The organism is Pseudorhizobium halotolerans, assembly GCF_902153235.2.
GTDB classification, from domain to species: domain Bacteria; phylum Pseudomonadota; class Alphaproteobacteria; order Rhizobiales; family Rhizobiaceae; genus Neorhizobium; species Neorhizobium flavum.
In genome coordinates this window covers 728380-950313 of record NZ_CABFWE030000005.1, presented here as the reverse complement: position 1 = coordinate 950313, position 221934 = coordinate 728380, and the positions used below count along the sequence as shown (strand labels likewise).

General features: G+C 61.6%; 234 protein-coding genes, 4 tRNA genes, 1 pseudogene and 2 riboswitches (2 of these 241 cut by a window edge). Of the genes and pseudogenes, 150 read left to right on the top strand and 89 right to left on the bottom strand.

The annotated features are described in order from the left end of the window. On the top strand, positions 1-737 hold the 3' end of the coding sequence (locus tag FN060_RS09660) for a 3-hydroxyacyl-CoA dehydrogenase NAD-binding domain-containing protein (RefSeq protein WP_142587852.1). 1204 nt of this gene lie to the left of the window's left edge; the window shows 737 of its 1941 coding nt (coding positions 1205-1941); its start codon lies beyond the left edge, outside the window; its stop codon occupies positions 735-737. A gap of 91 nt (positions 738-828) precedes the next feature. Here FN060_RS09660 and FN060_RS09655 read toward each other — a convergent pair whose 3' ends face one another. The 4 genes from FN060_RS09655 to FN060_RS09640 form a co-directional block, all read right to left on the bottom strand. After that, the gene (locus FN060_RS09655) at positions 829-1602 is read right to left on the bottom strand and encodes an amino acid ABC transporter ATP-binding protein (protein WP_142587851.1); all 774 of its coding nucleotides are present in this window, start codon (positions 1600-1602) and stop codon (positions 829-831) included. 15 nt (positions 1603-1617) lie between these two features. Beyond that, positions 1618-2775: an amino acid ABC transporter permease gene (locus tag FN060_RS09650; RefSeq protein ID WP_142587850.1), complete on the bottom strand. Its 1158-nt coding sequence runs from the start codon at positions 2773-2775 to the stop codon at positions 1618-1620. 3 nt (positions 2776-2778) lie between these two features. Beyond that, positions 2779-3972 (bottom strand): amino acid ABC transporter permease, encoded by a 1194-nt coding sequence (locus FN060_RS09645; RefSeq protein ID WP_142587849.1) that lies wholly within the window; start codon positions 3970-3972, stop codon positions 2779-2781. Between the two features lie 95 nt (positions 3973-4067). Then, entirely contained in the window at positions 4068-5090 is a 1023-nt protein-coding gene (locus tag FN060_RS09640) for an amino acid ABC transporter substrate-binding protein (RefSeq protein ID WP_142587848.1), read from the bottom strand. Between the two features lie 328 nt (positions 5091-5418). Here FN060_RS09640 and FN060_RS09635 point away from each other — a divergent pair, with 328 nt between their 5' ends. Continuing rightward, positions 5419-6609: a cystathionine beta-lyase gene (locus FN060_RS09635; RefSeq protein ID WP_142587847.1), complete on the top strand. Its 1191-nt coding sequence runs from the start codon at positions 5419-5421 to the stop codon at positions 6607-6609. A 1-nt stretch (position 6610) separates the two neighbouring features. Here FN060_RS09635 and FN060_RS09630 read toward each other — a convergent pair whose 3' ends face one another. Next, positions 6611-7774, bottom strand: coding sequence for an FAD-dependent monooxygenase (locus tag FN060_RS09630; protein ID WP_142587846.1), 1164 nt, complete (start codon positions 7772-7774; stop codon positions 6611-6613). A 17-nt stretch (positions 7775-7791) separates the two neighbouring features. After that, positions 7792-8037: a zinc-finger domain-containing protein gene (locus tag FN060_RS09625; protein ID WP_142588460.1), complete on the bottom strand. Its 246-nt coding sequence runs from the start codon at positions 8035-8037 to the stop codon at positions 7792-7794. 148 nt (positions 8038-8185) lie between these two features. On the opposite strand from FN060_RS09625, the gene FN060_RS09620 reads away from it, so the two are divergent. The 9 genes from FN060_RS09620 to FN060_RS09580 all read left to right on the top strand — a co-directional run bounded on the left by FN060_RS09620 (position 8186) and on the right by FN060_RS09580 (position 15876). Further along, positions 8186-8962 (top strand): alpha/beta fold hydrolase, encoded by a 777-nt coding sequence (locus tag FN060_RS09620; RefSeq protein WP_142587845.1) that lies wholly within the window; start codon positions 8186-8188, stop codon positions 8960-8962. A 114-nt stretch (positions 8963-9076) separates the two neighbouring features. Further along, the gene (gene cysE, locus FN060_RS09615) at positions 9077-9901 is read left to right on the top strand and encodes a serine O-acetyltransferase (RefSeq protein ID WP_077546531.1); all 825 of its coding nucleotides are present in this window, start codon (positions 9077-9079) and stop codon (positions 9899-9901) included. A gap of 125 nt (positions 9902-10026) precedes the next feature. After that, positions 10027-10230: a DUF3126 family protein gene (locus FN060_RS09610; protein ID WP_052638625.1), complete on the top strand. Its 204-nt coding sequence runs from the start codon at positions 10027-10029 to the stop codon at positions 10228-10230. A gap of 103 nt (positions 10231-10333) precedes the next feature. Then, positions 10334-10684, top strand: coding sequence for a phasin family protein (locus FN060_RS09605; protein WP_142587844.1), 351 nt, complete (start codon positions 10334-10336; stop codon positions 10682-10684). Between the two features lie 227 nt (positions 10685-10911). Continuing rightward, entirely contained in the window at positions 10912-11265 is a 354-nt protein-coding gene (clpS, locus tag FN060_RS09600) for an ATP-dependent Clp protease adapter ClpS (RefSeq protein ID WP_052642018.1), read from the top strand. Positions 11266-11274: 9 nt separating this feature from the next. Continuing rightward, positions 11275-13794, top strand: a complete 2520-nt coding sequence (gene clpA, locus FN060_RS09595; RefSeq protein ID WP_142587843.1) for an ATP-dependent Clp protease ATP-binding subunit ClpA — start codon at positions 11275-11277, stop codon at positions 13792-13794. A gap of 84 nt (positions 13795-13878) precedes the next feature. Then, on the top strand, positions 13879-14640 hold the full coding sequence (locus FN060_RS09590) for an AzlC family ABC transporter permease (protein ID WP_142587842.1): 762 nt from the start codon (positions 13879-13881) through the stop codon (positions 14638-14640). Beyond that, the gene (locus FN060_RS09585) at positions 14630-14968 is read left to right on the top strand and encodes an AzlD domain-containing protein (protein WP_142587841.1); all 339 of its coding nucleotides are present in this window, start codon (positions 14630-14632) and stop codon (positions 14966-14968) included. Before FN060_RS09590 ends, FN060_RS09585 begins: the two co-directional genes overlap by 11 nt. A 50-nt stretch (positions 14969-15018) precedes the next feature. Further along, a complete protein-coding gene (locus tag FN060_RS09580; protein ID WP_142587840.1) occupies positions 15019-15876 on the top strand; it encodes an urea carboxylase-associated family protein in 858 nt (285 codons plus the stop codon). A 56-nt stretch (positions 15877-15932) separates the two neighbouring features. Here the strand turns inward: FN060_RS09580 and FN060_RS09575 are convergent, their stop codons facing one another. From FN060_RS09575 to FN060_RS09560, 4 genes are read right to left on the bottom strand one after another with little or no spacing between them, the layout of a single operon-like run. Further along, positions 15933-16358, bottom strand: a complete 426-nt coding sequence (locus FN060_RS09575) for an HIT family protein (protein ID WP_077546525.1) — start codon at positions 16356-16358, stop codon at positions 15933-15935. Continuing rightward, positions 16355-17572, bottom strand: a complete 1218-nt coding sequence (locus FN060_RS09570; RefSeq protein ID WP_077546524.1) for a GNAT family N-acetyltransferase — start codon at positions 17570-17572, stop codon at positions 16355-16357. Before FN060_RS09570 ends, FN060_RS09575 begins: the two co-directional genes overlap by 4 nt. 1 nt (position 17573) lies before the next feature. Next, entirely contained in the window at positions 17574-18299 is a 726-nt protein-coding gene (locus FN060_RS09565) for a glycerophosphodiester phosphodiesterase (RefSeq protein ID WP_172973584.1), read from the bottom strand. Beyond that, entirely contained in the window at positions 18296-18766 is a 471-nt protein-coding gene (locus tag FN060_RS09560) for a RidA family protein (RefSeq protein WP_142587839.1), read from the bottom strand. The genes FN060_RS09565 and FN060_RS09560 overlap by 4 nt, the downstream gene beginning before the upstream one ends. 114 nt (positions 18767-18880) lie before the next feature. On the opposite strand from FN060_RS09560, the gene FN060_RS09555 reads away from it, so the two are divergent. From FN060_RS09555 to FN060_RS09530, 6 genes are all read left to right on the top strand, one after another. Beyond that, on the top strand, positions 18881-19729 hold the full coding sequence (locus FN060_RS09555; RefSeq protein WP_142587838.1) for a cell envelope integrity EipB family protein: 849 nt from the start codon (positions 18881-18883) through the stop codon (positions 19727-19729). A gap of 36 nt (positions 19730-19765) precedes the next feature. Then, positions 19766-20377, top strand: coding sequence for a LysE family translocator (locus FN060_RS09550; RefSeq protein WP_077546521.1), 612 nt, complete (start codon positions 19766-19768; stop codon positions 20375-20377). A gap of 68 nt (positions 20378-20445) precedes the next feature. Continuing rightward, positions 20446-21261 (top strand): RNA methyltransferase, encoded by an 816-nt coding sequence (locus FN060_RS09545; protein ID WP_142587837.1) that lies wholly within the window; start codon positions 20446-20448, stop codon positions 21259-21261. Further along, positions 21248-22048 (top strand): glutamate racemase, encoded by an 801-nt coding sequence (gene murI / locus FN060_RS09540; RefSeq protein ID WP_142587836.1) that lies wholly within the window; start codon positions 21248-21250, stop codon positions 22046-22048. Before FN060_RS09545 ends, murI begins: the two co-directional genes overlap by 14 nt. A 76-nt stretch (positions 22049-22124) precedes the next feature. Then, positions 22125-22763 carry a LysE family translocator gene (locus FN060_RS09535; protein WP_142587835.1) on the top strand — a complete coding sequence of 213 codons (639 nt, stop codon included), beginning with the start codon at positions 22125-22127 and terminating at the stop codon, positions 22761-22763. 121 nt (positions 22764-22884) lie between these two features. Beyond that, complete coding sequence (locus tag FN060_RS09530) at positions 22885-24408, top strand: helicase HerA domain-containing protein (RefSeq protein ID WP_142587834.1); 1524 nt, start codon at positions 22885-22887, stop codon at positions 24406-24408. Positions 24409-24508: 100 nt separating this feature from the next. Here FN060_RS09530 and FN060_RS09525 read toward each other — a convergent pair whose 3' ends face one another. Beyond that, on the bottom strand, positions 24509-25498 hold the full coding sequence (locus FN060_RS09525) for a TerC family protein (RefSeq protein WP_142587833.1): 990 nt from the start codon (positions 25496-25498) through the stop codon (positions 24509-24511). Between the two features lie 413 nt (positions 25499-25911). Here FN060_RS09525 and rpsD point away from each other — a divergent pair, with 413 nt between their 5' ends. Continuing rightward, complete coding sequence (rpsD, locus tag FN060_RS09520; RefSeq protein ID WP_052638610.1) at positions 25912-26529, top strand: 30S ribosomal protein S4; 618 nt, start codon at positions 25912-25914, stop codon at positions 26527-26529. Positions 26530-26577: 48 nt separating this feature from the next. Here the strand turns inward: rpsD and sthA are convergent, their stop codons facing one another. The 5 genes from sthA to FN060_RS09495 all read right to left on the bottom strand — a co-directional run bounded on the left by sthA (position 26578) and on the right by FN060_RS09495 (position 32481). Next, positions 26578-28047, bottom strand: a complete 1470-nt coding sequence (sthA, locus tag FN060_RS09515) for a Si-specific NAD(P)(+) transhydrogenase (RefSeq protein WP_142587832.1) — start codon at positions 28045-28047, stop codon at positions 26578-26580. A gap of 134 nt (positions 28048-28181) precedes the next feature. Next, complete coding sequence (gene radC, locus FN060_RS09510) at positions 28182-28994, bottom strand: RadC family protein (protein ID WP_142587831.1); 813 nt, start codon at positions 28992-28994, stop codon at positions 28182-28184. A gap of 3 nt (positions 28995-28997) precedes the next feature. Further along, the gene (map, locus tag FN060_RS09505) at positions 28998-29834 is read right to left on the bottom strand and encodes a type I methionyl aminopeptidase (RefSeq protein WP_142587830.1); all 837 of its coding nucleotides are present in this window, start codon (positions 29832-29834) and stop codon (positions 28998-29000) included. A 25-nt stretch (positions 29835-29859) separates the two neighbouring features. Next, complete coding sequence (gene sfsA, locus FN060_RS09500) at positions 29860-30579, bottom strand: DNA/RNA nuclease SfsA (protein ID WP_142587829.1); 720 nt, start codon at positions 30577-30579, stop codon at positions 29860-29862. Between the two features lie 9 nt (positions 30580-30588). Then, positions 30589-32481, bottom strand: coding sequence for a PHA/PHB synthase family protein (locus FN060_RS09495; RefSeq protein WP_142587828.1), 1893 nt, complete (start codon positions 32479-32481; stop codon positions 30589-30591). A gap of 81 nt (positions 32482-32562) precedes the next feature. Between FN060_RS09495 and FN060_RS09490 the strand changes: the two genes are divergently transcribed. From FN060_RS09490 to recJ, 4 genes are all read left to right on the top strand, one after another. Further along, a complete protein-coding gene (locus FN060_RS09490; protein ID WP_142587827.1) occupies positions 32563-32961 on the top strand; it encodes a hypothetical protein in 399 nt (132 codons plus the stop codon). 97 nt (positions 32962-33058) lie between these two features. Then, positions 33059-34279: an LL-diaminopimelate aminotransferase gene (locus tag FN060_RS09485; RefSeq protein WP_142587826.1), complete on the top strand. Its 1221-nt coding sequence runs from the start codon at positions 33059-33061 to the stop codon at positions 34277-34279. 73 nt (positions 34280-34352) lie between these two features. Next, a complete protein-coding gene (locus FN060_RS09480) occupies positions 34353-35675 on the top strand; it encodes a homoserine dehydrogenase (protein ID WP_142587825.1) in 1323 nt (440 codons plus the stop codon). 411 nt (positions 35676-36086) lie between these two features. Further along, positions 36087-37922: a single-stranded-DNA-specific exonuclease RecJ gene (gene recJ / locus FN060_RS09475; protein WP_142587824.1), complete on the top strand. Its 1836-nt coding sequence runs from the start codon at positions 36087-36089 to the stop codon at positions 37920-37922. Positions 37923-37942: 20 nt separating this feature from the next. Here the strand turns inward: recJ and FN060_RS09470 are convergent. The 3 genes from FN060_RS09470 to FN060_RS09460 all read right to left on the bottom strand — a co-directional run bounded on the left by FN060_RS09470 (position 37943) and on the right by FN060_RS09460 (position 39168). Further along, a tRNA-Glu gene (locus FN060_RS09470) sits at positions 37943-38017 on the bottom strand. 119 nt (positions 38018-38136) lie between these two features. Continuing rightward, entirely contained in the window at positions 38137-38649 is a 513-nt protein-coding gene (locus tag FN060_RS09465; RefSeq protein WP_142587823.1) for a hypothetical protein, read from the bottom strand. A 78-nt stretch (positions 38650-38727) separates the two neighbouring features. After that, complete coding sequence (locus FN060_RS09460) at positions 38728-39168, bottom strand: VOC family protein (RefSeq protein WP_142587822.1); 441 nt, start codon at positions 39166-39168, stop codon at positions 38728-38730. A gap of 192 nt (positions 39169-39360) precedes the next feature. Between FN060_RS09460 and FN060_RS09455 the strand changes: the two genes are divergently transcribed. The 5 genes from FN060_RS09455 to FN060_RS09435 all read left to right on the top strand — a co-directional run bounded on the left by FN060_RS09455 (position 39361) and on the right by FN060_RS09435 (position 41026). Next, positions 39361-39939, top strand: coding sequence for a cold-shock protein (locus FN060_RS09455; protein ID WP_052638598.1), 579 nt, complete (start codon positions 39361-39363; stop codon positions 39937-39939). Beyond that, entirely contained in the window at positions 39939-40415 is a 477-nt protein-coding gene (locus FN060_RS09450; protein ID WP_142587821.1) for a DUF192 domain-containing protein, read from the top strand. Before FN060_RS09455 ends, FN060_RS09450 begins: the two co-directional genes overlap by 1 nt. 84 nt (positions 40416-40499) lie before the next feature. Next, positions 40500-40576 (top strand) — tRNA-Pro (locus tag FN060_RS09445). Positions 40577-40623: 47 nt separating this feature from the next. Next, positions 40624-40929, top strand: coding sequence for an ETC complex I subunit (locus FN060_RS09440; protein WP_142587820.1), 306 nt, complete (start codon positions 40624-40626; stop codon positions 40927-40929). A 20-nt stretch (positions 40930-40949) separates the two neighbouring features. Next, positions 40950-41026 (top strand) — tRNA-Arg (locus tag FN060_RS09435). 61 nt (positions 41027-41087) lie between these two features. On the opposite strand, the gene FN060_RS09430 is transcribed toward FN060_RS09435, so the two are convergent. The 4 genes from FN060_RS09430 to FN060_RS09415 are packed head-to-tail and all read right to left on the bottom strand — an operon-like array spanning position 41088 to position 43037. Further along, entirely contained in the window at positions 41088-42122 is a 1035-nt protein-coding gene (locus tag FN060_RS09430; RefSeq protein WP_244665734.1) for a tyrosine-type recombinase/integrase, read from the bottom strand. Next, positions 42122-42301 carry a hypothetical protein gene (locus tag FN060_RS09425; RefSeq protein WP_142587819.1) on the bottom strand — a complete coding sequence of 60 codons (180 nt, stop codon included), beginning with the start codon at positions 42299-42301 and terminating at the stop codon, positions 42122-42124. The genes FN060_RS09430 and FN060_RS09425 overlap by 1 nt, the downstream gene beginning before the upstream one ends. Beyond that, positions 42298-42837, bottom strand: a complete 540-nt coding sequence (locus FN060_RS09420) for a hypothetical protein (RefSeq protein ID WP_142587818.1) — start codon at positions 42835-42837, stop codon at positions 42298-42300. The genes FN060_RS09425 and FN060_RS09420 overlap by 4 nt, the downstream gene beginning before the upstream one ends. Beyond that, positions 42834-43037 carry a hypothetical protein gene (locus FN060_RS09415; protein WP_142587817.1) on the bottom strand — a complete coding sequence of 68 codons (204 nt, stop codon included), beginning with the start codon at positions 43035-43037 and terminating at the stop codon, positions 42834-42836. Before FN060_RS09415 ends, FN060_RS09420 begins: the two co-directional genes overlap by 4 nt. A gap of 74 nt (positions 43038-43111) precedes the next feature. On the opposite strand from FN060_RS09415, the gene FN060_RS09410 reads away from it, so the two are divergent. After that, positions 43112-43261 carry a hypothetical protein gene (locus FN060_RS09410; protein WP_183949658.1) on the top strand — a complete coding sequence of 50 codons (150 nt, stop codon included), beginning with the start codon at positions 43112-43114 and terminating at the stop codon, positions 43259-43261. A 58-nt stretch (positions 43262-43319) separates the two neighbouring features. Here FN060_RS09410 and FN060_RS09405 read toward each other — a convergent pair whose 3' ends face one another. Then, a complete protein-coding gene (locus FN060_RS09405) occupies positions 43320-43577 on the bottom strand; it encodes a hypothetical protein (RefSeq protein WP_142587816.1) in 258 nt (85 codons plus the stop codon). Positions 43578-44136: 559 nt separating this feature from the next. On the opposite strand from FN060_RS09405, the gene FN060_RS09400 reads away from it, so the two are divergent. Further along, positions 44137-44445 (top strand): hypothetical protein, encoded by a 309-nt coding sequence (locus FN060_RS09400; protein ID WP_142587815.1) that lies wholly within the window; start codon positions 44137-44139, stop codon positions 44443-44445. A 5-nt stretch (positions 44446-44450) separates the two neighbouring features. Here FN060_RS09400 and FN060_RS23085 read toward each other — a convergent pair whose 3' ends face one another. The 7 genes from FN060_RS23085 to FN060_RS09365 all read right to left on the bottom strand — a co-directional run bounded on the left by FN060_RS23085 (position 44451) and on the right by FN060_RS09365 (position 47773). Continuing rightward, positions 44451-45086: a hypothetical protein gene (locus tag FN060_RS23085; protein WP_142587814.1), complete on the bottom strand. Its 636-nt coding sequence runs from the start codon at positions 45084-45086 to the stop codon at positions 44451-44453. Then, positions 45083-45394 carry a hypothetical protein gene (locus FN060_RS09390; protein WP_142587813.1) on the bottom strand — a complete coding sequence of 104 codons (312 nt, stop codon included), beginning with the start codon at positions 45392-45394 and terminating at the stop codon, positions 45083-45085. Before FN060_RS09390 ends, FN060_RS23085 begins: the two co-directional genes overlap by 4 nt. Further along, positions 45391-45639, bottom strand: coding sequence for a hypothetical protein (locus tag FN060_RS09385; RefSeq protein ID WP_142587812.1), 249 nt, complete (start codon positions 45637-45639; stop codon positions 45391-45393). The genes FN060_RS09390 and FN060_RS09385 overlap by 4 nt, the downstream gene beginning before the upstream one ends. 82 nt (positions 45640-45721) lie before the next feature. Next, positions 45722-45958 (bottom strand): hypothetical protein, encoded by a 237-nt coding sequence (locus FN060_RS09380; RefSeq protein ID WP_142587811.1) that lies wholly within the window; start codon positions 45956-45958, stop codon positions 45722-45724. Continuing rightward, positions 45958-46368 carry a hypothetical protein gene (locus FN060_RS09375; RefSeq protein WP_142587810.1) on the bottom strand — a complete coding sequence of 137 codons (411 nt, stop codon included), beginning with the start codon at positions 46366-46368 and terminating at the stop codon, positions 45958-45960. Before FN060_RS09375 ends, FN060_RS09380 begins: the two co-directional genes overlap by 1 nt. Positions 46369-46425: 57 nt before the next feature. Beyond that, positions 46426-46665 (bottom strand): iron-containing alcohol dehydrogenase, encoded by a 240-nt coding sequence (locus tag FN060_RS09370; protein WP_142587809.1) that lies wholly within the window; start codon positions 46663-46665, stop codon positions 46426-46428. A gap of 415 nt (positions 46666-47080) precedes the next feature. After that, the gene (locus tag FN060_RS09365; protein ID WP_142588457.1) at positions 47081-47773 is read right to left on the bottom strand and encodes an XRE family transcriptional regulator; all 693 of its coding nucleotides are present in this window, start codon (positions 47771-47773) and stop codon (positions 47081-47083) included. Between the two features lie 82 nt (positions 47774-47855). On the opposite strand from FN060_RS09365, the gene FN060_RS09360 reads away from it, so the two are divergent. From FN060_RS09360 to FN060_RS09325, 8 genes are all read left to right on the top strand, one after another. Continuing rightward, positions 47856-48068: a transcriptional regulator gene (locus FN060_RS09360; RefSeq protein WP_142587807.1), complete on the top strand. Its 213-nt coding sequence runs from the start codon at positions 47856-47858 to the stop codon at positions 48066-48068. Positions 48069-48294: 226 nt separating this feature from the next. Then, positions 48295-48374 (top strand) — tRNA-Met (locus FN060_RS09355). A 143-nt stretch (positions 48375-48517) separates the two neighbouring features. Then, the gene (locus FN060_RS09350; RefSeq protein WP_142587806.1) at positions 48518-49024 is read left to right on the top strand and encodes a phage regulatory CII family protein; all 507 of its coding nucleotides are present in this window, start codon (positions 48518-48520) and stop codon (positions 49022-49024) included. A 10-nt stretch (positions 49025-49034) separates the two neighbouring features. Further along, positions 49035-49226 (top strand): hypothetical protein, encoded by a 192-nt coding sequence (locus tag FN060_RS09345; RefSeq protein WP_244665733.1) that lies wholly within the window; start codon positions 49035-49037, stop codon positions 49224-49226. Next, positions 49223-50680, top strand: coding sequence for a hypothetical protein (locus FN060_RS09340; RefSeq protein WP_183949660.1), 1458 nt, complete (start codon positions 49223-49225; stop codon positions 50678-50680). Before FN060_RS09345 ends, FN060_RS09340 begins: the two co-directional genes overlap by 4 nt. Further along, the gene (locus tag FN060_RS09335) at positions 50677-50994 is read left to right on the top strand and encodes a hypothetical protein (RefSeq protein ID WP_142587805.1); all 318 of its coding nucleotides are present in this window, start codon (positions 50677-50679) and stop codon (positions 50992-50994) included. The genes FN060_RS09340 and FN060_RS09335 overlap by 4 nt, the downstream gene beginning before the upstream one ends. Further along, positions 50991-51302, top strand: coding sequence for a hypothetical protein (locus tag FN060_RS09330; protein ID WP_142587804.1), 312 nt, complete (start codon positions 50991-50993; stop codon positions 51300-51302). Before FN060_RS09335 ends, FN060_RS09330 begins: the two co-directional genes overlap by 4 nt. Next, a complete protein-coding gene (locus tag FN060_RS09325) occupies positions 51299-51592 on the top strand; it encodes a hypothetical protein (protein WP_142587803.1) in 294 nt (97 codons plus the stop codon). Before FN060_RS09330 ends, FN060_RS09325 begins: the two co-directional genes overlap by 4 nt. Positions 51593-51600: 8 nt before the next feature. Here the strand turns inward: FN060_RS09325 and FN060_RS09320 are convergent, their stop codons facing one another. Next, positions 51601-52875, bottom strand: coding sequence for a DUF6161 domain-containing protein (locus FN060_RS09320; RefSeq protein ID WP_142587802.1), 1275 nt, complete (start codon positions 52873-52875; stop codon positions 51601-51603). A 74-nt stretch (positions 52876-52949) separates the two neighbouring features. On the opposite strand from FN060_RS09320, the gene FN060_RS09315 reads away from it, so the two are divergent. From FN060_RS09315 to FN060_RS09175, 29 genes are all read left to right on the top strand, one after another. After that, positions 52950-54248, top strand: a complete 1299-nt coding sequence (locus FN060_RS09315) for a helix-turn-helix domain-containing protein (protein ID WP_142587801.1) — start codon at positions 52950-52952, stop codon at positions 54246-54248. Between the two features lie 94 nt (positions 54249-54342). Continuing rightward, positions 54343-54879, top strand: a complete 537-nt coding sequence (gene nusG, locus FN060_RS09310; RefSeq protein ID WP_244665731.1) for a transcription termination/antitermination protein NusG — start codon at positions 54343-54345, stop codon at positions 54877-54879. Between the two features lie 205 nt (positions 54880-55084). Continuing rightward, a complete protein-coding gene (locus tag FN060_RS09305; RefSeq protein WP_183949662.1) occupies positions 55085-55621 on the top strand; it encodes a phage tail protein in 537 nt (178 codons plus the stop codon). A 161-nt stretch (positions 55622-55782) separates the two neighbouring features. Beyond that, entirely contained in the window at positions 55783-56436 is a 654-nt protein-coding gene (locus tag FN060_RS09300) for a hypothetical protein (RefSeq protein ID WP_142587799.1), read from the top strand. Next, on the top strand, positions 56436-58391 hold the full coding sequence (locus tag FN060_RS09295) for a phage terminase large subunit family protein (RefSeq protein WP_142587798.1): 1956 nt from the start codon (positions 56436-56438) through the stop codon (positions 58389-58391). Before FN060_RS09300 ends, FN060_RS09295 begins: the two co-directional genes overlap by 1 nt. Further along, entirely contained in the window at positions 58388-60043 is a 1656-nt protein-coding gene (locus tag FN060_RS09290; protein WP_142587797.1) for a phage portal protein, read from the top strand. The genes FN060_RS09295 and FN060_RS09290 overlap by 4 nt, the downstream gene beginning before the upstream one ends. Continuing rightward, positions 60040-60345: a hypothetical protein gene (locus FN060_RS09285; protein ID WP_142587796.1), complete on the top strand. Its 306-nt coding sequence runs from the start codon at positions 60040-60042 to the stop codon at positions 60343-60345. Before FN060_RS09290 ends, FN060_RS09285 begins: the two co-directional genes overlap by 4 nt. 10 nt (positions 60346-60355) lie before the next feature. Further along, positions 60356-61405, top strand: a complete 1050-nt coding sequence (locus FN060_RS09280) for a head maturation protease, ClpP-related (protein WP_142587795.1) — start codon at positions 60356-60358, stop codon at positions 61403-61405. Next, positions 61405-61794, top strand: a complete 390-nt coding sequence (locus tag FN060_RS09275) for a head decoration protein (protein ID WP_142587794.1) — start codon at positions 61405-61407, stop codon at positions 61792-61794. Before FN060_RS09280 ends, FN060_RS09275 begins: the two co-directional genes overlap by 1 nt. Before the next feature lie 3 nt (positions 61795-61797). Beyond that, the gene (locus FN060_RS09270) at positions 61798-62835 is read left to right on the top strand and encodes a major capsid protein (RefSeq protein ID WP_142587793.1); all 1038 of its coding nucleotides are present in this window, start codon (positions 61798-61800) and stop codon (positions 62833-62835) included. A 13-nt stretch (positions 62836-62848) separates the two neighbouring features. Then, positions 62849-63013 carry a hypothetical protein gene (locus tag FN060_RS09265; RefSeq protein ID WP_183949663.1) on the top strand — a complete coding sequence of 55 codons (165 nt, stop codon included), beginning with the start codon at positions 62849-62851 and terminating at the stop codon, positions 63011-63013. Next, positions 63013-63402, top strand: a complete 390-nt coding sequence (locus tag FN060_RS09260; protein WP_142587792.1) for a hypothetical protein — start codon at positions 63013-63015, stop codon at positions 63400-63402. Before FN060_RS09265 ends, FN060_RS09260 begins: the two co-directional genes overlap by 1 nt. Before the next feature lie 4 nt (positions 63403-63406). Then, a complete protein-coding gene (locus FN060_RS09255; protein ID WP_142587791.1) occupies positions 63407-64123 on the top strand; it encodes a hypothetical protein in 717 nt (238 codons plus the stop codon). Between the two features lie 27 nt (positions 64124-64150). Then, positions 64151-64348 carry a hypothetical protein gene (locus FN060_RS09250; RefSeq protein WP_142587790.1) on the top strand — a complete coding sequence of 66 codons (198 nt, stop codon included), beginning with the start codon at positions 64151-64153 and terminating at the stop codon, positions 64346-64348. After that, complete coding sequence (locus FN060_RS09245) at positions 64349-65830, top strand: phage tail sheath subtilisin-like domain-containing protein (protein ID WP_142587789.1); 1482 nt, start codon at positions 64349-64351, stop codon at positions 65828-65830. Positions 65831-65864: 34 nt separating this feature from the next. After that, positions 65865-66242, top strand: coding sequence for a hypothetical protein (locus FN060_RS09240; RefSeq protein ID WP_142587788.1), 378 nt, complete (start codon positions 65865-65867; stop codon positions 66240-66242). Beyond that, a complete protein-coding gene (locus FN060_RS09235; protein WP_142587787.1) occupies positions 66242-66592 on the top strand; it encodes a phage tail assembly protein in 351 nt (116 codons plus the stop codon). The genes FN060_RS09240 and FN060_RS09235 overlap by 1 nt, the downstream gene beginning before the upstream one ends. A gap of 70 nt (positions 66593-66662) precedes the next feature. Beyond that, positions 66663-68531 carry a phage tail tape measure protein gene (locus FN060_RS09230; RefSeq protein WP_142587786.1) on the top strand — a complete coding sequence of 623 codons (1869 nt, stop codon included), beginning with the start codon at positions 66663-66665 and terminating at the stop codon, positions 68529-68531. 13 nt (positions 68532-68544) lie between these two features. Further along, a complete protein-coding gene (locus FN060_RS09225; RefSeq protein ID WP_142587785.1) occupies positions 68545-69006 on the top strand; it encodes a DNA circularization N-terminal domain-containing protein in 462 nt (153 codons plus the stop codon). After that, the gene (locus FN060_RS09220) at positions 69003-69626 is read left to right on the top strand and encodes a hypothetical protein (protein ID WP_142587784.1); all 624 of its coding nucleotides are present in this window, start codon (positions 69003-69005) and stop codon (positions 69624-69626) included. Before FN060_RS09225 ends, FN060_RS09220 begins: the two co-directional genes overlap by 4 nt. A gap of 1 nt (position 69627) precedes the next feature. Continuing rightward, positions 69628-70692 (top strand): phage baseplate assembly protein, encoded by a 1065-nt coding sequence (locus tag FN060_RS09215; protein ID WP_183949665.1) that lies wholly within the window; start codon positions 69628-69630, stop codon positions 70690-70692. Further along, positions 70689-71123, top strand: a complete 435-nt coding sequence (locus tag FN060_RS09210; RefSeq protein ID WP_183949667.1) for a phage baseplate assembly protein domain-containing protein — start codon at positions 70689-70691, stop codon at positions 71121-71123. The genes FN060_RS09215 and FN060_RS09210 overlap by 4 nt, the downstream gene beginning before the upstream one ends. Positions 71124-71167: 44 nt before the next feature. After that, on the top strand, positions 71168-71380 hold the full coding sequence (locus FN060_RS09205; RefSeq protein ID WP_142587782.1) for a hypothetical protein: 213 nt from the start codon (positions 71168-71170) through the stop codon (positions 71378-71380). Next, a complete protein-coding gene (locus tag FN060_RS09200) occupies positions 71380-71916 on the top strand; it encodes a phage GP46 family protein (protein WP_142587781.1) in 537 nt (178 codons plus the stop codon). The genes FN060_RS09205 and FN060_RS09200 overlap by 1 nt, the downstream gene beginning before the upstream one ends. Beyond that, positions 71888-72970 carry a baseplate J/gp47 family protein gene (locus FN060_RS09195; protein ID WP_183949668.1) on the top strand — a complete coding sequence of 361 codons (1083 nt, stop codon included), beginning with the start codon at positions 71888-71890 and terminating at the stop codon, positions 72968-72970. The genes FN060_RS09200 and FN060_RS09195 overlap by 29 nt, the downstream gene beginning before the upstream one ends. Continuing rightward, positions 72960-73751: a putative phage tail protein gene (locus FN060_RS09190; protein WP_142587779.1), complete on the top strand. Its 792-nt coding sequence runs from the start codon at positions 72960-72962 to the stop codon at positions 73749-73751. The genes FN060_RS09195 and FN060_RS09190 overlap by 11 nt, the downstream gene beginning before the upstream one ends. An 18-nt stretch (positions 73752-73769) precedes the next feature. Beyond that, entirely contained in the window at positions 73770-74684 is a 915-nt protein-coding gene (locus FN060_RS09185) for a hypothetical protein (RefSeq protein WP_142587778.1), read from the top strand. 11 nt (positions 74685-74695) lie between these two features. Further along, positions 74696-75754: a hypothetical protein gene (locus FN060_RS09180; RefSeq protein WP_142587777.1), complete on the top strand. Its 1059-nt coding sequence runs from the start codon at positions 74696-74698 to the stop codon at positions 75752-75754. Between the two features lies 1 nt (position 75755). Beyond that, positions 75756-76304, top strand: coding sequence for a hypothetical protein (locus FN060_RS09175; protein WP_142587776.1), 549 nt, complete (start codon positions 75756-75758; stop codon positions 76302-76304). Positions 76305-76308: 4 nt separating this feature from the next. Here FN060_RS09175 and FN060_RS09170 read toward each other — a convergent pair whose 3' ends face one another. Next, positions 76309-78600: a hypothetical protein gene (locus FN060_RS09170; protein ID WP_142587775.1), complete on the bottom strand. Its 2292-nt coding sequence runs from the start codon at positions 78598-78600 to the stop codon at positions 76309-76311. 144 nt (positions 78601-78744) lie between these two features. Between FN060_RS09170 and FN060_RS09165 the strand changes: the two genes are divergently transcribed. The 5 genes from FN060_RS09165 to FN060_RS09145 all read left to right on the top strand — a co-directional run bounded on the left by FN060_RS09165 (position 78745) and on the right by FN060_RS09145 (position 82514). Further along, on the top strand, positions 78745-79992 hold the full coding sequence (locus FN060_RS09165) for a hypothetical protein (RefSeq protein ID WP_142587774.1): 1248 nt from the start codon (positions 78745-78747) through the stop codon (positions 79990-79992). 467 nt (positions 79993-80459) lie between these two features. Continuing rightward, positions 80460-81158 (top strand): hypothetical protein, encoded by a 699-nt coding sequence (locus FN060_RS09160; RefSeq protein ID WP_142587773.1) that lies wholly within the window; start codon positions 80460-80462, stop codon positions 81156-81158. Positions 81159-81161: 3 nt separating this feature from the next. After that, complete coding sequence (locus FN060_RS09155; protein WP_142587772.1) at positions 81162-81398, top strand: hypothetical protein; 237 nt, start codon at positions 81162-81164, stop codon at positions 81396-81398. After that, a complete protein-coding gene (locus tag FN060_RS09150; protein WP_142587771.1) occupies positions 81398-81706 on the top strand; it encodes a hypothetical protein in 309 nt (102 codons plus the stop codon). The genes FN060_RS09155 and FN060_RS09150 overlap by 1 nt, the downstream gene beginning before the upstream one ends. Before the next feature lie 385 nt (positions 81707-82091). Further along, positions 82092-82514: a hypothetical protein gene (locus tag FN060_RS09145; protein ID WP_142587770.1), complete on the top strand. Its 423-nt coding sequence runs from the start codon at positions 82092-82094 to the stop codon at positions 82512-82514. A 94-nt stretch (positions 82515-82608) separates the two neighbouring features. On the opposite strand, the gene FN060_RS09140 is transcribed toward FN060_RS09145, so the two are convergent. Both FN060_RS09140 and FN060_RS09135 read right to left on the bottom strand, forming a co-directional pair. After that, a complete protein-coding gene (locus tag FN060_RS09140; RefSeq protein WP_142587769.1) occupies positions 82609-82857 on the bottom strand; it encodes a hypothetical protein in 249 nt (82 codons plus the stop codon). A 302-nt stretch (positions 82858-83159) separates the two neighbouring features. Continuing rightward, positions 83160-84695, bottom strand: coding sequence for a TIR domain-containing protein (locus FN060_RS09135; protein ID WP_142587768.1), 1536 nt, complete (start codon positions 84693-84695; stop codon positions 83160-83162). Positions 84696-84988: 293 nt separating this feature from the next. Between FN060_RS09135 and FN060_RS09130 the strand changes: the two genes are divergently transcribed. The 3 genes from FN060_RS09130 (at position 84989) to FN060_RS09125 (ending at position 87072) form a co-directional block, all read left to right on the top strand. Then, entirely contained in the window at positions 84989-85660 is a 672-nt protein-coding gene (locus FN060_RS09130; protein WP_183949670.1) for a hypothetical protein, read from the top strand. A 210-nt stretch (positions 85661-85870) separates the two neighbouring features. After that, complete coding sequence (locus FN060_RS23530) at positions 85871-85963, top strand: hypothetical protein (protein WP_425312151.1); 93 nt, start codon at positions 85871-85873, stop codon at positions 85961-85963. Then, positions 85921-87072, top strand: coding sequence for a hypothetical protein (locus FN060_RS09125; protein WP_142587766.1), 1152 nt, complete (start codon positions 85921-85923; stop codon positions 87070-87072). The genes FN060_RS23530 and FN060_RS09125 overlap by 43 nt, the downstream gene beginning before the upstream one ends. Positions 87073-87236: 164 nt before the next feature. Here FN060_RS09125 and FN060_RS09120 read toward each other — a convergent pair whose 3' ends face one another. The 6 genes and pseudogenes from FN060_RS09120 to FN060_RS09095 form a co-directional block, all read right to left on the bottom strand. After that, positions 87237-87479 (bottom strand): CsbD family protein, encoded by a 243-nt coding sequence (locus FN060_RS09120; protein ID WP_142587765.1) that lies wholly within the window; start codon positions 87477-87479, stop codon positions 87237-87239. Positions 87480-87606: 127 nt separating this feature from the next. Beyond that, a complete protein-coding gene (locus FN060_RS09115) occupies positions 87607-88578 on the bottom strand; it encodes a hypothetical protein (RefSeq protein WP_142587764.1) in 972 nt (323 codons plus the stop codon). Between the two features lie 286 nt (positions 88579-88864). Next, positions 88865-89608 carry a hypothetical protein gene (locus tag FN060_RS09110; RefSeq protein WP_142587763.1) on the bottom strand — a complete coding sequence of 248 codons (744 nt, stop codon included), beginning with the start codon at positions 89606-89608 and terminating at the stop codon, positions 88865-88867. Between the two features lie 162 nt (positions 89609-89770). Continuing rightward, positions 89771-90328, bottom strand: a complete 558-nt coding sequence (locus tag FN060_RS09105; RefSeq protein ID WP_142587762.1) for a hypothetical protein — start codon at positions 90326-90328, stop codon at positions 89771-89773. A gap of 19 nt (positions 90329-90347) precedes the next feature. Continuing rightward, a complete protein-coding gene (locus FN060_RS09100) occupies positions 90348-91073 on the bottom strand; it encodes a tyrosine-type recombinase/integrase (protein ID WP_142587761.1) in 726 nt (241 codons plus the stop codon). 273 nt (positions 91074-91346) lie between these two features. Next, positions 91347-92535, bottom strand: a pseudogene (locus FN060_RS09095) (IS481 family transposase). A gap of 288 nt (positions 92536-92823) precedes the next feature. On the opposite strand from FN060_RS09095, the gene FN060_RS09090 reads away from it, so the two are divergent. Continuing rightward, positions 92824-94908, top strand: a complete 2085-nt coding sequence (locus tag FN060_RS09090) for a TonB-dependent siderophore receptor (RefSeq protein ID WP_183949671.1) — start codon at positions 92824-92826, stop codon at positions 94906-94908. Then, positions 94908-96110, top strand: coding sequence for an MFS transporter (locus FN060_RS09085; RefSeq protein WP_142587760.1), 1203 nt, complete (start codon positions 94908-94910; stop codon positions 96108-96110). Before FN060_RS09090 ends, FN060_RS09085 begins: the two co-directional genes overlap by 1 nt. 17 nt (positions 96111-96127) lie before the next feature. On the opposite strand, the gene FN060_RS09080 is transcribed toward FN060_RS09085, so the two are convergent. Continuing rightward, positions 96128-97297, bottom strand: a complete 1170-nt coding sequence (locus FN060_RS09080; RefSeq protein ID WP_142587759.1) for an MFS transporter — start codon at positions 97295-97297, stop codon at positions 96128-96130. 204 nt (positions 97298-97501) lie between these two features. Here FN060_RS09080 and FN060_RS09075 point away from each other — a divergent pair, with 204 nt between their 5' ends. The 4 genes from FN060_RS09075 (at position 97502) to FN060_RS09060 (ending at position 101577) form a co-directional block, all read left to right on the top strand. After that, positions 97502-98242 (top strand): GntR family transcriptional regulator, encoded by a 741-nt coding sequence (locus FN060_RS09075; RefSeq protein ID WP_052638592.1) that lies wholly within the window; start codon positions 97502-97504, stop codon positions 98240-98242. A 146-nt stretch (positions 98243-98388) separates the two neighbouring features. Next, positions 98389-99801, top strand: a complete 1413-nt coding sequence (gene ligM / locus FN060_RS09070) for a vanillate/3-O-methylgallate O-demethylase (RefSeq protein ID WP_142587758.1) — start codon at positions 98389-98391, stop codon at positions 99799-99801. Between the two features lie 102 nt (positions 99802-99903). Next, positions 99904-100812 (top strand): methylenetetrahydrofolate reductase, encoded by a 909-nt coding sequence (locus tag FN060_RS09065; protein WP_210310631.1) that lies wholly within the window; start codon positions 99904-99906, stop codon positions 100810-100812. Between the two features lie 102 nt (positions 100813-100914). Continuing rightward, on the top strand, positions 100915-101577 hold the full coding sequence (locus FN060_RS09060) for an HAD-IA family hydrolase (RefSeq protein ID WP_142587756.1): 663 nt from the start codon (positions 100915-100917) through the stop codon (positions 101575-101577). Between the two features lie 36 nt (positions 101578-101613). Here FN060_RS09060 and FN060_RS09055 read toward each other — a convergent pair whose 3' ends face one another. After that, positions 101614-102096 (bottom strand): cupin domain-containing protein, encoded by a 483-nt coding sequence (locus FN060_RS09055; RefSeq protein ID WP_142587755.1) that lies wholly within the window; start codon positions 102094-102096, stop codon positions 101614-101616. Between the two features lie 272 nt (positions 102097-102368). Between FN060_RS09055 and FN060_RS09050 the strand changes: the two genes are divergently transcribed. Further along, complete coding sequence (locus tag FN060_RS09050; protein WP_183949673.1) at positions 102369-102860, top strand: heme-degrading domain-containing protein; 492 nt, start codon at positions 102369-102371, stop codon at positions 102858-102860. A gap of 10 nt (positions 102861-102870) precedes the next feature. Further along, complete coding sequence (locus tag FN060_RS09045) at positions 102871-103413, top strand: DUF924 family protein (RefSeq protein ID WP_142587754.1); 543 nt, start codon at positions 102871-102873, stop codon at positions 103411-103413. Positions 103414-103429: 16 nt separating this feature from the next. Here FN060_RS09045 and FN060_RS09040 read toward each other — a convergent pair whose 3' ends face one another. Continuing rightward, complete coding sequence (locus FN060_RS09040) at positions 103430-103681, bottom strand: GlsB/YeaQ/YmgE family stress response membrane protein (RefSeq protein WP_052638585.1); 252 nt, start codon at positions 103679-103681, stop codon at positions 103430-103432. A 199-nt stretch (positions 103682-103880) separates the two neighbouring features. Here FN060_RS09040 and FN060_RS09035 point away from each other — a divergent pair, with 199 nt between their 5' ends. From FN060_RS09035 to FN060_RS09025, 3 genes are all read left to right on the top strand, one after another. Further along, positions 103881-106274 carry a mechanosensitive ion channel family protein gene (locus FN060_RS09035; RefSeq protein WP_142587753.1) on the top strand — a complete coding sequence of 798 codons (2394 nt, stop codon included), beginning with the start codon at positions 103881-103883 and terminating at the stop codon, positions 106272-106274. A 128-nt stretch (positions 106275-106402) separates the two neighbouring features. Beyond that, positions 106403-108916 (top strand): GcvT family protein, encoded by a 2514-nt coding sequence (locus tag FN060_RS09030; protein WP_142587752.1) that lies wholly within the window; start codon positions 106403-106405, stop codon positions 108914-108916. A 145-nt stretch (positions 108917-109061) separates the two neighbouring features. Further along, complete coding sequence (locus tag FN060_RS09025) at positions 109062-109898, top strand: response regulator (protein ID WP_142587751.1); 837 nt, start codon at positions 109062-109064, stop codon at positions 109896-109898. A 43-nt stretch (positions 109899-109941) separates the two neighbouring features. On the opposite strand, the gene FN060_RS09020 is transcribed toward FN060_RS09025, so the two are convergent. Further along, positions 109942-110961, bottom strand: a complete 1020-nt coding sequence (locus FN060_RS09020) for a GlxA family transcriptional regulator (RefSeq protein WP_183949694.1) — start codon at positions 110959-110961, stop codon at positions 109942-109944. 179 nt (positions 110962-111140) lie between these two features. Further along, positions 111141-111362, bottom strand: coding sequence for a hypothetical protein (locus tag FN060_RS09015; RefSeq protein ID WP_142587749.1), 222 nt, complete (start codon positions 111360-111362; stop codon positions 111141-111143). A gap of 202 nt (positions 111363-111564) precedes the next feature. Here FN060_RS09015 and FN060_RS09010 point away from each other — a divergent pair, with 202 nt between their 5' ends. Beyond that, positions 111565-112461: a LysR substrate-binding domain-containing protein gene (locus tag FN060_RS09010; protein WP_142587748.1), complete on the top strand. Its 897-nt coding sequence runs from the start codon at positions 111565-111567 to the stop codon at positions 112459-112461. A 152-nt stretch (positions 112462-112613) separates the two neighbouring features. Further along, positions 112614-112742 carry an entericidin domain-containing protein gene (locus FN060_RS09005; RefSeq protein WP_244665787.1) on the top strand — a complete coding sequence of 43 codons (129 nt, stop codon included), beginning with the start codon at positions 112614-112616 and terminating at the stop codon, positions 112740-112742. A gap of 77 nt (positions 112743-112819) precedes the next feature. Here FN060_RS09005 and FN060_RS09000 read toward each other — a convergent pair whose 3' ends face one another. After that, positions 112820-113170, bottom strand: a complete 351-nt coding sequence (locus FN060_RS09000; RefSeq protein WP_142587746.1) for a hypothetical protein — start codon at positions 113168-113170, stop codon at positions 112820-112822. 202 nt (positions 113171-113372) lie between these two features. Further along, positions 113373-114374 carry a glycine betaine ABC transporter substrate-binding protein gene (locus FN060_RS08995; protein WP_142587745.1) on the bottom strand — a complete coding sequence of 334 codons (1002 nt, stop codon included), beginning with the start codon at positions 114372-114374 and terminating at the stop codon, positions 113373-113375. Positions 114375-114854: 480 nt separating this feature from the next. On the opposite strand from FN060_RS08995, the gene cobU reads away from it, so the two are divergent. After that, entirely contained in the window at positions 114855-115370 is a 516-nt protein-coding gene (gene cobU / locus FN060_RS08990) for a bifunctional adenosylcobinamide kinase/adenosylcobinamide-phosphate guanylyltransferase (protein WP_142587744.1), read from the top strand. Positions 115371-115547: 177 nt separating this feature from the next. Beyond that, positions 115548-116507, top strand: coding sequence for a nucleoside hydrolase (locus tag FN060_RS08985; protein ID WP_142587743.1), 960 nt, complete (start codon positions 115548-115550; stop codon positions 116505-116507). 8 nt (positions 116508-116515) lie between these two features. Here FN060_RS08985 and FN060_RS08980 read toward each other — a convergent pair whose 3' ends face one another. Further along, the gene (locus FN060_RS08980; protein ID WP_142587742.1) at positions 116516-117244 is read right to left on the bottom strand and encodes a Crp/Fnr family transcriptional regulator; all 729 of its coding nucleotides are present in this window, start codon (positions 117242-117244) and stop codon (positions 116516-116518) included. 254 nt (positions 117245-117498) lie between these two features. Between FN060_RS08980 and FN060_RS08975 the strand changes: the two genes are divergently transcribed. From FN060_RS08975 to FN060_RS08945, 7 genes are all read left to right on the top strand, one after another. Beyond that, positions 117499-117777, top strand: coding sequence for an acyl carrier protein (locus FN060_RS08975; protein WP_003502893.1), 279 nt, complete (start codon positions 117499-117501; stop codon positions 117775-117777). 21 nt (positions 117778-117798) lie between these two features. Continuing rightward, positions 117799-118272 carry a 3-hydroxyacyl-ACP dehydratase FabZ family protein gene (locus FN060_RS08970; protein ID WP_142587741.1) on the top strand — a complete coding sequence of 158 codons (474 nt, stop codon included), beginning with the start codon at positions 117799-117801 and terminating at the stop codon, positions 118270-118272. A gap of 21 nt (positions 118273-118293) precedes the next feature. Next, positions 118294-119499: a beta-ketoacyl-ACP synthase gene (locus FN060_RS08965; protein WP_142587740.1), complete on the top strand. Its 1206-nt coding sequence runs from the start codon at positions 118294-118296 to the stop codon at positions 119497-119499. A gap of 11 nt (positions 119500-119510) precedes the next feature. After that, positions 119511-120797, top strand: a complete 1287-nt coding sequence (locus tag FN060_RS08960) for a beta-ketoacyl-ACP synthase (RefSeq protein ID WP_142587739.1) — start codon at positions 119511-119513, stop codon at positions 120795-120797. A 58-nt stretch (positions 120798-120855) separates the two neighbouring features. After that, a complete protein-coding gene (locus FN060_RS08955) occupies positions 120856-121884 on the top strand; it encodes a zinc-binding dehydrogenase (protein ID WP_142587738.1) in 1029 nt (342 codons plus the stop codon). A gap of 4 nt (positions 121885-121888) precedes the next feature. Further along, positions 121889-122824, top strand: coding sequence for a lipid A biosynthesis lauroyl acyltransferase (locus tag FN060_RS08950; RefSeq protein ID WP_142587737.1), 936 nt, complete (start codon positions 121889-121891; stop codon positions 122822-122824). Positions 122825-122959: 135 nt separating this feature from the next. Beyond that, on the top strand, positions 122960-123679 hold the full coding sequence (locus tag FN060_RS08945; protein ID WP_142587736.1) for a PAS domain-containing protein: 720 nt from the start codon (positions 122960-122962) through the stop codon (positions 123677-123679). A gap of 3 nt (positions 123680-123682) precedes the next feature. Here FN060_RS08945 and FN060_RS08940 read toward each other — a convergent pair whose 3' ends face one another. Continuing rightward, complete coding sequence (locus FN060_RS08940) at positions 123683-124165, bottom strand: hemerythrin domain-containing protein (RefSeq protein WP_244665728.1); 483 nt, start codon at positions 124163-124165, stop codon at positions 123683-123685. A gap of 211 nt (positions 124166-124376) precedes the next feature. On the opposite strand from FN060_RS08940, the gene ccoN reads away from it, so the two are divergent. The 4 genes from ccoN to ccoP are packed head-to-tail and all read left to right on the top strand — an operon-like array spanning position 124377 to position 127775. Next, positions 124377-126002, top strand: coding sequence for a cytochrome-c oxidase, cbb3-type subunit I (gene ccoN, locus FN060_RS08935; protein WP_142587734.1), 1626 nt, complete (start codon positions 124377-124379; stop codon positions 126000-126002). Positions 126003-126013: 11 nt separating this feature from the next. Beyond that, positions 126014-126745 (top strand): cytochrome-c oxidase, cbb3-type subunit II, encoded by a 732-nt coding sequence (gene ccoO / locus FN060_RS08930; RefSeq protein ID WP_052638567.1) that lies wholly within the window; start codon positions 126014-126016, stop codon positions 126743-126745. Between the two features lie 10 nt (positions 126746-126755). Then, entirely contained in the window at positions 126756-126908 is a 153-nt protein-coding gene (locus tag FN060_RS08925) for a CcoQ/FixQ family Cbb3-type cytochrome c oxidase assembly chaperone (protein WP_052638566.1), read from the top strand. A gap of 3 nt (positions 126909-126911) precedes the next feature. Further along, a complete protein-coding gene (ccoP, locus tag FN060_RS08920; RefSeq protein WP_142587733.1) occupies positions 126912-127775 on the top strand; it encodes a cytochrome-c oxidase, cbb3-type subunit III in 864 nt (287 codons plus the stop codon). Positions 127776-127823: 48 nt separating this feature from the next. Here the strand turns inward: ccoP and FN060_RS08915 are convergent, their stop codons facing one another. The 3 genes from FN060_RS08915 to FN060_RS08905 form a co-directional block, all read right to left on the bottom strand. Next, entirely contained in the window at positions 127824-128180 is a 357-nt protein-coding gene (locus tag FN060_RS08915; RefSeq protein ID WP_142587732.1) for a VOC family protein, read from the bottom strand. Between the two features lie 26 nt (positions 128181-128206). Continuing rightward, positions 128207-129625: an alanine/glycine:cation symporter family protein gene (locus FN060_RS08910; protein ID WP_142587731.1), complete on the bottom strand. Its 1419-nt coding sequence runs from the start codon at positions 129623-129625 to the stop codon at positions 128207-128209. Between the two features lie 77 nt (positions 129626-129702). Continuing rightward, on the bottom strand, positions 129703-130107 hold the full coding sequence (locus FN060_RS08905; RefSeq protein ID WP_142587730.1) for an SRPBCC family protein: 405 nt from the start codon (positions 130105-130107) through the stop codon (positions 129703-129705). Between the two features lie 125 nt (positions 130108-130232). Here FN060_RS08905 and ccoG point away from each other — a divergent pair, with 125 nt between their 5' ends. From ccoG to gndA, 5 genes are all read left to right on the top strand, one after another. Continuing rightward, on the top strand, positions 130233-131810 hold the full coding sequence (gene ccoG, locus FN060_RS08900; RefSeq protein WP_142587729.1) for a cytochrome c oxidase accessory protein CcoG: 1578 nt from the start codon (positions 130233-130235) through the stop codon (positions 131808-131810). After that, complete coding sequence (locus tag FN060_RS08895; protein WP_077546469.1) at positions 131807-132301, top strand: FixH family protein; 495 nt, start codon at positions 131807-131809, stop codon at positions 132299-132301. The genes ccoG and FN060_RS08895 overlap by 4 nt, the downstream gene beginning before the upstream one ends. Beyond that, entirely contained in the window at positions 132298-134592 is a 2295-nt protein-coding gene (locus tag FN060_RS08890) for a cation-translocating P-type ATPase (protein WP_142587728.1), read from the top strand. Before FN060_RS08895 ends, FN060_RS08890 begins: the two co-directional genes overlap by 4 nt. Beyond that, entirely contained in the window at positions 134589-134744 is a 156-nt protein-coding gene (gene ccoS / locus FN060_RS08885) for a cbb3-type cytochrome oxidase assembly protein CcoS (protein ID WP_065814526.1), read from the top strand. The genes FN060_RS08890 and ccoS overlap by 4 nt, the downstream gene beginning before the upstream one ends. Positions 134745-134838: 94 nt before the next feature. After that, positions 134839-136266: an NADP-dependent phosphogluconate dehydrogenase gene (gene gndA, locus FN060_RS08880; RefSeq protein WP_077546467.1), complete on the top strand. Its 1428-nt coding sequence runs from the start codon at positions 134839-134841 to the stop codon at positions 136264-136266. An 87-nt stretch (positions 136267-136353) separates the two neighbouring features. Here the strand turns inward: gndA and FN060_RS08875 are convergent, their stop codons facing one another. Then, positions 136354-137406: a LacI family transcriptional regulator gene (locus FN060_RS08875; RefSeq protein WP_077546466.1), complete on the bottom strand. Its 1053-nt coding sequence runs from the start codon at positions 137404-137406 to the stop codon at positions 136354-136356. A 404-nt stretch (positions 137407-137810) separates the two neighbouring features. Between FN060_RS08875 and FN060_RS08870 the strand changes: the two genes are divergently transcribed. The 9 genes from FN060_RS08870 (at position 137811) to FN060_RS08830 (ending at position 149303) form a co-directional block, all read left to right on the top strand. After that, positions 137811-139046, top strand: a complete 1236-nt coding sequence (locus FN060_RS08870) for an ABC transporter substrate-binding protein (protein WP_142587727.1) — start codon at positions 137811-137813, stop codon at positions 139044-139046. A 130-nt stretch (positions 139047-139176) separates the two neighbouring features. Further along, positions 139177-140079 (top strand): carbohydrate ABC transporter permease, encoded by a 903-nt coding sequence (locus tag FN060_RS08865; protein ID WP_052638555.1) that lies wholly within the window; start codon positions 139177-139179, stop codon positions 140077-140079. Next, positions 140072-141016 carry a carbohydrate ABC transporter permease gene (locus tag FN060_RS08860; RefSeq protein WP_142587726.1) on the top strand — a complete coding sequence of 315 codons (945 nt, stop codon included), beginning with the start codon at positions 140072-140074 and terminating at the stop codon, positions 141014-141016. Before FN060_RS08865 ends, FN060_RS08860 begins: the two co-directional genes overlap by 8 nt. 8 nt (positions 141017-141024) lie before the next feature. Next, positions 141025-142113: an ABC transporter ATP-binding protein gene (locus tag FN060_RS08855; RefSeq protein WP_142587725.1), complete on the top strand. Its 1089-nt coding sequence runs from the start codon at positions 141025-141027 to the stop codon at positions 142111-142113. 6 nt (positions 142114-142119) lie between these two features. Next, a complete protein-coding gene (locus FN060_RS08850) occupies positions 142120-144558 on the top strand; it encodes a beta-mannosidase (RefSeq protein ID WP_142587724.1) in 2439 nt (812 codons plus the stop codon). A 40-nt stretch (positions 144559-144598) separates the two neighbouring features. Continuing rightward, positions 144599-145363, top strand: a complete 765-nt coding sequence (locus FN060_RS08845; protein ID WP_142587723.1) for a sugar phosphate isomerase/epimerase family protein — start codon at positions 144599-144601, stop codon at positions 145361-145363. 25 nt (positions 145364-145388) lie between these two features. Further along, positions 145389-146522 carry a Gfo/Idh/MocA family protein gene (locus FN060_RS08840; RefSeq protein ID WP_142587722.1) on the top strand — a complete coding sequence of 378 codons (1134 nt, stop codon included), beginning with the start codon at positions 145389-145391 and terminating at the stop codon, positions 146520-146522. 63 nt (positions 146523-146585) lie between these two features. Further along, positions 146586-147629, top strand: a complete 1044-nt coding sequence (mgrA, locus tag FN060_RS08835) for an L-glyceraldehyde 3-phosphate reductase (RefSeq protein ID WP_142587721.1) — start codon at positions 146586-146588, stop codon at positions 147627-147629. Between the two features lie 60 nt (positions 147630-147689). Then, a complete protein-coding gene (locus tag FN060_RS08830) occupies positions 147690-149303 on the top strand; it encodes a glycoside hydrolase family 43 protein (RefSeq protein ID WP_142587720.1) in 1614 nt (537 codons plus the stop codon). Positions 149304-149417: 114 nt separating this feature from the next. On the opposite strand, the gene znuA is transcribed toward FN060_RS08830, so the two are convergent. Further along, positions 149418-150404, bottom strand: a complete 987-nt coding sequence (gene znuA, locus FN060_RS08825) for a zinc ABC transporter substrate-binding protein ZnuA (RefSeq protein WP_142587719.1) — start codon at positions 150402-150404, stop codon at positions 149418-149420. A 110-nt stretch (positions 150405-150514) separates the two neighbouring features. Here znuA and FN060_RS08820 point away from each other — a divergent pair, with 110 nt between their 5' ends. The 10 genes from FN060_RS08820 (at position 150515) to FN060_RS08780 (ending at position 156376) form a co-directional block, all read left to right on the top strand. Then, the gene (locus FN060_RS08820; protein ID WP_142587718.1) at positions 150515-151420 is read left to right on the top strand and encodes an ATP-binding cassette domain-containing protein; all 906 of its coding nucleotides are present in this window, start codon (positions 150515-150517) and stop codon (positions 151418-151420) included. Beyond that, positions 151413-152234 (top strand): zinc ABC transporter permease subunit ZnuB, encoded by an 822-nt coding sequence (znuB, locus tag FN060_RS08815; protein WP_142587717.1) that lies wholly within the window; start codon positions 151413-151415, stop codon positions 152232-152234. The genes FN060_RS08820 and znuB overlap by 8 nt, the downstream gene beginning before the upstream one ends. After that, positions 152231-152638 carry a Fur family transcriptional regulator gene (locus FN060_RS08810; RefSeq protein ID WP_142587716.1) on the top strand — a complete coding sequence of 136 codons (408 nt, stop codon included), beginning with the start codon at positions 152231-152233 and terminating at the stop codon, positions 152636-152638. The genes znuB and FN060_RS08810 overlap by 4 nt, the downstream gene beginning before the upstream one ends. A 447-nt stretch (positions 152639-153085) precedes the next feature. Then, on the top strand, positions 153086-153214 hold the full coding sequence (locus FN060_RS23370) for a hypothetical protein (protein WP_280514322.1): 129 nt from the start codon (positions 153086-153088) through the stop codon (positions 153212-153214). Positions 153215-153430: 216 nt separating this feature from the next. Beyond that, positions 153431-153649, top strand: coding sequence for a hypothetical protein (locus FN060_RS08805; protein WP_142587715.1), 219 nt, complete (start codon positions 153431-153433; stop codon positions 153647-153649). Next, positions 153642-153881 (top strand): hypothetical protein, encoded by a 240-nt coding sequence (locus FN060_RS08800; protein WP_142587714.1) that lies wholly within the window; start codon positions 153642-153644, stop codon positions 153879-153881. Before FN060_RS08805 ends, FN060_RS08800 begins: the two co-directional genes overlap by 8 nt. A 275-nt stretch (positions 153882-154156) precedes the next feature. After that, on the top strand, positions 154157-154366 hold the full coding sequence (locus FN060_RS08795) for a cold-shock protein (RefSeq protein ID WP_077546451.1): 210 nt from the start codon (positions 154157-154159) through the stop codon (positions 154364-154366). Positions 154367-154536: 170 nt separating this feature from the next. Then, on the top strand, positions 154537-154917 hold the full coding sequence (locus FN060_RS08790) for a DUF6481 family protein (RefSeq protein ID WP_077546450.1): 381 nt from the start codon (positions 154537-154539) through the stop codon (positions 154915-154917). Between the two features lie 78 nt (positions 154918-154995). After that, positions 154996-156021 carry a fatty acid desaturase gene (locus tag FN060_RS08785; protein WP_142587713.1) on the top strand — a complete coding sequence of 342 codons (1026 nt, stop codon included), beginning with the start codon at positions 154996-154998 and terminating at the stop codon, positions 156019-156021. A gap of 67 nt (positions 156022-156088) precedes the next feature. Continuing rightward, positions 156089-156376 carry a hypothetical protein gene (locus FN060_RS08780; RefSeq protein WP_142587712.1) on the top strand — a complete coding sequence of 96 codons (288 nt, stop codon included), beginning with the start codon at positions 156089-156091 and terminating at the stop codon, positions 156374-156376. Positions 156377-156415: 39 nt separating this feature from the next. Here FN060_RS08780 and FN060_RS08775 read toward each other — a convergent pair whose 3' ends face one another. Then, complete coding sequence (locus FN060_RS08775) at positions 156416-156943, bottom strand: gamma carbonic anhydrase family protein (RefSeq protein ID WP_142587711.1); 528 nt, start codon at positions 156941-156943, stop codon at positions 156416-156418. 138 nt (positions 156944-157081) lie between these two features. Between FN060_RS08775 and dusA the strand changes: the two genes are divergently transcribed. Together dusA and FN060_RS08765 are read left to right on the top strand one after the other, a co-directional pair. After that, complete coding sequence (gene dusA / locus FN060_RS08770) at positions 157082-158095, top strand: tRNA dihydrouridine(20/20a) synthase DusA (RefSeq protein WP_142588452.1); 1014 nt, start codon at positions 157082-157084, stop codon at positions 158093-158095. Between the two features lie 113 nt (positions 158096-158208). Further along, on the top strand, positions 158209-159006 hold the full coding sequence (locus FN060_RS08765; RefSeq protein WP_142587710.1) for a PRC-barrel domain-containing protein: 798 nt from the start codon (positions 158209-158211) through the stop codon (positions 159004-159006). 53 nt (positions 159007-159059) lie between these two features. Here the strand turns inward: FN060_RS08765 and FN060_RS08760 are convergent, their stop codons facing one another. The 9 genes from FN060_RS08760 to gcvT all read right to left on the bottom strand — a co-directional run bounded on the left by FN060_RS08760 (position 159060) and on the right by gcvT (position 166179). After that, the gene (locus FN060_RS08760; protein WP_142588451.1) at positions 159060-159692 is read right to left on the bottom strand and encodes a DUF922 domain-containing Zn-dependent protease; all 633 of its coding nucleotides are present in this window, start codon (positions 159690-159692) and stop codon (positions 159060-159062) included. A 176-nt stretch (positions 159693-159868) separates the two neighbouring features. Next, on the bottom strand, positions 159869-160129 hold the full coding sequence (locus FN060_RS08755; protein ID WP_142587709.1) for a hypothetical protein: 261 nt from the start codon (positions 160127-160129) through the stop codon (positions 159869-159871). Between the two features lie 223 nt (positions 160130-160352). Continuing rightward, positions 160353-160490 (bottom strand): hypothetical protein, encoded by a 138-nt coding sequence (locus FN060_RS08750; RefSeq protein WP_183949677.1) that lies wholly within the window; start codon positions 160488-160490, stop codon positions 160353-160355. Between the two features lie 106 nt (positions 160491-160596). After that, positions 160597-160803: a hypothetical protein gene (locus FN060_RS08745; RefSeq protein ID WP_052638514.1), complete on the bottom strand. Its 207-nt coding sequence runs from the start codon at positions 160801-160803 to the stop codon at positions 160597-160599. A 59-nt stretch (positions 160804-160862) separates the two neighbouring features. Next, entirely contained in the window at positions 160863-161105 is a 243-nt protein-coding gene (rpsU, locus tag FN060_RS08740) for a 30S ribosomal protein S21 (protein WP_077546881.1), read from the bottom strand. A gap of 248 nt (positions 161106-161353) precedes the next feature. Beyond that, entirely contained in the window at positions 161354-161563 is a 210-nt protein-coding gene (locus FN060_RS08735; protein WP_029618104.1) for a cold-shock protein, read from the bottom strand. Positions 161564-161798: 235 nt separating this feature from the next. Beyond that, positions 161799-164663, bottom strand: coding sequence for an aminomethyl-transferring glycine dehydrogenase (gene gcvP / locus FN060_RS08730; RefSeq protein WP_142587708.1), 2865 nt, complete (start codon positions 164661-164663; stop codon positions 161799-161801). Continuing rightward, positions 164660-165022, bottom strand: coding sequence for a glycine cleavage system protein GcvH (gene gcvH, locus FN060_RS08725; protein WP_077546441.1), 363 nt, complete (start codon positions 165020-165022; stop codon positions 164660-164662). The genes gcvP and gcvH overlap by 4 nt, the downstream gene beginning before the upstream one ends. Before the next feature lie 20 nt (positions 165023-165042). Beyond that, positions 165043-166179, bottom strand: a complete 1137-nt coding sequence (gene gcvT, locus FN060_RS08720; protein ID WP_425312149.1) for a glycine cleavage system aminomethyltransferase GcvT — start codon at positions 166177-166179, stop codon at positions 165043-165045. 63 nt (positions 166180-166242) lie between these two features. Then, positions 166243-166329, bottom strand: a riboswitch (glycine riboswitch). Next, positions 166330-166417: riboswitch (glycine riboswitch) on the bottom strand. It abuts the riboswitch before it with no gap. A 191-nt stretch (positions 166418-166608) separates the two neighbouring features. Between gcvT and FN060_RS08715 the strand changes: the two genes are divergently transcribed. Then, positions 166609-166977, top strand: a complete 369-nt coding sequence (locus FN060_RS08715; protein WP_142587706.1) for a hypothetical protein — start codon at positions 166609-166611, stop codon at positions 166975-166977. A 74-nt stretch (positions 166978-167051) separates the two neighbouring features. Then, complete coding sequence (locus FN060_RS08710; protein ID WP_142587705.1) at positions 167052-167999, top strand: copper chaperone PCu(A)C domain-containing protein; 948 nt, start codon at positions 167052-167054, stop codon at positions 167997-167999. Between the two features lie 288 nt (positions 168000-168287). On the opposite strand, the gene FN060_RS08705 is transcribed toward FN060_RS08710, so the two are convergent. Further along, positions 168288-174803, bottom strand: a complete 6516-nt coding sequence (locus tag FN060_RS08705) for an apolipoprotein A-IV repeat region-like domain-containing protein (protein ID WP_142587704.1) — start codon at positions 174801-174803, stop codon at positions 168288-168290. A 459-nt stretch (positions 174804-175262) separates the two neighbouring features. Between FN060_RS08705 and FN060_RS08700 the strand changes: the two genes are divergently transcribed. Together FN060_RS08700 and FN060_RS08695 are read left to right on the top strand one after the other, a co-directional pair. Further along, a complete protein-coding gene (locus FN060_RS08700; RefSeq protein WP_142587703.1) occupies positions 175263-175631 on the top strand; it encodes an Hpt domain-containing protein in 369 nt (122 codons plus the stop codon). 110 nt (positions 175632-175741) lie between these two features. Next, positions 175742-176062 carry a 2Fe-2S iron-sulfur cluster-binding protein gene (locus tag FN060_RS08695; protein ID WP_052638503.1) on the top strand — a complete coding sequence of 107 codons (321 nt, stop codon included), beginning with the start codon at positions 175742-175744 and terminating at the stop codon, positions 176060-176062. Positions 176063-176083: 21 nt separating this feature from the next. Here FN060_RS08695 and FN060_RS08690 read toward each other — a convergent pair whose 3' ends face one another. Then, positions 176084-176704, bottom strand: a complete 621-nt coding sequence (locus FN060_RS08690) for a DUF922 domain-containing Zn-dependent protease (protein ID WP_142587702.1) — start codon at positions 176702-176704, stop codon at positions 176084-176086. Positions 176705-176781: 77 nt separating this feature from the next. Here FN060_RS08690 and folP point away from each other — a divergent pair, with 77 nt between their 5' ends. From folP to folK, 3 genes are read left to right on the top strand one after another with little or no spacing between them, the layout of a single operon-like run. Beyond that, complete coding sequence (folP, locus tag FN060_RS08685; RefSeq protein ID WP_244665726.1) at positions 176782-177678, top strand: dihydropteroate synthase; 897 nt, start codon at positions 176782-176784, stop codon at positions 177676-177678. Then, on the top strand, positions 177675-178040 hold the full coding sequence (folB, locus tag FN060_RS08680; RefSeq protein ID WP_142587701.1) for a dihydroneopterin aldolase: 366 nt from the start codon (positions 177675-177677) through the stop codon (positions 178038-178040). The genes folP and folB overlap by 4 nt, the downstream gene beginning before the upstream one ends. Positions 178041-178047: 7 nt before the next feature. Next, positions 178048-178551: a 2-amino-4-hydroxy-6-hydroxymethyldihydropteridine diphosphokinase gene (folK, locus tag FN060_RS08675; RefSeq protein ID WP_142587700.1), complete on the top strand. Its 504-nt coding sequence runs from the start codon at positions 178048-178050 to the stop codon at positions 178549-178551. Here the strand turns inward: folK and FN060_RS08670 are convergent. The 4 genes from FN060_RS08670 to FN060_RS08655 all read right to left on the bottom strand — a co-directional run bounded on the left by FN060_RS08670 (position 178548) and on the right by FN060_RS08655 (position 182300). Next, positions 178548-179096: a hypothetical protein gene (locus FN060_RS08670; protein WP_052638499.1), complete on the bottom strand. Its 549-nt coding sequence runs from the start codon at positions 179094-179096 to the stop codon at positions 178548-178550. The genes folK and FN060_RS08670 overlap by 4 nt on opposite strands. Positions 179097-179188: 92 nt before the next feature. Further along, a complete protein-coding gene (locus tag FN060_RS08665) occupies positions 179189-180265 on the bottom strand; it encodes a YcjF family protein (RefSeq protein ID WP_142587699.1) in 1077 nt (358 codons plus the stop codon). After that, positions 180262-181731: a YcjX family GTP-binding protein gene (locus tag FN060_RS08660; protein WP_142587698.1), complete on the bottom strand. Its 1470-nt coding sequence runs from the start codon at positions 181729-181731 to the stop codon at positions 180262-180264. Before FN060_RS08660 ends, FN060_RS08665 begins: the two co-directional genes overlap by 4 nt. A gap of 65 nt (positions 181732-181796) precedes the next feature. Continuing rightward, positions 181797-182300: a SixA phosphatase family protein gene (locus tag FN060_RS08655; protein ID WP_142587697.1), complete on the bottom strand. Its 504-nt coding sequence runs from the start codon at positions 182298-182300 to the stop codon at positions 181797-181799. 268 nt (positions 182301-182568) lie between these two features. On the opposite strand from FN060_RS08655, the gene dksA reads away from it, so the two are divergent. Continuing rightward, complete coding sequence (gene dksA / locus FN060_RS08650) at positions 182569-182988, top strand: RNA polymerase-binding protein DksA (protein ID WP_052642000.1); 420 nt, start codon at positions 182569-182571, stop codon at positions 182986-182988. Positions 182989-183090: 102 nt separating this feature from the next. Here dksA and moaA read toward each other — a convergent pair whose 3' ends face one another. Then, complete coding sequence (gene moaA / locus FN060_RS08645) at positions 183091-184137, bottom strand: GTP 3',8-cyclase MoaA (protein WP_142587696.1); 1047 nt, start codon at positions 184135-184137, stop codon at positions 183091-183093. A 125-nt stretch (positions 184138-184262) separates the two neighbouring features. Between moaA and FN060_RS08640 the strand changes: the two genes are divergently transcribed. Next, positions 184263-184637, top strand: coding sequence for a gamma-butyrobetaine hydroxylase family protein (locus FN060_RS08640; RefSeq protein ID WP_142587695.1), 375 nt, complete (start codon positions 184263-184265; stop codon positions 184635-184637). A gap of 3 nt (positions 184638-184640) precedes the next feature. Here the strand turns inward: FN060_RS08640 and FN060_RS08635 are convergent, their stop codons facing one another. Beyond that, a complete protein-coding gene (locus FN060_RS08635; protein ID WP_142587694.1) occupies positions 184641-185117 on the bottom strand; it encodes a MarR family winged helix-turn-helix transcriptional regulator in 477 nt (158 codons plus the stop codon). 260 nt (positions 185118-185377) lie between these two features. Between FN060_RS08635 and FN060_RS08630 the strand changes: the two genes are divergently transcribed. Then, positions 185378-186079, top strand: a complete 702-nt coding sequence (locus FN060_RS08630) for an alpha/beta fold hydrolase (protein WP_244665725.1) — start codon at positions 185378-185380, stop codon at positions 186077-186079. 67 nt (positions 186080-186146) lie between these two features. Further along, on the top strand, positions 186147-186755 hold the full coding sequence (locus tag FN060_RS08625) for a pyridoxamine 5'-phosphate oxidase family protein (protein ID WP_142587692.1): 609 nt from the start codon (positions 186147-186149) through the stop codon (positions 186753-186755). A 27-nt stretch (positions 186756-186782) separates the two neighbouring features. Here FN060_RS08625 and FN060_RS08620 read toward each other — a convergent pair whose 3' ends face one another. Both FN060_RS08620 and fumC read right to left on the bottom strand, forming a co-directional pair. Next, a complete protein-coding gene (locus tag FN060_RS08620; protein WP_077546423.1) occupies positions 186783-187853 on the bottom strand; it encodes a GGDEF domain-containing protein in 1071 nt (356 codons plus the stop codon). A 169-nt stretch (positions 187854-188022) separates the two neighbouring features. Beyond that, positions 188023-189414 (bottom strand): class II fumarate hydratase, encoded by a 1392-nt coding sequence (gene fumC, locus FN060_RS08615; RefSeq protein ID WP_142587691.1) that lies wholly within the window; start codon positions 189412-189414, stop codon positions 188023-188025. Between the two features lie 381 nt (positions 189415-189795). On the opposite strand from fumC, the gene FN060_RS08610 reads away from it, so the two are divergent. Next, positions 189796-191658, top strand: coding sequence for a L,D-transpeptidase family protein (locus FN060_RS08610; RefSeq protein ID WP_210310632.1), 1863 nt, complete (start codon positions 189796-189798; stop codon positions 191656-191658). A 42-nt stretch (positions 191659-191700) separates the two neighbouring features. On the opposite strand, the gene gph is transcribed toward FN060_RS08610, so the two are convergent. After that, positions 191701-192408: a phosphoglycolate phosphatase gene (gene gph, locus FN060_RS08605; protein WP_142587690.1), complete on the bottom strand. Its 708-nt coding sequence runs from the start codon at positions 192406-192408 to the stop codon at positions 191701-191703. 143 nt (positions 192409-192551) lie between these two features. On the opposite strand from gph, the gene rpiA reads away from it, so the two are divergent. From rpiA to FN060_RS08585, 4 genes are all read left to right on the top strand, one after another. Continuing rightward, complete coding sequence (rpiA, locus tag FN060_RS08600; RefSeq protein WP_142587689.1) at positions 192552-193247, top strand: ribose-5-phosphate isomerase RpiA; 696 nt, start codon at positions 192552-192554, stop codon at positions 193245-193247. Between the two features lie 20 nt (positions 193248-193267). Beyond that, complete coding sequence (locus FN060_RS08595) at positions 193268-193870, top strand: DUF2059 domain-containing protein (RefSeq protein WP_142587688.1); 603 nt, start codon at positions 193268-193270, stop codon at positions 193868-193870. A 103-nt stretch (positions 193871-193973) separates the two neighbouring features. Continuing rightward, a complete protein-coding gene (gor, locus tag FN060_RS08590) occupies positions 193974-195362 on the top strand; it encodes a glutathione-disulfide reductase (RefSeq protein ID WP_142587687.1) in 1389 nt (462 codons plus the stop codon). A gap of 144 nt (positions 195363-195506) precedes the next feature. Beyond that, on the top strand, positions 195507-196880 hold the full coding sequence (locus FN060_RS08585) for a class II 3-deoxy-7-phosphoheptulonate synthase (RefSeq protein WP_052641998.1): 1374 nt from the start codon (positions 195507-195509) through the stop codon (positions 196878-196880). Between the two features lie 66 nt (positions 196881-196946). Here the strand turns inward: FN060_RS08585 and mobB are convergent, their stop codons facing one another. Genes mobB through FN060_RS08565 form a run of 4 tightly spaced genes read right to left on the bottom strand, consistent with a single transcriptional unit; the run spans position 196947 to position 200242 of the window. Beyond that, a complete protein-coding gene (gene mobB, locus FN060_RS08580) occupies positions 196947-197465 on the bottom strand; it encodes a molybdopterin-guanine dinucleotide biosynthesis protein B (RefSeq protein WP_142587686.1) in 519 nt (172 codons plus the stop codon). Beyond that, positions 197462-198085: a molybdenum cofactor guanylyltransferase MobA gene (gene mobA, locus FN060_RS08575; protein WP_142587685.1), complete on the bottom strand. Its 624-nt coding sequence runs from the start codon at positions 198083-198085 to the stop codon at positions 197462-197464. Before mobA ends, mobB begins: the two co-directional genes overlap by 4 nt. Beyond that, positions 198082-199305: a multidrug effflux MFS transporter gene (locus FN060_RS08570; protein ID WP_142587684.1), complete on the bottom strand. Its 1224-nt coding sequence runs from the start codon at positions 199303-199305 to the stop codon at positions 198082-198084. The genes mobA and FN060_RS08570 overlap by 4 nt, the downstream gene beginning before the upstream one ends. Before the next feature lies 1 nt (position 199306). Then, entirely contained in the window at positions 199307-200242 is a 936-nt protein-coding gene (locus FN060_RS08565; RefSeq protein WP_142587683.1) for a DMT family transporter, read from the bottom strand. Between the two features lie 263 nt (positions 200243-200505). Between FN060_RS08565 and FN060_RS08560 the strand changes: the two genes are divergently transcribed. Further along, a complete protein-coding gene (locus FN060_RS08560; protein ID WP_142587682.1) occupies positions 200506-203058 on the top strand; it encodes a methyl-accepting chemotaxis protein in 2553 nt (850 codons plus the stop codon). A gap of 70 nt (positions 203059-203128) precedes the next feature. Here the strand turns inward: FN060_RS08560 and FN060_RS08555 are convergent, their stop codons facing one another. Beyond that, complete coding sequence (locus tag FN060_RS08555; RefSeq protein ID WP_142587681.1) at positions 203129-204028, bottom strand: flagellar biosynthetic protein FliO; 900 nt, start codon at positions 204026-204028, stop codon at positions 203129-203131. Positions 204029-204244: 216 nt separating this feature from the next. Here FN060_RS08555 and cckA point away from each other — a divergent pair, with 216 nt between their 5' ends. After that, positions 204245-206842, top strand: coding sequence for a cell cycle histidine kinase CckA (gene cckA / locus FN060_RS08550; RefSeq protein ID WP_142587680.1), 2598 nt, complete (start codon positions 204245-204247; stop codon positions 206840-206842). Between the two features lie 34 nt (positions 206843-206876). On the opposite strand, the gene FN060_RS08545 is transcribed toward cckA, so the two are convergent. The 3 genes from FN060_RS08545 to FN060_RS08535 are packed head-to-tail and all read right to left on the bottom strand — an operon-like array spanning position 206877 to position 209679. After that, on the bottom strand, positions 206877-207767 hold the full coding sequence (locus FN060_RS08545) for a DMT family transporter (RefSeq protein ID WP_183949679.1): 891 nt from the start codon (positions 207765-207767) through the stop codon (positions 206877-206879). 24 nt (positions 207768-207791) lie between these two features. Next, on the bottom strand, positions 207792-208718 hold the full coding sequence (locus FN060_RS08540) for a pseudouridine-5'-phosphate glycosidase (protein WP_142587679.1): 927 nt from the start codon (positions 208716-208718) through the stop codon (positions 207792-207794). Between the two features lie 19 nt (positions 208719-208737). Further along, positions 208738-209679, bottom strand: coding sequence for a carbohydrate kinase family protein (locus tag FN060_RS08535; RefSeq protein WP_142587678.1), 942 nt, complete (start codon positions 209677-209679; stop codon positions 208738-208740). Between the two features lie 236 nt (positions 209680-209915). On the opposite strand from FN060_RS08535, the gene recA reads away from it, so the two are divergent. From recA to FN060_RS08510, 5 genes are all read left to right on the top strand, one after another. After that, the gene (recA, locus tag FN060_RS08530) at positions 209916-211001 is read left to right on the top strand and encodes a recombinase RecA (RefSeq protein ID WP_052638474.1); all 1086 of its coding nucleotides are present in this window, start codon (positions 209916-209918) and stop codon (positions 210999-211001) included. A 152-nt stretch (positions 211002-211153) separates the two neighbouring features. After that, the gene (gene alaS / locus FN060_RS08525) at positions 211154-213814 is read left to right on the top strand and encodes an alanine--tRNA ligase (protein ID WP_142587677.1); all 2661 of its coding nucleotides are present in this window, start codon (positions 211154-211156) and stop codon (positions 213812-213814) included. 32 nt (positions 213815-213846) lie between these two features. After that, entirely contained in the window at positions 213847-214716 is an 870-nt protein-coding gene (ttcA, locus tag FN060_RS08520) for a tRNA 2-thiocytidine(32) synthetase TtcA (protein WP_142587676.1), read from the top strand. 175 nt (positions 214717-214891) lie between these two features. Further along, positions 214892-216115 (top strand): lipase, encoded by a 1224-nt coding sequence (locus FN060_RS08515; protein ID WP_142587675.1) that lies wholly within the window; start codon positions 214892-214894, stop codon positions 216113-216115. After that, on the top strand, positions 216108-216689 hold the full coding sequence (locus FN060_RS08510) for a protein-S-isoprenylcysteine O-methyltransferase (RefSeq protein WP_142587674.1): 582 nt from the start codon (positions 216108-216110) through the stop codon (positions 216687-216689). The genes FN060_RS08515 and FN060_RS08510 overlap by 8 nt, the downstream gene beginning before the upstream one ends. A 3-nt stretch (positions 216690-216692) precedes the next feature. Here FN060_RS08510 and FN060_RS08505 read toward each other — a convergent pair whose 3' ends face one another. After that, the gene (locus tag FN060_RS08505; RefSeq protein ID WP_077546404.1) at positions 216693-217310 is read right to left on the bottom strand and encodes a thioesterase domain-containing protein; all 618 of its coding nucleotides are present in this window, start codon (positions 217308-217310) and stop codon (positions 216693-216695) included. 158 nt (positions 217311-217468) lie between these two features. Here FN060_RS08505 and FN060_RS08500 point away from each other — a divergent pair, with 158 nt between their 5' ends. Beyond that, positions 217469-218293, top strand: coding sequence for an inositol monophosphatase family protein (locus tag FN060_RS08500; protein ID WP_077546876.1), 825 nt, complete (start codon positions 217469-217471; stop codon positions 218291-218293). A 41-nt stretch (positions 218294-218334) separates the two neighbouring features. Here the strand turns inward: FN060_RS08500 and FN060_RS08495 are convergent, their stop codons facing one another. From FN060_RS08495 to purL, 4 genes are all read right to left on the bottom strand, one after another. Next, a complete protein-coding gene (locus FN060_RS08495) occupies positions 218335-219540 on the bottom strand; it encodes a multidrug effflux MFS transporter (protein ID WP_077546875.1) in 1206 nt (401 codons plus the stop codon). Between the two features lie 122 nt (positions 219541-219662). Further along, complete coding sequence (gene grxD, locus FN060_RS08490; RefSeq protein WP_077546403.1) at positions 219663-219998, bottom strand: Grx4 family monothiol glutaredoxin; 336 nt, start codon at positions 219996-219998, stop codon at positions 219663-219665. A 151-nt stretch (positions 219999-220149) separates the two neighbouring features. Continuing rightward, positions 220150-220383: a BolA family protein gene (locus FN060_RS08485; RefSeq protein ID WP_077546402.1), complete on the bottom strand. Its 234-nt coding sequence runs from the start codon at positions 220381-220383 to the stop codon at positions 220150-220152. Between the two features lie 99 nt (positions 220384-220482). After that, on the bottom strand, positions 220483-221934 hold the 3' portion of the coding sequence (gene purL, locus FN060_RS08480; protein ID WP_142587673.1) for a phosphoribosylformylglycinamidine synthase subunit PurL. 756 nt of this gene lie beyond the right edge of the window; only the last 1452 of its 2208 coding nucleotides appear in the window; the start codon falls outside the window, past its right edge; its stop codon occupies positions 220483-220485.

Below are 221934 nucleotides of genomic sequence, written 5' to 3'. Positions count from 1 at the left end.
CCAACACGTCCTACCTCGATCCCCGACTGATCGCCGAAGGGCTGCCCAATCCGCAACGCTTCATCGGCCTGCATTTCTTCAGCCCCGCCAATGTCATGAAACTGCTCGAGATCGTGCCGGTGCCTGAGACGGCGCCGGGCGTGCTCGCCACGGGTTTTGCGCTGGGGCGGATGCTTGGCAAGATCCCGGTTCAGGCCGGCATCTGCGAAGGCTTCATCGGCAATCGCATCCTGAAGCGGTATCGCGCTTCCGCCGAGGCGCTGGTGCGGCAGGGCGTGGCGATCGACGCGATCGATGCCGCCATGCGCTCCTACGGTTTCGCCATGGGGCCCTTCGAAGCCCAGGACCTGGGTGGTCTGGATATCGCCTTCCTGCAGCGCGAAGGTGCACGGGCAGAGGGGCAGGATGTGCCAGAGACCCTGGGCGATATTCTCGTTCGCGCGGGGCGCAAGGGACAGAAGACCGGGGGTGGCTGGTACGACTATGCCGCAGGCGATCGGACACCGCAGCCATCAACTGCGGTGTCCGACCTGCTTTCGCTGCAGGTCACCGGCGGGGCTGACTTGCCGGCCGAGGAGATCGCCGCGCGGCTGGTGAGCGCGATGGCGGAGGAGGGGACCGCCATCCTCTCCGAGGGGATCGCACGGCAGGCTTCGGACATCGACCTCGTTGAGATCCACGGCTACGGCTTCCCGCGCTGGCGCGGCGGGCCGATGTTCGCCACACGCGCGAAATAGCCCGTCATCGATTGCTGCTGACACAGGCAACCAGAAAGGCCGCGCGGTATCGCCGGCGCGGCCTTTTGATTATCTGTCGTGTTGATCGCGCCTAGTGCAGTATCTGGCTCAGGAAGAGCTTGGTACGCTCGTGCTGAGGGTTGTCGAAGAACTCCGCCGGCTCGTTCTGCTCGACGATCTGACCCTGGTCCATGAAGATGACGCGATTGGCGACCTGGCGGGCAAAACCCATTTCGTGGGTCACGCAGATCATCGTCATGCCTTCTTCTGCGAGGCTCACCATCGTGTCGAGGACTTCCTTGATCATCTCCGGGTCGAGGGCCGAGGTCGGCTCGTCGAAGAGCATGATCTTCGGGCTCATGCACAGCGAGCGGGCGATTGCCACGCGTTGCTGCTGGCCGCCGGAAAGCTGGCCTGGATATTTGTTTGCCTGCTCGGGGATCTTCACCCGCTCCAGGTAGTGCATGGCGATCTCTTCGGCCTTCCTCTTTGGCATCTTGCGAACCCAGATCGGCGCGAGTGTGCAATTCTCCAGGATCGTCAGGTGCGGGAAGAGATTGAAGTGCTGGAACACCATACCGACTTCGCGACGCACTTCATCGATCTTCTTGAGGTCGTTGGTGAGTTCGATGCCATCGACGACGATCCGGCCGGACTGGTGCTCCTCCAGCCGGTTGATGCAGCGGATCATCGTCGACTTGCCGGACCCTGACGGGCCGGCGACGACAATACGTTCGCCCGCCATGACGCGCAGGTTGATGTCTCGCAGCACGTGGAAGTCTCCGTACCACTTGTTCATGCCAATGATATCGATCGCAATATCGGTGGCGGAGACGGAAGGCGTGATTGGTTGGGCGTCAGCCATTGTTTTCCCCTTGTCTTATCGTTTGTGGCCGGTGTCGAGATGGCGCTCCATGAAGGCGGAGTAGCGCGACATCCCGAAGCAGAACAACCAGAATATGAACCCGGCGAAGATCAGGCCGGTGCTTGGCGTGATCGGCGTGATCCATCGCGTATCGGTGAAGTTCAACTGCACGATCCCGAGCAAGTCGAACATCCCGATGATGGACACCAGAGACGTGTCCTTGAAGAGGCCGATGAAGGTGTTGACGATGCCGGGGATCACGAGCTTGAGCGCCTGCGGCATGATGATCAGCCGTGTCTTCTGCCAGTAGGTCAGGCCGAGGGAATCCGCGCCCTCGTACTGACCCTTCGGGATCGCCTGCAGGCCGCCGCGAACCACCTCGGCCATATAGGCCGACGCGAATAGCGCCACGCCAACGAGGGCGCGGAGGAAGTTGTCGATCGTCCAGCCCGTCGGCAGGAAGAGCGGCAGCATGACGTTGGCCATGAAGAGGACGGTAATCAGCGGCACGCCGCGGATGACCTCGATGAAGGTCACGCATATCACCCGGATGACCGGGAGATGCGATCGTCGGCCGAGGGCGAGCAGGATCCCAATCGGCAAGGACACAGCGATCCCGACGAACGACAGGATGAGCGTGACCATCAGGCCGCCCCAGAGCGGCGTCTCGACTCTTTGCAGCCCGAAGACACCGCCATGCAACAGGAAGAAAGCGACAATCGGGAAGATGACAAAGAGAACGAGCGCGTTCCATCCCTTGTAGGGCAGTCGCGGCATCAGCATAGGGGCCAGAACGGCGGCGAAGAGGACTGCGACGAGAGTGGGGCGCCAGCGCTCGTCAATCGGGTAGCGGCCAAACATGAACTGTTCGAAACGCTCGCTGACGAAAGCCCAGCATGCGCCACTCCAGCCATCGGGCTGGACGCCTCCCTGGGCAAGGGTGAGGCAGGCGGTTCGGTCAGATCCGCTCCAGACGGCGTCGAAGAAGAGCCAGTTCAGCATGTCCGGGACAGTCCAGACAAGCAGGGCGATCGCTAGGATCGTCAGAGCCGTGTCCTTTGGCGTCGCAAAGAGATTGCCGCGGATCCAGCCGATGGCGCTTCTTTCGCTGGCGGGGGCAGGGCGGGGAGCGAGGAGTTCGGTGCGGACAAAGCCGAGAGAGTTCGTGCTCATCACTTACCTTTCCACCAGCGCCATCTTGGCGTTGAACCAGTTCATGAAGATCGACGTCACTATGCTGATGCTGAGATACACAGCCAGCCAGATCGACACGACCTCGATCGCCTGCCCGGTCTGGTTCATAGTCGTTCCGCCCGTCGCCACGAGTTCGGGAAAGCCGATGGCGATGCCGAGCGAGGAGTTCTTGGTCAGGTTGAGATACTGGCTCGTAAGCGGCGGGATGATGATCCGCATTGCCTGCGGCATGACGACCAGCCTCGTCGTCGCCGATGGCTGCAGCCCGAGCGCAGACGCGGCTTCCGTCTGGCCCTTAGGCACGCCCTTGATGCCGGCGCGGAAGATCTCCGCGATAAACGACGCGGTATAGAATGCGAGTGCGAGGTAAAGCGCCACGAATTCCGGCGCGATCACGCTGCCGCCGGTGAGGTTGAAGCGGCCTGCGACCGGGTAGTCGAACGTCAGCGGCATCCCGCCGAGGAGAAAGGCAAGCAACGGCAGCCCGACGATCAATCCGATGGCGGTCCAGACGGTGTGGAATGGCTGTCCCGTCGCTGCCTGGCGCGCCTTTGCCCATCGCGCGATGACAAGAGCGGCAATGACTGCGACGACGAAGGCAATCGGGATGAGGATGGCGCTATCTCCCCATATCGGCCGGGGGAAAGCCAGGCCGCGATTGTTGAGGAACATGCTGAATGGCAGCTCCAGGGAATCGCGCACCTGCGGTAGTGCACCAAGGACCCCCTTGTAGAAAAAGAAGATGACAAGCAACACGGGGATGTTGCGGAACACCTCGACATAGATCGTGCAAAGCTTGGCGATCAGCCAGTTCCGGGAGAGGCGCCCAACGCCGATCAGAAAGCCGATGATCGTTGCGGTGACGATCCCAACCGCCGCAACGAGCAGCGTGTTCAGGAAACCAACGAAAATCGCCCTGCCGTAGGTGGAATCGCTTGAATAGGGGATCAGCGACTGGCCGATATCAAATCCGGCGCGGCCTTTCAGGAAGTCGTAGCCAGAAGCGGTGTTTGAGCGCGCTAGGTTCTCGGTCGTGTTGTCGAATATCCACCAACCCACGAAGATGGTGATGACGAGAGTGAGCGCCTGGAAGAACAGCCCGCGAAACTTCGGATCGTAGATGTACGATGTCAACGATCGTCCAGCGGGCGGCGCAGCTACAGCGTGATCGGTCATGCCGGCCTATTTCCCCTTCGACCCTTTTCGGGTCTTCTTTTCTTATGATTGAGAAGGGATGAGGCTAAGCCGCCTCATCCCGGATCGATTGCTGATCAGCGGATCGGCATTGCGTACTGAAGGCCGCCATCGGTCCACAGTGCATTGAGGCCGCGCTCGATCTTCAGCGGCGTGCTCATGCCGATGTTGCGCTCGAACACCTCGCCGTAGTTACCCACGTGCTTGATGATGTTGTATGCCCAGTCATTGCCGAGGCCGAGGTCGGTCCCGATCTTGGAATCGGCTTCAACACCGAGAAGACGACGGATTTCCGGGTTCTCGGAGTTCTTCATCTCGTCGACGTTTGCCTGCGTGATGCCGAATTCCTCGGCCTGAACGAGAGCGTAGTGGCTCCAGGAGACGATGTCGAACCACTGGTCGTCACCCTGGCGGACTGCCGGGCCGAGCGGCTCCTTGGAGATGATCTCCGGCAGGACCATGTGCTCGTCAGGATTGGAGAGCGACAGGCGGATCGAGTAGAGGCCCGACTGGTCGGTCGTATAGACGTCGCAACGACCTTCCTGGTAGGCGGCGTTCACTTCCGGCAGCTTTTCGAAGACGACCGGGTTGTACTGAAGGTTGTTGGCCTTGAAGTAGTCAGCCAGGTTCAGCTCGGTCGTGGTTCCGGACTGGACGCAGACCGCGGCGCCGGAGAGCTCAAGCGCCGACTTTACGTTGAGCGACTTCGGGACCATGAAGCCCTGGCCGTCATAGTAGTTGACGGTACGGAAATTGAGGCCGAGAGCCGTGTCGCGGTTGATCGTCCACGTCGTGTTGCGGAACATCACGTCGCCTTCACCCGACTGCAGCGCCGTAAAGCGGGTCTGTGCGGTGGTCGGGGTGAACTTGACCTTAGAGGGATCATTGAAGATGGCAGCAGCAATTGCGCGGCAGTAGTCGACGTCGAAACCGGTCCAGTTCCCCGACGCATCCGGCGCAGAGAAGCCTGCAAGCCCGGTGTTGACCACGCATTGTACGAAACCTTTCGCCTTGACGTCGTCAAGGGTGGCAGCGGACGCAGCCGAGGCGGCGCCCAGGACTGCTGCGCCAATCGTGGCAGACAGAAGCGTCTTTTTCATTTTCCCAACCTTTATCTTTTGGTTTTCTGATCTCGTCGCGATGAAGTTCGACAGCCGAACCCATGCCGCGCCCCACCAACCTCCCGGATGCGGGGAGCGCTATCACAGTCGTAAACGCCAGCATGGTCAAGCCTGCGGCGTTCAAATTGTGTCCAAAAAGAGTCAAACCTTCCTGATATGCCTAATGCAGTGACAGACTGACAAACCTTAGGCATTGGTTGCCGAATGCATTGGCGATGGCGCCATCCGCAGCTGTCGCCTCGGGCTTGACCGGCCTCACGACAGGCGGCAACATCCCGCCACCTTCCAGCAGAGAGCCTCTTCCGACATGAAAAACAGGTCTACCTTGTCCGCCGACGCCGGCGTCAACACGCGTCTTGCCCATGTGGGGCATGACCCGTTCAGCTATCACGGCTTCGTCAATCCCCCGGTAGTCCATGCATCGACGGTCCTGTTCCCCGATTGCCGCACCATGGAGACACGGGCGCAGAAATATACCTACGGAACACGAGGCACGCCGACCACGGACGCGCTGTGCGAAGCTCTTGATGAGCTCGAAGGCTCCGCCGGAACCATCGTGGTCCCCTCAGGCCTCGCAGCGATTTCGGTGCCGTTCCTGGCCTTCCTCTCTGCGGGCGACCATGCGCTCATCGTCGATTCCGTCTATGCCCCGTGCCGGCTCTTTTGCAACACGATGCTGAGGCGGCTGGGCGTGGAGATCGAGTACTATGATCCCGAGATCGGCGCCGGGATCGAGACCCTGATGCGGCCGAACACGAGGCTGGTGCATACGGAAGCTCCTGGCTCCAACACCATGGAGATGCAGGATATCCGGGCCATCTCGGAGGCGGCCCACCGTCACGGATGCGTGGTGACCATGGACAATACATGGGCCACGCCTCTCTACTTCCGCCCGCTGGATTTCGGGGCTGACATCTCCATCCATGCCACCACCAAATATCCGTCCGGACACTCGGATATCATCATGGGATCGGTGTCCGCGAACGCCAAGTACTGGCCGCAACTGCATGATGCTGCCATCACGATGGGGATATGCGGCTCGCCGGACGATTCCTATCAGATCTTGCGTGGATTGCGGACGATGGGCGTCCGACTGGAGCATCACCAGAAAAGCGCACTCGAGATCGCGCGGTGGCTGGAGAGCCGGGATGATGTCGCGCGGGTCCTGCATCCGGCCTTGCCGAGCTTTCCGGGGCATGAGATCTGGAAACGCGACTTCAAAGGAGCGAGCGGCGTCTTTTCCTTCGTGCTGAAGGTCGACGATGCCGGCCGTTTCAGCAAGAAGGCCCATGCCTTGCTCGATACGCTGTCGCTCTTCGGGCTCGGTTACTCCTGGGGTGGCTATGAAAGCCTGGCGGTGCCGGTCAACCTTTCGGACCGGACGATCCGCAAGGCGCCACTGGATGGACCGGTTATCCGGCTGCAGATCGGGCTCGAAGATGTTGCAGACCTGAAGAAGGATCTCGAGGCCGGCTTCGCGGCCGCAGCGGCTGTCTAATTCACGACGTCCGGTAGCCGTAAAGCCAGTCAAGCTCCGCAGCCAGCGACTGCGGCGGCTTTACCGCAAGAACCAGATCGCGCCCGAGGCGTATGGGGCCGCGGGCATGATAGGCGAAGCGGTTGAACGCTCCACGGGCGCGAACGCGGGCAAGTCTCTCCGTCCGCTCTGCCTCGAACATGGAAATTGCCTTCGCAATCGACGTTGCGCCGGACACTCGTGCTGCCAAAGCGAAAGCGTCTTCGATCGCCATTGCAGCACCCTGGGCCGCGAACGGCATCATCGCATGGGCCGCATCGCCGATGAGGACGATGTCGCTGCCGTTCTGCCATCGGCCTGTCGAGACGTGATGGAGCGGCCAGAAGGTCGGGTTTTCGGCAGACGAGAGAAGTTGAAGCAGCTGCCTGTCCCACCTGCCGAATTGCGCCATCAGCATGCGATGCTGGGTATCACTTGCCGTTGCATCCCAGACATTCGCCGATGAGATGCCGGACGCGATCGCGACGAGATTGATGCTGTTGGTATCCTTCAGAGGATAGGCGACGAGATGTGCAGACGGGCCGAGATAGGCGGTTACCTGTCGGAGTGACAGCCACTCGGGGACGTTCGCTTGGGGTAGGTTGAAGCGCCAGGCGACGTTGCCCGAAAAGCTCGCGACCGGAGCTCCGGGGACCTGCTCGCGGACCTCGGACCAGACACCATCGGCGCCGATGATCAGAGGATAGGATTTGTTGGCAACGGCTTTGATGCTCGCACGGATGTCGCAACGCAGCGGGGTGCCAAGGCGAAGACTGCAGAGGGGATTGGAGCGAACCGCCGCCTGCAATGCGCCTTGAAGTGTTGCCCGATGCAGGACGCCATAGGGCGCGCCCCACCGCTGCCGGGCAAACTCCCCGACCGGAACATGGGCCAGGTTGCGGCCCGAAGTTCCCGACACGAGCGCGATCCGCTCAGGTTCGACCCAGGTGGCCTCAAGCGCCGGCAGAACTCCCAATTCGCCAAGTATCCGCGAGGCATTGGGCGAGATTTGAAGCCCTGCGCCGACCTCTCGGAGCTCCGGCGCCTCCTCGAAGATGTCGCAGGCGATGCCATGGCGCGCGAAGGAGAGCGCAGCGGTGAGCCCTGCCACTCCGGCCCCAACGACTGCGACTCTCTCGACGGACATGGATCAGTGACTTCGCGTCAGGCGGCCTTGACGTGGAAGACGCATCCCGGAGGGTTCGTCTGCTCAGGCTTGAGTGTCGGGTTGTAGCGGTAGAGGGTCGAGCAATAGGAGCACACCTTTTCACTGTCGTCGCCCATGTCGATGTAGATGTGCGGATGGTCGAAGGGCACCGAGGCGCCGGTGCACATGAACTCCTTCACGCCGATCTCGATCATGCGATGTCCGCCGTCGTTCTGGAAATGGGGAATGCTGTGCCCAGCCATGGTCGTCTCCGAATGCTTGTCGTTGGTGGCGGACATTATAGTCCCCGCATGGGAATGTGTAGTGGGAAAAGGGCCGCGGGAGACTGGAAACTCGGGGGCGGCCGGAATACATGCCCCTGATGCGTCCGGCTATGACCAAGGCTATTCCATGAACCTCAATGCTCCGCCGTTTTCATCCTTCCGCCACGACCGCCTCGACCTCTACTATCTGGACGAGGGCGACCCGGCGGGGGCTCCCGTACTCCTGATCCACGGTTTTGCCTCCAGCGCTCTGGTCAACTGGGTCCATCCGGGCTGGGTGAAGACGCTGGGCGAGGCGGGATACCGGGTGATCGCGATCGACAACCGCGGTCATGGCCTCAGTGATAAGCCGCGCGACCCGGAAGCCTACCGCCCCTGGGTCATGGCCGAAGATGCCGTTGCGCTTCTCGATCACCTGCGGATACCCGAGGCGCACGTCATGGGCTATTCGATGGGCGCGCGGATATCGGTCTTCCTGGCGCTCGCTCACCCGCATCGTGTCAGGTCGCTCGTCCTGGGCGGGCTCGGCAGCGGGATGACCGACGGCGTAGGGGACTGGGATCCGATCGCCGATGCGCTTCTGGCGCCTTCGCTCGATGACGTCGATCATGATCGCGGCAGGATGTTCCGCGCGTTCGCGGAGCAGACGAGAAGCGACCGGGAGGCGCTGGCCGCCTGCATCCGCGGTTCGCGGGATTTGGTGGCAGAAGCCGATATGGGCCGGATTGAAGCCCCGACCCTGATCGGGGTCGGAACCAAGGATGATATCGCCGGTTCGCCCCACAAGCTGGCGGCGCTGATGCCGAATGCACGGGCGCTCGACATTCCGGGCCGCGACCACATGCTGGCGGTCGGTGACAAGGTGTTCAAGAAGGCTGTGCTCGATTTCTATGCGGAACACTGATCGGCGTTCGCTGTGATTGAACATAGCCGTCAACGAAATGCGATTTCGTTGCCATTGGTCTTGCTGTATCGTTCGTTCTATATGACCGACGGCTAGAGAAACGAGGAGACGGCCATGGCCGCAAGAACCGAGATCCGCCCGAAGGAGCCTGTCGCGACTGTCGATCCCATCTGGGACACGATGCGTCAGGAGGCGAGGGCCGCTGCCGACAGCGATCCGCTCCTGGCGGCCTTCCTCTACTCGACAGTCCTCAATCACACGTCGCTGGAGGACAGCGTCATCCACAGGATCTGCGAGCGCCTGGATCATCCCGACCTTCAGGCCGTGCTGCTTCGCCAGACCTTTGCGGAAATGCTGGCCGACTGGCCCGAATGGGGCAGCGTCCTGCGGGTGGATATCCAAGCCGTCTATGATCGCGATCCCGCCTGCCTGCGCTTCCTGGAGCCGGTGCTGTATTTCAAGGGCTTCCACGCGATACAGACACATCGTTTGGCGCACTGGCTGCTTGCGCGCGGGCGCCGCGACTTTGCACTCTATCTCCAGAGCCGCGCGTCAAGCGTTTTCCAGACCGACATCAATCCGGCAGCGCGGATCGGCAAGGGAATCTTCCTCGATCACGCCACGGGCCTCGTGGTGGGTGAAACGGCAGTTATCGGCGACAACGTCTCGATCCTGCATGGCGTAACGCTTGGCGGTACCGGCAAGGAAGGAGCCGATCGGCATCCGAAGATCGGCAATGGCGTGCTGATCGGGGCTGGTGCCAAGATCCTCGGCAACATCGATATCGGTTCCTGCTCGCGTGTCGCCGCGGGGTCCGTCGTGCTCAAGTCGGTACCGTCGAAGAAGACGGTGGCGGGGGTTCCCGCCAAGGTGGTCGGGGAGGCCGGATGCTCCGAACCGGCCCGGCTGATGGACCAGTTGCTGACCTCCGACGAGTGAGCGATGGAGGCAAGGTACTTGCCGCCCCCGCCGGAAAAGTGCCGGCGGGTTGGTGCCTGCCTTTACTTTGCCCTTGATGGCATGGCACAAGCGCCGCGAACCGAACCGCTTACGGAGAAGACATCGTGAAACCTGACGAAATCAAGAAGCTGGACGGCTATTTCAAGCGGATGTTCAATCCGCAGATGGTTGTCAAGGCTCGGCCGAGGAAGGACGATTCCGCAGAAGTCTATCTTGGCGAAGAGTTCCTGGGCGTCGTCTACCTCGATGATGAAGACGGCGACCGCTCGTACAATTTCTCGATGGCGATCCTTGACGTCGATCTTTGAGCCCCCGTGGGGACTGTATACTTTGTGCGCTGCACAAAACTCCTTGACTCACGGAGAAGCGCGCCATTCTATGAGCGGGTGCGAATGAACAAGGGGCACTGCTATGTTCAGTTTCGATAATGCCAGCAAAAGCATGGAGACCATGGAGGAGATGCTGAAAAGCTACTCCGATATGACCAAGGGCTTCCAACTCATTGCGGCCGAGGCGAGCGATTATTCCCGCCGGTCGTTCAACGAAATGACTGCATTCATGGAATCGCTGATGTCGGCTCGCGGCATGGAAGAAGCCTACCAGATCCAGACAGGCTACATGAAGTCGTCCTATGATGCGTTCGTTGCCGAGGCAGCCAAGCTTGGCGAACTCTATGCGCAACTTGCCAAGACCGGCTACAGGCTCCAGCCGCAACCTTCGACAGCCGTTTCGACCGAGGTTGTGGCCGCCGACGCGGCCTGACCGGAAGTAAGAGCCAGCATAACTTAAGAGGCCGGTGACGGATCCGTTGCCGGCCTCGTGATTCCGACGACTTGAGAATTTGCGGCTGGAGCGGGTCCGGGACGGAATAGTGATTGCGTGGCGGCGAGGGGGGCTTAAAATCGCAGCCCGATGAACTAAGTTAGTACGATCTGATGTCCGCCGCTCGAGCCGATCGCGTTCGTCGGACGACTGGGGAATGAATGAAGATGATCGCACGGCCGATCTTGATGCAAGATGACAAAAGCGGCGACGGAGACAACGCTAATCGCGGCACGTCCGTCATCACCCGCACGAAGCCGAAAACGAAGAAACCAAATCTGTACCGCGTACTGCTGTTGAATGATGACTACACGCCGATGGAGTTTGTCATCCACATTCTGGAGCGTTTCTTCCAGAAGGATCGCGAAGCAGCCACGCGGATCATGCTCCACGTTCATAATCATGGCGTGGGGGAATGCGGAATCTACACGTACGAGGTCGCGGAGACGAAGGTTAGCCAGGTCATGGACTTTGCCCGGCAGCACCAGCATCCGCTCCAGTGCGTGATGGAAAAGAAGTGAGGAGCCCACGTGCCAACTTTTTCGCCTAGTCTTGAAAAGGCGCTACACCAGGCACTGACATATGCGAATGAGCGGCATCATGAATATGCCACGCTCGAGCATCTGCTTCTGGCATTGATCGACGATGCCGATGCAGCAGCGGTCATGGGTGCTTGTAACGTCAACCTCGATGCCCTGCGCAAGACCGTGATGGACTACGTCGACAACGAGCTTGCCAATCTAGTCACCGGTTACGACGAGGATTCCAAGCCGACATCCGGCTTCCAGCGCGTGATCCAGCGCGCCGTCATCCATGTCCAGTCATCCGGCCGGGAAGAGGTCACCGGCGCGAATGTGCTCGTTGCGATCTTCGCGGAGCGCGAAAGCCATGCCGCCTTTTTCCTGCAGGAGCAGGAAATGACCCGGTACGACGCGGTCAACTACATCTCCCACGGGATCGGCAAGCGGCCCGGTGCCTCTACCATACGTCCGCCTCGCGGCGCAGACGAAAGCGATGCCGACGCAAAACCGGCGCGCGAGCAGGAGGATGGATCCGGCAAGAAGCCTGCAGAGGCTCTGAAAGCCTATTGTGTCAACCTCAACGAGAAGGCCAAGGGCGGCCGCATTGATCCGCTGATCGGCCGCAACTCCGAGGTCAACCGGACGATCCAGGTCCTTTGCCGCCGATCGAAGAACAATCCGCTCTATGTGGGCGATCCCGGCGTCGGCAAGACGGCAATCGCCGAAGGTCTCGCCAAGCGCATCGTCGAGGGCAAGGTGCCCGAGGCACTCGCCGACGCCACCATTTTCTCGCTGGACATGGGCACGCTGCTCGCTGGCACCCGTTATCGGGGCGACTTCGAAGAACGCCTGAAGCAGGTGGTGAAGGAACTGGAGGATTATCCCGGCGCGGTTCTGTTCATCGACGAGATCCACACCGTTATCGGGGCGGGTGCTACGTCCGGCGGTGCGATGGATGCATCGAACCTCCTGAAGCCGGCGCTCTCCTCCGGTGCGATCCGCTGCATCGGTTCGACCACCTACAAGGAATACCGCCAGTTCTTCGAGAAGGACCGGGCGCTCGTCCGCCGCTTCCAGAAGATCGACGTCAATGAACCTTCGGTCGAGGATGCGATCGAGATCATGAAGGGGCTGAAGCCCTATTTCGAGGAGTATCATAAGCTCCGCTACACGAACGAGGCGATCAAGTCCGCGGTCGAGCTCTCGGCCCGGTACATTTCCGACCGGAAGCTGCCGGACAAGGCAATCGACGTCATCGATGAGACGGGTGCTGCACAGATGCTGTTGCCTGCCTCGAAGCGGCGCAAGCTGATCACCGAGAAGGAGATCGAGGCGACGATCGCGACCATGGCCCGTATCCCGCCGAAGACGGTTTCCAAGGACGACGAGATGGTTCTCGCCAACCTGGAGAAGGAACTCCGTTCGGTCGTCTACGGCCAGGACAAGGCAATCGAAGCCCTTTCGACATCGATCAAGCTCGCCCGTGCCGGCCTTCGCGAACCGAACAAGCCGATCGGCGCCTACGTCTTCTCCGGCCCGACCGGCGTCGGCAAGACCGAAGTCGCCAAGCAATTGGCGTCGTCGCTCGGCGTGGAACTGCTGCGCTTCGACATGTCGGAATACATGGAGCGGCACACGGTCTCGCGTCTGCTCGGTGCGCCTCCCGGCTATGTCGGCTTTGACCAGGGTGGGTTGCTGACCGACAGCGTCGACCAGCACCCGCATTCCGTGGTCTTGCTGGACGAGATCGAGAAGGCGCATCCGGACATCTTCAACATCCTGTTGCAGGTCATGGACCACGGTTCGCTGACCGACCACAACGGCAAGAAGATCGACTTCCGCAACGTCATCCTGATCATGACGACCAATGCGGGCGCTTCGGAAATGGCCAAGGCCGCGATCGGCTTCGGTTCCTCCAAGCGCACGGGCGAGGATGAAGAGGCGCTCAACCGCCTGTTCACGCCGGAATTCCGCAACCGTCTCGACGCGACGATCCCATTTGCGCCGCTGCCGACGGAGGTGATCCACCAGGTCGTTCAGAAGTTCGTCATGCAACTGGAAACGCAGCTCTCCGAACGCAACGTCACGTTCGACCTGCAGCCCGATGCAATCGCCTGGCTGGCGGACAAGGGCTATGACGAGCGCATGGGCGCACGGCCACTGGCGCGTGTCATCCAGGAGCACATCAAGAAGCCGCTCGCCAACGAGATTCTGTTTGGCAAGCTGCGCAAGGGTGGCGTCGTTCACGTAACGGTCGGCAAGCAGGAAGATGGCACAGACGGCCTGATCCTGGAGTGCATCCCGGAAGCCGTGCCGGTGAAGCCGAAGCCGGAAGCCGAAGTCGAAGAGGCTTCGGAAGAGGCTGGCGCGAAGGCGAAGAAGTCGCGTCCCGCAAAGAAGTCCAAGGGCAGGGATGATGGCGAACCCGCCAGGCCGATGGCTGAAGCCGACGTGACGGCCTCTGAGGAGGCGCCGCAGACGCCACCTCGCAAGGGCAGCATTGTGCCACGCGTGCCGAAGTCGAAGTAACGATATCACCACATTGGCAATGCCGGGTATCTTGCCCGGCATTGCCTTTTCCTGCGGCCAGTCCGCCTTGCCTTCGGTTTCCTAATGTCGCCAAGCAGTGATACGCAGTCCGCCTCCTTCTGGTTCCTGACCGGGATGCGGGGCATCACTTCGCTGCCCGCCATCATCCTGATGACCTCCTTCGTCGGATTCAGCGCCTTTGCCTTCGAATCGGGAATCTCGCGAGGCGAAGCCATCTTCATGACCATCTCGATCTGGGCGCTGCCGGCGAAGATGATCCTCGTCGGCATGATGGCGAGCGGCGCTCATATCGCTGCGTGTTTCGTCGCCGTGACGCTTTCGTCCATCCGCATGATGCCGATGGTTGCGTCGCTGGTTCCGGAGATGCGGACGGAGCGCACCCCTACCTGGCTGCTCCTGCTGTTATCGCACTTCGTCGCCATCACAGCCTGGGTTTTTGCGACGCAGCGTCTCCGGGACGTGCCGCGGGAGCATAGGGCGACCTTCTTCGCCGGATTTGGGATTACGCTGACGCTGACCAACACCCTGATCGTCTCCGTCTGCTATGGAGTGGTCGAAGCGTTTCCGCCGGTTGTCTCAGGTGCATTGTTCATGCTGACGCCTGTCTATTTCCTCGCATCCATCTGGGCGACGGCCCGGCAGGCGGTGGTCCGGCTTGCGTTTGTCATCGGGGTCGCTTCCGGTCCGCTGCTGGCACTTGTTTCACCGGGATTTGACGTTCTCTATGCGGGCATTGGCGGTGGGACGCTCGCCTATGTCATCGATCGCTTCTGGATCCGGGGACGAAAGCGGGCGGTTCAGGCGGAGAAGCTGCATGGGCGATGAGTGGTGGCCCTATATCGTGATCGCCGTCGCCGGCTGGCTGGCAACCGACATCTGGCGGTGGCTCGGGGTCCTGGCTGGCAACAGGCTGGACGAGGATTCCGAGGCGCTACACTGGGTGAGGGCGGTTGCCACGGCCCTGGTGATGGCCGTGACCGCCAAGCTCATCGTCTTCCCCACTGGAACGCTTGCCGAGTCGCCGCTCTGGCTGCGACTTTTTGCTGCCGGGGTGGGGTTTGGTGCATTCCTGATCGCGGGGCAGCGGATCGGCGTTGCAGTCGTCACCTCTACCCTACTCCTGGGCCTTGGTCTTTACTGGCTTGGCTTCTAGCGCTACCCAACCTGCCAATCCACACCATGCTTCACCCATACGGAATCCCCATGACAGACAGAATACGTCGCCCAGCAGAACCCGCCGACGCGGCCGAGCGCCGCTCGAAAAAGCCCGTAGTGGTTTATCCGAACGGGACGCTGGCGGCGCCGGACCTAGCCAGGTTGGGGACGGCCCGGGAGACGCTGGAGAAGATCGACGAGGTGATCGTGCCGCCGCGTGACGGGCGCACATTTACGGTGCCGAGGGGGCATATCTTCCGCGTCGTCAGCATTGAGGGGCCGCAGGTCGGGGATCTCAACCTGTGGAACGCCCACGACCTCAATGAACGGTTCTTCAGCGGCAAGACCAGGGCGCTGCACGCGACACACGTGTCCGTCGGTGATCGGCTATGGAGCACGCTGCCGTCGCTGCGGCCCATGGCCACCATCACCCACGATACGCTCGGTTGGTATGGCTGGGACGATGATGGTGCAGGCGTGCATGATGTCATCGGCACGCGCTGCGATCCCTACACGAACCGGCTGCTGAGCGGCGGCGACTATCACAACTGCTGCCATTCCAACCTTTGCCGCGCACTGTCTTCTGCCCGGGGAATGTCGTTCAAGGAGGCGGAACCGCATGTCCACGACGTCCTGAACGTCTTCATGTGCACCGGCTTCACGAAGGACACGCACCAGTACTTCATGAAGGCGAGCCCAGTGCGGCCGGGGGACTACCTGGAGTTCTTCGCCGAGATCGACCTGCTGGGTGCTCTCTCCGCCTGCCCGGGAGGAGACTGTGGCAGCTCGCATTCAAGCGATGTGGCCGCCTGCTATCCCTTGAAGGTGGAAGTGTTCCGGCCGGACATGGACCTCCTGTCGGACTGGCCGTTTCCGGACCGGAACGGCTATGTGAGTCCGGTCTGACATCCGTGCGTTGAAAAAAGGGAGGCTGAGCCTCCCTTCTGGTTTGCGAGTATGCCTTACAGGGCGGCCCTGATCTTCTCGGCGTTGGCCTTCAGGATGTCACCGTCTTCCATCTTGCCAGAATGCGGCTTCAGCGGCTCGCCTTCGCGGCGTGGGATGACGTGGAAGTGCAGGTGATAGACCGTCTGACCGGCGGCCGGCTCGTTGAACTGGGCGATGAAGATCCCGTCGGCGTCGAAGGCTTCCTTTGCCGCCTTCGCGAGCTTCTGGACAACCGGGATGGTCTTCGATAATGCCGCCGGGTCTGCGTCGAGGAGGTTGCGAGACGGCGATTTCGGTACCACCAGCAGGTGACCGGGAGCCTGCGGCATCACATCCATGAAAGCCAGCGTATCGTCGTCCTCGTAGACCTTGTGGCACGGGATCTCGCCGCGCAGGATCTTCGCGAAGATGTTGTTGTCGTCATAGATCTGGCCGCTCATTGGCAATCCTCTCCTTCGTCTCTTGATGGTCCTTGCTGCTGTCGTTCTCCCTTTCGGAAGGGGCTATGCGCCTCGAGGTATTCGCCGACGTGCTCCACGTCACGGCGCTCCCGCTCGAGATAGTCGGCCACCGCCCGCCTCAAGCCCAGATGGGCAATGTAGTGCGCCGAGTGCGTCGTCACCGGCAGGTATCCGCGCGCCAGCTTGTGCTCGCCCTGCGCACCGGCCTCGACCCGCTTCAGCCCCCTGGCGAGAGCGAAATCGATCGCCTGATGATAGCAGACTTCGAAATGAAGGAAGGGGTGATCCTCGATGCACCCCCAGTGACGGCCATATAGGGCGTCGCCGCCGATGAAGTTGATGGCGCCGGCAATATAGCGGCCGGCGCGCTTCGCCATCACCAGCAGGATGTCGTCAGCCATGCGCTCGCCGATCAGCGAGTAGAAACTGCGGGTGAGGTAGGGACGGCCCCACTTGCGGCTGCCGGTGTCCATGTAGAAGGCGAAGAACTGGTCCCAGATGTCTTCGGTGAGATCGCTGCCGGTCAGCCAGTCGATGGTAATGCCGTCCTCCACCGCCGTCCGACGTTCCTTCTTCAGGGCTTTCCGCTTGCGCGACGCGAGCGTGTCGAGAAAGGCGTCGTGGTCGGCATAGCCGGCATTGATGAAGTGGAATTGTTGGTCCGTGCGGTGCAGGTACCCGGCTTCCTCCAAGAAGGGCAGTTCTTCCTCCGGCAGGAAGGTGACATGGGCGGAAGAGACGCCGAGCTGTCGTGTCACCTGCTGGAGACCTGCTGCCAGGGTGGCTCGAACGGACGCTTCATCCTGCCCCTCCGATACGAGCAGGCGCGGGCCGGTCGCCGGCGTGAAGGGGATGCTGCACTGGATCTTCGGATAGTACTGGCCGCCGGCGCGTTCGAAGGCGTCAGCCCAGCCATGGTCGAAGACGTATTCGCCCTGGCTGTGGCTCTTGAGGTAGCCCGGGATGGCGCCAAGCAGCGTGCCCGCGGCGTCCTCCAGCAGCGTGTGATGTCCGAGCCAGCCTGTCTTGGCGATAGCCGACCCGGATTCCTCCATGGCCGACAGGTAGGCGTGCGACAGGAACGGATTGTAGATGCCGTGGCCGGATCTCGATGTGCCGGCGAGCCGCGACCAGCGTTCCGGCGTGATCGCGGCAAAGCTCTTCTCGATGCGGATGGAGAGCGGTTCTGTCATCCTATGCGGAAGCGGTCTCCCTGGGGTCGAAGCCCTCGAAGGTCATCTGGTCCGCATGAGTATAGGTATGCGCCCGGGCATTTTCATCCCTGACGGTCCAGGTAATGACCGGAAGGCCTGCGTGTCTCTGCGCGGTGACAAAGCTGTTCGGGAGGTGACCGTGAAAATAGGAGATGAAATCCAGTCCGAGATGCATCGCGTCGTCATGCGCGAAGAGGTCTTCCGGCTTCACGCCCTCGGCGGTCAGCCCCACAGGGTGGGGTGAACCCGCCTTCTTGAGGTCCTTGAGGATATGGTGGTCGAAGCTCATCAGCGCCACCTTGCCCTCATAGCCTTCCAGTGCCTCCAGCACGGCTTCGGCGAAGCCGTCATCCTCGCCGGGACGTCCCTTGATCTCGATGACGAGCGGTACGCGTCCGGCGACCAGCTTCAGCATCTGCCTGAGGGTGGGGATCTTGTCCGAGGTGCCGCCGACGGCAAGCATGCCGAGTTCTGCTGAGGTGCGCTCGCGCACATCGCCCTTGATGCCGCAAAGGCGTTCAAGATCGTGATCGTGAAACACGACCGGCACGCTGTCTGCGGCAAGCTGCAGATCGCATTCGACGGCAAATCCCGCCTCGACGGCGCGGGAAAAGGCCGAGAGCGTGTTCTCCCAGACGGTCTTGTTCATGTCGTGATAGCCGCGGTGGGCGACTGGCACGTCCTTGATCCAGGCGGCAGTGGTCATGCTTCGATCTCGATGATTGCGTCGATTTCCACCGATGCATTGAGCGGCAGAGCCGCCATGCCGACTGCAGCCCGGGCGTGCTTGCCGGCGTTGCCCAGGATGTCGGCGATCAGGTTGGATGCCCCGTTGATGACGAGGTGCTGCTCCGTGAAGTCAGGCATGGAGGCGACGAAACCGTTGAGCTTGAGGATGCGGCGAATGCGCCCGAGATCTCCACCGAGCGCCGCCTTGGCCTGAGCGAGGATGTTGATGGCGCAGAGCTCGGCGGCGCGCTGGGCACCCGGAACATCGACGTCACGACCCACCAGCCCCGTGACCGCAACTTTGCCGTTTTCGATCGGCAACTGTCCGGAGAGATAGAGCGTATTGCCGCTGATCGTGTAGGGGACGTAGTTTGCAGCGGGCGCAGCCGCTGCCGGCAGGACGATGCCCTTCTCCTTCAGGCGGTTCTCGATGGCTTCAGACATGATCGACTCCCAGTGTTTGTTGTAAACGGCTTGAAAATCCGGCATTCAAAGAGGCATAGCCTTGCTGGATGGCGTTCATATAACACCCACGGTGAGTCCAACAGGAGATAATGAATGATCGACCATGGACGCGTAGCGATCCTCGCCTTCGGTCTGGCCGCGGGAGCGTCCGTGCCGGCACTGGCCGGTGTCGAAGGCGCCGCGGGACTCCTCCCGCATCGCGCGGTCTATGATCTGAAGCTGAAGGACGCCTCAGACCGCTCCGGTATAGAGGGACTGAGCGGACGTATGGTCTACGAGTTCACCGGATCCGCATGTACCGGCTTCACCACCAACTTCCGTTTCGTGACACGCATCAACACCGGCGAGGACACCCGACTCACCGACCAGCAGACGACGACATTCGAAGACACCGAAAAGGGTGAGTTCCGCTTCGAGACGAAGTCCTTCACGGACGAGCAACTGGACAAGGAAGTGAGCGGGGCCGCAATGGAGGCGGATTCGAAAGTGAAGGTGGCGATCGATCTCCCTGATCCGCGGGAGGTTGAGCTGACAGCGAGCGCTTTCCCGACCGAACACATGCTGGAAGTCATCCGGAATGCCCGCAACGGAAATCGCTTCTTCGAAGCCCGCATCTTCGACGGATCGGAGAACGGTGACCAGAGCATGATCACCAATACGGTGATCGGGCCCCAGCAGCAGCCGCAGAAGGAGGATGCAGGTGACGCCGCGAAGGCAGGCGAGTTCGCCGACGCGGCGTATTGGCCCGTCTCGATCGCGTATTTCAACGACGGCGGGTCGGGTGACACGACTCCGGTCTATTCCATGTCATTCAAGCTTTACGATAACGGTATTACCCGGGACCTCACCATGGATTATGGCGACTTCGTCCTCAGCGGAAGCCTTTCGAGGTTAGACCTCCTCGACAAGCCGAATTGTGACCAGACCAAACTGCGTCCGTAGAGATTAACCGGCCGCCGTCCATGAAGGGGAACGCGCATGAGCATTGAATTCCTCCTGACGTCACTCGTGATCGTTGCCTCGCCTGGCACCGGTGTCCTTTACACGCTGGCGGCAGGCCTCTCGCGTGGCGCAAGGGCCAGCATCGTCGCGGCACTGGCCTGCACGCTGGGGATCGTCCCGCATATTGCCGCAGCCGTGACCGGTCTCGCGGCCGTCCTGCATGCCAGCGCACTCGCCTTCGAGATCATCAAGTATCTCGGCGTCGCCTACCTGCTCTACATGGCCTGGCGAACGATCATGGATCGCGGGACGCTCAGTGTCGACGAGGAGCGCGCGCCGCGTTCGCTTCGCCAGACGATCGTAGACGGCATCCTTCTCAACATCCTGAACCCGAAGCTTTCGATCTTCTTCTTCGCCTTCCTGCCGCAGTTCGTCAGCCCGACGCAGGCCGGCGCGCTGCCAAAGATGCTGGTGCTGAGTGGCGTGTTCATGGCGCTCACCTTCATCGTCTTCGTCGGCTATGGCGTCTTTGCTGCGCTGATGCGGCGACACGTGATCTCACGCCCTGCGGTGGTCACCTGGATGCGTCGCACGTTCGCTGCGGCCTTCGTGGCCATGGGCGCGAAGCTGGCGCTGGCCGAGCGCTGAGCGCGGCACAGGCCTTGCCGTTCCGCCTCGCGACCGCTATTGCGGCGCCCGAAGGATCGGGTTGAAGAATGTCAGGCACAAACAGCGAGCGCGAACTCATAGCCGAAGGTCCGGCCATTATCCTGGTCGAGCCTCAACTGGGCGAAAATATCGGCATGGTGGCGCGCGCCATGGCCAATTTCGGACTGGCCGAACTGCGGCTGGTCAATCCACGTGATGGCTGGCCGAGCGAGAAGGCGCGCTCGGCGGCTTCCAAGGCCGACCATGTAATTGACCAGACCCGCGTTTTCGAGACCCTGGAGGAGGCGATCGAGGATTTGAACTTCGTCTATGCCACGACCGCAAGGGAGCGCTACGGCTTCAAACCGGTCCGGTCGCCGGTTGTCGCGGCAACCACGCTGCGCGAGAAGTTCAGGGCAGGGGAGAAGACCGGTATCCTCTTCGGCCGCGAGCGTTGGGGCCTCACTAATGAAGAGGTGGCGCTGGCAGACGAAATTGTCACTTTTCCCGTCAATCCTGCATTCGCGTCGCTGAACATAGCGCAGGCGGTTCTGCTGATGTCCTATGAGTGGATGAAGACGGGTCTGGATGACGTGGCGGCCACACCCTTCCAGCCTGTCGAGCAGCGGCCGTCAACCAAGGCGCAGGTCTTTGGCCTGTTCGAGCATCTGGAAGAGGCGCTCGATGCGCGCGGCTATTTTCATCCGCCGGCGAAGAAGCCGAAGATGGTCGACAATCTCCGCGCCGTCATTTCGCGTCGCGGCTTCAGCGAGCAGGAGATCAGCGTCTTTCGCGGGGTGATTTCGTCGCTGGACCGGTTCCCGCGGCGATGGCCGAAGAAGACCGGCAGCGCCGGGGAGGCGCCGGAGAATGACGACGTCTGATCCGAAGCCGGTGCTGATGTTCGATTCGGGCATCGGCGGTCTTACGGTCCTGCGCGAGGCGCGGGTGCTGATGCCGGAGCGCCGCTTCGTCTACGTCGCGGACGATGCCGGCTTTCCCTATGGCGGCTGGGACGAGGAGCAGTTGCGCGAGCGGATCGTCACCCTGTTCGGCGATCTCATCGAGCGGTATGATCCGGAGATCGCGGTCATCGCTTGCAATACGGCCTCGACCCTCGTGCTTGGCGACCTGAGGTCTGCCTTCCCACAGACCCCCTTCGTGGGAACCGTACCGGCAATCAAGCCGGCTGCGGAGCGGACCCGATCCGGCCTGATCTCTGTGCTGGCCACGCCGGGGACCGTTAAGCGACAGTACACCCGAGATCTCATAGGGGACTGGGCCTCAAAGGTGCATGTGCGCCTCGTAGGCAGCGAGCGTCTTGCCGGACTGGCCGAAACATATATGCGCGAAGGCTTCGTCGACGAGTCGGCCGTCCGAGACGAGATAGCCCCGTGTTTCATAGAGCATGACGGGCGCCGGACCGACATCGTGGTCCTTGCCTGCACGCACTATCCCTTCCTGGTCAACCGGATGCGCAAGACCGCGCCCTGGCCGGTCGACTGGATCGATCCTGCCGAGGCAATCGCGCGGCGGGCGCTGTCTCTACTGCCGAAGGAGCGACGGCCACACGAGCCGATGCCGACGGAACCTGATAACGCGGTCTTTACTTCCGGCAACCCGGATCCTGCCATCCGGCGGCTGATGCAGGGCTTCGGCCTGCGCTCCTGAGCCGGCTGGGTGGCAGCACCTTGCAAAGGGACAGCAACGGTGGCTTGCTGCTGCACGTCATCAAGAGGAATCGTCCATGCCGATTGAAACCTGGCTCGCCTTCGTCGCCGCCTCCTCCGTCCTGTTGGCCATTCCCGGGCCGACTATTCTCCTTGTGATCTCCTACGCTCTCGGGCACGGGCGCAAGATCGCCTCGGCCACAGTGGCCGGCGTGGCGCTGGGGGACTTCACTGCCATGACGGCCTCGATGCTGGGGCTCGGCGCCCTGTTGGCAACATCGGCAACGCTCTTTACGGCGCTGAAGTGGATCGGCGCGGCCTACCTCATCTATCTGGGGATCAAGCTGTGGCGAGCGCCGGCCTCGAGCGGGGTAGTCATGGAAGAGGGTAGTGTGCCGTCCGAGCGGCCGTCCAGGATCTTCCTGCACACCTATGTGGTGACGGCGCTGAATCCGAAGAGCATCATGTTCTTCGTCGCCTTCCTGCCGCAGTTCCTCGACCTGGCCCGGCCGCTCTTCGTCCAGATGGCGATCTTCGAGACGACGTTCCTGGTGCTTGCCACCCTCAATGCGACCCTCTACGCGCTGCTTGCGTCGCTGGCGCGCAATCAGATCCGCAAGCCTCAGGTCCAGCGGATCGTCAATCGGACCGGCGGGTCCTTGATGATCGGCGCCGGGCTCCTGACGCTCGGATGGAAGCGTGCGGTGGTCGCGTGATCCCGATTCGGCTGTGAACAAATCTCTTCCGCTCGCGCATCGCGCCCGCATCCATGATAGACCCATCGTCCTTGCGGCGAATGAGTCACCGCCGAGAGACTGAGCATACGAGGTTAGTGCATTGCAGGTCGGTATCGATATGGGGACCGTGTCCGGGGGCGCTCCGGCCAAGCTCGATATCGAGGAGCTTCTGGCGACGCGCCTTCTGGTGCAGGGCAATTCCGGTTCGGGCAAGTCCCATCTTCTGCGGCGGCTGCTGGAGCAGTCGGCGCAATGGGTACAGCAGGTCATCATCGATCCGGAAGGCGACTTCGTCACGCTGGCCGACAAGTACGGACATATCGTCGTCGATGGTGATCGGACTGAGGCTGAACTGATCGGCATCGCCACCCGTATCCGCCAGCACCGCGTCTCCTGCGTCCTCACCCTCGAGGGCCTCGACATTGAGGAACAGATGCGGGCCGCTGGAACCTTCCTGAACGGCCTGTTCGACGCCGATCGCGAGTACTGGTACCCGGTGCTGGTCGTGGTCGACGAGGCCCAGATGTTTGCGCCTTCGGTCGGCGGCGATGTCTCGGAAGAGGCGCGCAAGATGTCGCTCGGAGCGATGACCAACTTGATGTGCCGCGGTCGAAAGCGGGGATTGGCCGGCGTGATTGCGACGCAGCGCCTTGCCAAGCTGGCGAAGAATGTGGCGGCGGAAGCCTCCAACTTCCTCATGGGCCGTACCTTCCTCGATATTGACATGGCGCGTGCCGCCGATCTTCTCGGCATGGACCGCCGGCAGGCGGAGATGTTTCGCGACCTGAAGCGCGGCAATTTCGTCGCCCTTGGTCCCGCGCTGTCGCGCCGCCCGCTGCCGATCGTGATCGGCCCGGTGGAAACGTCGGCACGCTCCTCCAGCCCCAAGCTGATGCCGCTGCCGGATGCGCCGCAGGACGTCGAAGACCTGATCTTCACGCCGGATCCCGAAGAGTTTACCCGGCCGGTAGTGCGGCGTGCACCGCCGGCGCCGCGTCCGACCACGGACATCCTGGCGGAACTGTCTCGATCCGCACCGGCTGCAGGATCCGTGCCGCAGGAGCCTGGCCGTCCGACGCAGCCGGAGCTTTCGCCCGAGGAGCGGGAGGAGCGCCTCAACGCGGTTCTCTCGGAAATCATCGACGATCCGCAGGCGGCCTATCGCACAGATGCAGCGCTTTACCAGGATTTCCTGGTACGGGCGCGAATGCGCAGGCTACCCGGCCCGCCCATGGGGATGAGCGAATTTCGCCGGCGGGTCGCAGTCTCGCGGGCAGGGGTGGACAAGGAGACGGCGGAGACCGAAGGGTGGCAGACGGCGCTCGAACTGTCGGCCCGGGTTTCGGACGATCTGCAGGGCGTCTTCCTAATGCTCGCCAAGGCGGCGCTGCTCGCCGAACCCTGTCCGTCCGACATGCGCATCGCCAAGGCCTACGGTACCCATTCCGCCCGTCGCGCCCGCCGCCTGCTCGGCTATTTCGAGGAGCAGGGGCTGATCGTGGTCCATACGGATTTTGGCGGGAAGCGGATCGTCGCCTTTCCCGATCTCGACGTTCAAACCTGCCCCGGTGCGCCCGACGCGCCTGATGCTGAGCCGGTGGCGCGGCAGGACGCGGCGGAGTGACATCGTCTCAAGGCCGCCCTTAAGCTGTACGTGAGGTAAGCTCGAGAGAGAAAGCCAGGCCCGCGCCGGATGTCCTGGCGCGGGGCTGGCTGTCTTGGGACTACTCGGCAGCCGTTACCTGGGAGGGCTTGGCGCGCGTTGCCCACAACGAGCCGATGATGCCCGCGGCGAGAATGGCCAGCGTCACCCCGAGCGATACCACCGGCGGGATTTTCGCGAGGCCCAGCATGTCCGCGACGAAGATCTTGGAGCCAATGAAGATCAGGACAACCGACAGCGCGTACTTGAGATACGCGAAGCGGTGGATCAGGGCTGCGAGCGCGAAATACAGGGCGCGTAGACCGAGGATCGCGAAGATGTTCGACGTGTAGACGATGAAGGGATCCGTGGTGATGGCAAAGATCGCGGGGATCGAATCGACCGCAAAGACCAGATCCGCGAACTCGATGAGGATCAGCGCCAGCATCAGCGGCGTAAGATAGGTCTTCAGCTTGCCTGTCTTCGGATCCGGCTCACGGACGAGAAACCTTTCGCCGTGCATGCGGTCGGTGACCGGCAGGCGCTTGCGCAGCACCTTCAAGACCGGATTGCTCTCCACATCATAGGGCTCGCTACTCGAGAACAGCATCTTGATGCCGGTGATGATCAAGAAGGCGGCGAAGAGGTAGAGAACCCAGCCGTAGTTCTCGACGACAGCCGCGCCGGCCGCGATCATGATGCCGCGCAGGACGATCACGCCAAGGATGCCGTAGAGCAGGACGCGGTGCTGATATTGGCGGGGGATCGAGAAATAGCCGAAGATCATCGCGATGACGAAGATATTGTCCATCGCCAGGCTTTTCTCGATGACGAAGCCGGTAAGGTATTCCAGGCTGGCCTGTTGACCGAACTGGCTCCAGACGAAGCCGGCGAAGAGAATGCCGAGCGTCATGTAGAAGCCGGACATCAGGAGGCTCTCCCTGATGCCGATTTCCTTGCTCTTCTTGTGGAGAACGCCGAGATCGAGTGCAAGCAGAGCAATCACGGCGGTGATGAAGGCGAGCCACATCCAGACGGCGGCTCCCTGGAAGTCTACCCAGAGGAAATCCATGACATTGTCCATGCCGGATCAAGTTGGTGGGTAGAGCACCGACATCACGGTCGATCCGGCGATACACGTCAGAGGGGCCCGGTGCTGGCGGGCGAGATGGGAAGCCGCCCGTCGCCGTTCAAGAGGTGTCGGAGTGTTTTTTTGTAGAGACCGTCAGAGGAGAGCGCCGCGGCTTCCGACTGGTGCGGAACCTCCCAATCGGCTCTCACTGTTGACAATCGCGCAAGTTCCCCATAAAGACCCGCCAGCACCGGGTGGCAACGCCCGGTGTTTCATTTGACATGTCCCGTGGTTTTCTCCGGACGCTTTCGTGAGAAACCTGTCAGGACTTCTAAATCGAAGTCCAGAGGAGGGCGTGTTTCCTTGAGCCGGCTTGGTAACAAGCTGGTGCAACGTGTTGAGAAGGAAATACGATGAGCAAGCGCGCATCATCCAAGTACAAAATCGATCGCCGCATGGGCGAGAACATCTGGGGTCGTCCGAAGTCCCCGGTCAACCGCCGCGAATACGGCCCGGGCCAGCACGGCCAGCGCCGCAAGGGCAAGCTTTCCGACTTCGGCGTGCAGCTGCGCGCCAAGCAGAAGCTGAAGGGCTACTACGGCGACGTCCGTGAAAAGCAGTTCCGTGCGATCTACGACGAAGCCAACCGCCGCAAGGGCGATACCGGCGAGAACCTGATCGGCCTGCTCGAGTCGCGTCTCGACGCGATCGTCTACCGCGCCAAGTTCGTTCCGACCATCTGGGCTGCACGCCAGTTCGTCAACCACGGCCACGTGACCGTCAATGGCGTTCGCGTCAACATCGGTTCCTACCGTTGCAAGCCGGGCGACGTCGTCGAAGTGCGCCAGAAGTCGAAGCAGCTGGTTTCGGTTCTGGAAGCGGTCCAGCTCGCCGAGCGTGACGTTCCGGATTACATCGATGCCGATCACAGCAAGATGGTCGCCACCTTTGTTCGTGTTCCGAGCCTCTCGGACGTGCCGTATCCGGTCATCATGGAACCGAACCTCGTCGTCGAGTTCTACTCGCGCTAATGGAAGAGCTCGCGACGCGGGCTCGTCCTTTCTGTCTCGAAAGCCGCGTCAGTTCGACGCGGCTTTTTTCATGGCCTGCAGCGTGGAATCCAGCGACTGCGCCGTTGCGATCGGAGCTTCCCTGGGTCCCTGATCCATGCGGTTCCAGGCGTCGAGCCCGGCGATCTTGTAGGCCTCCGCCAGCGTCGGGTAATTGAAGGTGTTCTCGACGAAGTAGTCGACGGTTCCCTTCAGGTTGAGCACCGCCTGGCCGATATGAACGAGCTCGGTGGCGCCTTCGCCGATGATGTGGACGCCAAGCAGACGGCGGGTCTTGCGCGAGAAGATCATCTTCAGGAGGCCTGTTTCCAGCCCCATGATGTGGCCGCGCGACGTTTCCCGGAAATGCGCCACTCCCGTCTCATAGGGGATCTTCCGGGCGATGACCTCTTCCTCGGTGAGGCCGCAGGTCGAGATCTCCGGCACCGCATAGATACCATAGGGAAAGTATTGGGGCGGTTCGCTCGCCGGTGCGCCTACGGCATGGCGCGCGGCGATGCGGCCCTGTTCCATGGAGGTGGAGGCGAGGCTCGGAAAGCCGACGATGTCGCCGGCAGCATAGATGTGCGGCACGGACGTCTGAAAGGTTTCGGGATCCACTTTCAGCCGGCCGCGGCTGTCGGCTTCCAGTCCGCAAGCTTCCAGGTTGAGTTCGCCGACGGCGCCGACGCGCCCGGCGGCGAACAGCACCATTTCCGAATGCAGGACGCGGCCGTTGTTCAGTTCCACCCGGCACTTACCGCCGGCTTCCCGCTCGATCTTCTCAGCCGTCTGGCCGAAGATCAGCTTCATGTTGCGGTCGCGGAGCTGGTAGGTGAAGTCCTCGACGATCTCGCGGTCGATGAAATCGAGCATGGTGGAGCGTGGCTCGACGACGGATACCTGGGTGTCAAGGGCGCTGAAGATCGACGCATACTCGATGCCGATAACGCCGGCGCCGATAACCACGAGAGATCGCGGCACAGTGTCGATGTCCAGGAGTTCATCACTGTCGATGATCGCCTCGCCGTCGAACGGGATATGGGACGGACGATAGGGTTTCGTCCCAACTGCCAGCAGGATCGACGTCCCGCTTACCCGCTGCAGCTCACCGTCCTCCCGCGTCACCTCCAGCGTATGCGGATCCACAAAGCGAGCCGCGCCATGGAGTTGCTGCACGCGGTTGCGGGCGAACTGATGCTCCAGGACCTGGACTTCGTGGTCGAGCGTGATCAAGAGACGCTGGCGGAGGTCTGCCGCATCGATGTGCTGCTTGACGCGGTAGGACTGGCCGTAGAAGCCGCGCTCGCGCCAACCGGTGAGGTTGAGCGCCGTCTCGCGCAGTGTCTTCGACGGGATCGTCCCCGTATGCACTGACACGCCACCCACGCGCCGGCCCTTTTCGATGACGAGGACACTCTTTTCCAGCTTTGCTGCCTGGATCGCGGCACGGCGTCCGGCGGGTCCGCTGCCGACGACGATGAGGTCGTAGTGGTTCATCAAATGCTCCGGTTGTTGTACGCGGCGAGGAGACGCCAGCCCCTGACCATATCAGGGGTGTCTTACGGATTGATTGAAGCTGGTGGAGTTCAAACTTCCGGCACCGCGCTTTGTTCGCGCTTCCCACATTGGCCTCAGATCAGCCGCAAGCCCTTCAGGCTCGCATGGCCGTCCTTGCCGATGATGATGTGATCGTGGACGGTGATGCCAAGGGGTTTGGCCGTATCGATGATCGTCTTCGTCATGTCGATGTCGGCGCGCGACGGAGTGGGATCGCCGCTCGGATGATTGTGGACGAGGATGATCGCGGTGGCGGACAATTCCAGGGCCCGGCGCACAACCTCGCGCGGATAGACCGGTGTATGATCGACCGTCCCGCGGCCCTGCACCTCGTCAGCGATCAGCGCATTGCGCTTGTCGAGAAAGAGGATCCGGAACTGCTCCCGCGCCTCATAGGCCATTGCCGCATGGCAGTAGTCGATCACCGAGGACCAGGAGGAGAGCACCTGCTTGCCGCGCAGCTCGCTTTTCAGCATGCGATGCGCGACCGTCGAAACGAGTTTGAGATCATGAGCAACGGCTTCGCCTACGCCGCTCACCTCCTGCAGGAGCGCAGCCGGTGCCCCGAAGACTCCGGCGAGATTGCCGAAACGTTCAATCAGCGCCTTGGCGATCGGTTTGGTGTCACGCCGCGGGATGAGGCGGAAAAGCAGGAGCTCCAGGATTTCGTAGTCGGCGAGGGCAGCGTCGCCGTGTTCGCGGTATCGGGCGCGAAGACGATCGCGATGGCCGTGGTAGTGTGCCTGCTTTTCGTCCCGCGGCAGCAGGTCGCTCTTCTTCAGGGAAGCCGACTTCGGTGCCTGCTCCGCAAAGAAACCGCGCTCATCCGCCTCCTCGTCCATGGCAGGCGCATTGCCGTCATGTGGAGGGGCGGGGCGGTTCGTCATGCGCTACCTCTTGAGCGGTGGCAAACCCGGCCGGTCGAGGCCGGCCGGGGAGAGGGTGAAGATTTCGCAGCCCGTCGCGGTCACGCCAACGGCATGCTCGTACTGCGCCGACAGCGAGCGATCACGCGTCACGGCGGTCCAGCCATCCGACAGGACCTTCACATGCGGCTTCCCGAGGTTGATCATCGGCTCGATGGTGAAGATCATGCCCTCTCGCAGTTCCGGGCCCTCGTCGGCACGACCGTAATGCAGGATATTCGGCGTATCGTGGAACAGCCGTCCGACACCGTGGCCGCAGAAATCGCGCACCACCGAACACCGCTCGGCTTCCGCATAGTTTTGGATTGCCTGGCCGATTGCTCCCGTGCGCGCCCCCGGACGAACCGCTTCGATGCCCCGCATCAGGCATTCATAGGTGACTTCCAGAAGCCGTTCGGCGGCACGCTTGATCTGTCCGACCGGGTACATGCGGCTGGAATCACCGTGCCAGCCATCGAGAACATAGGTGACGTCGATGTTGACGATGTCGCCTTCCTTCAGCGGCTTGTCGTCGGGCATACCGTGACAGACAACGTGATTGATGGAGGTGCAGACGGAATACTTGTAGCCGCGATAGTTCAATGTCGCGGGCAGGGCGCCATGGTCCATGCCGAATTCGAAAACGAAGCGATCGATGGTGCTGGTTGTGACGCCAGGTTTCACGATGGCAGCCAGTTCGTCCAGACAGCGCGCCGTCAGGAGACCGGCCTTGCGCATGCCGGCGAAGTCGTCCGCGCTGTAGAGCCGGATCGCGCCCGTGTTCTTCAGGGGGGCATCGACCGCATCTATGTAGTTCACCATCCGGATGCTCTCACAATTTCCACGTTCATAATGCAGGCAGGCCAGCTTCGTCCATGGCGATCAGGTCCGTGGCTACGATTTCCTGTGGCGTCACCCGGCATCGCAGCACGTATGCCTCCACGCCGCGGGCGGCTGCACGCCGGAAGGCTGCCGCATAGCGCGGATCGAGATCGCTGCAAAGCCTCAGACGATCACAGTCCTGCCGCTGAACGACGTAGAGCATCACCGCCCGGTGACCTGCCTCGGCCATGTCGCCAAGTTCCTCCAGATGCCTTGCACCGCGGGTTGTCACGGTGTCGGGAAACTCCGCAAGGCCCAGTGCTCGCATGAAGTGGACGTTCTTCACCTCGACATAACAATTGTGACGACCGGAGCCGCTGAGAAGGAAATCGATGCGGGATCTTGCTCCATAGCGTTGTTCGCGGCGAAGGCGTCCATAGCCGCCGAGATCAGGCACCAGGCCCGCGACGAGTGCTTCTTCGGCGATCCGGTTGGCGAAGGCGGCATTGATGCCGACAAGGGTTCCGTCCGCCTCCACCATCTCCAGCATGTGCCGGTACTTGCGCGTCGGGCTGTCGTGCACTGACATCCAGATCGGTGAACCGGGGGTGGTCAATCCACGCATGGAACCTGTGTTCGGGCAGAAACCGGTGACTGGTGTGCCGTCGTCGAGCAGCGCGTCGAACAGGAAACGCTTGTAGCGCTGCACGAGGGTCGCGCGAACCAGTGGCGGATCAAAGAGCATCGATGGCGGTCAGACACGCTCCAGCACATAGGTTCCGGGCGCATCGGCGATGGCGTTGAGCGCAGACCCCCCAGGAGTGCGAGCATCGACGCGCTCCTTGCTGCGCTTTTCGATCCACGCGTGCCAGTGCGGCCACCAGGAGCCTTTGGTCTCCCTGGCCTTGGCGACCCAGTCTTCGAACTGGCCGTGTGGCTTGCCGTTCGTCCAGTACTGGTACTTCTGCTTGTCCGGAGGATTGACGACGCCTGCGATATGCCCGGACCCGCTAAGGACATATTCGACGGGTCCCCCAAACAGGGCGGAGCCCTTGAAGACGGACCGCGGCGGCGCGATGTGATCTTCCTTCGTGGCGAGGTTGTAGACGGGGACATTGACGTCCTTCAACGACAGGACCCTTCCTCCAAGCTTCATCTCACCCTTGCTGAGCGTGTTGTCGAGATAGCAGTTGCGCAGATAATAGGCGTGGTTGGCGGCTGCCATCCGGGTGGAATCGGCGTTCCAGTAGAGCAGGTCGAAGGGTAGCGGCTCCTTTCCCATCAGGTAGTTGCTGACGACATAGGGCCAGATCAGTTCCGAAGCGCGCAGCATGTTGAAGGCATTCGCCATCCGCGATCCTTCGAGATAGCCCGATTTGCTCATCTGCTTCTCGATCGCCGCCAGTTGTTCCTCGTCGACGAAGACCTTGAGGTCACCTGCAAGGGTGAAATCCACCTGCGTGGTCAGGAAGGTGGCCGAGGCGATCCGACGGTCCTTCTTCTGCGCATGGAGAGCGAGGGTCGCCGCCAGCAACGTGCCGCCAACGCAATAGCCGATGGCGTTGACCTGCCGCTCGCCGGTCGCCTTTTCGACGGTCTCGAGCGCGAATTCCACGCCCTCCTCGATATAGGCCTCCCAGTCCTTCTGCGCATGCCGCTCGTCCGGGTTGACCCAGGAGATGACGAAGACGGTATGACCCTGGTCGACGCACCACTTGATGAAGCTCTTCTGCGGCGTCAGGTCGAGGATGTAGAACTTGTTGATCCACGGTGGGACGATCAGCAACGGCCGCTTGAGGACCGTTTCGGTCGAAGGGTCGTACTGGATCACCTCGCAGACTTCGCTCTGGGCGATAACCTTTCCGGGTGTCATCGCGAGGTTTTCGCCGATCTTGAATTGCTTGTGGTCCGTATGGCGAAGGCGCAGTTCTCCACCACCGGCAGCCATATCCTCCGCCAGCATCCGCATGCCTTCAACCAGGTTCGCCCCACTGGTCGCGACCGTGTGGCGATAAACCTCCGGATTGGTGAGGGCGAAGTTGGCAGGCGACAGGGCGGCCGTCAGCTGTCGGACGTAGAAGGTTGCCTTCATGCGCGTATGGTCGTCGAGACCGTCCGCTTCCGTCACCAGCTTCTCGGCCCAGGAACTGGTGACCTGATAGGCTTGCCGAAGGAACGCGAAGAACGGGTTCTTTGTCCAATCCTCGTCCGCGAACCGCTTGTCCTTGGGCAAGGTATCAGGCTCGATTACCGGCTGACCGGTCATCTGCGCCAGGGTTCTGGTCCATATGCCCATGTAGCTTGAAAGGAGGAGGGTCTGCGCCTCCAGGGTCCGCTTCGGGTCCGAGACCCAGTATTGGGCCACCTCCGCGAGGGTCTTGACGAGATCGGTCACCGGGTCGGCAGCATGGTCCGGCACCTCGCCCCGGTCGTGTGCTGCGAGCCACTGCGCGGCAGCCTGCCCGAGATGTTCCAGGGCACGGGCAAGGTTGATGGCGAGCGTATGGGGATCCTTGACGACATAGGGCTCAACGGACTTTGGATCGAAACCCGGAAATTCACCGGGACCGCCTTCCGCTCCCTCGCTCTTCTTGACCAACTGCTCCTCCCCAAGGCCAGTTCTTGTTATTTGATTTCTTTTGTACATTGTGCCCCAAAACGAATACAAGTGCCAGCGAGACGCGCGGCAAAATGCGTCACAGTACCAAGGCCGGGTAAGGCAGAAGACATGGAAAAGAGCAGGTTTCTGGCGGCAGTCATGCCGCGTCTGACGGCAATTGGCGCGCTGACGATTCTCGTGGCGGGATGCAACAGCTTCGCACTCGACGACGGGATCCCGAATACCGCGCCTGCTGCGACCGTCGTTTCCAACGCCCCGCCGCCGCCCCAGGGGCCTCTTGCCAAGCGGGACAGTGGCACCTATCCCACATTCGACCAGACGCTGAAGGCAGCCAATGTCCAGATCGGTGACGAGGAGGCTGCTGGATCGGAAGCGACGCTTTCGGCGCTTGCCGCGGCGCGTGCCAACGGAACGGTGACCGAAGCCGAGTACCAGCGCCGTCTTGCGGAGCTGCGGCGGCTGGCAGCGGAACACGCACGCGAAGCCGAAGCGGCGATCGCCAATTAGCACTTGCCTTCGGGGCTTTTTGGCCGCAAATCACCAAATCGCCGGAAGGCAGATCCTTGCGCTCTCAATTGATTGCGCGTGCTTCACGAGGAATGTCATGGAAGAGTTCCATAAAGTTCGCAGATTGCCACCCTACGTGTTCGAACAGGTCAACCGTTTGAAGGCAAGCGCGCGAGCGGCGGGAGCCGACATCATCGACCTCGGCATGGGGAACCCGGACCTTCCGACCCCGAAGAACATCGTCGACAAGCTCTGCGAAGTCGTTCAGGACCCGCGTACGCACCGTTATTCTTCCTCCAAGGGCATTCCGGGCCTCCGTCGCGCGCAGGCCGCCTATTACGCACGCCGCTTCGGTGTAAAGCTCAATCCTGAGACGCAGGTGGTGGCGACCCTTGGCTCCAAGGAGGGGTTTGCCAATATGGCGCAGGCCATCACTGCGCCGGGCGACGTGATCCTGTGCCCCAACCCGACCTATCCCATCCACGCCTTCGGCTTCCTGATGGCTGGCGGCGTGATTCGCTCGATGACCGTCGAACCGGACGAGAGTTTCTTTCCGCCCCTCGAGCGGGCGGTTCGCCACTCCATCCCGAAGCCATTGGCGCTGATCATCAATTACCCTTCCAACCCGACCGCCCATGTGGCGTCGCTGGATTTCTACAAGGACGTGATCGATTTCGCGCGCAAGCACGACATCATCGTGCTGTCGGACCTTGCCTATTCCGAGATCTATTTCGACGAGAACAATCCGCCGCCGTCGGTGCTGGAGGTGCCCGGTGCCATGGATGCGGCCGTCGAGTTCACGTCGATGTCGAAAACGTTTTCGATGCCAGGCTGGCGGATGGGCTTTGCGGTCGGCAACGAAAGGCTGATCTCGGCTCTGACGCGGGTGAAATCCTACCTCGACTACGGTGCTTTTACCCCAATCCAGGTCGCCGCGACCCACGCCCTGAACGGCGATGGTTCCGACATCGCGGAGGTCCGGGCTGTCTATAAGCGCCGGCGTGACGTGATGGTGGAAAGCTTTGGCAAGGCCGGATTCGAGGTACCACCGCCGGCCGCGACCATGTTTGCCTGGGCGAAGATCCCGGAGAAGTTCCGGCATCTCGGATCGCTCGAGTTCTCGAAGCTCCTGGTCGAAAAGGCGGATGTGGCCGTGGCTCCCGGCGTCGGCTTCGGCGAGATGGGCGACGACTACGTCCGATTGGCTCTGGTCGAGAACGAGCACCGTATCCGCCAGGCGGCGCGGAACATCAAGAAGTTTCTCTCGAGCGCAGACGAGACCATGCACAACGTGATCTCGCTCAACGGTCGCCGCTAACGGACTGCATGTCCGGAATTCAGGCGGCTCCTGCGGGCCGCCAAATCCCTCCAGAAATCAGGAAATACAAGTCATGGCAGGTGCCCTGAAAATCGGCATTGCGGGTCTCGGTACGGTCGGTTCCTCGCTTGCAAGGATTATCACTGGGCGCGCGAACGAACTCTCGGTGACTTGCGGCCGTGCCATCGAGATAACCGCGATCAGTGCGCGGGACAGGTCGCGGGATCGGGGTATCGACCTTTCAGGTATGGCATGGTTCGAATCTGCCGAGGAGATGGCTGCGAGGGCGGACATTGACGTGCTCGTTGAACTGATCGGTGGTGCCGAAGGTCCGGCTGAACGTGTGGTGCGCGCGGCGCTGGATCGTGGCCTCCACGTGGTGACGGCGAACAAGGCGCTTCTTGCGCGCCACGGTGTCGAGCTGGCGGCGCTTGCGGAGAAGAAGGGCGTTCTTCTCAACTTCGAGGCGGCCGTAGCGGGAGGCATCCCGGTCATCAAGGCCCTGCGAGAGAGCCTCACCGGAAACCGCATTTCCCGCGTCTACGGCATCATGAACGGGACCTGCAACTACATCCTGACCCGGATGGAGAAGGAGGGCCTGTCCTTCCAGGATTGCCTGACGGAAGCGCAACGCCTCGGCTATGCGGAAGCCGACCCAACCTTCGATATCGAAGGCAATGACACGGCCCACAAGCTCGCGATCCTCACGACGCTTGCTTTCGGGACGCAGATTGCCGCAGACGAGATCTACCTAGAAGGCATCAGCAACATCTCCATCGAGGATATCGAGGCGGCTGCCGATCTCGGCTACCGCATCAAGTTGCTGGGGGTAGCCCAGCAGACGGATTCCGGAATCGAGCAGCGCGTGCATCCCACCATGGTGCCGCGCGATTCCGTCATCGCTCAGGTCGACGGGGTGACGAATGCTGTGGCTATCGAATCCGATATCCTGGGCGAACTGTTGATGGTGGGGCCAGGAGCCGGTGGCGATGCGACTGCATCCGCGGTGCTTGGCGATATCGCCGACATCGCCAAGAGCCGCCCCGGAGAACAGCGCGTGCCGGTACTGGGCACCCCTGCTGCGGCCCTCGAACCATATCGACGCGCCCGCATGCGTAGCCATGAGGGTGGCTACTTCATCCGGCTGACCGTCGCCGACCGCACCGGCGTCTTCGCCAGTGTCGCCACCCGGATGGCAGAGAACAGCATTTCGCTGGAATCGATCGTACAGCGGGCAAGCTCCACGGCCCCGGCAACGGAAGCCAAGACGATCATCCTCGTGACCCACGCGACGACGGAGGCGTCTGTGCGTAACGCTGTGGCCGCCATCAAGGCGGAGGATTATCTAGTAGGCGAGCCACAAGTCATCCGTATCGAGCGCCCGAAGGCGTTCTGAATGCTTCCCACCTCCCGATTGGAGCGGCTTGCGGGGAGCAGAGACCGCTGGCCGAGATGGCTCGAATCGCGTTAGATTCGTTGCGAAATCACCTTGCGCGGGGAGGGCGTCAGAGTGGTCTGGAGGGTGTCGGGCAGGGAGCCGTTGCGGCTTTCCTGCGAGGGTGCCAGAATCATCCTGGTAGAGGCGGCTTCGGTGACGAGTCCGGTTCATGCCAACGACCAAAGGCAGGAGGAGAGCGAAGGAAGCCGGAACTGGGCTGTTTTGCTTGTACTTCTTGTTCCTCCGGCAACAGCCCTGACTGTACTGGCGGCATTCTTGTGACGGGCCTGCAATCGTGGTGCGGACTAGTTCCTAGTTAACCGACGTAATGTGATTCCGTCTGGGCTGCCGATCGGCTATTAAGTCGACATGACAGTCAAGCATCTGCCGCTCATCACGTCCACAGACACGCCGGTCGATCCGGTGCCGAGGGCCTTCCTCGGCGTCGAGCGCTCCGCCTGCGGGCAGCGATGGGTGTCGCGGCTTGATCAGGCTGCGCAGAACCGTGCGCTTGCCATTGCTCAGGTTCACGGCCTTCCCGACCTCGTGGCGCGCGTGCTGGCGGGGCGCGGCGTCGGGCTGGACGAGGCACTGGCCTTCCTCGATCCAACCATCCGCTCGCTGATGCCCGAGCCATACACGCTGACGGATTGTGAGCAGGCCGCTAAGCGAATTGCGCTGGCTGTCGAGCGTGGGGAGAAGGTCGCCATCTTCGGTGACTATGATGTGGACGGCGCTGCCTCTTCTGCCCTGCTCTACCGATTCCTCGCACACTTCGGCTCGACGGCTGAGATCTACATTCCCGACCGTATCTTCGAGGGCTATGGCCCCAACCCCGCCGCGATCCGCCAGCTCGTCCAGAATGGTGCCGGATTGATTGTCACCGTGGACTGCGGCTCGACCAGCCACGTAGCTCTCGACGCCGCACGGGAGGCAGGTTGCGAGGTCGTGGTCATCGACCACCATCAGCTTGGCCATGAACTTCCCCATTGTCTGGCGCTGGTCAACCCGAACCGCGAGGACGATCTTTCCGGTCAGGGGCACCTGTGCGCGGCAGGGGTCGTCTTCATGGTGCTGGTGGCGACAGCGCGGCTGCTCCGCCAGCAGGGACATCCCCGATCGGCAGGGCTGGATCTTCTGGCCTGGCTGGACCTCGTGACCCTGGCCACGGTCTGTGATGTCGTTCCGCTGAAAGGCCTCAACCGTGCCTTCGTGGTCAAAGGCCTGCTGGCGGCTCGTCACATGAACAATGCCGGACTCGCCGCTCTCCTGCGCAAGGCAGGACTTGGTGGTCCCGTCACACCCTATCATCTGGGCTTCCTGGTGGGCCCGCGTATAAATGCTGGAGGGCGCATCAGCGATGCGGCACTCGGCAGCCGGCTGCTGACGCTCGACGACACGGCGGTAGCCGAGGAAATCGCCGGGCGTCTCGATGAGCTCAACCGCGAACGGCAGGCCATGGAGGCGGCAATGCTCGCCGAGGCCGAGGCGGAGGTCATGGCGGAGTATGGAGACGGTGAGTCGGCGACTGTGCTGGTGACTGCTCGGGACAACTGGCATCCGGGCATTGTCGGGCTGCTGGCGGCGCGTCTGAAGGAAAAATTCCGCAGACCTGCCTTCGCCATCGCTTTCGATCCGTCTGGGAAGGGCACCGGTTCGGGCCGCTCCATCAACGGCTTCGACATGGGACGCATGGTGCGTGCCGCGATCGACGAGGGGCTGCTGGTAAAGGGCGGCGGTCATGCCATGGCGGCAGGACTGACCGTCGAGCGCCACAACCTCGGGCGGCTGCGTGCCTTCTTTGAGGAGAAGGCCGCCGATACGGTCGCTTCGCTCGTCGCCAATCACGTGTTGAAGATCGATGGGGCGCTCTCGGCATCGGGAGCGACACTCGACATGCTGGACCAGCTCGAAAAGGCCGGCCCCTACGGTTCCGGGCACCCCCAGCCGGTGTTCGCGATACCGTCTCATCGGGTGAGGGATGCGAGGCTGGTGGGGACCGCCCATGTGAAGGTGCAACTGGAGGCGGTCGACGGGTCCCGGCTGGACGGAATTGCGTTCCGATCCGCCGACACACCGCTCGGCCAACTGCTTCTTGATTCCCGCGGCAGCCAGATCCACGTTGCAGGCTGCCTGAGCGGCGACCACTGGCAGGGCAACCGGCGAATTCAGCTTCGAATTCTGGATGCTGCGCCAGCGAGCTGATTTGGTTTCTCAGGAAGAAGTGGCACGCCCTAGGGGAGTCGAACCCCTCTTTCCAGAATGAAAATCTGGCGTCCTAACCGATAGACGAAGGGCGCGTGCGGTGAGCGACCTTATAGAGGGGTGATTTTCATCCCGCAAGCGCGAATTTTGATTGCCTGCAAAAAAATACCGAAGGGCGGGAAACGCGATTTGGTTGGGCGATAATCTAGCCCGATCAGCAGCTTAGCGGGTTCCCGTCAACGTCCGTCCCGCAGCTTTCGCTCGCGTACTGCGCCGGAGCGCTGAAGACGCTGCCGGTGCGTGCGTTGATGCCGCCGCTGGTCATTGCAGGTGCCGGGGCGTCTGTCGCGGGCGCGGCGTTGCCGGAGAAGATGCTGGCGCTACCAGCGCGAATTCCAGTGGGCTGAGTCACGACGCCTGCCGCCATTGCATCTCCCGCATGAGAATCGGGATCGGGTGCCGCCGGAACCCCATCGGACACCATTCCATCCCGGTCGTAAGCCGCGGAGGATGCTGACACCACTGCGGGGTCGGTGTAGCTGCTGGAGGCGGTCTCGCCCGCGTTGGCTGCCCGACCCTTCGATGAGGCGGTTTCCTTTATTGCCGACTCGTCAGCCGATCCGGACTTGCTGGAGGTCGTGCAGCCGGAGAGTGCGATAGCCGCAGCGCCTGCTGCGATGAGCAGCCGCAGGCGAACCGGCCGACTACCGGAATTTCCAGGCATCATGCCGTTTGCCCCCATCGTTCGAATCAGCCCGTAGAGCTTGCCCCCGTTCCGGTGCCGGGAGCAAGGCTCACGATCAGACTACCAGGAGCCGGTATTCTCCATCGACGCCCACGGCTCCGTCGCCGGCAGCGCCTCACCCTTCTGGAGAATCTCGATCGAGATGCCGTCCGGTGAACGGATGAAGGCCATGTAGCCGTCGCGGGGCGGGCGATTGATGGTGACGCCGTTCTCCATCATCTTGCGGCAGAATGCATAGATGTCGTCCACCTCGTAGGCGAGGTGGCCGAAATTGCGGCCTCCCGCATAGTCCTCCGCGTCCCAGTTATAGGTGAGCTCCAGGCAGGGGGTCTTGCGAGCACGTGCCGCCTCGGCGTCTTCAGGCGCCGCCAGGAAGATGAGCGTAAAGCGGCCTTTCTCGTTCTCGATCCGTCGTACCTCCTGGAGTCCCAGCAGATCGGTGTAGAATCGCATCGAGGCATCGAGGTCCCTGATCCGGACCATGGTGTGAAGGTAACGCATGGGCATTGTTCTCCGCTTTCTCTATGCCGGTTCTTATGCTCCCGTCCGTCAGCTACGGACAAGCCTGCAGAGATAGGAACGGGGTGGATAATTCCTAGACGGGGACTTGCGCTGGAGGGTTAACGGGATGTTAATCTCACCTCCAGAATCAGTCTACCGGGGCTGTAGCGCGTAATCGAGGGGCCGACACAGATGGCAGACCGAATGTCAGCGAAGGACATGGCCGGGATCGAGGACCTCGCCGGCGAGGCTGTCGATCTGATTGAAATCACCGGTGTCGTGAAGTGGTTCGACGTGGCGAAGGGGTTCGGCTTCATCGTGCCGGACAACGGCATGCAGGATGTGCTGCTGCATGTCACCTGCCTGCGCCGCGACGGGTACCAGACGATCCTTGAAGGGACGCGCATCGTCGCGCTCATCCACAAGCGCGAACGCGGCTACCAGGCCTTCCGCATCCTTTCCATGGACCAGTCGACGGCCGTGCATCCGCATCAGATGCCGCCGGTGCGCACCCATGTGCAGGTGACGGCGACCAGCGGTTTGGAACGGGCGCTCGTCAAGTGGTTCAACCGGACCAAGGGGTTTGGCTTCCTGACGCGCGGCGAGGGGACGGAGGACATCTTCGTTCACATGGAGACGCTCCGTCGATTCGGGTTGACTGAGCTGCGCCCAGGCCAGGTGGTCCTCGTCCGCTACGGACCGGGCGACAAGGGGTTGATGGCGGCCGAGATTCATCCCGACAATCCCAATCCAATCGGCCGGGCGCACTGATGGGCAGGTGGTCTCTCCGTTTTGCTGGAAGCGCCGTAGCGGCGCTTCTTCTGCTTTTCATGAGCCAGTCCATTGCGCAGACGAGCTTCGAGCAGGAAGACCTGCTGATCCAGACGAAGTCCGGCAAAGTGCACAATTTCACGGTGGAACTGGCGCTGACCGCGGAACAGCGCTCGCAAGGGCTGATGCACCGGGAAAGCATGCCGAAAGATCACGGCATGCTGTTCGATTTCGGCGAGACCCGGCCGGTCTCCATGTGGATGCGCAACACGCCGCTGCCGCTCGACATGCTGTTCATCCAGCGCGACGGGACCATCTCCCATATTCACCGCAAGGCCGTTCCGTTCTCTGAAGCGATCATCGATTCGCGCGGGCCGGTACATTTCGTCCTCGAGTTGAACGGGGGGCGCGCTGCCGCACTTGGGATCGAGGCAGGCGACAGGGTTATGAGCAAGCGGATCGACAGCCGAGACTGACCGGAAACCCCGCATGACTTTTCCGTTGGATTTTGCAGTTGCGGCCCGGCATCGAAGCGTGTAATCCGCTGGGCAACGTGGAAACGGAGTGTAGCGCAGTCTGGTAGCGCATCTGGTTTGGGACCAGAGGGTCGGGAGTTCGAATCTCTCCACTCCGACCACGTGCCGGACGAGCCCAGCAGTCCGGCATTCAGGGAGCGTCGTCGGAATGTCCGCCAAGATCTATCGTCCTGCGAAAACAGCCATGCAGTCGGGCAAGGCCAAGACCCATCTGTGGGTTCTGGAGTTTGACCAGGAGGCGCCGCGTCGCATCGACCCGATTCTCGGCTACACGTCATCGTCCGACATGCGCCAGCAGGTCCGGTTGACCTTCGAGAGCCAGGAGCAGGCGGAAGCCTATGCGCAGCGCGAAGGCATCCAGTACCGCGTCATCCCGCCGAAGGAAGTCGCACGTCAGGTCGTCTCCTACACGGACAATTTTCGCTATAACCGCATCCAGCCCTGGACGCACTGAGTTCGTCCGCCGGCGCATCCGGCCCCTTAGCTCAACTGGATAGAGCAACTGCCTTCTAAGCAGTAGGTCGCAGGTTCGAGTCCTGCAGGGGTCGCCAAAACTATATCTAACCTGTTGTTTCTGTTGAAGGTGCGACCGCTCAGGGTTGAGGGTGCGACTTACATTCTGTTCGACAGACGTTCTGATGCGCTCCTCGCGAGGCGCTTTTTGTCAGCTTCCTTCGTGTAGATCTCTGCCATCGAAAGCCGCGACCAGCCGAACATCGCCATGAGCTCGTGAGCCGTCGCGCCCTCGTCGGCCGCGATCGTGGCGCCGGCCTTTCGAAGGCCGTGGGCGCGGCATTCATCGGGAAGCCCCGCCGCTCTGCACTGCTTCGCAAACCAGTTTCCAAATGATGCGCCGGAGCTAAACGGCTTGCCCTTCTCGGTCGTCAGGAAGGCGAGGTCGCCTGTCAGCGTTGCGTCTATTGATTCCTGCAGGTGCTTGAAGACCGGCAGATAGACCCACTGGCCGGTCTTCTGCGTTCGCAGCGAGATCATCCCATCCTTCATGTGCTGGCGTCCTACGACAACAGCATCAGAGCGCCTGAGGCCAAGGAAGAGCAGGATGTCGATCGCCAGGCGCGGTTTCGTGCCGAGCTTGTGAAAGCTGCGATAACGCTCGACCTGGTCGACGCTCCAAGTGTGGAAACCATCCGATTTCGCATTGAGCTTGGAGACGCCGATGCAAGGATTGACCTCGACGTGTTCCGCCTCGACGGCCCACTTGAACAGATGGCTCATCGTCTTCAGGAAGTTGTTCGCGGCGTGTGGTGTCGCCGCACGCTTGTCCATCCCTCTCTTAATGGTCGCCTTCGTCACCGCGGCAAATGGTCCATCAGCGTTCTTCGGATCGGAGACGACCTGCTTCAGGATGTTGTCCCGCGCGCGGCGGGTCGCTGCGGCGAGATCGGCAAAGGCGGCGCTGCGCTTATACTGATTTATGAGCCAGTTCAGCGAACCGCTTCTGGCCTTTTCCTTTTCGATGATGCCACTGTGTCCGGACAGGGCCTTCTCATAGGCTTCGTTGAAGGCGTCACTGCCGTAGGGCTCTGGCAGCCGGATGCGCTTCCCGTTGCGCTTGAAATACCAGACAAACTTGTCGTGGCGGGTCTTCTCGCGAGAGAGGTAGGGTTTGCGCGGCATGTCGCTCATCAGAGGTCGAAGTCCTCATACTTCTGATTCGCCTTGGCTCCGGTGTCAATCGGCGGCAGTTCTGGCGACACGCCGATCCTTCGCCCGTTGATCTCGATCCAGACGGTGACGTTCTTCGCCTTGGCGACATCAGCCATGCGCTTCAGATCCGCTGCTCTCACCAGGGCGGGGCTCGTCATTGGCCGCTCCTCATCCAAGCCTGGAACTTGCTGATCAGCTTCTGCCATGCCTCGACGGCTCTGGGGTCATCGTTCAACTCCTTGAACGACTGGATGGCTAGGACCGATCTTACCTTCGTCTTAACCCTCTCGGTGTTCGATGCATCCTCCAGCCCATGGCATTCGATCAGATACCGGATGAAGGCTCGATCCGCAGCGCACTTGCCCACGGCAATGGTGGAGAGCGCCTTTGCTTCCTTCTTTTCCGCTTTCTCGGCTGGAGGGCGGGTAACGGCCAAGTAGGCTCGTGCGGCCTCATCACGCAGCAAGAGTGCGGCGCGAAGATAGACAGGCGCCTTGCGCATCAATTCGCGCTGCTCGGTTGGGATGTCCTTTGCGAGTGTCGCCAATGGATAGACTTGGCCGTCGAGACCGTCGCGCTCCGCGATTTGGGAATGACCGCTCTTGCTATCGTAGCTCTCGATCCATTCGCTTCCGACGCATTCCAGCACATGCCGCATTTCTGGAAGCAGAGCCTTGGCCTCACTAAGGTTCATATAAGCCTCCTCGCGGCCCACTTGGCGCAGTCGGAGCAGGTGTGGCGCCACTCGGCGCCCTGGCGCTCGATCTTCCAGCCTTCCGCCTTGATGTCCTCGACGAGGACCTTGAGATCCTCCTCGGCATAGGTGCGGCGATAGGTGAGGGGGCAAACATCGCAGGTGACCTGCAGCTGGCCTTCGTGGCGGATGAGGGTCATGGTGACACCTCCAGGAACGAATTCCGATGCTCACGGTTCGATATGGGTCGCGTTCCGCGACTAGGAGGCTCACTATGCCCAACACTGACAAGAACACGCAGCAGGACCAGAAGAAGGCCGGCCAGGCGGCAAGCCAGTCCTCTGGGAAGGACAAGGGTCGTCCGGGTGACGCCGGCCAGAAGTCGGCCACCCAGCCTGATCAGGTAAAAGACCTCAAGCATTGATCGAAGCGCCGGCTGGACCACGGCCCGGCCGGCATCCGCATTGAAGACCTGATGGCGTCTAAGCATCACCACCGTCTCCTATTCTCTGACGTGTCAGAAGTACTTCCACCGTTCCACTGAGATATTCGCCGAACTGGCAAGCAGCGATCCGCGCTTGGCGCTCATCAGGCGCTCCTTCTACGATCACGCCTGCGAACGCCGACACGATGCCGACAAACGCTTCGTGATAGCCGCAGCCTTCAAGTACGGCACGCACGGCGGTGGCGATTTCGATCGCGCGATGTTTCTCTGCGGCGGTCAGTTCCACCTCACTCATCGCCCGTCTCCGTTCTTAGCGGGGGTAGCGAGTTCGCTATGAGCGGCGCCCAACCCTTCGCCATTCCTTCAATGGTCATGCCGTATCTGCTTGGTGCCCACTCAAACCTCGCAGGGTTCTCGAATGACGGCTGCCAACGGACAGGTATGAAGGCGAGACATTCGAAGCCATCCGGACGTTCGCCTTCTGAGGGAGGGCTCCAGGGTTCCAAATTCTGCTGTGACGCGGGGGCGGCGCGATCCGGGTTTCTTTTCCAGACAACTCCGAAGCAGAAACGCTGCATCATTCTATGGAACCAGTTGGGTTCGCCGCCTTCATACGGCACAAACACCAGACTACCTCCACCGAGCAGATGAGCCTCCCATTCGGACAGCTTCGGGATGTGGAAGTGGACATCGGTAGGGTTCATTCTGCGGACCCTTCCAAATACTCTCAGGGTGTCGGCAAAAGCCTTGCTTAGTTGCAGCTTAAAGCGCACTGTCACTCTGTCGACGGCATTTGAAGCGGGCGCCGTCGCGTAAGGGCTAAATGCCTTCGCCCCAACAAAAGGAGGACGTTCATGTCTTCCAACCTTATCCACGAATATCTCGAGATAGCCGACCTGGACATGCTGGAGCGCGTGCTCGAGCGCGCCGGCTACTATGGCCCCACCTCTGAGGTGGAAACCAGCGAGACGAAGGAAGCGGCACTGTTCCTCATGAGGTTGTTCCAGAGTGGGATCGACTCCGAGAGCGACCTCGTCGCCGCCCTCGACGCACGAGGGAAAAGTGCCGGGGACGGAGGCGATACTCCCGCTCAGGTGCGGGTGGGAGCCGACGACAGATGGATCGATGAAGGCGGTCAGGGAGTTGCTGGGGGTACGGATTAAGTTGCTCATTCTGGCAAGCACTCCGTGGTCGCGAGGGCCGCGCGATCAAGGCGCTCGATCTCGGCAATGATGAGGGCCGCCGCCTTCACGAGGTCGCGGCGGCGGTCCGTCTTTTTCAGCCAAGCCGGCTCCCAACCCCAGACAGGAAAGTCTCCGCGCCCGCCTGACACGTCGACCTGCTCGTACCAGGGCCATGGGTTCGTCCCGCGGTCGTATTCACCTCGCCTCTTGGCGAGCTTGATCTTAAAGGGATGCGCATAGACGGCGGCAGCTTGTGCAAGCTCTCCGCCCTCGTGCGCGTCGTCATGCTCCGGCGTCCAGCCTTCTTTCTCCTGCTGGCGTAGCCGCTCGGTAATCACGTCGAATATAGCTATTGCGGAGCCGTGGGAACCGAAGTCCGGACCCATCAAATGTGACTCGGGTGGTGGGGGTGTGATCGGCTCCGGCATGCGTGGTGGGTGATCGAAGATGGGCACCGTGAAGCCGTGGCGCGTGTCCTTGTGGATAGGCTGGCAGTCGATGCCCAGCCGTAGCTGTTCCAGCGCGGCCGGCGTGATGTATCCGAGCGGCTGCGGCTTTGTCTCGGCAACGTCGGCTGCGAAGTTCTCGTGCACGCCTGGTGTCGGCTGGCCGGTGGTCATGGGTTGATCCTCCACTGTTCGGAGAGCGACCGGCGATGCGCGGTGATGGCCGGAAGGGAGACCTTGACGAGGCGAGGGGAGCCGGAGACCGGATCGATGCGCCTGGACCAGACGACGGTGCGGTCTGGCCTCGTCAGGTCGGGCGGCGGCACCTTGCCGTCTGCGGCCACGCTGATGTTGCGCCGGCGCATGAAAGCAGCCAGCACGTTCACGGACACTTCGAGCGACTGCGCGATCTCCGTCACCAGCATATGGCTGGAGAGCATGCGGCGGATCTTCGAGATGTCACTGTCGACGAGGGCGCTCATCGGTTGCTCCTTTCCAGCGTTTCTCGCTCCTGGAGCCGCGCGGCCAGCAGGCGGCGCAGTTCAAGGTCTCCGTTAAGGCAGCCCTTGAGGCTGAGCGCATGGAAGAGCGCGCCTTCCAGCGCTTCGCTGCCTGCGGCGATTCCGGCCTCGCGCCTGTCCGGATCTGCCGGCAGGGTGAGGAAGTGGCCGGCGGCGCGGTGCATATCGATCACCACCGCGAGCTGCTCGCGCTCGTAGTGAGACAAGGACGGATCGTTGCGGCGCTGCAGAAGCTGGCCGAGGGTCGGCTGCTGCGCGGCGCGGCGTGGGAAGGCGATGCATCGGCGCTCATTGCGACTGCTCCAGCTTGAACCCGCCGCAGGTGTTGACGGCGAGGGTGATCCACATGGCGATCTTCTGGACCTCGATGTCGGGGCGCTCGCGGTTGACATCGATCGTGCAGACGGGCCTGCCGGCTGCATCGAAGATCGTGTCGTTGCTCTCGTCGTAGCGCAACGGCAGGGCGACGTTCACCGCAGCGAGGTCGGCGGTGAATTTCTCGCGGGCGTTCAGGGCTGCCGTCATCACACGCGCTCCATGGCGGCGAAGCGGCTTTCGATCTCCAGCAGGCGCTGGCCGGCGAGCGCAGCAGAGAAGGCGAGACAAGCCAGAATGACGCCTGTGGCGGCGATCAGGCCGAAGCGGGTTGGGCGGCGTTCGTTGCGCGCCTTGGCCGAGCCGATGATGACGGGTGCCGAATGAACGGCGGGTCTGACGTCCGGATCGTCGACGACAATGGGACGGACATGCAGATCGCCGACGCGCGCGGCCTGGATGCGGCGGCGACGCTGCTCGCGCTCCACGGCATCCCGCGCATCGCGGGCATGGTCGATGTCGTCACCCCAGCGGCTGCGGCTGGCGATCTCGGCAGACCAGTAGGCGCGTTCGGCGTCCAGATCCGCGTCTGTCAGAGTTTCAAGCGATTTGGTGAGCATGGGATGCCTCCGATCCGTTTCGGATGCCGCATCACGAGATGCGGACACCGAAGCGGATCAAGCGGCCGCGCGGTTTGCCGGCACAGTGGCGCGGGTCTGGACCGTGCTGGCGGCAACCGCGTAGGCACGGGCGTCGTCGGCGACTGCCTCCAGTTCGGCCTGGGTGATGCCAAGGCTGTTCTTCAGATCATCGGCCGTGCAGCCTTCGCCTAGGCGGCGCATGGCCTCGCCGACACAGGCGACCTGCTCCCGGCGGTTGCGGCATAGGGGGTAAGCGTTGTGGTTCTCTAAGCGCATGTGTCTCTCCTGTTTTCACCGATCCTGGATCTGGCGCGGAGAGAATGTAAGCGGAAATTATAATCGGCTGCAAGCAAAAATTATAAGTGAAGCTTAGAACGAATCAGTCTCGACTCTTAAGCGGAATGATTCAATAAGAGAACGGAAATAGAACAGGAGGCATCTATGAGCGAGGAAATGCCCTTGGGCGCGGCCCTGCGGATTGGTGTCGAGTGCGCAGATTGTGGTAGAGACAGGTGGCTTCAACCGGCGCAACTCGTGAAGAGGGGCGTCACGCTTCACACGCCCTTGCGGACCGTTGCATCGAGGCTCTCTTGCTCCTCCTGCAGAACAGAGGGGTTGCCTGGGAAGAACGTCACAGTGCAGGCCTTCTTCAGCCGGGATGCCGACCGGCTAAGGGCGGAGGCTGAGGTACTCAGAAGCCAAGTAGCTCTTTCAGGGGTATCACGCGCCACAGGCGCTTAACGGCGTAGCGGTCGTAGCTGAAACGCTTCTGCGGGTTGTATTGTTCGACGACGATCTCTTTAGCGGTCCGTTGGATAAGCTTCTTGATGAAGGCTTTACCCATTTGCCCGTCGGCTTCCGGGAACATCTCGACCACAATGTGATCTCCCGGAAGCGGCTCTCGCCCGCCGCAATAGATGACCTCACCTGGATCATACCGCGGCACCATGCTGTCACTCAGAACGTGCAGCGCAAAGACGTTCTTTAGCGATGCTATCCCGGGCGGTCTCCGGACGTAACCTTGTACTTCGCCGTTGAATGAGAAGTCTCCGTCATCTCCTCCGTACGAAACCCCGAGCAACTCCACATCCATTGGCCCGGTTGGGATTGGCTCCAGGTTCGTGATGATCTCGGCGTCGGCCAGACCTTCATCGTCGAGATAGACTAACTCGCCTTGAGACAAGGCGCTCGGATCTACCCTTAGGAGCTCCGCCGTCCGGCGGAGGTTTTCGAAGGAAGGGGAGTTCCTGCCGCTTTCCCACATGCCGACTGCGGCGACTTCGATGTCGAGAGCCTCCGCGATATTGCGTTGTACCAAGCCTCGCCTTTTCCGCGCGGTCTTGATTGCTAGTCCGATCTTTAAGGCAGCTTCTTTCTTAGACATGCTTATAAGTCGCCCAACCGGCTCCTTCATGTGAAGCCAATTATCGCTTGCGTTCATTTCTAAGTTCTGCTTACAAATAGGCATGGACACGAACCCTACTGCACTTGAGAGAGCTATCAGCAGCGTTGGCAGCGCCAGTGAACTCGCTCGCCGGCTCCGAGTTACGCCGGCAGCCGTTCTCCAATGGCGCAAGGTTCCTGCTGAGCGCGTCCTTGAGGTAGAGCGGATATCTGGTGTTTCTCGGCATGATCTCAGGCCCGACGTATTCGGCCCGATACCGGAGGCAGCCGAATGATGCGCCTCCCTTCCTCATTCCCATCGGCTGTTCAACCTCCTCCCGGACAGCCGTGCCTTGCCAGCCACTCCTCCTCCTCCCGTTGGCTGTCAGGCTTTCGACCGGGACGGGTTCGGTCGTGCGTACCGTTCCGGTCGGCAGTTCCCCTGCGCGAGATGCCTTCATCGTCTCGCGCCGACTACCGCCGGAGCGGCGGACCTCCATGCTCCGGCGGGCTTTCTCTTCATGTCGGGGTAGAGGAGCCTGGTCGTCCTCACCGGTTTCATACGCCGGAGATCGCAGGTTCGAATCCTGCCCCCGCAACCAGTATTCCATGTCCGCGTCCGTTTCAGTCATGCGGTCCTCCGTGATCTCGTGACGCGCTGAAACTCACACTTCGAAACCTTTCCCACGATGGGAAACGCGCAGGGAATTTCCCGGCGCGGGAATGCTTTTGTCCGGAGGACCGCATGCACGACACAATGACAAATGCCTGGTTCTACCAGTTGAAGGCGGCGAACCGGCTGCTGATCAAGAAGAACGGCGGGATCGAAGCCGCCGCTGACACCTGCTCCCTTTCGAAAAGCCAGGTCGGCCGCTGCAACAATGACGGTGACACCGAACTGCTGCCGATCCCGGCTGTGCTGCGGCTTGAGGCGGAATGCGGCGACCCTTGCGTCACTCGCGTGATGGCCGGACTGCACGGTTGCAAGCTCACGGACCCGGAAAAGGAAAACCGCGATGGCACCTGCCTGTTACGCGGCAGCCTGGAGCTTGGCGCCGTTGCCAATGAATACCAGCGAAATGCATCGGTTCGGTTCTCCGACCTGAAGGTCACGCCAACCGAGGCTGGGCAGGGCATTCGCGAACTGCAGGCCCTGATCGACAAGGCCAGCGAGCAGATCCGCCGTTACTCGGAGATTCTTGCCAAGGGCGGCAGCGAAATGCCCGATCTGAAGATCGTCGGCGGGGAATAGGGCCTGTCCGATGATGAGGCTGCACGAGGAATGCCATCGCCCCTTGCTCGTCAAACAGGCCCGCTTCGCGCGGGTTCTTGAGCTTTGGCATATCGAGCAGCTTTCCACCCACAGCATTGCAGCACGGCTGGAGCTTTCCGAGGAGGAAGTCTGCCGGCTGATCGAGGAAGGCGAGAAGCCGGTTGCGGGGGAATGGCAATGAGCAGCAGTCTCGCTACCCGTCCCGAAACTTCCGATCTCGTGGCCACCATTGAACGGGCGCGGGCACTCCTGGATGCAGGCGACGTGGAGCGGGCTCTGAAGCTTTCCGCTGTCGCCTATGACCATGCGAAGGCTGCGGCCGGTTCCGCCGAGCGGGTAAAGGCTTCGCGCGACCTGATCGACAAGGCGCGGCGCATGCAGGCGGACGCCTTGAAGATCGAAAGCATGTGCTACGTGGCCATGGCGGATGCCGTGGACGAGGCGCAGGCAAAGGGCGAGCTTTCGAGAGGTCGTCCGGAAAAGGTCCAAAGTGAGGACCATTTCACATTGGAGGACGTCGGTGTCGACAAGCGGCGGCTGCACGAGGCTCGCAAGCTGCGCAACGCCGTGCGGGCCGAGCCTGAGTTTGTCGAGCGGATCGTCGAGGCGCGGCTTTCGGAAGGGCTGGAGCCAAGTCGGGCGGCGCTGAAAAAGGCCGCGGGGCATGCCGTCGGCACAAAGACCGCCACCAAGGACGAGCGCGGGGACGATCTCTACGAGACGCCGATCGAGGCGATGCGGACGCTGCTGGCGCTGGAAAGCTTCGGGCTTAACGTGCTGGAGCCGAGCGTCGGCAAGGGGGCGATCATGCGGCCTCTGGAGGATGCCGGCTACGCGGTGACGATCTCCGACCTCGTCGATCGCGGCATCACGACGAAGCACGGCGAGTGCCAGGGCGTCGGTGACTTCCTGCGCTCGATCGCAGAGGGCGGCGGCTGGGATATCGTGACGAATCCGCCCTATGGCGTGGCCAACGCCTATGCGGCGCATGCGCTTCGCGAGCACAAGCCGCGCAAGATGGCGCTGCTGCTGAACCTCAACTTCATGTGCGGTTTCGAGGACCGGGACCGCTGCTTCGTGATGGACGAGTGCCCGCCAAGTCGCGTCTACGTCTTCACCCGGCGCCTGCCGATGATGCACCGCGACGGCTGGGACGGCAACAAGGCCTCCAGCCAGATGAATATCGCCTGGTTCATCTGGGAGCAGACCGAGGACGGCAGCTACGGCAATGGCGTGACGCAGCTGATCCGCGTGGACTGGAAAGCATTCGAGAATGCTGCACCGCTGGCTCCCGGTGCGGGCGGTCATGTCAAGCCGGTCGGTTTCTTGGCCGCCCCGGACGAGTTTGCTCGCGAGACGCCGCGCAAGTCGGTGGAGGAGCGTGTCGATGAAGAGCGTGCGAGGGCGCTGGTCTGGATTGCGGAGCAGGAGGGCTTCGACGAGGCAGGTTTGAGGCGCGGAATAGGCATTCGTTCGCTTGTTGCTGATGCATTGATCTCGGCTTTTCTCGCAGACGGACTGGTTGAGCCAGTCGATGACAACACCGACCATTGCTGGCGGATTTCCGAAGCCGGAATGACCGCACTGCAGGCGGCGGCTGCTGGGCTGCTCGTCGGAAAGGCGGTGGCGGCATGATGCCAGACTTCTCACCCAAGATGCTTCGCGGCTTCGTGCATGCCCGGATCTCGATGGCTGGCTATCGCACGGTGTTTCCCGACGAGCGCAAGAGCACGAGGCGGGCGGTGATGAGCTTCGACGAAGCCTGCGCGGCGGAACGAGAGCGGATCGTCAAGCGGGCCCGCATCACGCCCGAGCAACTGGACCTGGTGCTTTCCGGCCGTGGCATCGAGACATCGGCGCGGGTGCGGCTGTGGAAGGCATTGGATGCCGACCCGGCGCGGTTCGGGATCGTGCTTGTCGGGACCGGCGGGCAGGAGGTGGCGCGGTGACAGGGCTACAGAACGGCTCCAACCCCTCCTATGCCGATTATGACCTGCGCGCCTTCGCACGGGCGCTGAGGGGCAAGCGGGCGGTTGACCCTCGCGGCATGCGCGACATTGCCGACGAGATCGGCGTGACGCTTTCGGATTTCTCCCGCGCCATGGGCGGCCAGATGGTGAGCGTCGGCAAGGTGATCGCGCTCTGCCAGTGGCTCGACGTGCCCGTGGAGCGCTTCTACCTGCCGCCGGAAAAGTCAGCGAAAACAGGCTGTTTCACCAGCACCACCGTGAAACATGAGGGGAGGGCACGGCCATGACGTCGAAGCTCCTGCCCATCACGGAAGAACTGCGCGATGCGGTTACCCGGCGCCAGCGGGCCGAATGGCTCTGCACCGTGCCGGAAGGGGTGATCCTGCGGGAGCACCTGAAGATTCGAGCTCTCCTGAAGCGGGACGGCTTCCCGGAGGCGGAAGAATACCTGTCGGCGCTCGTCGCCAAGATCAATGCACGGCGGCTCGCTGACGGGCGGCATACGCAGACTGTCAAACTAACCGAAGAAGCGGCGCGCGGGGCGATGATGGACGCCTGTCGCGGCGAGGGGGAATGATGAGCTTGTCAACCGGCGGCCGGCTTACCCACGTGTTTCCCGTAGTTGAGGATGTCCACCATGTTTGGAGGCTCGATTGTTTCGGGACCGTGCCCAGGCGCACGCCTGAACATCGCCTCCAAGAGTGCTCCTCGGTCTTCCTGAGACGCAGCGCGCTGGCTCACGAGAAAAAGGTATGTGTTGAGCATCGTAACACGCTGGTTCGCGTCATCCATCAGGAGCATAGATCGGACATTGAACCGAACCAGCAGTTTGATTGCCCAGACGAGGGAGCCCACAGGTACGGTCAGAAGAAGCAGTCGGCCGAATATGAGGGCCGCTGCCGCCGCCGGACGATCATTCCCAGAAAGCTGGATCGCACCACGTTCGATGCTTTGGAGAAAAGAGAGCAGTTCCTCCCGGTAGCAGATCACGAAAAGCGGCACAGAAATGAGCACTGCCATCAAGAATGCACCCGAAACGAAGAAGCTCCAATACGCTTTTCTCGCCTCGCGCTGCCACAGCTTTTCCGTTTCCTTCGTGCCAACACGTTCGAAGAATGCGGCCTCGGTCGCTTTTATGCGGCTGTCAATGTCGGAGAACTCGCTTTTGGTCCTTTCCACTTGCGATCCCAGCCCATTGAGTTGCTCCTCAAGCCCATCAATACCGCGTCGCATTTCAACAACGCTGGCGGAGTTGCGAGAGGCAAGGGTGTCGTAATCTGTCAGTCGAGACCTAAAACTTCCTTCCAGAACACTGATCTGGTCAATCTCGGCGTCACGAAAGTTAAGCCACGTGATCCTCGCAAGCGCTTTGTTGAACTCATTACTAAAGCTGCCGAGATTGCTCATATCCAGATCGGCATCCCGAACACGAAATGCCTCTCGGTACGTTACCATCAAGCTCGCCAGAGCCTCCTCTGCGTAAAGAGGTTCGGCCAGGAGAGGAATTGTTCCCGACGAGAGGCGCTCGTCGAGCTTGTCTATATCCGCATCATCCAGCACCGGAACGTTCCCCTTCACGACCGTGGCCTGTTCTTCCTCCTCTATCGAGTGGGACGCCATAGATGCCACCTGTTCAGTAAAGTTCTTGAAGCTCGCGGCGGCCCGGTTGGTGATCGACGGGCGGAGCGTCATGTTGGCGATGCGTGCAGCGATCTGAGCGATACGTGCATGCAATGCCCGCTGTTCATTGATAAGTTTGCCTCCTGTCCGCTGCTTATTCTCGGCATGCGCAAGATCGTAGGCGCGATTCGAGAAGACCATCTGCATCAATCGGATGTCGGAATCAGAAACAGCAAACATTCGCCACCCCCCAAGCTTTCCGCGATTTTGCCCAGAAACCCGCAGGATCTGCAAGATGTGGGCAGGGTGGCGGCATGAGCATCATGATCATGAGCCGCCTGTTCCGCATGAACCTCGGCGGCTGCAACAGAAAGCTTCTAGCGGTGCGTCTGGCGGACTTCGCCGACGACGAGGGCAGGGGCATCTATCCCGGCGTGAAACGGCTGGCGAGCGAGACCGAGCTATCCGAACGAACCATCCAGCGCATCCTCTCCGACTTCGTGTCCGAGGGCATCCTCGTCGTCGTGAAGGAGGCTACGGGGCGGCCGGGGCAAACGACGCGCTACGACTTCGACCTCGCCCGTCTATTTGCCTACGCGCCCGGCAAGACGGGTGACACCGTGTCACCCGTTGGCGAGGCTGCGACGGGTGACAATCGTGCAGAGAGGGGTGACACAGACGACGGAGAGGGGTGTCACGGTGACACCCGAACCGTAATAGAACCACCAATAGAACCATCATCCGAGAGAGAGTGCGCGAGCGCGGGATCTGATGGTTCGGAAGATGAGAAGCGATCTGCAGCTCGTGCCTTCAAGCGCTGGTATCCCACCTGGCCGACCTATGTCGACGACAGCGAGCCGAAGGCGTTCAAGGCATGGATGGAGCTTTCTGCGGAAGAACGGGCGGAAGCTGCCGATCGTACCGAGGCCTATATCGCGGCGGTGAAGGCTGCTGGGCGTAAGTATGTTTGCTCGTCGCAGGTCTATCTCACCGAGAAGCGCTGGCTGAAGCTCGACACGATAGAGGCCGCAAAGGCGCCAGGCGCGGCACCTGTCGCTCGTGATGGCAAGATCATGGTGCCGGTGTTCGGGCCGGTATGGGCTGCGGCCCGGATGTTGCCGCTGCTCGAAGGGCCTGTGTCGATCGACCTCCCGGACGATCCTCGGCAGATGGTCAGGCAAACCTACGACGCGCTGGCGCGGACAAGTCCCAGCAGGGCAGCGGCCTTCGTGCAGCGGATAGGGATCGCGGTCGGCGATGATGGCGAGTTGTTCTTTCCCGACGATTTCGAGGATGCCGACAGGCGGCGGCGCATCCTGGCTGATGGATATCCAGAGGCCAAGCGGCTGCACGATGCGGCCCGCGAGCGAAGCAATGTTTCCGTGCCGGCGCTGATGGACCGGCTGAAGGAGCTTTGCGAGCCGGTGCCACTCGGATCACCAACATGGGACGCATGGCGAGAACATCACGAACGGATGGGCTGGCCCTTCGTGCCGGCTCCGGCGGCCATGAAGGTGGTCTACTTCCCGAAGGGTGGACCGGACGGACTGGATGAATTCGAGCGCGCGGCGCGCTCACTGTTGGCAACGAGGGACCACGATGATGCAGCATAGGAAGTTGGTCGGCACGATGATCGTCGTACCGGTAAGGGAGTGCTTCGCAGATCGGATGCGCCGAATCGCTGCGCGAAACCTAAGAGAGGCATCCATGGACGTGACTGAAAAGCATCCTGATTCTGCGAACTGGTATTGCCTGCATGTAGCGAAGGGCCGGGAAACGGCTGTGGAAAACGACCTGCGCGAGGCGAATGTTGAAGTGTTTGTTCCTCGTGAACGAGAAATGCAGGTGCGTCATGGCCGCAAGATCGAAGTGGAAATTCCGTTCTTCCCCGGCTACTTGCTCGTGCGCTGCGTGCCTTCCGCCGCAGCGTTCAATGGTCTGCGCAGGCAGCGTCATGTCCTCGATATCATCGGCGGAAGCGATGGCCGCTACCATGTCATCCGTGACGAAGCGATCAATGCTTTCAAGAACATGGCAGTGACCGGCATTCCACGTGTTGCGACTGACAAGACGTTCAAGGACGGCGATGAAGCGGACATCGTCGATGGTCCGTTTATAGGGTTCTGCTGCCTCGTCCTGTCTGTGAAGTGGAGCCGTCAGGCTAAGGCTCGCGTGCTGATCAACCTGCCAGGTCGACAGTTCGAGATCGACAGCATGCCTCTTGCGTTCCTGAAGAAGCTGTGAGAGTCATTCTGCCACTGGACGAGCTGGCAAGCGCCCCCTCCGATCCCCGCCACTGGTGGGCAGAGCAGGTGATAGCCTCAGGGATAAGTGCCCCAGCCCCAGCCTTGACGGCCTCGAACTGAGGCGAGCGATTCAAGGCCAGTGCGCAAGCTATGACTAGATGAATGATGAGGCGGCCGAGAGGTCGCCTTTCGTACATTTAGGTATGACCGCAGAAATCAAGTTTGACGCTTCCGAACTGGAGGCGCTGAGCCGCGCCATCGGCGGCCTGCCTGGTCAGATCAAGACCAAGGCTATGGCAAGGGCCATGCGCCGCATGCGCGACATGGCGCGGTCGAGGATCGTCAAGCGCAGCGCGGAACATACGAGGTTGCCCCCTGGCATCGTGGGCAAGGCAACGACCGCAAGGTTCAATGCCGGCGGAAACTCGCAGGAAGTCATCGTCAAGTCGGGGTGGATACACCTCTACAAGCTAGGTGCGCGGCAGACGAGACGCGGCGTGACAGTTCGCGGTCGTGGTTCTTACGCCCGCGCCTTCATCGCGCAGATGAAGAGCGGACACCGCGGCGTCATGATGCGGGAGGGCGGCAGTCGTCTGCCGATACGGGAACTGTTCGGGCCGAACCCGGCGCATGCGATCATTAACAATCCCGAGGTCTACCTCGATGCGATCGCAGAGATCCTTCAGGACCACCTGGCGCCGCGCTTCCTGCACGAGCTGGACCGCATCCTCCCCCACTGACCGGGAGGGGCAGGGGGGTACCCCCTGGTCAAGGGACCGTACCAGCGATCTGACCGCCTGCGGGCCGGGGCGACCCCGAAATCTCGCCAGTCTGAGGGTAAAAATGAAGCCTAAAAACCTAAAGACCGGCTAAAGAGCTAAAGAAGATCGGTAAAGTCGGAATGGAAGCCGCTGTTACGAAAGGCGAGTTCGCTGCAATCATCGGCGTCTCCCCTGGTCGGGTCAGCCAATACCTGACTGAGGGCAAGATCTCCCCCGGTGCTCTTCTCGGTGCCGGTCGCAACGCAAAGATCATCGTCGAGCGCGCGAAGCAGGACCTGCGCATGTCGCTCGATATAGGTCAGCGCCTCGGCAACGGCATCGACACTCGGCTTGACCCCGTATCCGGGCCTGACGCTCAGGACGACGCTGGTCCTGTACCTACCGCGACATCTGCTCCTCCTCCGCTGCAGCAGTCCGGCATCGACTACGAGATCAAGCAGCAGAAGCTCGAGCAGATCCGGCGGGCCAACCGCAACGCCGCAATCGCCGATGCCCAGAGCAGCGGCCGGTTGATGGAAACAGATCACGGCCGTGCAGAGATGACGCGGATCGCCTCATCCATGATGCTCATTTTCGAGGGGGGATTGACCGACTTCGCAAGCGCCGTCGCCTCGGAGTTCAAGGTCCAGCAGCGAGATGTACTCCATCTTCTGCGGCGGGAATTCCGGAAGGTAAGGGAGAAGGCCGCTAAGCAGGCACAGGCTGAAGCGGTCGATATGCCGCTCTCGGTCGCAAGCTCGCTCGAGGCCGACGATATCGAAACGATCAACTGATGACTTCGATCATCGTCGAAACCGCCAATGCCGATCGCATCGGGCGCGAGGTTCTGGCAGAGATACTGACGCCGCCGCCAGAGGTGGACTATCTCGCCTGGGCAGAGAAGAACATCGTTTTCTCCGAGCGTGAAAGTCCGTTCCCGGGCCGGTACAACCGGGACCTGTTTCCGTACTTCGACGAGATACTTCGGGCGCTTTCACCGGCCGACCCGTGCAGGATCGTCACCATCATGAAGTCCGCGCAGCTCGGCGGGACTGTGGTGGCGAACATCTTCACGCTCGGTTCGATTGAGATGGACCCGGGGGACATCCTCTATGTCCACCCGACCGAGAGCAATGCCCAGCGCTGGAGCAAGATGAAGCTTGCTCCGATGCTTCGGAACACATCCTCTCTGACCCGCCTGTTCCCGATGAAGAACAGGGACGGTCTGGACAGCGTCCTATACAAGGAACGCGTCGACGGACGCGGGGCGATCCAGATCTCCGGCGCAAACTCGGCGGCATCGCTGAGCCAGGTGTCGATGAAGCGTCAGGTACAGGACGACCTGTCGAAATGGGAGAACAATTCCGGCGGCGACCCGGAAACACAAGCGGACAGCCGTTCGCGGGCCCATGAGTTTGCGAAGATCCTGAAGATCTCGACGCCTCTTGTGATGCCGGGGTGCCGGATCACCAAGAATTTCGAGGATGGAAGCCAGGAGCATCTCTATGTTCCTTGCCCCCACTGCGGGCATCTCCAAACCCTCGAATGGGAAAACATGCTGGCGAACCTCAACGAGGATCGGCCAGAGGACGCGCATTTCACCTGCATAGACTGCGGGTGCACGATAGAGGAGCATCATCGAGCCGAGATCGTGCGGCGAGGAGAGTGGCGAGCACTGAACCCGAAGGCGCGAAGGCACCACAGGTCGTTCTACCTCTGGTCCGTCGTTTCTGCGCTTCAGAGCTGGGAACGGATCGCCAGGGAATGGCTAGGCGCCAAAGGTGATCCGGCTTCCGAGCAGACGTTCCTCAACGACACCGTCGGCCGCGCCTATGTTACGGCCGGAGAGGCGCCGCCATGGGAGACGCTGAGGGACAGGGGGGCAAACTCCGATTACCCGAAGGGGCGCATCCCTACTGGTGGCCTGATCCTGACGATAGGAATCGACTGTCAGGCCGACCGCGTTGAATGGCAGGTTGTCGCCTTCGGCCGTGAATTCCGGCGTTGGACCGTCGACTGCGGAGTGATCCCCGGGCACATTTCGGATGCGACCTGCCGCGATAGGCTCGATGCGATGCTCGAACAGACGTGGACAAACAGCTACGGCCGCCGCATCGGCCTGGACAAGGCGGCGATAGACGGGAACGCATATACGGAAGAAGTTTGGGACTGGGCACGGCGGCACCCTGCATCCAAGCTGGTCATGGTCCGTGGCAGCAATACGGAGGGGGCGCCGCTTACAGCGAGGGTCAAGAAGGAACGGAACGCCAAAACCGGAAAGCTCCTGAAGTACTCCCGGCGGTTCTTCAACTTCAACGCCAGCATCCTGAAGATGGCGCTCTATCGCAACGTCGCCAAGCAGGATCCTCTTGATCGTGGCTACGTCGGTTTCCCGACCGGCCTGGATGATGAGTACTACCGGCAGCTTACCGCCGAGCGTCGTGTGCCGAAGAAGCGCAAGGACGGGTTCACCGAATACAAATGGGAGAAGGACCCGACACAGGCCAACGAGATGTTGGACACGATGAACCAGGCCGAGGTTGCCGCGATCCTCTACGGCATTCGCGGACTGCCAGACAAGATCTGGGACCGCCTGGAACAGGAGCGGGAGACGTTTCCGCCAGAAGCGCAGCTTGACCTTGAGGACGCGCTTTTTGACGCATCAGCGCACCCCGAAGGTCCAACAAGACCAGAGCAAAGCAAAGAGAAGCCTCGGCGCAGTGTCGGTTGGGCAGCGTATCGTAAATGAGCGAGATCACCTTGGAAAAGCCTCGATATCGGGTGCAGGCCGGATCGGTGCCTGTCGGGCGGATCGCAGGATCCACGCCGAAACATTCCATGCGCTATCTCAACCGCGACCGCACGGGCGTCTTGTCCATGCGTCGTGCGGTGCGCCGCGATGGAGCGGCCGAAGTCCGAGAGGCTGCGCTGCGCGCGTCCGCCCTCGCGTTCGATTTCATGCAGAACAGCGGCTGGATTGCCGGCGCCTGCGACCAGATGATCGTCGACACGATCGGCACGGAGCTCAAGCTCAACGCGCGGCCAGATCTCTCTCGCCTCGGCTATAGCGACGAGGAGCGTTCTGCCTGGTGCAAGTTGGTGGAAGCCGAATGGCGGCGCTGGTCTTGGAACCCGCGCGAGTGCGATCTGGCCGGCAAGTCGACCATTGCCGAAATGTGCGATGGCCTGATGCGGTACTACATCGGAGCCGGCGAGGGTTTCGGGATCATCTCGTTCTTCGGCGAGGCGCAGCGGCGGGCCTATGGCGTCCAGACCGGGACGAAGGTGAACCTTGTCGCGCCGCACCGCGTGCCGAACATTACCCGCGAGTTCGAGGGGCTGGACGGCGGCATCTTCCATGATGCCAACGGACGCCCCACCCATTGCCGCTTCAAGCGACGCGATGCCGGAATTGACGTCGACTATGACTTGCCCTTCCATCTTCCGAACGGCCTGGCGCAGGTCATCCACGTCCTCGATCGCGGTGACAATCCGGACAGCCCCCGCGGCATTTCCGTGATGGCGCCGATTCTGAAAGTGATCGCGCAGAGCGACCAGCTCGCCGATGCTACGCTGGCAACCGCCCTGCTGCAAACGATCTTCGCGGCCGTCATCAAGAGCCCGGAGCCGAGCGAGGAAGCCTTCCAGGCGATCCAGACGTTGGCCGATACCGGAGGCAGCATCAACGCGGATGGACTGGAGCAACTTGTTCAGGACTTCGTCGATGTGTGGGGCGCCCGCTTCGAAGCGCTGAAGTCCGGCGGCATCAACCTGTCGGATACCGCTCGCATCGGTCACCTTGGCCCCGGCGAGGAATTGGAGTTCAAGACTGCGGCCACGCCCGGCTCGCAATACCTGCCGTTCAACCAGAACCTCCAGAGGGAGATGGCACGCAGGCTCGGAGTGACGATGGAGAGCTTCTCCATGGACTTCTCGAGCGCAACCTATTCCTCGGTCCGCGTGGCAACCGCTACCGTACACCCGATCGCCCAGCGTCGCAGAGAGCGGGTCGCCGCTCCGTTCTGCCAGTCTGTCTACGAAGCATGGCTGGACGAGAAGATCGCCTTGGGCGCCATCCCGTTCAAGGGTGGATATCGCGCCTTTGCGGCCAATCGCGACAAGGTCTGCTGGACTGAGTGGCAAGGGCCCGCGAAGCCGTCCGCGGACGACTACAAGAGCGCCAATGCCGCCAAGGTCCGGCTGGAAACCGGCGTTTCATCCCTTGCGGACGAGTGCGCCGAGTACGGGCGCGACTGGGAAGAGGTAGCGGCGCAGCGCGAGCGCGAACTGAAGGTGCTGGCGGACAAGGGTCTCCCCAACCCGTTCGAGCGCATCCGCGGCGGTGGCGGGGAGAGCCAATTGGCGGATGATCCGCCGAAGAAAACGCAGGTGGCAGCATGAGCGCGGCGGATGACGGTGAGCTGATCATCAGGATTGCTGGACAGGCCGTCGACATCAATGATCCCTGTGCGCTCTACCGCGCGCTGAAGGCCTACCGGGTCAAGCTTGCCGCCGGCGAGCGGGTCGAGGAAGTCGAGATCCGCTCTCCCGTCACGACCAGGCGGACGCGCTTCTCGACCGGCTCAAAGCCCGAGGACCTCGACCGCATGCTCGCGGATGCCAGGGCGGCCTGTGAGCTGTCACTCGGCGAAAGGCCAAAGCGGACCCGCTTCGCGATCGGCGGTCGTTTCCGCCCCTACTGAGGAACCTGTCATGTCTGCGATACTAGAAGACGGGAAGCTCCGGCTTTCCGGCTATGTTGGCGACTACTATTTCGAGGATGGCTTCACGTCATCCGACGTTGTCCTGGCGCTTGCCCAGATTGACGACGACGAGGATCTCGACGTCCACATCAATTCGGGTGGCGGTGTCGCCTCCGAAGGGGCAGCGATCCACGCGCTGCTGTCGGCTCGGTCCGGCACCACGAACATAGTCATTGAGGGCATCGCTGCATCAGCGGCGTCGCTGATTGCCATGGCCGGCGAAACGGTCACCATGTCGGCCGGCTCGGTGATGATGATCCACGATCCGAGCGGTTACACCTTCGGCACCTCCGAGGACCATAGCAAGACGATAGAAGGGCTGGAGGCGCTCGCGACGGCCTATGCCCGCGTCTATGCCGCCAAGAGCGGAAAATCCGCCGAGGAATGCCGCGCCATCATGAAGGGCGAGCGGTGGCTGACGCCGCAGCAGGCGGTGGATGAAGGCTTCGCTGATGCGACCACCGAAGTCACGGCCGACGCTGTCGCCGCCTTCGACTACCGGATTTACGCCCACGCGCCGAAGCGGCTCACCGCTCTCGCGAGCAAGAAGAATTGGCGCCTCGAAGGTGCTGATAAGCAGGCGGCACCCGCCGCTCACCGTCCGACAAAGGAGCATACGATGTCTGACAAGACGAATGGCGGGGACAAGTCCGCCGACTTTGAAAAGGAAAAGGCGGAGGCCGCCAAGGCCGCCGTTGCAGCATACCAGGCGCGTCGCAAGAACGTGATGGCCCTGGAGGAAGCCAAGGGGCGTGAGGGGCTCGCTGAGACCCTCATCGAAACGGATCTCTCCGAAGAAGCGATCAAGACCGCGCTGGCCGCCGCGCCGACAGCGCAGCCCGCCAGCGATGACCAGCGGCCAGACCCGAAGGCCTATGAAGCCAGCCGGGGTGCTGGCGCCGGCCTCGGCGGCAAGACCGCATCCGCATCCACTCCCGCTGCGCCGACCCTGATGGTCGATAACATGCGCAAGCTGCTCGGCAAGAAGGAGGCCGTGTAATGGCACCACTCATCTCTGAAGGTCGCTATGCGAGCGACTGGCTGAAGCGCGAAGCCGACAGCCATTTCTCGCGCGAGGAAGTCATCGTCGCATCGGGCTCCGGCGTGGTGCAGACCGGCACGGTCCTCGGCAAGATTACGGCGTCCGGCAAGTACAAGCCGGTCACGGTGGCCGCCGTCGACGGCAGCCAGAATGCCGCCGGTATCCTGCTCCACACGGTAGATGCCACCTCGGCGGATGCTGCGGCCGTCATCATCGCCCGCGACGCGATCGTCGTTCACCAGGGCCTCAAGTACGGCGCTGACGTCGATACGTCCGGCGAGCGTGCGGCCATCACAGCAGCTCTCGGCGCACTCAATCCGCCGATCCTCGTGCGCGAAGGAGCCTGATCCATGGAAACCATTCTCGATATCTTCGGCAACGCGGCGTTTTCGTCGACGTCGCTGACGCAGGCGATCAACATCGTGCCGAACGACTATGGCCGCATCCGCGAACTCGGTTTGTTCTCCAGCGAGCCGATCACCACCACCACGGTTGCCGTCGAATACAATAACGGCACCTTGAACCTTCTGCCGACCCGCGAGCGCGGCGCGCCGCCCTCGCTCGGTACGCCCGAGAAGCGGGGTATCCGCCAGTTCGCGGCATTCCACATTCCGCATGATGACTATGTTCGTGCCGACGATGTCCAGAACATCATCTCTCGGGTCGCGTCCGATGCGGTTCTGGAGTCCGTTGCTGGACTGGTCAACCGGAAGCAGATCGTCATGCGGCGGAAGCATGCGATTACGCTTGAGCACATGCGGATGACTGCGCTGCGCGGTGAGATCCTCGATAGCGACGGCTCCTCGCTGCTGAACCTCTTCACCGAGTTCGGCGTGACCCAGAAAACCGTAGATTTCGTGCTGGGCACAGCCGGTACCGATGTCAAGGCGAAGGCGAGGGAGGTAGTTTCCTACCTGGAGGATAACCTCCTGGGCGAGACCATGACCGGCGTTCATGTGCTTGCGTCTCCCGAATGGTACGACAAGTTCATCGGGCACGCGAAGGTCGAGGAGATCTTCAAGTACTACGACGGACAGAACAATCCGCTCCGCCAGGACGTCCGCCGTGGGTTCCCCTTCCATGGCCTGACCATCGAAGAATACCGGGGTGGCGCTTCCTACATGCAGGAAAACGGTACCTACGGGACCCGTCGCTTCATCCCGGCTGGTGAGGCCATCGCATTCCCCATCGGAACGCAGGACGTCTTCAGCACTTACTTTGCCCCTGCGGACTTCATCGACACCGTCAACACCTTTGGTGAAGAGATCTACTCGCGGTCCGCGGTCGATCCGGAGTTCCAGCGCTGGGTCAAGCTACACAGCCAGTCCAACCCGCTGCCGATCGTCAAGCGTCCGGCACTGCTCGTCAAACTGACCAGCAGCAACTGAGGAGGATGATCCGATGCATGTTCGCAACAAGAAAACCGGCGAGGTCGAAGCCATGCGGCATGGCCCCGCCACTCAGGCAGTCGACGCCGGCACTCACGAGTTCGTCAATCCCAACGAGAAGGATGAACCCGTGGAAGAGAAGGCCAAGGCCGCCAAGAAAGAGACCAAGGCCTCCTGATGTCCTGGTCAGATCATCTCGCGGCGGCCGATGAAGCTGCCGCGAGCTATTTCGACGAAACCCTCTGTATCCTGAAACCGCGCGCGTCGGGGCTGGGGGTTTCGGTCAATCATAGTGAGGTCGACGATCCTGCTAGACCTGCTTTCGAGTTTCTCGGGACGATCGATCTGGAGCCGCCGGCCGACCGGTTGACACGGCATATGCCGGTCGATCCGGGGACGCGAAGCGGGGCTGTTTCCTATGACGCCGTCCTGACGGCTTTGACGACCGGGTGGCCGTACCTGCCGAAGCGTGGCGATCACGTGATTGCGGGCGGCGTGACCTGGAAGATCGCCGCCAAGGAAGATGACGGGTCCAACCGGCCCGCCTGGTATCTCAATAGGGCCTGATCCCATGCTGTCCGCAGAAGCCGTCCGCCTGGTCGCGATCGAGACCTTGTGCCCGACCGCCGCCGCTTTAGCCGGGACAGGCTTTCCGACGCTCGCCGGCCCTCGTGTCTTCGACAGTCGCGCTGCATCGCTGCAGGACCTCGATCGGGACCGGGCCTACACGCCGGTGCTCGCGCTTTATACGCATCAGTCAACGGTCGCCTTGATGGGATCAGCGACCGATGCGACCGACACTGAAGCAAACTGCGTCCTCGACGTGATCGCGGAGCTTGCGGTGGCCGCCAGGGATGAGGGCGGTGAGTTCCCCGACGCCATGGATGCCATGGCAGATAGCGATCCAAATGCCAGGCTCGTGCTTGCGGCTCTCTGCGCCCAGGTGCGCATGCTGCTGATGCATTCGCAGCATGGCGGGCTCTGGCGCAAGCTCGTCAAGCACGTGGTCGATATCGACCAGCAGACGTTCTCGGTCCCCGATTTCGGGCTGCGCTACCACCGGGTAGGAATGCGCTTCCGGCTGACCATCGCGGATGATCGTTTCGACATCGAGAATGGCGGCCTCCCTGAGCCGATCAAGTCGGTCTACGAGGCGCTGCCTGCCGCGAGCTACGCGTCCACCAAACTTGCCGAGCTCTCTGCCGCGTTCGCCGGTGAGCCGCGGACACCGCTCACATCTGCGCATGTCACCACCGGGCCGATCACCAGCGGGCCGAACGATCTGTAACGCCTGACCACCTTCGGGAGAAACATGATGACCAATCTCTACAGGCCCAAACAGGGCCTTCGCATCCCGCTGCCCGGGCGGCAGGGGGAATGGCCGAAGGACGGCCGCCCCGTCGACTTCTCCAGCGCCTATGAGGCACGCCTGGTGAAGGACGGCGATCTCGTGCTCATCGAAACCGACGCCGAACCGGAGAAGACCGGCGGCAAATCCGGAGGCCAGAGGTAAATGGTCAGCAACATCCCCGCCAATATTACGGCTCCGCTGCTCGCCTTCGACGTCCAGTCGGGTGGCCAGTTCGAGAGCGAGAACCGTCTCATCCTGCTCGGTCACGGTCTCGCTGCAGGTTCCCTCGGCAACGGCCAGATTGCGCCCTGCAACAGCATCCTCGATGCCCGTGTCCTGACGGGTGCCGGCTCGATGCTGGAAAGCATGTGGCAGATCGCCCGCCTCAACGCGCCGGCGCAGGAAATCTGGATCGGCCGCGTTGAAGACACCGGTACGGCAGAGATCCGCACGGTCACTGTCGGTGCGGTACCGGCTGCAGGAGGACTCGGCGTCATCGAGATCGGCGGTGAGCCGGTCGTGGTGGAAATCGCCGCGGGCGCCTCGGCCAACCAGGTCGCCACTGCGCTTGCTGCCGCGATCAACGCGTATTTCAACCCGATCACGAAGGTCTCTCTGCCCTTCACCGCGACGGCTGCCACCAATGTCGTCACCATCACGGCTCGCCATAAGGGCACCTATGCGACCGGCATCGACATTTATGTGCCGGTGCTGGAGAGCGCGAACGCGTTCGCCGGTCTATTCACCTTCGCCACGACCACACCTGGTGCGGGCACGCCTTCCGTCGCTGCCATCATCGCCGCGATGAACGATGATCCTTTCGAGATGATCGTCTCGGCATTCGGCGATGCAACCAACCTCGGACTGTTCAAGACCCTCCTGTCGGACGTCTCGGGGCGGTGGAGCTACGCACAGCAGCTCTATGGCCACGTCTTCTACCCGAAGACGGACACCGGCGCTAACCTGACGACGGCGGCGCTGGCACAGGACAACTGGCACCTGACGATGATCCCGCGGTTTTCCAACGGAGGCTTTGCCCAGCCGGATTACCTCTGGGTGGCCGGTTTCGCGGCGAGGATCGCGCCTTGGTCCGGGGGCGGCGCCAACGGTGATGTTTCCCGCAACCAGACCGGGCTTGTCGTCGAAGGTCTGTCGCCGCCGCGCGACCGGGCGTACTGGATGGATTATCCGACGCGCGACGCCTTCCTGAAGAGCGGGATTTCGACGTGGCAGGTCAACCGCAATGGTGACGTCCTGATCGACAAGATCATCACGCACCACCAGACGACGGCAGGCGCACCGGACACGACCTTCAGGGATGTCCAGAAGGTCTTCCAGCTGACCCATGCACTGCGGCAGTTCCGCGCGGATCTCGCCTTCGAGCATTCGAACAAGGCCATCGCCAACGACAATCCGGACAACCTGCCGGCGCTGACGACGGTGAAGGACATCAAGGCAACGCTGTTCCACAGCTACCGCCGCATGTCTGGTGTCCTCGAAAACCCGGAGACGGCACTCCAGCAGATGGTCGTGACGCGAGATGCCGGCAACCCGAACCGCGTCAACATCGAGTTGCCGCTCGACTTCGTGAACCCGCTGGACATCTTCGCCGGCCTTGCCCGCGTCTACAGCCAGTTCCGCTGAGACCTTCACCTTTCACCGACAGGAGCCTACGCACATGACCAAGGGTCAGGACTTCGGCGGACGGATGAGCATGCGCCTTTCCACGGGTGAACTCGTCTCCATCCGCGGCACCTTCAACCTCTCGCCGACGTCGCAGGAAATCGCGGCGCAGGCCAACCAGGACGACAGCGTCGACAGGATTTCCACTCCGATGCCACGCCGCATCGAGATCGTCGCGGTCGACGGCGGTTGGGACTATGAGGCGCTGATGAAGGGTCCTCGCTTCGACACGACGATCGTCGAGGACTTCACCAACGTCACCCACTACATGACCGGCGGCTTCCTTTCCGGCCGTCCCGTCATCAATCGTCTTAATGGCGAGCTCTCCGGGCTGGCGATCGAGGGCGGCAGCTACAACCGGACGAATAGCTGATGACGTCCGTCAAGCTCTCGAAGTCATACTCGGCGCCCGACGGCACTGCGTTCGACACGATCACGCTGCGCGAGCCCACCTACAAGGACGTCTTCATGGACGGCCTCGGACAACCGCGCGAGTGGCAGCCGGTGGCAGGAGGTTCTGCTCTGCTTACCTATCCTGAGCGGGTGGATGCCTATGCGCAGCGTCTGATCGTGAAGCCCGGCTATGAGTTCATCTCGGGCCTTACGGCACTGGACGCGCTGCGCATCGAGGAGGCGATCTGCGGTTTTTTTATGGAGCCGAAGGAGCAGGCGAAGTCGGAGACGAATTCGTCTTCAGACTCGGATGGCGACCAGCAGACGTAGAGCAAATGACGCTTTCGCAGATCGCCTGGTGGGCCGGGCGCTTCGTCGATCGCCGTAACAGGGTCGGATCATGAACCGCGAAATCGAAGCCCGCCTGAAGATCTCGGCGGTCGACCGGACGGGTGCAGCGCTCAAGAGCGTTTCCGGCAAGCTCGACCAGGTCAATCGCCGGGCTGCTGCCCTTACCCGGCAACAGGGCGTGATGGCGCGCACCTCGCAGGCCGCGTTTGCCACCATGGCCCGCTATGCCGCACCCGCCGTGCTTGCCTATGGTGCGAAGCAGGCCGTGACGGAGTTCGCGGCGGTTGAGCGGCAGATGACCAGGATCGGGATCACGGCCGATGCCTCCGCCAAGGACATCGAGGCCGCGTTCGCAACCGTCCAGGCCGAGACGAAGAAGCTTGCTCTGCCGATCGAGCAGGGCATCAGCGCGCTCGACACCATGGTAGCGTCCGGCATGAGCCTGCAGGAGGCAATGGCCTTCCTGCCGTCCGTGCTGGCGACGGCGCAGGCCTCGGGTGCCGCAACGGAAGACATCGCCAATACCGGCCTGAAGGCGGCATCCGCGCTGAAGATCGAGGCTAACGAGCTGCAACGCGCCTTCGACATCATGGTCACGGGCGGCAAGGCTGGTCAGTTCGAACTGAAGGACATGGCCCAGTACATTCCGGGCCTCGCCAACAGCTTTGCGTCGCTTGGCTACAATGGCGAAGACGGCCTGAAGCGGCTGGTCGCGGTCCTGCAGACGATCCGCGAGGATACCGGTGACGCTTCGGCTGCGGCAACACAGGCGCAGAACATCTTTGGCAAGATGTATTCCGAGGAGACTGCGAAGAAGTTCGGCAAGATGGGCATCGATCTCCGAAAGGAGATGGCCGCCGCCAAGCAGGCCGGCGAGGACGCGCTGAGCGCATTCGTGCGCCTGTCGAAGGAGGCGATCAAGGGAGACCTGAGCAAGCTGCCGCTACTCTTTACCGACCAGGAGTTCCGTCTCGGCATGCAGTCGCTGATCACCAGCGAGGAGAGCTTCCGCAAGTTCCTCGAGCTGATGAACTCGGCCGAGGTGAACGGGACGGTCTTCCGGGATCTTGCCAAGGTGACCGGAGACACCCAGGCAAGCATCGATCGGCTTTCCGGCAGCTGGAACAAGCTGATGAACAGCATCGGCCGTGGGATCGCCGCCTCGGGCGGTGTCGACGCCATGGACGCTGTTTCCAGTACCGTGGATTATCATACCGCAGTCAACGATGGTCTTCGCAAGAGGGGCATGAGCGGCTGGTGGGAAAGGACCCGGTGGGGCCTCACGAGCTCGCAGGCCGAGAAGGATCAGGCCGCCGTCGAGGGCGGCTACAGCGATCCGGAATTCCTCCGGGATTATCGGACCCGGAAGTACATCGACGGGACGGCGCGAGCGTCCGTCGGGCGGCAGAACCAGAAGGTGGTGTTGCCTGAGTTTCCGGGAAGCAGCGGCAAAGGCCTTCCGGTCCCGGGGCAACGTCCGTCGCCATATCCGGACATGCCGCGGCAACTGGATGGTGTTCCGCCGGCTCTTCGGAGCGGCCCGCAGGTTGCGAGCATGGGCCAACCTTCCAGCGGCTTCTTCCGCATTCCATCGCGTGAGGAGTTCCAGGAGGCGTTGAAGATCGATGCGACCGGACTGAAGCAGTCCGGAGACGAGGCCGCCCAGAAGGTCGCGGAAGGCGGACGGCAGGCCGGCAAGGAGATCGAAGACAGCGCAGCATTCCTGAAGGTCGCGGGGGTCGACGTCGGCGCTGCGATCATGTCGGCTGCGGAGAAGCTGCACCAGGCAGCCATGCGGTTGAGTGGTGCGCAGGCGGCTGTTGGCAATGCCGCGACCGGCAACAGGACCGGCGTGAACGCAGACGTAGGGCGAACAATGCCGCCATCGGCAGGACGACCCGTCGGCGGTGGACCGTAGACAGGATCTGGACATGCGAGACTGGGCAAAGACGCTGCGGCGCGGCAGCTATCGCGGCGTGCGCTTCTGGGTCGAGTATGACGACCATTCCTTCGGGAAGCGGCTGGCAATCCACGAATATGCGGGCGGCCGGGACAGCTATATCGAGGAGATGGGGCTTTCCACCTCCGGCTTCGATGTGACCGCCTATCTGGCCGGCGACACGGCCGACATGCAGGCCAAAGCCCTGGCTGCCGCATGCATCGCACCAGGTCCCGGCCTGCTGACGCTGCCGACGATTTCCGGTTCGATGGCCTACGTGGAGAGCGGCCGGCGGCTCTTCGAAAAGGACCGTCTCGGCTACATCGCCTTCGGCTTCCGTGCGGTACCTGTCTCCAACGCGGCCGGTACCGTGCCTGGCGTCGGTGACGTGCTGACGGCGATCGCGCTCAACTTCAACGTCGCCGCCTCCGGCTTTGGGAGACTGTTTTCATGAGCGCCGACCGTGCCGTCATCCTAACCTGGCTCTCCGGGTTGGTTGCTGACCTCATCGGCGACGATCTGGATCGCCGGGATGCGGAGAAGCGCCTTGCTGTGGCAGAGGGTCTTGGCGCATCTGCCTTCGCGGCAGAAGCCTTGTCGCTGATGCGTATCTCTGCGGAAAGCGTCTCTTCGCCGGTCGACTTTGACCGGCTCGCCGCTCCGTCAGTTGCCGACCAGGGCACGGCCGACGCCGTTGCCATACTCCTGGCGGCAGGGCTTGCCGTTGCCGGTGTGAAGGTGGAGTGGCCTTCCCGACCGCAGGCCAGATCCGCGCGCAGCCGCATCGCGGCGGCAGGCGAGGGGGCGCTGACGGCCGCTTCCAGGCTCGGAGCCGAAGGAGCGGATCTCTATACCTGGCTCGCGAACCTTGTTGCCGTGTCGGTTCGTGTCGTCTCCGAGATTGCCGCGAATGCCGTACCGGTGGTCCGGGTCGAGACGAAGATCTCGCTTCCGTCAACGGCGCTGGCTTACCAGCTCTATGGTGACGCCGGGCGCGCGCAGGGGCTGGTCGATATAGCAGGCAGCGCGACGCCGCTCCTGATGCCCGCCGCCTTCGACGCCCTGGCAGACTGAGATGCTGCTCGAAACAGTCACGGCGGACGGATTGCCGCCGATCAAGTCGATCGACATCAATATTTCCGCCGAAGAGGCGGTGCGGACGGCGCGTCTTGAGTGCGTGATAGTCGGCTCCGGGCTCCCGGCTGCCATCGGTCAGCGGACCGTCCTCAGGGCGTCCGGCGACCCGATGCTGACGGGCTATGTTCGCGATATCGATACGGGCTATGGTCGCGACATGCGGTCGCTCTCGATCGGGTTGGTCTCGGCCACCGTCGATTATGTAGAGTGCAGTGCCGAGCATGCGACCGGAGAGTGGCTGGACAAGTCCATAGAGGATATAGCCCGCGACCTGGATGGCCTCGGGATCGGAATCGAGAGCGATGGAACCAACTTCCCCAAGGAGCCTCGCCACAAGTTGATCCAGGGGGAAAGTCCTTTCTCCTCGATTGAGCGGCGCGCCCGTGGCCGGGGCATCCTGATCCATGACACGGAAAAGGGGCGCCTCAAGCTTGCGACGAAGCCGGAGGGGCGGCACAAGGGCACGCTGAAACGCGGCATCAACATCCTGCCCGGGGCGTCGGCCAGCTTTACCGAGCGGGGTCGGCACAGCGAGGTCAAGGTGCGCGGACAGTCGACGGAAGGTGTCGACAAAGCGCAACTGAGACCGGAGACGGTCGCGCGCGACAGTGGCATCCTGCGCCGGCGTCCGTTGATCATCTTGCACGAAGGCGAGGTGACGATCGACCGGATGAAGACCCGTGCCGAATGGCAGGCGAAGCGTGCGGCCGGGGCGTCGGTTACCGCAAGCATCCCGACCACCGGCTGGCGCGATGCAGGCGGGATGCTGTGGCAGCGGAACTGGCTGGTCGACGTGGATGACGAATGGCTCGGCATCCGTGGCACGATGATCATCAAGAGCGTCGCCTTCTCGCAGAGCAGCGACGGAGGCGAGGGCGGCGGCACGATTGCAACGCTCTCGCTCGCGGATCCGAGGGCGCTCGGCGGGGAGAACCCACGCGGAAAAACGGCGGACGGCTACGCCGCACCGGGCGAGATCGAGGCGGAGTACCAGGACGAATGAGCGGCAAGCGCTTCGAATTCGACGGATCGATCGACGAGCGTGGCGGGCAGCAGTTCGTTTCCGGGCGCGGCGTCTATGGTGACGGTTACACGCGCATCCACCGGATAGAGCCGCATGGCTTCATGTCCAACCCGATCAAGGGCGCGAAGGGCCTGCTCATTTCGCCGAACGGCAATCCGGACGAGGCCTATGTGCTGGGCGGCGAGCATCCGGAGAAGCGTCCGGCCGGGCTGCCCGGAGGATCCTCTGCGATCTATGACGCGAACGGCAACATCATCAGCCTGGTCGGCACGAAGATACGCCTCGTTGCGCCGCTGTTCGAGTTCGTCGGCGACGTGACAATCAAGGGCAATCTCAACGTTGACGGCAATATCCACGCGACCGGCACGATCATCGACGTGGCGGGGAACACGAACCACCACACGCATTGAGATCCGGCCCGGCGGGTTCCGGGATTATCAAAAGGAGAAGACGCATGAGCGTACGAGCAAAGTTCCAGTGCAGCGGCAAGGAAGGCACGACCGTCTTCTTTCACACGGTCTATTCGGAGGACATTCAGTCCGAAGACGGGCGCTTCACCAAGGCAACGCCCTGGGGCGAGCTGCGGATGACGGTAGACAATCCGAATGCTGCAATTCAGTTCGAGCCGGGTAGGTCCTACTACCTGGACTTCTCGCCGGCTGACTAATGCTGAAGATCACGCCGATCGACGGCGAGCGGGAACCATACCGCTCGCCGGACCTCATCTGGAACGGCAAGGCCGGAACGGTCGCGGTGAACCCGTTGACGCATCCGGATGCGCCCGGCGACCTGCGGGCCGAGCAGGGGCTGGCAACGCAGGTGCTGATCTGCCTGATGACCGACCGTCGCGTCGAGGTGAGCGAGCTGCGAGACGGAGACGAGAACCGCGGCTGGATCGGTGACAGTTTCGACCTCGAGACTGGAGAGACGCCCCTCGGCTCGCGGCTCTGGCTGCTGCGGCGCTCGGCGATCTTCGACGGAATCGAGGTTACGGTCGAGGACTATGTGCGAGAAGCCCTGCAGCCGATCATCGACCAGGGCGCTGCGGTCTCCCTGGACGTTGCCGTGACGGCCAATCGGCCGATGAACAGGGTAGACTACACCGTCACGCTCTATGGCCGCGATGGCGGCCGGATCTACGACAGCAAGTTCGAAATTCTCTGGAGGCAGATCGATGGCGTGGCAAATCCGCTCGCTGGCTGAGGCATCGCAGCGGGTCCGCGGCGCGTTCCGCCAATACATGCCGGGCACGGACGCCGCGCTGAAGAACAACTTCGTGACGGTGACGGGCAAGGTCCTTGCAGCGCTGTCTCACGAGTTCGAACTGCGCATGGCCTATCTGGCCAGGCAGCTCTTCGCTTCAACCGCTTCCGCCGCCTTCCTTGCACGTCATGGGTCCGATGTCGGCATCTTCAGGAAAGCCGCTTCGCCGGCGATCGGGCTGATCACGGGTTCGGGTGCGCCGAATGCCATCTATCCTGCCGGCATTCGCTTCGTCTCCGGCGATGTCGTCTACGTCTCCACCACGCCTGCATCCGCAAGCCCGGGCGGCGACGTGACCTTCTCCGTGCAGGCCCAGACGACGGGCGCGGCAACCAATCGCGACGCAGGCGGAGTGCTAGGCCTGGCCGATCCGGTTCTCTGGCCTTTTCTGGGCGCCGAATGGGCCGTGTCCACCTCAGGGCTCGGTGGAGGTGCGGACCGCGAGGGAGACGACGCGCTGCGCGAACGTATCCTGTTTCGCAAGCGCAATCCTCCCGGGGGCGGACGTCTTACCGACTACGAAAATGCGGCACTTTCCGTTCCCGGCGTCGTCAAGGCATGGGCGTTTCGTCAGCCGTTGGCGCCGGGCTTCATCTCGGTGTTCTTCCTGTTCGCCGGAAGGCCGAACCTGATCCCAACCCCTGGCGACGTCGCCGTGGTGCAGGCTGCGATCGACGCGACCCGGCTGATCCGGATCGACGACAATGTCGCGGTGGCACCGACGCCCGAGCCGCTGGACCTGACCATTTCGGGTCTCGCCAATGACAGCGCGGAGGTTCGTGTGGCAATCGAGGCCGCTGTTGCCGCCATGCTGGTGGCGCGTGCGCGCCCGGGCGTTGCCGGCGATGCCTTCACGCTGTCGAGATCATGGATCTCCGAAGCAATCTCCAGGGTGAGCGGAGAGGATCGGCACGTGCTCGACTGGCCGCTCGATGACGTGACCTATACGAACGGGCGTTATCCCGTCCTCGGCACGGTGACCTATGCCGCGTAGTCCAGCCTTCAACACCATCACGCGGGCGGCGGCGCCAGCGCTGGACACGAGCGGCGTTCCGGTACCGGAAGACGCACTGGCGGCGCCAACCAGCGAGGGCCTGATCTCTGCCGCCATGACGCTCTGGCCGCAGGGGGCGGCCTGGGGATCGCCGGACGGCGAGGCCGTGCCGTTGACCGATCCCCTGGCGCGGTTCACTCGCGTGCTGCTTGACCCGTTCGTCCGGCTCTATGCCCGGGCGTGGAGCCTGGTGCGCGAGGCGACGGTTGGTGGCGTGCAGGAACTGCTGCCGGACTGGGAGGCGGAATACGGACTTCCCGAACGCTGCTTCATCGGTGAGCAGTCGACGTCCCAGCGGATCACGGCGCTGGCTCGCAAGGTGCGTGCCGACGCAATCAACCACCCGGAAGAGTTCGTGCGCCTGGCGCTGGACTATGGCTTCGAGATCGAGATCGAGGAGCCGGCGATCTTCGAGTGCGGCTTCTCCGAATGCGGCGGCTATCACGCCGTAGGCTCGTGGACGGAGGAGACCTACTGGATCGTCCGCGTGAAGGACGCCGCGATCAGCTATTTCGAGTGCGGGGTGAGCGAGTGCGGACATGACCCACTGTTCGCTGTCGGCGAAGCCGAGCAGATCCTCTGCCTGCTTCGCCAGATGGCTCCGGCCTGGACGCTGCCTGTGCTGGAGCCGTGGGTTACCCTTGCCGTTCTGGCGACGCCGGATGGCTCCGTTCTCACCGATCCCTACGGCAACGCGCTCGCGGTGCCTGTCAACGTCTAAGCTCCAAGAGGACCAGTCATGGACTACATTGCGCCATACGGCAGCACCGACCCGAACGCGTCCTATGTCGACCGCAATACGCCGGGCGCAACTTCCGGCTCGCGGGTGCCGGCAAAGGCGATTGAAAACCCGATGCGGGAGATCAAAGCGGTCATAGCGGGGGCAGGTCTCTCGGCCTCAAACAACGACCTGACGCAGTTGCTGCAGGCGATACAGGCATTGATCAGTCAGGCGACTGGCGGCGGCGACACGGAGAACTTCGTGCTGATGGCAGCGGCCCGCGCGCGGCTGCCAATCTTCCCCCATGTCCTGACGGCCGATGGGCGCATTCCGATCGTCTCGCCGTCGGCGGGACAGGTCAGGATCCCCGCCGGCTACGAGTTCCAGCATCGGGGCATCTTCACAGTGACGACCGTGCAGGCGGATTTCGCGACCGCTGCGAACAAGACCTATCATCTGCGCTGGAGCCCCGCGAACGGCTTCCAGCTGAAGGACCTCGCCGACAGCGGCTATAATCCCGGTGCGCTGGCCGAGACCGATGCGTCCTTCGACAGCAAGTATGATGATGCCCTGTTCTCGCGCGTGGTGACGAATGGCAGCAACGTGCCGACAATCACGAACTTGGCGAACCTCGATCGGCTGAAGGTGAACACGGTGAAAACCGGGGCGGCTACGGCCCTCACTTCAGCGTTTGCAAGCTCCTTTGCTGGTTCCGAGAGCATCAATTGGGCGCGTACGCCGGTGCCAACATTTGCCGGTGCGATCCAAACAAGCGGCCTTACAGGCCCTGGTGGCCTCGAGTACGCGAACGTGATTGGTAGTCGCATCTTGTCTCGCTACGCTGTTGGAGCGACCGTTACGAGCAATTGGAACGAAAGCCAGAATGCTCCGAACGGCCTGACTGGCCAGCTTGAAATCACAGCTTTCGCCTGAGGATGATTCTCATGACGGACGACCTAATCAAGATCAGGTACGACGACCTCGGCATGTTTCCGGCAGCCGAGATCCAGGACAAGCTAGCGGTGGTTCGCGCGGGTCTTCCGGGTAATGTCTCTCTCAGTCAGATCCTAGCTCTCTTTACAGACGGAGCGCCTCAGGCGCTCGATACCTGGCTCGAGGTTGTCGCTAAGCTGGCGGACAACGATGATGCGCTTGCAGCTCTTGTGGCGACTGTGGGCACGAAGGCGAATTCGTCTGACGTTGCGTCAGCACTTGCGTTAAAACAAGATAGCTCAGGCGAGCTCTTCCGCGGTCACATTCAAGGCCTGACTCTCTCCAACAACGGGAGCGACTCCGCAAATGACATCGACGTCGCTCCGGGGGCAGCGGGCTCCGACGGGTCAACGCCGGTGCTTATGACACTGGCGGCAACAACTACAAAGCGTCTCGATGCAGCGTGGGCCCCTGGCTCTGGCAATGGTGGGTGGCTTGACGGGACGACAATGCCGAATGGGACCGGACATGCCTTTCTAATCCAGCGATCGGATACCGGGGTCGTAGACGTTGGATTTTCCGCCTCGTTGTCGCCCACGCTGCCAACTAGTTATGACAGATCCCGACGCATAGGATCTGTCATTCGCGCGGGTGGAGCTCTGCTGGGTTTCAGTCAGCAGGGTGACGACTTCCTTCTCTCCACTCCTGTTTCCGACGCCAATGCTCTAAACCCGGGCAGCAGCGCGGTTCTCAGGGCCCTGACGGTACCAACAGGCATCAAAGTCGATGCCTATTTCGTTGCTGCCGTACGACGTGGTTCGAGCGCGGGAGACTTCGCGGTCTTGCTGACCAGCCCGGATCAAGCCGACAGCCTACCGTCCGACAGCAACTTTTCCCTGATCCATACCACCAGTTCGGTGGCGAACGGAGGAGAGGTCTACACGCCAGGAACATTCCGCATAAGGACAAACACAAGCGGACAGATTCGCACTCGCCTCAATTCAACGAACGCCAACTTTCAGCTGCGGATAATCACCCATGGATGGATCGACAGGCGAGGGAGAAACTAGAATGCACGCAAACCTTCGCCATAACTGGTCCTCCACAATCTTCCGCGGTGGAACTCGACTTGCCGAGCTGACCTATGATTTTGCGATCGAGGTGCCGAGCCGCCTACGCACATCGGGTTACGTCAATTTTGCGCATCGAGGTGGGCAGGACGGCATTGTGGCAGACATGCCGGTGGCTGTTTCCGCCCGAGTAGGGATAAGGCATGCCGCTAACTCTAGTGATATGCCGACTTTCCCCACCGGCGCACGGACTGCCCCCCTGTGGAACGTCACGCACCCGAACACGACGTTTAGATGGATTCCTGGTGCGAAGGACGGAAAGAACATAATCAACCTCCGCCACCACTATGAAACCTGTCTTCTTCTGAGCTGCATCGACCTCATGGAACCCGGCGCCTATCGGGTCGAGGCTTGGGCGTTCGCGAACGTTTCCGCTGCTTACCCAAGCATGTGTACGAGAGACGATATCGTAGAGGTTAATCGCGACAGCAACCAGTCCAACGACAACACCTTCGGTTTTATGGCGGTAGATGTGGCGGAGATTAATTGAAGCGCTAAGGTAGCGGAGCTTCCGAGGCAGAGGCGTAGTCTCCCCCGATTATCGTGATAGACGAGTTTCCTCTTTGCTCTACGATGATCCCGTTCAATGGTAACGTGTGCATGCTCCGCCGAATGAACTCTTGGCGACCATTGACCGCAAGTTCGCCGAGTCGGAACAGGCCCTGTTCCGTTCGACCAAATACCGTCAGGAAGCCATTCCCTTCGAAGGAAATCCTGACGCGTAAGCCTTTAGCAGCTGGCTTTAGGTCAACGCTCAGAGTCGTAAACATAACCTTGTGAAATAGACCAAGCGGCGTGGACGTAATGGACGTCCCATCTGGTGCAAGCAATTCCTCTGCTGCGCCGAAGAGTCTGCCGATGTTGACGCCGAAGAAGGGATAGATGGTTTGCTTAGTCCATTGAACGTCAGATGGATCGAGTGAGACAGGAGATCCGTAACGAACATCGTCAGGCGTTAGGGCGTATACCTGATTTCCCCCCTGGTCGCTGTATTCAAGAGCCGTCTCGCTGGGATCGGACAAGAAGTTCTGCAGCCGAGACTTGTAGACCGGTGGGATGTAGTAGCCGGGTAATTGGACATGGGTGATGTCAAGTCGCTTCAGCGCAGTCACTGCTTCATCGTCAGTGCGCGCATCATAAAAGGGCACGAGTCGCGGATCCAGATAACTTACCATCCGCCGGTCTGCATGGAACATGTGCGACGGACGGATGGCGAGGATCTTAGCGTCCTTCGGCAGGTTTTCTGAGATCCAAAGCATGGGCCGCGAATAAAGGCTGCTACCCACCAGTGCGGTTCGGGCATCTCTATCCAGTAACTCTGGCGATGGGACTTGGTGCCGCCACAGGTTAAGAGCGGGTAATGTGGCGAGTGCTGCAGCCACTACAACCGAGATATGAACGATGGCACGCACGGGGCTGAGGGAGCGAAAGCTCCTAACGCGCAATAGGGAGTATCCGATGACGCGGCCGGCAAGGATGGCGGCGGCTGGAGTGATGATCAGCAAGTATCGCTCATTCCGCACCATCATCGTTGACCCGATCGCGAGCGTTGCAACGACGCCTGCAAAGTAGACGGTCACGAATATGAGGCTCGCGAGGATTGGGCCGTCATTCGGCTGCCTTTCGGCTAGGAGCGTTGGTGCAAAACCTCGTCTCAGTTCTCGCCAGATGATGATGACGGCTCCACCAGCGGCAAACCAGAAGATCCATCCGAGATTGTCTGGCTCTGAGAACGCCTTAAACAGGCCGTACTGGATGCGGGCCGGCCAGGTATCGACGGATCGCGAAAGATCGAAATAGCCGCTCCAGTCGAGGCTTTCGAGAGTGAACACCAACGGGCTGTCGGAGATCAGCGTCCCGAACGCAATGTAGTTGCGTCCATAGGGTATGCCCGCAATGATGGCTGCCAGCGTCAGGCTGGCTCCTACTTCGACGGCAGCTTGTCGCCAGCGCCTTGGGCCCCACCAGCAGGCGGACACCGCAACCGCCATAGGAAGCAGGAGGATCGCGATGGAGTGGCTCCAAAGCGCGAGCCCAAGGGCTGCACCCACCGCGACGCCTCGTTTGAGCTGACTGCCCGATATCCCGGCAACGATTGCAAGAACAAGCGCGGAGCCGGCGACGGGCAGAGAGTCGATCGCCGCACCGGGGATGCCGCCCACGAGGACCGGTACCGAAAGCAACGCTGCTACTGCGGCCGCAGCGGATATACGGCCAAGGGATAGTGCCGCGCAGAGCGTGCTGGCCGTTGCCGACAGCAGAAACCAGACGGGAATCAGACGACTCAGTCCCGAGGCATCGGCGCTTCCCTGAGCGAGGTTGGCCAGGTGCATGGCTGCGACGTAGAGCGGGGGGTGGGTCCAGGAGGCAAAGAAACCGCTTCTGGTCGTTTCCGGCGCCAGCGCGGGGTAATGCTCCAGAGATCGGCTCTCGAACACATCGCGCGCCACTGTCATGTACTCAAGGGCATCGTTTCCGTCCGTCGGAAGTAGCCAGGAGTTAGCCCCTAGGATCCCGAACGCAATCAGGAAGAACCCCAATAACAGGATGCCCTGTAATGTAACGGGCGGCATCGCCAACGTGCTCTTCCGCGACAGGATTAAGACACTGGCTCCAAGGAAAACAGTAGCGAAGGCAAGCTGCCAGTCGCTTCCCGGCAGGGCATACAGCGCGGCGGCCGAGGACAAGCCGAACAGAAAGGGTGCGCTGGCGATGCCCAGCAGAAATCGTAAATTCGCTTCCGACGTGAATCGGGAGAATAGCTGCCACCCCAGCGTCGTCGACAACGCCCACAGTGCTCCGAACGTCAAATAGGATAAACCGTGAACCAACCCGCGCCCCCACCACTAACTAGTCGAGGGCTATAACAGCCGCCCAGATTCGGCAACTGCAGCCTCTGCGCCGGACGGTGTTGCCAAGACCTGCCTTCCGTGCTTCTGGTGGCAGACGGTGCGGACAGGGAAGTCGGGAGAATCGTGTCAGGTTTGTTGAGCAGATATACGATCGTCCTTGCGGGATTTGTCGCGGCGGTCGTAGCGGTTGCCGCCTTTGGTGGTTGGAACTGGTACCGCCCGGGAGAGGCCTCGGTCCTTCGGGATGTCAGTCTAGATCAGGTCTATCGACGGTTGGATGCGCAGCATCCTGGAAGAGGGGTGACGGACTACCCCGGGAACACGGTCGAGGACGTTCCTAAGGCATATGCATCGGTCTTGCTGGCGGAAATAAGCCGCGCATCACGAAGGATACGGGGAGACCTCCCTAACCTGGCGGATGTAGCCGGCAAGTGGCTTCTAGCGAATTCGCGTCTTGATGAGAACGGCGTCGTAGGATGGGGCGTACCAGTTGCGTGGGACGCTTACGGAGACGGGTCGGTCAACCCTGTGAACACAAGCTATGCTATCTCCACTGGCATTGTCGTTGACGCTCTGCTGACGTGGATGGAAGCTAGTGCAACGGCCCCGGCAGGCGAGATTAGGGCTGTGACGGAGCAGGCATTGGCAGCCTACGCGGACCCGATGGTGCGGACAGCATCTGGCCTTATCCCGTACTCCCTGAGGCCGTCGGACAGAGCCTATGATACTTTCAACTCGGCCGCGTACATTGCCGGTCAGATGCAGCGTTTTGCCAGCTACGCCAGTTCACCCGAGATTGCCGATCTGCTTAAAAGTGCCGCCGACGCAACCATGGCGTCCCTTATCGCACACCACCAAGAGAGTCCGGGCGGCGCGTGGTTCTGGAAATATTCGCTACAGGAGAATGTTGCAAACGACCTTGCGCACGCCAGTTACATCGTCGAAGGAATCCAGACGTATGTGAGGGAAGGGGGCGCCCTCAACAAAGAGATCGCCACGTCCGCAGTCTCGCAACATCTTGAAGAGTTTGGTGGCAATGACGGCACGTTGCGTGGGTGGCCGACCTTCCAAGACAATATTGACGCGCCGGCAAGACTCTATGACGTCGGCATGGCACTCGTCCTTGGGTGCAATTCCGGCCCCCATGAAAAGCTTGAGGAGCAAGCGAAGAAGACAGCTCCTCTTCATAGAACAGATCAGGGTTTCTCTCGCTACCCCGTAGGGGTCGATGACCCGGACCTCATTGTGAAAGAGTATGAGACTTACCTCTGGCGTGGCATGGTCGCTTGCGCGCCGAGGCTGCCTTGGTCTGAGTGGAAGCCGTAGTATTAGCTGCCGATCAGCGTACGCGTGAGGCGATTCTTACTGTGGGTTCTTGGCCCTAACCGCCAGCATCGACCTTAACAATCTGGAGATATCGGGCTTCTCTCCATCACCATTGCAGCTGATGCAGGGCATTCTGGGGGCCCCGCAGCCACAGGCCCTCGATCCGTTCCAGGGCTTTTTGCAGTGGGCGTCGCACACCCAGCCGGTGTTGTCGCAGGTCTCGCATTCCATAGGCTGAGCATAGCCGAAGACTGATCAACCGAACATCAGGAGAATGGAAGAAGCCCGCCAGTGGTAGCTGACGGGCCTCCGGGGAATGCTCGCTGGGGGGCAGTGAGCGGCTCCCACATCGCCCGCCTGCGCCTTCCATCGGGTCAACAGGCCCTGCCAGAAATCACACATCAGGAGAAAGACATGAACCGACGCATCGGAGCGGCGGCGCTTTCGCTCGCCAATGGAGCCGCACTATGAACAACCTCGACCGCTGGAACAAAGCGCGCTTCACGCGCAGCACGAAGATCAACGCGCAGGCTGCGAAGATCGAGGCAAACCGCGCCCGCTACGAAGCCGTGTCGGCGAAGACCGGGGTTCCGTGGGACGTGATCGGCGTCATCCACTACCGGGAGTCCTCCGGCTCATTCGCTGGCGTTCTCCATAACGGTCAGAAGATCATTGGCAAGGGCAAGAAGACGACCATCGTCCCAAAGGGACGCGGTCCATTCTCCACATGGGAAGAAGCCGCCGTCGACGCGCTGATGAACTGCCATCCCTACGCGGGCAGGAACAAGGACTGGTCCATAGCCGGCACACTTGACATTCTGGAGCGATACAACGGCCTCGGCTATCGGAACAAGGGCTTGCCGTCTCCCTACCTCTGGGCCGGGACGGATCAATACGTGAAGGGCAAATATGTTGCCGATGGCAAGTATGACCCGAACCACGTCGATCAGCAGCTAGGCGTTGCGCCTATCCTGATGAAGATCCGCGAAGGCGAGGCGACGGCACCGACGCCCAAGCCTACTCCCGCGCCTCACCCTCCATCGCCCGCTCCGAAGACCGGCAAGGGCACTGCCGCCGCCACTGGTGGCATCATCGCCGCTCTCGCCGCTGCCGTCGCTTTCCTTTCTGACCTGCCGTGCCAGTGGTTCGGCTTCTTCTGTGGGTGATCCATGACCGAATTTCTGAAGACGCTGGCCCGGTGGCGCACCTGGGTCGTGAACGCGATCCTCGTGTTGATCACGCTGGCGCCCGAAATCCTCAACGCGCCGGAGATCCTCGCCGTCGTGCCGCAGGATTATCAGCGGTATTTCCTCGCGGGGCTCTTCGTCCTCAACATCTGGCTCCGGCCTCGTCCTGCTGTACTGCCGTCCGATCCGGAAGTGCAGATCAATAAGGGGGCGACCTGATGCTGTCCTTCCTCCCAAACCCGATCACCCGGGCGCTGGGTGGCCTCGCCGTGGCCGCTCTCGTCGTCGGCGGTGCGTACACCTACGGCAAGGCTATTGGCCGTCAGGGCGCCGCTGTGGACGCTCTGGAAAAGCAAGTTCAAGCCTACAAGGATAGGAACGATGAAAACGCTGCCGTGGAAGCTCTCGATCCCGTTGCTCTCTGCATTGAGCTTGGCGGGGTGCCAGACGACTGCCGCGCCGAGTTGCGCAGGTTGGGAGAAGATCAGCCTGAAGCCGTCAACGGCGGTCTACCTCGTCGGCAATGACGTAACGGCGGGGCAGGGCATCGCCAGCCATAATCGCCACGGCACCAATCAGGGGTGCTGGAAATAGCGGCCCGACGCTCCGTCCCACGGAGCGCCGAGCCCAGGCATTCGCAACTATGGGATTGCGACGGCCTGCAGGCGTAGTGCCAGCAGGAGGTTGAGGGTCTCTTACCTTGCGGATGTCTGGACACGGAACGAGCGCGCCGCGCATAGCCGCCGCGGCTGATACGAAAAGAACCCGGTTCGGCTGGCGGGCCGGACCGGGTTCTTTCTCACGTCGAGCCTGCAGACTCGATGCAGGCTTAAATTCGCAGTTCGCGCTTGCGCCTGGCTTACGGACGCCAAGGCCTTGCCATCTCAATGATCATTGCATGAAAGCGGCAGCATGGCGGGATCGAATGACGATATCCTCAGGGTGCTCGGGCGCCTCGAGGAGAAGGTGGATGGTGTGGGCAAGCGCCTGGACAGGTTCGAAAGGGAATTTACGGAAGAGCGCAGGAGCAGCTCCGAAAGCCGCCACAGACTGCACGAACGGATCGACGAGCAATCAATCCGGATCACGGAAGTTGAGAAGACGGTCGTTGCTGCTGGCGCCATCGCCGCGCAACAGAGGGATGTCATTGCCGGTCTCACCGCGACGATCGACCATGAGATCAAGCCGACGATCAACCAGGTGAAGGACATCACCCGCCTCGGAAAGACGGCGGCCCTGATCTTCGCCAGCCTTGGTTTCACTGCTGGCGGCATGTTCATCTATTTCTCGGAAACGGTCGTACCGCCACTGCGCAAGTGGCTGCGGATCGACTAGAGCCAGCCCATCAATTGCGCTGTGTGGCCCACGACAGAAGCGACGGCCAAGACGCCCGCCAGTGCAAGGATCGTGTAGACAAGCCAATCCGGCATCATGTCCTCTCCCCGGTCCAGTTGCCCGCCATGATCATCGCGTTCTTCTCCCCGCACAGGGTGCAGCGGAACCTGGGCGATAGCTCCTTCAGGCTGCTGTAGGCACCTGCCTGTTCAAGATACTCCCTCGCGATGTCCTTCACCACATTGCAGCTCTTGCATTCGATCGCGAAGTAAGCGTGGTGCGGGATCTGGTAGAGGGCGTATGTCTGGAGCAGGGGGGCTGGGATGAAGCGGCGCTCGTGCATGGCGGTTCTCTCGTCGAGACCGCCGCACCGGTCGCAGGTGTGCCCGAGCCGCCATCGGGTGAGGGATGAAATGGCTCAGTCGCACGTGAACGTCAAGAGAACATCCTGCACGGATTATGCACGCTCCTGCACGTACTTTCGTGCTTTGTTCCGCCTGATGATGCAGCCTCGCGAAAGAGCACGGCGACCGTCGCACGGCGAAAAGTGTTTATAAACAAGGCGGTTGATGGTGCTGCTAGAGAGATTTGAACTCTCGGCCTCTCCCTTACCAAGGGATAAGTTACTTACTCACAAGGGCGGGGCTATTCGGTAGCAACGTTCACGCCCATTGCCTCCTCTGCTTCAGCCGCTTTACTCTCTGATCGGTCCTCAATCAATCTCTTGCACAGCATGTCGACGATCAGTCCCGCTTGCTCATCCTCATCACCCTTTGGATCGAAAGCTAGGCCGCCATACTTCGCGTCTTCGGTAAAGAACCCCGGCACTACAGTGGTAAACCGGATCGGGATCACCTCATTCCGCCCAAACCTCTCGCGGAAGTGGTCACTCTCGAACTTTGTCCAAATGCGGGTTGGGTACTCAGGTGACTGCAGGACAACCACATAACGTGCCTCGCTACGATAGATTGGGGCGAGGTAGTCTTCGACGTTCTGTGAGATGATACGGTGTTGCTCGTTCTCGTCATAAAAGCAGGACACTTCTCGCTCACTGAGGAGGGCGAAGATTTTCTCCGCCAAGCTGCGATTGGCGCCCGCAAAGGACAAGGCAAAGTCAAACCGGCCTTCGAAGTAGTCGGCTTTGTAGCCCACCTGTCTTGTGAAGACTCTCCATATGATGTTCTTCAAATAAAAGATCAGCTTGGGATCTTCGACTGAGAGGACCGAAGTTGATGGCTCGAAGTGAAAGTATGGGCCGAGGACCTTCGTCTTTTCCGGGTCGTCAAGGAGCGCCTGTAGCCATCCTTTGTCTATGACCTGGCTAATACTCCCCTTCATGTCCGGATGCTCGGCCATGGCTTCCGCCAAGTCCAACGACCATTCATCTGCTTGAGAGAGCCATCTTAATATGTGGAGATATGGGGCGCGACCTTCTTTTCGAAGCTTGGAGCCGCGAGCAAATGTTATCGCAGCCTCTTTGAATTGTCGGCTGAGGTCGTTTATCACATCCTCAACGACCACATTGACTGACGTTTCTATCGTCCGTCGCTCCTGTAGGGTCTCCGTAACCCCATCAAGAACGCACATTTTGTGGCAGAGCAATTGCACCAACTGGAAGCTTCCCTGTGCTCGATCCGCAAGTTCCTCCCTGCCGTTAATCGAAACGTTGAGGGCTTCTTCGCCCAGATGTATTACCTTCTGGATCAATTCCTTTGGGTTCGCCTCCAGCTTGAAGACGTCAATTCGAAGGCCAAGATCGTGAGCAAACTTTACGAGCTGGGTGCCAGCCTTATTGATACCGACCAGAATGAGTTTGGACTTGTCGTCTTCGGAATCCGCCAGGACCTTCATGAAGTCTGAGAGCCCTGCCTTGATATCGTCCGGCAAACGGTGAAAGTCGTCGACGATTACTGTACCAATAGCGTCCATTTCCGGCAGCGATCGGATCAGGTCGACATCTTTAGGTCGTCGGGCGCTCAAAGACAAAACATGGGCGCTCATATCAAGATCGTCGAGCACTCTTGCAATCGTGGTTGTCTTCCCGATTCCCGAGGGGCCTTCGACGACCATGCATCTGCCGGGTGTCCGCATTGAGACTTTGATTTCGTCATATCTTTCCGGGTGCACGAAGGTATGCGTAGGGACGCCAGAAAGCCGGAACACTTCTTCGAGGTAGGCCATAACAAATCCGCTGCCTTGAAACTTCACCTGCATGTTGATTGAGTCGTAGGTGCGGCGCAACCAGTGGTGATGTCGACTCTCGTTATCCGATTAGCCAAAAGTCTGGAACGCTGCGGGTACATACATGGCTAACGGGGCTCCCAATCTCTTGAGCAATCGATGTTCTATGGGTCCCTCCGGGACCACCACGAAGTTCTAGTTGAGCGTCCTCCCTCTGGGGAAAAAGCGGCGTCCGGCTTGACTGATTGCGCCAAGGAACGTCCCCTGCTGACGGCGTTGATGGTGAGGGTGCGATGCAAGACAAATTACAATGCGAGGGCAGGGACCTCAGTTGGATCGTGCGGTTCTGGGCGCGGATTTTCGAGTTTCTGGGGAAGCTCTCGCTGGTCACTCTTCTCCGTAAGATCCCAATCGTCCGACGTCACATGGGCGGCTTCATCGAAGGGTACGTGCTCTTCAATACCGCACTCTCCATCATTGTTCTCGCGGTTGGGTCGTACCGCAGCGACCGAGACTCGAACATCGTGCTCATCGCCTTTGCGCTCTATGGCGCATATCGTATCGCCGAGATGACGATCTACCAAGTCAACGTGCTGCTGTTCGACGAGTACAGATCGAAGCGGCGGAATGCGCCGTACGCGGTAATTGGTTTCCGCCGGATGGTGATCCTGCTGGTGCACAACTATTTCGAAGTGCTCTGCTGGTTTGGCGTGATCTATGTCTGGCTATACCGAGCGGGTCGGTTGGTCCTGCTCACGCCAGCGCCGACCTTCTTCGAGATGCTGCGGGAGAGCATGTTGCTGATGTTTTCGTTCAACGCCTACCGCTATCAACCTTCCGATGACCTGGCAGTAGTGGCTTTCAGCCTGCAGGCATTGGTGGGGCTCTTCATGACCTTGATGGTCTTTGCACGTTTTCTGGCACTTCTCCCGTCGCCAAAGAGCATGGATGAGTTCGATAACTGAGCCGGACGGTAACCTGTGACAGCAAAGTAAAGAAGATTCTATAGCAACCCAATGCTAACCTCTCGGAAGGCCGCCGAGGCGCCTCGTTTCTTCACAATGCAGCCGATGAGTTCCGGACGGACTTCCAGGCGGAGCTGGCAACGCTTCCAATGATTTCATCACAACAAAGCCGCCGTACAAGATAGAGTCGTTGACGAGTAAGAGGTAAACGTGCGGAATAAGATCTCCAGGGGCAAATTCACGGCGGCTGATCTTTCTAGATGTCCATACGCTATTGGCTCACAGCGGCTGCAATTGCATTAGCGATAGCCGCTAACGCTTTAGCCCAAGATAGTTTGCAACCCTCCCTAAAAGACGATCCCGTAGCCGAGCGGAGGCAAGAGGAAGGTGCACTCACGGGCGACGAAGGCCGCGACCAGCAACCAAGCTCTGTTGATCTGGTGCCCGTGCTCAGTAGCATCGAGTCTGCCATCCGCGATCTTATGTCCGAGGAAGATCAAGCGCAGCGCCGTCAGCAGGTAGAGAGAGAAAAGCGCGATTTGGCCGCTCAGGAAGAGATGGCTACTTGGGCTATGTGGATGTTCTGGGCGACGTTCCTGACCGTATTGCTCACCTTCGCTGCGTTGGTCGCTGTCATTCGCACCTTGCACCACACCAGGCGTGCCGCTGACTACGCCAGAGACATGGTTGACGAAGCAAAGAGCACCACTGCTGCCGCCGTCTTGGCTGCCGATCACGCGCGGGAGCAGGTTGAGCTGGCGCAACTCGCCAACGAGTTCGCCAAGGCTGAAGCCGAAAGGCAGTTCGACCCGTATCTTTTCGTTGCAGAAGCGACATACGGACCCATGCCGGACACTTGGGCCGGCCCAGTCGTCGAAGGCCAGTATTGGATTGCGGTGACGATCAAGAATGACAGCAGTTGGCCTGCCTTTATTAAGCGCACATGGATTCACGAGTTTGTTTTCTGGGATGGAGCGCTTGTCGCTAGCGGTGGGAATGGCGGATATGGCGTGACCTCTGCTTTGAAGCCGGGAGACGTTAGGGTGGTTGAAATGGGTGGCGCGCGTGGTGGCGATCCGCCCGCCGTCCAGACTTTCATTGGTGTTCGCTTCGGGTATGATAGTGTCGATGGGAGGCGAAGACACAAAGACTTCTGGTTGAGGAAGGCTCACGAGTACGGACCGCCGGGTGGATGGTGGCTCGATCGTCTCGATGACGCTCCTTGCTGGTTTGCTGAACTTCCCGAAGCCAGTAAGGGGCCATGGGGCAGCGTAGGGAACAGAGTGCCGACAGAAGAGGAACGGGAAGAGAGCTCCCGTTACACGGAGCGGAATATTGCAAAGATTCGTGAGTACCTGAAGTCGCAGGATGCTAAACGTAGCAGGCCTCCGGGTAATGACAAGTCTGCATGACGTTACTTCCATGCACCTTCCGAGGGACTTAGTAACTTGGTGCGTTTGCCACATAAGACCGCGCAAACGAGGCGATGTGTGTCGCGATCCCGATGGGGTTGGTGCCGGTCTGGGCAGGACCAGCGCCTGACACTAAGGGAGTGGGTAGAGCAGGGACGTAGAATTCAGATAGCACAAAGCCCCGTCGAAGCGGGGCTGATGGGATACCAGGTCTGACGACAGTACCAGTCATCGACATCCCGGCGGGGCTGATCCTTTTCGTAGCCGTACCGCTCCTGAAGCTTGCCTTCGAGCTGGTCACGCTTGCCTTCGATCCGGTCGAGGTCATCATTAGTGAGCTTGCCCCACTGTTCCTTGGCCTTGCCCTTCATCTGCTTCCAGTTTCCTTCGACGCGGTTCCAATCCATTGATCTTCCTCCATCTGGACCGTTGCGCACATCAACGCGCAGTCCGGAGATTTCAAAATGGCGAAGAGGTCGCAGGTGATGAGGCCTTCCTCCACCTTGCGTACGCAATTCCAGGAGGGTGAAGGTTTCATTCTGCGACGGTTGGATAAGTCTCGACGGCGGTGAGTTGTCCCACAGCGCACTGGGTCACCTCGCAAGCCCCCGTGCCCTGGGTCATCGTCACGCAGATCTTTGACGAACCCCTCTTCTCAAAGTTCTCCCCATACGTGGACGGATCCGACGTTGTTCTGTTGGTAATGGCCCATGTGTTCTCGACGAAGCGTCCCCCAGGGCGTGTAGCATCAACGCATTGCTTTGCCTCGCCTGCGCTGCATCCTGGATTCGGACCGTGCGAGCACGCCTGCATCGGCGAAGGCGCTGTCACTGAAGCTTGTTGCCACAGTACTGCTGGCGGGCTCTTCACAACAATTACCGAGTTGGTCTCCCCTCCAACTGCCAAGCTCACGAAGAGATCCTCGCCCGGAGTACGCTTCACCACAATCTTCTCAGCTTTTGCCTTGGTCCAAGTTCTCGGCTGCGCTACTATTTCCCCCCCTCCAACAACTGGATCCTCGTCGTATTCAGCTGTAGCCAGGTTAACGTTCCTCCCTATCCAGAAGGCACGGAGGGTGACGTAATCTCCTTCCATCTTTTCGAACCAGAGGGCCAACCCAGGCGTCTCGCGGTTCTTGTTCAAGCACTCGGAATAGGCAGCCGTCGCCAAGGGAGATATAGCTTGCAGGAAAATGCTTGAAGCATAGGACTGCCTGTAGTCGAACCTGATAGATTGGGCGATTTGCTCCGCCTTTTGCTTGGCTTCGTCGTAGTTGGCGGAGCCAGAAATTAGGTTATATGAACCTGCCAGGCCGCCGCTTTTCTTTACAGTTTCGAATTCTTCTCGACTCGATGTAAGGACGAAGGCGAGCTCAGTTTCGCCGCTCTGTTGTATGCTAGAGATGTTCTGAATCATGAACGATCGCGGGTCGCATTCTTGGGCGTGGGCCTCGACAGTCCACATCAACATTCCCACCATCAACAACGCTACAGAGAGCCTAGCCACGACGTCCTCCCTTCAGAGAAACTTCAAAACTTGACCTGACGGTCCTAGCTATCACTTAGATCATTGAACGACACTAGTGTAGCACTGGAAAGTCGGAAGTACAGCTTCATGATCAACATCAGATTCGAAGAAGAGGACCTGGCTCCTCGGTACTTGGACCAGACCAAGCCCCACTCGTCCGGAGTTGTCTCGCCGGGTACTTAGATTTTCGCGACGCGATCGCCGTTCGGGAGGATCAGAGGCTTGGCCCTAAGGGGGTAAGGACGTCCTCGTTGTGTTTACTCAATCAAACCTCGGTTGTAGCCGAGTCCCACAGGCGCTCTCTCACGCCGGCCTCAATCTTCTTGAAAAGAAGCTCGCCTTCACTCTTGAAGGACTTGTAGCTGTCCCTCATTGGCGGCTGAATTTCATGTTGATGATTCATCTCCGCCTCAATAAGAGCGGCATGGATCAGATCGATCAGCTTATCCATGTCGCTTCGCAAGGGGTCCATCACAAAGATACCATGCTTGCGGAGGCTGCGGCTTGCGTCTCGGACCTTCTCGATAGCGTCTCGGGACCGATACATTTCTTCAATCTTGCGGTAAGCTTTTAGGGGATCGCCGGCGTCCCTGATGGTGCGTTTTTGCGCTTCTGAGAAGCGAGTGCCCTCTAGGAATTCTGCTAGATCATCATCGCTAAGTTTCCGCAGGTCGGGGTATTGACGGAAACCTGATAAGTAGGATTGTGCCCAACTCTCTGCTTCTACCAGCTTCCCCCACACGTCAGGCAGAACCTCGAATTCTCGATCGTGCAGACGCTTGGTACGATCAAATACGCCGTTGATTTTGTGTCGCAGCCTCTCCAGTTCGCGTGCTTGTTCTGACCGATAGGCTTCTAGCCTCTCTGTGAGTTTATGATTGATCCAGCGCTCACCAAGGAAACGGAATAAGCCGTAGGCCGCACCGACCACGGCAGCGATAGATAAGCCTGCTGCGCTGAGGAAGGCGAGGAGGCTCTTCCACGTTTCCCAGGATGCTAATGTTTCCATAGAAGGCTTCCGGCCAGACTATAAGTGAGACTTCTCTAGCAAAAAGCATAACGGTTTCCGAGAGACGGAATTTGTCCCACGCGCGGAGAAGCTATTGACGCCTCAGCCTTTCCAGAATTCCTCCGGGACTCCGATATCCGGTCGCTGCCAGCGGGCACGTTGTCAGTCCCCGGTGGGTCGAATGTAGATTGCACCATGGTCACGAAGCGTGGTGCTCATGGCCATCAGCTTTCTCACGAGGCCAGACATTACCTTCCTGATCAGTTCCTGGGCCTGCAGCTGCTCCATGTACCCGGAGAAGTATAGGCTATGATCGAATTGTAAGTGCGGAAACAGAACTGTTTCGCTTTCGATGTCGATGTCGATCTCATGAATGTCCAGCCGCACGTGAGCCATGCTCTCGTCGGCGTGTGCATACACCTTATTGCGGAGGTCAAGGATCACGTCGTGAAGCTTCCTCTCCTCGGTAGAAAGCTTCACATCGATACGACGGAGCGAAAGCCTGGGATACCGGCTTCCCTTATTGTCGCTAAAGGCGCGGCTGTAGCTGACGACGAAGGTCGTCTCGAAGCACTTGAGGCGCCGCAGATCCACGCGACTGTACCTCTCCTCCATGTCGTATTCTTCGAGGAAGGTGAGGGCGCTGAGCGCCATCTGCAGATCGGCGTGAGATATCACGAGACGTCTGGCGAACAAGATGTCGTCTTCTACGCCTTCCATTCCCGTTCCCATACAGCAGTTAAAGATCCGCGTCGTATTGATAACGATTCAAGCGCTCGGCGACCATCCTGCCGGCGTTCATCGGGTTGACGTATGTTCCGAGGAAGACGCCTGGGCTTTTCCATCCGCCGGCATCCATTGCGGTCTTCACATCAACCCCAAGCGCCAGCGTGTTATTGGCGAAGGCGTGGCGCCCGCATGTGTGGCTCGACTTGTATGGAATCTCCGCTCGTGCACAAACCGCCTTAATCCGCTCGTTGACAGAGTGTCGGCTCGTGTAGCGGAAAACCCTATCCTGCGGATCTGCGCCCTCCTGCATCGGATAGAGCCTCGCCACCATCTGGTCGGTCATGACGCGCCGCGAGTTGGTGCTCGTCTTCGTTTTGAGAAGGATCGCGCTGCGGTGCAGAAGGTCCACCTCAGTCCATCGTAGATCGATGGCTTCACTGACCCGAGCTGCCGTCTGGCTCATGAACATGACCAGTGCCGCCAGGTGTGGCAAGCCATCCCGCTCTGCCTGCCGGATGAAGGCATGCAGCCATGCATGGGAAGCTGCCTTCTTCCTCGCCGGTGGATCTTCCTTGAAGTTGCGGATCTTCAATGCGGGGCCCCAGCCCCGTTCGTAGGCATGGAAGAACACGGCTCGCGTCGGCGTTATAGCCTGGCGGTTTCGGGTGGCGGCGGAGTGATTCGGGTAAAGTGCGATCGACATCTGTTTGATGTCGAAGGGGAAGATCTCGAACATCTTCCGTCCGCCTAGGTGATTGATGATTGGGGTCAGGAAGCGATCGCTACCACCAAACTGCAGGTAGCTGTCTGCCGCTTCCGCGAATGTCCTGGCGATCCCTCGGGCGACCTCCGAGGTGCGACCGGGCGTTCTGAATTCCTCAATGAAAGCAATGGGGCGCGATTTGGTCCCACCTTCATCCAAGATATTGACCGCGCTTACTTTTGGTACTGCTGCAGGGGTCGCCAATTTTGTTCTGTCCGACCCGGAGACATAGGTAACGGTTTGTCCCTAATACATGGGTGACAACCTCGTGCCGAACGGGTTGTCGATGGTTTGCAATGTTCTCTGCTCCAGGTCGATATATCCGAGATCATAGTGCATGAAGCTGACGAGCCAAATGCCGTCGTCGACTTCCTTGAGCCCGAGCCTCTGTCCGGCCAGCACCGTCGAGATATTGATCTTCTTGCGATGGATGCAAAGCCGCCCGCAGTTGGTGACGATGGCGTCGCGATCGTGGAAGGGATAGTCGATGTCCGGCAGGCCCTGATAGAGTCTGGGCGACGTGGTGTAGAGCTCTGCCGGTACCTTCATAGACAGCGCCTCATGCGGCCGTTCTTCATTGAATTCGCTTACGAAAGCGTCGAAACGCATCTGCTGCTGCAGGATATTGCGGCCCGGCGGCCTCGTCGCTTCCTTCTTGAGCGTCAGGTGCATGCGCTCGTGGCGGCCGTTCTCCTGCGGGTGACCGGGACGGATGCGCTCGAGGGCGATGCCGAGCCTGAGCCACCAGACCGAGAGCTTTGACAGATTGTAGAGCCCGTTGGGACTGGCGAAGGGCAGGCCGTTGTCGGAGCGGATCGCGGCCGGCAGGCCCCGCTCGGCAAAAACCCGCCGAAAGGCCTCGAAGACACCCTGTTCGCGCGTCGATTCGAAGGCCTCGCAACACAGAAGATAGCGCGAGAGCTGGTCGGTGATCGTCAGGGGGTAACAGTATTGCCGTGCCTAGCTTGAACTCGCCCTTGAAGTCGGCGCACCAGAGATCGTTGGGACCAGGTGCCGCCGATAGCTGCGTGCCGACGGCCTTGTTCGCCCGGTTCCTCTTGCGGGCCTGGCTCACAAGGCCGTGACGATCGAGTACGGCGTGTACGGTGCTCTTTGCCGGAATGCGCACATCGCCGGCCAGCCGTTTGACGAGCAGTTCCCTGATCTTCCTGGCACCCCAGTAAGGCTTCTCTTGTCTGAGGCGAACAATCATCGCCTCAACCGGATCCGGCAACTGGTTGAGATAGCGCACCGGCCGTCGGGATCGATCGGTCAGCGCTTCTAGGCCATCATCCTTGTAGCGGTTGAAGATCTTGTAGCCGGTCTTGCGCGAGATGCCGAACGCTCGGCACACCTCGCTCATGCCTTCGCCCTCAAGCAGCCGGGCGACAAATCGTAGACGTTCCTCCATGACCGAAGTCTCTCTCCACGGCATCAACACCTCCCGACAAAGTCGAAAAGTGTTACCCATGTATCCGGTACGAAATGTCACCTATCTCTCAGGTCGGACATTCTTGTGCACCATCCAACTGGCGTCTGAACGTGTAGCGGACGGTGGCGCACGAGCCATAAGGCCATCACGGATATCTCCCGGAGAATCTACGGCGGCTGAGTGTGTCTGTTCTGCAACAGGCAGCATAGCTCGCGCCCGGCTTTTGCGACTATACTTGACTTGCGCAATCATCTTTGTGATCTGATCGCCCCGATCACAGGGGATAAATAAATGCGTTTCAGATCAATGTTCTGGCGCCGGAGGCTCATGCTTCTGGCGGGGGTTTCGCTTTGCCTTTCCACGGGTGCGATTGCACAGGATAGTGCCGGAGGCACCGAACTTGAGACCATCGTTCTCGAAGCGGAAAGCGACGACATCCTGGTCCAGGATGGCTATGTCGCCAAAAGCGACCGAATCGGAACGAAGACCGACACGCCACTCGTCCGGATACCGCAGGCGGTCTCGGTCGTAACCCAGGACCAGATCGAGGACCAGAAGCCGCGGACACTGAATGAGGCGCTGACCTATACGGCCGGGGCGAACCCGACCAATTTCGGCTACGACAGCCGCTATGATGCATTCTACCTGAGAGGCTTTCCGGCCTACTATACCGGGACCTTCCGTGATGGTCTGAAACAGTTCAACGGCCCCTCTGCATGGTTTCGCACCGAACCCTACGGCCTAGAGGGCGTGACCATTCTCAAGGGGCCGGCGTCGTCGCTCTATGGGGTCAGCGGTCCGGGTGGCATCGTCAACATGGTGACGAAGCGGCCGAAGCACGAAGAATTCCGCGAGGTTGAGCTGCTGCTGGGCCAGGACAGCCGCTATCAGGCCGCCGTTGATCTGTCGGGTCCGGTGGATGATGAGGGGAGCCTGCTCTACCGGTTCACGACGGTAGGACGGAAGAGCGACACCCATATCGACGGCTATCCGGACGACACCTTCTATCTCGCCCCTGCCTTCACCTGGAAGCCGGATGAGGACACAAAGTTCACGCTTCTGGGCGAGTATTCGAGGTCCGTCGTGGGGGCGACGGCGTACTACGTCAATCCTTCATTGGGACAGATATCGGACATCTATTCCGGAGATCCGGACTGGAACGACTTCACCACAACGCAGGGCCGGATCGGATACGAATTCGAGCATCGGCTGAACGACGTCGTGACCCTGCGCCAGAACCTTCGCTACCACGAAGTAGATGCGGACCTGAAGTACAGCTATCTCGGAACCTCCTGGTCGCAGTACAAGGAAAAGGTCTCTGCCTTCTCGGTCGACAACATCGCCGAGTTCGAATTCGATACCGGTCCGCTGTCGCATACGGCAATCCTCGGCTTCAACTACAACTGGTGGGACTATTCGGCCAAGGCACGCGGATCCACCACGTCGCCTGCCGATGTTGCCCTCCAAGCCTTCGCGTCGTCGGGCGAGCAGGAGATGGACCAGTATGGCATCTACCTGCACGACCAGATCGAGTGGGACCGCTGGACGCTCTTCCTCACCGGACGGCAGGATTGGGCGGCTTCCGACAGCGTGACATCTGCGGGAACCGCTATCGACACCACCGATCGCGCCTTCTCCTGGAGAGCCGGTCTCTCCTACCAGTTCGACTGGGGTCTGGTGCCTTACGCCAGCTACGCGACGTCGTTTTCGCCCAACCTCGGTTTCGTCTATGACGCAAGCGGAACCCGAACAGTCGCGGAACCCACCAGTGCCGATCAGATCGAGATCGGCGTCAAGTACGAAATTCCCGAGACGAACATGATGCTGGGCGCTGCCTATTTCGATATCGACCAGACCGACGGAGTGGTCTTCGACGGGACCTTCGATGCCGCCGGCAATCAGGTTCAGCGACAGCTCGACCTGCACTCCCGGGGGTTGGAGCTGGAGGCAAACGCGTCCTTCGACAACGGTTTCAGCCTCATTGCATCGTATACCTACATGCGCATGACGATCGAGGAAGGCCTGCCGGGCACAGTGGGGAACGAGCTTTCGGGCGCTCCGAACCATGTTGCATCGCTGTGGGGGCATTACCTCTTCGAGGATGGCCCGCTGGCTGGCCTGGGGCTCGGGGCAGGGGTGCGATATGTTGGCGAAAGTTATGGTGATGACGCCAACACGTTCAAGAGCAGCTCGCGCACGCTGGTCGACGCCGCCGTCTCCTACGACTTCGGCTACCGCAATCCGGATCTGCAGGGCCTCTCGCTGCAGGTGAACGCAAAGAACCTGTTCGACAGGCAGGAAGCGATCTGCACCTCGGGCAATTGCTACTGGGACGAGGGACGAACCGTCTATGGTAGCCTGCGTTACCGGTTCTGATGGCGACGACGAATCAACCATCACCGGCGGTGCTGCTTACGGGCATCGCCGCTCTCTATGTGGCGCAAAGTGTGATTGGCGGCATGACCTGGACGGGGCTCCCCGCCGTGATGCGTGAGGCGGGTGTATCGCTCGATCGCATAGGTCTCGTCTCGCTGATCGCGCTTCCATGGGTGCTGAAGTTCCTGTGGGCGCCAGCGGTGGAGCGTTACAGGCTGCCGGTAGCCGGCCGCGATCGATCTGGTTCGATCGTGCTCGTCGGAGGCCTTGTCTCCGTCCTCGGGCTGATATCGGTCGGGATGCTCGACGCGTCGAACTGGACCGGCCTCTTTACCATCCTGATCGTCGTTGCCTTTGCCGCCTCCACCGTCGATATTGCCTGCGACGGCTTTGCCGTGCAGAGCCTGGCCCAGCGTCACCACGGATGGGCCAATGCGGCGCAGGTTGGTGGCGCATATCTGGGTGCCGCGCTGGGTGGTGGCCTTTTCCTCTATCTCGTCGGCACATCCGACTGGCGGCTCGCCACTTGGTCCATGGCAGGATTGGTCGTACTGCTCGGCATGCCCTTCCTGTTCGGTGTCGTCCGCCACATGCCAATCGAGGCGCGACGCCATGTGCCATCCCTGAGTCACGCCCTTGGGCGACCGCTCCTGAGGAGAGGTCTGATTGTCGCGGCGATCTTCGTGCTCGCCCAGAAATCGGCGCTCGGGATGATCGGGCCGTTTCTCGTCGACAAGGGTGTTGAACTGACGACTGTCGGGATACTCAATGGTGTCGGCACCCTGTTGATCGGCTCGGCCGCTGCGCTGATAGGCGGAGTCTGCGTTCTGTCATGGGGGATCCGTCCAGTGCTGCTCCTGGCGCTCGCCCTCCAGGCGGCGGCACTGAGCCTGCTGGCGTTCGCCGGCTGGACGGACGCGATACCCGTGCCGGTGCTCATGGGGGTCGCAATCGGCAGTACGTCGGGCATTATGGCATTCGGCTTCGTCGGCCTCTACGCGCAGTTCATGCGATGGTCGGATCCCCGTCAGGCTGGCGTCGACTTCACACTGTTCCAGAGCATGGATGCGCTCGTCAGCCTCGCAGGCGGTGTCGCCGCCGGCTATCTTGCGGAAGCGCTCGGCTACGGGGTGCTGTTTCTCGGTGCGTCCTTGGTGGCCCTGGCCTCTGGGCCGGTCATGATGCGTTTTGCAGACCGGTGAGAACTTGTCCGTCCCAGTCAGATCTCCCGGCGCCGGAATATCAGGGCAAGGAGGATACCAAAGAGGGCTGTCGCAGCGACATAATAGGGTGCCGCGGCCCAGCCCTTGGCGGATACCACGGCGGCGAGGAGCAGCGGTCCGAGAAACTGCCCCAGGTTGGTGCCCTGCATAACAAAGCCGCTGATCGTACTGACGAGGTCCTGCCGGGCCGCATAGGCGGGGAGGGCGCTCATGATCGAGGCGGGAAGAAGCCCGCCGGTTGCCGCGTAGAGCAATGCGGCCGTGTAGCGGATCGTCAGCGGCAGCTCGGACGCAAAGACGACGAAGGCGCTCAGCGACAGTAGGAAGAAGGCGATGACGATCAATGCCCACCGCCGCGCACCGAGACGCAGAAGATAGCCGCCGGCGATGTTGCCCGGGACATTCGCGAGTACGGCGATTGCCGTCATTACGGAAGCAGTGCCCAATGCGAGCCCGCTCTCCTCGATCAGCATCGTTGGCAGAAAGCCGAAGACGGACATGAAGCTTGCCGCATAGAGAAGGAACATTCCGCCAAGCAGCCAGGTGGTCGGAAGGGCGACCGTCAGTCTTGCCCCATCGAGAAGGGAAGATGACGGCGTGGCTCCGGTGACGGAGGAGATCGGCCTGGACAGGAGGAGAGCTGCCAGGGGTATGAGCGTGAAAAGTGCAGCGGCGATCCAGGCGCCGCGCCAGCCGTAGACCGGCAGCAGGACCGGTGAGACGAGCATCATTCCACCGACACCGACCGGCAACCAGGCGGCCCAGATTGCAAAAGCGAGCCCGCGATCGCGGGCCTCGGTCGCGCTCGTAATGAGCGCAGGCGCAGCGACGACGGCCAGGATCAATCCAAAGCCCTCTACGATTCGACTGGCGAAGAGCATTGCAGCCGAGTGTGCGAACAGACCCGCCATGCTCCCGCATGTCAGGAGGACGAGGCTGAGTATCATCGCGCGCCGGTGCGTGACGCGATCGGCGAGCCGCCCCATGACGAGGCCCAGAAGACCGCCCATCAGCGCGACCAGCCCCATGAGCCAGCCGGCAGCGACAAGATCCAGTTGCAGTTCCTCGCGCAGAAGCGGCAAGGCAGGCGGAACCTTGCCGACATGCACAGCCGCAGCAACTCCTCCCAGCACCGCTATGGTGACGTGGCTCCAGCGTGTCGTCATTGCCTAATCTTCAATTTCATCCCCGGTGGGCGAGCGCGCCTGCACGCGACTCGGCGGCCGGGCAGATGTCCCGGAAGAGTTGGTATAGGGGAGAGATCGATACGCCAAGGTCTGGCAGCCGCGGATGTATGCAGCGTGGCAAATATGCTTGCGGGCATCCGGGTCCCCGGCTAGATTTTCGGGCAAGGAAACAGGGGCAGGACCATGTCGATCGAGGATACGGGGCGGACGACGCACACACTTGCGGCGCTGATGGAGCTTCGCAAGCGTATCCTGAATGGTGACTTTCCCGGCGGCACGCGCCTTTTCGAGGTCCCGCTTGCCGAGACGCTGCAGATTTCCCGAACTCCGATTCGCGAGGCGATGTCGCGCCTGGCCGAGGAGGGGTTGCTGGACCGGCTCGCTAATGGCGGTTTCGTTGTCCGCAGCTTCACGTTTGCCGATGTCGTAGACGCGATCGAATTGCGTGGCGTGCTCGAAGGGACGGCGGCGCGGCTCGCAGCCGAGCGCGGAGCGCCGGCGAGGCGGCTGCAGGAGATGGAAGAGGTGCTGATCCAGTTGGATGACTGTTTCGGTGCGGCACCCAACGACGTGGATTTCGAGGGCTATTCGGAGCTCAACGGGCAGTTCCATCGCATCCTGGTGGAGCTCTCCGGCAGTGCGGTCCTGCAGCGCGAAATCGATCGCGCAACGCGTCTGCCCTTCGCTTCACCCTCGGCGTTCCTCTCTGACCGAACGAATATCGATGTCTTCAGGCAGTCGCTCCATGTGGCGCAGGAGCAGCATCGCGCGCTGGTATCGGCGATCGGTTCACGGGAGGGCACCCGTGCAGAGTTCATTGCGCGGGAGCATGCGCGGATTGCCCGCCGAAATCTCGAATATGTGACCCTCGAGGACCCCGACCTCATACTCCGTGTCCCGGGGCTGGCGCTTCTCAACAGCTGATTTCCAGTGATCAATCAAGGCAGACTGGCTCCCCGTGCATACAGGGTTGCGATGACGCTTGAGAGAATTCGCCGTCAGCCCTCTTGATGTTTTGCCCTGAATGAGGATGATGTATACATCATCACTCATCTCAGGGAGGAGATATCGTGACGAGATCCAGTCTTTCGGACGTCATCAGTGCCAGCGGCAACGTCGTGGAGATGCTCCGCAACTCCAAAGTCGGAATGTATGTATACCCGGTGGTGGCGCCGGAGTTCACAAACTGGCGCGACGAGCAGCGTGCCTGGCGCGAATCCGCGGTCCTGTTCGATCAGTCCCACCATATGGATGAAGTGATCGTCGAAGGGCCTCAGGCAGCTGCTTTCCTTGAGTATGTCGGGATCAACAGTTTCGCCAACTTCGACCTGAACCGTGCAAAGCACTTCGTACCGGTGACGCCGGCGGGCCACGTGATCGGCGATATGATCATCTTCCGGGAGCGGGAGGACAAGTTCATCCTCGTCGGACGTGCCCCGACCGCCAACTGGGTGCAGTTCCAGCAGGCAATCGGCAAGTGGAACGTGCGTATACATCGCGATCCACGATCGCCCTCGCGACCGGACGGCAAGGCGGTCTACCGCACCCATTATCGGTTCCAGATCCAGGGTCCGGATGCACCGAAAATCTTCGAGAAGATGAATGGCGGTCCGGTTCCGGACATCAAGTTCTTCCACGTCGACTGGATCAATGTTGGCTCCAAGCGGGTGCAGGCACTGCGCCACGGGATGGCGGGCGCACCTGGCCTAGAGATCTGGGGGCCCTACGCTGATCTTGAGTATATTCGCAGCGTGATCCTGCAGTCAGCGCGTGACGCCGGTGTTGACCTTCACCAGGTCGGCAGCCGCGCATACTCCACGAACACGCTGGAATCTGGCTGGATTCCGTCGCCGCTGCCGGGAATCTACACCGGTGACGGGATGATGAAGGAGTACCGCGACTGGCTGGGCGCCGACAGCTATGAGGCGACGGGGGCGATCGGCGGCAGCTTCGTGTCCAGCAACATCGAAGACTACTACGTCAACCCCTTCGAACTCGGATACGGCTTCTACATCGGCTGGAAGTCCGACTTCATCGGCAAGCAGGCGCTCGAGAAGATGAAGGACGGCCGCAACCGCAAGAAGGTGACCTTCGAGTGGAATGCCGAGGATGTCGTCAAGGTTATCGCTTCCGCCTTCCAGCCCGGCGAGGACCACTACAAGTGGATCGATTTCCCGCAGCCGAACTATGCCTCCACCAGCGCGGACATGGTCATGCATGACGGCAAGATGGTCGGGATGTCGATGTTCAACGGCTACAGCTACAACGAACGCTGCATGCTGTCGCTCGGCGTGGTCGATGCCGATGTCCAGGAAGGCGATGTGTTGACCATGATCTGGGGCGAGCCGAACGGCGGCACCGGCAAGACATCGACCGAACGCCACAAGCAGGCGGAGATCCGTGTGCGTGTGTCGCCGACCCCCTATGCCCGGGAAGCTCGCGAGAACTATGCAGAGAGCTGGCGTACGAAGAAGGCCGGCTGATCCGGCCCGCGGCGGGCGTGCTATGCGCGCCCGTCGCTCGGTTTCTGTTGCTTTACGAGGAGCGTCCGCTCGAATGTCGGACGTCTAGGGTTGGCCATGGGAATGACAAGCGTGTTTCGCAATGACGCGACGACCGAGAACTCAGCCTCGCTGGCATCCGTGCTAACGGACTGTTCCATTGAAGTCATGCCGCGAACAGCGGCGAAGATCAGTGACTTCCGGCAGATCCTGCCGCAGGGGACGCGGGTCTACGTGGCTCATATCCGCGATACGCCGGTCGACGACATGGTGGCCACGGCGCGCCGCCTGACGGATGAGGGCTTCCAGCCGATGCCGCATCTTCCGGCGCGGATTATCCCGGATCGCCTGACGCTGGAGACCTGGGTAAGGCGCTATCGGGAGGAGGCGGGTGTCACGCAGGCGCTGCTGCTCGGCGGCGGCGTTTCGACCCCGGCTGGCGACCTCGACAGCTCGATGGCAATGCTGGAAACGGGCATATTCGACCGGCTCGGCTTTGACCGGCTGCACGTGGCCGGCCATCCCGAAGGGAATAGGGACATCGACCGTGACGGCGGTACGGCTGTTGTCGATGAGGCGCTCAGGTGGAAGCAGTCCTTCTCCGCGCGCACGAATGCCGAGATGGCCATCGTCACGCAATTCGCGTTCGAGGCGGCGCCGGTAATCGCCTGGGCTGAACGTATCGCGGCCGCCGGGATCACTCTCCCTATCCATGTCGGTGTCGCTGGTCCGACAAAGCTGCAGACACTGATCAAGTATGCCGTAGCCTGCGGCGTCGGGCCGTCGCTCAACGTCCTGCAGAAGCGGGCTCTCGACCTGCGCAAGCTGCTGGTTCCGTACGAACCGACGGACTTCCTCGTGGACATCGCCGCCCATCGCGCAGCTTACCCGACAAGTTCCATCGAGCGGGTGCATGTCTTTCCGCTGGGCGGGATACAGGCAAGCGCGGACTGGCTGGCAAGGGTGAGGGACGGCGGGTCCCACCAGGGTTAGTCCCGTCGCTTCCAGCTTGCACGCATACCGCATGAGAAATATGAAGGGTGGTCGCGCTTGGCAGCGGCATGAACAGACGCGCCGGCGGACCCATACCTTCTGATGTACCAGTTTCCCAGCACCAAGACCTATGGCGGATTCCTGTTCGACATGGATGGCACCATCCTCAATTCGATTGCTGCGGCGGAGCGGGTTTGGGGTCGATGGGCCATGCGGCAGGGCCTGGATCTTGGGACTTTCCTGCCGACCATGCACGGCAAGCGCGGCATCGATACCATTACTGCCCTGAACCTCCCGGGGATCGATCCGGTGGTGGAGGCGGCTGAAATCCTTCGTGGCGAAATCGAAGACGTTGAGGGTGTCGTTGCGATCGAAGGCGCGGCTGATTTCCTGGCGTCCCTGCCGCCGGAGCGGTGGGCCATCGTGACGTCGGCGCCTATGGACCTCGCGCGCGCAAGGCTCGCCGCCGCGGGCCTGCCGCAACCCCGTATTATGGTGACCGCAGAGGATGTTGCGGTCGGGAAACCTCACCCTCAGTGCTACCAGCTCGGCCTGGAGCGACTGGGCGTCGACGCGACCGATGCAATGGTCTTCGAGGATGTCCTGGCCGGTGTCGCGGCTGCGGAAGCCGCTGGAACCGACATCACGGTGATTACGGCAACCCACCAGCATCCCGTTGAAACCGCCTATCCGAAGCTGCCGCACTATGGGGACGTTCGGGTGGCGGTAGGCGCCGGCGGCCGGCTATCGATTCATTCGCGTTAGAACTGACGTACACCCGGCGACCACTCGCGTCGATGATCAGCGGTGGATCGGATCCTTCCACAAGACTTGCTCGGGCTTCTCCACCGGCTCTATCTCCAGATTGACGACGACGGGTTCCTGACCCGATCGGACGAGAACACATTCCAGCGTTTCATCCCGGCTGGCGTTGATCTCCTGGTGCGGCACGAAGGGCGGCACGTAAATGAAATCGCCAGGGCCTGCCTCTGCTACAAATTCCAGATTGTTGCCCCAGCGCATCCGTGCCTTGCCCTTGACGACATAGATGATGCTTTCGAGATCCCCGTGGTGGTGGGCTCCTGTCTTGGCGTTGGCGTGGATCGTGACGGTGCCAGCCCAGATCTTCTCCGCTCCGGCGCGCGCATGATTGATCGCCGTGGCGCGATTCATTCCAGGGGTCTGGGCGGTGTTCGGATCCAGCGAGTTGCCCGGTATGACCTTGACGCCGTTGTCGCGCCAGTCTGTACCGGGGACTGGATGATCATGATGGTCGTCTGACATGCAGTTCCTCGTGCGCATTGGCGGGGCTCACCAACTCTTCCGAGCAGTGGGTCCGCGAGCCCCTGACCGGTGGCTGGCCGGCTGACGGGAGCTAACGTTGCTTCGGCCCATTGTTCAACGTCCATGCGCATAAAGGCAAGGCCTTGGTGAAGGACCTGTTCACACATCGCCCAAGGCCAAGATCGACCCTGTCCCAATGCGATACTCCCCCGGGCTTTACTTATCTCCCTGGTTCGTCATGAATGCCCGGACAGAACACAGCGGATATTGGAATGAGTGAAGAAAAAGACCTGGAGAAGATACTGGAGCAGGAGCGTGCGCTTGCCTTCCCGCAGTTCGATGGAGACATGGCCTGGAGGCTTGGCTCCTTGCTGCGGGACATTGCCCGGGAGCGAGGTGCGGGCGTGGTGGTCGATATTCATCTTCATTCCATGCCTGTCTTCTACTGCGCCCTGACAGGCACGACAGCTGACAACGCCTCGTGGGTACGGCGAAAGCGGGCTGTCACCCTGCGCTTCTTCCGGTCGAGCTATGCCGTCGGGTTGGCGCTTTCCCAGCAAGGCACCACCATCGAAGCGAAATATGGACTCCCATCCGCGGACTACGCGACGCATGGCGGCAGTTTCCCGGTCACCTTGAAGGGCACGGGTTGCATCGGCGCCGTCACCGTTTCGGGATTGCCGCAGCGGGAAGATCACAATCTGGTCGTTGAAGCTTTGTGCCGCATGCTCGACCAGGACCACGACGCTCTACGACTGACCTGAAGGAGACGAGATGGAAGCGCCGCACACCGTTCTGCAGTTCTGGTTCGAGGAATTGACGCGCAAAGAGTGGTTCCAGGTGTCCGCCGAGGTCGACGCCGAAATATCGGCGCGATTTGGCCGGACGCACCTGGATCTGGCACGAGGCGAGGTGACGGAGTGGCGGGGCTCGCCTGACCAGCGGCTGGCTGGAATCATCGTTCTCGATCAGTTTTCACGCAACATCTATCGCGGCACTCCGCTGGCGTTCGCGGCAGACTGGATAGCTATGCGGGAGGCTCGGCTGGCTCTCGAGGCCGGAGCCGATATGGGAGTGTCAGAGGAAAGGCGAGCCTTCTTCTACCTTCCCTTCGAGCATTCGGAGAGCCTCGCGGAACAGGAGCTGTCGGTCGAATTATTCCGCAAACTCGGCGATCCTGAGTATCTGGATTATGCCGAGCGGCATCTTGCCGTGATCAGGGAGTTTGGACGCTTCCCCCACAGGAACGCGCTGCTGGGTCGCGAATCAAACAGCGCCGAGCTCGATTATCTGTCGAAGCCCGGCGCCGGTTTCTAGACGAGACTGGCTGCTTCTAGCGTCGGATCATCCGACCGACCCAGATCAGGATACATGCACCGATGAAGCCGGCGATGAGATAGCCGATCCAGCCGCCAAGGCTGATGCCGAGAAGGCCAAGCAAGGCGTTGGCAATGATGGCGCCGACGATGCCGAGCAGGATGTTCATCAAGATGCCCATATTGCTCTTCATGAACTGCTCGGCCAGCCAGCCGGCGATACCCCCGATGATGATGGCCGCGATCCAGCCGATACCTGCGTCTTCCATGCCTTACCCTCCTGTGGTGGTTGGCGTTGGTAACGCGAGAAAAGGTTCCAAGGTTCCCGTCGCCTTTCCTTTGTTCGCCGCGGAACCTAGATTGCCGCCAAACGAATCCATGATCCGGTGACCTCCGTTGAAGCTGCGTCGTACTTCTTCTTTCTCTTTCGGCATCGGGCTCCTCCCGCTCACATTGATCGCGGCACTGATGCTCTCTGCTGTTCCAGTGGGCAAGGCGCATGCGCAGCAGCCGGCAGCACCCGAAGTCACGGCCGATTCCATCAACGACGAGATGGCGGAGAGGCTGGAAGCCGCGCGCCAGAGGCTGATCGACATCCGCCAGCGTCTGGAGCAGACGCCGATCGATGACCTGAAGCTCGCGGAACTGCGCGTCCAGGCGGACGAGGTAGCTACGGAACTGGAAGGCGCCTCGGCGGATCTGGAGACGCGCCTTTCGCAGATACAGGCGCGGTTGGCAGACCTGGGTGAGGCGCCCGCGGCAGGACAACCCGCCGAAGCCGAGGCGGTGACCGACGAGCGCAATCGCCTGACGACCGAGCGCGCGGAACTGACGGTGATCATTGATGATGCCGCCAACCTCAAAACCAATGCCAACCAGGCGACTAGCAGCATTTCGACATTGCGGCGTGATCTCTTCACCGAGACGTTGTTCAAGCGGACGGAGCTTTCGCCGGCGCTCTTCGGCGAGGCTGGCAAGGCATTCGTGCTCGAGATGCGCGACCTCGGCAACACCGTAGGGAGTTGGTTGAGCTTCGCATGGAAGTTCAAGAAACTGCCGCTGCTGGTCGCTATCTTCCTCTCGCTTGGGGCGGCCCTCGTTTTCCTCTGGGGCGGACGGCGCCTTTTCGCGAGGCTCATTGCGCGGGATCCCTCGCTGGAGCAGCCGACCTATATCAAGCGGCTTTCGCTCGCATTCTGGACGACCGTGACGAGGACGCTTTCGTTGACGGCCTTTCTTGTTGCATCCTATCTCTTTCTGGATGGCTTCAATGTGATGCGAAGGGATGTTGCTCCCATCATCGGGGCGGCGTTCGGCTTCATTTGGTTCGTTTATTTCATCTGGCAGTTGGCCGATGCCGTGCTCTCACCGCGCTATCCCCACTGGCGGCTTGTGCGGGTCACGGATCGAGGAGCCCATCTGCTGGTTTCAGCCATCGTCGCGATGGCTGTCGTCAACGGCCTCGACTATCTGCTTGGGGTGGTCAGCGAGGTACTGAATTCACCCCTGGAACTGACAATCGCAAAGAGCGTCGTCGCCTCGCTGGTGATCGGCCTCATCCTCCTCGCCCTGTCGTTTGCACGTCCGGTTCTGCATGAGGATCCGGCTCTGCCTGGACGCGGCTGGCCACGGTGGCTGGCGGTCCTGTTGCGGGTCATGGGGGTACTGCTCATCCTGACGGTCATGGCAGGTTATGCGGGACTTGCGCGTTTCGTTGCCACGCAGATCGTGCTGACCGGGGCGGTTCTCGTCACCACCTACATTGGCATCCTGTCGGGCAAGGCGGTCGGCAAGGAGGGCGCGTTCGCGCGCACGGGGCTGGGCGAGCGACTTGCGAGGCGGTTCCAGTTGGGCGAAGTCGCGCTGGACCAGATTGGGCTTGCTGCCGGCCTTCTGGTCTACGCCATCGCTCTTCTTCTCGGCATACCCCTCATCCTGCTGACCTGGGGTTTTCAGGTCACCGACATCGAGGCCTGGATCTATCGCTTCTTCACCCGGATCACGATCGGCAATATCTCCATCTCGATTGTGGGAATCCTGGGCGGGATCCTGCTGTTCGGCTTGGGCTACCTTGCCACCAAATGGGTTCAGAAGTGGATCGACAGTCACGTTCTTGCACGCAGCCATGTCGACACGGGCGTGCGAAATTCGGTCAAGACCGGCATCGGCTATCTCGGTATCGGGATTGCGGTCATCCTCGGCGTGTCGGCCGCCGGCATCGATCTTTCCAGCCTTGCGCTTGTGGCCTCGGCGCTTTCGGTCGGCATCGGTTTCGGTCTGCAGAATGTCGTCTCGAATTTCGTCTCCGGCCTGATTCTGCTCGTCGAACGTCCGTTCAAGGTCGGAGACCATGTCGTTACCGGGACGACCGAAGGCATCGTCAAACGCATTTCAGTACGGGCGACGGAGATCGAGACCTTCCGAAAACAGTCGATCATTGTTCCGAACTCGGACCTGATCAACGCGCCCGTCGGCAATTGGACACACCGAAACCGCGTGCAGCGGTCAGAAATTCCAGTTTCCGTCGCCTATGGGACGGACCCGGAGAAGGTGATCGCGATCCTGCTGGAGATCGCCCGGGCGGTACCCGAAGTGCTTCGCAATCCCGAGCCCCATGTCGATTTCCTCGCGTTCGGTGCGTCCTCGCTCGACTTCGAACTGCGCTTTTGCCTCGCGGACTATTCCGACGGGATCCGCATCCGGGCTGAAGTGCGCATCGAAATCCTGAAGCGTTTCGAAGTGGAGGGGATCGAAATCCCGTATGCCCGCCAGGACATCATGATCCTGCCGCGCCCGGGTCGAAACAGGGAGGGGTCGGGGAAGGAGGAAGACGGAACCGTGGAGGGTGGCGCCGGCGTGTGAGCCGTCGCGGCAAGCTTTTCGTATGTCGTAATCAGGCGTTTGGTCTTGTGGCGGGAACTGCATAGTTCTTGCGGCCGAGGTCATGCATCGTCTTGTCGGGAAAGACGATCAACGCGAGGGGCGAGTGAATGAAGGCGAATGCGCGTGCCGTTGTCATCGGGGGCGGAGTTGTCGGTGTTTCGACGCTCTATCATCTGGCGAAGAAGGGGTGGAGTGACAGCGTCCTGATCGAGCGCAAGGAGCTGACATCCGGTTCTACCTGGCACGCCGCCGGTCTGCTGCCGCTTTTCAACCTGTCCTATTCGGTCGGCCAGCTTCACAAGTATTCTGTCCGGTTTTACGAGGAACTCCAGGCGGAGACCGGCATGAATGTCGGTTTTGCCAAAGTCTCGAACATCCGGCTCGCCCGCACCAGGGATCGCTGGGACGAGTATATGTACTATGCCGGCATTGCGGAGACGATCGGTGTCAGGGTCAACATCCTGACGCCCGAACAGGTGAAGGAGGTGTGGCCGCTTTGCGAGACGGACGGCCTGCTCGGCGCCATCCAGCATCCGGATGATGGTTATATCCAGCCGGCTGACCTCACCCAGGCGCTGGCGAAGGGAGCCCGCGACCGCGGCGCGACGATCTACCGGCACACCGCCGTCACTGCGATCGAGCAGCAGCAGGACGGTATGTGGAAGGTGACGACCGACAAGGGCGAGATCACCGCAGAGCACGTCATCTCCTGTACCGGAAGCTTCGCCCGCAAGACCGGCGAGATGGTCGGCATCAATATCCCTGTCATTCCCGTCGAGCACCAGTACATCGTCACGGAGCCCCATCCGGCGATCCAGGAGCGCCGGCGCCAGGGCCTGCCGGAGATGGGTGTCCTGCGTGAGTCGGACAGTGCCTGGTACATGCGCGAGGAAGCCGGCGGACTGATCCTCGGCCCTTATGAGGTCGGTGCGCCGGTCTGCTACGTCGATGGTCCCTCGGCGGAGAGCGAATACGAGCTTTTCCAGGAGGATCTGGACCGGCTGATGCCACACATCGAGGCGGCCATCGTCCGCGTGCCTGCCTTCGGGGAGGTCGGCATCAAGAAGGTCTACAACGGCGCCATCGCCTATACGCCTGACGGCAACCCGATCGTCGGCCCGGCTCCCGGTCTCAAGAACTTCTGGCTGAATGAGGGCCACTCCTTCGGCATCACCGCCGCGGGTGGGGCCGGATGGCAGCTCGCCGAATGGATCGTGGACGGCGATTCGACCGTCGACCTGATGGGCGTCGATCCCAGGCGCTTCGGACCTTATGCGACGGAAGGCTACCTCATTGCCAAGAACGAGGAGGCCTATGCCAACGTCTTCACCATGCACTATCCGGATGAGGAGCGTGCCGCGGCACGTCCGCTGAAGTCGACGCCGATCTACGACCGGCTGAAGAAGCTCGGCGGCGTATTCGGCTCCGTGTACGGCTGGGAGCGCGCGAACTGGTACGCGCCGGAAGGCTACGAGGTGCCCAAAGACCAATTGGGTGTCGGCGCAGATGTCATCACCAGCCACAATCACGCGCCGCCCTTGGACGACGGACGGATCGTGGAGAAGTGGTCCTTCCGCCGCTCGAACTACTTCGAACACGTGGGTAACGAGGTGCAGAACGTCCACGGGAATGTGGGCGTCCTGGACATGTCGCCCTTCGCCAAGATGGAAGTTTCCGGACCCGGCGCTCGGGTCTGGCTGGACTCGATCCTCGCCAACGCAATCCCGAAGAAGCGTGGCCGGATCGCGCTTTGCCACGTCCTCACCCCGGCCGGCGGGGTACGGGCGGAATTCACGGTCTATGAATGGGCGCCAAACCGCTTCTACCTTGTCTCCGCCGGGGGACTCGAAGCGCACGACCACGACCTGCTGCAGCGGCTGGCGCCGACCGATGGCTCGGTCCATCTGCAGCCCATAACGCAGAACTACGGGGTGCTCGTGCTTGCCGGCCCGAAGTCTCGGGACGTACTAAAGAAGCTCACGCGCACTAGCCTTGAGAACAAGGATTTCCCGTGGCTGACTGCAAAGCAGATCTCGGTCGGTATCGCCACGGCCCATGCACTTCGCGTCAATTTCGTCGGTGAACTCGGATGGGAGTTGCACCATCCGATCGAGATGCAGGCCTACATCTTCGACCGGCTGATGGAGGCGGGTGCGGAGTTCGGCATCAAGCCGTTCGGCATCCGCGCCATGAGCGCCATGGCCGTGGAGAAATCCTACCGCAACATGGGGCGTGAGCTGTCGATCGAATACAACGCCTATGAATCGGCGCTCGACCGGTTCATCCGCCCCGAAAAGCCCTTCATCGGTCGCGACGCGATGCTCGCCTACAAGGAAAAGGGTCTGCGGTGGAACCTCGTAACGCTGGTCGTCGAGGGCAACAGCGACGTCGACGCCCGTGGCTCGGAAGCGATATACGACGAGGCAGGGGAACTGGTCGGTCGGGCCACCAGCGGCGGATACGGCTGGCGGGTAGGCAAATCTCTGGCGCTCGCCATGGTGAAGCCGGGGCAGAGCGAGGTCGGCACGCGGCTGAAGATCAAAATCCTCGGGGACCTCTACGACGCGACCGTCGTGCCGGAAAGCCCGTATGATGCGGACAATGCTGCACTCCGGGCCTAAGCACAGTAACAGGACCTTTACCAAGGACGCGGCTTCGGCCGTCTTTTCGTTCTTCAGCAACAAGTTAGCCACAGGAATTAACGCTTCTGCAAACGAGCTTTGGTAGGTTTTGCCAAGTGGGGACAGCAACGACTGAAGGGGCAACATGACTTTCCTTGGCATTTCCGGGATGCAGTATTCCGGCCAATCTCTGGCGAACTCGCGCATCCTGCTTGCCGAGGATTCGAACGTCTTCACGTCCATGATCGGGACGCGGCTCAAAGAGTTGTTCGGGATCGAGGTCGAGATCTGCCGGAATTTCGAAGAGCTCCAGCTTGCCTACGACCGCTCGACATCTCCGGTGACGCTCGCGATCTCCAACATCAACCTGCCCGGGGCGGAGAACGGCGAGGCGCTGGAATATCTGATTGATCTCAGCGTTCCGACGATCGTCTTCACCGGCACCTTCCACGAAGGGACGCGCGATCAGCTGCTCTCGAAGGAAATTGTCGACTACATTATCAAGGACAATGTCTTTGCGGTGGACATGCTGGCGGAATCTGTCGCCCGCTTTCTCACGAACCATCGCCACCATGTGCTGATCGTCGACGACAGCCCGACGGCTCGCGCCCTGCTGACCAGCCGTCTGAAGCGGTACAATTTCCGGGTCAGCACCGCAGAAAGTGGCGCCAAGGCACTCGAGATCCTGAAGAGCAATCCGGATATCGGTCTGGTGGTCACGGACTATAATATGCCGGACATCGATGGTTTCGAGCTTACGCGCCGCATTCGTTCCGCCCGCGGCTCGCACGAATTGCGCATCATCGGTGTGTCCTCCTCATCCAATAGACTGCTGTCGGCGCGCTTCCTGAAAGCGGGCGGTAACGACTTCATGCTGAGACCGTTCATCGACGAGGAATTCTACTGCCGGATCAACCAGAACCTGGACACGCTGATCCAGATCCGTGCATTGAAGAATGAACGGCAGCCTGCCGCCGCCTAGTGCCTGCGGTAACTGCAAGTCTCGGCGGAGGCGGGTAGCGCGGCTATGCCGCCACGCTGGGCTTTTGCGATGCCAAGGTCAGCTTGCGCCCGGCGCGCTCCTGCTGCGGCGAGCGACCGTAGACCTCACGGTAGCATTTCGAAAAGTGCGACGCCGAAACGAACCCGCAGGCGACCGCTACCTCGACCACCGGCAGGGCGGACTGCACGAGGAGGTGGCGCGCCCTGTCGAGCCTGATCTCCAGATAGTAGCGGGCGGGGGAGCGGCCCATTTCCTGGCGGAACAGGCGCTCGACCTGCCGCCGGGAGAGATCTGCCTCCTCCGCAATCTCAACGAGCGACAGGGGCTCCGCGAGATGGCTCTCCATCAGCTCGATGATTGAAAGTACCTTGGCGTTCTGTACACCGAGCCTCGCGCGCAACGGCAACCGCTGACGATCGTGCGGGCTTCGGACGCGATCGGTCAATTGCTGCTCGCAAATCCGGCTGACGAGGTTCTCGCCGAAATCCTCGCCAATCAGGGTGAGCATCATGTCGAGGGATGCGGTTCCGCCCGCGCAGGTATAGATGTTTCCGTCTATCTCATAGAGGTCGGCATAGACCTCCGCCTGCGGGAAGGCTTCGGCGAAGCCGGGGAGGTTTTCCCAGTGGATGGCGCAACGGCGCCCCTCGAGAAGCCCAGCCTGTGCGAGAATGTGCGCGCCGGTACAAAGGCTGCCGAGCGCGACCCCGCGGTTATGGGTTTCCCGAAGCCAGGCATTCACGCTTCTGTTGTCATAGGCCTCGACGTCGATGCCGGAGCACACCAGCACCATGTTGGGGCGCTTCTCGTCCCCGAGATATTTCCGCTCTTGTGCGATCGAGGTGTCGACCTCCATGCCGATTCCGGCGGAACAGGTGACCTTTTCCCCATTGGCGGAACAGAGGCGCCAATCATATGCGCGGTAGCCAAGCATGCGATTGGCAATCCGCAGCGTCTCAACCGCGGCGGAGAATGGAAGCAAGGTGAACTCCGGAACGAGGAAGAAGACGAGAGTTCTTCTTGTTCCTCGAAGATCGTTGATCACGCTCATGCACGGTGTCCGTCGATTGCGAATGCCTGATTAAGGATCCGAGAGTGGCACGGAAAATCGCGGTCGGGAAGTGGGGCCCTTTGGGGCCCCAGCTTTTTGTTCTCACGGTAGATTCGGTCGGTCCTGCTGCTAGTTGAGCAGAAGCATTCGTGGAGGCCGCACCAGCGGAATCACCGTGACGGATTCTCCGGATGGCGAAGGTCCGATGCGAGAGGATCGCCGGTCGGCCAGCCAATGTCCTTGCGGATTTCTGCCGGCAGGCCATTCAGCACACGCTCCGTCCGGCGCTGCCTCCATTCATGTTGCAGTTGGGAGCTGAGGCGGGCGAGGGGGCGGGTCAGGCGGCGGATACGGCCGCCGGAGCTGCCGTTCAAGGGCGAGAGAGTTGACATGGTATCTACTCCTTTGGCGGATCGTCTTCAGGATGGCACGCGAGACGCATCAATCAATCTGATGTCGCGAATGGCATCCATGAAATGTTGTGGTCAATTACTCATGCAGTTTGTTTCTGTAGGAGAGAGCATGGGACGTGATTGACGTTCAATCAAACGAAATGATATTGTGCTTAAATTCAGTTTATTTGATGAGGATGCCATGGCTGCTCCCTTCCGCCCACCGCTTCCGTTGCTTGATAACGACGTCTTGCGCACCTTCGTCGCGATTGCTGAAACCGGGAATTTCTCGACGGCGGCCGAGGTAGTCCTCAGAACGCCTTCGGCCGTGTCCATGCAGATCAAGAAGCTCGAGGAGCAGCTGAGGACGACATTGTTCCTGCGCGACGCCCGATCCGTGTCTCTCACGCAGCACGGCGAGGTACTGCTTTCCTATGCGCGGCGAATGTTGGCCCTGTCCAACGAGGCCGTTTCCCGTTTCGTCATGCCGGAACTGGCGGGCGTGGTGCGCCTGGGGGCGCCTGACGATATTGCCGAGCGTCTGCTTCCGCGCATTCTGAAGGACTTTGCCGAACAGTTCCCCGGGATCATGGTGGACGTCACGGTCGATATGAGTTCAGCGCTTCGGAAGCGGGTCGAGGAGCAGAGGCTCGACCTTGCCTTGTTCAACTGCACTCCGCGTTCCTTTCCGGGCGTTGGCGACATCATCCACACGGAACGTCTCGTCTGGGCCGGCGCGAAATGTGGTAACGCTCACTTGCGCGATCCTTTGCCTATATCGGTATGGGAGGAGGGGTGCTGCTGGCGGCAGGAGGCGATCGGACAGCTTGAGAAGCACAAGCGGGCCTATCGGATCGCCTATGCCAGCGCTCACACCATGGCGCAGCGTGCAGCAGTCCTCTCCGATCTCGCGATCGCACCGTTCCCACGATCCTATGTCTCCGATGAGATGGTCGTGCTCGGACAGCAGGAAGGCTTGCCGGATCTTTTCAGCTTCGACGTCCGGCTGCTGACGCGCCCACAACTTTCCGTGCCCGCCCGGGCAGTCGCGGAGAGCATCAGGGACTTCTACGGCCAGATCACGCGTGCCGCTGCCTGACCCAAGCGGTCATGAACTACAGGTACGTTCGAGGAGACATTGAACTTTTTCCCGATTGAGGCGTTCGTGTGGCGGAAGGTCATTTTGCCTTGCACGACCGCAACCATCGGAGGACTTCGAGAATGACGCCCAGAAAAGCAACCGCCATCGCCATGCTCGTTTTCACAGCCGCTGCCCTGAGTTCCTGTGGCAACACGATTCGCGGCGTAGGACAGGATACCGCCAACGCCGTTGATGCGACGCAGGATGCAGGCCGCAGCGTAGATCGCGCCGCGCGCTGAGCGTCAGCCGTACACATCCCATCATGCAAGTGGAAAGCCGGCCGAGCGCCGGCTTTTTGCGTTTGCTGCGCCGGTTATCAGATCTTCGCCGCCGGATAGGCGCGCTCAAGCCCGCCTGACTCAATAAGCCCTTCGCGAAAGGCCGCATATGCCGGATGCTGGCTCGACCGTGCGGCCTCCATCAGCTTTACCTGCAGGCGAGCCGGCGCTGCGTGCCCGAGCCACTCCCCGCATTGCCTAATCTTCAGGGAATTGAGGAAGCGCGCCTCTGTCTGGTGATCGAGATAGAGGTGCAGCCCATCGAGCAGGATATCGTCCGAGGTCGGGTTCTCCATCAGCAGCCCGAGCCAGGAACGGTTCTCATCGGTCAGGCCGGAGAGGCTGTCGGCGACCATGTCGCGATTGGCGATCGGGGCGATCTTGCTCATTCTCATATCCTCAGGGCTTCTGGTATCCTTCCTCGTGCTATTATGTAATACTGATGCGAAGCTTTCCACGCGAGCCGCAGGCGAATTCAAGGGCAAGCGATGAGTGCGAGTCGGCTGTGATTTCAGTTCGTGGAGGCCCCGACCCCGCAGCTTCGGTCAGCATTCGGGTCGGTACGCGCACTGCGCCAGTGCTGGCGAAGCGCTATTGAAGTGCGGTCCTGACCCGCTCCTGCACGAGCGGGAGCACCCATTTGGACCAGACTTCCTCATGGGTCTTCAGAAAATGCTCCGCGGTCTTCCGGTTGCTGGCTCGATTCTCCTCCTGCCATGCGAGGATGCCGTTGATCGTGGCATTCGACCATTGCCGGGTCCGGATGTAGTCCATTGCGGGGGCGGCCTTCTCGGTGAATTCCTGTGTCACCAGGGTGAATGCCTGAGAGGTGGGATAGGAGTTTCTCTGTGGGCTCGCGCAGCCAGGGACGGCGGTACAGTTTTCCCACTCCACCTGGTTGTGCGTGACCCCGAAGGAAAGCCGAGCCATGGGATATTTACCGAGCGCGGCAGTCGGCGCCCAGTAGTAGCCTAGCCAGCCCGTCTTTGTTTCGAACGCGCTGGCGATGGAGGCATCCAGAGCCTCTGCAGTGGCGGGTTCGAGCAATTCAAATCCCTTGTCCGCTGCGCCGAATGCGCGGAACAGGTTGCGGGTTGTTGCCTGACAACTCCAGTCGTCGGGACAACTCTGGATTGCTGCCCTGCCGGGGGAGCGGGGAGAGGGGAAGAGGTCCGGCCGCACCAGAGCATCGTCGACGGTCCGTATCTCCGGGTGTGCTTCGATGATAAATGCCGGGACCCACCAACCTTCGACCGCTCCCTCCTGGAGTATCTCCGCTCCCAGCAGCAGCCGGTTCTCTCCAATCGCTTTGGCCAGGGGCGCGCGCACGGCATTGATCCAGAATTCCGGCGCCATATCGGGTTGCGCCTTTGTGAGCATCGACGTGAACGTCGGTATTGTATCTCCGGGTACGAGCGTGACCTCGCAGTCGTAGCCGTGTTCGAGGATGATTTCGTCGATATGCGCGGCCACGGCGGCCGAACCCCAATTCATCTCGGCGATGCTGATGTCTCCGCATGCGGCCTCTGCAGCCCCGACCCTGATCAAGATCGCCGCCAGGAGTGCGCCGAGATAGACTGGTAGCCTGTTCATCTACAAACGTCTCGATTTTCGGGCCGCACTTGCCGTCTTCGGCTGCACTGTCTCCAGGGGGAGCGGCGTTCTCTGTAACCATCCTTCAGACTAGGGTTTGCCCGGTTGAAATCAACCGCTTATTGCCTTGCGCCGGGGCACTCCTTCGTGAGGGCAGGTGCAAAAAAACCTTCCGAAGGATTGGCGGCTAACGTTCCGGTAACGATGTGACGCTAATCATCCAATCGCGGACGGTTGCTTCGCCGGAGCGCGGGTCAGGTAGTGCGTACCCGCCGCTTTGTATCCCGATGATCATGCTGTCCTGGAGCGCAGTCGGTTGACATCGATTCTGTCGCTCTCCATCTTTCTGTCGCGGCAGCGCATCGCTGATGAACCAAGGCGGACGCCTCATGGATCTACGAATCGTCCGATCTTTCAGCCCCTGTGCTGCCGCGATCCACACCGATCCCCGTTTCCCCATTGCACTGAGGTGATTTGCTGATGAGCCGCCATGCGACGCTCATTCTCGGCGGAGCGCGGTCGGGTAAGTCTTCGTTTGCCGAACGGCTTTCCCGTGAGAGCGGGCTGGAACGCCATTACGTGGCGACGGGACAGGCATTCGATGATGAGATGGCGCAGCGGATCGCCCGGCATCGCGAGGATCGGGGCACCGGCTGGACGACGCACGAAGCTCCCGTTGAACTGGTGAGATGTCTGGAGAAGGTCGGGTCGGACGGTCGGGTCGTACTTGTCGATTGCCTGACGCTCTGGGTCTCGAACCTGATGATCGCAGGCGCCGATGTCGAGCAGGCATCGGCGGAACTGGTCCAGCACATCGAGAAGCTCCGGGGTAGATACCTCTTCGTTTCCAATGAGGTTGGCTTGGGAATCGTCCCGGAGAATAGGATGGCGCGAGAGTTTCGCGACCATGCCGGCCGGTTGCACCAGCAGGTCGCTGCGGTTGCGGACGCGGTCTACCTCGTTGCGGCGGGTCTCCCGCTGAAGATGAAGGGATAGCCGAAGTCACACGGTCTGGATGTCCGGCATTTCTGTCGTGCGCCTATGTCTTCTGTGTCGCGAATCTGGCGTCGCCGGCCCAACAACGGGGAGGCATTGCGCCCTGGGCTTGTAACGCGACGAATCGCCGATATGGTGCGCGGCATTTCTCGTTTCCAACGGTAGCAGGGCATAACCATGCACAAGGTCATCTTCGACACGGATCCTGGCATTGACGACGCGATGGCGTTGCTTTTCCTCCATCGGCATCCGGAGATCGACCTTATCGGCGTAACGACTGTTTTCGGTAACGCACCGATCGAGCTGACGACGCGAAATGCGCTCTTCCTGACACAGGAATGGAACATCGCAGCGCCAGTCGCGCAGGGCGCGGGCGTGACCTATGACCCGGCGCGTCCTGAAGGCCACTGGCCCACCTTCATTCACGGAGAGAACGGACTAGGCGACATCGAGATCCCCGAGACGATGGAGGCGCAGGCGGATGGCCGGCCGGCATGGCAGTTCATCATCGATACGGTGAGGGCGCAGCCGGGAGAGGTAACGCTGATCGCTGTCGGCCGGATGACCAACCTGGCACTGGCCCTGAAGGCAGACCCGGACTTCGCAGCGCTCGTAAAAGAGGTCATCGTGATGGGTGGCGCCTTCGACCTCAACGGCAATGTCAGCCCGGCCGCCGAAGCCAATATCCACGGCGATCCGGAAGCTGCTGATCTCGTCTTCACTGCGCCCTGGCGGGTGACGGTGATCGGCCTCGACGTCACGTTGAAGACGGTAATGACCAGCGGCTATCTGGCGGAGATGGCGGCGGTCGGTGGCCCGGCAGTGCAGCTCCTCTCCGATATCTCGCAGTTCTATATCGAATTCTACAAGCATCGGGTCGGCGACGGCATGGTGATCCATGACAGTTGCGCCTGCGTCTACCTTGTCGCTCCGCATCTTTTCAGAACACGCAGCGGACCGATACGGGCCGTCTGCGGCGGGATCGCAGACGGCCAGACGATCCAAAAGCCCGACGGAAAGGTCTTCCCGCCTGGTCACTGGGACGGCCATCCGAGCCAGCTCGTCTGCACGGATGTGGACGGCGATCGCGTTCTCGAGGTGATCCGGGCTGCAATCGTCGAGGGGAAGGCGGCCTGAAATCGCCGCTACTGGTCGATGCCCGCCGCGTTGGCAAGCCGTTCAAGGTCCGGCACGGTGATGTGTCGATTATTCTCGATCTGGATCACGCCGTCCTTGCGGAGCTTTGTCATCTGACGGCTCACCGTCTCGATCGTGAGGCCGAGAAAATCCGCAATGTCCGATCGTGAGAGCGGAAGATCAAAGAAGCTCCTGTCGCCCACCTCGGGGTCGCTGTGATTGGCGATGAGCCACAGGAAGCTTGCCACCTTTTCCTGTGCCGTCTTGCGGCCGAGCGTCAGCATCCAGTCGCGGGCGTCATCAAGTTCCTGGAGAGCCTGATTGTGCAGGAGGCGCTCGAGGCTCGGGGCGTCGCGCATCAGCCGCTCGATTGCCCGGCGGGGGAAGACGCAGATCTCGGTATCTGTGGCAGCTTCGGCGCTCATCCTGCTTTCGCCCAGGAATGGACGTCCCATGAAATCGGGCGCGAACTGCAGGCCAACGATCTGCTGGCGGCCGTCCGCCATCACCTTCGACAGCTTCACCACGCCGTTTAGGATGCTGCTGTAGGACGTTATGCTCTCACCCTGGCCGATAACCTCGTTCCCGGCCTCGACCTTGCGCCGGGAGGCGTGCTTGCTCAACTCGGCAAGCTGGGCCGGGGTGAGGGCGGAACAGATCCCCCCATGCCGAGCTTCGCAGGATCGGCAAACTCCCGGAATGTCCCGGCTCTGGGTCTCCTTGATCTGGATGTCCATTTGGCTGCCCCGATTGAGTTTGCAGTTGCGAGATGATGTTGATCATCGTCAACCGCTAATGCAGCAAATTGATCTGGATCAACATTTGCGAATTCGTCGCTGCGACACTTCGCGCATTGATGGATCGAAGATCGAACGAGTTCGCCTTTGGCAACAGTGGGACGGCAAATGTTCCGGCGGGGCAAACGGGGATTGGCATTTGCCCCAGTTTTCCCTATGTGGGACGCTGAATCGTTATTTCAGAGGACATTGGCGTGACTGCTACATTCGATAAAGTTGCCGACATCATTGCGGAAACCAGCGAGATCGATCGCGAAACGATCACGCCTGAAAGCCACACGATCGACGACCTCGGCATCGACAGCCTTGACTTCCTCGACATCGTCTTCGCGATCGACAAGGAATTCGGCATCAAGATCCCGCTCGAGCAGTGGACCCAGGAAGTCAACGAAGGCAAGGTTTCAACCGAGGAATATTTCGTCCTCAAGAACCTCTGCGCGAAGATCGACGAACTGAGGGCGGCGAAGGGCTGAGAAGCCATTCCCCAGGCATGAATGCTGCTTGAATACTTCCAGATGATCGACCGGGTGGAGAGCGTGGACCTCTCCACCAACACACTGAAGGCGAGGTCGGTCGTTCCGGCGAAAAGCCCTGTCTTCGAAGGTCACTTCCCGGGAATGCCGCTTGTTCCCGGCGTTCTTCTGATCGAGACGATGGCACAGGCCTCCGGCATGCTGGTGCTGGCAGCCACTGATTTCGCGGCCATGCCGTTCCTGATGTCGGTCGATGGCGCCAAGATGCGGTCGTTCGTGGAGCCGGAGGCTGTACTCGACATCGAGGCGTTTCTGGAGCATGAGGGTTCCGGCTACGCCGTAACGAAGGCGAAGATGACGTCGAACGGCAAGAAGGTCTGCGACGCGCAACTGAAGCTGCGCACGATGCCGTTCAGCGAGGTGCCGCTTGCCGACATCGTTCGCAAGCGTGCGAGAGAAGTCGGGCTCATGGACGCGCTTCAAGCTGGCGCGTGACCGCCAGGCAATGAGGACAGGATGAGCAAGTCTGACAATGATGTCGTGATCACCGGTATCGGGATCGTCACCTGCCATGGCGTTGGCAAGGAGCCGCATATCGCGCTTCTGTCGGCCGCCGATGTGGAGCCGCCGAAGGTCGAGACTGAGCGCTTCAAGCCTTACCCCGTGCATCCGATGCCGGAGATCGACTGGTCGCAGCAGATCGCCAAGAGAGGCGACCAGCGGCAGATGGAGAACTGGCAGCGGCTCGGCGTCTTTGCCGCAGGCCTGGCTCTCGATGATGCCGGCCTGAAAGACAATACCGAAGCCTGTGCCACGATGGACATGATCGTCGCCGCCGGCGGTGGCGAGCGCGACATCAAGGTGGATTCGCTCATCGTCGACGAGGCGCTGAAGCGCAATGATCGCGAGACGCTGCTCAACGAGAAGCTGACGACCGAACTGCGCCCGACGCTTTTCCTCGCCCAGCTTTCCAACCTTCTCGCCGGCAATATCTCGATCGTCCACAAGGTTACCGGCTCCTCCCGTACCTTCATGGGTGAGGAGGCGGCCGGCATTTCGGCCGTCGAGACCGCCTATCACCGCATCAAGTCCGGTCAATCGACGCATTCGCTGGTGGGCGGTGCCTTCGTTGCGGAACGCGCCGACATCATTCTGCTTGTGGAGGGCATCCGTGCCCATGCAACCGGCTCCTGGCATCCGCTGTGGCAGCGTTCGGCTGACAACGGCGGCGGCATGATCATGGGCTCCGTCGGCGCTTTCCTGGTGCTGGAATCGCGTGCGAACGCCGAAGCGCGTGGTGCGCGTATCTACGCCACGATCGACGCTGTCGAAGGGGACCGCGGCAGCCGGGACGACGGTAAGTTCGAGCAACGCCTCGAGCGGCTATCCAAGCTTGCCTCGGATACGGATCCGGCCCAGACGCTGGTCTTTTCCGGCGCAAGCGGACTGGTTGATCCGACTGCGCGCGAACGCGACGTCATCCAGAAGACCTTCCCCGGCGCCACGCTGCGCGGCTATGGCGGGGTGACGGGCCACGGCATGGAGGCCCAGTTCCCTCTCGGTCTGGCGCTCGCGGCGCTCGTGCTCGACGGCGGCCTTCGCGTGCCTTCCTTCGATTCCAGCCTTGAACAGCCGATGCCGGCGTCGGCGAACCGCGCCGTGGTGACGACGGTCGGCTATACGCGCGGCGAGGGCCTTGCGGTCCTGTCGCCGAACGCGTGAGGAGAACGACCATGAGCGACAACCGCTTCACCGATCATCTCGGCCGCCCGATCATCGCCGTGACCGGCATGGGCGTCATCACCTCGCTGGGGCAGGGGCTGCAGGACAACTGGGCGGCACTTACCTCCGGCACGTCGGGCATCCACAAGATCACCCGCTTCCCGACCGAAGGGCTCTCGACGCGTATCAGCGGCACCGTCGACTTCATCGACGTGCCGGCGGACAACGCTGTCGAGCGTTCCTACGCCTTCGCGCGCGAGACGACGGCGGAAGCGCTCGCGCAGGCGGACCTCTCCGGAGACTTCGAAGGCCCGCTCTTCCTGGCGGCACCGCCAGTGGAACCGGAATGGTCGGCACGTTTCGCACTGGCCGATCGCGCACCACCATCGCAGGTGGAGGGCGACGCCTATGATCGCTTCCTCGCCGCGATGCGGGAGCGCCCGGATCCAGCCTTCCTCGAGGCCGTCCAGTTCGGCTCGATCTCCGAGCGGCTCGCCGACAGGTTCGGGACCCGCGGCCTGCCGGTAACGCTGTCCACCGCGTGCGCGTCCGGTGCCACCGCCATCCAGCTCGGCGTCGAGGCGATCCGTCAGGGTCGGACCGACCGCTCGCTCGTTGTCGCCACGGACGGCTCCGTCAGTGCCGAGGCGCTGATCCGCTTCTCGCTGCTTTCAGCGCTCTCGACGCAGAATGATCCACCGGAAAAGGCATCCAAGCCGTTCAGCAAGGATCGCGACGGCTTCGTTATTGCCGAAGGTGCGGCGACGCTCGTTCTCGAGTCGCTTGAATCGGCCGTCGCCCGCGGCGCGAAAGTGCTTGGTATCCTGAAGGGTTGCGGCGAGAAGGCCGATCACTTCCACCGGACCCGTTCCTCGCCGGACGGCGGCCCGGCAATCGCCACCATCCGGGCGGCGCTGGAAGATGCGGGAATGGATGAAAGCCGGATCGGCTACATCAATGCCCACGGTACGTCGACGCCCGAAAATGACAAGATGGAGTACGGCTCGATGCTCGCCGTCTTCGGCGACCGGCTGAAAGACATTCCGGTCTCGTCGAACAAATCGATGATCGGCCATACGCTGACGGCGGCCGGCGCAGTCGAGGCGGTGTTCTCGATCCAGACGATGCTGACGGGCACCCTCCCGCCGACGATCAACTACGTCAATCCGGACCCGACCATCGTCCTCGATGTGGTGCCGAACCAGAAGCGGGATCAGCAGGTTACGGCCGTGCTGTCGAACTCCTTCGGCTTCGGCGGGCAGAACGCCAGCCTTGTCATGACGCTGGAACCAGCTTAGAGACCGTCGCCAATCCCTCTGACGATCTGGAACGCCTTCGGGCGAAGGAATACCTGTTATGCGTGCTCTGCAACTGATCGACGACCGCAAGCTCGAGGCTGTGGACATTCCCGAGCCCGAAGCGCCCGGTCCCGGCGAGGTCACCCTTCGCGTCAAGGCGGTGGCGCTCAATCACATCGATGTCTGGGGCTGGCGCGGAATGGCCTTTGCCAAGCGCAAGATGCCGCTCACCATTGGCGCGGAAGCATCGGGCGTGGTCGAAGCAATCGGCCCGGGCGTCTCAAACGTTCTTCCGGGGCAGTTGGTCTCGATCTATGGGGCGCGCACCTGCGGGCTGTGCAAGCCGTGCCGGGAAAAGCGCGACAATCTTTGCGAGAACGTCTCCGGCGTCCACGGCTTCCATCTCGACGGTTTCGCCCAGGAGAAAGCCAATCTGCCCGCACGCCTGCTCGTTCCGGCGCCTCCGGGTGTCGATGCCGTCGGTGCAGCCTTGGCGCCCGTCACCTTCGGCACCGTCGAGCACATGCTGTTCGACAATGCCAAGCTCGAGCCCGGTGAAACGATCCTCGTGCATGCCGGAGGGTCCGGGATTGGCACGGCGGCGATCCAGCTTGCCAAGAAGACGGGTTGTACGGTGATCACCACCGTCGGTTCGGACGACAAGATCGAGCGCGCCAAGGCGCTCGGCGCAGATCACGTCATCAACTATCGCACCGACCGCTTCGAAGGCGTGGTCCGCAAGCTTACGAAGAAGAAGGGGGTGGACGTCGTCTTTGAACATGTCGGCGCTGATACCTGGGCCGGCTCCATGCTGTCGCTGAAGCGGGGAGGGCGGCTCGTTACCTGCGGCTCGACCTCCGGCGTCTCCACAAGCATGAACCTGATGATGCTTTTCCAGCAGCAGCTGAAGCTGCTCGGCTCCTTCGGCTGCCGCATGGAGAACATGGCGGACGCCATGCAGAAGATGGCGCGCGGCGTCGTTCATCCGGTGATTGATACGGAAGTCACCTTCGATGATATCGATCGGGCGCTCGAGCGCATGGAGACGAGGCAGGTATTCGGCAAGATCGTCCTCAGGATGGATTGATCCCTTGAAGATGTTCCTGACGAGGATCGTGCTCGGTCTCCGGCGTTTCCAGCAGTGGCTGGTGGCGCAGGCGGTCTTCGCGATTCTCAATGTGCTGAAGCTCTTGCCTGCAGATGCTGCGATCGATTTCGCGGATCGGGTAGCAAGGTGGATCGGTCCGAAGCTCGGTCGTCACAGGCTGATGCTGACCAACCTGCGTAATGCCTATCCGGAAAAAACGGATGGTGAGTTACAGGAAATCGCGCTTGCGAGCTGGGGGCACATGGGCCGTCTTGCCGCCGAATACGTTTTCCTGGATCGACTCTTCGACTTCGACCCTGAGCGTTCGACGCCTGGTCGTATTGAGGTATCGGGGATACCGCTTTTCCTGGATCTCCGCGACAATCTGCGCCCGTTCATCGTCTTTACTGCCCATACCGGCAATTTCGAGCTGCTTCCGGTTGCCGGCAACAGTTTCGGTCTGGATGTGATGGTCCTCTTCCGTCCGCCGAACAATCCCTACATCGCCGAAAAGGTCTTCGCGTTTCGTAGCGCCCGCATGGGCCAGTTGGTACCGTCGCATGCCGGGTCCTCCTTTGCTCTGGCTCGACGGCTTGAGGCTGGCGGCGGTGTGGGCGTGCTGGTGGACCAGAAGTTCGGCCGTGGCCTGACCACGTCCTTTTTCGGCAAACCTGTGCGGACCAACCCGCTGCTCGCCAAGCTCGTGCGCCAGTTCGACGCCGAGGTCTACCCGGCCCGCTGCATCCGCCTTCCCGGCAATCGTTACCGGCTGGAGATCGAACCTCGAATCGATGTGCCGAGAAATGCGAGCGGCGCGGTCGATGTGCAGGCGACGGCTCAGATGCTGAACGACAAGGTCGAATGCTGGGTGCGGGAGTATCCCGATCAGTGGCTCTGGTATCACGACCGCTGGGCGATCAAGAAGACGCTGACGGACTGAGCATGTATTGCGTGCGAGCGGGAATTGATCAATGCTCGCGCAAGTTTTGCGTCCTTATGTCGGCATGTTGCGACGGGCGAGCCGGCTAAGTTCCGGCTGCCGTGAGAAGATCTCCGCTCCGGGGGGAGGTGGTGTGTGGAAGCTTTGATCGACCTCTTCTGGTCCAAGTATGGACGGCTGCAGACAGCAATAGATCGGGAAGACAATGTCACGGTTCACGCGCTGGACCAGGAGATCGACCCGCTTCTGCAGGCGATATTCCGTCACGAAGTGACGGATGCTGCCGGAATCCAGGCGCAGTTCAGGTTCGCTCTGGAACTGCTGAAGACGGAGGCTGACGACAGAGGGTGCGTGCATCGCAATGGCCACCTTCTGCAGATGCTGGTGGAGCGCTACCTCGCTCCCCAGATCGGGCGCGCCGCAGGCGAGATCCCAGGAAAGAGATCTGATCGCACCGAATCGAGCGAAGGCGGGAACACGATCAACGGTCTGCTCGATCCGGCACTGTTCGACGGCATCGCCGAACGGATTCTGGTGGTCGTTCCGGGCTATCGAGTCTTCTATTCGAACGAGACAAATGCCCGGCAGTTGGGATTGTCGAAGGAGAAGGTGATCGGCAGGCATTTTGCCGAGTTGGTCGGCATACACCATTTCCAGTGCGATCTTCGTGAGCCGCTGGATCGCTGCCTCGCGGGTGAGAGCACGTCGCTCACCTATGCCGAGGAAAGAGACGGCGATACCGTCGTCATTTCCTGCCGAATGTCCCCTTGCTATACCGAGGCGCGGGCCCAGGTCGGCGCCATGGTGGTGATGCAGGAAATGGCAGACCGACGCCGACGCAGAAGCGTCGGCTGAGGATCAGTTGGCGAGGGTCTTGAGCAGGTGGGCCTGTTCGAACGCGATGTGCCGGCGCATCCCCTCAAAGAAACCCCGGAGCATGTAGCCGACAGCCTCGATGTTGACGGGATCACTGGAGCCAAGCTTCAGGAGCGTTTCGGTGAGCTCCTCCGCATAACCCTCGTCCTCGAGATGCTCGTATCTCAAGCGTGACAGGGTTTCGCCGCTGTCGGCGACCGCGTTCTTCTGTTGGACGCGGGGGAAGAGAACGGTTTCCTCATAGCGGTGGAGCGCCTGAATCATCGGTACAAGCGCCTTGGCGGCGTAGATACACTTCTGCTTGTTGATGTTGGACGGAAGCGAATCGGCGATCTCCTCCAGTTCGTCGCAGAGGGCCAGTTGCTCGGCATGTGCACTGCGGAGCCAGGCAACGATCTCTTCGTCGGGCAAAACTTTCCCGCGGGCCAAGAGAATATGGCTCTGTTCGTCAGGTCTCTGATTCATGGTCATTTCTCGCCCTCGATCATGGCTCAGTGCTATTGAGCTGAAGCCGAGATTCGCCGAGGGCGACTTTTCGCGCCTTGATCCAAATCAAGGCTGCCTTGACGTGTCGGTGGCAAAGCTGCCCACAATCGCCGATGCTCTGGCCGCCGAGGGATTCGGGTTGCCAGATGATCGACGCGAGATTGAAACACGCCGTTGGGGGATGTCCAACATGAACTATACCGTAGAAACACTGGCCTTGGCGGTCGGCGCTTTCCTGGCTTTGCTGGGAGTGGCCTTCGCCCATGACAGTCTTTTCGCTGCCCATATGTGGGTACTTTTCTTTGCACTGTTTGCCGGTACCGTCGTCATGGTGCGCCGGGCCAACTTCGCACCGGTCACGGCGGCGCAGAAGGCTGCCCGCCAATCGGAATATCTGGATGAGGTCGTCAAATATGGCGTCATCGCAACGATGTTCTGGGGCGTTGTCGGCTTCCTGGTCGGCGTTATCGTGGCGCTGCAACTTGCCTTCCCCGACCTCAACATCGAGCCCTGGCTGAACTTCGGACGGACGCGACCGCTCCACACCTCGGCGGTGATCTTCGCCTTCGGCGGCAATGCGCTCATCGCGACGTCATTCCATGTGGTGCAGCGCACCTCCCGCGCGCGCCTTTTTGGCGGCAACCTCGCCTGGTTCGTCTTCTGGGGCTACCAGCTTTTCATCGTCATGGCCGCGACCGGCTATCTGCTCGGCATCACCCAGTCCCGCGAATACGCGGAACCTGAGTGGTACGTGGATCTCTGGCTCACGATTGTCTGGGTCGCCTATCTCGTGGTCTTCCTGGGAACGATCCTGAAGCGCAAGGAGCCCCACATCTATGTGGCCAACTGGTTCTACCTGTCCTTCATCGTAACCATTGCGATGCTGCACGTGGTCAACAACCTGGCTATTCCCGTCTCCTTCCTCGGGTCCAAGAGCTACTCGGCCTTTTCCGGGGTTCAGGACGCCCTGACGCAGTGGTGGTACGGTCATAACGCGGTCGGCTTCTTCCTGACTGCGGGCTTCCTCGGCATGATGTACTACTTCATCCCGAAGCAGGTGAACCGTCCCGTTTATTCCTACCGTCTGTCGATCATCCACTTCTGGGCGTTGATCTTCATGTACATCTGGGCCGGTCCGCACCATCTGCACTACACGGCTCTGCCTGACTGGGCGCAGACGCTTGGCATGGTCTTTTCCGTCATGCTTTGGATGCCCTCCTGGGGCGGCATGATCAACGGCCTGATGACGCTCTCGGGCGCTTGGGACAAGATCCGTACCGACCCGATCGTTCGCATGATGGTCATCGCCGTCGCCTTCTACGGCATGGCGACCTTCGAAGGCCCGATGATGTCGGTCAAGGCGGTCAACTCGCTCAGCCACTACACGGACTGGACGATCGGCCACGTGCATTCGGGTGCTCTCGGCTGGAACGGCATGATCACCTTCGGCGCGCTGTACTACCTCGTTCCGAAGCTCTGGAACCGCAACCGGCTCTACAGCATCCAACTGGTCAACTGGCACTTCTGGCTGGCCACTCTCGGCATCGTCGTCTACGCAGCCGTGATGTGGGTTGCCGGTGTCCAGCAGGGCCTGATGTGGCGCGAATACGATGACCAAGGCTTCCTCGTCTACTCGTTCGCCGAATCAGTCGCAGCCATGTTCCCGTACTACGTGCTGCGTGCCGTCGGTGGCGCCATGTTCCTCGCTGGTGCGCTGATCATGGCCTTCAACATCACGATGACAATCCTCGGCTATGAGCGGCGCGAGAAGGTTCCGGGTGCTGCCGCACCCGCGGCCCTCCAGCCGGCCGAATAAGGAGCGGATCCATGGCTCTTCTGGACAAACACAAATTCGTTGAACGTAACGCGACCCTGCTTCTGGTCGGCTCCCTCTTCGTGGTGTCGATCGGCGGGATCGTCGAGATCGTGCCGCTCTTCTACCTGGAGAACACGATCGAAAAGGTAGAGGGCATGCGCCCCTATTCGCCGCTCGAACTGGCCGGCCGTAACATCTACATCCGTGAAGGGTGCTACACCTGTCACAGCCAGATGATCCGGCCGTTCCGCGACGAGGTGGAGCGCTACGGCCACTACAGCCTGGCTGCGGAATCCATGTACGACCATCCCTTCCAGTGGGGTTCGAAGCGGACGGGGCCAGACCTCGCCCGCGTCGGCGACCGCTATTCGAACGAATGGCACGTGCAGCACCTGATCGAGCCGCGCTCGGTCGTGCCCGAATCGGTCATGCCGAGCTACTCCTTCCTGAAGGACACGCCGCTACAGGTGACCAATGTCGCCATGGAGCTCAGTGCCAATCGGGCGGTAGGCGTGCCCTATACCGATGAGATGCTGGAAAACGCCGCGGCGGACCTCAAGGCGCAGGCGGATCCCAATGCAGACACGTCAGGTATCAGCGAGCGCTACCCTAAGGCCAAGATCGGTGATTTCGACGGAAATGCTGCCGAACTGACCGAGATGGACGCTCTGGTGGCCTATCTCCAGATGCTCGGTACGCTAGTCGACTTCTCGACCTATGACGCCACTGCTGGCTATCGCTGAGGAGGTCCAGATGGAAATCTACACTGCACTTCGCGCTTTCGCCGACAGCTGGGCCCTGCTTGCCATGACCCTGTTTTTTATCGGTGTTGTCCTTTTCACCCTGCGCCCGGGCGCCAAGGCTCTTGCCAAGGATGCCGCCCAGATCCCTCTGAAGGAGGATTGATAGATGGCGGACAAGCATATTGACGAAATCAGCGGCGTCGAAACCACCGGACACGAGTGGGACGGCATTCGCGAGTTGAACAACCCGATGCCCCGATGGTGGGTCTGGACGTTCTACGCCACCATTGTCTGGGCCCTTGGCTACACGATCCTTTATCCGGCCTGGCCGCTGGTCAACGAAGCGACCAAGGGCGTGCTGGGTTATTCCAGCCGCGCCGAACTGGCGGGTGACCTGGAAGGGGCAAAGATTACCCAGGGCGAAGTCATCGAGAAGATATCGAAGGTCTCGCTCGAGGAGATCCTCGCCGATCCGCAGCTCGCACAGTTCGCCACGGCCGGCGGCGCCTCGGCCTTCCGGGTCAACTGCGTCCAATGCCATGGCACGGGTGCTGCAGGCGGGCAGGGCTATCCAAACCTCAATGACGACGAGTGGCTGTGGGGCGGCGACATCAACGCGATCTACCAGACCATCGCACATGGGGTTCGCGATCCGGTCGACGCGGATACGCGAGTATCGGAAATGCCGGCATTCATCGATATCCTCCAGCCCGAGGAGGTCCGGCAGGTGGCGGCCTATGTCGTCAGCCTCAGCGGCACGCCGCGCGACCCTTCGATGGTGGAGCCTGGCCAGCAGCTCTATGCCGACAATTGCGCCTCCTGCCATGGCGAAAATGCCGAAGGCGTGCGCGACCTCGGCGCTCCCAATCTGGCCGACGCGATCTGGCTAAAGGTCCAGGGTGAGGCTGAGATTGCGCAGCAGATTCAGGCTCCGCGTCATGGCGTCATGCCGGCTTGGAACGCGCGCCTGAGCAACGAGACAGTCAAGCAACTGGCAGTCTACGTCCATTCGCTGGGCGGCGGAGAGTAGATCTCTCCCCATTTGAACTTGAAGGTCGCGCCGTGGCGCGGCCTTTTTTCATGCGTTCGACCAGACTCCCAGCTCGTATCCCTCGGGGTCGATGAAATGGAAGCGCCGGCCGCCAGGAAAGTCGAAGATCGGGCGGGAGACCTGGCCTCCCGCCTTCTCCACCCGCGACAGCGCCGCCTCCAGGTCCGAACAATACAGTATCACCAGCGGTCCGCCTTTCGGCGTGACCGTATGAGTTTTCGCAAAGCCGCCGGTCAGCCGGCCGTCGCCAAATTCGCAATAGTCCGGTCCATAATCCGTGAACGTCCAGGCAAAGACTGCGCCGTAGAAGTGCTTTGTGCGCTCGATATCCCGTACGTTGAACTCAATGTAATCGATCTTCCGGTCGGCACCTTCTGCAGCCATTGGGTCTCTCCTGAATGGTTTCGCTGTCAGTCGCGGGTCCAGATCGTCTTGTCGATCTTGCCTGCGAGTTCCGGATAGTCGGCCGCATGGAAGACTGGCGATTCACCAGCCTTCCTTTGAGCAAAATAGTCCTTCGTCAGCTTGGCGACGGTACCCGACAGGAGCACGATGGCGATCAGGTTGATGGTGGCCATCAGGCCCATGGAGGCGTCAGCGGCGTTGAAGACCGTGGTCACGGTCTCGTAGGCACCCCAGACAACCATCACGAGGACGGCGCTCCGCAGGGTCGTGATCGCCAGGCCGGTGCCGGCACCGAGGAAGGTCATCGCGTTCTCCGCATAGGAATAATTGCCGATGATCGACGTGAACGCGAAGAAGAAGATGGCGATCGCGACGAAGTAGGCGCCGAAGGTCCCAAGATGCTCCTCCAGTGCGGCCTGCGTCAGCTGGGTACCGGTGACGCCGCTTTCGGGAACGAGTGCGCTGGAGAGCAGGATCATCACTGCAGTCGCGGTGCAGACGAGAATGGTGTCGATGAAGACGCCGAGCGCCTGTACGAACCCCTGGGAGGAGGGATGATGCGGCACGGGCGTGGCGACGGCCGCAATGTTCGGCGCCGATCCCATGCCTGCCTCATTGGAGAACAGGCCGCGTTTCACGCCGTTCAGCATTGCTGCCATGATGCCGGCGGTGGTGCCTCCCGCAGCCTCCTGCCATCCGAAAGCGCTGGCGAAAATGGTGCTGAGGACGCCGGGGACCTCCGACCAGTTGGTGGTGAGGATATAGATTGCCGTGAGCAGGTAGGCACCAGCCATGAATGGCACGACGTACTCTGCGACACGCGCGATCTGGCGGATACCGCCGAAGATCACGACACCCGCAAGGATGGCAACGACGATACCCACCGCGAGCTTTGGGACGCCGAAGGCGCCTTCCATTGCGTCGGCAATCGAGTTCGCCTGAACTGCGTTGAACACGAGGCCGAAGGAGAGGATCAGGCAGACGGAGAATATCCCTCCGGCCCAGGGAGCACGCAGTCCTCGTGCGATATAGAAGGCCGGCCCGCCACGATACATGCCTTCAGCGTTCTTGACCTTGTAGAGCTGCGCCAGCGCACTCTCGGAATAGGCGGTCGCCATGCCGACCAGCGCCACCATCCACATCCAGAAAATTGCGCCGGGCCCGCCAAGATAAAGGGCAACGGCGACACCCGCGATGTTGCCCGTGCCGACCCGTGACGCAAGGCTGACGGTAAGAGCCTGGAAGGGACTGATGCCGGCGGCGTCTTCACTCGAGCCGCTCTTCAGCACCCGGAACATTTCGCCGAAGTGCAGGAACTGGATCAACCGAAGCCGGATCGTGAAGTAGAGCCCGACCGCCAGCAGCCCATAGACCAGGACATATTCCCAGAGGATCAGGTTCAGCAGGTCGATCAGCGCGGTCATTGAGCTCTCCCGAGAGGCAGTAGATGAAGCCTATGGTAGGGCGGGACGGCAAATAGGAAAGCCACCGCCTCTCGCGCTCAAAGCTCTTCCAGAAGAGATTTCAATGCTGCGAGATCCCGCCGTATGGCGTCGGCGTCCGCCTGGAACGCAACATCGTCCATATCCGGCTGGCGGATCAGGGTGAACATGACGACGGCACCGTCGCCATTCGGCACGACGCGCAGCGCGTTGTGCACGACCTGTCCGCCCGGCAGGGTGACGTCGTGGTCGATGACGCCGAGCGCGTTCGGCGGGACGAACCGTATGCGGATGTCGCCAAGAGGTCCGCCGTCCCCAATCCATTCATCGCGATCCTGCTTCAGCCCGGCGGCAAGACCGGCAGCCCATCTTGCCATGTTCCGGGGCTGGCTGGCGAAGTCGTACACCTCGTGCCAGTTCCTGTTGATTGTCGTGTGGATGATCTCGACCTGATACGATGCCAAGCTCTGCTCCTCCGATCTTTGGCCTGCGACAATGAGCGCGACGTCTCTGCGTCGCTACTTGATTTATATCAAGGATACTTGCCGGCCCAGATGGGAAAAGGCAGGCACAAAGGTGGAAATGTGCCATGAATCTCTACACCGCAAAGAACGTCGACGCGACCGGTGACGGCCATCAGGCAACAAACGCTGACGCTGGCAACGCCCCTCAATCGCTTTACGAGGCGAGAAAGAAGATCTTTCCGAAGCGGGCGGAAGGACGTTTCCGTCGCTTCAAGTGGCTGGTGATGCTCATCACGCTCGGCATCTACTACCTGACGCCCTGGATCCGCTGGGATCGCGGTCCCTATGCTCCGGACCAGGCGGTGCTCGTGGACCTCGCCAACCGGCGCTTCTATTTCTTCTTCATCGAGATCTGGCCGCAGGAGTTCTTTTTCGTGGCCGGGCTCCTCGTCATGGCCGGTTTCGGTCTGTTTCTCGTCACGTCCGCGGTCGGTCGCGCGTGGTGCGGCTATACCTGCCCCCAGACCGTGTGGGTTGATCTCTTTCTGGTTGTCGAGCGCTGGGTAGAGGGCGACCGCAATGCCCGCATGAAACTGGATGCCGCGCCCTGGACCTTCGAGAAGATCCGCAAGCGCGTCTTCAAGCATGCAATCTGGATCGCCATTGCGGTCGCGACCGGCGGCGCCTGGATCTTCTATTTCGCCGATGCGCCAACGCTGGCCTACGACTTCGTGACCGGCAACGCGGCTTTCATCGCCTATTCGACCGTCGGCATCCTGACCGCTACGACCTACGTCTTCGGCGGGCTGATGCGGGAACAGGTCTGCATCTACATGTGCCCGTGGCCGCGCATCCAGGCGGCCATGCTGGACGACAATTCGCTGGTCGTGACCTACAACGACTGGCGCGGAGAACCTCGGACCAAGCACGCCAAGAAGGCCGCTGCCGCCGGCCAGCCGGTCGGCGACTGCGTCGACTGCAACGCTTGCGTCGCCGTCTGTCCGATGGGCATCGACATCCGCGACGGGCAGCAACTGGCCTGCATCACCTGCGCCCTCTGCATCGATGCCTGCGATAGCGTCATGGACAAGATCGGCAAGCCGCGCGGGCTGATCGCCTACGCGACCCTGAACGAATATGATGCGAACATGGCACTTGCCACTGACAATGGCACGACGCCGATCAATCCCGATCGTGTGCGCAACGCGGACGGCAGCTTCATCGACAAGGTGCGCCACTTCAACTGGCGCATCATTTTCCGGCCTCGCACGTTGCTCTACATGGGCGTCTGGACGGCGGTTGGCATCGGGCTGCTCGTTGCGCTCCTCAGCCGTGACCGGCTGGAGGTCAACGTCATCCACGACCGCAATCCGCAATACGTGCTGGAATCGGATGGCTCGATCCGGAACGGATATACCATTCGCCTCTTGAACATGATCCCCGAACCGCGCACCATCCTGTTGTCGCTTGAAGGGATGCCGGAGGCGACGATGAAGATCAACGGTCTGACGAGTGACGACAACCGTCAGTTTGCCGTCTCGGTCGAACCGGACAAGGCGACGGCGCTGAAGGTCTTCGTGACAGTGCCGGCCAATGCCCTGCCGGATGGCAGCGACGGCTTCAGCTTCATTGCCGAAGATCGTTCGAGCCATGAACGTGACCACTACGACGCAACCTTCTATGCTCCGGAGGGCGGGAAATGAGTTCGACAGACCGCAAGGGTTTCGTCTTCACGGGCTGGCACATGCTTGCTGTCATGTGCCTTTTCTTCGGGACAATAATATCGGTGAACTTCTACATGGCGTGGCAGGCGACCCATACCTGGAGCGGTCTAGTGGTGAAGAACACCTACATCGCCAGCCAGGAATTCAACGGGAAGGTTGCCGAGGCGAAGGCGTTGGCGGCTACGGGCGTGGTCGGTGCGCTGACGATAGAAGATACTGAAGTCAGCTATCGGATATCTCACGCCCAGGATGGTGCCGTTGAAGCGGATGACGTCACTTTGCGGTTCAAGCGTCCGGTTGGCGAAGACCAGGATTTCGAGCTTGCGCTCCGGCGTGAGGGGGAGGGCGTCTTCGTTGCCCGCCATGCTGTCGCCGGCGGAACCTGGATCGTCGAGGCGGAGGCGCTTCGCGACGGCAAGCGCATTCTTCATGACACGCAGCGGATCTCTGTCGCCGGAGAAGCGAAATGACCACCTGTTGTGCTCCCGGTACCGAGGGAGCCGTGGAACTTGAGCGGCTGAGCCATGCCCTGCCTTCGACGGAAGAATTGCTCCTGTCGAGCCGGCAGATCCAGCCGGGGCTGCGCCAGACCGATCTGAGCGTGCCCGGCGTCCATTGCGGCACCTGCATCACGGCAATCGAAAAGGCGCTGCAGGCCCGCCCCGACGTGGAGCGGGCGCGGGTGAACCTTTCGACCAAGCGGGTCTCCATCGTCTGGAAGGAAGAAGTTTCCGGTGTCCGCACTGACCCGCTGGAACTGGTGCAGACAATTCGCGGTGCAACGGGCTATGACGCCCATCTGTTCTCAAGTGTCGAAGATGCCGGCGATCGGCTGCAGCGCGAACTGATACGGGCGGTTGCCGTGTCGGGCTTCGCGGCGGCAAACATCATGCTGCTTTCCGTCTCGGTATGGTCGGGAGCGGAAGCTTCCACGCGCGACCTGTTCCATTGGATTTCGGCCATGATCGCGGCCCCGGCGCTCGTCTATGCCGGCCGGTTCTTCTACCAGTCCGCGTGGAATGCGGTCCGGCACGGACGCACCAACATGGATGTGCCGATCGCGCTTGCCATCACGCTTTCCTACGCTGTCTCGCTCTGGGAGACGATGCATCACGGACAGCATGCCTGGTTTGATGCCACCGTCTCACTGCTGTTCTTCCTGCTCATCGGCCGCACGCTCGATCATGTCATGCGCGACAGGGCGCGCGCCGCGATCAGCGGCCTTGCGCGGCTGTCGCCGCGTGGTGCGATGGTGCTCGCGGAGGATGGCGCGCGGGAATACCGTCCAATCGAGGACATCCGGCCGGGAGACCGGCTGATGATCGCGGCCGGCGAACGGATACCGGTCGACGGGGTCGTCGAGAGCGGCAGAAGCGATCTCGATCTTTCCATCGTCAATGGCGAAAGCGCACCCACGGTTGCCGGGCCAGGGGACGCGGTCCAGGGGGGGATCCTCAACCTGACTGGCTCGCTGGTCATCCGCGCGACGGCCGCAGCGAAGGATTCCTTCCTGGCCGAGGTCATATCGCTGATGGAGGCCGCCGAAGGGGGCAGGGCGCGCTATCGGCGAATCGCCGACCGGGCGGCTCAGCTCTATTCTCCGGCGGTTCACCTTCTTGCCCTGGGCGCCTTCATCGCCTGGGGGGTATTCGGAGGCGACTGGAAGCAGGCCATGCTGATCTCAATCGCCGTCCTGATCATCACCTGCCCCTGCGCCCTCGGCCTTGCCGTGCCTGTGGTCCAGGTTGTGGCCGCAGGCCGGCTCTTCAGGAACGGCGTCATGGTAAAGGACGGATCGGCGATGGAACGTCTCGCCGAGGTGGACACGGTCCTGTTCGACAAGACCGGGACATTGACGCTCGGTCGCCCGCGTCTCGTCAATGGTGTGGAGGTCAAGCGGGGTTACCTCGCTCTCGCCGCTGGTCTTGCCGCTCACTCCCGTCACCCGCTGTCGCAGGCGCTCTACCAAGGCGCCCCCGGCGGCGGTGAACGGTTCGCCGAAGTCACGGAACTGCCGGGGCAGGGACTGGAGGCGGTCACGGACGAGGGTGTCTATCGCCTCGGAAACCGCCGCTTCGCCTGTGGTGGCAACGCTCATCCGGATGAACTGTCGGAAGTCGTCCTGTCGCTTGACGGCAAGGAACTCCAGAGTTTCCTCTTTGAAGATGCCGTCCGGCCGGACGGTGCTTCCGCCGTCGCGGCACTCACTGCAAGTGGCTTCTCGACCGGCATCCTCTCCGGCGACCGCGCGCCGGTCGTCAAGGCGCTCGCGCGTCGCCTCGGCATCTCCCTGTGGAGGGCGGAGCTTTCGCCGCGCGACAAGGTGGATGCGGTGGCCGAACTGGACCGTGGCGGGTCGAAGGTGCTCATGGTCGGCGACGGAATCAACGATGCGCCGGCGCTGGCGGCTGCGCATGTCTCCATCGCGCCTGCGACGGCAGCCGATGTCGGACGACAGGCCGCCGACTTCGTCTTCATGCACGAGAGCCTCAACGCGGTGCCGCTCGCCATTGAAGTGTCCCGGCGGGCGGGGCGGCTGATCCGGCAGAACTTTGCGCTCGCCATCGGCTACAACATCATCGCGGTGCCGATTGCGCTTGCGGGCTATGCGACGCCCCTGATTGCCGCCGTCGCCATGTCGACTTCGTCCATCATCGTCGTGGTGAACGCACTTCGGCTGAACAGGCTGGTTGGGGCGGAGCGGAAGCTGACCATGTCGGCTGCATCAACTCCCATGCCTGGGGAGGCGCGTCTGGCATGAACATGCTGGTCTATCTCATCCCGATCGCCCTCCTTCTCGGCGGGCTGGGGCTTGTCGCCTTTCTCTGGTCGCTGAAGAGCGGCCAGTATGACGACCTCGACGGTGCGGCTTGGCGCGCCATCGATGATGACGACGATCGTCCTGCTGTCTGACAAGCGGATAACACGCCCTATCTAATCGTTTCAGCCTTGCCGTTTGCCATCTGTGGTGCCAAAACAGCCCGCAATCGCTAATGGAGGCACATTCGTGGAACAGGCAGAAATCGGCCTTATCGGGCTCGGCGTCATGGGCTCGAACCTCGCACTCAACATCGCCGAGAAGGGCAACCGGATCGCGGTCTTCAATCGCAGCCCGGAAGCCACACGAAAGTTCTTTGCGGAAGCGGGCGACCTGCAGGGCCAGATTGTCCCTTGTGAGACCCTGGAGGAGTTCGTTGCCGCGATCCGGCCGCCGCGACCGATCATCATCATGATCAAGGCGGGCGAGCCCGTCGACCAGCAGATGGCGGCCTTGACGCCATACCTCTCCGCCGGTGACATCATGATCGACGCCGGCAATGCCAATTTCCGCGATACGATGCGCCGCTTCGACGGCCTCAAGGACAGCGACCTGACCTTCATCGGCATGGGGGTTTCGGGCGGTGAGGAAGGTGCGCGCCACGGTCCCTCCATCATGGTCGGTGGTACGGAGGAGAGCTGGAAGCGCGTCGAGAAAGTTCTGACCTCCATCTCCGCCAAGTTCAACAACGACCCCTGCGTGGCCTGGCTCGGCGAGAACGGCGCGGGACATTTCGTCAAGACCATTCACAACGGCATCGAATATGCGGACATGCAGATGATCGCCGAGATCTATGGGATCCTGCGTGATGGCCTGGGCATGAGCGCCCAGGAAATAGGAGAGGTCTTCGGCCGCTGGAACACTGGCAGGCTGAACTCCTACCTGATCGAGATTACCGAGAAGGTGCTGAAGGCTGCCGATCCGCTTTCCGGAAAACCCATGGTCGACATGATCGTCGACCGTGCCGGCCAGAAGGGCACCGGCAAGTGGTCGGTGATCGAGGCACAGAACATGGGGGTTGCTGCGACCGCCATAGAGGCCGCCGTCGCGGGACGTATCCTATCTTCGCAAAAGAGCGAGCGCGAGAGGGCGGAGACCATTCTCGGCCTTCCGTCGCTTTCCGAGGCGCCGAGGGACCGGGATGCATTCCTTGCGGACCTGGAGAATGCATTGCTTGCCGCCAAGATCGGCGCGTATGCGCAGGGTTTCGCGGTCATGTCCGCAGCCTCCGCCGAGTTCAAATGGAACCTGCCGATGCCGACGATTGCGCGTATCTGGCGCGCCGGCTGCATCATCCGCTCACAGTTCCTCGATGAAATCACCTCCGCCTTCACCAAGGATCCTGACGTCAACCTGATCGTCACGCCCGCATTCGCCGATATGGTGAAGGAGACGGACGGAGCCCTCCGCCGCGTCGTCGCCTATGCAGTGCTCTCCGGCCTGCCGGTGCCGGCGCTGTCTTCGGCGCTCGCCTATTTCGATGCCTATCGCCGCGGCCGCGGAACCGCAAACCTGATCCAGGCGCAACGCGATTTCTTCGGCGCGCACGGATTTGAGCGGGTCGACGGGCTTGATCGCCCGCACGGCCCTTGGGGCAGTGGCCTCAGCCAGGGTTGAGCCTAGGTTCGCAGTGGAAAAACCCGCCCTTGCGGCGGGTTTTGCATCTGACCTCTGAACCTGACGATCTTGCTTACGAGGGGGAACTCACTCCTTCGGGCCCATAGACGACCAGGTCGGCTTGCTGATGCTCTGAAGCAGTTCCGGCGCCACGCCGTCGATCCGGGCGATCACCGCCTTTGCGAGCTCGCGGCCGGAGTGCCGGACGTCCTCGTTCACCGTGTAGATTTCCGGGCGGATCCAGTTGAGGAACTCCGCTGACTGCTTGGAAACCAGGTCGACATCCTTGCCAAGCTTCTTGCCGGCGGCCTCGATCCCGGCGACCAGTGCAATGGTCGAGCTGCCGCTGATGGAGATGATGCCGTCCGGCGCGTTGGCGGATCGCATCAGCGTTTCGGTATAGGTGCGAATGTCGCCGAGTATTGTTTCGGTCGAGATTCGTCCCATAGAGACTTCCGTCAGGTCGAAGTCAGCGAGCCCGCGTTCGAAGCCGGTGCGGCTGTGCAGATAGAAAGAGAGGGTGGCCGGGGGCGGCAGCAGCGCGATGCGCTTGCGACCCTTTGACGCCAGCTTTGCCACCGCCTCGTAGACGAAGGCCTCGTTGTCGAAGTCATGGTAGGGGTGGACGATGCCCATGTCCGTCCGGCCGTGGGTCGCGAATGGCATGTTGCGCTCGGTCATAAGCCGGACCCTCGGGTCGTCAGGAGCGATTCTGGAGATGATCACGCCATCTGCCGATCCCGTGTCGAGGATGTAGCGGACCGGCACCATCGGGTCCTTCTGGTGGGTATGAGGCGTCAACACCAGATGATACTGCGTGCCGGCCAGCACTTCGGAGATACCGAAGACCATCTGGCTGGTGAAGCCCATCAGTTCTTCTTCAATACTGAGCACGAGCGCGATGACATTCGTCTTGCCGGTCCGCAGGCGGACGCCGGCTCGATTGGGTTGGTAGCCTAGCTGGTTGGCGACCAGACGAACTCGCTCCTTGGTCTCAGTCCCAATATCCGGCGCATCCTTCAAGGCTCGCGACACGGTCGTGATCCCGAGACCCGTCATGTAGGCAATCGTCTTCAGTGTCGGCCGCTCGCCGGCCGCTAGCGGAGATTTCGCCGCTCTCTTCGTACTGCTGTCGTCCATCACCCTGCCGTCATCCGAATCCAGCCAGGACTATAGATGCCTTTGTCATGGCTGGAAACGAATGCCTCCTCCATCCGTCGGGTCTCCATGGCTGAAATCTGAAACGATACAGGCCGCTTGTCGAGCGGAAAATTTCACGGCTAACTCGCCTCGGAGCGTTTCTCCGATCAATTCAGTGGGAAATGGATGTTGTGCGGGCGCGAAATGCGTGGTTCGAAGATATCCGAGATAACGTATTGATATCAACAATATAATGGAACCGTCATATGCGTTGTGCAGTGCGCTCAATATCAGGAGCAGCTCGAGAAATGCTCCCCAGCGGAATTTTTCTCCAGTAACTAGTTGCGCGTGCTGCAGCTTTCGCTTAACTTTTTACTGCATCGTTTCAGTGAGGGAGGAGACTCATGAATATTCGTGCTTTTGCAGCCGCGCTTGCGGCAACCGTCGTGCTGCCGCTTGGTGTTGCCCAGGCCGCAGACCTTGAAGTAACCCACTGGTGGACTTCGGGTGGCGAGGCAGCTGCCGTCGCCGAATTCGCCAAGGCATTCGACGCCACCGGCAACAAGTGGGTGGACGGTGCCATCGCCGGGGGCGGAAGCACCGCCCGTCCCATCATGATCAGCCGCATTACCGGCGGTGATCCCATGGGGGCTACCCAGTTCAACCATGGACGCCAGGCGCAGGAGCTTGTCGAAGCCGGGCTGATGCGCGACCTGACCGACGTTGCAGAGAAGGGCAACTGGAAAGAGGTGATCAAGCCTGCGAGCCTGCTCGACAGCTGCACGATCGACGGCCGGATCTATTGCGTGCCGGTCAACATCCATTCCTGGCAGTGGCTGTGGCTGAATAACGAGGCATTCGAGAAGGCTGGCGTGGCGGTTCCAAAGGATTGGAACGAGTTCGTTGCAGCCGGGCCGAAACTGAAGGAAGCCGGCATCCATCCATTGGCCCTGGGCGGTCAGCCCTGGCAGGCAAATGGCCTCTTCGACACCCTGCTGCTGGCACTCGGCGGCAAGGAATTGCACGAGAAGGTCTATGTGGAAAAGGACGCCGAAGCGGCGGCCGGCCCGGAGGTCGCCAAGATCTTCGAAGCGGCGGCGCAGGCACGCGAACTTTCCATCGGCACCAACGTGCAGGACTGGAATCAGGCCACCAACATGGTGATCACCGGCAAGGCTGCCGGCCAGGTCATGGGTGACTGGGCCCAGGGCGAGTTCCAGATCGCCGGTAAGGTCGCGGGCAAGGACTATAGCTGCCTTCCGGGCCTTGGCGTCAGCCAGTACATCACCACGGGCGGCGACGCTTTCTACTTTCCTGTTCTGAAGGACGAGGAAGGATCCAAGGCGCAGGATGCCCTGGCCGAAGTGCTCGTCTCGCCGGAAACCCAGGTCGCTTTCAACCTGAAGAAGGGGTCCTTGCCGATCCGCGGCGACGTCGATCTGGCGACGGCCAACGACTGCATGAAGAAGGGCCTGGAGATCGTTGCGCAGGGCAATGCCCTTACCAGCACCGACCAGTTGCTCTCGCCTGACTCGCAGAGCCAGAAGCAGGACCTGATGACGGAGTTCTTCTCCAGCACCTCGATGACTCCCGAGGCGGCTCAGGAGCGCTTCGCGGAGATCATCTCCTCGGCCGACTAATCCCAAGCGACCGCGGTCGGCCGGCGTTCCTCGGAGCGTCGGCCGGTTGAACCGGCGTCGCGGACGGCCGCTCGGGCTTTGTTTCCGGGACGGTCACGGATGCGTCGTCACGTTCGAGGAGGATCGAGACATGACAGGTCTGGCGCCTGCCAAACGCCCAAACCAGCTCTTTCGCAATCTGACTGCCAAGATTGCATCCATTCCGATGATCCTGATTGCGCTCGGGATTTTCCTCGGCGGCTCTCTCTGGACCGTCGTCTATTCCTTCACAAATTCCAAGCTCCTGCCGCGAGCGACTTTTGTCGGGTTCGACCAGTTCGAGCGACTTTGGGCGTCGTCGCGCTGGATCATCTCGATCCAGAACCTTGCGATCTACGGCATCCTTTCGCTGATCTTCAGCATGGTCATCGGCTTCCTGCTGGCGGCGTTGATGGACCAGAAGATCCGCTTCGAGAACACGTTCCGCACGATCTTCCTCTACCCATTCGCGCTCTCCTTCATCGTTACCGGCCTTGTCTGGCAGTGGATCCTCAACCCGGAGTTCGGCGTCCAGGGCATCGTCCGGTCGCTCGGATGGGAGAGTTTTACCTTCGATCCCCTCTACAACCCGGACATCGTCATCTACGGCATCCTGATTGCCGGCCTGTGGCAGGGCACGGGGCTCGTCATGTGCCTGATGCTCGCAGGCCTGCGCGGGATCGACGAGGATATCTGGAAAGCCGCACGCGTTGACGGTATCCCGATGTGGCGAACCTATCTTTTCATCGTCATCCCGATGATGCGGCCCGTCTTCATCACGACCCTCGTCATCATCGCAAGCGGCATCGTCAAGGTCTACGACCTTGTCGTGGCCCAGACGAGTGGCGGCCCCGGCAACGCTTCCGAGGTGCCCGCCAAATATGTCTACGATTACATGTTCCAGGCGCAGAACCTCGGCCAGGGCTTCGCCGCATCCACCATGATGCTGCTGACGGTCGCCATCATCATTATCCCGTGGGCCTATCTCGAGTTCGGAGGGAAGAAGCGTGGCTAACATCTCCACCCTCAACACCACGGCGGCAGGTTTCGATGCCGTCTCCGATCAAGTCGCGAGCGGCCCCCGAGGGCGCAAACCCCGGCGCGCGCTCTCGGCCCGCAACATCATGCTCTACGGCACGCTCCTCGTTGCGGCGCTCTACTACCTCCTGCCGCTCTACGTGATGGTGGTCACCTCGCTCAAGGGCATGCCGGAAGTGCGCATGGGCAACATCTTCGCGCCGCCCATGGAGATCACCTTTGAGCCGTGGGTGAAGGCTTGGGCGGAAGCCTGTACCGGGCTCAATTGCGATGGCCTCTCGCGCGGTTTCTGGAATTCGGTCCGGATCCTGATACCATCCGTCGTGGTTTCGATCGCAATCGCCTCCGTGAGCGGCTATTCGCTTGCCAACTGGCGCTTCAAGGGCTCCGAGCTTTTCTTCTCGATCCTGATCATCGGTGCCTTCATCCCTTACCAGGTGATGATCTATCCGGTCGTCATCGCGCTGCGCGAACTCGGCGTATACGGGACGCTGACCGGACTGGTCATCGTCCACACGATCTTCGGCATGCCGATCCTGACGCTGCTGTTCCGCAACTACTTCGCCTCGCTGCCGGTCGAGCTGTTCAAGGCGGCGCGCATCGACGGCGCGGGCTTCTGGCAGATCTATTTTCGCATCATGCTGCCAATGGCGCTGCCGATCTTCGTCGTCGCGATGATCCTGCAGGTGACCGGTATTTGGAACGACTTCCTGTTCGGCGTCGTGTTCACGCGGCCGGATGTCTATCCGATGACCGTCCAGCTCAACAACATCGTCAACTCCGTCCAGGGCGTGAAGGAGTACAACGTCAACATGGCCGCGACGCTTCTGACGGGGGCGGTACCGCTGATCGTCTACTTCCTGTCGGGCCGGCTTTTTGTCCGCGGCATCGCCGCAGGTGCAGTGAAGGGGTAAGTACTTCCATGAACAACAGCGTATCCATCCGCGACCTCTCGCTCTCCTTTGGTGCCGTCAAGGTGCTGCAGAACATGAATCTCGAGATCCGGGACGGCGAATTCCTCGTTCTTCTCGGGTCCTCGGGATGCGGCAAGTCCACGCTCCTCAACTGCATCGCCGGCCTCCTGGAGCCGACAGACGGCCAGATCTTCATCAAGGGCCGCAACGTCACCTGGGAGGAGCCCAAGGACCGCGGCATCGGCATGGTGTTTCAGTCCTACGCGCTCTATCCGCAGATGACGGTTGAGAAGAACCTTTCCTTCGGGCTGCGGGTCGCCAAAGTTCCCAAGGAGGACATCCAGCGCCGGATCGCGCGTGCCGCCGACATCCTGCAGATCCAGCCGCTCCTCAAACGCAAGCCGGCCGAGCTTTCCGGCGGTCAGCGCCAGCGCGTGGCGATCGGGCGGGCGCTGGTGCGTGACGTCGATGTCTTCCTGTTCGACGAGCCGCTGTCGAACCTCGACGCCAAGTTGCGCTCGGAGTTGCGTGTCGAGATCAAGCGCCTGCATCATTCTCTCAAGAACACGATGATCTACGTCACCCATGACCAGATCGAGGCCCTGACGCTTGCCGACCGGATCGCCATCATGAAGAGCGGCGTGATCCAGCAGCTCGACGATCCGGTGACCATCTACAACCGTCCGGTCAACCTCTTCGTTGCTGGCTTCATCGGCTCGCCGTCCATGAACTTCCTGCACGGAGAACTCGTGGAAGAGGGCGGGCGCACCGTCTTCAAGACCCACGGCGTCTCGTTCTCTCTGGTCGGATACCAGGCCGAGGGGGCGCTTACTCCTGGCCGGAAGGTAGTGCTAGGTGTCCGGCCAGAACACATCCATGTAGACAACCATCAGGCAGGTGCCGAGATGCACGACGCGGTGGTCGATATCGAGGAGCCGATGGGCGCGGACAACCTGCTGTGGCTGAAGCATGCGGGGCATACTATGTCGGTGCGCACTGGCGGCGCCAAGCGCTTCGCCCCCGGAACGAAGCTCCAGATGTCCTTCGACATGTCGGTCGCCTCGCTGTTCGACGCAGAGACCGAAGAACGGATCTGATCGCTGATGTCCATCTCCCGCCTCGACATCTCCGGGACCTGGCAACTCGCTGAGGCGGGGGGTGACCGTCGGTCAGCCATGCGGGTCCCCGGCGACGTCCACACTGCGCTGAAAGAGGCGGGCATCATCCCCGATCCGTATGTCGGCCGCAACGAGGATCAGGTCCAGTGGGTTGCCGAGCGGGAATGGGTGATCGAGCGGCAGTTCGTCATCGATGATCCGGACGGCAACTGGTATCTCGACATCACCTATCTCGACACGGTGGCGGTCGTCTTCATCAATGATGTGCCGGTACTCTCTGCCGATAACTGCTTTCGCCGCTACCGGCCGGATGTTTCCGCCGCGCTGCAGGCGGGCGAGAACACGATCCGCATCCACTTTCACTCCAGCGTTGCGGCGGGGGCGGAGCGTCAGGCGCGGCAGCCTTTCTACATTCCTTATTCGACCGGCAACTGCCCCATCCCGAACGGCAACATGCTGCGCAAGCCGCAGTGCCATTTCGGCTGGGACTGGAACATTGCGCTGGCACCGCTCGGGCTCTACGGCGAGATTTCGCTGAATCGGCTCGAAACGGCGCGGATCGAGCACGTGGTCACCAGCCAGAGACACGTCGATGGCAAGGTTGAGCTGCACGTGGCGCTGACGCTCTATGCTGTGGACCCGTGCGTCGTGCCGGTGCATTTCGATCTCGATGGCGAGCGCGTTCGGCTGGATTGCGGCATTGCCGCCGGTGAGACCACGATCCACCACGTCTTCGCAATCTCCGAGCCCCGGCTCTGGTGGCCGGCAGGGACCGGTGAGCAGAACCTCTACCGGCTGACGGTGGAGATCCCCGAGGATCAGGTGACGCGACAGATCGGCCTGCGCACTGTCGAACTGGTGACCGACCCGGACGAAGCCGGCAGCCGTTTCGCCTTCCGCATCAACGGTCGCGAGATCTTCTGCCGAGGCGCCAACTGGATCCCGGCCGACGCGCTGTTTTCCCTCTCGAGTCCGCAGAAGACGGAGGACCTGCTGCAGTCCGCGGTAGACGCCAACATGAACATGCTCCGGGTCTGGGGCGGAGGCTTCTACGAGCACGACTGGTTCTACGACCTCTGCGATCGGCTGGGCCTGATGGTCTGGCAGGACTTCCAATTCGCCTGCAACCTTTACCCTTCGACACCGGACTTCCTAGAGGATGTGACAAAGGAGGTGGACTACCAGGTTCGCCGCCTGATCTCGCACCCGTCGATCGTCGTCTGGTGCGGCGACAACGAGCTTGTTGGTGCGCTGACCTGGTTCAAGGAGTCGATCGAGAACCGCGACCGCTATCTCGTCTCCTACGATCGCCTCAACCGGACGATCGAGCAGGCGCTGCGGAAGGCGGCACCGGAAGCGATCTGGTGGCCGTCGAGCCCGGCATCCGGCTACCTCGATTACGGTGACGCCTGGCACGCCGATGGTTCAGGCGACATGCACTACTGGTCCGTCTGGCACGAGAACAAGAGCTTCGACAACTACCGCTCGGTACGCCCGCGCTTCTGCTCGGAATTCGGCTTCCAGTCCTATACCTCGCTGCCGGTCATCCAGACCTATGCCGAGCCGAAAGACATGAACATCGCATCCCCGGTGATGGAGCACCATCAGAAGAATGCCGGCGGCAACGAGCGGATCGCGGCAACGATGTTCCGCTATTTCCGCTTCCCGAAGGACTTCGCAAACTTCGTTTATCTGAGCCAGGTGCAGCAGGCACTCGCGATCCGGACCGCCGTCGATTACTGGCGGTCTCTGAAGCCCCATTGCATGGGCACGCTCTACTGGCAGCTCAACGACACCTGGCCGGTCGCCTCCTGGTCCAGCCTCGACTATGGCGGCGGCTGGAAGGTCCTCCATTATGTCGCCCGGCGCTTCTTCCAGCCGGTTGCCGTTGCTGCCATTCCATCGGAGGACGGGTCGGATATCCGCATCTCGCTGGTCAACGACACGATGGACGACGTGACCGTCGCCATCAGTCTCTCGACTGTCTCGCTCGACGGGACCCGCACGCCATTGAAAAGCGTCGAAGCTCTCTGCTCGCCGGATGCGGCGGTGACGGCGGCCACCTTGGCTACATCAGACCTTCCGCCGGATGCGATCCTTTTCTGGAGCTTTACAGCAACTAACGGGATGGGCGGCGAGGGGCACTATGTTCACGGCACCTACAAGGCGCTCGATCTTGCGCCGCCGGGGCTTGAGGTCTCTATGTCGCCGGCCGGAGACGGTGCGATCGACCTCCTGGTTCAGGCTTCCGGTCTGGCGCTGTTCGTGATGGTCGAGAGCGACACGCCCGGCCGTTATTCCGACAACGCTTTCGACCTTGTCGCCGGCGAAAGCCGCCGCATCACCTTCACGCCATCGGAGCCGAGTGCCGCCGCGCCGGTCTTCCGCATCTATGACCTCTATTCCTGCCAGTCGGCAGATTGATCCATTCAGCAGACGGGCCCACGGCCCAAGGGAGGATGACATGACGAAACTCGGTTTCCAGCTCTACAGCGCGCGCAATTTCCCGCCTCTTGCCGATACGCTGACCGCGCTCGCCAAGGCAGGCTATGCGGAGGTCGAGGGTTATGGCGGCCTCTATGCCAGCATGGACGAAAGCCAGTTGAAGGCGATGAAGGCCGATCTTGACGCCAACGGCCTGACCATGTCGACGGGTCACTTCGGGCTTGATCTTCTCGAGAAGCAGCGGGAGCAGGCCCTGCTGATCGCGAAGACGCTCGGCATGGAAGCGATCTACTGCCCACATCTCGTCGCGGATCAGCGTCCGACGGACGCCGCTGGCTGGCGCGCCTTCGGCAAGCGGCTTTCGGAAGTCGGCAAGCGCTACAAGGACGCCGGCTACACCTTCGGCTGGCACAACCACGACTTCGAGTTCAAGACGCTGGAAGACGGTACGACCGCCCAGGAGCAGATCCTTGAAGGCGGCCCGGATCTCGCCTGGGAAGCCGACATCGCCTGGGTCATCCGCGGCGGCGCCGACCCGATGGCCTGGATCGACCGCTACGGCGACCGCATCACCGCTGTCCACGTCAAGGACATCGCGCGTGCCGGTGAAAATACGGACGAGGATGGCTGGGCAGATGTGGGCCACGGGACCGTGGACTGGAAGGGCCTGATGGCGGCGCTACGCGAGAAGACGCCCGCGAAGCACTTCATCGTCGAGCACGATAACCCCAACGACCTGGAACGGCTGATCTCCCGCTCGATCGCAGCCTTCAAGACATACTGATACCCCAGCATTTTCGGAGCCCCACATGGCCAAGGAACTCGGCGTCGGCATCATCGGATGCGGCAATATCTCCATCACCTACCTGGCGCTGGCGCCGCTGTTCAAGGGCATCAAGATGCTCGCCTGCGCCGACCTCAATCCGGAGGCCGCGCAGTTGCGGGCGAAGGAATACGGAGTGAAGGCGCAGACGATCGACGAATTGCTCGCGAATGACGAGCTGGACGTCATCGTCAACCTAACGATCCCGGACGCGCATTTCCGCGTCTCCAAGGCGATCCTCGAAGCCGGCAAGCACGTCTACTCGGAAAAACCGCTGGTTCTGTCGCTGGAAGAAGGCGAGGAACTGCGGCGGATCGCCAAGGCGAAGAACCTTGCCATCGGCTGCGCACCGGACACCTTCCTCGGCGGCGCGCACCAGTTGGCCCGCAAGTATGTCGACGAGGGCGGCGTCGGGCGCATCACGTCTGGCACCTGCCATGTGATGAGCCCGGGCATGGAAATGTGGCATCCCAGTCCCGGCTTCTTTTTCCTCAAGGGGGGCGGTCCGATCCTCGACCTCGGTCCATATTATGTAGCGAACCTCATCAACCTGATCGGACCGGTGAAGCGGGTCGCAGCACTCACCTCCATGGCAAACCCGACCCGCACGATCACCAGCCAGCCGCTCGCGGGCCAGACGATCCCGGTCGAGACGCCGACGAACATCCATGCGCTGCTGGAGTTCGTGAACGGTGCGACGATCACCATGTCGGCGAGCTGGGACGTCTGGTCCCACCGTCATGCCAACATGGAACTCTACGGCACCGAGGGATCGCTTTACGTTCCGGATCCGAACTTCTTCGGCGGTCTCGTGGAAGCCTCCGGCCGCGACAAGGACATCAAGCCGCTGCCCGTTTGGGATCATCCGTTCTCCAAGGCCAACCAGGAGCACCCGAGCGGCCCTCGTGCGAACTACCGCACCGCCGGCCTTGCCGACATGGCGATGGCGCTGATCGAGAAGCGCGACCCGCGCTGCTCCCTCGACCGCTCGCTGCATGGCATCGACGTGCTTACCTCGATCCTGAAATCGGGTGAGGAGGGACGGTTCGTCGACATGACCACCACCTGCACCCAGCCGGAGCCACTCGGCATCGATGAGGCGCTGGCGCTTCTGCGCTGATCGGCTATCAATGCGGTGCGGGCCGTCCGTGCCCGCCTCGCATCAGGACAGAAGGAGGATGTCATGGCCTGGCAACCGGCAGACGATCGCTATTCGAAGATGAAGTATAACCGCTGCGGCCGCTCGGGGCTCAAGCTGCCGGCGCTGTCGCTTGGGCTGTGGCACAATTTCGGCAATGACACGCCGCATGAGCGCAAACAGGCGATCTGCCGCAAGGCCTTCGACCTCGGCATCACCCATTTCGATCTCGCCAACAACTACGGCCCACCCGGCGGTAGCGCCGAGATTGCGTTTGGGGAGATCCTTCGCAACGATTTCTCCGGTTACCGCGACCAACTGATCATCTCGTCGAAAGCAGGCTATGGCATGTGGCCGGGACCGTACGGCGAATGGGGCAGCCGCAAGTATCTGATCGCCTCCTGCGACCAGAGCCTGAAGCGCATGGGCCTCGACTATGTCGATATCTTCTATTCGCACCGCTTCGACCCTGACACACCGCTCGAGGAGACCTGCGGCGCTCTCGACCAGATCGTGCGGTCGGGCAGGGCGCTTTATGTCGGCATCTCCTCCTATAACTCGAAGCGTACGCGCGAGGCAGCAGCCATCCTGAAGGAACTCGGCACGCCGATCCTCATCCATCAGCCCAGCTATTCGATGATCAACCGCTGGATCGAGGAAGACGGCCTCCTCGACACGCTCGAGGATCTCGGCATCGGCTCCATCGTCTTCTCGCCGCTGGCGCAGGGCATGCTGACGTCGAAATACCTCTCCGGCATTCCGGAAGACAGTCGCGCCGCCCAAGGCAAGTCGCTGCGTCCGGCCTTCCTCAACGACCGTAATATAGAGAACCTGAGGGCTCTGAACGCGATCGCCCAGAAGCGCGGCCAGACGCTGGCGCAGATGGCGATCGCCTGGGTGCTGCGCGGTGGCCGGGTGACGACTGCGCTGATCGGCGCCAGCCGTCCGGAGCAGGTGGAGGATTGCGTCAAGGCGCTCGACAATCCGGAGTTCACCGCCGAGGAACTGGCGGAGATCGACCGTCACGCGAAGGAGGCGGACATCAACCTGTGGGCCGCCTCTGCGGAACGCGAAGGACCGCAGCGCTAGCGTCGGCGAAAGGCGCCCGGCGGGGAGCTGCCGGGCACGACCTATGGGAGGAGAGACATCATGATCCGCAACCCGATCCTGCCGGGCTTCAACCCCGACCCGTCGATCTGCCGCGTCGGTGAGGATTACTACATCGCCACCTCCACCTTCGAATGGTATCCCGGGGTGCAGATCCATCATTCGCGGGACCTGGTGAACTGGACGCTGGTGCGCCGGCCGCTGGAGCGGGCAAGTCAACTCGACATGCGCGGCAATCCGGACAGCTGCGGGATCTGGGCGCCCTGTCTCTCCTATGCCGATGGCTTGTTCTGGCTCGTCTATACCGACGTCAAACGCTATGACGGCAACTTCAAGGACGCCCACAACTATATCGTCACCTCGCCGACTATCGAAGGGGAGTGGTCGGACCCAGTCTATGTGAACTCCTCCGGCTTCGACCCGTCGCTCTTCCATGACGATGACGGCCGCAAGTGGTTCGTCAACATGCAGTGGAACCACCGCACGGAAAGCTATGGTGGCGCGCCGAAAAGCCCCGCCTTCGACGGTATCCTGCTGCAAGAATGGGATCCGGAGACGAAGTCGCTGAAGGGGCCGATCAAAAATATCTTCGCCGGCAGCCCGCTCGGACTGGTCGAGGGGCCGCACCTCTTCAAGCGCAATGGCTGGTACTACCTGACGACCGCCGAGGGCGGTACCGGCTACGACCACGCCGTCACCATGGCTCGGTCGCGCGCTATCGACGGTCCTTACGAGATGCATCCGAACATGCATCTCATCACGTCGAAGGATGCTCCGAATGCCGTCCTGCAACGGGCAGGGCACGGCCAGTATGTCGAGACCCCGGATGGGCAGGCCTATCATACGCATCTCTGCGGCCGTCCGATGCCGCCGAAACGGCGCTGCACACTCGGTCGCGAAACGGCTCTGCAGAAGTGCATCTGGAAGGACGACTGGCTTTATCTCGCCCACGGCGGCGTCGTGCCGGATGTCGATGTCCCGGCGCCAGTAGATGTCGAGCGGCACGAAAAGGCGTCGCGCATCGAGACCCGGTTCGCGCCGGGACCGCTGCCGATGGAGTTCCAGTGGCTGCGTACGCCACAGCCGGAGCGTCTCTTCAGCCTTTCCGAGCGGCCGGGCCACTTGCGTCTCTACGGGCGTGAAAGCATCGGCTCCTGGTTCGAGCAGGCGCTGGTCGCCCGCCGGCAGGAGCATCACTCCTTCCGCGCGGAGACAACCGTCGACTTCCTGCCGGATACCTATCAGCAGGTGGCCGGCCTGACGCACTACTACAACCGTCACAAGTTCCACGCCGTGGTGGTGACGCTCCATGAGAAGCACGGCCGCGTGGTGACGATCTTCTCCTGCCCGGGCGATTTCCCGCACGGCCGGATGATCTTCCCGGCCGACAGCGGCGTGGCGGTGCCGGACGGCCCGGTCGACCTGGCCATGGAGATCCGCGATAACGACTTGCAGTTCTCATGGCGAGCCGGCGGCAGCAACGATTGGCAGGCACTCGGGCCCGCACTCGATGCAGGCGTCATCTCCGACGAGGGCGGACGCGGCGAACACGGCTCGTTTACCGGCGCCTTTGCCGGGGTCTTCGCCTTCGACACCACGGGACGCGCGAGACCGGCAGACTTCAGCCGCTTCGTCTATGAAGCGATCGATGGCTGAACTTAAATATCAACGTCGAGAAATAAACCGCTGCAATCACTACATCACCGGATGGTGACATGAATCAAAAGGGCGGCAGGGACCGCCCTTCACCCGATTAGTCCGCCGTCTGCTTTAAGCGCCGGACAGGCAGGCCTTGAGGTTTGTCGCCATCGATCGCATCAGGTCGAAATAGAGATCCGAGCCTTCTGTCAGCGTGGCACCCTCGGGATCCAGCGTGCCCGAGCGGACGTCCGTGCCTTCGGTCACCACCTGGATCAGCTTCGGCTCGAACTGAGGCTCGGCAAAGACGCAGGCGGCGTCAAGCTCCTGCACCTTCTGACGGATCTCCTGCACCCGTTCAGCCCCTGGCACTACTTCCGGAGAGACAGTGACCGAACCGACGACGCGCACGCCGTAGTGGTCCTCAAAATATAGGTAGGCATCGTGGAAAACGATGAACGGCTTGTCCTTCACCGGCGCAATCGTTTCGGCGATCTCCTTGTCGAGCGCATCGATCCTGCCGTTTAGCGAAACCAGGTTGGCGGCATATGCCTCCGCGTTCTCGGGATCCGCTTCGGCGAGGGCCTTTTCGATCGCAGCAGCCATGGCTTTGGCATTCATCGGGTCGAGCCAGAGGTGGGTGTCGAACTCGCCGTGATCATGATGATGGTCTTCCGCCGCCTCGCCGGCGCGGTCGTGATCATCCTCTGCCGTCTCCTCATGATCGGGGCCGTGGCCCTCGTCGTCATGCTCATGTGCCTCGAAGGCGCCGCCTTCTCGGAATGGCAGCTTGGTCAGGCCTTCCGCATCGTCGAGTTCGACGACGGTCGCGTCGGACGCCAGCGCTTCCAGCGGCTTCTTCAGGAAGGCCTCCATGCCGGGTCCCATCCAGAATACCATGTCGGCGCCCTCGACTGCCCGGGCATTGGAGGGTTTCATCGTGAAGGTATGGGGCGAGGCAGCACCTTCCACGATCAGCTTCGGCTCACCGACACCCTTCATGATGGAAGCGACCAGCGAGTGGATCGGCTTAATTGACACTACGACCTCCGGGGCAGCGGCGGCTGCCGAGGCCGAGAGGAGGATGGAACTGGCTAGGAGAAGGGCGCGAGCTTTCATCGTGACTTCCTTGTCGGGCTTGCATGCAAGCGTAATGTTATTACATCAGTTGCGTTATGCTATAACGTGTGTCATAGCGGCAGGCAACCGGGCGCGAGAAAAAGATGCTGATGCAAGACAAGAGCGGGTCGCAGGGCCGCAATCAACTCGTTGACCTGCAGAGGGCGGGGATCCAGCGCAATGGACGCTGGCTGGTGCGGGGCGTCGATCTTTCGATCAGCCGCGGCGAAATCCTCACGCTAATCGGCCCGAACGGCGCCGGCAAATCGACGACGGCAAAGCTCGTGACCGGGGTGCTGCGTCCGAATGAGGGTACAGTCGCCCACGCTGGCAACCTTCGCATTGGTTACGTGCCGCAGAAGCTTTCGATCGACTGGACCATGCCGCTATCGGTCCGCCGACTGATGCGTCTGACCAACACGCTGATGGAGGCCGATGTCATTGCCGCTCTTTCGGCGACCGGCATCTCTCATCTGATCGATGCCGAGGTGCGCCATCTTTCGGGCGGAGAATTCCAGCGGGCATTACTGGCCCGCGCCATCGCTCGAAAGCCTGACCTGCTGGTTCTCGACGAGCCGGTGCAGGGGGTCGATTTTGCTGGCGAGACAGCGCTCTACGATCTTATCCGCCAGATTCGCGATGCGACCGGCTGCGGCATCCTGCTCATCTCTCACGACCTGCACATGGTCATGGCGGCGACTGACACCGTGATCTGCCTCAACGGCCATGTCTGCTGCCGCGGTACGCCCGACAGCGTCAGCCGCAGCGAGGACTATCAGCGGCTCTTCGGTGCCAATGCCCGTGGGCTTGCGCTCTACAGCCATCAGCACGACCACACCCATCTGCCGGACGGCCGCGTGCTGCACGGCGACGGTTCGATCACCGAACACTGCCATCCCGAAGACGGGCATCATCGCCACGATCACGATCACCAAGGTCATGATCACGCTCACGGGCACGTTCACCACAGCCACGACCACGGCAGCCAAGACGGGGAGGCGGCGCGCCATGCTTGACGACTTTTTTATCCGCGCGCTGCTCGCCGGTATCGGCGTAGCGGTGACTACCGGGCCTCTCGGCTGCTTCGTCGTCTGGCGGCGGATGGCCTATTTCGGCGACACCATGGCGCATTCGGCGCTTCTCGGCGTCGCGCTGTCGCTGCTCTTCTCGCTCAACCTGATGGCAAGTGTCTTCGCCGTTGCGGTGGTGGTTTCGCTCATCCTGCTCTTCCTGCAGCGTCGGCAGGCACTGTCGGCGGATGCGCTTCTCGGCATCCTGTCGCATTCGACGCTTGCCATCGGGCTCGTGCTGGTCGCCTTCATGAGCTGGGTTAGGATCGACCTGATGGCCTTCCTGTTCGGCGACATCCTTGCCGTCACCCGTGAGGACATCGCGCTGATCTGGGGCGGCGGACTGGTTGTGCTCACCGCGGTCGTCTGGCTCTGGCGCCCGCTGGTCGCCTCCACCATCAGCGAGGACGTCGCGGAGGCCGAGGGTTTGAAACCGGAGCGGGCACGGCTTCTCTTCATGCTGATGATGGCACTGGTGATCGCGATCGCGATGAAGATCGTCGGCATCCTGCTGATCACGTCGCTGCTGATTATTCCGGCCGCCACTGCCCGCCGGTTTTCAGCAAGCCCGGAACGTATGGCAGTGCTCGCGTCCGTGATCGGAGCGCTGGCGGTTGCAGGGGGGCTGTTCGGATCCCTACATTATGACACGCCGTCCGGGCCATCCATCGTGGTTGCCGCGCTGGTGCTCTTCATCGCCAGCCTGCTGCCGTTCAACCGCGTCGGAGCGGACACCACTACCGGAGGAATTCGTTCATGACCGCTCCCGCCCTGACCAAGAATCAGTCGCTGGTCTTCGACGTCTTGTCGCGGTCGGATGCGCCGCTCAGCGCCTATACCATTCTCGACAAGCTGCGCGAGCACGGCTTCCGGGCGCCCCTGCAGGTTTATCGTGCGCTGGACAAGCTCCTGGAGCGCGGCATGGTTCACCGGCTGGAAAGCCTCAACGCCTTCGTTGCCTGTGCCCACCAGGAGAAGGAGTGCTGCGTCGGCCACGGCCATGGCACCGTTGCCTTCGCGATCTGCGAGAGCTGCGGCCATGTGGTCGAGTTCCACGACCACGCCGTCGACCATCGGCTCGACGACTGGGCTCGACAGCGGAAGTTCAAGCCGGCCAAGACGACGATCGAGATCCGTGGCCTTTGCGATGCCTGCGCGGCCTGAAGCGAAGCGCAATTGCTCTGCGGCTCTCTCCGCCTTTGCGGTTGTGGTGATATAAGTTGCTTTCACGGGTCAAAGGGCGCAAAGTGACTCGTCAGCAGCCAGACTCAAGGGCGCTGCTGCTTCGGGGCTGGATACCCTGGCCCCAACGAAAGGAGGACAAGATGTCTTCCGACCTTCACCGATATACCCTGTCCCGCAATCTCGTCCGCATCAGCGGATGTGGCTATCGCGAGAACATCGCGACCGGGCGATCTGACGCCACCCCCAGCGCCGCGTCCGCCATCTCCCCACGGATAAGGATCGCGACTACAGGCAGGCGGACACTGTCCTTGCCGCTTCCCATCAGGATGCTTGTTGCGCCGGCCTCCCCGCCGGCACCAACGGCAGTCTAGTTGTCCGCCAAGACCGCACGCATATCCGTCGACAGCAGGATGTCAGGAGATTTCCATGGCCAAGGGTCAGATGAGAAGCAACAAGGAAGCGCGGAAGCCGAAGAAGGACAAGAGCGTCCAGGCGACCGTTGCCCCACAGGGTTCGCAGGTCAAGTTCGCAGCCGCTGCCGGGCAGAAGAAATAGCATCGCCGCCCTCAGGGTCGGCCAAACGGCCCCGGCGTCGTCTTGAATGGATTTCGAACGTCGCCATTTAAAGAGTGGCACACACAGCGGATCCCAAGTCTCCGACGAGGCTCGATTGCGTGTCCCGGAGTGTTGAACGCCCCGTTCCGCTCTCGCAACGCAGAAGCTTGCAGGCACGACAAAGCGTGCCGCCTACCGTTTTTAAGGAAACACGACATGATTGATATTACCCGCGATGCGGCGGAGAGCCTGTTCAGGCATCCCGCCGCCGCAGGCAGCAATGCTGCCAAACTGGAAGAATTTCGGCTGCGGCAGACGATCCGGATGCGCAAGGCGAAACAGGACGAGCGCCAGGAACGTTTGGACAAGCGCGGCCATCCCGACGCCTCGAAGGCCCTGTTCAGCCCCGCGGCAAGGAAACAATCCCATGGTTGATTACAATGCGAGCGCCGGCCTCTATCCTTGCAAGACCGTGAAGAGAACCAGCCACATCCGGTACAGGAGGTTCGATACGGTCGCGGAAGCCCTGCGCTTTGCGATCGAGGACATGCCGCCATCCATGCTTCAGGGATCCATCTTGGAGGTGGACGAGGCTCGTTTCGGGGGACAGGAAATGCAATGGCTCTATGAGGCCGAAGCCTATCCTCTTGCGCGTCGCATCGGCTAGCCGCCGACGGTCTCTTCTCCTGGTCGAGGCTTCTACCGCGGGCGAGGCGATTGCTTGAGATAGATTCACCTATTGGTTGTATTATGCGCATTCTGATAACAAGAAGTTGACGTCGTCGCCCGCCTCGCCTATATAGGGCACATCGATAGTTTGTTTGCCGATATTTGTTTTTTGCCGCGCCTCGCGCGTTTCTTGACGAACTTCCCTCTCTCAAAGATCGAAACCCCGCCGGGCGTCGCTCGGTGGTAATTCTCGTTGCTAAGAAAGGGTTCGTCATGACCACTGGCACAGTAAAATGGTTCAACTCCACCAAGGGCTTCGGCTTCATTCAGCCGGATGACGGCAGCTCGGACGTCTTCGTTCATATCTCCGCTGTAGAGCGTGCAGGCATGAACTCGATCGTCGAAGGCCAGAAGCTCGGCTTCGAGCTGGAGCGCGATAACAAGTCGGGCAAGATGTCCGCAGGCCAGCTGCGCGCTGCCTAACGCTTTTTCGCCGCGATGACCACGGATGTACTGGCATTGCGGCAAGAGGTTCAAGAAGGCCAGGCGTAATGTCTGGCCTTTTCTCGTTGCGGGCGCAGGCGTTTCTGCACATACGGGAACCGGCGGGTAGCACCCGCGACAACAACGACTACAATGAAGAGGACTAACGATTGAGACACCCGAACGACAACGGTTTCGCGGAACGGCGTAGTGCCGCTGCAGATGCAAAGCGCCAGCTCCTGGCGAAGTTCGCTTCTGCGCCGAAGCCGACCGACCCTGAAATGCAGGAAAAGCTTGCGGCCCGCCAGGCAGTAGGCGTGGCCCGGGAAGCACGCCGCGCCGAGCGTGAGGCGCTGAAGGCTGCCGAACGCGAGCGCGAGCTGGCCGAGGCGGCAGCAGTGGCGGCCGCAGCCGAAGCAGAGGAAAAGGCCGAGGCGGAAGCCCGGCAGGCCGAGATGGCCGATCGAGTCTCCCGCGTCATCGCGGACGAGGCAGCCCGCAAGGCCGAGCGCGACCGTCGCTATGCGGCCCGCAAGGCTCGTCAATCCTGATCCACTAACTAGCTGCGTCGACCATGACGCAGCTACCGCCCGCGGAGGACTGCTGGGCGAGCAACACGGACCCACACAATGAACGCACATGTCTATCCGCCCGCTCTAGATGTCGAAGACGATCCACGCGCGTGGCTGAAGACGCTGGCAAAATACCGCCAGCCCCGTATCCGCAGGAGCGCGTTCGAGTTGGTCGTTACGCTGGCGCCTTTCGCCCTGTTTTGGGCTATCGCCTGCTATTCGCTGTTGAGCGAATTTTGGCCGGGGCTGATCGCCATCCTGCCCGCCAGCGCTTTCCTGCTCAGACTGTTCATGATCCAGCACGACTGCGGTCACGGATCGTTCTTTGCCCGCCGCAAATTCGACGACTGGACCGGTCGACTGCTCGGGGTTCTGACGCTGACGCCTTACGACTACTGGAAGCGCGCCCATGCTGCCCATCATGCCTCCGCGGGCAATCTGGACGAACGGGGCGTGGGTGACATCACGACCCTGACGGTCGCGGAATATCGTGCGCTTTCCCCGTGGGGGCGGCTGGGCTACCGGCTCTATCGGCATCCGCTCGTGATGTTCGGCATCGGGCCGGCCTATCTTTTCCTGCTCAAGCAGCGGCTGCCGTTCGGGATGATGAGATCGGGTGCTGCACCGTGGATTTCCACGATGGGGACGAATGCGGCGATTCTCGCCCTTGCGGTCGCCATCATCGGCACCGTCGGTTTCGCACCGTTTCTGCTGATCCATTTGCCGATCGTTCTGCTTGCCGGTGCTGCGGGCATCTGGCTCTTCTACGTCCAGCACCAGTTTGAAGAGACGCACTGGTCGACGGGCGAAGACTGGCGGTTTCCGCGGGCTGCCCTGCACGGCGCGTCGCACTATGACCTGCCGCCGGTCCTGCAGTGGCTGACCGGCTATATCGGCATCCACCATGTGCATCATCTGGCGAGCCGCATTCCATACTACCGGCTGCCGGAAGTCCTTCGCGACCATCCGGAGTTGGCAGGCATTGGCCGCATCACGATCTTGGACAGCCTGCGGTGCGTAAAGCTGGTGCTCTGGGACGAGGAGCGCGAAAAGCTGGTCTCGTTCCGAACTGCTGCTCAATAACTCACAGCCCCAGGTCAGCCATGACCGGTGCTATTATATTCCAATACGATCTACGAAAGACGAAAAGATGATCGAACTGACGCCGACCCAGGTTCGGGGACTGAAGCTTGCCAAGGACGGTGACGTCCATCCGCAGGAAGGCAAGAAGTGGACACACCTCGATGCGCAGGTGACCTATGCCAGGAACGACCGCTTCAAGGAGCGGCCGCAGAAGATCAAGTTCTTGACAACGGCGACGCTGAAGGAACTGCGCGAGCACGGGCTGGTGAAGGCCTTGAACGATGGGGTTGCTCCAGAGGAATCGCCGCATGCCATCACCATGGCAGGCAAGATGCATCTCCTGAAGATCAAGTAGCGTTGGCGGCGTCCGTGCGCGTTACGGCGCCGGACGGGGTCAAAGCGCCCGCAGGTCGCGGGCGTAGAGCTTCCAGCGCTCGACATAGTGGGCGGCCGATTTCCGAAGCGCCGCTACCGCCGTCTCGTCGAGCGTGCGGATCGCCTTCGCGGGCGAGCCGACGATCAGCGAGTTGTCCGGGAATTCCTTGCCCTCGGTGACCAGCGCATTGGCGCCGACAAGGCAGTTGTTGCCGATCCTGGCGCCGTTGAGGATAGTGGCGCCCATGCCGACGAGCGCGTTCTCGCCGATCGTGCAGCCGTGGATGATGGCGTGATGGCCAATCGTGCAGCCGTCGCCGATGGTCACGGGGAAGCCGATATCGTTGTGGATCATCACCCCTTCCTGGATATTTGTGCCGGCACCAAGGATGATCGGCTCGTTATCGCCGCGCAGCACCGCCCCGAACCAAATGCCGACGTCTTCGCCCATATGCACGTCGCCGATGACGGTCGCCGTCGGTGCGACCCAGTAGCGGTCGGGAGCAGGGGTCTTCGGCTGGATGTCTCCTAAGGCGTAAAGCGGCATGATGGTCTCCTCCCGGACGTGACGGCGCCCTGGCTGTGTCGGGCGCGATTCCATACCATCCTAGCGGCAGACGAGGACGAGCAAAACTGGCGAAGGTGTCGCGCTTCCTGTATGAGCGGCGGCGACGAAAGGATTGCCATGTACGCCGAGGCGTTGAAGACGGGCCGCAAGATCTTCGCGGTCGCACCGATGATCGACTGGACTGACAGGCACTGCCGCTATTTCCACCGGCAGCTGACGGCGCATGCGCTGCTCTATACCGAGATGATCGTCGCGGATGCGATCATTCATGGGCCGCGGGAGCGACTTCTCTCGCATTCGCCGGAGGAGCATCCTGTGGCGCTGCAGCTCGGCGGGTCGGACCCGGCTAAGCTTGCGGAGGCGGTGAGGATCGCTGGCGACTACGGCTATGACGAGATCAACCTCAATGTCGGCTGCCCCTCGGACCGGGTCCAGTCCGGCACATTCGGCGCCTGCCTGATGAAGACACCGGAGCTGGTGGCCGACTGCGTGACCGCGATGAAACGCGTGGCAAGGGTGCCGGTGACGGTAAAGTGCCGGATCGGGGTGGACGAGCAGGAGCCGTCGGCTGTGCTGCCGGATTTCCTGGCGAGGATGATCGGCGCCGGGGTCGACGCCGTCTGGATCCATGCCCGCAAGGCTTGGCTGCAGGGGCTCTCGCCGAAGGAGAACCGCGAAATCCCGCCACTCGACTACGAGATCGTCCACAGGATGAAGCGGGAGAACCCGGATGTCTTCCTCGGCATCAATGGCGGGATCACGGACCTCGACCAGGCTGCCCGCCATCTTGCCATAATGGACGGGGTGATGCTCGGCCGAGCCGCCTACCAGAATGCGGGGCTTCTGGCCGAGGTGGACGAAACAATCTTCGCTGAACCGCACCAGGAGCCGGATTGGACGGCGCTGCGTGATGCGATGATGGCTTACGCGGACCGGGTGATGGCGGCGGGCGGGCGCCTGAACCATGTCACGCGCCACATGGTGGGGCTTTTTCAGGGCTTCGCCGGCGCTCGCCGGTACCGGCAGATACTCTCAGCAGAATCCACCCGCCCTGGCGCCGGGCCGGAGGTGATTGCTGCCGCCTTCGCGGTGGTGGATGTCGAGGGTAGAACTACGCGCCAGGTCGGCTGATGGGGCCGCTTCACATCTAGTTTATTCAACTCGATCGCGGAACCATGCCGTGGCTCTCGGGTTAGGTCTTTGTCCCCTGCAAACGACCTGACCAACCACAAGGAGCTCTCAAAATGGCTAAGCGTCTACTTCCGGTTCTTCTTCTCTCGGCTGCCTTCCCGATGGCCGCGATGGCGCAGACCGCAACCGGCGAATCCGGCACGACGATCACCAATCCTGGTGCTGCAGCCGATCAGGATGCCCAGACCACCCCGAGCGCAACCAACCCAATGCCGATGGATCAGTCTGCGGACGCCAGTGCTACGACTGAAGGCCCATTTGTTACCGTTCCGGAGACTGGCGCATGGCGCGTCAGCGATTTCCAGGGTAAGGCTGTCTATGGTTCGGACGGCGAGAGCATCGGTGAGATCAATGACGTGCTCGTCAGCCAGGATGGCTCCGTCAATGCCGTGATCATCGGTGTCGGCGGTTTCCTTGGTATCGGCGAGAAGAACGTCGCCGTCGACATGGGCGCCCTTGAGCTTGGTCCGGGCGCAACTCAGGCCGAAGCCAACCAGGCATCCCGCGCTAACCCTGACGCTGCGCCGGGCGATGTCTCGGGTGAGACAACGGCTTCGACCAACACCGACAACACCACCATGCCGCCGGCCGGCGGAGCGGGTACGGCTGCAACGGGCACCGATACGGCCGCGACCGACGGCGCCGCCGCCCCCGGTGCTGGCACGACCGGCACGGGAATGCCTGCCACCGGTGATGACCAGATGGCTGCCAATAATGCCGGCAACGACGGAGCGATCATGATCGGCCCCGACGGCCTGCCCGAACGGATCGTGTTGAACGTCACCCGTCAGCAACTGGAAGACGCGCCCGCATTTGAAGGCGTACGCAGCGAAACTCAGCCCCAGCAGTAAGAGCTGCATCCTTATCTCACCCCCGTGGCGCCTGCCGCGGGGGTTTTTCTATGTCAGCGGTCCGGCGAGTTCACCAGGCTGAGGATCAGTTGGTGGACGGCGCCGCCTTCCGTCAGTTCGACCTCATCGAACTGACGCGACTGGTGCACCCGCTCGTCGGAGAACTCCTTCAGCCGCGCCTGCAGTTTTTGACGCACCTTCTGGCATTTCGGATCGTCCGCCGCCGTCAGGCCGTGGCTGAACGCCTCGATGCCGCGAACCATATCGACGATCTGGTCACCATGTACCCGCTCATGTGTCTCCACCCCCGCAACGAACCGCTGCCATCTCTCCGCCACCACTGGCAGCAGGCCGGATGGCGCTTCGGGCAGCGTATAGGTGATGATTAGCTTCGGCTTCGCCACCGCCAGCACGCAGGAGCCGTCGGGCTGCGGGCGGTAGTCGCGCGTCCAGGTAAGCTTGAAGCTAGTATGGGCGATGGCCTGTACGCCGGCGGCGGGTCCACGTTCTCCGATAGAACGGTAAAGATCGATGCCCGTCGCGCCCCGGATCGCATAAGTCTTTACCTGCTCCACCGGCTGCCAAGGCTCGGCCGGAGGAAGGGGCGCAGCGGGGAAGGCTGACGATGATTGGGCTGGAAGAGATTGCGCAATGGCTGCGTTCGGGTTGATGCCAATGGCCAGCATGGCGGCCACGGCCGAAGCATATTTCGTGGGGAGGTTAAGACGCGACATGAGGCGAACCCTAGGCGAGAGCCGTCCCGAGGGGAAGAGAGGGGAGCGTCTAGCTCACAGCACGGCTGAGATCGGGACGAGCGGGCCGCTGTGCGACAAACGACCAAATCCTGTTCGCGGCTCGGCACTCACATCTCGTCAAGCTTGCCCACGAGCCGCTGCAGTTGCGGTGTTGCAGTCAGGCTCTCATCCAATGCCAGCTTCAATTGGCTCCGATCATCAACCTTGAACAGATACCAGTCGATCAAAGCCGCGGCGATATCGGCAGCCGAGTCGGCTGAAGAATCAACCCCGTTCTCTTGGCACCAAGCCTCGAGGAATCGTTGCAAGAGCTCTAGGTCATCAGGTGCGAGTGGTACGGGTGAAGGGGTTCCGTTCTGCTGCAGCATGCGTCGCAATCCATACCGTTAGCCCCCGGCGAGTGCCGGTGGGTATTGTCGCCAACAGGAAGACCTAAGTTGAAGGTAGGTATGGCTTAGAAAGCTTGTGCAGAGCTTGCTAATATAGCAGCGTCCGCCAGCGCTTAGGTGCGGGAGGCCGGTTACTCAGGCAGGCGGCTGATGGCGGCAGTCCGCCGGGTAGGGTCCCTGAACCGGCCATGGAACCGGTGGGTCAGCCGACAAACCAGGAGAGGGCGCCACCAATGACGACGAATGCGAGCACAAGAGCCACAAAGCGGCCCGTTCCGGACTGCGAGTCAACGTTGAAGGCCTTCTCCCAGAGCCCGTTGCTGCGATGATCTTCCGTCATGGTCTGCTCTCCTTGCGAGGTGAGCCATGAAGCTTCCCATTAGCGCTGTCAAGGCTTGGATGGGTCCGGGAGATTATTGCGTCGGTCTGTGGACGCGCGGGAGAACTCACGCAGGTGTTTTGCGACCGCGCTTCTTTGGTGCGGGTTCCGGCTGGGCCTGGGCCAGTCGCAACGCCTTCAATTTCTCTGTTTTGCTTTCTCTCGCAGCAGTTTCCGCAGCGAGAATATCGCGCACGACGGAATTGGTCTGTTCGGCTTTCGCCTGCGCCGAGAGCTTGGCGGGTTTGAAGAACTCTTCTGTGGTGGCTGTCATGGCATGCTCCTATATCTGCCGAGGGCGGACGCGGTCACCTGGACCGCGCCGTTCGGGTGCTAGCGGCCTCGACCGACGACCTTTTTCTTGGGTGCCGGAAGCAATCCCTCGCGTTGGGCTTTCTTGCGAGCGAGCTTGCGTGCCCTCCGCACTCCCTCCGCCTTCTCACGTGCCCGCTTCTCAGACGGCTTTTCATAGGCGCTACGCGCCCGCATCTCGCGGAAGAGACCTTCCCGCTGCATCTTCTTCTTCAGGACCCGAAGGGCCTGATCGACGTTGTTGTCTCTGACGAGTACCTGCAAAAATAACTCCTTTCCGGCCAATGGCCGTCATTTCCTGAGCCGAAACTTGCCCGGCTCGACCTCTATACTCGATCCATGGGGCAACAGGTCGTTCTGCTCCACGGTCGTTCAATCACATGCCCTCGAACACAAAGCATGTGACGATCCACCCAAGGGGAAAAACAAAAGGCCGGGACTGCTCCCGACCTTCCACATCATCGCCTCAAGCGTGCCAGTACATCCGTGGTCACGCGGGGCAATGAAATTCCTTAGGCGGCCTGCAGGTTGTCTGCAGAACTCTTGCCCGAACGCTTGTCCTGGACAATGTCGTAGCTGATCTTCTGACCTTCGGTCAGGCCACGCATGCCGGCGCGCTCAACGGCGGAGACATGGACGAAAACGTCCTGGCTGCCATTATCGGGCTGGATGAAGCCAAAGCCCTTGGTGCTGTTGAACCACTTGACGGTACCTGTATTCATGACGATTTCCTTCAATCGTTGGTGGGCCCGGTCGTATTTGACCGATCTAAAATCGACGTTGAGAGGAAATCTGAAACAGCCGTGGCTGAGGACAAAAGTCGCTAGCAAAGTTCGATGATGTAAACATAACGCTTTAATGAGCCCAAACAAGGGCTGGAACGAAATAAATACAGAAGCTGCTTTTCAAGAAGGGTTCCGGCCCCAGGCAGGGCCGGCGATTCTACATCAGGATGTCTTACTCTGCCGCTTCGGCGTATTCGCTCATCGGCGGGCAGGTACAGACGAGGTTGCGGTCGCCATAGACATTGTCGATCCGGTTGACAGGAGACCAGTATTTGTCGACCCGGAAGGACCCGGGCGGGAAGCAGGCCTGCTCGCGGCTATAAGGCCGGTTCCATTCGCCGACCAGGTCTTCCACGGTGTGCGGGGCGTTCTTCAGAGGGTTGTTCTCCTTGTCCGCCTTGCCGTCCTCGATGGCACGGGCTTCCTCGCGGATCGCCAGCATCGCATCGCAGAAGCGATCGATCTCTGCCTTGGTCTCCGACTCAGTCGGCTCGATCATCAGCGTGCCGGCAACCGGCCAGCTCATGGTTGGTGCATGGAAGCCGCAGTCGATCAGGCGTTTGGCAATATCGTCGACGGTGACTCCCGCCGAGGCATTCAGTGGACGCGTGTCGATGATGCACTCATGGGCAACGCGGCCGTTGGCCGACTTGTAGAGTACGTCATAGGCCCCCTTCAGCCGGGCGGCGATGTAGTTGGCGTTTAGGATCGCCACCTTGGTCGCCTGGGTCAGGCCTTCGCCGCCCATCATGAGGCAGTAGGACCAGGAGATCGGAAGAATCGAGGGTGAGCCGAATGGCGCTGCCGAAACGGCACCCTGTCCACCGTGCCACTGCGGATGACCCGGCAGGTAAGGGGCGAGATGCGCCTTGACGCCGATGGGTCCCATGCCGGGACCGCCCCCGCCATGTGGAATGCAGAAGGTCTTGTGCAGGTTAAGGTGCGAGACGTCCGAACCGATGTCGCCAGGGCGGGACAACCCGACCATGGCGTTCATGTTCGCGCCGTCGAGATAGACCTGGCCACCGTGGCGGTGAGTGATCTCGCAGATCTCCTTGACCGTCTCCTCGAATACTCCGTGCGTCGACGGATAGGTGATCATGCAGCAGGAGAGACTTGCCGCGTGCTCTTCCGCCTTGGCGCGGAAGTCCTCCAGGTCGACGTCACCGTTCTCCTTGGCCTTGACGGGCACGACCTTCATTCCAGCCATCTGCGCCGAAGCCGGGTTTGTGCCGTGAGCGGAGGTCGGGATCAGGCACACATCACGATGCGTGTCGCCGTTGGCGATATGGTAGTTGCGGATGGTGAGGAGGCCGGCATATTCGCCCTGGGCACCCGAGTTCGGCTGCATGGAGAAGGCGTCATAGCCGGTGATCTGGCAAAGCTTTGACGACAGGTCGTCGATCATCTCCTTGTAGCCCAGCGCCTGGTCTGCCGGCACGAAGGGGTGGATGTCGGAGAATTCCGGCCAGGTGATCGGCAGCATTTCCGCCGTCGCATTGAGCTTCATCGTGCAGGAGCCGAGCGGGATCATTGCCCGGTCAAGAGCGAGGTCCCGGTCCGACAGGCGGCGGATGTAGCGCGTCATCTCGCTTTCCGCGCGGTTCATGTGGAAGATCGGATGCGTCATATAGGCGGATTTGCGCAGCAGATCCTGCGGCAGGCGATACGTCGGCTCGAAGTCGGAGACCCTGAAATTGCCGCCGAAGGCGCGCCAGACGGCTTCTAGCGTTACAGGCCTTGTGCGCTCGTCGAGCGACATGCCGATCCTCGTCTCGCCGACCTTGCGCAGGTTGACCCCTTCCGCCACGGCCGCCCTCAGGATGAGGCCCTGCATGTGGCCGACTTCGACAGTAATCGTGTCGAAGAAGGTCTCGGGTTCAACCTTGTAGCCGAGCTTCTCGAGGCCCTTAGCCATCAGTACGGCCTTCCTGTGGACCTGCTGGGCGATCGCCTTCAATCCGTCCGGGCCATGGAAGACGCCGTACATGGAGGCCATGACGGCGAGCAGGACCTGCGCGGTGCAGATGTTCGAGGTCGCCTTTTCGCGACGGATATGCTGCTCGCGGGTCTGCAGCGACAGGCGGTAAGCGCGGTTGCCGCGAGCATCCACTGAGACGCCGACGAGGCGGCCGGGCATGGCGCGCTTGTGGGTATCCTTCACTGCCATGTAGGCGGCGTGCGGGCCTCCGTAGCCGACCGGAACGCCAAAGCGCTGCGACGAACCGATGGCGATGTCCGCACCCATCTCGCCGGGAGACTTCAGGAGCGTCAGGGCCAAAAGGTCGGCGGCGACGGCCGCGACCGCGCCCGTCTGGTGGAGCCGCGCAATCAGGCCGGAGAAATCACGGACATGGCCGTGGGTGCCGGGATACTGGAAGATCGCGCCGAAGACGTCGACCGGATCGAGGTCCGTCATCGGATCACCGACGATGACAGTCCAGCCGAGCGGTGCTGCACGCGTCTCGATCAGTGCGATTGTCTGCGGGTGGCATTCCCTGTCCACGAAGAAGGCGGTCGCCTTGGACTTCGCCTGGCGCTGGCAGAGCGCCATGGCTTCGGCAGCTGCCGTGGCTTCGTCAAGCAGGGAGGCGTTGGCGACGTCGAGCCCGGTGAGGTCCGAGATCATCGTCTGGAAGTTCAGGAGCGCCTCGAGCCGGCCTTGGGAGATTTCCGGCTGGTATGGCGTATAGGCCGTGTACCAGGCGGGGTTTTCAAGAATGTTGCGCTGAATGACCGGCGGCGTGATGGTGCCGTAGTAGCCCTGGCCGATCAGGGAGGTGAGGACCTGGTTCCGGTTGGCCGTCTCGCGCAGCCTGTCGAGCGCTTCCCGCTCAGTCAGCGCCGCGCCCCATGACAGTGGCTCTTTCTGGCGTATAGAGGCGGGGACGGTGGCATCGATCAGCTTGTCGAGCGTCGGGTAACCCACAACCTTCAGCATCTCGGCCATTTCCGAGGGCGAGGGCCCGATATGGCGGCGGTTCGCGAAGTCGTAGGGCTGGTAGTCGGTGAAATGGAAATCCGTGCTGTCGGTCATCCGATCAGGTCCTTGTAGGCGGATTCGTCAAGCAGAGCATCGGCATCAGACGGGTTCTTTAGCTTCAGCTTGAAGAACCAGGCTGCTCCCTGCGGATCGGAATTGACCAGCGAAGGATCATCGACGATCGCCTGGTTTACCTCGGTCACCTCGCCATCGAGCGGTGCATAGACGTCTGATGCCGCCTTGACCGATTCGACCGTGGCGGCATTGCCGTCCTTGGTCAGTTCAGCACCGACTTCTGGCAGTTCGACGAAAACGAGATCGCCCAGTTGCTCCGCAGCATGGGTGGTAATGCCGACGGTGGCGACATCGCCCTCAAGCTTCAGCCATTCATGTTCAGGGGTGAATTTCAGCATGGTTCTCTCCGGAGGTTTTTTCAGCGTTTATAGGTCGGCTTGATAAAGGGAAGCGCGGTGACGGTCAGCGGCAGGTACTTGCCACGGACCTCGGCAAAGACGGGGGTGCCGGGTTCGGAAAGCGAGGCCGGAACGTAACCCATTGCCACAGGTCCTTCGACGGAGGGACCGAATGTTCCGGAGGTAACCTCCCCGACCGGCGACTCAGGCGAATCTTCCGCATAGAGGATGGCATGGGATCGAACCGGCGCCTTGCCCTCCGGCTTCAGTCCGACCCGGCGACGAGCAGGCCCTTGCGTCAGGTCTTCCTCGATGCGCGCTGCGCCGGGGTAGCCGCCGGCGCGCTCGCCACCGGGGCGCCGGACCTTCTGGATCGCCCATTCCAGCGAAGCCTCGACCGGCGAGGTGGTGGTGTCGATGTCGTTGCCGTATAGGCAAAGCCCGGCTTCGAGCCGTAGCGAGTCGCGGGCGCCAAGACCTATCGGTTCGCAACCCGGATGCGCCAACAGCGCCTTTGCAAGCTCCTCTGCCTTGTCCGCCGGAACGGAGATCTCGTAGCCGTCCTCGCCGGAATAGCCGGAGCGGGAGATGATACAGTCGGCGCCGAGGATGGAGGCGTCCTGCACGTCCATGAATTTTATTTCGCTTGCGCCGGGCCACAGGTTGGCAAGAACCTCCTCGGCCTTCGGGCCTTGAAGGGCAAGCAGCGCCCGGTCGCCGAGCAGCGTTACGTCGCAGCCGGCAATGTTGGCCTTCATGTGGGCGACGTCCTGATCCTTGCAGGCGGCGTTGACGACGACGAAGAGGTGATCGGCGCGATTTGCGATCATCAGGTCATCCAGGATGCCGCCGTTGTCGCCCGTGAAGAAGCCATAGCGCTGGCGTCCGGGTTTCAGCCCCAGAATGTCGACCGGAACGAGTCTTTCGAGAGCCAGCGCAGCGTCCTCGAGCTTTCCGGAGGTTGCTTTGACCACGACCTGGCCCATGTGGGAGACGTCGAACAGACCTGCTGCGGCGCGGGTATGCAGGTGTTCCTTCATCACGCCGAGAGGGTATTGCACCGGCATATCGTATCCGGCGAAGGGCACCATCTTGGCGCCAAGCGACAGATGCAGTGCATGCAGCGGGGTTTGCTTGAGGACAGGGGCCTGATCCAAGAATGCCTCCAGGTGCGTCATGGACGCGTAAGCTCATTTGACGGCGCGGTCGCGCCCGGTTCATGAGCCCCCTCTGTCCTTGCGCCTGAGATTGTTATCCCTTCGGCGTGCACCGCCTTATCGGCGGCGCCTCTCTCCAGAGTCCTGCTAGGCCGTGCGCTGGTCCTTTTGCCTGAGAGTTTCCGGGGCGGTTGCTCCTTCGGCACCGCAATGAAGCGGCTTCTCCCAACGTACGTGCCGCCCATTATCCGGGAGGCAGGGCGCTTGGCAAGGGCTATCCCGAACTGTCGGGAAGAATCTTCGCTGGCGGAGCGGATGTTGATGCGGCGCAAAGAAGCAACTGCAGGGATTTGCTCTTTGTCTATCGGTAAGATAATCGGCATCAGGCCACGAATGAGCGAAGCGATGGTTTTCCGGAGCCCCAGATCGATGAACATGTTGCGCATCCTCTGCGCCATGGTGTTCATGTCGCTTGGATTCAGCCACCAGCCGGTCCAGGTTGCCTGGCCTGCCGATGCGTTCAGCGAAGCCTACCGACTGCCCGACGGCAGCTTTGCCGATATCTGCGCTGATCACGGCGAGCCAGGAACGCATGGCTCGCACCGGGAAGAGGGCACTCGCCCCTATTGCGAGGCCTGCCTTCTGGCAGCCTCCATCCTCCTGCCGCCGCCGGCCGGAGGGCTGGGCGTGCCTCTGCAGCAAGCCTTTCTCCTCAATCCGCCTAGGATCGAATCTCTTCGGGTCGGATTCACCGCGCTTGCGCGACCGAGTTCGCGTGCTCCACCCGTGATGATCTGAACCAGACGAACATCTCTTCAGATCAACACGTCCGGTCTTGCAGCCATGAGCGCAGCCGGAAGGGGATACAGACCATGACCACCATCAAGACGATGAAGCTGTCGGCTCTCGCCGTTCTCGCCGCTACGGGCACCGCCCAGGCTCATGCCACGTTCACCAGCGCCACCGTTGCCGCAGAAGGTTACGCGCTCATGCAGTTGCAGGTGCCGCACGGCTGCGAAGGCAAGGCGACAAACGAGGTTCGGATCGAATTGCCGGAAGGCTTCGTCTTTGCAAAGCCGCAGCCGAAGCCGGGCTGGGAACTAGAGGTCATCCGGGGCGAATACCAGAAGACCTACGACAACCACGGCACCAAAGTCAGCGCAGGCCCTGCCGAAATCCGTTGGAAGGGGGGCGAACTGCCGGACGAGTACTACGACACCTTCGTTATTCGAGGCAAGATTTCCGGTGTTGCTGCGGGGACGGAACTTGCCTTTCCTGCCACCCAGCTTTGCGGCAGTGACGCAAGCGTTGCCTGGACGGAGGTTGCCGCACCCGGACAAGATGCTCATGACCTCAAGAATCCTGCGCCGGTGGTGATGGTGGTCGAGAAGCAAGGCCAGGAGCATATGTCGGCTCCGGCACCGGCGATGGTAGGCCCGATTTCCGTGGAAGGAGCCTTCACCCGGGCCATGCTACCCAATCAGCCGGTCGGCGGCGGGTTCGTCACGATCCGAAATGCGGGGGGCGCTGACCGCCTCATCTCGGCTACTTCGCCAGCTTCCGAGATCGTCGAACTTCACGAGATGGCGATGGAGGGCGACGTCATGAAGATGCGCAAGCTCGAGAACGGCATAGAGGTGCCGGCTGGCGAGACAGTCGAACTCAAGCCTGGCGGCCTGCACTTGATGTTCATGCAGGTAAAGACGCCCTTCAAGGAAGGTGACAGTGTTCCGGTGACGCTGACCTTCGAGAAGGCCGGCAGCATCGACGTCATCTTCCCGGTCCGTGACGCCGCGCCGAAGGGGCACCAGCACAACTAAAAAACCCGAACGAATTCTGGGTTTGAAGTGCTTCGAAGGCCGCTGTCCTGGAGACGGCGGCTTTTTAGTCTGCTGGCTACGAGGGGAGGATAGGTCGACGTTCGCGGGGTGCCCTGGGAGGCCGAACCGCCCGTGTCACGTCCACGCAGTCCCTCCGAACCCTGCCATTGCCGCATGACGCGAAGGCGGCGTCCGCCAAACAAGAAACCCGCCGGCGGATACCGGCGGGTTGATTGGCAGTGGGAAGAGCAACCTTGGCCGCACTCATTCAAAACGTGGCAGGAGCGATTAACTGAACCGTCCGGCCGCGTGGGCGAGCATCGTGTAGACCTTGCCCGTGTCGGAAGTCAGGTAGCTCTGCGTGACCGTCTTGTCCGGATCAGTCCGGGCGACGTCGGCGAGAAGTTTTTCGAAATCGCCGATATAGCGGTCGACCGCCGTACGGAACTCCGGCTCGCGCTCATATTTGCGCTTGATCTCGTCGAAGGTCTGCTGGCCCTTCAGTGTGTAGAGGCGGCGGGTGAACACGTCGCGCTCGCCACGCTGATAGCGGCGCCAGAGATCGACGGACGCGTCGTGGTCTATGGCTCGGGCGATATCGACCGACAATGAATTCAGCGATTCGACCATGTGGCGCGGATTGCGATTGTCGCCACCGCCGCGAGGTGCCGGCTGCTCGGTCGGCCGTGCGGCGGGTCGGGCAGGGGCTTCCTCCCGCGAAGCGCCGCGCAGCAGATCGGAGATCCAGCCACCTTCCTGTCCCCTGGCAGCAGGTTCCGCGGGCCGCGTGGGCGAAGTGCGATCGAGGTTCAGGCTGCCCCGCAATCCGGCGGGCAGGGTCTCCCCACGGGCCGGAGGAGCCGGCTGTGGCGGAAGGGTTGCCGCTGCCGGCTGAGCGCGGGGCGCTGGAGCGGGCTGAGGTGCAGGGGCACGGACCGGCGCCGGCTGCGATACTTCGAGTGCCTGCGCGGAACGGCCGACCAGTTGCGACAAGTCCTGCAGCGCCTTGATCTGCTCCGACACCGCGCGCCGCATAGCGGCAGCGTTCTCCTTGGCTTCTTCCGGCAGATCAAAGGCTCCACGCCGCAGTTCGACGCGGGTGCTGTCCAGTTCCTCGCGGATCTGCTCGGCAGACCGGCGGATCTCGTCAGTTGCGCCGGAGAAGCGGCCTACAGCCTCGTCCACCGACTTGCGCAGCAGTTCGCGCAGATGGGTGGCGGCGTCGTCCGTGCGGCTGGTCGCGTCTCCCAGCATGCGCTCGACATCTGTAAGCGAGCCCTCCACGCCGCTTCGGATGCGCTCCGAGAGACCGCGGGCACGCTGCTCGGCGTTGGCCATAGTGGCGTCAACCGCCCGGTTGGCTTCTTCGCTTGCGCCAAGGAGCGAGGTTCGCATGGCTTCGGCGGTAACGTCGGCACGCTGCTGGGTCTCACCAAGCGTACGGCCGATATCGGCGAACGCGCCTTGGAGGCTTTCGCGCAGATGCGCCGCTACCTGCGAAGATCTGCCCTCGGCCCGTTCAAATGCGCCTTCCACCAGGGTGGCGAGACTGCGCATCGTCGCTTCGATTTCCTCGGAGCGCTTGACGAGACCCACGGAGAGGCTGCGAAGGGCCGTTTGACGCTCGTCGAGCGTATTGGCAAGGTTGGATTGTGCAGCTCCGAGCAATTCGGACGCCTGGGCGAGCACCTTTGAGTGGTCGTCGAACCGGCCGACAATGCCACCGACCTGGTTGAGCGTCTGGCCGGAAATGTTTGCCAGCCGGTCGATGTTGTTTTCCAGCAGGCGGCTGGAGCCGGAGACCATGTCTGCCGCGTGAGCCGCGGACTCGGAGAAGCGGCTGGCGGTAGATCCGAGCTTCTCGTCGACGCCGGAAAGACGCTCGAGCGCCTGGTCGGCTGCCGAGGTGATGTCGTGCGCAGCACGTTCGACAAGACTGGAGATCCCGGAATTGCTTTCCGCCAGACGTTCGATCAGCGCATTGACGTTGCCCGTAAGGCTTCTCTCGACCGACAGCATGGCACTTGCGGTGTTCTCGGCCCGCTGGGTGAGGGCGGACAAGGCCTCGTTTGTTCGGGCGGCGATGGCATCCACAAGCGCATCGTTCTCGCTGCGTATCCTGCTGCTGCTTTCGCTGGCGGCCGCCACGAGGCGCTCTGTGCTTTCCCGAGCTGCAGATGCAATTTCTGCGGCGGCGGAACGGCTGGCCTCGCTGTACTGTTCGACCACCGGCCTTGCCTCTTCCTCGATGAGACGGGACAGTTCGGTCGTGCGGCTTGCAAGCATCGAGTTGAGATCGCGGGTGCGGCTGTCGAGGGCGGAGCGAATGGCATCGCCGCGAGCGGCCAGTGCCTTGTCCACCGCTTCCATAGCGGACTGCAACTCGGTCGCCGTCTCGGCAAGAACTCCGCGCAATGAGCCGCCGCGTTCCTGAAGCGCCTGCTCAGCCTCCCCGAGTGCTGCCGAGATCGCCGTGACCTGCTTCTTGACCAAGGCATCAGCTTCAGAGACCTTGTTGACGATGGCATTGCCGGCTTCGGAGAAAGCCTGAGCGACTGTTGCCGCCTGGCCGGCGAGGCGGGTTTGCGTTTCCGAAATGCGGTTTACGATCTCGCTCGACTGTTCCTCGATCGAGCGGGTGAACTCGGCATTGCGCTGGGCGAGGCCTTCACTGAACTCGGAGCCGGTGCGGGTGAGCATTTCTGCCGAGCGCATCGCCTCGTCGTCCATTCCAGCTGCAGCGGCGCTGACCGCTTCGCGGAGGCTGGCTGCAAGACCTGCGGCCTTGCCTTCGATCGTGCGGGTGACCGCATCCAAGCCGACGGCCAGTGCTCGGTCCATGGTCGAAAGGCGCTCGTCGAGGCGAGCCGTCCCGCTGTCCATGGTACCTGCGATCCGATCGTGGGCGTCGGTGCTGATGCGCTCCAGCTCGGCGGTGCGTTGAGCAAGCGCGTCGCCGATGTCGCGGCCGGCGCCGTCGACTAGCTCGGTGACACTCGAAAGCTCGCTGCGGATGCGGGTCTCGAGGCCGCCGAAGGTCGCCTCCACCTTGCTGCCCGTTTCACCAAGGGCTGCCTCGACGCTACCGATGGTCTGCTCGATCCGTCCCGAAAGGTTCTCGGCCGAGAGGCTGATCTCCCGTGCTGCCTCGTTCAGGCGTTCCGCAATGACCCCGGTGGTGCTGTTCAGCCGTTGTTCGAGGTCGGTGCCGGCGCCATCGAGTGCCGCGCGAAGGGCGTCCTGCTGGCTTTCCAGGGACATTTCCAACATTCCGGCGCTGGTGGCGATGGTCGTGCCGATCGAGATCACCTGTTCCGACATCAGTTCGGAAATCTTGTCCTCGCTCTGGGTGAGGGCGGCGGAGATCATGTTGCTCCGCTCCTCCAGTGTTGCTCTCAGGCGTTCGTAGCCCGAACCCAGTGTCTGTTCCATCTGTTCGTTGGCGGCAGCAACCGTGTCGCTGAACTGCTGATGTCCGAGACCGAGCGTCGCGGCGATGCGTTCCTGACCCGTGCCAATGACGGATTCGATACGCTCCGCGCCGCCAGATACGCTCTCCTCGAACCGGCGTGCGCCGTCCCCGAGGACATCGCCCACCCTGATAGAGATCTCGCTGATCGACTGTTCGATGCGGTTCTCAGCGTCAGCCGCAAGAGTGTTGAGTGCACCCGCCTTTTCGTCGAGTACGCCGGAGAGCCGGTCTTCGCCCAGCGCAAATGCGGTGCTGAGTTCCATCGTCTTGTCGTCGAGCATCTCGGCGATCCGGTCGCCGTTCGACGCGATGGTAGAGGCGAGTTGTTCAACGCGGCGATCGAGACCTTCTCCAAGCCGTTGTTCGCCTTCCTCCATGTGACGCGCAATCAGGGCGGCCCGCTCATCGAGAATACCGGAGAGGCGTTCCGGAGTCTCGGCGAGGTTGGTCAGAACGCCAGTGATGCGGTCTTCGCCAAGTGCGAATGCCGTGCTGATCTCCATCGTTTTATCGTCAAGGAGATTCCCGAGCCGATCACCATTCTCGGCCAGTGTCTGCGAGAGGGTGGTTACCCGCTCGTCAAGGCTTTCGCCGAGGCGCTGGCTTCCTTCCTCGATATGCCGAGCGATCTGCGCAGCTCGCTCGTCCAGGACGGACGAAAGCCGCTCCGGCGTGTCGGCGACGCTGTCTAGAATGCCGGCAATTCGATCCTCGCCGAGCGCAAAGGCCGTGCTCAGCTCCATCGTCTTGTCATCGAGGAGTTCACCAATCCGCTCGCCATTCTGAGCAAGTGCCTGGGTCAGGTTGGCCACCCGCTGATCAAGGCCCTCGCCGAGGCGTTGGCTTCCATCCTCGATATTCTGCGCGATCTGGGCGGCACGCTCGTCCAGGACCGCCGCAAGCCGCTCCGGTGTATCGGTGACATTGTTGAGAAAGGTGGTAAGCCGGTCCTCGCCGAGTGCGAGAGCGGTGCTGAGCTCCATCGTCTTGTCGTCAAGAAGTTCGCCGATCCGGTCGCCATTCGCGGCAAGCGTCTGCGAGAGGGTGGCTACTCGCTGATCGAGGCCTTCGCTGAGGCGCAGGCTTCCTTCCTCGATATTCCGGGCGATCTGCGCAGCGCGCTCGTCCATGGTCGCGGCCAGACGCTCGGGAGCATCGGCGAGGCCGTCAAGGATGCCGGCAATACGGTCTTCGCCGAGCGCGAAGGCCGTGCTGATATCCATCGTCTTGTCGTCGAGGAGTTCGCCAATCCGATCGCCGCTCGCTGACAGCGTCTGCGCGAGATTGTCCATCCGCTGGTCGAAACCGGAGCCGATCTTTTCCTCGCCCTCCTGAAGATGGCGCGCGATCGTAGCGGCGCGCTCGTCCAGGAGGCTTGCAAGCCTCTGCGGTGCGTCTGCGACGACCGACTCGATTGCCGCCGTTTTTGCGTCGAGAGTCTCCGCAAAGCGGTCCTGGCCGGCCGCAAGCGCGGCAATTACTGATTCCGAACGATCACCCACAGCACGCTCGAACTTGCCTTGCGTTTCGTTCAACGCCTCGATCAGCGCGCTGCTGCGGTCGGAGAGAACTGCCTCGATCGTCTCGCGGCTCGTGCCCATCGCGCCGGTGATTTCGGTCGTGCGTGCAGCGAGAGCCTCGCTGAACTCGCGGCTGCGGTCCTCCAGCATGGAATCGAGGACGTCCTGACCGGTACCAAGCGCTGTCGCCAATGCCAGTGACTGTTCGGTCAGGGTATTGCCGATCTGCGCAATGCTGCTGCTGAGGATGCCTTCGATCGAGTCGGACCCTGTGGCCACCGTCTCGTTGATGCGGGCCAGGCTGTCCATGAGTTTGCTGTCAAGGCTGCCGGCTCGCTGGTCGAAGGCCGTCGTGAGCGCGTCGAGCCCATTGTCGAAGGTCGTGCTGAGCTGGCCGACGGTCGCCTGCAGGCGCTCCTCGAAGAGCCCAGAGCGCAGATCGAGGTCCATGACGGCGTCGTCGGCAGCAGATTTCAGGCTCTGCCTGAACGCGCTGCCCTTGTCATCCAAGGCCTTGTTCAACGACGTGAGGACCGCTTCGAGCGACCCGGTAATAGAGCGTTCGCCTTCCGAGAGCCCATCCGTGATCTCGCGGGTTCGTGCAACGAGCGTCTCATTCAGCTGCCGCGTCCGGTCGGCAAGCGCCGCATTGAGACGTTCCGTGCTGGCATCCAGTGTGGAGGCCCGTGTCTCGAATTCGCCGAGCAGTGCCTGCCCGCGCTGAGCCAGCGTCATTGACAGGTTTTCGAGCCGTTCATCGAACTCGCTGGCGAGCGCAACGCCGGATGAGCCAAGGGTTCGCACCAGTTCGTCGGCCTTCGCGGCGAGTAGCGAGCCCAGCGCTTCGCCGGCCGCATTGGTCTTTTCCGTCAGCGCGGCGGCGCGTGTGTCGATCAGTGATGCGAAAGCCTCGCCCGAAGTCGCCAACCGCACGGCGATCTCCTCGGTCGCCAGCGACAGTTCTTCCTTGAGCTGCTCGTGAGCTCCAACGATCGACGAACGGATGCGTTCGGCATGGTTGACGATGGCGTCGCGCTCCGCGCCGAGCTCGTGGACCAGACCTCGTACGCGCAATTCGTTGTCGGTGTAGCTGCGTTCGAGGGCATTGACCTCCGAATGGACGAGGGTCTCCAGTTCGGTTGCCCGCGCAATCGTTCGCTCGATTCCCTCGTTCATCGCGGACACTTCGCGGCGAACGGCCTGGCCGACTGTCATGATTCGCTCGGATGCCACTGTCTCCGGCTCGGACAGACGCAGCGCGACTTCCGCCATGGAGCGCGCGGCATTGCGCATGTCCTGCGCCCGGGCCATCATCGTGGCAAATGCGAAGAATAGCAGGATGGGAACGATGATGCCCACGAGGATCGCCACGAGGCCGGGCATTGCGACCAGGCCGCCGACGGAACCCGAACTCCAGAGCTGTGCACCGTAGAGAAGTTGCGCCAGTCCGAGACCGCCGATCGCCCAAAGAACGGAGACGATTGTGGCATTGCGCAGGGAACTGCGCATCGTCCCGCCTTCCAGTGTCTTAAGCAGGTTCACGGAACTGCGGCGGCTCGCATCATTGGCCGGCTCGAACACGGGTGCACGAGCCGCAGGCTCCGCCGCCGGCGAACGGGGAGGAGCTGCCGGGTTCTCGCCACGCGCCGGTGAGGGACGCTGCTTGGTTTCAGACACTCTGGCCTCCGAGGCAGAGGATGCAGGTTTTTGGCGTGTCGCCTCCTGATCCTCGATGAAGTCGATCTTCAACGCATCTTCCAGAGCCTGGAACGCCGTTTCATCCATCGACTCGCTGCTGGTCTTCTTCGCCATGCGGTTACGCCTCGCTACATACTCGCCCGGCCATCCCGTCCTGTCTGCCCGCCCTGCAAACGAAGAAGAGACACTGCCTGCCGGAAAGCCTCGCCTTCATGGCGTCGGCGTTTCCCGTTTCACTTTACTCTCGGATAGCCTTGTTCCAAACGGATGATAAGGAAAACTTACCACGCGGCCATCCACGGATGCAGGAGCGGACTCCCGCCTCTCCAACTGTATTGTAGTGGCACATCTGAGGGGTCTTAACAATTCGGCCCCCTGGAAGCGCCAAAAAGCCAAAACGGGTTGTTAACAGGATTTAAACCATAAGACTTTTGGAAAATCCCATAAAACAAGCATCTTAGCGGAAATTAACCATAGGGTGAGATTCAAGGGGCCGCTCGGCCTTTCTTAACGCTATGGCGCCGGTTTGGCGGCAGGATGCTCTCAAATAGCATCTTTAGGATCATCGTTCCCATGGCCGCAACAGCAATTGCATTCGAAGCCCCTGCGACCCAGCGCGCGCTCTCCCCATCCCAGTCCCGCCCGATAGACCTCGTGCATCTCGCTCGACAGACGATGGGAGACAAGACCCTTGAGGTCGAGATCCTGCAGATTTTCGCACGCCAGGCGCGGAAGGCCATGCTGGAGATGAGCAGCGGAGAAAGCTCCGCCATCATTGCTGCCGCTCATCGGCTGAAGGGTGCAGCATCCTCGGTCGGCGCGTTTACCGTCGCCGACCTGGCGATGCGGATCGAGGAAAAGGGAGCTGAGGCGACATCGATGGCAAAGATTGCCACAGCCATCGTCGAAACGGAAAACTTCATTCTCAGGCTTTGCCGATAAACCCAACCCGCCATTGCGACGCCGGGCATGCAAACCTATGTTGACGGCCCGGCGGAACTGCTCGATGAGCAGACCCGTTCATCGAGACTGTTCATACGGATTTCCTAATCATGACGAAACTGACCATCGTCGCCTTCGACGGAACGCGCTTCGATATAGATGCGAGCAACGGATCGACGGTGATGGAGAATGCCGTCCGCAACTCTGTGCCCGGCATCGAAGCCGAATGCGGTGGCGCCTGTGCCTGCGCTACTTGTCACGTCTATGTCGACGATGCATGGGCTGAAGCCGTCGGCGCGCCCTCGGCCATGGAAGAGGATATGCTCGACTTCGCCCACGATGTGCGGCCGACCTCCCGTCTTTCCTGTCAGATCAAGATGACCGATGCGCTCGAAGGGCTGGTTGTCCAGGTGCCTGAGAGGCAAGGCTGACGCGCCGGGGCTAGCTCCTTATTACCCATCGTTCTGCCCCATTCGGTACTTCAGCAGACGCATCATACGGTTGTCGAAGTTCTTTGATTCGATCCGATCGAACCGCATCTGGTCGCGATCATGGGCTTCGAGAACGCGCTTCGTTACCGCGCCGACCTTTTTCTCCAGTTCCGGGCAACTGCTGGCGGAGCGGAGGGCGTGCAGATCCCTTTCAAGGGTTCGCGCATACGTGCGGGCTATCTCCGCATGTCGCTCCTCGTGTCGCTTGATGTCTGCCGACAGCGTGTCCCAGATGAAGCGAAGGTTCTTGTCGGCGGTGCGGCGGTTCTTCCAGCGAGGCAGGATGAGGTTTGTCTTCAACGTGACCTTCACGTTGCCCACTGAACACTCCTTGCCGCGCTCGAGATAGGTGACCTCACCACCAAACTTGATCTCCGTCGCTCCCGGATGGCGATGCCCGGTGGCATTGGTTACCGGCCCACGCCTTTCGAGCTCGCGATCCAGTGCCTCGGCAGTTTTCCCGCCGATCGAGAAATAGCCGTAGGTCTTGCTGATCAGAGGCTCCGCCGAGGCAGTGGAGGAGAGCATGCACATGGCAACCAGACCGCCGGCAACACAACGGAAACAAGGAATCAGCGACATTCTGGAGCCTGCGGACATTGAACTTGAAGGGAGCTTGGGGCATAGCCCTCGGCAGCGCAACACAGAGGCAGAAAAATTTGCGTTACTCCCGCACCGATGACGCCAAGCCGAACATCCCCGTCCCGAAAATCTGGCGGGTCGGCCGTGGTCGTCATCTTGAACTGGCCAACAGCGGCCATATCATGGCCATCATCAACGTCACGCCAGATTCATTTTCGGACGGCGGATTGCACCGCAGTCTCGAGCTTGCGGTCGCCCATGGCCTTGCCTGCGTTCGCGAAGGGGCGGCGATCCTCGATGTCGGCGGCGAATCCACCCGGCCCGGCGGAGCGCCGGTCAGCGCCGCGGAAGAACAGGATCGGGTGCTTCCGGTGATCGAGCGGCTAACGAAAGAAACGGATGCACTGATATCCGTGGACACGTATCGCGCCGAGACGGCCCGCCTGGCGATGGCAGCGGGTGCCCACATCATCAATGATGTCCACGGCCTGCAGCGGGAGCCAGCGATCGCCTCCGTTGCGGCCGCGACAGGCGCCGGGCTCTGCATCATGCATACTGGTCGCGGCCGGGAAGGCGAGATCATCGACGATGTGATCGCCGACCAGCACGCCTTCTTCAAGGTTTCGCTCGCCATCGCCGAGGCGGCCGGCGTGGCGTCCGAGGCCATCGTGCTCGATCCGGGTTTCGGCTTCGCCAAGGATTCCGACCACAATCTCCAGATCGTGGCTCGGTTTGCTGAATTGACCGAGATCGGCTTCCCCTGGCTTGTCGGTGCGTCCCGCAAACGCTTCATAGGCGCGGCCACCGGTCGGGAAATCGCTGCAGACCGTGACATCGGGACGGCTGCGACGACGGCAATCCTGCGGCTCGCCGGCGCCGCGATCTTTCGCGTCCATAATGTTGCCGCCAACCGCGACGCGCTCGGTATCGCGGACGCGCTGATCCGTGTTCACGCAGAGGAGACGCTACAGTGAGTACCTACACGATCACCCTCAAGAATTGCGCCTTCTTCGCTCGTCACGGTGTCCACGCGGAAGAGAACCGTCTGGGGCAGCGGTTTTTCATCGATGCGGAACTGGAGGTGGAAGCGGGCGACGTTCTGACCACCGATCGCGTGGAGGACACTGTTGACTACGGTGTCGCCTTCACCCTCATCGAGGAGATCGTCACGGGCAGCCAGCGACGGCTGATCGAGACGCTCGCCATGGACATTGCCGTGGCGCTCTGCCAGCATTTTCCGCAGATCCGGAGGGCCGCCATAACGGTGCGCAAGCCGAGCGCGCCGATCCAGGGAGTGCTGGATCACGCGGAAGTGCGCGTCGTGCATAGGCGCTGATAAGATCATGACCACAGCGGCGCTTGGCCTTGGGGGAAATATTGGGGATCCGCAAGCTGCGATGGCGGAGGCCCTGCGGGGGCTCGATGCGCGCGACGACTGCGCAGTGTCAGCCGTATCGCGGCTTTACAAGACGCCGCCATGGGGCAAGACGGACCAGGCGCATTTCCTGAACTGTTGCGCTCTGGTGGAGACATCGCTGGGGCCAGAGGCGCTTCTGGATGTCTGCCTGTCGGTGGAACGTAGCATGAAGAGGGAGCGGGTCGAGCGTTGGGGACCGAGGACGATCGACATCGACATCCTCACCTTCGGTAACCGGGAAATGGAAACCGAAAGGCTGGCGCTTCCGCATCCTCGGATGGTGGAGCGTGCTTTCGTACTCGTGCCACTCGCAGAAATCGCGCCCGAGATGGTGGTGTCCGGCCAGAGCCTATCGGAATGGCTTCGCAGGACGGATAGTAGCGGCATCCATCCCGCGAGCGAAAACCAGAACTGGTGGCGCGAGCGCTAGTCGATCGAGCCCACTGCGATCGAATCGAGGTCGCGGTCGAGAGTCAGCCCGATGACCGGGATCATCTGATCTTCCACCTTGACCGAGATCGTGATGTTCATGGTGTTGGGGTCTCGCAGGCTCGCAACCATGGCCCCGTTCAACTGGGCGCGGTTGATTCCGACCACGACCTTGTCGCCGTTCACGGCACCCGAGACGATATCGAGGCCCTTGCCGTCGGCGCCATCCAGGAACTGGCCCTTGTAACCCTTGCCGTTCTGCGTGATCACGGCAGACATGGGCTGCTTAAAGACGCCAACCCGGCACGTGCCGTCAAGCTTGATGCCGGCTTCAGTGCTGGAAACCGATTGTCCCGTCAGGCTGCAGTTGAACTTGGTGCCTTTGTACTTGCCAGCGACGATCTCGCCCGGACCCTTCCAGGTGCCGGCGACGGACTGGAAGAATGCCTTGTCCCGCGGTGCGGCTGACGCATCGGGCGCCATGGCGGAGTCGGCGACGAAGGCGGCAGCGAGGCCGCCGATCACGGAAAAGATGCGCAGATACATGTTGCTTTCCTAGGCGGGTGCCAGCTCGTTTTCGAGTGTTCACCATAGCTTCGGATTGGTTAATGAGTGGTATCCGCGACGTTCCGGAACGACTATCGCGGTGTGTCGCGGGTATCGTCGTCTCGGCCGAATTGCGCCAGATCACCGAAGAAGTCGCCGACTCCCGGGCGCTTCAGCGCGCGAAACGGCAGCGGTCGGCAGAGGTCCATTGCGGCAATGCCGATGCGCGCGGTGAGGAGCCCGTTTATCACCCCTTCGCCTAGACGCTTTGAGAGCCTTGCGGCGACGCCGTGACCCAGCACCTGCTGTGCCAGACCATCGCCCACCGCAATCGAGCCGGTGACCGCCAGGTGCGCCACGACATCACGCAAGAGGCGAAAGAGGCCGAGCGTTCCTGGCCTGCCGCCGTACAACTCCGCCATGGCACGCACCAGCCGCGACACCTCGAAGACGACATAGGCAAGATCAACGACGGCGCGAGGGCTGACGGCGGTCACGATCGAGACCCGCTTGGACGCATTGAGGATGAGCGCCCGCGCGCGCCTGTCGAGCGGCGCGAGTAGTTCGCGTTCAGCGAGTTCGATCATCTGCGGTCCGTCGATGATCTCGTCCTTTGTCGCTTCCAGGACGGCCCGTCCCTTGGCCGTCTCCGCCCGGTGCGAAAGGAGGCGGGCGAGGGTCGCCACTACGGCCCTGGCCGCGCCGGGAAGGGGTGCAGCTGCGGCCTCCTCGGCCTCGACCTTCAGTGTCTGGACTGCCGAAAGCCGCATGAGGCCGTAGATCTCCCGGCCCACGACGACCGCAACCGCGATCAGCCCGATCGCAAGGGCTGACAGTGCCGCGTAACCAAGCCAGTCCGAACGTGCAAAGAGGTTCCGTACGACGCTGTCCGCCCAGAGGCCAAAGGCCAGCGAAAGAAATGTGCCGAACGCGGCAAGTGCGACATTGGCGAAGGAGAACCGTCTGCGTGTCCTCGGTTCTGCGACGGGAACGTCCCGATCCGCAAGTTCGGGCGGCGTCAGGAAGGGATCGTCCTCCTCCGACGTCAGGACGACGTTTTCCTCGAAGCTTCGCGGCGACCTGCGTACGGCAGGGGCGGCACCGTGCCCTTCCTCCTCCTCGATTTGAAAAGCGCCGGGGCGGCGTCCTTTGCGGTTCGATGTCGTCATGCGAGTCGATCCCCCAGGAGAAACTGCAGCGCGCGGTCGAGGCGGATATGCGGCACGGACAGCTTGAGGCCGCCGCTCGTCTCTTCCAGTGCGGGAGGGCGGAAGCGGACGAAGTTGATCTCCGGAAACTCCGGCTGGCCGCCGTCGGCTCCTCTGAAGAGAACGTCCGGGCTGGCGGGCAGATCGCCGGGGAAGACGGCAGTCTTGCGGAGACCGTCGAACACCTCGGATCCGATCGTTTCGCCCGCCATTGGCGTGCCGACGATGACCGGGAGAACGTGTCCCCCCTCGGTGACCGTCGCCTCGCGCGTGGCCCGCACCGACGCAATGGCCATAACCTCGATTCCGGCTCCCGCCATGCCGATTCGCCTAATCGCGCGATCGACCAAGCGAGCGGTAATACGCTCCAGCCGGTCATGGCTCTCGTGATGGAGGTGGTCGGACTTGGTGGCAGCGACAAGCACCTTGTCGATCCGCCGCCCGAGGAGAGACGACAGCAAGCTGTTGGTCCCCGGACGGAAGCAGGCAAGGACATCGCCAAGCGCCCGTTCGAGATCGTGGACCGCCTCCTCGCCGCGGTTGATCGCCTGCAGCGCGTCGATCAGCACGATCTGCCGGTCAAGCCGCGCAAAATGCTCTCTGAAGAAGGGCTTCACGACGACTGATTTGTAGGCCTCATAACGCCGCTCCATCATCGCCCGGAGCGAGCCCTTCGGTGCGCGCTCTTCCGGGACATAGGGCAGCGGTGAGAAGGTGAGGGCAGGTGAACCGTCGAGATCCCCGGGCATCAGGAACCGGCCTGGCGGAAGGGTCGAAAGTGATCGTTCGTCTGATTTGCAGGCCTTCAGGTAGGCAGCGAAGGCTTCGGAGAGACGGCGCGCAGCCATCTCGTCTCCGGGTGCCTCCGCGTCGACGCTTTCCGCCAGGGCGAGCCACTCTCTGGAAAGCTCCGCGCGGACGCCGCTCCGTGCAAGGCTGACCGTGTTGGCGCTGAAAGTTCGATAGTCCTGAGCGAGAAGCGGCAGGTCCAGCAGCCACTCGCCCGGATAGTCGACGATGTCGATGGACAGGCGGCCACGCGAGAACATCCGGCTCCACCCGCTGGCGCTCTGGTAATCCAGGGTGATGCGCAGTTCGGAAATAGCGCGCGTCGAATCCGGCCATACCCTCTCCCTGACAAGTGCCTGTATGTGATCCTCATACTGGAAGCGAGGGATGGCGTCGTCTGGTTGCGGCTCCAGCCGCACGCGCGAGACGCGGCCGGAACGGACGGGCTCGAACAGGGGCAACCGCCCACCATTCAAGAGATTGTGGACCAGGGAAGAGATGAAGACGGTCTTGCCCGCTCGCGAGAGGCCAGTGACGCCGAGCCGGATCGAAGGGTTCACCAGGGAAGAGGCCCTGTCTCCGAGGTTGTCCAGAGCGATTCGTGCGTCGTCAGTGAGGCTGGTCAGCGAAGGCGGCAAAGTCACATCCCCTTGTTTTCGCCTATATAGGCGCCTGATGCCGGGGATGAAAGCTGGCTCCTGTATCAGGCGGTCAGGAAGTCCGTCAGGGTCCAGTGCCGCTCATGAGAGGCCGCGGGGCGTTCGAGTACGGCAAGCCCGGCCGTTGGGTAGCCGGTCGGGATCGCGGCCGCGGTCGTATCGGCGCCGGCAAGCTTCTCGAATACCTCTTCGATCGTTGGGTTGTGGCCGATGAACATCATGGACTCGGCTTCGGTCGAAGACGCGATCATTTCGAGATAGACATCGAGCGGGGCGTTGTAGAGTTCGTCGATGAATAGCAGTTCCAGGTTCTGATCGAGGGCGCGTCGTATAGCTTCGGCGGTCTGACGGCAGCGCAGGGCGGTCGAACTGATAACCCGGGCGGGTCTGTAGCCCCGATCCAGGGCCTTCTCCGCCACAATCTCGGCTTCCGCATAGCCCTCGTCGTCCAGCGGCCTGTCGAAATCCCGTTCACCAGGTTGCGCCCAGGCAGACCTTGCATGACGCAGCAGATAAACGCGGGTGAGGGGCTGGGAGATCATGTTCATCAAGGGCCTGAGGAGCGGTTCAGTCGATGGGTAACCGGGGGGAAGAATGACGTCAACCATGACCATGGTCGGCAACGTAGCGTTGGGGGGGGAGGCAAGTGAGAGAGTAGATGGTCGAGGCTTCAAAGAATAAACTGGTTAAATTCTAGGCTCTTAGCCCAATATTGCGACAGTTCTAAAAATCGCCGTAAAGCACCCAACAGGCTTGAACCGCAGTAGCCGATTGGGATATAGAGCCCGCCTTGAGATGTTCTTCGGGAGAATCGCGTTGAGTGAGAAGATCGATCTTAGCAATTATGTGCTCTCGGAAGACGATGAGTTCATGAATGCGAACCAGAGGGCGTATTTTAGGGCGAAGCTGATCGCCTGGAAGAACGACATCCTCAGGGAGGCGCGCGAGACGCTGGACCATCTCGCGGAAGAAAGTGCCAACCATCCGGATCTCGCCGATCGGGCCTCTTCGGAGACCGACAGGGCGATCGAACTACGCGCTCGCGACCGGCAGCGAAAGCTGATCTCCAAGATCGACGCCGCCTTGCAGCGCATCGAAGACGGCACCTACGGCTTCTGCGAGGAAACCGGCGAGCCGATCGGCCTCAAGCGTCTTGATGCCCGACCGATTGCAACATTGTCGATCGAGGCCCAGGAGCGCCACGAGCGTCGCGAGAAGGTCTATCGCGACGAATAGGTAGCTTCACCCTTGCATGAGACAACTCGGCGTGGGTAACCGCGCCTTTTTTATGTCCGCTATAGATTACTGTGAAACAACAGGGGCAGCGTCCCTGCGGGCTCAGCCTCCGGTGACGCTCATATGGCGTGGCACGGCCGGGCGATTGTTGCGGTCGATGATGAAATCGTGCCCTTTAGGCTTACGCAGGATTGCCTCGTCGATAGCGGCGGAAAGATAGGCATCGTCGTCGGAGGCTCGTAACGCCGTGCGCAGGTCCGCGGCGTCGTTCTGTCCGAGGCACATGTAGAGTGTGCCCGTGCAGGTGAGGCGGACCCGATTGCAGCTTTCGCAGAAATTGTGGGTCATCGGGGTGATGAAGCCCAATCTTCCGCCAGTTTCCGCGACCTCAACGTAGCGCGCCGGCCCCCCGGTCTTGAATGGAATGTCGTTCAGCGTGAACTGCTGCTCGACATCGGCCCGCAGCTTCGAGAGCGGCAGATAGCGGTCCGTACGATCTTCCTCGATCTCGCCCATCGGCATGGTCTCGATCACCGTCAGATCCATGCCGCGTTCATGGGCCCAGCGCAGCATGCTCGGGATTTCGTGCTCGTTGAAATCCTTGAGGGCCACAGCGTTGAGCTTGATCCTTAGCCCTGCCTTCTGAGCAGCCTCGATACCGTCCAGCACCCGACCGAGATCGCCCCAGCGCGTGATGGTCCGAAACTTGTCAGCGTCAAGCGTATCGAGCGACACGTTGATGCGTCGCACGCCGCAGTCATAAAGTTCCAATGCGTGGCGGGCGAGTTGCGAACCGTTGGTCGTCAGTGTCAGTTCGTCGAGATGTCCCGCCTCGATATGGCGGCCGAGCGCGCGCACCAGGTGCATGATATTCTTGCGCACCAGCGGCTCGCCGCCGGTCAGGCGCAGCTTGCGCACGCCCTTGGCGATGAAGGCGGAACAGAGCCGGTCCAGCTCCTCCAGTGTCAGTAGGTCCTTCTTCGGCAGGAAGGTCATGTTCTCCGCCATGCAATAGGTGCAGCGGAAGTCGCATCGATCGGTCACCGACACCCGCAAATAGGTGACGGCGCGGCCGAACGGATCGATCATCGGTCCTGCCGCGGCTGCAAGCGGGCGGGCATTGCCGAGTGGTCCTGCCAGTGTATTCACAGCTTGTCCTCCTGAATAAACAAAGTGGGCGGCTATGCCAGTTGCGTCAAGAGGGCTCGCGCTGCTTGCGGAGGAGCGGATCAGCCTCTAGTTCTCGTTGGATTGTTGCAGGGAGCCTCAAGGACATGACCGAAATCTGGCCCACCGAACTGCGGGTTTCAAAGGACCGCCGGGTTCTGCATGTGACCTTCAATGATCAGGCATCCTATCCGCTCCCGGCCGAAATGCTTCGGGTGCTGTCACCCTCGGCCGAGGTTCAAGGGCATGGACCGGGGCAGAAGGTTACCGTCCCCGGCAAGCGGGATGTGACCATCGGCAGCCTTACGCCGACGGGCAATTATGCGGTGCGTATCGGGTTCGACGACGGTCACAGCAGCGGCATCTATACCTGGTCCTATCTCCGCCAGTTGGGAGAGGAAGGCGGCAGGCTTTTCGCGGAGTACGAGCGCGAGCTGGAAACGAAGGGCCTCAGCCGCGATCCGCTGCAGCCAAGGCGCTGAGCGCTAGCCGTCGCCTTGATCATCCCCCATCTCCGACTGAAGTGCGGCTACGACGCGCTCCATGTTGGAGCCTATGGCGAGGCACTCCTCAATGGGGGTTGCAGACAGGATGTTGTTGATCAGCGCGGTCTGGATTCGCATTCCTTCTTCCGTGACCCGCCGGCCCTCCTTCGTGAGAAAGAGGCGCAGGACGCGCTTGTCCCGTTTGTCTCCGCGGCGTTCGATCAGTCCACGGCGTTCCAGCTGGGGCAGGGTCATGCTTACGTTGGAGCGTCCGACGAGCAGCTTGTGAGCCAGCTCCTGCTGGGAGATACCTTCAAAGCGAAAAAGGTTGACGAGGATATCCAGATGCGGCGGCTTGATGTCGAGCGGTGACAAATCGCGTGCCAGAGCTGACTGCATCAGCTGGCAGGCGCGGGCAACCGCGATCCAGCTCTTGAACCGTGGATGGTCCCAGGGAAGGGATTGATCTTTGTTCATTCTTGTACTTTATTGTTCAGCATTGAACATAATGAAGGTTCTCCACCATGACACCGATTGCACTTAAGGTCATCCGTCCTGTTATCAGCGTCGGCAGCAGATATGCACCCCATGTGACGGCGCGCCTTGCATTCGAACTGTTTTGTCGCACGCCACCGCGCCGGCCGGCTGGGCCGAAGGCTCGCCAAGTCCACGCTCAGGGCCGCCGACGGCTTGCCGCTGCCAAGACCATGCCGTTCCGGGTGGGGAAGGCAAGAGTAATGGCATATCTTTTCGCAGGTCAGCATAGGGAGGTGAGCAAGCGGTTTCTCGTCGTCCATGGCTGGGGCTCATCGGCCGCCTATATTTCGTCGCTGGCGGGAGGCCTTGCATCGACGGGTGCGGAGGTTGTGGTTCTGGATCTTCCCGGCCATGGACACTCGAGCGGACGACGCCTCAACATCCGCATGGCCGTAGACGCGATCGTTGAAGCGGAGCGTCGATTCGGACCGTTCGACGGTGCGGTGGGACACTCCTTTGGAGGAGCCAGTCTTGTACTTGCAGCCGGCGGCATCATGCCTGACGCCGGACAATTCAACCCCGGCCGACTGGCAGTGATTGGGGCACCCAGCAGAATCGAGTGGCTTTTCGACGGATTCTCGGATGTCGTCGGCCTCAGCGAGTCGATGCGCCGAAACCTCGTGCGCCATGCCGAGACAGTGGCGGGTGCGGCCTTATCCGAATTCGACGGCGTTCCCATCGCGCAGAGGCTGTGCAAGCCGTTGCTCGTCGTCCACGCAGAAGACGACAAGGAGGTCGATGCCGAGCACGCACGGCGCTACGCCACGGTGCCGTCAGCGAGAATTCACTGGGCGAATGGTCATGGCCATCGCAGGATCATCAGCGCACCGGAGGTGATAGGAGTCGTGGCGGCGTTTCTCACCGACGTTCAAGGCGAGGATAGCCGCAACTCCGCCGCGTGACGTTGATTGCACAGATCTGCCGTCGTAACGTCCCTGCCAGATTGCACCAGACAGGAGTGGCGGCAGAATGACGATCATCCGGACGATCGAAGACCTTCGGCACATCTACGCCGACGTGACCGAAGCCTCGGTCGCCAAGGTCACGGGGATGCTGACGCCGGAATATCGTTCGATGATCGAAACTTCGCCGTTCATGGCTCTGGCGACGGTCGGCCCTGAGGGGCTGGATTGCTCGCCGCGGGGTGACACCGGAAGCTGCGTCCGCGTTCAGGACCCGAAGACGCTTCTCTTGCCGGACTGGCGCGGCAACAACCGCGTTGATTCGCTGATGAACATCATCCGGGACCCGAGGGTGGCGCTGATGTTCCTCATCCCCGGATCAAACACGGCGATGCGCGTCAACGGTTCGGCCGTTGTGTCCGTCGAGCCGTCGCTGCTGGAGAGCTTTGAGACGGACGGGCATCATCCCCGCTCGGTGATCGTGATCACGATCGGTGAAATCTACTTCCAGTGTGCGAGAGCGATCATGCGGGCACAGCTCTGGAACCCCGAGAAGTTTGTTGATCCAGCGACCTTGCCGAGCGCCGGCACAATGCTGAAAGCTGCGAAGGCAGGTTTCGACCAGGCCACCTATGACCGCGAATGGGCGGGACGCGCGGCAGCGACGATGTGGTAGCGAAGCCAGTAAGCGCGCCGCAAACGTTTAGTTGCGATAGATGAGCCAGTTCTTGGCCGCATAGTCCCTGCGCATTACTTCGTCGAAAAATATGGTCCTGTTTCGGCCGTTGTGCTTGGCGTGATAGAGCGCCGCGTCGGCATTGGCGTATAGCTGGTTGGGGTTTTCGGCCTGAGCTGCCATAGAATAGCCCAGTGATATGGTGATCGGACCATATTGTACGCCCGAACGGGAGTTGCGGAAGCTGCGGGTCTCGAGTGCGCAGCGAACCCGCTCGCAGATCAGCATGACCTCATCGGCCGTATTGCCTTCCACGATCACCGCAAACTCCTCACCGCCGGTACGGGCGACGAACAGATCCTTGCGCACATTCGCGCGAATCACTGAGGCGACGGTGGCGAGGATCTTGTCTCCCACCGGGTGGCCGAAGTTGTCATTTATGTTCTTGAAGTTGTCGATATCGGCCAGCACCAGCGCGGTGACCTTCAGGTTGCCGGTGCTGTCAAAAATCGACGCCAGCTTGTCGTCGAAGGCCCGCCGGTTCGAAAGACGCGTCAGCGAATCGGTGTTGGCGATCCGCTTGTACTCGTCCAGTTCCTTTCGGACCTGATCCATCTCAACGGAATGCTCCGCAACGGTGTCGGCAGTTCGCTCGCCGTGGGCCATCGTATCAGTGGTAGCGGAGGTGAGAAGTGCAATGGCGTTGCGGATGATGTCGTTGGAGAAGTTGGCCTTGCTGTTGATGCGGGTGGCCGTTTCACCGAGGAGCTTGGTATAGCTTTCCATCGATTGCTGCTCGCGCCGCAGCAGGCGGAGGAGGTTCTCGAGTTCGACAAGAAGCTTTCCGTGAGCCCTCTCGATTACCTCCACCTGGCCGGTTCCGAGATACTGGCTCGAAATCGCGTCCAGTTCCTCCTGGGTCGCGCTGCTGCCGAGCGCAGCAAGTTGCTGCGTCAGAGACGTATTCGAGCCGATATAGGCTTCGTAGAACAACTGATAATTGCGAGGGATAGGAGCGACGCCCATTGCCCGCAATGCGTAGATGATCTGGCCAACTACATCGTTCGCTTGCGCCTTCTGCGCAGTCGTTGTCATCAAACCCCCCACGTGTTCCCCAACACTTTAGTAGGACTGCTTTATATCAAATCTATGCGAAAACAATTAAGGAGTCGCTCAAAATTAAGCGGCTCCTTAAAAAGCAGATTCGGTGCGTCCAGCCGATCACTTCCCGGCCAGACCATTCTTTACCGATAGAGGCGTTCGTACCTCAACGCGGTCCGATCATGTTCTCAGGACGCACGTACTGATCGAATTCTTCATTGGTCAGGTATCCACCACCGACAGCTTCTTCGCGCAAAGTCGTCCCGTTCTTGTGGGCTGTCTTGGCGATCTTCGCGCAGGTGTCGTAGCCGAGGCGCGTGTTTAGGGCGGTGACGAGCATCAGCGAGTTCTCGACGCCGCGCTTGATGTTATCCTCGCGCGCCTCGATGCCAATAACGCAGTTGTCGGTGAAGGAGACCGCCGCATCGCCGAGAAGCTGTACCGACTGCAGGAAGTTATAGGCCATCATGGGGTTGTAGACGTTCAGTTCGAAGTGGCCCTGGCTGCCAGCGAAGGTGATCGCTGCGTGGTTGCCGAAGATGTGGGCGCAGACCTGCGTCATCGCCTCCGACTGCGTGGGGTTCACCTTGCCGGGCATGATGGACGAGCCGGGTTCGTTTTCGGGCAGTGCCAGTTCGCCGAGGCCCGCGCGCGGGCCGGAGCCGAGGAAACGGATGTCGTTGGCGATCTTGAAGAGGGCCGCTGCAGCCGCATTGATCGCGCCATGGGCGAAGACCATCGCATCATGGGCGGCGAGGGCCTCGAACTTGTTCGGCGCGCTGACAAAGGGCAGGCCGGTGATCCGGGCAATTTCCTCGGCAACCTTCTCGGCGAAGCCGACCGGTGCGTTCAACCCGGTCCCGACCGCGGTGCCGCCTTGGGCGAGCTCGTAGAGGCCAGGCAGCGTCAGTTCGATGCGCTTGATGGCAGAAGCGACCTGCGCGGCATAGCCGGAGAATTCCTGGCCAAGCGTCAGGGGCGTGGCATCCTGTGTATGGGTGCGGCCGATCTTGATGATGTGCGAGAAGGCCTTGACCTTGTCTTCAAGCGCGGCGTGAAGCTGCTTCAGGGCCGGGATCAGGTGGCGGACAATCTGCTCCGCGCAGGCGATATGCATGGCCGTCGGATAGGTGTCGTTGGACGACTGGCTCATGTTGACGTGGTCATTGGGATGCACAGGCTTCTTGGAGCCCATGGTGCCGCCCAGCATCTCGATCGCGCGATTGGAGATGACCTCGTTGGCGTTCATGTTGGACTGGGTGCCCGAGCCGGTCTGCCATACGACGAGCGGAAAATGATCGTTGAGCTTGCCATCGATCACTTCCTGGGCGGCTTCGACGATTGCTTTGCCCAGCCCCTGGTCGAGGCCCCCTAACTCCATGTTGGCACGGGCAGCGGCCTGCTTGACGATCCCGAGCGCGCGGATGACGGAGGCTGGCTGCTTTTCCCAGCCAATCTTGAAGTTGCCGAGCGAGCGCTGCGCCTGCGCGCCCCAATAGCGATCGCCGTCGACGTCAATCGGTCCAAAGGTATCGGTTTCGGTGCGGGTGGATGACATGGTTCTGCCTCTGCTGCGCTGGATGGTAGCGCCGGAGTTATTCGACAAAACACTGTGGCGCAAGGCCAGCCGCTGGATTGTATACCAATGTCGGACCATTCCGGATGTCCGCAAAACGATCATGGGCCGCCAAACCCGCGTGCCATTTTTGACACGACGCCGAGGTTTCAGCCGAGGGAGCGACGTGAAAGGTGGCAGGTCGATTTTGATGAAGAAAAAATTAACGAGTGGTTTCCTAGCCTTGCCGCATGGAGCGACTCATGCACGGCTGGCGAGTGCGACCAGTCACTGAGCCGGGCGTTTCCTTTTCATTTTCGATGCGATCCGCTAGACCGGTGAGCGAAACCGCCTAAGGGCCGAACCCAGCCGACGGGGACAGAATTGCAGACTTTATCCAGAAGAGCACCTATCGCCCTTGCAGTCGTTTCTGCAGTGGCTACCCTCTGCGCACCCTCATCACCGGCACAGGCGATTACCCTCCTGGACATCATCAGGGGTGGACCGGCCAATCGCGCGCCGGTCTACAACGATCGCCTGCCGGGGGGGGAAACGCGCGAGCGGCGGGTCGATCCGCAGCCACTGCCGAAGGTGACCGGCCCGAAATACCACGCCTATAAGCCGGATGCCGTTCGCGCCGTTCGAACCGCTGGCTTTGCTGTAGCAGGAAATGATGCAAGTCCTTTTGCCGATGCGAAGGTTTCGGCGTCCGAGGACGTAGCTGCCGCGATCGAATCCTTCTACGGGAAGAACGCTACGCCGCTCTGGGTCTCCAATGGTGACGTCACCAGCAAGGCACAGGCCGTCATCGAGCTGTTCGAACGCGCCGATGCCTACGGTTTGGACCCGGCGGATTACCGCCTCACGGTTCCCGAACTGCTGACAGCCAGCACCGAGCCGGTCTCCGCGACGATGTCCGACGATATGGCCGCGGTCCCCGGCGACGGCCACCGCAGAGCGCTCATGCAGTTCGAACTCGATCTCTCAGCAAGTGTCTTGCGCTTCGCTCAGGATATGGTCCGTGGCCGCCTCGACCCTAACCGCATCTCCGATTACCATGACTTCAAGCGCAAGGACGTGAAGCTCGCGTTCGTGTTGCCGTTCGTACGGGCCGAGGAGAACCCGGCCGCATATCTGGAGGGTCTTGCCCCGCAGAGCCCGCAGTTCGTGGCGTTGAAGGCGGAGCTTGCGCGGCTGAAGGCGAAGGTCTCGGATCGGGACCAGAGGATCGAGTTGCCGTATGATTTGCTGCTCAAGCCGGGCACCGACGATCCCGCCGTGGCCGGCGTTGTTGCCGCAATCCGGGAGGTTGCATCGGACGATTTGACCTCCGCGCATGCTGAGACTCTCTCCGGCTATCAGGAGGCCGGAAAATACACGCCGGAGCTTGTCGAGCTTGTGAAGGCCTTCCAGAAGGAAGCGGGGCTGAAGCCTGACGGGGTTGTTGGGCGTGCCACAGTCCGGGCGCTCGTCGGTCACAGCGACGAGGCAAAGATCGAGAAACTCGTCATTGCGATGGAGCAGGCGCGCTGGTTGCCGACCGAACTGGGTGAGCGGTACGTCTTCATCAACCAGCCTGCATACATGGCCTATTATCATGAAGATGGCGACGAGCAGTTCTCGATGCGCGTCGTGGTGGGCTCCAAGAGTAACCAGACCTACTTCTTCCAGGACGAGATCGAGACCGTCGAGTTCAACCCATACTGGGGCGTCCCGCAGTCGATTATCATCAACGAGATGCTTCCGCACCTGCGCTCCGACCCGTCCTACCTCGACCGGATGGGTTACCAGGTCGAGGTCAGTGGCCGGCCGGTGTCTTCGTCGAGCGTGAACTGGTATGGCTCGACACAGTCAATCGCGGTGCGCCAGCCGCCCTCCAGCGACAATGCGCTCGGCGAGTTGAAAATCCTGTTCCCGAACGCCCATGCGATCTACATGCATGACACCCCCTCGAAGAGCTATTTCCAGCGCGATACCCGTGCGCTCAGCCATGGCTGCATCCGTCTGGCCGAGCCGCGCAAGATGGCCGCGGCGGTTCTGGGTGTGACCGAGCAGGAGATCGGGAGCCGTATCGCCGGCGGGCGCAACAAGGGAGAGAAGGTGACCGCAAAGATCCCGGTCTACGTCTCCTATTTCACCGCCTGGCCGAACAAGGACGGGGTCGTCGAGTATTTCGACGACGTCTATGATCGCGACGCAGCGACGCTTAAGGCCATGGCCGCAACCACCAGGGCAAGGACGTCCTGAAGCATTTGAGTGTATTTGGAGAGCGGCCTAGTGCCGCCCTATTCAAGCAGGAACGGTCAATGCGGGCGCTTGCGTCTCGCGTGACAGCAGCCGCCGGACGAGTTCACCGGTAAGCTCGGAAAAGTGCCTTATGACATGGTCCGGCTGAAGCTCCTCGACCGGCACGTCGGAATAGCCGAATGTCACGGCGATCGACGGAATTCCGGCGTTGCGGGCGGCCAATATGTCGTTGATGCTGTCGCCGATCATCACAGCCGCCTCCGGTCGAGCGCCGGCCTTCTCGATCGTGCCCAGAAGGTGACCGGCATCGGGTTTGCGAACGGGAAAGGTGTCTCCGCCTGTTACCGTCGCAAAACGATCCGACAGACCGAGCTTGCCGATCAGCGGGATCGCCAGTTCCTCCAGCTTGTTGGTGCAGACGGCGAGGCGCATGCCTGCTTCCTCCAACCGCTTCATCGCCTCGATCAATCCGGGGTAGGGGCGGCTGGCACCCGGCATTTCCGCTTTGTAGTGGGCGAGAAAGCGCTGGAGGAGGGGTTCTGCCGCCTCGTCGCTGAGCGGCTGTCCACGCAGTTCGAACGCGCGGCGAATCATGACGCGCGCCCCCTGGCCGACGAGATGGGTGAGGTCCGCATAAGTGACCGGTTCGAGGTCAGCAGCTGCGATCGTATGGTTGAGGCTGGCAACGAGATCCGGTGCGGTGTCGATAAGAGTGCCATCGAGATCAAAGATCACCAGGGGAGCCGTCATGATTGCCTCTCAGCGGTTTGTCTTGCACAGAGGGCTTAGGACAGGACAATCGCTAAAGCAAATGGCAACCTTGCAATGGCCCTTTTCCTTCCGAGGGTGGCCGTGTAAACAGCAACGGCGAAACAAAGGGGAGCATCTGGCGCATGGACGCCCGGCAAATGAAGATCAAGGCGGCGGAAGCGGCATTGGCCCATGTCGAGCACGGCATGCGCCTCGGCATTGGCACCGGGTCCACCGCCGAAGAATTCGTAAGGCTTCTGGCGGAGAAGGTGGCTGAAGGCCTGGACGTCCAGGGTGTGCCTACGTCCGAACGTACGGCGCGCCTCTGCCTCGATCTCGGTGTTCCGTTGAGGTCGCTGGACGAACTGCCGGAACTGGATCTCACGATCGATGGTGCGGACGAGGTCGATGGGCGGTTGCGGCTTATCAAGGGCGGCGGCGGTGCGCTTTTGCGCGAGAAGATCGTCGCGGCTGCATCCTCACGGATGATCGTCATCGCCGATGAAACCAAGCTGGTCGACACGTTGGGCGCTTTCCCGCTGCCGATCGAAGTCAATCCATTCGGATTGGTGGCAACCCGGATCGCGATCGACAAGCTCGCAGAGCGGCTGGGCCTCACCGGGGAAATTCGCCTGCGCGGAAGCGCCGACGACACCTTCACGACGGATGGCGGGCACCATATTCTGGACGCATCTTTTGGCCGTATTCCTGATGCAGAGGCTCTCGCAAGTCAGCTGAATTCCATCCCAGGTGTAGTGGAGCACGGGCTGTTCATCAATCTAGCGTCTTTCGCCATCATCGCCGGCGAGAACGGGGCACGGACGCTCAAGGCACAATGAAAGACAGGAGCACTATTTTCATGACCAAGTTTGCGGGTTTCCGACGCGCGGCCGCTCTTGCCGTGCTTGTCGCGGGCAGCATGGCGGCGCCGCTCCAGGCGCAGGAGATTTCCGAGGAGCATCTGGCCGCAGCCCGCGAAGCCATCGCCTCGATCAACGCAACCGACCGCTACGACAACATCCTGCCGGGTCTTGCGGAAGGGTTGAAGGCGCAGTTCATCCAGGCCTCGCCGAATTTCCAGGAGCAGATTTCGGCAGCCGTCGACGAGCAGGCTCTTGAGCTCGCACCTCGCCGTGCCGACCTCGAGCGTGAAGCGGCAACGATCTACGCCAAGGCCTTCACCCTCGACGAGTTGAAGGCGATTTCTTCCTTCTACGCCACCGAGGCTGGAAAGAAGCTCCTTACCAACGGCCCGCTTGTCTCACGCGAATTGGCCAAGGCAGCCGAGATCTGGGCAAACGGCATATCCCGGGACCTCAACAACCAGAGCACGGCGGCTCTGCGCGACATCATTGATGCCGTCCCTGCGGAAATGCCGCCGGCCGCCGAGGGTGGGGCACCGGCTGCTGCCGAAGGCGCAGCAGAACAGCCGCAATTGCAGCTGCAACTTCCGCCGCAATAAGCGCACTCACCAATCCCAATCCCAAGCCCGGAGCAATCCGGGCTTTTGCTTTTCCGGCATCCCACTTATATGGGCGGCGTGCCACTTGACGAAGGAGCCTCCTATGACCGCTTTCGACTATGACCTGTTCGTCATCGGCGGTGGTTCGGGAGGTGTTCGTGCCGGGCGGCTTGCTGGTTCGCTCGGCAAGAAGGTAGCGGTCGCGGAAGAATATCGCTTCGGCGGCACCTGCGTCATCCGCGGCTGCGTGCCGAAGAAGCTCTTCGTCTACGCTTCGCAATTCCCGGAGCACTTCGAGGATTCAGCGGGCTTTGGCTGGCAGGTTGGTGAAACGAGCTTCGACTGGAAGAGGCTGGTCGCGGCCAAGGACCGCGAAATTTCGCGGTTGGAGGGGATCTATCGGCGCAACCTCGAAAATGCCGGCGTCGAGGTGCTGGGGACGCGGGCTGAGTTCGTCGACGCTCACACGATACGTCTGGTTACCACCGGCCAAACGGTGACCGCAGAGAAGATCGTCATCGCGACTGGCGGATCGGCCAATCCGCATGCGGCGCTTCCTGGGCACGAACTTTGCATCACCTCAAATGAGGCGTTCGATCTGCCGGAACTGCCACGTTCGATCCTGATCGCCGGCGGCGGTTATATCGCCGTCGAGTTCGCCAACATCTTCCACGGGCTCGGGGTGGACACGACGCTGATCTACCGTGGCAAGGAAATCCTCTCGCGCTTTGACCGCGACATGCGCCAAGGCCTGCATCGCGCGATGGAGGAAAAGGGCATCCGGATCATCTGCACCGACATCATCGAGGAAGTACGGAAGGCGCCGGCCGGCGGCTTGGTCGCACGTACACTTGAAGGGCAGGCACTTGCCGTCGATACGGTCATGCTGGCTCTTGGCCGCGACCCGAACACGCAGGGGCTTGGTCTGGAGGCGGCTGGCGTCGAGGTGAACGAAAAGGGAGCGATTATTGTCGATGAATACTCCCGCACGAACGTGCCCCACATCTATGCCCTTGGCGATGTCACCGACCGGGTACAGCTGACGCCGGTGGCGATCCACGAGGCCATGTGCTTCATCGAGACCGAGTTCAAGAACAACCCGACAAAGCCGGATCACGAGCTGATCGCGACGGCCGTCTTTTCCCAGCCTGAGATCGGCACGGTCGGGCTGTCGGAGGAAGAAGCCTGCCGGCGCTATCCGGAAGTCGAGGTCTACCGCGCCGAATTCCGCCCGATGAAGGCGACCCTGTCTGGGCGCGCAGAGAAGATGATCATGAAGCTGGTCGTCGATGCTGCCAGTCGCAAGGTCGTCGGGGCTCACGTGCTCGGCCACGATGCGGGCGAGATGGCGCAGTTGCTTGGAATTACGCTCAAGGCTGGCTGCACGAAGGATGATTTCGACCGGACGATGGCCGTCCATCCCACCGCGGCGGAGGAACTGGTGACCATGTATCAGCCCAGCTATCGCATCCGCAACGGCGAGCGCGTATGAGGTCTTCCGACTGCCATTGGCAGTCCGCCAGCGTGATGCAGTGGCGCTAAAATGCTAGGCAAGGGCAGCCGGAAGAGTTATAAGCCGCCGCAAAATCGAGAACGGAAAGCGGCGCCGGCGCCGCGGCGATGACAGGTGAGCGCAATGGCACAGAACTGGACCCCGAGCACTTGGCGGCAGAAACCGATCCAGCAGGTCCCGGACTATCCGGATGCCGCTGCATTGGCCGCGACGGAAGCGCAGCTCACCACTTTTCCGCCGCTGGTCTTCGCGGGTGAGGCCCGTCGCCTCAAGAAGCACCTTGCCAATGTCGCTGAGGGCAACGGCTTCCTGCTGCAGGGCGGCGACTGCGCCGAGAGCTTCATGGAGCACGGGGCGGACACGATCCGTGACTTCTTCCGTGCCTTCCTGCAAATGGCCGTTGTGCTGACCTTTGGGGCACAGCAGCCGGTGGTCAAGGTCGGCCGGATCGCGGGCCAGTTTGCCAAGCCGCGCTCCTCCAACATCGAGAAGCAGGGCGACGTCGAACTGCCGAGCTACCGCGGCGACATCATCAACGGTATCGAGTTCAATCCCGAAGCCCGCATTCCGAACCCTGAGCGGCAACTGATGGCGTACCGCCAGTCGGCCGCGACGCTGAACCTGCTGCGCGCCTTCGCCATGGGCGGTTATGCCAACCTGGAGAACGTCCACCAGTGGATGCTCGGTTTCGTCAAGGACAGCCCGCAGGGCGAGCGCTACAAGAAGCTCGCCGACCGCATCAGCGAGACCATGGACTTCATGAAGGCGATCGGCATCAGCGCCGACAACAATCCGAGCCTGAGGGAAACCGATTTCTTCACTAGCCACGAGGCTCTGCTCCTCGGTTACGAGGAAGCGCTCACGCGCGTCGATTCCACATCGGGCGACTGGTACGCAACGTCTGGCCACATGATCTGGATCGGCGACCGGACCCGCCAGGCGGATCACGCGCATGTGGAGTATTGCCGCGGGATCAAGAACCCGATCGGCTTGAAGTGCGGCCCTTCGCTCCAGCCCGACAACCTGCTGGAACTGATTGACGCGCTGAACCCGTCAAACGAAGCTGGTCGATTGACGCTGATTTGCCGGTTCGGTCATGAGAAGGTGGCGGACCATCTGCCGAAGCTGATCCGCGCGGTGGAACGTGAAGGCCGCAAGGTCGTCTGGTCCTGTGATCCCATGCACGGCAACACGATCACCCTCAACAACTACAAGACTCGTCCGTTCGATCGTGTCCTGTCGGAAGTCGAGAGCTTCTTCCAGATCCACCGCGCAGAAGGGACGCATCCCGGCGGCATCCATATCGAGATGACCGGCAAGGACGTCACGGAATGCACCGGCGGAGCGCGCGCGGTCACGGCCGGTGATCTGCAGGATCGATATCACACCCATTGCGATCCGCGCCTGAACGCCGACCAGGCGCTGGAGCTCGCCTTCCTGCTCGCCGAGCGGATGAAGACCGGCCGCGACGAGAAGCGGATGGTCGTCAACGGCTGACAGCCCTGGGCATAACGAGACAAAAGGCCGGTGCTCCGTCAGTGGAGGCCGGCCTTTCTCTTTGCATCAGTCCCTGGGCGGCAGGTCTATCGCCACGGCAATGAAATCGGCGATTGCGTCGGTATCGTCGAGTTCGAAGACGGGAAGGGATGTGCCCTCCACCGGGTGGTCCGCGGCAATGGCGACGATGTGCGGATCGCCTGGAGCAAGTGGCTCACGGCTCTTTGCCTCAAGCCGTCGCGCTTCGATCTTCGGCACAGGTTCCCGCTTGTACCCTTCGATCAGGACGAGGTCGCAGGGGGCGAGGCGGGCAAGGATGTCTTCGAAGGCTGGTTCGGGATCATCGCGCAGTTCATGCATAATCGCGAAGCGCGTGCCGGATACGAGCGCGACTTCGTGTGCGCCGGCCTGGCGGTGGCGATAGCTGTCTGCGCCCACCTTGTCGATATCGAAGTCGTGGTGGGCGTGCTTGATGGTCGAGATGCGGTAGCCCCGCCGGGTGAATTCCTCCACAAGCCGTACGGCAAGACCCGTCTTGCCCGAGTTCTTCCAGCCGGCGATCCCGAAGACGCGAGGACGGCTCACGGCAATATCTCCAGAAGGCGCCGGGCCTTTTCCAACTCTTCCGGTGTGTTGAGGTTCATGAACGGGTCAAGCAGGCCGGCCGTAGTAGATACGATCGCCCATTCCACCGTCACCACTTGGTGACGTCCTAGATAGTCAGACACGCGTCGGTTTTCGCTGTTCCTCAGCCAATTTTCCAGATCGTTCGCCAGTGATACCGGCCAGAGGCCAAAGACGGGATGCACTCGCCCACCAGATGCGGCGATCGCGACCGTTTCCGGACCCGGCGCTGCTGACATGAGCAGCCGGACGAGATCCTCCGGGAAGAACGGGGCGTCCGAAGGCACCGTCAGGAGGTGCGCCTCGTCCGGTCGATGCCTGGATAGATCCCGCAATCCGGCCAGAACACCCGCGAGCGGCCCCGGCTGGCCCGGCAAGGTGTCCGGGACGTGGCGGACACCCTTCGGCAGTTGCAGTGACAGTGGTCCATTGACGGCGACCGCGGATACCTGCGGTGCCAGTCGAGCACGTATGTGGGTGAGAAGCGTGTCCGCCCCGAAGGGGAGCGAGATCTTGTCGCTGCCCATGCGGCTCGACTTTCCTCCGGCGAGGATCAACCCGTTCGGCAGCAGATTCGTCATCGGCCGTCACCTCCCAGCGATCCTTCGCGGCGATCGATCCAGCGCACGTATTTGGTCGCAGCCAGAGCCAGAACAACCGTCGCTCCCATGACGGCAAGAAGAGGCATTGTTCCGGTCTCAGGTGTCAGGACAGAGCTTGCGAGGACCGAAAGGGCTGCGCCGCCGCCCAGGGTGATCGCCCCTCCGAGCCCCGATGCCGATCCCGCAAGATGTGGACGGACACTGACCATGCCTGCGTTGGCACTCGGAAGCGTCAGTCCATTGCCTATGCCGATCAGCGACAGGGGACCGAAGAAAGCGAACGGATGGCTGATGCCGACGATCGCAAAGACGAAGGCTGTACCGATACCGATGACATTGACAATGTTGCCCGATAGCATCATCGGGGCGATCCCGAAGCGACGCGCATACCGGCCGGACAGGTAATTTCCGAGCATGTAGCCCGCCGCCATGGTAAAGAAGTAAAGACCGAGGGCGGACGGCGTCAGCTTGAGGATCACGCTGCCGACGAAGGGTGCGCCGCCGAGAAAGCTGAAGAAGACACCGGAAGAGAAGGTGGCGGTCAGGGTATATCCCCAGAAGCGTCGCGACCGCAGCAGTTGCGGCCAGCTGCGAAACTGGGCGCCCAGACTTGCGGACTGGGCCGTATTGGTCTCCCCGAGATCCCGCCAGACCAGCAGCATTACCGCTACGCCAGCCAAGAGCATGGCCACAAAACTCGCCTGCCAGCCGAACAGGTCGTCCAGGACGCCTCCGAGGGTTGGAGCGATCATCGGAACCAGAGACATGCCCATGGTGACATAGCCGATCATGGAAGCGGCTTCTTCCATCGGCACCATGTCTCGCACGATGGCGCGCGACAGGACGATGCCGGCAACGACCCCTGTCTGCATCAGGCGGCCGATCATGAAGATGGTGATGTTGGGGGCGAGCGCGCAGATGAGCGTGCCGGCGAGAAGAAGGACGATTCCCCCCAGCATGACCGGTCTTCGCCCGAACAGATCCGACAGTGGACCGATGGCGATCTGGATGACCGCGGTGCCCGCCAGGTAGCCGGAGACGGCAAACTGCATGACGGCATAGCTGGTGCCGAAATAGTCTGCCATCGTTGCGAGCGACGGAAGGAAGATGTTCATGGACATCGCCGCCAGGCCGGCTGCGAGAACCAAGGTGGCGATGTGTGGCGGCGTGCTGTTGTCCAGAAACCGTGTCTTGCTCAAGTCAGCTTCCATCCTTCATCGACGTTGTCGGCCCTTGAGGGAGCGGCTGCTGGCTTCTCGCCATGGCCTCGCGGCGTCGCTTCCCCTCGCGGTAGAAGCTGTACAGCCCTGACACGATGATGATCGCCGCTCCGACATAGACGAAGGCATCCGGGCGCTCTCCGAAGAAAAGGATGCCGAGGACGAGGCCCCAGATCAGGCTCGTGTAGCGGAAAGGCGCGACGAAGGAGATTTCGCCGGTCCGCATGGCCATGATGACCGCCTGGTAGCCGGAGAACACCAGCAGCGCGGCAATCACGAGGGGCAGGAAGTTTTCCCACGTCATGGGTTGCCAGCCGCCCATCGGCACGATGAGGAACGCGCCGACGATCGTATTCGCCGCCGCCGTGAAGAGTGTGATGGTCAGCGAGGGGACGTCGGCGACGATGCGGCGGGTAACGAGGTCCCGTGACGAGGTGAAGAAGACGGCGGCGACCACCAGCAGCGAAGCGGATGCAAATCCGTCGGCGGTCGGCCGCAGGATGATGAGGACGCCAAAGAACCCAACAAGGATCGCCGCCCAGCGCCGCCAGCCGACCGGTTCCTTCAGGAAGATTGCTGCCCCCAAGGTCACGGCGAGGGGCAGGGACTGCATAATCGAGGTTACGTTGGCGAAATCGATCTGCCCAAGCGCACTGATGAAAGTCAGTGTTGCTCCGATTTCAAAGAATGTCCGCAACAGGATCAGCGGCTGAAACACGACGGCAAGCCGACGCAATGCGCCGAGGCGGCGTGCCACGAAGTACACAAGGACCGTCGTCATGACCCCGCGGACCGTGATGATCTGTGCGACGCTCAGCGAAGATGTCACCGACTTGACCAGCGCATCGTTGAACGTGAACGAAGCCATGGCGAGGGACATGTAGAGCGCGCCTCTCGTGTTTTCGGGCGATACCATGACGATTCCTTCACTTACAGGGAGGAAGTTCTAGAGCAGGCACCCCCGGTCGGCCAGACCAGTTGGTCAGAGAAAACGTCTTGGAAGGATTGAATCGAGGACCTGTCTGGCCACATCGCTTCGTGAGGAAAATTGCCGGTCGCGATTAACGCTTGTTCAAGAGATATCGCTAAGTGTGTAGCCGTCCGGCATGACGCGGGAATTTCGGCCAGCCGCCTTGCAAATGTTCCGGCAGGGTAGGGCGATATTTTCCTCGAGGTCGCATGTCATTTATCGATCGAATTCTTCAAGGCCGCAGGATCGTTACCAAGGTCCTGCTCTTCGTCGTTCCGCTCGTACTTCTCATCGCAGGGGTCGGACTGGCGGGCTACTACACGGCCAACATGCTCAACGGGCACATGACCGTCACACGCGCCACGATCGAGAACATTGCCGATTTCGACCATCTGCAGTCGGTGCTGCAGGAGTTCAGCGAGAAGCCCGACGAGGTTACGCTTGGGGCGTTGCAACAGGGCATCGACCGGCAGGAAAAGGGCGTTCAAGTCCTGGAGGGTCTGCTTGCGAGCGAGGCGGACCGGCAACGAATAGACGTTGTCGCAAAGCTGGCGCCGGCCATGCGGCAGAGGGCCGAGGAGCTATGGAGTGTCAAGCAGCAACGTGATGCTAACGGAAGCGAGATCAGCGCCCACCTAGACGCCGTCAAGGCGTTGTCGGCGACAGTCGAGCAGCGTCTGGGTAACCTGCGAAAGAAGTTCGAAGGCCAGGAACGGTTCGCCAAGGGCGCCCTGTTTGAATCCTTCGCCTACAAGTCTATCGCGGAGCGGATAGACAATCTGCGAAGCGCGGTTCGAAACGCGAGTTCCGACGAGGGAACGGCCAAGGCTGCTGAAGTGCAGGCGCAGGCGTTGTTGGCGGAATTCGAGCCGCTGAGGTCCCTTGTCAGTGACAAGATCATGCAGGGATTTGCTCCCGTTCAGGAAGGCGCCGAAAATCTCCTGCAGATCGCGAAAGGGGACATGGCGGCGGTTGAGAAGGCACAGGCCCTGCGCGTCGCAGCCAGCGGCTTCATGCGGTTCCAGAACGAGTTGCAGCAGAACGTCCTGAAAAAATCCGGAGATGCGGCCGAGCGATTTGCCAACCTGGAAGGTGAGGTTACGACGCTCAAGACGCTTCTTGCCCATGTTGAGACCTCCCTCGCGCTGGGAGATTCCCTGCAACTGCATGTGGAACGGCTGCGCTCGCAGCTGACCGAGGAAGCTCGAAAGGTGGTGCTGGACGACATCGCTGCACTTCGGGCTTCCGGTAGCCAGATATCGGCACTGGGAACCAACAACTCGGCCATGAGTTCGTTTTCTACTGATCTGGAGCAACCGCTCGTCACCCTCGAAAGTGCATCCGGCGAGATGCTGGAGATCGAATCGAAATGGAACGAGGCGCGGGTGCGGGCTTCGGGCACCCTGTCGGAGGGAATGTCGGGCCTGCAGGCTTTCATTGCGCAGGCCCAGGAAGTCGGCAAGGAAGACAGTGAACGCTCCGCAAACATCTCCGTCGCCGCAATGGTCGTCGGTACCCTGCTCGCCATCATTGGCGGCCTGATGCTGGTGGAGACACTGCGTGGACCGCTCCGCCGCGTGACGGACGTGATGAAGCGCCTGGCTGAGGGCGATCTCGCCGTGAGCATCGAGGGGCGCGAACGAGGGGATGAAATTGGCGACATGGTTCGCTCCGTCACCGTCTTCCGCGATGCCGCGCTTGAAAACGTCCGGCTTGAACAGGAAGCTGCCGCGGCACGGGAGCAGACGAGCGCTGAAGCCGCCCGTCGTGCCGAGGAGCGCGCACGGATCGCGGCCGAGCAGCATGCGGCTCTGAGGGCACTTTCCGATGCTCTTATCGAGCTTTCCGAAGGAAATCTGGAGCGAAGCATGGACGAGAACCTCGCCAGCGACTTCGTCCCTATGGCACATACCTACAACACTGCGGTGCAAGCGCTGCGCGCAACGCTTGAAGACGTGCGGGCCACGACCGGCGAGATCAATAGCGGGACAGGGAACCTGGCCGCCTCTGCTGACGATCTGGCCCGGCGTACGGAGCAGCAGGCGTCTGCTTTGGAGGAGAGTTCGCGGGCACTGCGTCATCTGAGCGATGTGGTGAAGTCCACCGCAGACAGCGCGCGGAAGACCGCCACCTCGGTAAACGAGACGGAGGAGTTCGCCGTCCGTTCGGGCGAGGTGGTCTCCCGGGCGGTCGGCGCCATGGGTGAGATCAGCCGCTCCTCTGAAAAGATCGCCACGATCATCGGTGTTATCGACGAGATCGCCTTCCAGACCAACCTTCTGGCGCTGAATGCGGGCGTGGAAGCGGCGCGGGCCGGAGAGGCGGGTCGTGGTTTTGCCGTCGTGGCCCAGGAAGTCCGCGAACTCGCTCAGCGCTGCGCTGGTGCGGCACGGGAAATCAAGGAACTCATCTCGGCCAGCTCCACGCAGGTCAGCAGCGGCGTTCATCTCGTCGAGGAGACCGGCAGCGCTCTTAACCAGATCATTGCGCATGTCACGGATGTGCGTAAGCTGGTTGCGGCCATTTCGGCCGCCACGGATGAGCAGTCAACCGGGATCGGTCAGGTCACGCAGGCCGTTCACGAGGTCGAGCTCATCACCCAGCAGAATGCTGCCATGGTCGAGGAGAACAATGCGGAGATCCATGGCCTTAGACAGAGGGTTGAAGTGCTGACCGAGAAGATCGACCGGTTCAGGACAGGCAGCCCGGTGGGCAGGAACGGGGATCGCAATCCCGTAGGCCGCGACGCTCACGCCGCCTGACGGTCACCGAACGGCAGAGACTGATAAGGGAGACCTGCCGCGCGCGGGTCTCCCTCCTGCATGTCTTACTTTACTTCTCGCGAGTGACGGACATCTCCCCGAAAATCCGTGCCATCTCGTCCTGAAGCGAAGGCTCCGGCGTGGCACCTGTCAGCGCCGGCTTGCCGACGGGACGCGGGGGAGCCGCCTCTTTCTCTCGTGAAGCCAGATTGCTCGCCATTTCCTCCTCAAGAATTCGCTCGAAGTCGCTGCCCAGTACCGCTGCCGGGGATGCGACCGAGGGAGCGGCTTGCTCCGGGGGAGGTGGCCGCACCGGGACGGTCGGACCCTGAAGGACACGGCTGCGGGCAGCGTCGAGAACATCGGCAGCCTCTTCCAGGACCGGTTCCCTGCGTGTCTGCGGCTCCGCTGCAGCGGGCGGCGGCGTGACGACCGAAGTAGCCGTTGCCACCGCTCTGGCGGGCGACGACGAATCGGTAACCGGAGGCGGGGTGGTGGCAGTCGCGCGTGGCTGTTGCGGTTCGGCCGGCGGCGAGGTTCTGGCCGCTGCCGTCAATGCTTCACGACCGGGGCTCGCTGCGGCCGCGGGAGGTGGCGTCGTTCGCTTCCGCTCCTCGGTGGGAACCCGTCGGTCCGGGACGGCGGCATCGACGATAGCGGCTTCCGGCGCCAAGGCAGGGGCGTTCGCGCGGATGCCGCTTTCGATGACGATGTCGGTCGGGCCACCGATCATGATCAGATGTTCGGTGTCGTCGCGCCGCACGAGCACGAGCCGCCGCCTGGTATCGACGGCCGCCGCGTCGAGCACCTGGAGGCGCGGCTGCCGGTTCTTGCCGCCACGGACGAAGGGCGACGGACCGGAACGGCCGCGCACAACCCATAGAACGCCGACAAGGCAGGCAAGCCCTATGGCGACGCCGACGACTGCAACGATCAGCCGGCCTCCGTAAGCTCCCAGCATTTCTTCCATAACTTGCTCCTTGGCCGTTTCGGCAGGATTAGAGGCGGAGTTTCCGCCGGAGTGCAAGCGCGCCCTTCGTCATCCAGGCACCCGTCATGCGCTATCCCGGCTTTTCTGCCCTCGTGTGCTTTTGGCTTCAATCACAACTTGCTAGAAGAGAATCGCGGCAAAATGCCGGAAGTTCCATGGGTGTGCGTCGACGGACACCGAGAGTGTGAGGGGTTGATGACGAAGTTGCAGCCCGGCGGCAACTACGAGCCACCGCTGGTCGAACGTGGCGGACGCGGCGGTACGATCATCCGAATTCTCCTGCTCGCTTTCGTGCTGATCGGCGCTTCGGCGGCGTTCGTATTCTTCCAGCAGGCGCTCGACAACGAAATCGTCCTCGGCGTGCTCGGCGTTCTTGCCATGGTCGGGATATTCTTCCTCGTCTCTTCGGTGATCGGGTTCGTGGAGGTCATGCCGCAGTCTCGCTCGGATGCGCTGGCGCGCGCCTTCATGGCCGGGCATCGCGACGGGATACTGGTGACTGATGCGAAGGGGCGCACCATCTACGCCAACGCGGCCTATGGCCGGCTAACCGGTGCTGGCAATACAGCGGCGGTGCAGCCGCTCGAACCGCTCCTGTCGCGCCATCGGGAGTCAAGCGAAGCACTTTACAGGCTCGTCAACGGTATTCGCGAGGGGCGGGAAGGCCACGAGGAGTTTCGACTTCCGCAGCCGCTCGGTCGCTCCAGCGGGCAGGGTTCAGAGGCGCATTGGTATCGGCTGAAGGCACGGATCCTGAAGGAGGACGAGGGGCGTCCCGAGCAGTTCAGTGTCTGGCAATTGACCGACATTACGTCCGAAAGAGACGATCAGGAGCGGTTCTTCCGGGAGCTTCAGAACGCCATCGACTATCTTGATCACGCGCCCGCGGGCTTCTTCTCAGCCGGGCGGAAGGGCGAGATCTTCTACGTCAACGCCACTCTTGCCGACTGGCTCGGCATAGACCTGACCAAGTTTGTTCCCCGTTCGCTGTCGATACCCGATCTGGTTGCTGGCGAGGGCATGGCGCTCATCCAGTCGGTTCAGGCGGCACCGGGCCTGCAGAGAACTGAGACGCTCGATCTCGATCTGCGTCGGACCAATGGGCAGAGCCTGCCCGTGCGGCTGCTGCATAGCGTAACGTCGATGCGGGACGGAGCACCCGGCGAGAGCCGGACCATCGTGCTCGCCCGCCAGCCAGGGGTGGAAGGCGACCAGTCGGCCTCGGCGATGCGGTTCACCCGCTTCTTCAACAATACGCCCATGGCGATTGCCTCCGTGGACGGCGACGGCAAAATCCTGCGGATCAACGCGCCCTTCCTGCGGCTGTTCTCCGGTGTGGTTTCGCGCGACGATGTGGAGGCAGGTGCCCAGCTCGAGACGATCGTGCATGAAGGGGCGCGACAGCAGTTGATGGACGCGCTCGCCGCGGCGAAAGACCGTCAGGGCGATATCGCGCCGATCGACTGTCGCCATCCCGGCGACGAGAGCCGCTATGTTCGCTTCTACGTGAACGCCGTGATCGACGAGAGCGACGAGGCACCGGAAGAAGTCGCTATCGTCTACGCCGTCGAGACCACCGAGCAGAAGGCGCTCGAGACGCAGATGGCGCAGACGCAGAAGATGAACGCAGTGGGTACCCTGGCAGGGGGCATTGCGCACGACTTCAACAACGTGCTCACCGCGATCCTCTTGTCCTCCGATCACCTCCTATTGCAGGCGCGGCCGTCCGACGCGAGCTTTGCCGACCTGATGGAGATCAAGCGCAACGCTAATCGTGCGGCCGTGCTTGTGCGCCAGTTGTTGGCTTTCTCGCGCAAGCAGACCATGCGGCCGGCGGTTCTCAACCTGACCGATGTGGTGGGCGACCTACGCATGCTCGTCGACCGGCTGATCTCGGGTACCAACGTTAAGTTGGAGGTGGATTACGGACGCGACCTGTGGCCGGTACGCACCGACCTTTCGCAGTTCGAGCAGGTTCTCATCAATCTCTGCGTCAATGCACGCGATGCGATGCCGGAAGGCGGGACGATCCTCCTGAAGACCCGCAACGTCCCCGCCGACCAGACGAGCAACTATCCGCAGGCGGACCTGCCTTCGGAAGATTTCGTCATGGTCGAGGTCTCCGATACCGGCACGGGCATTCCGCCGGAGATCATGGACAAGATCTTCGAGCCGTTCTTCACCACCAAGGAAGTGGGCAAGGGGACGGGGCTCGGCCTTTCCATGGTCTACGGGATCGTCAAGCAGTCCGGCGGTTACATCTATCCCGAATCGGACGTTGGGCGCGGTACCTCATTCCGCATTTTCCTGCCCCGGCATGTGCCGGAAGCGGTGGCTGCCGTACAACCGGCTGTCGGCGACGCTCCGGTTGTCGCGACCGAGGCCCCGGCTGCACCCGCGAGCGAGCAGGTGGACCTGACGGGCAATTCCGCCGTCGTTCTTCTGGTCGAGGACGAGGAGGCTGTGCGTCGGGGAGGGAAGCGCATGCTCGAGACCCGTGGCTATACCGTGCATGAGGCGGGTTCCGGCATCGAGGCGCTCGAGATCATGGAAGAGCTCGGTGGTCAGGTGGACATTGTGGTCTCCGACGTGGTCATGCCGGAGATGGACGGGCCGACATTGCTCGGAGAGTTGCGCAAGAAGCATCCGGACCTGAAGTTCATCTTTGTTTCCGGCTATGCTGAGGATGCCTTCGCGCGCAACCTGCCGGCCGATGCGAAGTTCGGCTTCCTGCCGAAGCCCTTTTCGCTGAAACAGCTGGCAGTCGCGGTGCGAGAAATGCTGGATAGCTGACGCCGACCGATCGCCGCCGAATCCAAGGCCTGCCTCAGCCGCGGCGGGCCACAAGAATCCCGACAAGCACGATCAGTCCGCCAACCGCCTGCAGCGGCGAGACGGTCTCCGTCAGGATCCACCATGCGAGGATTGCGGCAACGACGGGCTGCAGCAGGAGCGTCAGCGAGGAGAACGCGGCCGGAAGGTAGGCGAGTGCATAGGTGATCAGCACCTGCCCACCGGCGTGGCTGACAAAGGCCAGGCCCACAAGGATGGTCCAGCCATAGAGGCTGGAAGGCAGGATGTTTCCTTCGAAGTAGAGGGCGAACGGAAGGATCGACAGTGCGGCCGACGCCGAGCTCCAGATCATGATCCGGTTGGTCGCGAACCGGCTCCGCAGCCGGCCGATCGCCAGGATGTAGCAGGCGTAGAAGACCGCCGCGAGCGCCGCTACGGCGTCACCGGCAAGCTGGCCATCGGCCAGTGCCGCTGGGCCGCCCTTTAACGTGACGACCCCCGCGATTGCCAGCCCGAGGCCCAGCAGGAAAATTCTCGTGACGGTGGTTCTGAACAGCAGCCAGCCGATCAGCGTGACGAAGACAGGCGCGAGGTTGGCGAGGAGCGTCGCATTGGCGACCGAGGTCATGTGGAGCGCGAGGTGCCAGGCGACGAGGTCCACCGCAAGCGCCAGGCCCGGCAGGATGAGCAGGAAGTAGTCCCGCCGTTCGAGCGGCGCGGTTTCCGGCCTGCTAGGGCTGACCATGCTCCAGAGGAAAAGCGGGACGAGCGCCAGCGCCAGCCGCCAGAAACCGGTGGAGACAGGTCCGACTTCAGACAGGCGGACGAAGATGGGCGACGCGCCGATCGCGATACCGCCGAGAACGAGGCAGGCAAGCGCGGTACGTTGCGCGGGCGCAGATACGCCGGTCGAAATGGCGGACACGTTAGCTCTCCGATCGGCCTGAGATCAGGCCTTTATGGCCAGTGCGATCTCCGCGGCAAGACGTGCATTGTTTTCGACCAGAGCAATATTGGTCTTCAGGCTGCGGCCAGACGTCTGGTGGAAGATGTGGTCAAGCAGGAAAGGTGTGACAGCCTTTGCCGAGACGGCCTGTTCGTCGGCAGCCGTAAGCGCGGCCTGGATAAACGTCTCCATCTCCTCGCGCGGGATCTCATCGGCATAGGGCACCGGGTTTGCGACCAGCATGCCGCCCTCGATGCCCAGGGCCGTGCGCGCTGCCTGGAAGGCCGCGACCTGCTGGGGCGCGTCCAGACGAAGTGGGCTCGGATGACCGGAGGCTCGGGACCAGAAGGCGGGGAAATCGTCCGAGCCGTAGGTCACGACGGGTACGCCCCGGGTCTCCAGAACCTCGAGCGTCTTGGGAATGTCGAGGATCGCCTTGGCGCCGGCGCAGACGACGATAACGGGTGTCTTCGCCAATTCCTCGAGATCTGCCGAAATGTCGAAGCTCTCCTCCGCGCCACGATGAACGCCGCCGATCCCGCCGGTTGCGAAGACATCGATGCCGGCGAGGGAAGCCGCAATCATGGTGGCGGCGACCGTGGTGGCTCCGGTGCGGCCCAGCGCCACTGCAAATGCCAAATCGGCACGTGAGAGCTTCAGCACGTCCCTTGCCTGGGCAAGATCCTGCAGTTCGCTGTCCTCCAGCCCGACATGCAGGATGCCGTGGATTACCGCTATCGTGGCCGGTACGGCGCCAGCCTGCCGGATGATCGCCTCGACACTACGTGCCATGTCCAGGTTGCCGGGGTAGGGCATTCCATGGGTTATGATCGTGGATTCCAGCGCGACGAGCGGGCGGCCAGCCCGCCTGGCAGCAGCGACCTCCTCGGAATAGACGATAGGAAGAGTGGGATCGGTGGACGCGTTCATGTCTTTCTCCGGCAAGATCTCAGGAGTATGCGGTTGATGCTGCTATCTCTGCGGCCTTGCGCTCCAGAAGGTTGCGATCGAGTTCCGGAGGGGCGGCATAGGGTGAGGCCAAGGCAATCTGCGAGGCAGCGATCCCACGAACAAGGGCTCGTGGCAAGCTCTCGCCGGCAAGAAGCGCATCGAGCATACCTGCGGCGAGCGCATCCCCAGCGCCGGTAACATCCACGATCTGGCTTGCAGGGGGTGGCTTGATCATCAAAGTCGATTGGCTGTCGAAGGCGGCAACATCCTCGCCACCCTTCGTGACCACCCCACCGGAAAGCCCGAGTGGACGGAGAAGGTCTGCCCATTGATCCGGAGAGGCTGCCGCGCCGGCAAGCGCCGCAGCCTCCGCCGAATTCATGAACAGCCACGCGATGTCGGGAAGAACATCTCGGAAGCGGATCACCTTCGCTGGTGAGATCGCGATGCCCGCCAAAGCTATTCCCCTTGCGCTCGCTTCCGCACCGAGGGCGGACAGCGTCTCAGCGGGCAGATTGGCGTCGCAGACGATCAGATCGGCGCGTGCCATGGCCTCCCGGACCGACCTTGCACGAAGCCGCCGCGGCGTGAAGAGCCGATAGAGCTCCATGTCCGCAAGCGCGATGACGAGATTGCCGTCCTGCTCGAGGATCGCGGTATAGCTGGGGGTGGCGCGATCGAGGAAGACGAAGGGCCGGTCGTCGATACCCGCCAACGATGCCTCCTCGGCAACCCGCTGACCCGCTGCATCGCCACCGCGCGGGGCGATGAGTTCCACGGCGTGCCCGAGCCGTGCAAGATTGCGCGCGACGTTGAACGCGCCGCCTCCCACGTCCTCCCGCCACGTCCCCGGGTTGCTGGCACCAGCCACTGTGACGGCGGCGATGCGGCCGCGACGATCTAGGTGTGCTCCTCCCAGAGCCAGGATCCGTTTCGTCATGGCCAAAGGCCCCGAAGAATGCTGCAAACGATTCGATGGATGCAGGTCTCGGCCCGTCCGGCCACCCGGGAATACATCCCGTCTGCAGCAGGCAGAACAGGAGGCGAACGATTTTCGAAAAACGCCCAAATGCCAATCACATGGCAGGCTCTTGCGCTATGAGAACAAAACGTGTACATGATCGACATCAGCTGCTTCGTTGCCTGCGCGGCGTCAATAACCTAAAGGTGGATCAGATGGCACAAAATTCTTTGCGGCTTGTAGAGGACAAAACAGTGGATAAGAGCAAGGCGCTGGACGCGGCACTGTCGCAGATCGAACGATCCTTCGGCAAGGGATCGATCATGAAGCTTGGCGCGAAGGAGAATGTGGTGGAGACCGAGACGGTTTCCACTGGCTCCCTCAGCCTCGACATCGCGCTCGGCATCGGTGGACTGCCCAAGGGCCGCATCGTCGAAATCTATGGACCGGAAAGCTCGGGCAAGACGACGCTTGCCTTGCAGACGATAGCCGAGGCTCAGAAGAAAGGTGGCATCTGCGCATTCGTGGATGCCGAGCACGCTCTTGATCCGATCTACGCGCGCAAGCTCGGCGTAGACCTTGAGAACCTGCTGATCTCCCAGCCTGATACCGGTGAGCAGGCACTTGAAATCACCGATACTCTGGTTCGGTCCGGTGCGATCGACGTGCTGGTGGTGGACTCGGTTGCCGCATTGACGCCAAGGGCCGAAATCGAAGGCGAGATGGGCGACAGTCTGCCCGGCCTGCAGGCTCGATTGATGAGCCAGGCGCTGCGCAAGCTGACCGCCTCGATCTCGCGCTCCAACTGCATGGTCATCTTCATCAACCAGATCCGCATGAAGATCGGCGTCATGTTCGGTTCGCCGGAAACCACTACGGGCGGCAATGCGCTGAAGTTCTATGCCTCCGTCCGCCTCGACATCCGCCGGATCGGTTCCGTCAAGGAGCGTGAGGAAGTGGTCGGCAACCAGACGCGCGTGAAGGTCGTCAAGAACAAGATGGCGCCTCCCTTCAAGCAGGTCGAGTTCGACATCATGTACGGCGAGGGTGTTTCCAAGACCGGCGAGTTGGTGGATCTTGGAGTCAAGGCTGGCATCGTCGAGAAATCGGGTGCCTGGTTCTCGTACAACAGCCAGCGACTGGGGCAGGGGCGTGAGAACGCCAAGACCTTCCTCAAGGACAATCCGGAGCTTGCCCGTGAGATCGAGTTGGCACTTCGCCAGAACGCCGGGCTGATCGCCGACCGCTTCCTGGAGAATGGCGGCCCGGACGCCCAGGAGGGCGACGGAGAGGACCTGTAGCCCCTTCAGCCCGACCTCTTCATTTCACCGGCTGCGTGTCTGCAAAGATGCGCGGCCGGTTCTGCGTTTGGCTGGACAGTCTCCGGTGCGGGCGATAAAAGCCACTGGTTTTCAAATGACGGATCCGCATCCGGCGGAACAAAGGGCGTAGCATGAGCGGCGTGAATGACATCCGGTCGACCTTCCTCGACTATTTCAAGAAGAACGGCCACGAGATCGTGTCGTCGAGCCCGCTGGTGCCGCGCAATGACCCTACGCTGATGTTCACCAATGCCGGCATGGTGCAGTTCAAGAACGTCTTCACCGGCCTGGAAAGCCGTCCATACTCGACGGCCACGACCTCGCAGAAATGCGTCCGCGCCGGCGGCAAGCACAACGATCTGGACAATGTCGGCTATACCGCCCGCCACCTGACCTTCTTCGAGATGCTTGGCAACTTCTCCTTCGGCGACTACTTCAAGGAGCGCGCGATCGAGCTAGCCTGGAAGCTGGTTACGGAAGGCTTCGACCTCCCGAAGCACCGCTTGCTGGTCACGGTCTACTCGGAGGATGAAGAGGCTGCGACCCTCTGGAAGAAGATCGCTGGCTTCTCCGACGACAAGATCATTCGCATCCCGACTTCGGACAACTTCTGGCAGATGGGCGATACCGGTCCCTGCGGTCCCTGTTCCGAGATCTTCATCGATCAGGGCGAGCATGTCTGGGGCGGACCTCCCGGTTCGCCGGAAGAGGATGGCGATCGTTTCCTCGAGTTCTGGAACCTCGTCTTCATGCAGTTCGACCAGACTGCGCCGGGCGAACGGACGCCGCTGCCCAAGCCGTCGATCGATACCGGCATGGGGCTGGAGCGCATGGCCTGCGTGCTGCAAGGCGTCGGAAGCGTGTTCGAGACGGACCTCTTCCGGAACTTGATTTCCGCCACGGAGGATGTCGTCGGCGCCAAGGCCGAGGGTGACCAGGCGGCTAGCTTCCGGGTCATCGCAGACCATCTTCGGTCGTCGGCCTTCCTGATCGCCGACGGGGTACTGCCGTCGAACGAGGGCCGTGGCTACGTACTGCGTCGTATCATGCGCCGCGCCATGCGCCACATGCAGTTGCTCGGTGCGCGGGAGCCCCTGATGTACCGGCTGCTGCCGACGCTGGTTCAGGAGATGGGCCGCGCCTATCCGGAGCTCGTTCGCGCCGAGGCGCTGACATCCGAGACTTTGAAGCTTGAGGAGACCCGTTTCCGGAAGACGCTCGACCGCGGCCTAACACTGCTTTCGGATGCCACGCAGGATCTTTCCAAGGGGGACAGCCTCGATGGCGAGACGGCATTCAAGCTCTACGACACCTATGGCTTCCCGCTCGACCTGACCCAGGATGCGCTCCGGGCGCGGGGGATCGGCGTCGACATCATGGGCTTCAATGACGCCATGCAGCGTCAGAAGGCCGAGGCCCGCGCCAGCTGGGCAGGTTCGGGCGACAAGGCCACCGAAACGATCTGGTTCGAGCTCAAGGAGAAGCACGGCGCGACCGAGTTCCTCGGCTATGACACCGAGACTGCCGAAGGCGTGGTGCAGGCGCTGGTGCGCGACGGAGCGAGCGTCGAAGCCGTCACGGCTGGAGAGAGCGTGCAGGTTGTGGTGAACCAGACGCCCTTCTATGGGGAATCCGGCGGCCAGATGGGCGACACCGGCGTGATCACCGCCGACCACGCCCGTCTGGAGGTGACTGATACCCAGAAAAAGGGCGAGGGGCTCTTCGTTCACAGCGCCCAGGTCGTCTCCGGCACCCTGAAGGCCGGCGAAGCAGTGATGCTCGTTGTCGACCATGGGCGGCGGTCGCAACTGCGCTCCAATCACTCCGCCACCCATCTGCTTCACGAGGCGCTTCGGGAAGTGCTTGGTTCGCATGTGGCACAGAAGGGATCGCTCGTGGCACCGGAGCGGCTGCGCTTCGACATCTCGCATCCGAAGCCGATGTCGGGTGAGGAACTCCGAAGGGTCGAGGAGATGGCCAATGCGATCGTCATCCAGAACGCTCCGGTCTCGACACGGCTGATGAGTGTCGACGATGCCATTGCAGAGGGCGCCATGGCGCTGTTCGGAGAAAAATACGGTGACGAGGTTCGCGTCGTTTCGATGGGGACGGCGATCGCCGGAGAGAAGTCGGGCAAGCCCTATTCGATCGAGCTCTGCGGCGGCACGCATGTTAATGCGACCGGCGATATCGGCCTGGTGCGGATCTTGGGGGAGAGTGCCGTCGGGGCCGGCGTTCGCCGCGTCGAGGCCGTCACCGGTGCGGCGGCCCTTACCTATCTGGCGGAACAGGACGAGCGGGTGAAGACGCTTGCCTCGGCGCTGAAGGTGCAGCCGGGCGAGGTCGTCTCGCGCGTGGAAGCGCTGGTGGAAGAGCGGCGGAAGCTCGAGCGGGAACTCGCCGAGACGAAGCGGCGCCTTGCCATGGGCGGAAGCCAGGGTGGCGGTGCCAGCGAGGTTCGCGAGGTGGCCGGAACGAAATATCTCGGCAAGGTTCTTGAGGGGATCGATGCCCGGGATCTGAAGGGATTGGCGGATGAGGGCAAGGCAAGCCTCGGTTCGGGCGTGGTTACGCTCGTGGGCGTATCGGCGGATGGCAAGGCAAGTGCCGTGGTCGCCGTGACGGAGGATCTGACTGACCGCTTCAGCGCAGTCGAGCTGGTCCGCATCGCGTCGGCGGCGCTCGGCGGCAAGGGCGGCGGTGGACGTCCGGACATGGCACAGGCAGGCGGTCCCGACGGCTCAAAGGCCAAGGACGCAGTCGAGGCCGTAGCCGGCGCGCTCGGAGCCTGACGCCACACCTCGCTAAAGGGCCTGGAGACGACATGGGACTGAACAGTCCAGCGGCAGTCGATGTAATCGACCTGGAAGGCGAGGGGCAGGCCCCCTCGCTGTTTTCCGGAGCGCCGCAGTCTGTCGGCTTCAACAAGCTCAGAAAGCGCCTGCTGCGGCATGTGCGCCAGGCGCTTCAAGATTTCCAGATGCTGAAAGGCCAGAAGCGCTGGCTGATTGGCCTGTCGGGTGGCAAGGATTCGTATTCGCTCCTGGCCATTCTCATGGACCTGAAGTGGCGAGGCCTGTTGCCGGTAGAACTCATCGCCTGCAATCTTGATCAAGGACAGCCGAACTTTCCCAAGCACGTGCTGCCGGACTACCTGGGTTCAATCGGGGTGCCTCATCGGATCGAGTACCGCGACACCTATTCCGTGGTGAAGGAGAAGGTGCCCGAGGGGGCAACCTACTGCTCGCTCTGTTCCCGGCTTCGCCGCGGTAACCTCTACCGCATTGCCCGCGAAGAGGGTTGCGACGCGCTGGTGCTCGGTCATCATCGCGAAGACATCCTCGAAACCTTCTTCATGAATTTCTTCCATGGCGGTCGGCTTGCCGGGATGCCGGCAAAGCTGCTCAACGACGAGGGCGATTTGCTGGTGCTGCGCCCGCTTGCCTATTGCGCCGAAGACGATCTGGCACGCTTCGCCCAGGCAATGGAGTTTCCCATCATCCCCTGCGACCTCTGCGGCTCTCAGGATGGCCTGCAGCGCAATGCGATGAAGGCGATGCTTGCCGATATCGAAGCTCGAATGCCTGGTCGCAAGGATGCGATGCTGCGGGCACTAGCCCATGTCAATCCGTCCCATCTCCTCGATACCAAGCTGTTCGATTTTGCCGGGCTGGATGCCGGCCGATCAGACTGAGGCCGAACAGACGTCTGCCGGTCCACCCCGTCGGCTTTAGACACAGGAAATCGCGCTCTAGAGTAGGCTGCTTGCGCCCTAATGCTGGACTGGTTGGGCACCATCCTGCAAACTGCAGCCAAAGGCGCTGCTGGCCAGTTCGCTGGTTCTGATTTGCGCGAATGGGGAAGTTCGAATGCATGAGCCCGGTCGCCCGGCGGTAGCGCGACGTGCAGTGTTCCTGATCGGCGGCTACGAGCGGAACGACTGTGAGGGCTTTTTCCGCCGAATCGCGCGGGAGATTGAACGTTTTTCGCGGTGCTGGGCGGTCACGGCATCGATGACGTTCCTCGGTCATGATGAGTGTCACTCATCGGCGACGGCGCAGGTCCTCTATGAGGGCCCAGACGGCTCCTGCAGATCCGACATCACCTTCCTCAGCTATGACGACATTGTCCGACGCGATGGGGCGAGGCCCTTTCACTTGCGCCTTCTAGCCTATCTTGCGGCCTTTTTCGACTATGTCATGAGCGGCACCATGGTCCGCTTCTTCCAGACGAATTGGCGGTTCGCGCTCTACTTTCTCTATCCGTTCGCGGCCTTGTTGGCCTTCCTGTGGATCGGGTCCTTGGGCTTTCGGCTTGTTTCGCTCGTAGATCCTCCCGGCGGCCTTATCCTGCCGCTTGTTGCAGGGATCGGGCTGACGGTCGTCGTCGGCCGTTACCTGGGGCGGCGGTACTTCGTCTTCCACCTCATGGACCTTTGGTCATTCAGCCGGGAACATCTCCACTGTCGGCGGGCCGACATGGATGCACGGCTTTCCATTTGGGGGGATCTGATAAAGGATCGCATTGCCCACGCGGATTTTGATGAGGTGCTGCTGGTGGGGCATTCCACAGGCGGTGCCATGATCCTCGATCTTGCGGAACTGGTCGGGGAGCGGCTGGAAACTGAGGGCCGCGCGGTAAACTTCAAAGTCCTTACGGTCGGTTCGACATCGCTGAAGGTTGCGCTTCACCCCGCGGCCCACCGTGCCCGGGCGCGTATGGCGGCACTCGCAGCGCGCATGCAGATCCGCTGGATCGAATTCCAGGCGCTTACCGACATCATCAACTTCTACAAGTGCGATCCCTACGCATCGGCAAGGCTGACCCACGATCGAGGCGAGCCTTTTCCGCAGCAGTATCAGGTGCGGTTTCGCGAGATGCTGGAGCCTGCGGTTTACAGGCGGATCAAGCGCAACTTCTTTCGGGTGCACTACCAGTTCATTTCCGCCAACAGCCGGCAATATTTCTACGATTTCTTCATGATCTGTTGCGGCGCGAGAAACCTCGAAAATGCGCGGCCGGGGTCAATGCCGCTCATCAGTGATGATCAACCGCGGGCCGAACACAACCGGACAAAGGTTCACCATGAGTAGATTTTCCTTCATCCTCTGGGCGCTGATGCTGCTGGCCTGGTGCGCCATGCGCTATCCGGCAATGCGTCGCGCCAGGCGGCAGAGGACGGCGGTGGACAAACGGACCGCGCTCGATATCACGCTGCTGCTGGCTTGTGGGGTCGGACTCGCGCTCTTGCCGATTCTCTGGCGTCTGGGTGTGCTCTCAGGTGTTGCTGACCGCCCGCAAGGCCTGGTGCCGATTGTCTTGGGCGTGGCCTCCGGGGCGGCATTTCTCTGGCTCTTCAGACGCAGCCACAAGGATCTCGGCAGGAACTGGTCGGTGACACTCGAAGTGAGGGAGGGGCACCAGTTGGTGACCCACGGGGTCTACGCCCATGTGCGCCACCCGATGTATGCATCATTTCTGCTGTGGGGAACTGCCCAGGCTTTCCTCATTCCGAACTGGATCGCCGGCCTCGCAGGCCTAGCCGCAGTACTGGCTCTCTATGCCGTGCGCCAGTCACGTGAGGAGGCCATGATGCGAGAGACTTTCGGCCTAGAATACGACGCCTATTGCGCACGCACCAAGAGACTGGTCCCGGGCGTTTTCTAGGCCTCAGCGCCGCCGCAGAGCCGCCTTGACCTCCTTGATGGCGCGCGCATGCAATTCCGGGCTCTTCTCGATGTTAAAGTGGCCGATGCCCTTCACAGCCGCTTCTCCCTGCCGGACATTGATGTTGGCGAGGTCGCCCCTGAACCCCGGTGCAGGAATGACCGGCGCCCACATATTTCCGCCTCCGGTGTAGAAGTTGATCGTCTTGCGGACGTTGGCTGGTACGGGGCCTTTTCCCGTAGGATCGAAGCTGATGATCAATACAACCGGGATCTTCAGCGGCTGCAATGCGGTCGCGATCGAGAACGTTACATCGGCGCCAAGGGAATGACCGATCAGGATGATCGGCCGGGCCCGCTTCGACTTGCGGTAGCGCTCGGCAATTTCCTTTGCGAAGCTCGCGGCATTGGGGAGCGATAGAACCTGTGCATCAATTCCCTCCGCAGCCAGCTGCTTTCCCAGCGTGTTCAGGCCTGTGGAGAAGATATCAGCCAGTCCACGGAAGAGATACACCTGACCCGCAAGAGGTTGGGGCCGCTTCTTCGCGGTCGCCTCAGGGGGCAGGATAGTGGAGGCCAGCAAGACGGATGCCGTGGAAATCAGCGATCGCCTGGATAACATCAGCTGGCGCACTCCCAATTGTGTTCTTTTCGCGATGATGCCTGATTCAGGCCGCAAACAACAGTGTCGTGAACGGGATCTCGCTGTACTTCTGCGGCGGGATGATAGTACTGGCCTCGCAGACCGAGATTCCCATCAGATCCACTGCGGAGATTCAGTTGACGAGCATTATCGATGTTGGCGCACTCGCCGCTCTATTGCAGGACGCGGCGATCCAGGAAATACGTCCTCGCTTTCGCAAGCTGGGAGCGGGCGACATCCGGGCAAAGAGCGAACCCACCGATCTCGTGACGGAGGCGGATGAGGCGGCGGAAAGGCATCTCCGCCGAGCCATAGCTTCACTCGCTCCGGATGCCCTGTTTGTGGGAGAGGAATCGGTCGCTGCCGATCCCACCATTCTTCACAAACTGGCCGACGCCGACTTGGCGGTTGTCGTCGATCCGATCGATGGTACGTTCAACTTTGCCTCCGGCATTCCGGCCTTCGGCGTGATGGCATCGGTGGTCTGGAAGGGTGAGACAGTGGCGGGAATCATCTACGACCCCATGGGCGACGACTGGGCGATTGCCGAGAAGGGTTCGGGTGCCTACCTGCGGCGTCCTGATGGAGAAGCAACGCGTCTTGCGGCGGCCGATCCTGCGCCTATCGAGGCCATGGTGGGGATGGCATCCGCCGGCTATTTCTACGGCGAGGTGCGCGAACGCGTGCTCGGGAACCTGGCGAAGGTGCGCTTCGTGGCGAGCTACCGTTGCGCTGCCCACGAGTATCGCACCTTCAGCGGCGGACACGTGCATTTTGCCATGTATAACAGGTTGATGCCCTGGGATCATCTCGCAGGAACCCTGATCGCACAGGAAGCCGGCGGACATGTCGCTCGGTTCGACGGTTCCGCTTATCTCCCGCATCATGTCGACGGCGGTCTATTGGTGGCGACCGACGAAGACAGCTGGCAGATGCTGCGCCGGGAGATCCTTGGAGTATAACGGAGGGGTTACGCGCCACTCCGCCACGAATGCCCGCGCGATCAGACGCGCGGGTTCTGGGCCCGGAACAGGCGCCCTTTTTCTGCGATCAGTACGAAGACAAGGCCTACTATGGAGACGGCGAAAAATCCGGCGACCATGGGCAGGGCCGTACCGTCAAATGCCTGACCGATCATTGCCCCGATCACCCCGCCGCCGATCGTGCCCATGAAGCCCAGAACGGACGATGCCGTTCCCGCCACATGTCCCAGCGGCTCCATGGCAAGCGAATTGAAGTTCGAGCCGATCCAGCCGAACTGGAACATTGCCAGAGCGAAGAACGCGAGAAAGAGCGGGAAGGGCATGGGCTGCGGCCCGAAGACCTGGACCAGCAGCCAGAGGCAGGTGATGCCGATAAAGCCGAGCAGCGAGGCATGGGAGAGGCCCCGCATGCCGAACCGACCGACCAGCCGGGCGTTGACGAAGGATGAAAAGGCCATGAAGACGGCGACGGCTGCGAAGGCCGCGGAGAACCACACGCCAAGTCCGTATATGCCGACATAGACCTGCTGGGCCGAGTTGATGAAGCCGAAGAGTGCGCCGAAGATGAACATGCTCGCAATCGTGTAGCAGAGGGCGACCCGATTGGTGAGAACGATGCGGAAACCGTCGAGAACCGACGTGACGGTGAAGGGTCGGACATCCTCCTCATGCAGTGTTTCGGGCAGACGAATATACATCCAGCCCGCCACCGCCAGGGCCACCAACGCCATGAAGACGAAGATCAGGTGCCAGTCGCCAAACAGAAGGATGATCTGCCCCGTGCCGGGCGCGATGACCGGAACGACCATGAAGACCATCATGATCAGCGACATGACCTCGGCCATCGCCCGTCCGCCATAGATATCACGCACGATCGAGATCGTGATCACGCGCATCGCGGCTGAGCCGATGCCCTGGATGAAGCGAAGGGCGAGCAGGCCAGCGAAGGATGGCACCGCGACCACGGCCAGGGACGAGATGACATATACCGCGAGGCCGAACAGCATCGGCTTGCGTCGTCCGAAACGATCCGAAACCGGTCCGTAGGCAAGCTGCGCGAGGCCGAAGCCGAACAGATAGGCGGAAACAACGTATTGGCGGTGGTTCTCGTTCTCGACCCCGAGGGCGGCGCCGATCTGCTGCAAGCCGGGCAGCATGATGTCGATCGCCAGCGCGTTGAGCGCCATGAGCATGGCCATCAGGCCGATGAATTCGACCCGGCCCATGCCGCCAAGGCGGTCGGTCGGTGAAATGGGTTTAATCGTCACAATGAAAATTCCATAGAAAGAGAAAGCGCCGCATGCACGGCGCCTTTGCAATAGATCCAGTATGGGAAATGAGGATGACGCTATGCGGCGCCGCGCGTGGTGATGCCGTTTTCCTGGAGATGGCTCTGCAGTTCACCAGACTGGAACATCTCGCGAACGATGTCACAGCCGCCGACGAACTCGCCCTTGACGTAAAGCTGCGGAATGGTCGGCCAGTTCGAATACTGCTTGATGCCTTCGCGGATTTCCTGGTCCGCCAGCACGTTGACGCCCTTGTAGTCGAGACCCAGGTAATCGAGGATCTGCACGACCTGCCCGGAGAAACCGCATTGCGGGAACTGCGGTGTGCCCTTCATGAAGAGAACGACGTCGTTCGTCTTCACCTCGTTGTCGATGAATTCGTTAATGCCACTCATGTCGATATCCTTAGCTTGCCGGGTTCAAGGCCCGGATCGTCTAGTGCTTAAATAGCATGCATCGGTGCAATTACCAGCACCGGGAACCGATGGATACAATCAAAACGGTTGATGGATGAGGCGCGCCGATAAGGCCGGCGCTGACGCATTCCTAATCCGGCGCCGAGGTCTGGAGCGCTAGCGCATGTAGCGTTCCGCCCATGTGTCCCTTGAGCGCATCGTAGACCATCTGGTGCTGCTGGACGCGGGTCTTGCCGCGGAAAGCTTCGGCAACGACTTCGGCCGCGTAGTGGTCACCATCGCCCGCCAGATCCCGGATCGTGACCTTGGCTCCGGGAATCCCGGCCTTGATCATGTCTTCGATGTCTCCCGGGTTCATGGGCATGATGTGGTCCTTCTCATTATCTCATTCCGCTGAGTCGCAGCTTGTAAGGGAGAGTGCCAAAAACGGCAGCGGCGGTCAAAGGATGCGAGTCCTGAGGGTTCAGTTCATGAAGCCGGGGAACCAGCTTTCGTTGGCATTGACCAGGTCAGGAACGCTGACATCCACGAGGTCGTCGACAACCAATCGGTCGCCTCCTGCCGTGCCGAGCTTTCGGAACGGAACGCCGGCGCTTTCAGCGCTGGCCTCGACGAAATTGGCGAGGTCCGCAGGGACCGCCAGGACATAGCGGGCCTGGTCTTCTCCGAACAGAAGCGCATGCGCGGGTCCGCGCTGATCCGTCAAGCTGATGTTCATGCCCTTCGTCGCCGCCATCGCCATCTCCGCGAGCGCGAGGAGCAGGCCGCCGTCGGAGATGTCGTGGCAGGCTGATACCTGACCGTTGCGTATGAGGCCACGTACGAGATCGCCGTTGCGACGTTCAGCGTCGAGATCTACCGAAGGAGCGGGACCTTCCGTTGAACCCAGCACGTCACGCAGGTAGATCGACTGCCCGAGATGGCTGCCGTCCGTTCCGATCATGATCAACACGTCGCCGTCTCTCATGTCGCCGATGCGTGCCATCTTCGACCAGTCGGGTAGCAGTCCGACGCCGGCAATAGTGGGGGTCGGGAGGATGGCGATGCCGTTTGTCTCATTGTAGAGCGAAACATTGCCAGACACGATCGGGAAGTCGAGGGCCCGACATGCTTCGCCGATGCCCTGGATCGCGCCCACGAGTTGTCCCATGATCTCCGGCTTCTCTGGGTTGCCGAAGTTCAGGTTATCGGTTGCGGCAAGCGGTTCTGCACCCGTGGCCGAAATATTGCGCCAGCACTCGGCAACGGCCTGCTTTCCACCTTCCACAGGGTCAGCTTCGACGTAGCGCGGCGTCACGTCTGACGAGAAAGCCAGCGCCTTGGTGGGATGTCCGTCAACCCTCACGACACCTGCATCGCCACCCGGGCGTTGCAAAGAGTTACCCTGAATAAAGGTATCATACTGCTCCCAGACCCAGCGGCGACTTGCCTGGTTGGGTGAACCGACCAGCTTGAGCAGTGCGACGTTGTAATCCTGCGGCTCGGCGACTTCGCTGGCGGGCAGGGGAGACTTCCCATTGCCAGCAATCCATGGGCGGTCATATTCCGGTGCCTCGTCGCCCAGTTCCTTGATCGGCAGGTTCGCGACTTCCTCGCCCTGATGGAGGATGCGGAAGCGCAGGTCGTCGGTCGTCTTGCCGACGATCGCAAAATCCAGGCCCCACTTGACGAAGATGGCCTTGGCCTCATCCTCCTTCTCGGGCCGGAGAACCATGAGCATGCGCTCCTGGCTTTCCGAGAGCATCATTTCATAGGCGCTCATGCGCTCCTCGCGCACCGGCACCTTATCTAGATCGAGTTCAATTCCCAGGTCACCCTTTGCGCCCATCTCGACAGCCGAACAGGTCAATCCCGCCGCACCCATGTCCTGGATGGCGATGACGGCACCGGTCTTCATCAACTCGAGGCATGCCTC

Excerpts from the sequence above, each read along its gene's own strand:
- FN060_RS09655 (WP_142587851.1), bottom strand. The coding sequence starts at position 1,602 with ATGGCTGACGCCCAACCAATCACGCCTTCCGTCTCCGCCACCGATATT.
- FN060_RS09650 (WP_142587850.1), bottom strand. The coding sequence starts at position 2,775 with ATGAGCACGAACTCTCTCGGCTTTGTCCGCACCGAACTCCTCGCTCCC.
- FN060_RS09645 (WP_142587849.1), bottom strand. The coding sequence starts at position 3,972 with ATGACCGATCACGCTGTAGCTGCGCCGCCCGCTGGACGATCGTTGACA.
- FN060_RS09640 (WP_142587848.1), bottom strand. The coding sequence starts at position 5,090 with ATGAAAAAGACGCTTCTGTCTGCCACGATTGGCGCAGCAGTCCTGGGC.
- FN060_RS09635 (WP_142587847.1), top strand. The coding sequence starts at position 5,419 with ATGAAAAACAGGTCTACCTTGTCCGCCGACGCCGGCGTCAACACGCGT.
- FN060_RS09630 (WP_142587846.1), bottom strand. The coding sequence starts at position 7,774 with ATGTCCGTCGAGAGAGTCGCAGTCGTTGGGGCCGGAGTGGCAGGGCTC.
- FN060_RS09625 (WP_142588460.1), bottom strand. The coding sequence starts at position 8,037 with ATGGCTGGGCACAGCATTCCCCATTTCCAGAACGACGGCGGACATCGC.
- FN060_RS09620 (WP_142587845.1), top strand. The coding sequence starts at position 8,186 with ATGAACCTCAATGCTCCGCCGTTTTCATCCTTCCGCCACGACCGCCTC.
- cysE (WP_077546531.1), top strand. The coding sequence starts at position 9,077 with ATGGCCGCAAGAACCGAGATCCGCCCGAAGGAGCCTGTCGCGACTGTC.
- FN060_RS09605 (WP_142587844.1), top strand. The coding sequence starts at position 10,334 with ATGTTCAGTTTCGATAATGCCAGCAAAAGCATGGAGACCATGGAGGAG.
- clpS (WP_052642018.1), top strand. The coding sequence starts at position 10,912 with ATGATCGCACGGCCGATCTTGATGCAAGATGACAAAAGCGGCGACGGA.
- FN060_RS09590 (WP_142587842.1), top strand. The coding sequence starts at position 13,879 with ATGTCGCCAAGCAGTGATACGCAGTCCGCCTCCTTCTGGTTCCTGACC.
- FN060_RS09585 (WP_142587841.1), top strand. The coding sequence starts at position 14,630 with ATGGGCGATGAGTGGTGGCCCTATATCGTGATCGCCGTCGCCGGCTGG.
- FN060_RS09580 (WP_142587840.1), top strand. The coding sequence starts at position 15,019 with ATGACAGACAGAATACGTCGCCCAGCAGAACCCGCCGACGCGGCCGAG.
- FN060_RS09575 (WP_077546525.1), bottom strand. The coding sequence starts at position 16,358 with ATGAGCGGCCAGATCTATGACGACAACAACATCTTCGCGAAGATCCTG.
- FN060_RS09570 (WP_077546524.1), bottom strand. The coding sequence starts at position 17,572 with ATGACAGAACCGCTCTCCATCCGCATCGAGAAGAGCTTTGCCGCGATC.
- FN060_RS09565 (WP_172973584.1), bottom strand. The coding sequence starts at position 18,299 with ATGACCACTGCCGCCTGGATCAAGGACGTGCCAGTCGCCCACCGCGGC.
- FN060_RS09560 (WP_142587839.1), bottom strand. The coding sequence starts at position 18,766 with ATGTCTGAAGCCATCGAGAACCGCCTGAAGGAGAAGGGCATCGTCCTG.
- FN060_RS09555 (WP_142587838.1), top strand. The coding sequence starts at position 18,881 with ATGATCGACCATGGACGCGTAGCGATCCTCGCCTTCGGTCTGGCCGCG.
- FN060_RS09550 (WP_077546521.1), top strand. The coding sequence starts at position 19,766 with ATGAGCATTGAATTCCTCCTGACGTCACTCGTGATCGTTGCCTCGCCT.
- FN060_RS09545 (WP_142587837.1), top strand. The coding sequence starts at position 20,446 with ATGTCAGGCACAAACAGCGAGCGCGAACTCATAGCCGAAGGTCCGGCC.
- murI (WP_142587836.1), top strand. The coding sequence starts at position 21,248 with ATGACGACGTCTGATCCGAAGCCGGTGCTGATGTTCGATTCGGGCATC.
- FN060_RS09535 (WP_142587835.1), top strand. The coding sequence starts at position 22,125 with ATGCCGATTGAAACCTGGCTCGCCTTCGTCGCCGCCTCCTCCGTCCTG.
- FN060_RS09525 (WP_142587833.1), bottom strand. The coding sequence starts at position 25,498 with ATGGATTTCCTCTGGGTAGACTTCCAGGGAGCCGCCGTCTGGATGTGG.
- rpsD (WP_052638610.1), top strand. The coding sequence starts at position 25,912 with ATGAGCAAGCGCGCATCATCCAAGTACAAAATCGATCGCCGCATGGGC.
- sthA (WP_142587832.1), bottom strand. The coding sequence starts at position 28,047 with ATGAACCACTACGACCTCATCGTCGTCGGCAGCGGACCCGCCGGACGC.
- radC (WP_142587831.1), bottom strand. The coding sequence starts at position 28,994 with ATGACGAACCGCCCCGCCCCTCCACATGACGGCAATGCGCCTGCCATG.
- map (WP_142587830.1), bottom strand. The coding sequence starts at position 29,834 with ATGGTGAACTACATAGATGCGGTCGATGCCCCCCTGAAGAACACGGGC.
- sfsA (WP_142587829.1), bottom strand. The coding sequence starts at position 30,579 with ATGCTCTTTGATCCGCCACTGGTTCGCGCGACCCTCGTGCAGCGCTAC.
- FN060_RS09495 (WP_142587828.1), bottom strand. The coding sequence starts at position 32,481 with ATGTACAAAAGAAATCAAATAACAAGAACTGGCCTTGGGGAGGAGCAG.
- FN060_RS09490 (WP_142587827.1), top strand. The coding sequence starts at position 32,563 with ATGGAAAAGAGCAGGTTTCTGGCGGCAGTCATGCCGCGTCTGACGGCA.
- FN060_RS09485 (WP_142587826.1), top strand. The coding sequence starts at position 33,059 with ATGGAAGAGTTCCATAAAGTTCGCAGATTGCCACCCTACGTGTTCGAA.
- FN060_RS09480 (WP_142587825.1), top strand. The coding sequence starts at position 34,353 with ATGGCAGGTGCCCTGAAAATCGGCATTGCGGGTCTCGGTACGGTCGGT.
- recJ (WP_142587824.1), top strand. The coding sequence starts at position 36,087 with ATGACAGTCAAGCATCTGCCGCTCATCACGTCCACAGACACGCCGGTC.
- FN060_RS09465 (WP_142587823.1), bottom strand. The coding sequence starts at position 38,649 with ATGATGCCTGGAAATTCCGGTAGTCGGCCGGTTCGCCTGCGGCTGCTC.
- FN060_RS09460 (WP_142587822.1), bottom strand. The coding sequence starts at position 39,168 with ATGCGTTACCTTCACACCATGGTCCGGATCAGGGACCTCGATGCCTCG.
- FN060_RS09455 (WP_052638598.1), top strand. The coding sequence starts at position 39,361 with ATGGCAGACCGAATGTCAGCGAAGGACATGGCCGGGATCGAGGACCTC.
- FN060_RS09450 (WP_142587821.1), top strand. The coding sequence starts at position 39,939 with ATGGGCAGGTGGTCTCTCCGTTTTGCTGGAAGCGCCGTAGCGGCGCTT.
- FN060_RS09440 (WP_142587820.1), top strand. The coding sequence starts at position 40,624 with ATGTCCGCCAAGATCTATCGTCCTGCGAAAACAGCCATGCAGTCGGGC.
- FN060_RS09430 (WP_244665734.1), bottom strand. The coding sequence starts at position 42,122 with ATGAGCGACATGCCGCGCAAACCCTACCTCTCTCGCGAGAAGACCCGC.
- FN060_RS09425 (WP_142587819.1), bottom strand. The coding sequence starts at position 42,301 with ATGACGAGCCCCGCCCTGGTGAGAGCAGCGGATCTGAAGCGCATGGCT.
- FN060_RS09420 (WP_142587818.1), bottom strand. The coding sequence starts at position 42,837 with ATGAACCTTAGTGAGGCCAAGGCTCTGCTTCCAGAAATGCGGCATGTG.
- FN060_RS09415 (WP_142587817.1), bottom strand. The coding sequence starts at position 43,037 with ATGACCCTCATCCGCCACGAAGGCCAGCTGCAGGTCACCTGCGATGTT.
- FN060_RS09410 (WP_183949658.1), top strand. The coding sequence starts at position 43,112 with ATGCCCAACACTGACAAGAACACGCAGCAGGACCAGAAGAAGGCCGGC.
- FN060_RS09405 (WP_142587816.1), bottom strand. The coding sequence starts at position 43,577 with ATGAGTGAGGTGGAACTGACCGCCGCAGAGAAACATCGCGCGATCGAA.
- FN060_RS09400 (WP_142587815.1), top strand. The coding sequence starts at position 44,137 with ATGTCTTCCAACCTTATCCACGAATATCTCGAGATAGCCGACCTGGAC.
- FN060_RS23085 (WP_142587814.1), bottom strand. The coding sequence starts at position 45,086 with ATGACCACCGGCCAGCCGACACCAGGCGTGCACGAGAACTTCGCAGCC.
- FN060_RS09390 (WP_142587813.1), bottom strand. The coding sequence starts at position 45,394 with ATGAGCGCCCTCGTCGACAGTGACATCTCGAAGATCCGCCGCATGCTC.
- FN060_RS09380 (WP_142587811.1), bottom strand. The coding sequence starts at position 45,958 with ATGACGGCAGCCCTGAACGCCCGCGAGAAATTCACCGCCGACCTCGCT.
- FN060_RS09375 (WP_142587810.1), bottom strand. The coding sequence starts at position 46,368 with ATGCTCACCAAATCGCTTGAAACTCTGACAGACGCGGATCTGGACGCC.
- FN060_RS09370 (WP_142587809.1), bottom strand. The coding sequence starts at position 46,665 with ATGCGCTTAGAGAACCACAACGCTTACCCCCTATGCCGCAACCGCCGG.
- FN060_RS09365 (WP_142588457.1), bottom strand. The coding sequence starts at position 47,773 with ATGTCTAAGAAAGAAGCTGCCTTAAAGATCGGACTAGCAATCAAGACC.
- FN060_RS09360 (WP_142587807.1), top strand. The coding sequence starts at position 47,856 with ATGGACACGAACCCTACTGCACTTGAGAGAGCTATCAGCAGCGTTGGC.
- FN060_RS09350 (WP_142587806.1), top strand. The coding sequence starts at position 48,518 with ATGCACGACACAATGACAAATGCCTGGTTCTACCAGTTGAAGGCGGCG.
- FN060_RS09345 (WP_244665733.1), top strand. The coding sequence starts at position 49,035 with ATGATGAGGCTGCACGAGGAATGCCATCGCCCCTTGCTCGTCAAACAG.
- FN060_RS09340 (WP_183949660.1), top strand. The coding sequence starts at position 49,223 with ATGAGCAGCAGTCTCGCTACCCGTCCCGAAACTTCCGATCTCGTGGCC.
- FN060_RS09335 (WP_142587805.1), top strand. The coding sequence starts at position 50,677 with ATGATGCCAGACTTCTCACCCAAGATGCTTCGCGGCTTCGTGCATGCC.
- FN060_RS09325 (WP_142587803.1), top strand. The coding sequence starts at position 51,299 with ATGACGTCGAAGCTCCTGCCCATCACGGAAGAACTGCGCGATGCGGTT.
- FN060_RS09320 (WP_142587802.1), bottom strand. The coding sequence starts at position 52,875 with ATGTTTGCTGTTTCTGATTCCGACATCCGATTGATGCAGATGGTCTTC.
- FN060_RS09315 (WP_142587801.1), top strand. The coding sequence starts at position 52,950 with ATGAGCATCATGATCATGAGCCGCCTGTTCCGCATGAACCTCGGCGGC.
- nusG (WP_244665731.1), top strand. The coding sequence starts at position 54,343 with ATGGACGTGACTGAAAAGCATCCTGATTCTGCGAACTGGTATTGCCTG.
- FN060_RS09305 (WP_183949662.1), top strand. The coding sequence starts at position 55,085 with ATGACCGCAGAAATCAAGTTTGACGCTTCCGAACTGGAGGCGCTGAGC.
- FN060_RS09300 (WP_142587799.1), top strand. The coding sequence starts at position 55,783 with ATGGAAGCCGCTGTTACGAAAGGCGAGTTCGCTGCAATCATCGGCGTC.
- FN060_RS09295 (WP_142587798.1), top strand. The coding sequence starts at position 56,436 with ATGACTTCGATCATCGTCGAAACCGCCAATGCCGATCGCATCGGGCGC.
- FN060_RS09290 (WP_142587797.1), top strand. The coding sequence starts at position 58,388 with ATGAGCGAGATCACCTTGGAAAAGCCTCGATATCGGGTGCAGGCCGGA.
- FN060_RS09285 (WP_142587796.1), top strand. The coding sequence starts at position 60,040 with ATGAGCGCGGCGGATGACGGTGAGCTGATCATCAGGATTGCTGGACAG.
- FN060_RS09280 (WP_142587795.1), top strand. The coding sequence starts at position 60,356 with ATGTCTGCGATACTAGAAGACGGGAAGCTCCGGCTTTCCGGCTATGTT.
- FN060_RS09275 (WP_142587794.1), top strand. The coding sequence starts at position 61,405 with ATGGCACCACTCATCTCTGAAGGTCGCTATGCGAGCGACTGGCTGAAG.
- FN060_RS09270 (WP_142587793.1), top strand. The coding sequence starts at position 61,798 with ATGGAAACCATTCTCGATATCTTCGGCAACGCGGCGTTTTCGTCGACG.
- FN060_RS09265 (WP_183949663.1), top strand. The coding sequence starts at position 62,849 with ATGCATGTTCGCAACAAGAAAACCGGCGAGGTCGAAGCCATGCGGCAT.
- FN060_RS09260 (WP_142587792.1), top strand. The coding sequence starts at position 63,013 with ATGTCCTGGTCAGATCATCTCGCGGCGGCCGATGAAGCTGCCGCGAGC.
- FN060_RS09255 (WP_142587791.1), top strand. The coding sequence starts at position 63,407 with ATGCTGTCCGCAGAAGCCGTCCGCCTGGTCGCGATCGAGACCTTGTGC.
- FN060_RS09250 (WP_142587790.1), top strand. The coding sequence starts at position 64,151 with ATGACCAATCTCTACAGGCCCAAACAGGGCCTTCGCATCCCGCTGCCC.
- FN060_RS09245 (WP_142587789.1), top strand. The coding sequence starts at position 64,349 with ATGGTCAGCAACATCCCCGCCAATATTACGGCTCCGCTGCTCGCCTTC.
- FN060_RS09240 (WP_142587788.1), top strand. The coding sequence starts at position 65,865 with ATGACCAAGGGTCAGGACTTCGGCGGACGGATGAGCATGCGCCTTTCC.
- FN060_RS09235 (WP_142587787.1), top strand. The coding sequence starts at position 66,242 with ATGACGTCCGTCAAGCTCTCGAAGTCATACTCGGCGCCCGACGGCACT.
- FN060_RS09230 (WP_142587786.1), top strand. The coding sequence starts at position 66,663 with ATGAACCGCGAAATCGAAGCCCGCCTGAAGATCTCGGCGGTCGACCGG.
- FN060_RS09225 (WP_142587785.1), top strand. The coding sequence starts at position 68,545 with ATGCGAGACTGGGCAAAGACGCTGCGGCGCGGCAGCTATCGCGGCGTG.
- FN060_RS09220 (WP_142587784.1), top strand. The coding sequence starts at position 69,003 with ATGAGCGCCGACCGTGCCGTCATCCTAACCTGGCTCTCCGGGTTGGTT.
- FN060_RS09215 (WP_183949665.1), top strand. The coding sequence starts at position 69,628 with ATGCTGCTCGAAACAGTCACGGCGGACGGATTGCCGCCGATCAAGTCG.
- FN060_RS09210 (WP_183949667.1), top strand. The coding sequence starts at position 70,689 with ATGAGCGGCAAGCGCTTCGAATTCGACGGATCGATCGACGAGCGTGGC.
- FN060_RS09205 (WP_142587782.1), top strand. The coding sequence starts at position 71,168 with ATGAGCGTACGAGCAAAGTTCCAGTGCAGCGGCAAGGAAGGCACGACC.
- FN060_RS09200 (WP_142587781.1), top strand. The coding sequence starts at position 71,380 with ATGCTGAAGATCACGCCGATCGACGGCGAGCGGGAACCATACCGCTCG.
- FN060_RS09195 (WP_183949668.1), top strand. The coding sequence starts at position 71,888 with ATGGCGTGGCAAATCCGCTCGCTGGCTGAGGCATCGCAGCGGGTCCGC.
- FN060_RS09190 (WP_142587779.1), top strand. The coding sequence starts at position 72,960 with ATGCCGCGTAGTCCAGCCTTCAACACCATCACGCGGGCGGCGGCGCCA.
- FN060_RS09185 (WP_142587778.1), top strand. The coding sequence starts at position 73,770 with ATGGACTACATTGCGCCATACGGCAGCACCGACCCGAACGCGTCCTAT.
- FN060_RS09180 (WP_142587777.1), top strand. The coding sequence starts at position 74,696 with ATGACGGACGACCTAATCAAGATCAGGTACGACGACCTCGGCATGTTT.
- FN060_RS09175 (WP_142587776.1), top strand. The coding sequence starts at position 75,756 with ATGCACGCAAACCTTCGCCATAACTGGTCCTCCACAATCTTCCGCGGT.
- FN060_RS09160 (WP_142587773.1), top strand. The coding sequence starts at position 80,460 with ATGAACAACCTCGACCGCTGGAACAAAGCGCGCTTCACGCGCAGCACG.
- FN060_RS09155 (WP_142587772.1), top strand. The coding sequence starts at position 81,162 with ATGACCGAATTTCTGAAGACGCTGGCCCGGTGGCGCACCTGGGTCGTG.
- FN060_RS09150 (WP_142587771.1), top strand. The coding sequence starts at position 81,398 with ATGCTGTCCTTCCTCCCAAACCCGATCACCCGGGCGCTGGGTGGCCTC.
- FN060_RS09145 (WP_142587770.1), top strand. The coding sequence starts at position 82,092 with ATGGCGGGATCGAATGACGATATCCTCAGGGTGCTCGGGCGCCTCGAG.
- FN060_RS09140 (WP_142587769.1), bottom strand. The coding sequence starts at position 82,857 with ATGCACGAGCGCCGCTTCATCCCAGCCCCCCTGCTCCAGACATACGCC.
- FN060_RS09135 (WP_142587768.1), bottom strand. The coding sequence starts at position 84,695 with ATGGCCTACCTCGAAGAAGTGTTCCGGCTTTCTGGCGTCCCTACGCAT.
- FN060_RS09130 (WP_183949670.1), top strand. The coding sequence starts at position 84,989 with ATGCAAGACAAATTACAATGCGAGGGCAGGGACCTCAGTTGGATCGTG.
- FN060_RS09125 (WP_142587766.1), top strand. The coding sequence starts at position 85,921 with ATGTCCATACGCTATTGGCTCACAGCGGCTGCAATTGCATTAGCGATA.
- FN060_RS09120 (WP_142587765.1), bottom strand. The coding sequence starts at position 87,479 with ATGGATTGGAACCGCGTCGAAGGAAACTGGAAGCAGATGAAGGGCAAG.
- FN060_RS09110 (WP_142587763.1), bottom strand. The coding sequence starts at position 89,608 with ATGGAAACATTAGCATCCTGGGAAACGTGGAAGAGCCTCCTCGCCTTC.
- FN060_RS09105 (WP_142587762.1), bottom strand. The coding sequence starts at position 90,328 with ATGGAAGGCGTAGAAGACGACATCTTGTTCGCCAGACGTCTCGTGATA.
- FN060_RS09100 (WP_142587761.1), bottom strand. The coding sequence starts at position 91,073 with ATGTTCGAGATCTTCCCCTTCGACATCAAACAGATGTCGATCGCACTT.
- FN060_RS09090 (WP_183949671.1), top strand. The coding sequence starts at position 92,824 with ATGCGTTTCAGATCAATGTTCTGGCGCCGGAGGCTCATGCTTCTGGCG.
- FN060_RS09085 (WP_142587760.1), top strand. The coding sequence starts at position 94,908 with ATGGCGACGACGAATCAACCATCACCGGCGGTGCTGCTTACGGGCATC.
- FN060_RS09080 (WP_142587759.1), bottom strand. The coding sequence starts at position 97,297 with ATGACGACACGCTGGAGCCACGTCACCATAGCGGTGCTGGGAGGAGTT.
- FN060_RS09075 (WP_052638592.1), top strand. The coding sequence starts at position 97,502 with ATGTCGATCGAGGATACGGGGCGGACGACGCACACACTTGCGGCGCTG.
- FN060_RS09065 (WP_210310631.1), top strand. The coding sequence starts at position 99,904 with ATGACAAGCGTGTTTCGCAATGACGCGACGACCGAGAACTCAGCCTCG.
- FN060_RS09060 (WP_142587756.1), top strand. The coding sequence starts at position 100,915 with ATGTACCAGTTTCCCAGCACCAAGACCTATGGCGGATTCCTGTTCGAC.
- FN060_RS09055 (WP_142587755.1), bottom strand. The coding sequence starts at position 102,096 with ATGTCAGACGACCATCATGATCATCCAGTCCCCGGTACAGACTGGCGC.
- FN060_RS09050 (WP_183949673.1), top strand. The coding sequence starts at position 102,369 with ATGAGTGAAGAAAAAGACCTGGAGAAGATACTGGAGCAGGAGCGTGCG.
- FN060_RS09045 (WP_142587754.1), top strand. The coding sequence starts at position 102,871 with ATGGAAGCGCCGCACACCGTTCTGCAGTTCTGGTTCGAGGAATTGACG.
- FN060_RS09040 (WP_052638585.1), bottom strand. The coding sequence starts at position 103,681 with ATGGAAGACGCAGGTATCGGCTGGATCGCGGCCATCATCATCGGGGGT.
- FN060_RS09035 (WP_142587753.1), top strand. The coding sequence starts at position 103,881 with ATGCTCTCTGCTGTTCCAGTGGGCAAGGCGCATGCGCAGCAGCCGGCA.
- FN060_RS09030 (WP_142587752.1), top strand. The coding sequence starts at position 106,403 with ATGAAGGCGAATGCGCGTGCCGTTGTCATCGGGGGCGGAGTTGTCGGT.
- FN060_RS09025 (WP_142587751.1), top strand. The coding sequence starts at position 109,062 with ATGACTTTCCTTGGCATTTCCGGGATGCAGTATTCCGGCCAATCTCTG.
- FN060_RS09015 (WP_142587749.1), bottom strand. The coding sequence starts at position 111,362 with ATGTCAACTCTCTCGCCCTTGAACGGCAGCTCCGGCGGCCGTATCCGC.
- FN060_RS09010 (WP_142587748.1), top strand. The coding sequence starts at position 111,565 with ATGGCTGCTCCCTTCCGCCCACCGCTTCCGTTGCTTGATAACGACGTC.
- FN060_RS09005 (WP_244665787.1), top strand. The coding sequence starts at position 112,614 with ATGCTCGTTTTCACAGCCGCTGCCCTGAGTTCCTGTGGCAACACGATT.
- FN060_RS09000 (WP_142587746.1), bottom strand. The coding sequence starts at position 113,170 with ATGAGCAAGATCGCCCCGATCGCCAATCGCGACATGGTCGCCGACAGC.
- FN060_RS08995 (WP_142587745.1), bottom strand. The coding sequence starts at position 114,374 with ATGAACAGGCTACCAGTCTATCTCGGCGCACTCCTGGCGGCGATCTTG.
- cobU (WP_142587744.1), top strand. The coding sequence starts at position 114,855 with ATGAGCCGCCATGCGACGCTCATTCTCGGCGGAGCGCGGTCGGGTAAG.
- FN060_RS08985 (WP_142587743.1), top strand. The coding sequence starts at position 115,548 with ATGCACAAGGTCATCTTCGACACGGATCCTGGCATTGACGACGCGATG.
- FN060_RS08980 (WP_142587742.1), bottom strand. The coding sequence starts at position 117,244 with ATGGACATCCAGATCAAGGAGACCCAGAGCCGGGACATTCCGGGAGTT.
- FN060_RS08970 (WP_142587741.1), top strand. The coding sequence starts at position 117,799 with ATGCTGCTTGAATACTTCCAGATGATCGACCGGGTGGAGAGCGTGGAC.
- FN060_RS08965 (WP_142587740.1), top strand. The coding sequence starts at position 118,294 with ATGAGCAAGTCTGACAATGATGTCGTGATCACCGGTATCGGGATCGTC.
- FN060_RS08960 (WP_142587739.1), top strand. The coding sequence starts at position 119,511 with ATGAGCGACAACCGCTTCACCGATCATCTCGGCCGCCCGATCATCGCC.
- FN060_RS08955 (WP_142587738.1), top strand. The coding sequence starts at position 120,856 with ATGCGTGCTCTGCAACTGATCGACGACCGCAAGCTCGAGGCTGTGGAC.
- FN060_RS08940 (WP_244665728.1), bottom strand. The coding sequence starts at position 124,165 with ATGAATCAGAGACCTGACGAACAGAGCCATATTCTCTTGGCCCGCGGG.
- ccoN (WP_142587734.1), top strand. The coding sequence starts at position 124,377 with ATGAACTATACCGTAGAAACACTGGCCTTGGCGGTCGGCGCTTTCCTG.
- ccoO (WP_052638567.1), top strand. The coding sequence starts at position 126,014 with ATGGCTCTTCTGGACAAACACAAATTCGTTGAACGTAACGCGACCCTG.
- FN060_RS08925 (WP_052638566.1), top strand. The coding sequence starts at position 126,756 with ATGGAAATCTACACTGCACTTCGCGCTTTCGCCGACAGCTGGGCCCTG.
- ccoP (WP_142587733.1), top strand. The coding sequence starts at position 126,912 with ATGGCGGACAAGCATATTGACGAAATCAGCGGCGTCGAAACCACCGGA.
- FN060_RS08915 (WP_142587732.1), bottom strand. The coding sequence starts at position 128,180 with ATGGCTGCAGAAGGTGCCGACCGGAAGATCGATTACATTGAGTTCAAC.
- FN060_RS08910 (WP_142587731.1), bottom strand. The coding sequence starts at position 129,625 with ATGACCGCGCTGATCGACCTGCTGAACCTGATCCTCTGGGAATATGTC.
- ccoG (WP_142587729.1), top strand. The coding sequence starts at position 130,233 with ATGAATCTCTACACCGCAAAGAACGTCGACGCGACCGGTGACGGCCAT.
- FN060_RS08895 (WP_077546469.1), top strand. The coding sequence starts at position 131,807 with ATGAGTTCGACAGACCGCAAGGGTTTCGTCTTCACGGGCTGGCACATG.
- FN060_RS08890 (WP_142587728.1), top strand. The coding sequence starts at position 132,298 with ATGACCACCTGTTGTGCTCCCGGTACCGAGGGAGCCGTGGAACTTGAG.
- ccoS (WP_065814526.1), top strand. The coding sequence starts at position 134,589 with ATGAACATGCTGGTCTATCTCATCCCGATCGCCCTCCTTCTCGGCGGG.
- FN060_RS08875 (WP_077546466.1), bottom strand. The coding sequence starts at position 137,406 with ATGGACGACAGCAGTACGAAGAGAGCGGCGAAATCTCCGCTAGCGGCC.
- FN060_RS08870 (WP_142587727.1), top strand. The coding sequence starts at position 137,811 with ATGAATATTCGTGCTTTTGCAGCCGCGCTTGCGGCAACCGTCGTGCTG.
- FN060_RS08865 (WP_052638555.1), top strand. The coding sequence starts at position 139,177 with ATGACAGGTCTGGCGCCTGCCAAACGCCCAAACCAGCTCTTTCGCAAT.
- FN060_RS08855 (WP_142587725.1), top strand. The coding sequence starts at position 141,025 with ATGAACAACAGCGTATCCATCCGCGACCTCTCGCTCTCCTTTGGTGCC.
- FN060_RS08850 (WP_142587724.1), top strand. The coding sequence starts at position 142,120 with ATGTCCATCTCCCGCCTCGACATCTCCGGGACCTGGCAACTCGCTGAG.
- FN060_RS08845 (WP_142587723.1), top strand. The coding sequence starts at position 144,599 with ATGACGAAACTCGGTTTCCAGCTCTACAGCGCGCGCAATTTCCCGCCT.
- FN060_RS08840 (WP_142587722.1), top strand. The coding sequence starts at position 145,389 with ATGGCCAAGGAACTCGGCGTCGGCATCATCGGATGCGGCAATATCTCC.
- mgrA (WP_142587721.1), top strand. The coding sequence starts at position 146,586 with ATGGCCTGGCAACCGGCAGACGATCGCTATTCGAAGATGAAGTATAAC.
- FN060_RS08830 (WP_142587720.1), top strand. The coding sequence starts at position 147,690 with ATGATCCGCAACCCGATCCTGCCGGGCTTCAACCCCGACCCGTCGATC.
- znuA (WP_142587719.1), bottom strand. The coding sequence starts at position 150,404 with ATGAAAGCTCGCGCCCTTCTCCTAGCCAGTTCCATCCTCCTCTCGGCC.
- FN060_RS08820 (WP_142587718.1), top strand. The coding sequence starts at position 150,515 with ATGCAAGACAAGAGCGGGTCGCAGGGCCGCAATCAACTCGTTGACCTG.
- znuB (WP_142587717.1), top strand. The coding sequence starts at position 151,413 with ATGCTTGACGACTTTTTTATCCGCGCGCTGCTCGCCGGTATCGGCGTA.
- FN060_RS08810 (WP_142587716.1), top strand. The coding sequence starts at position 152,231 with ATGACCGCTCCCGCCCTGACCAAGAATCAGTCGCTGGTCTTCGACGTC.
- FN060_RS23370 (WP_280514322.1), top strand. The coding sequence starts at position 153,086 with ATGGCCAAGGGTCAGATGAGAAGCAACAAGGAAGCGCGGAAGCCGAAG.
- FN060_RS08805 (WP_142587715.1), top strand. The coding sequence starts at position 153,431 with ATGATTGATATTACCCGCGATGCGGCGGAGAGCCTGTTCAGGCATCCC.
- FN060_RS08800 (WP_142587714.1), top strand. The coding sequence starts at position 153,642 with ATGGTTGATTACAATGCGAGCGCCGGCCTCTATCCTTGCAAGACCGTG.
- FN060_RS08795 (WP_077546451.1), top strand. The coding sequence starts at position 154,157 with ATGACCACTGGCACAGTAAAATGGTTCAACTCCACCAAGGGCTTCGGC.
- FN060_RS08785 (WP_142587713.1), top strand. The coding sequence starts at position 154,996 with ATGAACGCACATGTCTATCCGCCCGCTCTAGATGTCGAAGACGATCCA.
- FN060_RS08780 (WP_142587712.1), top strand. The coding sequence starts at position 156,089 with ATGATCGAACTGACGCCGACCCAGGTTCGGGGACTGAAGCTTGCCAAG.
- FN060_RS08775 (WP_142587711.1), bottom strand. The coding sequence starts at position 156,943 with ATGCCGCTTTACGCCTTAGGAGACATCCAGCCGAAGACCCCTGCTCCC.
- dusA (WP_142588452.1), top strand. The coding sequence starts at position 157,082 with ATGTACGCCGAGGCGTTGAAGACGGGCCGCAAGATCTTCGCGGTCGCA.
- FN060_RS08765 (WP_142587710.1), top strand. The coding sequence starts at position 158,209 with ATGGCTAAGCGTCTACTTCCGGTTCTTCTTCTCTCGGCTGCCTTCCCG.
- FN060_RS08760 (WP_142588451.1), bottom strand. The coding sequence starts at position 159,692 with ATGCTGGCCATTGGCATCAACCCGAACGCAGCCATTGCGCAATCTCTT.
- FN060_RS08755 (WP_142587709.1), bottom strand. The coding sequence starts at position 160,129 with ATGCTGCAGCAGAACGGAACCCCTTCACCCGTACCACTCGCACCTGAT.
- FN060_RS08750 (WP_183949677.1), bottom strand. The coding sequence starts at position 160,490 with ATGACGGAAGATCATCGCAGCAACGGGCTCTGGGAGAAGGCCTTCAAC.
- FN060_RS08745 (WP_052638514.1), bottom strand. The coding sequence starts at position 160,803 with ATGACAGCCACCACAGAAGAGTTCTTCAAACCCGCCAAGCTCTCGGCG.
- FN060_RS08735 (WP_029618104.1), bottom strand. The coding sequence starts at position 161,563 with ATGAATACAGGTACCGTCAAGTGGTTCAACAGCACCAAGGGCTTTGGC.
- gcvP (WP_142587708.1), bottom strand. The coding sequence starts at position 164,663 with ATGACCGACAGCACGGATTTCCATTTCACCGACTACCAGCCCTACGAC.
- gcvH (WP_077546441.1), bottom strand. The coding sequence starts at position 165,022 with ATGCTGAAATTCACCCCTGAACATGAATGGCTGAAGCTTGAGGGCGAT.
- FN060_RS08715 (WP_142587706.1), top strand. The coding sequence starts at position 166,609 with ATGAACATGTTGCGCATCCTCTGCGCCATGGTGTTCATGTCGCTTGGA.
- FN060_RS08710 (WP_142587705.1), top strand. The coding sequence starts at position 167,052 with ATGACCACCATCAAGACGATGAAGCTGTCGGCTCTCGCCGTTCTCGCC.
- FN060_RS08705 (WP_142587704.1), bottom strand. The coding sequence starts at position 174,803 with ATGGCGAAGAAGACCAGCAGCGAGTCGATGGATGAAACGGCGTTCCAG.
- FN060_RS08700 (WP_142587703.1), top strand. The coding sequence starts at position 175,263 with ATGGCCGCAACAGCAATTGCATTCGAAGCCCCTGCGACCCAGCGCGCG.
- FN060_RS08695 (WP_052638503.1), top strand. The coding sequence starts at position 175,742 with ATGACGAAACTGACCATCGTCGCCTTCGACGGAACGCGCTTCGATATA.
- FN060_RS08690 (WP_142587702.1), bottom strand. The coding sequence starts at position 176,704 with ATGTCGCTGATTCCTTGTTTCCGTTGTGTTGCCGGCGGTCTGGTTGCC.
- folK (WP_142587700.1), top strand. The coding sequence starts at position 178,048 with ATGACCACAGCGGCGCTTGGCCTTGGGGGAAATATTGGGGATCCGCAA.
- FN060_RS08670 (WP_052638499.1), bottom strand. The coding sequence starts at position 179,096 with ATGTATCTGCGCATCTTTTCCGTGATCGGCGGCCTCGCTGCCGCCTTC.
- FN060_RS08665 (WP_142587699.1), bottom strand. The coding sequence starts at position 180,265 with ATGACGACATCGAACCGCAAAGGACGCCGCCCCGGCGCTTTTCAAATC.
- FN060_RS08655 (WP_142587697.1), bottom strand. The coding sequence starts at position 182,300 with ATGAACATGATCTCCCAGCCCCTCACCCGCGTTTATCTGCTGCGTCAT.
- FN060_RS08640 (WP_142587695.1), top strand. The coding sequence starts at position 184,263 with ATGACCGAAATCTGGCCCACCGAACTGCGGGTTTCAAAGGACCGCCGG.
- FN060_RS08635 (WP_142587694.1), bottom strand. The coding sequence starts at position 185,117 with ATGAACAAAGATCAATCCCTTCCCTGGGACCATCCACGGTTCAAGAGC.
- FN060_RS08630 (WP_244665725.1), top strand. The coding sequence starts at position 185,378 with ATGGCATATCTTTTCGCAGGTCAGCATAGGGAGGTGAGCAAGCGGTTT.
- FN060_RS08625 (WP_142587692.1), top strand. The coding sequence starts at position 186,147 with ATGACGATCATCCGGACGATCGAAGACCTTCGGCACATCTACGCCGAC.
- fumC (WP_142587691.1), bottom strand. The coding sequence starts at position 189,414 with ATGTCATCCACCCGCACCGAAACCGATACCTTTGGACCGATTGACGTC.
- gph (WP_142587690.1), bottom strand. The coding sequence starts at position 192,408 with ATGACGGCTCCCCTGGTGATCTTTGATCTCGATGGCACTCTTATCGAC.
- rpiA (WP_142587689.1), top strand. The coding sequence starts at position 192,552 with ATGGACGCCCGGCAAATGAAGATCAAGGCGGCGGAAGCGGCATTGGCC.
- FN060_RS08595 (WP_142587688.1), top strand. The coding sequence starts at position 193,268 with ATGACCAAGTTTGCGGGTTTCCGACGCGCGGCCGCTCTTGCCGTGCTT.
- gor (WP_142587687.1), top strand. The coding sequence starts at position 193,974 with ATGACCGCTTTCGACTATGACCTGTTCGTCATCGGCGGTGGTTCGGGA.
- FN060_RS08585 (WP_052641998.1), top strand. The coding sequence starts at position 195,507 with ATGGCACAGAACTGGACCCCGAGCACTTGGCGGCAGAAACCGATCCAG.
- mobA (WP_142587685.1), bottom strand. The coding sequence starts at position 198,085 with ATGACGAATCTGCTGCCGAACGGGTTGATCCTCGCCGGAGGAAAGTCG.
- FN060_RS08565 (WP_142587683.1), bottom strand. The coding sequence starts at position 200,242 with ATGGTATCGCCCGAAAACACGAGAGGCGCGCTCTACATGTCCCTCGCC.
- FN060_RS08560 (WP_142587682.1), top strand. The coding sequence starts at position 200,506 with ATGTCATTTATCGATCGAATTCTTCAAGGCCGCAGGATCGTTACCAAG.
- FN060_RS08555 (WP_142587681.1), bottom strand. The coding sequence starts at position 204,028 with ATGGAAGAAATGCTGGGAGCTTACGGAGGCCGGCTGATCGTTGCAGTC.
- cckA (WP_142587680.1), top strand. The coding sequence starts at position 204,245 with ATGACGAAGTTGCAGCCCGGCGGCAACTACGAGCCACCGCTGGTCGAA.
- FN060_RS08540 (WP_142587679.1), bottom strand. The coding sequence starts at position 208,718 with ATGAACGCGTCCACCGATCCCACTCTTCCTATCGTCTATTCCGAGGAG.
- FN060_RS08535 (WP_142587678.1), bottom strand. The coding sequence starts at position 209,679 with ATGACGAAACGGATCCTGGCTCTGGGAGGAGCACACCTAGATCGTCGC.
- recA (WP_052638474.1), top strand. The coding sequence starts at position 209,916 with ATGGCACAAAATTCTTTGCGGCTTGTAGAGGACAAAACAGTGGATAAG.
- alaS (WP_142587677.1), top strand. The coding sequence starts at position 211,154 with ATGAGCGGCGTGAATGACATCCGGTCGACCTTCCTCGACTATTTCAAG.
- ttcA (WP_142587676.1), top strand. The coding sequence starts at position 213,847 with ATGGGACTGAACAGTCCAGCGGCAGTCGATGTAATCGACCTGGAAGGC.
- FN060_RS08515 (WP_142587675.1), top strand. The coding sequence starts at position 214,892 with ATGCATGAGCCCGGTCGCCCGGCGGTAGCGCGACGTGCAGTGTTCCTG.
- FN060_RS08510 (WP_142587674.1), top strand. The coding sequence starts at position 216,108 with ATGAGTAGATTTTCCTTCATCCTCTGGGCGCTGATGCTGCTGGCCTGG.
- FN060_RS08505 (WP_077546404.1), bottom strand. The coding sequence starts at position 217,310 with ATGTTATCCAGGCGATCGCTGATTTCCACGGCATCCGTCTTGCTGGCC.
- FN060_RS08495 (WP_077546875.1), bottom strand. The coding sequence starts at position 219,540 with ATGGGCCGGGTCGAATTCATCGGCCTGATGGCCATGCTCATGGCGCTC.
- grxD (WP_077546403.1), bottom strand. The coding sequence starts at position 219,998 with ATGAGTGGCATTAACGAATTCATCGACAACGAGGTGAAGACGAACGAC.
- FN060_RS08485 (WP_077546402.1), bottom strand. The coding sequence starts at position 220,383 with ATGCCCATGAACCCGGGAGACATCGAAGACATGATCAAGGCCGGGATT.